Annotated in this window: 121 protein-coding genes, 1 tRNA gene and 1 pseudogene; 66 read left to right on the top strand and 57 right to left on the bottom strand. The window is 43.9% G+C overall.

What is annotated here, in order from left to right; translation table 11 throughout:
* The coding region (locus ACYPWY_RS02435; RefSeq protein WP_459683842.1) for a hypothetical protein at positions 1 to 265 on the bottom strand (265 nt) is incomplete at its 3' end.
* A gap of 1,185 nt (positions 266 to 1,450) precedes the next feature.
* Here ACYPWY_RS02435 and ACYPWY_RS02440 point away from each other — a divergent pair.
* The 10 genes from ACYPWY_RS02440 to ACYPWY_RS02485 all read left to right on the top strand — a co-directional run bounded on the left by ACYPWY_RS02440 (position 1,451) and on the right by ACYPWY_RS02485 (position 21,748).
* Positions 1,451 to 3,967: a fasciclin domain-containing protein gene (locus ACYPWY_RS02440; protein ID WP_459683843.1), complete on the top strand. Its 2,517-nt coding sequence runs from the start codon at positions 1,451 to 1,453 to the stop codon at positions 3,965 to 3,967.
* 38 nt (positions 3,968 to 4,005) lie between these two features.
* Positions 4,006 to 7,290, top strand: coding sequence for a SusC/RagA family TonB-linked outer membrane protein (locus ACYPWY_RS02445; RefSeq protein ID WP_459683844.1), 3,285 nt, complete (start codon positions 4,006 to 4,008; stop codon positions 7,288 to 7,290).
* A gap of 28 nt (positions 7,291 to 7,318) precedes the next feature.
* Positions 7,319 to 8,899, top strand: a complete 1,581-nt coding sequence (locus tag ACYPWY_RS02450) for a RagB/SusD family nutrient uptake outer membrane protein (protein ID WP_459683845.1) — start codon at positions 7,319 to 7,321, stop codon at positions 8,897 to 8,899.
* Positions 8,883 to 10,715 carry a fasciclin domain-containing protein gene (locus tag ACYPWY_RS02455; RefSeq protein ID WP_459683846.1) on the top strand — a complete coding sequence of 611 codons (1,833 nt, stop codon included), beginning with the start codon at positions 8,883 to 8,885 and terminating at the stop codon, positions 10,713 to 10,715. Before ACYPWY_RS02450 ends, ACYPWY_RS02455 begins: the two co-directional genes overlap by 17 nt.
* Positions 10,716 to 10,759: 44 nt before the next feature.
* Positions 10,760 to 12,475 carry a fasciclin domain-containing protein gene (locus ACYPWY_RS02460; RefSeq protein ID WP_459683847.1) on the top strand — a complete coding sequence of 572 codons (1,716 nt, stop codon included), beginning with the start codon at positions 10,760 to 10,762 and terminating at the stop codon, positions 12,473 to 12,475.
* A gap of 32 nt (positions 12,476 to 12,507) precedes the next feature.
* Positions 12,508 to 15,651, top strand: coding sequence for a SusC/RagA family TonB-linked outer membrane protein (locus tag ACYPWY_RS02465; protein ID WP_459683848.1), 3,144 nt, complete (start codon positions 12,508 to 12,510; stop codon positions 15,649 to 15,651).
* Positions 15,652 to 15,669: 18 nt separating this feature from the next.
* Positions 15,670 to 17,427, top strand: coding sequence for a RagB/SusD family nutrient uptake outer membrane protein (locus tag ACYPWY_RS02470; RefSeq protein WP_459683849.1), 1,758 nt, complete (start codon positions 15,670 to 15,672; stop codon positions 17,425 to 17,427).
* A 27-nt stretch (positions 17,428 to 17,454) separates the two neighbouring features.
* A complete protein-coding gene (locus ACYPWY_RS02475) occupies positions 17,455 to 17,580 on the top strand; it encodes a hypothetical protein (protein ID WP_459683850.1) in 126 nt (41 codons plus the stop codon).
* A gap of 122 nt (positions 17,581 to 17,702) precedes the next feature.
* Positions 17,703 to 19,319 carry a family 43 glycosylhydrolase gene (locus ACYPWY_RS02480; RefSeq protein ID WP_459683851.1) on the top strand — a complete coding sequence of 539 codons (1,617 nt, stop codon included), beginning with the start codon at positions 17,703 to 17,705 and terminating at the stop codon, positions 19,317 to 19,319.
* A 23-nt stretch (positions 19,320 to 19,342) separates the two neighbouring features.
* On the top strand, positions 19,343 to 21,748 hold the full coding sequence (locus ACYPWY_RS02485) for a beta-galactosidase (RefSeq protein WP_459683852.1): 2,406 nt from the start codon (positions 19,343 to 19,345) through the stop codon (positions 21,746 to 21,748).
* A gap of 303 nt (positions 21,749 to 22,051) precedes the next feature.
* Here the strand turns inward: ACYPWY_RS02485 and ACYPWY_RS02490 are convergent, their stop codons facing one another.
* Genes ACYPWY_RS02490 through ACYPWY_RS02505 form a run of 4 tightly spaced genes read right to left on the bottom strand, consistent with a single transcriptional unit; the run spans position 22,052 to position 29,468 of the window.
* Complete coding sequence (locus tag ACYPWY_RS02490; protein WP_459683853.1) at positions 22,052 to 24,241, bottom strand: alpha-L-rhamnosidase-related protein; 2,190 nt, start codon at positions 24,239 to 24,241, stop codon at positions 22,052 to 22,054.
* A gap of 28 nt (positions 24,242 to 24,269) precedes the next feature.
* A complete protein-coding gene (locus ACYPWY_RS02495; protein ID WP_459683854.1) occupies positions 24,270 to 25,244 on the bottom strand; it encodes a polysaccharide deacetylase family protein in 975 nt (324 codons plus the stop codon).
* 10 nt (positions 25,245 to 25,254) lie between these two features.
* Entirely contained in the window at positions 25,255 to 26,406 is a 1,152-nt protein-coding gene (locus ACYPWY_RS02500; RefSeq protein WP_459683855.1) for a glycoside hydrolase family 27 protein, read from the bottom strand.
* Between the two features lie 8 nt (positions 26,407 to 26,414).
* On the bottom strand, positions 26,415 to 29,468 hold the full coding sequence (locus ACYPWY_RS02505; RefSeq protein WP_459683959.1) for a glycoside hydrolase family 2 protein: 3,054 nt from the start codon (positions 29,466 to 29,468) through the stop codon (positions 26,415 to 26,417).
* Between the two features lie 481 nt (positions 29,469 to 29,949).
* Between ACYPWY_RS02505 and ACYPWY_RS02510 the strand changes: the two genes are divergently transcribed.
* The 3 genes from ACYPWY_RS02510 to ACYPWY_RS02520 all read left to right on the top strand — a co-directional run bounded on the left by ACYPWY_RS02510 (position 29,950) and on the right by ACYPWY_RS02520 (position 39,830).
* Positions 29,950 to 32,889, top strand: a complete 2,940-nt coding sequence (locus tag ACYPWY_RS02510) for a hypothetical protein (protein ID WP_459683856.1) — start codon at positions 29,950 to 29,952, stop codon at positions 32,887 to 32,889.
* Between the two features lie 74 nt (positions 32,890 to 32,963).
* Positions 32,964 to 37,424, top strand: coding sequence for a rhamnogalacturonan lyase family protein (locus ACYPWY_RS02515; protein ID WP_459683857.1), 4,461 nt, complete (start codon positions 32,964 to 32,966; stop codon positions 37,422 to 37,424).
* A gap of 108 nt (positions 37,425 to 37,532) precedes the next feature.
* On the top strand, positions 37,533 to 39,830 hold the full coding sequence (locus tag ACYPWY_RS02520; protein WP_459683858.1) for an RICIN domain-containing protein: 2,298 nt from the start codon (positions 37,533 to 37,535) through the stop codon (positions 39,828 to 39,830).
* A gap of 60 nt (positions 39,831 to 39,890) precedes the next feature.
* Here ACYPWY_RS02520 and ACYPWY_RS02525 read toward each other — a convergent pair whose 3' ends face one another.
* Positions 39,891 to 44,153 carry a hybrid sensor histidine kinase/response regulator gene (locus ACYPWY_RS02525; protein ID WP_459683859.1) on the bottom strand — a complete coding sequence of 1,421 codons (4,263 nt, stop codon included), beginning with the start codon at positions 44,151 to 44,153 and terminating at the stop codon, positions 39,891 to 39,893.
* 242 nt (positions 44,154 to 44,395) lie between these two features.
* Between ACYPWY_RS02525 and ACYPWY_RS02530 the strand changes: the two genes are divergently transcribed.
* The 3 genes and pseudogenes from ACYPWY_RS02530 to ACYPWY_RS02540 form a co-directional block, all read left to right on the top strand.
* Positions 44,396 to 46,633, top strand: a complete 2,238-nt coding sequence (locus ACYPWY_RS02530; protein ID WP_459683960.1) for a glycoside hydrolase family 88 protein — start codon at positions 44,396 to 44,398, stop codon at positions 46,631 to 46,633.
* Positions 46,634 to 47,179: 546 nt separating this feature from the next.
* Positions 47,180 to 49,579, top strand: coding sequence for a beta-galactosidase (locus tag ACYPWY_RS02535; protein WP_459683860.1), 2,400 nt, complete (start codon positions 47,180 to 47,182; stop codon positions 49,577 to 49,579).
* Positions 49,580 to 49,581: 2 nt separating this feature from the next.
* Positions 49,582 to 50,259, top strand: a pseudogene (locus ACYPWY_RS02540) (family 43 glycosylhydrolase); the annotation flags it as partial.
* A 258-nt stretch (positions 50,260 to 50,517) separates the two neighbouring features.
* Here the strand turns inward: ACYPWY_RS02540 and ACYPWY_RS02545 are convergent.
* From ACYPWY_RS02545 to ACYPWY_RS02580, 8 genes are all read right to left on the bottom strand, one after another.
* Positions 50,518 to 50,901 (bottom strand): hypothetical protein, encoded by a 384-nt coding sequence (locus ACYPWY_RS02545; protein ID WP_459683861.1) that lies wholly within the window; start codon positions 50,899 to 50,901, stop codon positions 50,518 to 50,520.
* 4 nt (positions 50,902 to 50,905) lie between these two features.
* Positions 50,906 to 51,658: a CBS domain-containing protein gene (locus tag ACYPWY_RS02550; protein ID WP_459683862.1), complete on the bottom strand. Its 753-nt coding sequence runs from the start codon at positions 51,656 to 51,658 to the stop codon at positions 50,906 to 50,908.
* A 13-nt stretch (positions 51,659 to 51,671) separates the two neighbouring features.
* A complete protein-coding gene (locus ACYPWY_RS02555) occupies positions 51,672 to 52,268 on the bottom strand; it encodes an N-acetylmuramoyl-L-alanine amidase family protein (protein ID WP_459683863.1) in 597 nt (198 codons plus the stop codon).
* Between the two features lie 48 nt (positions 52,269 to 52,316).
* Positions 52,317 to 52,685, bottom strand: a complete 369-nt coding sequence (locus ACYPWY_RS02560) for a hypothetical protein (protein ID WP_459683864.1) — start codon at positions 52,683 to 52,685, stop codon at positions 52,317 to 52,319.
* Positions 52,658 to 52,906 (bottom strand): hypothetical protein, encoded by a 249-nt coding sequence (locus ACYPWY_RS02565; RefSeq protein ID WP_459683865.1) that lies wholly within the window; start codon positions 52,904 to 52,906, stop codon positions 52,658 to 52,660. The genes ACYPWY_RS02560 and ACYPWY_RS02565 overlap by 28 nt, the downstream gene beginning before the upstream one ends.
* A 107-nt stretch (positions 52,907 to 53,013) precedes the next feature.
* A complete protein-coding gene (locus ACYPWY_RS02570; RefSeq protein WP_459683866.1) occupies positions 53,014 to 54,258 on the bottom strand; it encodes an ATP-binding protein in 1,245 nt (414 codons plus the stop codon).
* Positions 54,259 to 54,335: 77 nt separating this feature from the next.
* Positions 54,336 to 57,611, bottom strand: a complete 3,276-nt coding sequence (locus ACYPWY_RS02575; RefSeq protein ID WP_459683867.1) for a helicase-related protein — start codon at positions 57,609 to 57,611, stop codon at positions 54,336 to 54,338.
* A gap of 3 nt (positions 57,612 to 57,614) precedes the next feature.
* Positions 57,615 to 57,821: a helix-turn-helix transcriptional regulator gene (locus ACYPWY_RS02580; RefSeq protein WP_459683868.1), complete on the bottom strand. Its 207-nt coding sequence runs from the start codon at positions 57,819 to 57,821 to the stop codon at positions 57,615 to 57,617.
* Positions 57,822 to 58,342: 521 nt separating this feature from the next.
* Between ACYPWY_RS02580 and ACYPWY_RS02585 the strand changes: the two genes are divergently transcribed.
* From ACYPWY_RS02585 to metG, 4 genes are all read left to right on the top strand, one after another.
* Complete coding sequence (locus ACYPWY_RS02585; protein ID WP_459683869.1) at positions 58,343 to 59,587, top strand: DUF1015 domain-containing protein; 1,245 nt, start codon at positions 58,343 to 58,345, stop codon at positions 59,585 to 59,587.
* Positions 59,588 to 59,670: 83 nt separating this feature from the next.
* Complete coding sequence (gene ybeY, locus ACYPWY_RS02590; protein WP_459683870.1) at positions 59,671 to 60,084, top strand: rRNA maturation RNase YbeY; 414 nt, start codon at positions 59,671 to 59,673, stop codon at positions 60,082 to 60,084.
* Positions 60,085 to 60,096: 12 nt separating this feature from the next.
* Positions 60,097 to 60,927, top strand: coding sequence for an alpha/beta hydrolase (locus ACYPWY_RS02595; protein WP_459683871.1), 831 nt, complete (start codon positions 60,097 to 60,099; stop codon positions 60,925 to 60,927).
* A 157-nt stretch (positions 60,928 to 61,084) separates the two neighbouring features.
* Positions 61,085 to 63,130, top strand: a complete 2,046-nt coding sequence (metG, locus tag ACYPWY_RS02600) for a methionine--tRNA ligase (RefSeq protein WP_459683872.1) — start codon at positions 61,085 to 61,087, stop codon at positions 63,128 to 63,130.
* A gap of 178 nt (positions 63,131 to 63,308) precedes the next feature.
* On the opposite strand, the gene ACYPWY_RS02605 is transcribed toward metG, so the two are convergent.
* Positions 63,309 to 64,994 (bottom strand): AIPR family protein, encoded by a 1,686-nt coding sequence (locus tag ACYPWY_RS02605; RefSeq protein ID WP_459683873.1) that lies wholly within the window; start codon positions 64,992 to 64,994, stop codon positions 63,309 to 63,311.
* Between the two features lie 322 nt (positions 64,995 to 65,316).
* Between ACYPWY_RS02605 and ACYPWY_RS02610 the strand changes: the two genes are divergently transcribed.
* From ACYPWY_RS02610 to ACYPWY_RS02670, 13 genes are all read left to right on the top strand, one after another.
* Positions 65,317 to 65,667 carry an NADH-quinone oxidoreductase subunit A gene (locus tag ACYPWY_RS02610; protein ID WP_459683874.1) on the top strand — a complete coding sequence of 117 codons (351 nt, stop codon included), beginning with the start codon at positions 65,317 to 65,319 and terminating at the stop codon, positions 65,665 to 65,667.
* Positions 65,658 to 66,221: an NADH-quinone oxidoreductase subunit B gene (locus ACYPWY_RS02615; protein ID WP_459683875.1), complete on the top strand. Its 564-nt coding sequence runs from the start codon at positions 65,658 to 65,660 to the stop codon at positions 66,219 to 66,221. The genes ACYPWY_RS02610 and ACYPWY_RS02615 overlap by 10 nt, the downstream gene beginning before the upstream one ends.
* 37 nt (positions 66,222 to 66,258) lie before the next feature.
* Complete coding sequence (locus ACYPWY_RS02620) at positions 66,259 to 67,887, top strand: NADH-quinone oxidoreductase subunit D (protein WP_459683876.1); 1,629 nt, start codon at positions 66,259 to 66,261, stop codon at positions 67,885 to 67,887.
* Positions 67,888 to 67,933: 46 nt separating this feature from the next.
* A complete protein-coding gene (gene nuoH, locus ACYPWY_RS02625; protein WP_459683877.1) occupies positions 67,934 to 69,070 on the top strand; it encodes an NADH-quinone oxidoreductase subunit NuoH in 1,137 nt (378 codons plus the stop codon).
* A 1-nt stretch (position 69,071) separates the two neighbouring features.
* Entirely contained in the window at positions 69,072 to 69,584 is a 513-nt protein-coding gene (locus ACYPWY_RS02630; RefSeq protein ID WP_459683878.1) for a 4Fe-4S binding protein, read from the top strand.
* 17 nt (positions 69,585 to 69,601) lie between these two features.
* Positions 69,602 to 70,105: an NADH-quinone oxidoreductase subunit J family protein gene (locus tag ACYPWY_RS02635; protein ID WP_459683879.1), complete on the top strand. Its 504-nt coding sequence runs from the start codon at positions 69,602 to 69,604 to the stop codon at positions 70,103 to 70,105.
* Positions 70,106 to 70,126: 21 nt separating this feature from the next.
* The gene (gene nuoK / locus ACYPWY_RS02640) at positions 70,127 to 70,471 is read left to right on the top strand and encodes an NADH-quinone oxidoreductase subunit NuoK (protein WP_459683880.1); all 345 of its coding nucleotides are present in this window, start codon (positions 70,127 to 70,129) and stop codon (positions 70,469 to 70,471) included.
* 93 nt (positions 70,472 to 70,564) lie between these two features.
* Positions 70,565 to 72,499 (top strand): NADH-quinone oxidoreductase subunit L, encoded by a 1,935-nt coding sequence (nuoL, locus tag ACYPWY_RS02645; protein ID WP_459683881.1) that lies wholly within the window; start codon positions 70,565 to 70,567, stop codon positions 72,497 to 72,499.
* 23 nt (positions 72,500 to 72,522) lie between these two features.
* Positions 72,523 to 74,004: a complex I subunit 4 family protein gene (locus tag ACYPWY_RS02650; RefSeq protein ID WP_459683882.1), complete on the top strand. Its 1,482-nt coding sequence runs from the start codon at positions 72,523 to 72,525 to the stop codon at positions 74,002 to 74,004.
* A 47-nt stretch (positions 74,005 to 74,051) separates the two neighbouring features.
* The gene (locus tag ACYPWY_RS02655; RefSeq protein ID WP_459683883.1) at positions 74,052 to 75,473 is read left to right on the top strand and encodes an NADH-quinone oxidoreductase subunit N; all 1,422 of its coding nucleotides are present in this window, start codon (positions 74,052 to 74,054) and stop codon (positions 75,471 to 75,473) included.
* A gap of 331 nt (positions 75,474 to 75,804) precedes the next feature.
* Positions 75,805 to 76,416, top strand: a complete 612-nt coding sequence (locus tag ACYPWY_RS02660) for a DUF4254 domain-containing protein (RefSeq protein ID WP_459683884.1) — start codon at positions 75,805 to 75,807, stop codon at positions 76,414 to 76,416.
* 10 nt (positions 76,417 to 76,426) lie between these two features.
* Positions 76,427 to 77,461 (top strand): glycosyltransferase family 9 protein, encoded by a 1,035-nt coding sequence (locus ACYPWY_RS02665; protein WP_459683885.1) that lies wholly within the window; start codon positions 76,427 to 76,429, stop codon positions 77,459 to 77,461.
* Complete coding sequence (locus ACYPWY_RS02670) at positions 77,462 to 78,586, top strand: glycosyltransferase (protein ID WP_459683886.1); 1,125 nt, start codon at positions 77,462 to 77,464, stop codon at positions 78,584 to 78,586.
* A 69-nt stretch (positions 78,587 to 78,655) separates the two neighbouring features.
* Here ACYPWY_RS02670 and ACYPWY_RS02675 read toward each other — a convergent pair whose 3' ends face one another.
* From ACYPWY_RS02675 to ACYPWY_RS02690, 4 genes are all read right to left on the bottom strand, one after another.
* Positions 78,656 to 79,186 carry an HD domain-containing protein gene (locus ACYPWY_RS02675; protein ID WP_459683887.1) on the bottom strand — a complete coding sequence of 177 codons (531 nt, stop codon included), beginning with the start codon at positions 79,184 to 79,186 and terminating at the stop codon, positions 78,656 to 78,658.
* A 27-nt stretch (positions 79,187 to 79,213) separates the two neighbouring features.
* Positions 79,214 to 81,943 (bottom strand): AAA domain-containing protein, encoded by a 2,730-nt coding sequence (locus tag ACYPWY_RS02680; protein ID WP_459683888.1) that lies wholly within the window; start codon positions 81,941 to 81,943, stop codon positions 79,214 to 79,216.
* 277 nt (positions 81,944 to 82,220) lie between these two features.
* Positions 82,221 to 83,924: a glutamine--tRNA ligase/YqeY domain fusion protein gene (locus ACYPWY_RS02685; RefSeq protein ID WP_459683889.1), complete on the bottom strand. Its 1,704-nt coding sequence runs from the start codon at positions 83,922 to 83,924 to the stop codon at positions 82,221 to 82,223.
* A gap of 19 nt (positions 83,925 to 83,943) precedes the next feature.
* Positions 83,944 to 84,219 (bottom strand): hypothetical protein, encoded by a 276-nt coding sequence (locus tag ACYPWY_RS02690; protein WP_459683890.1) that lies wholly within the window; start codon positions 84,217 to 84,219, stop codon positions 83,944 to 83,946.
* A 215-nt stretch (positions 84,220 to 84,434) separates the two neighbouring features.
* Between ACYPWY_RS02690 and galE the strand changes: the two genes are divergently transcribed.
* Positions 84,435 to 85,469: a UDP-glucose 4-epimerase GalE gene (gene galE / locus ACYPWY_RS02695; protein ID WP_459683891.1), complete on the top strand. Its 1,035-nt coding sequence runs from the start codon at positions 84,435 to 84,437 to the stop codon at positions 85,467 to 85,469.
* Positions 85,470 to 85,994: 525 nt separating this feature from the next.
* Here galE and corA read toward each other — a convergent pair.
* On the bottom strand, positions 85,995 to 86,942 hold the full coding sequence (gene corA / locus ACYPWY_RS02700; protein WP_459683892.1) for a magnesium/cobalt transporter CorA: 948 nt from the start codon (positions 86,940 to 86,942) through the stop codon (positions 85,995 to 85,997).
* Between the two features lie 33 nt (positions 86,943 to 86,975).
* A complete protein-coding gene (gene rsmA, locus ACYPWY_RS02705; protein ID WP_459683893.1) occupies positions 86,976 to 87,764 on the bottom strand; it encodes a 16S rRNA (adenine(1518)-N(6)/adenine(1519)-N(6))-dimethyltransferase RsmA in 789 nt (262 codons plus the stop codon).
* 109 nt (positions 87,765 to 87,873) lie between these two features.
* On the opposite strand from rsmA, the gene ACYPWY_RS02710 reads away from it, so the two are divergent.
* Both ACYPWY_RS02710 and ACYPWY_RS02715 read left to right on the top strand, forming a co-directional pair.
* Entirely contained in the window at positions 87,874 to 88,872 is a 999-nt protein-coding gene (locus ACYPWY_RS02710) for a lysylphosphatidylglycerol synthase transmembrane domain-containing protein (protein ID WP_459683894.1), read from the top strand.
* A gap of 84 nt (positions 88,873 to 88,956) precedes the next feature.
* Positions 88,957 to 90,411 (top strand): aminoacyl-histidine dipeptidase, encoded by a 1,455-nt coding sequence (locus tag ACYPWY_RS02715; protein WP_459683895.1) that lies wholly within the window; start codon positions 88,957 to 88,959, stop codon positions 90,409 to 90,411.
* Positions 90,412 to 90,807: 396 nt separating this feature from the next.
* On the opposite strand, the gene ACYPWY_RS02720 is transcribed toward ACYPWY_RS02715, so the two are convergent.
* A complete protein-coding gene (locus ACYPWY_RS02720) occupies positions 90,808 to 90,930 on the bottom strand; it encodes a hypothetical protein (RefSeq protein ID WP_459683896.1) in 123 nt (40 codons plus the stop codon).
* A 64-nt stretch (positions 90,931 to 90,994) separates the two neighbouring features.
* Positions 90,995 to 91,126: a DUF6722 family protein gene (locus tag ACYPWY_RS02725; RefSeq protein ID WP_459683897.1), complete on the bottom strand. Its 132-nt coding sequence runs from the start codon at positions 91,124 to 91,126 to the stop codon at positions 90,995 to 90,997.
* A gap of 249 nt (positions 91,127 to 91,375) precedes the next feature.
* Here ACYPWY_RS02725 and ACYPWY_RS02730 point away from each other — a divergent pair, with 249 nt between their 5' ends.
* The 5 genes from ACYPWY_RS02730 (at position 91,376) to ACYPWY_RS02750 (ending at position 97,332) form a co-directional block, all read left to right on the top strand.
* Positions 91,376 to 92,272, top strand: a complete 897-nt coding sequence (locus ACYPWY_RS02730) for a class I SAM-dependent methyltransferase (protein ID WP_459683898.1) — start codon at positions 91,376 to 91,378, stop codon at positions 92,270 to 92,272.
* Positions 92,273 to 92,284: 12 nt separating this feature from the next.
* The gene (locus tag ACYPWY_RS02735; RefSeq protein ID WP_459683899.1) at positions 92,285 to 94,807 is read left to right on the top strand and encodes a YfhO family protein; all 2,523 of its coding nucleotides are present in this window, start codon (positions 92,285 to 92,287) and stop codon (positions 94,805 to 94,807) included.
* Positions 94,804 to 95,706 carry a glycosyltransferase family 2 protein gene (locus ACYPWY_RS02740; protein WP_459683900.1) on the top strand — a complete coding sequence of 301 codons (903 nt, stop codon included), beginning with the start codon at positions 94,804 to 94,806 and terminating at the stop codon, positions 95,704 to 95,706. The genes ACYPWY_RS02735 and ACYPWY_RS02740 overlap by 4 nt, the downstream gene beginning before the upstream one ends.
* A 12-nt stretch (positions 95,707 to 95,718) precedes the next feature.
* A complete protein-coding gene (queG, locus tag ACYPWY_RS02745; protein WP_459683901.1) occupies positions 95,719 to 96,663 on the top strand; it encodes a tRNA epoxyqueuosine(34) reductase QueG in 945 nt (314 codons plus the stop codon).
* 75 nt (positions 96,664 to 96,738) lie between these two features.
* Positions 96,739 to 97,332 carry an FKBP-type peptidyl-prolyl cis-trans isomerase gene (locus ACYPWY_RS02750; protein ID WP_459683902.1) on the top strand — a complete coding sequence of 198 codons (594 nt, stop codon included), beginning with the start codon at positions 96,739 to 96,741 and terminating at the stop codon, positions 97,330 to 97,332.
* Between the two features lie 38 nt (positions 97,333 to 97,370).
* On the opposite strand, the gene ACYPWY_RS02755 is transcribed toward ACYPWY_RS02750, so the two are convergent.
* The 5 genes from ACYPWY_RS02755 to ACYPWY_RS02775 all read right to left on the bottom strand — a co-directional run bounded on the left by ACYPWY_RS02755 (position 97,371) and on the right by ACYPWY_RS02775 (position 103,956).
* The gene (locus ACYPWY_RS02755) at positions 97,371 to 98,168 is read right to left on the bottom strand and encodes a 3-keto-disaccharide hydrolase (RefSeq protein ID WP_459683903.1); all 798 of its coding nucleotides are present in this window, start codon (positions 98,166 to 98,168) and stop codon (positions 97,371 to 97,373) included.
* A 377-nt stretch (positions 98,169 to 98,545) separates the two neighbouring features.
* Positions 98,546 to 99,904 carry an endonuclease gene (locus ACYPWY_RS02760; RefSeq protein ID WP_459683904.1) on the bottom strand — a complete coding sequence of 453 codons (1,359 nt, stop codon included), beginning with the start codon at positions 99,902 to 99,904 and terminating at the stop codon, positions 98,546 to 98,548.
* A 68-nt stretch (positions 99,905 to 99,972) separates the two neighbouring features.
* Complete coding sequence (locus ACYPWY_RS02765) at positions 99,973 to 101,046, bottom strand: HNH endonuclease signature motif containing protein (protein ID WP_459683905.1); 1,074 nt, start codon at positions 101,044 to 101,046, stop codon at positions 99,973 to 99,975.
* Positions 101,047 to 101,382: 336 nt separating this feature from the next.
* The gene (locus ACYPWY_RS02770; RefSeq protein WP_459683906.1) at positions 101,383 to 102,768 is read right to left on the bottom strand and encodes a DUF6359 domain-containing protein; all 1,386 of its coding nucleotides are present in this window, start codon (positions 102,766 to 102,768) and stop codon (positions 101,383 to 101,385) included.
* A 159-nt stretch (positions 102,769 to 102,927) separates the two neighbouring features.
* Entirely contained in the window at positions 102,928 to 103,956 is a 1,029-nt protein-coding gene (locus ACYPWY_RS02775) for an endonuclease/exonuclease/phosphatase family protein (protein ID WP_459683907.1), read from the bottom strand.
* Positions 103,957 to 104,160: 204 nt separating this feature from the next.
* Here ACYPWY_RS02775 and ACYPWY_RS02780 point away from each other — a divergent pair, with 204 nt between their 5' ends.
* The 7 genes from ACYPWY_RS02780 to ACYPWY_RS02810 all read left to right on the top strand — a co-directional run bounded on the left by ACYPWY_RS02780 (position 104,161) and on the right by ACYPWY_RS02810 (position 113,511).
* Positions 104,161 to 106,989: a carboxypeptidase regulatory-like domain-containing protein gene (locus ACYPWY_RS02780; protein WP_459683908.1), complete on the top strand. Its 2,829-nt coding sequence runs from the start codon at positions 104,161 to 104,163 to the stop codon at positions 106,987 to 106,989.
* A 35-nt stretch (positions 106,990 to 107,024) separates the two neighbouring features.
* Positions 107,025 to 109,583 carry a DUF6359 domain-containing protein gene (locus tag ACYPWY_RS02785; protein ID WP_459683909.1) on the top strand — a complete coding sequence of 853 codons (2,559 nt, stop codon included), beginning with the start codon at positions 107,025 to 107,027 and terminating at the stop codon, positions 109,581 to 109,583.
* A gap of 527 nt (positions 109,584 to 110,110) precedes the next feature.
* On the top strand, positions 110,111 to 111,361 hold the full coding sequence (locus ACYPWY_RS02790; protein ID WP_459683910.1) for a sigma 54-interacting transcriptional regulator: 1,251 nt from the start codon (positions 110,111 to 110,113) through the stop codon (positions 111,359 to 111,361).
* Positions 111,358 to 111,861, top strand: a complete 504-nt coding sequence (gene lptE / locus ACYPWY_RS02795) for an LPS assembly lipoprotein LptE (RefSeq protein WP_459683911.1) — start codon at positions 111,358 to 111,360, stop codon at positions 111,859 to 111,861. Before ACYPWY_RS02790 ends, lptE begins: the two co-directional genes overlap by 4 nt.
* A 4-nt stretch (positions 111,862 to 111,865) precedes the next feature.
* Entirely contained in the window at positions 111,866 to 112,600 is a 735-nt protein-coding gene (locus ACYPWY_RS02800; RefSeq protein WP_459683912.1) for a hypothetical protein, read from the top strand.
* 9 nt (positions 112,601 to 112,609) lie between these two features.
* Complete coding sequence (secG, locus tag ACYPWY_RS02805) at positions 112,610 to 112,966, top strand: preprotein translocase subunit SecG (RefSeq protein ID WP_459683913.1); 357 nt, start codon at positions 112,610 to 112,612, stop codon at positions 112,964 to 112,966.
* Between the two features lie 191 nt (positions 112,967 to 113,157).
* Positions 113,158 to 113,511 (top strand): cupin domain-containing protein, encoded by a 354-nt coding sequence (locus tag ACYPWY_RS02810; RefSeq protein WP_459683914.1) that lies wholly within the window; start codon positions 113,158 to 113,160, stop codon positions 113,509 to 113,511.
* A 13-nt stretch (positions 113,512 to 113,524) separates the two neighbouring features.
* Here the strand turns inward: ACYPWY_RS02810 and ACYPWY_RS02815 are convergent, their stop codons facing one another.
* The 7 genes from ACYPWY_RS02815 to ACYPWY_RS02845 all read right to left on the bottom strand — a co-directional run bounded on the left by ACYPWY_RS02815 (position 113,525) and on the right by ACYPWY_RS02845 (position 121,960).
* Complete coding sequence (locus ACYPWY_RS02815; RefSeq protein ID WP_459683915.1) at positions 113,525 to 114,961, bottom strand: lipopolysaccharide biosynthesis protein; 1,437 nt, start codon at positions 114,959 to 114,961, stop codon at positions 113,525 to 113,527.
* The gene (locus ACYPWY_RS02820; protein WP_459683916.1) at positions 114,962 to 115,645 is read right to left on the bottom strand and encodes a 2-C-methyl-D-erythritol 4-phosphate cytidylyltransferase; all 684 of its coding nucleotides are present in this window, start codon (positions 115,643 to 115,645) and stop codon (positions 114,962 to 114,964) included.
* A 19-nt stretch (positions 115,646 to 115,664) separates the two neighbouring features.
* On the bottom strand, positions 115,665 to 115,862 hold the full coding sequence (gene xseB, locus ACYPWY_RS02825; RefSeq protein WP_459683917.1) for an exodeoxyribonuclease VII small subunit: 198 nt from the start codon (positions 115,860 to 115,862) through the stop codon (positions 115,665 to 115,667).
* A gap of 119 nt (positions 115,863 to 115,981) precedes the next feature.
* Positions 115,982 to 116,617 (bottom strand): C40 family peptidase, encoded by a 636-nt coding sequence (locus ACYPWY_RS02830; RefSeq protein ID WP_459683918.1) that lies wholly within the window; start codon positions 116,615 to 116,617, stop codon positions 115,982 to 115,984.
* A gap of 143 nt (positions 116,618 to 116,760) precedes the next feature.
* The gene (locus tag ACYPWY_RS02835) at positions 116,761 to 119,658 is read right to left on the bottom strand and encodes a PD-(D/E)XK nuclease family protein (RefSeq protein ID WP_459683919.1); all 2,898 of its coding nucleotides are present in this window, start codon (positions 119,656 to 119,658) and stop codon (positions 116,761 to 116,763) included.
* Between the two features lie 27 nt (positions 119,659 to 119,685).
* On the bottom strand, positions 119,686 to 121,632 hold the full coding sequence (locus ACYPWY_RS02840) for a glycoside hydrolase family 97 protein (protein WP_459683920.1): 1,947 nt from the start codon (positions 121,630 to 121,632) through the stop codon (positions 119,686 to 119,688).
* A 127-nt stretch (positions 121,633 to 121,759) separates the two neighbouring features.
* Positions 121,760 to 121,960, bottom strand: coding sequence for a hypothetical protein (locus tag ACYPWY_RS02845; RefSeq protein WP_459683921.1), 201 nt, complete (start codon positions 121,958 to 121,960; stop codon positions 121,760 to 121,762).
* A gap of 103 nt (positions 121,961 to 122,063) precedes the next feature.
* Here ACYPWY_RS02845 and gpmA point away from each other — a divergent pair, with 103 nt between their 5' ends.
* A complete protein-coding gene (gene gpmA / locus ACYPWY_RS02850) occupies positions 122,064 to 122,810 on the top strand; it encodes a 2,3-diphosphoglycerate-dependent phosphoglycerate mutase (RefSeq protein ID WP_459683922.1) in 747 nt (248 codons plus the stop codon).
* Positions 122,811 to 122,873: 63 nt separating this feature from the next.
* Here the strand turns inward: gpmA and ACYPWY_RS02855 are convergent, their stop codons facing one another.
* The 5 genes from ACYPWY_RS02855 to ACYPWY_RS02875 form a co-directional block, all read right to left on the bottom strand.
* Positions 122,874 to 123,278, bottom strand: a complete 405-nt coding sequence (locus ACYPWY_RS02855) for a hypothetical protein (RefSeq protein WP_459683923.1) — start codon at positions 123,276 to 123,278, stop codon at positions 122,874 to 122,876.
* Complete coding sequence (locus ACYPWY_RS02860) at positions 123,262 to 123,735, bottom strand: hypothetical protein (RefSeq protein ID WP_459683924.1); 474 nt, start codon at positions 123,733 to 123,735, stop codon at positions 123,262 to 123,264. Before ACYPWY_RS02860 ends, ACYPWY_RS02855 begins: the two co-directional genes overlap by 17 nt.
* A 116-nt stretch (positions 123,736 to 123,851) precedes the next feature.
* Positions 123,852 to 124,394, bottom strand: a complete 543-nt coding sequence (locus ACYPWY_RS02865; protein ID WP_459683925.1) for a hypothetical protein — start codon at positions 124,392 to 124,394, stop codon at positions 123,852 to 123,854.
* A 106-nt stretch (positions 124,395 to 124,500) separates the two neighbouring features.
* A complete protein-coding gene (locus tag ACYPWY_RS02870) occupies positions 124,501 to 125,367 on the bottom strand; it encodes a GNAT family N-acetyltransferase (RefSeq protein ID WP_459683926.1) in 867 nt (288 codons plus the stop codon).
* 361 nt (positions 125,368 to 125,728) lie between these two features.
* Positions 125,729 to 126,643, bottom strand: coding sequence for a family 43 glycosylhydrolase (locus tag ACYPWY_RS02875; protein ID WP_459683961.1), 915 nt, complete (start codon positions 126,641 to 126,643; stop codon positions 125,729 to 125,731).
* A gap of 416 nt (positions 126,644 to 127,059) precedes the next feature.
* Between ACYPWY_RS02875 and ACYPWY_RS02880 the strand changes: the two genes are divergently transcribed.
* Together ACYPWY_RS02880 and glyA are read left to right on the top strand one after the other, a co-directional pair.
* On the top strand, positions 127,060 to 127,269 hold the full coding sequence (locus ACYPWY_RS02880) for a hypothetical protein (RefSeq protein WP_459683927.1): 210 nt from the start codon (positions 127,060 to 127,062) through the stop codon (positions 127,267 to 127,269).
* A gap of 216 nt (positions 127,270 to 127,485) precedes the next feature.
* The gene (gene glyA, locus ACYPWY_RS02885) at positions 127,486 to 128,766 is read left to right on the top strand and encodes a serine hydroxymethyltransferase (RefSeq protein ID WP_459683928.1); all 1,281 of its coding nucleotides are present in this window, start codon (positions 127,486 to 127,488) and stop codon (positions 128,764 to 128,766) included.
* A gap of 561 nt (positions 128,767 to 129,327) precedes the next feature.
* On the opposite strand, the gene ACYPWY_RS02890 is transcribed toward glyA, so the two are convergent.
* From ACYPWY_RS02890 to ACYPWY_RS02930, 9 genes are all read right to left on the bottom strand, one after another.
* Positions 129,328 to 131,499: a PepSY-like domain-containing protein gene (locus ACYPWY_RS02890; protein WP_459683929.1), complete on the bottom strand. Its 2,172-nt coding sequence runs from the start codon at positions 131,497 to 131,499 to the stop codon at positions 129,328 to 129,330.
* A 234-nt stretch (positions 131,500 to 131,733) separates the two neighbouring features.
* Positions 131,734 to 132,390 (bottom strand): suppressor of fused domain protein, encoded by a 657-nt coding sequence (locus ACYPWY_RS02895; protein WP_459683930.1) that lies wholly within the window; start codon positions 132,388 to 132,390, stop codon positions 131,734 to 131,736.
* Positions 132,391 to 132,416: 26 nt separating this feature from the next.
* Positions 132,417 to 133,247 (bottom strand): hypothetical protein, encoded by an 831-nt coding sequence (locus tag ACYPWY_RS02900; protein WP_459683931.1) that lies wholly within the window; start codon positions 133,245 to 133,247, stop codon positions 132,417 to 132,419.
* Positions 133,248 to 133,424: 177 nt separating this feature from the next.
* A complete protein-coding gene (locus ACYPWY_RS02905) occupies positions 133,425 to 136,367 on the bottom strand; it encodes an outer membrane beta-barrel protein (RefSeq protein WP_459683932.1) in 2,943 nt (980 codons plus the stop codon).
* Positions 136,368 to 136,547: 180 nt separating this feature from the next.
* The gene (locus ACYPWY_RS02910) at positions 136,548 to 137,312 is read right to left on the bottom strand and encodes a hypothetical protein (protein ID WP_459683933.1); all 765 of its coding nucleotides are present in this window, start codon (positions 137,310 to 137,312) and stop codon (positions 136,548 to 136,550) included.
* 22 nt (positions 137,313 to 137,334) lie between these two features.
* A complete protein-coding gene (locus ACYPWY_RS02915) occupies positions 137,335 to 137,538 on the bottom strand; it encodes a hypothetical protein (protein WP_459683934.1) in 204 nt (67 codons plus the stop codon).
* A gap of 224 nt (positions 137,539 to 137,762) precedes the next feature.
* Entirely contained in the window at positions 137,763 to 138,200 is a 438-nt protein-coding gene (locus ACYPWY_RS02920) for a hypothetical protein (protein WP_459683935.1), read from the bottom strand.
* Positions 138,197 to 138,745 carry a hypothetical protein gene (locus ACYPWY_RS02925; protein WP_459683936.1) on the bottom strand — a complete coding sequence of 183 codons (549 nt, stop codon included), beginning with the start codon at positions 138,743 to 138,745 and terminating at the stop codon, positions 138,197 to 138,199. The genes ACYPWY_RS02920 and ACYPWY_RS02925 overlap by 4 nt, the downstream gene beginning before the upstream one ends.
* Positions 138,746 to 138,864: 119 nt before the next feature.
* Positions 138,865 to 139,686, bottom strand: a complete 822-nt coding sequence (locus tag ACYPWY_RS02930; RefSeq protein WP_459683937.1) for a transporter substrate-binding domain-containing protein — start codon at positions 139,684 to 139,686, stop codon at positions 138,865 to 138,867.
* A gap of 292 nt (positions 139,687 to 139,978) precedes the next feature.
* Here ACYPWY_RS02930 and ACYPWY_RS02935 point away from each other — a divergent pair, with 292 nt between their 5' ends.
* The 3 genes from ACYPWY_RS02935 (at position 139,979) to ACYPWY_RS02945 (ending at position 144,681) form a co-directional block, all read left to right on the top strand.
* A complete protein-coding gene (locus ACYPWY_RS02935; RefSeq protein WP_459683938.1) occupies positions 139,979 to 141,307 on the top strand; it encodes an ATP-binding protein in 1,329 nt (442 codons plus the stop codon).
* 426 nt (positions 141,308 to 141,733) lie between these two features.
* Positions 141,734 to 144,304: a DNA mismatch repair protein MutS gene (gene mutS / locus ACYPWY_RS02940; RefSeq protein ID WP_459683962.1), complete on the top strand. Its 2,571-nt coding sequence runs from the start codon at positions 141,734 to 141,736 to the stop codon at positions 144,302 to 144,304.
* Between the two features lie 125 nt (positions 144,305 to 144,429).
* Positions 144,430 to 144,681, top strand: a complete 252-nt coding sequence (locus ACYPWY_RS02945) for a hypothetical protein (RefSeq protein WP_459683939.1) — start codon at positions 144,430 to 144,432, stop codon at positions 144,679 to 144,681.
* A gap of 125 nt (positions 144,682 to 144,806) precedes the next feature.
* Here the strand turns inward: ACYPWY_RS02945 and ACYPWY_RS02950 are convergent, their stop codons facing one another.
* Positions 144,807 to 146,294 carry an acetyl-CoA hydrolase/transferase family protein gene (locus ACYPWY_RS02950; RefSeq protein WP_459683940.1) on the bottom strand — a complete coding sequence of 496 codons (1,488 nt, stop codon included), beginning with the start codon at positions 146,292 to 146,294 and terminating at the stop codon, positions 144,807 to 144,809.
* A 65-nt stretch (positions 146,295 to 146,359) separates the two neighbouring features.
* Entirely contained in the window at positions 146,360 to 146,863 is a 504-nt protein-coding gene (locus ACYPWY_RS02955) for a hypothetical protein (RefSeq protein WP_459683941.1), read from the bottom strand.
* Between the two features lie 104 nt (positions 146,864 to 146,967).
* Between ACYPWY_RS02955 and ACYPWY_RS02960 the strand changes: the two genes are divergently transcribed.
* The 4 genes from ACYPWY_RS02960 to ACYPWY_RS02975 all read left to right on the top strand — a co-directional run bounded on the left by ACYPWY_RS02960 (position 146,968) and on the right by ACYPWY_RS02975 (position 151,424).
* Positions 146,968 to 147,171 carry a hypothetical protein gene (locus ACYPWY_RS02960; RefSeq protein ID WP_459683942.1) on the top strand — a complete coding sequence of 68 codons (204 nt, stop codon included), beginning with the start codon at positions 146,968 to 146,970 and terminating at the stop codon, positions 147,169 to 147,171.
* A gap of 292 nt (positions 147,172 to 147,463) precedes the next feature.
* The gene (locus ACYPWY_RS02965) at positions 147,464 to 147,886 is read left to right on the top strand and encodes a hypothetical protein (RefSeq protein WP_459683943.1); all 423 of its coding nucleotides are present in this window, start codon (positions 147,464 to 147,466) and stop codon (positions 147,884 to 147,886) included.
* Positions 147,887 to 148,244: 358 nt separating this feature from the next.
* Entirely contained in the window at positions 148,245 to 149,465 is a 1,221-nt protein-coding gene (gene hflX / locus ACYPWY_RS02970) for a GTPase HflX (RefSeq protein ID WP_459683944.1), read from the top strand.
* Between the two features lie 24 nt (positions 149,466 to 149,489).
* A complete protein-coding gene (locus ACYPWY_RS02975) occupies positions 149,490 to 151,424 on the top strand; it encodes a DUF4954 family protein (protein WP_459683945.1) in 1,935 nt (644 codons plus the stop codon).
* 103 nt (positions 151,425 to 151,527) lie between these two features.
* Here ACYPWY_RS02975 and ACYPWY_RS02980 read toward each other — a convergent pair whose 3' ends face one another.
* Positions 151,528 to 151,746: a hypothetical protein gene (locus tag ACYPWY_RS02980; RefSeq protein ID WP_459683946.1), complete on the bottom strand. Its 219-nt coding sequence runs from the start codon at positions 151,744 to 151,746 to the stop codon at positions 151,528 to 151,530.
* Positions 151,747 to 152,199: 453 nt separating this feature from the next.
* Here ACYPWY_RS02980 and ACYPWY_RS02985 point away from each other — a divergent pair.
* Positions 152,200 to 152,272, top strand: a tRNA-Gly gene (locus tag ACYPWY_RS02985).
* Positions 152,273 to 152,981: 709 nt separating this feature from the next.
* Here the strand turns inward: ACYPWY_RS02985 and ACYPWY_RS02990 are convergent.
* From ACYPWY_RS02990 to ACYPWY_RS03010, 5 genes are all read right to left on the bottom strand, one after another.
* On the bottom strand, positions 152,982 to 155,291 hold the full coding sequence (locus tag ACYPWY_RS02990) for a GH92 family glycosyl hydrolase (RefSeq protein WP_459683947.1): 2,310 nt from the start codon (positions 155,289 to 155,291) through the stop codon (positions 152,982 to 152,984).
* Positions 155,288 to 156,691, bottom strand: coding sequence for a GDSL-type esterase/lipase family protein (locus ACYPWY_RS02995; protein ID WP_459683948.1), 1,404 nt, complete (start codon positions 156,689 to 156,691; stop codon positions 155,288 to 155,290). The genes ACYPWY_RS02990 and ACYPWY_RS02995 overlap by 4 nt, the downstream gene beginning before the upstream one ends.
* A 476-nt stretch (positions 156,692 to 157,167) precedes the next feature.
* The gene (locus ACYPWY_RS03000) at positions 157,168 to 157,395 is read right to left on the bottom strand and encodes a DUF2442 domain-containing protein (protein WP_459683949.1); all 228 of its coding nucleotides are present in this window, start codon (positions 157,393 to 157,395) and stop codon (positions 157,168 to 157,170) included.
* Positions 157,396 to 157,535: 140 nt separating this feature from the next.
* Positions 157,536 to 158,315 (bottom strand): class I SAM-dependent methyltransferase, encoded by a 780-nt coding sequence (locus tag ACYPWY_RS03005; RefSeq protein WP_459683950.1) that lies wholly within the window; start codon positions 158,313 to 158,315, stop codon positions 157,536 to 157,538.
* Between the two features lie 94 nt (positions 158,316 to 158,409).
* On the bottom strand, positions 158,410 to 158,613 hold the full coding sequence (locus ACYPWY_RS03010) for a hypothetical protein (protein WP_459683951.1): 204 nt from the start codon (positions 158,611 to 158,613) through the stop codon (positions 158,410 to 158,412).
* 107 nt (positions 158,614 to 158,720) lie between these two features.
* Here ACYPWY_RS03010 and ACYPWY_RS03015 point away from each other — a divergent pair, with 107 nt between their 5' ends.
* From ACYPWY_RS03015 to ACYPWY_RS03045, 7 genes are all read left to right on the top strand, one after another.
* On the top strand, positions 158,721 to 159,629 hold the full coding sequence (locus ACYPWY_RS03015; RefSeq protein ID WP_459683952.1) for a leucine-rich repeat domain-containing protein: 909 nt from the start codon (positions 158,721 to 158,723) through the stop codon (positions 159,627 to 159,629).
* Between the two features lie 29 nt (positions 159,630 to 159,658).
* Positions 159,659 to 160,819 (top strand): thioredoxin-like domain-containing protein, encoded by a 1,161-nt coding sequence (locus tag ACYPWY_RS03020; protein WP_459683953.1) that lies wholly within the window; start codon positions 159,659 to 159,661, stop codon positions 160,817 to 160,819.
* 148 nt (positions 160,820 to 160,967) lie between these two features.
* Complete coding sequence (gene greA, locus ACYPWY_RS03025; RefSeq protein WP_459683954.1) at positions 160,968 to 161,438, top strand: transcription elongation factor GreA; 471 nt, start codon at positions 160,968 to 160,970, stop codon at positions 161,436 to 161,438.
* A gap of 34 nt (positions 161,439 to 161,472) precedes the next feature.
* A complete protein-coding gene (locus tag ACYPWY_RS03030; protein WP_459683955.1) occupies positions 161,473 to 161,865 on the top strand; it encodes an HIT family protein in 393 nt (130 codons plus the stop codon).
* A 174-nt stretch (positions 161,866 to 162,039) separates the two neighbouring features.
* Complete coding sequence (locus ACYPWY_RS03035) at positions 162,040 to 162,279, top strand: hypothetical protein (protein WP_459683956.1); 240 nt, start codon at positions 162,040 to 162,042, stop codon at positions 162,277 to 162,279.
* A 241-nt stretch (positions 162,280 to 162,520) separates the two neighbouring features.
* Positions 162,521 to 163,120 (top strand): hypothetical protein, encoded by a 600-nt coding sequence (locus tag ACYPWY_RS03040; RefSeq protein ID WP_459683957.1) that lies wholly within the window; start codon positions 162,521 to 162,523, stop codon positions 163,118 to 163,120.
* 506 nt (positions 163,121 to 163,626) lie between these two features.
* Complete coding sequence (locus ACYPWY_RS03045) at positions 163,627 to 163,932, top strand: DUF1573 domain-containing protein (protein WP_459683958.1); 306 nt, start codon at positions 163,627 to 163,629, stop codon at positions 163,930 to 163,932.
* Positions 163,933 to 164,290 lie beyond the last annotated feature (358 nt).

Genomic DNA, 164,290 nt, shown 5'->3' on the forward strand with positions numbered 1-164,290 from the left:
AGCGGAAGCAGGCATAGCCAAAAAGCAGCAAAACCAGCGCCATCCAATGCTTGGATTCAAGGTCGCCAATCATCACTTTCTGTGCATGTTCCGAGCCGTCAATGTCGGTAGGCTTCGCCCGCAGCTCGGGCCGCGAGGTCAGTTCGGTAATATTTTGCGCCGCCACCTCGGAGGGGAGCGCATTCTCGGGCGGCTGTGCGAGGAATTCCTGCGCCTCAACCGTCAAACAGGCAAAAACTGCCAGTAATAGAAAAAGTTTCTTCATGTTAAGTGAGTTTTAATTAGTCTGAACTGTGATTTTAGTATGATTTTTATGATTTATATGATTTATATGATTCATCATCCCCGTTGTCATTGCACGACGCATTGTAGGGGCGTATCGAATACGCCCGATGCACGCACCGGCGCAATGCGCAAATGTTATATTATTGTATTGATTGGGATTGTCGTGTGCTGGGCGTATGCCATACGCCCCTACGGATGCAACCGATGAATGGCGCCCCGCAATGACAGAAAATGGACGAATTATAAATTTATTTGCGAAAATCCGCGCAATCCGCGAAATTAGCGTTCCACATGCGCCATATTTGTTAAAATACGCGCACGAAAACGCGCCTCCGATAAAAATCGGCGGTAACATATTTTCAGAAAATAAATCAGGTTGTTTGCGTGAAAAGAAAAAATTTATTATCTTACGCGCGAGGGTATGGGTCTCTCTCTCTCTCTCTCTCTCTCTCTCTCTAATAAAATAGCTGTAACTGCCAAATAATCAGGAGAAAATCTGGTGTTAAAAAATACATAATTGTTAGTGAAATCAGCCATTAAAATCCGGTTATAAACCTGTGCCAAGTTACAAAAAAATTGCCCTGCCTTGAGTAAAAATCCGCCAGCCTAATAGCGAAAGCATTCAAAGCAGTCGTCAAATGTAATGTGTTTTTATTACATAACAAGTGATTTTGTGAAAAAAAGTTGAAAATGCGATTGAAAAGGTAGGAATGTATAATTGTTGGTAAGAATTCACAGCTCAGCCCTGTGCGCAATCATCCTCACCCCCGGCCCCTCTCCATCTTGGAGAGGGGAGGGAGCGCTTTTCCGTGATTTTGTATTTAGTCCCGCATGGGACAGCGCTTTATTAACCGTATGCTTCAGCTTACGGCCTGACGGACAGCACGGTATCCTAAGCCCCGCATGGGGCGACACTTGATAGCGTGTCCAAGTGTCGTCCCTGCAGGACTAAGCTGCTTTGCGAAAATCTGCGTAATCTGCGTAATTTGCGTTCTCTGTGTGTCGGGCGAGCGAACCACGCCCCTGCGAATGGGCGCATACACACCTCAATTTTTAACGCGCTTTTTGCCGGAATGGGAAACGTATCCATATAGTCGGACTTTTTTACATGCAGCCTTATTAAACTATTTTTTTCCTTTGCTGCTGAAATTTAATATCATGTGTTATGACAAAAATGAACTATAATCTTTTATTAAGTCTTGTCTGTGTAGCATTCCTTTTTATTCAGTGTGATGATAATACGGAAAGAAACGCCTATTTTGAAAGACCCGAATGGCTGGAACCTCCCATATATGACGTGTTGGAGAAAGAAGGTCGCTTCGGACTTTACCTGCAATGTGTGGACAAGACCGAGTATGCGAATGTGCTGAAAGGCGCAGGTCTTTATACGGTTTTTGCGCCCAACGACGAGGCTTTTAGCTTGTGGATGCAGGAAAAATCGTATGCTTCCGTAGCCGATATTCCCGATGAGGAGGCCAAAGAAATTGTTGCCTATTCCATCGTTTACAGCCGATGGACTGCCGACCGGCTGGCCTACCGGTTTACGAACAACCAGTACGAACTCGGCGCATTCAAGCGGAAGACGGCTTATTATACGCTTCCCTATCAAGACCCCGAATTCGACAACAACTGGGTAGTGGACGAAACAAACCGAAGCTCGCTTTCTTATTCGGTAAACGATTATCAGCTGAATCTGACGCTTCAAAACTACAAATACCTGCCCATTTATACCGAAGAATATTTTAAGTCGTTCCCCACACCGCTGACAACAGCCGATTACAATACCTTTTATCCCCATGCTGTTTATAGCGGCAAAAATGTGCAGGATGGGACTATTCTCTCGGAAGATATGTATGCCGAGAACGGTATTATCCACGAGGTTTCCCGCGTGAACGAACCGCAGGAAAATATGGAAATTCTGCTGAAAGCGCCCCAATATTCGGCCTACAATTCGCTGCTGAATTACAAATCGGTTTTGGGAGAATACGTGTTCAAAAACTATTTGGACGTTGCCGAGCTATCGCCCAAATTGCTCGAAACGTATCAAAAAATGCTTCCTCATGCAGGCATTACCAAATTATACCTCAAAAGATTCCCCTCCGATATGGGACTATCGCCGGTGATGGAGAATATTTTTTCGGAAACGGGTGCAAACGATACCGAAAAATCGGGTAATACCCTGCTGGTTCCCGATAATAATGTGTTAATTAATTATATTAACACGCGCTTGTTGAAATATTACGGCAAAATAAGCGCCCTGCCTCAGGGAGTGCTTTATACCCTGATTAATACCCACATGGTGAAGGGCTTGATATGGCCAACCGTGTATGAAGAATCGTTCAACAGCGCCGGCGAATACCTCAATGGCGAAGGGCTTACCGGCAAAAAATTTAACGAAGCGGGCATATTGGACAAGCAACTGGCAAGCAACGGCTTCATCTACCGGATTAACCATGTAATAAAAAGCCGCTATTTTGAAACGGTATATTCCGAAATTTACCTCAATCCCGGGCGGATTCTGCTGAATCTGGCATACACCGAAACCTTGCGCGAAGAGCTGATGAAAAGCCCCTTGAACGGCTATGCCTCCGAACGGTGGACATTGCTGAATTTTTCAGACGGTTTGCTTCGGCAAGACGGCTTTGGCTACGATGATTTGAACAGAGCATTTACGCACTCCGAAAGTGGAGATGTAGGCAATGTAAATACCCGTTTGCAGCGCCTGATTAATACGCACATCTTCCCCGGACTGAAAAACGACGAGGTTGATTCGGAAATAACCGGTTTTTCTGCATCCCCTTTCACCGGAACAACCAACTACAACGGCTGGGGCTACCTGGTGAACTACAATGGCGAAATGATACGCTACAAGGATAATAAATTGCAGGCCGCAGGCAACATCGAAGACGGCACGTTTGTTACCGTTACAAAAGAAGAAGACGAATTCAACAACGGGTATGTATTCAATACCGATGGTTTGTTGCAATATTCGCCCCGCAACACCAAATCGGGCGCCGACAAGTACAAGGATTTACCCCTGTGGCAATACCTGGTGCGTGCAAGAACAGAAAATCCCAACGTGTCGGATTTTGTGAATTATGTAGAAAAATGCCTGAAAAAAATAGATTCGGACGAACTGGACGGGGTTAAGAGCGAACTCTTCTACACGGCGCTGATGCCTGCCAACTCGGCTATGGCCAATGCCCGAAGCACCGGTCATCTGCCTGCACTCGACAGGGTATCGGGCGATTATCCCGACGACTTGGCGAAGGCAACCATGTTTATCAATGCCCATTTTTTGCAGGGAACCGTATTTGCCGACGATGGACTGGAGTACCTCTATCCGGTGAATCCGATGTCGGTTAACGAAGCCTTGTCTTCTACTCTGCTGAAAATTACGAATGACAAGCTGAATTTAGTGAACAAGAGTACAGTAGTGAGAATCTCCAAATACAAGAGCGGCAGCATCTGGGTGTTGCGCTTCGAACCGCAAGATATTCGACAGGGAAATCTGGTCTTGGTGGATGGAACGGTTGGTAGCGGAGCGGTAGATTACATCAACGGTGTAAACCGTGGAAAAGTAAATGCAGCCGCTACGGACAATTTCCGCAGCAACCGCATTGCCGGTAAAGCCGTATTGCACGAAATAAGCAACTTTATCCGCTTCACAGTTGTGGAATGATAAATAACAAAAAACAGTAACACATAAATAGATACGACATGAAACGATATGTAAAAATGATATGCTTGTTGTTCGGTTTCTTGCTCTGTTCTTCTGCAACCGTGTTTGCACAGGAAAAGATTCTGGTTCGCGGAAAGGTGATTTCGGCGCAGGATAAAGAAGAACTTATAGGGGTTTCTATTGTAGAAATGAACAGGGAAAACCGCGTAACGGCAAGCGCCGTAACAAATCTTGACGGGAATTTCAGTATCAACATTTCCGACACGAAAAACAAACTGGTATTTACCTACATCGGCTTCAAGGTAAAAGAAATAGTTATCGGCGATAACAGAGATATCAAGGTGAGTATGTACGAAGATACGAAATTACTTGATGAGATAGTGGTAACCAGCGCCAACCGGCAAATAGGCAACATGCCCATATTGGAGAGGGATATTTCGATGGCTGTGGGACGGCTGAGCGCCGAAGATATTGCCGACTTGCATGTTACATCGGTCGATGAAGCCCTTCAGGGAAGGATTTCCGGCGTGGACATTGTGGCCAATGCAGGCGACCCGGGCAGCGGGATGTCTATCCGCATCCGCGGTACAACCTCGCTCACCGGAGACGATAACCCGCTTATCGTAGTGGACGGTATTCCGCTCGAAACGGAAATAGGCGCCGGTTTCGATTTCAGTACGGCATCGGAAGAAGATTTCTCCCAGTTGCTGAACATCGCCCCATCCGATATAAAAGAAATTGTGGTACTGAAAGATGCTGCCGCCAATGCCATCTGGGGTTCCAAGGCTGCGAATGGCGTACTGCAAATTACAACACAACGGGGTAGCATCTCGCCGCCCAAAGTTACCTTGCGAATTACAGGAACATACAAGCCTTTTGCACCCATGATTCCTACGCTGAACGGAGACGAATACACCACCATGGTACTCGAATCGCATCTAAATGCAGGTAGCATACTCGATCCGCTGAAATATCCACAATTTGCATACGACCCCAATAATCCCGAATATTATTACAATTATTCAGGCAATACCAACTGGGTGGACGCCGTTTCCCAGGACGGTTTTTCGCAGGAATACAACTTGTCGTTGCGAGGCGGAAGCGCCAAAACAAAATATGCCTTCTCGGCAGGATACTTGGACGATGTAGGAAATACCATCGAAACCTCTTTTCAACGCTTGAACACCCGGTTGAACCTGGACTATCAAGTGTCGGAGAAATTGCGGTTTTCGGCCGACATTGCCTATACCCATTCCGAAAAGCAGGGCAATTATGTGCCGGATAGCAACAGCGATGATGCCAATGTGCGCGGTCATGCTTACGGCAAAATGCCCAACCAAAGCATCTATTATCACGATGTATTCGGCGAATTAACACCGGCCTATTTTGTGCCGATAGATAATCCGCAAGGGACATACCCGAAGGTATATAACCCTGTGGCTATGGCAAAAGACGGTCTTAACAATATTACAAGCGAAACGATTATACCCAAACTCTCGTTGCAGTATCGTCCGAATGATATATGGCGTTATACTTTCGATGTCGGATTTCAGGCATCAACCAGCAAGCAGAAGAAATATCTTCCACAGTCGGCAACCGGATTGGTTTGGTCTGATAATCGTACCAACACGGCATCGGACAGCGATAACGAATCGTTTACCATACAAACGTTCAACAAATTGTATTACCAGCCACAATTTGCCGACGAAAATATACATCGTTTGGTGGGCTTGCTTGCCGTGGATACCTATGACAGAACCAGCTATTCCTACGCTGCCAATACCACCAACCTGGCCTCGCCTTCGTTGCAAGACCCATCCATTCCTTCGCGCATCTATCCTTCGGGGAGCATTTCGTCGGGCGCAAGCAAGCAACGCACCGTGTCGTCCGTTCTCAACCTGAATTATACCTTTTTGGACAGATATACTGTTTTTGGAAATATGAACTTGGAAGGGAACTCCCGCTTTGGCGAAAACTACCGTTTTGGTTTGTTCCCAGCTATATCGGGGCGTTACCGCATTTCGGGCGAACGCTTTTTGCGGAATGTTTCGTGGCTCAACGACTTCTCTTTCAGGGCTTCTTACGGAATGTCGGGAAAGGCGCCCAATAAAGACTATCTGTACTACAACAATTATCAAACCTATGCTTTCAACTACGCGGGTCAAAACTCCACCTATCCCGTAAAACTCGAGCTGAAAGACCTGCGTTGGGTACACAGCTATACCACCAATTTCGGATTCAACCTTGTTGCTTTCGATCACAAACTGAATATCGAGGGTGAATATTACATCCGAACTGTGGACGACCAATTCATGGATAATATTTCTATCCCTACCTCTTCGGGATTTTCATCAATGACCATGAACTACGGTACGGTGAAAAATTCGGGTTGGGAACTGAATGTCAATTACACGCCAATAAAAACCAAAGATTGGAATGTGAATCTTGCCTTCAACATAGCGCGCTCGGAAAACAAGGTAACAAAAATATCCGAATTTGTTTCGCTATACAGTGGCGTTTGGAACAAAAACGGCGACTACCTCACCCGCACGGTACTCAACCAGCCGACAGGGTCGTTTTACGGATACCTCTACGATGGCGTTTACCTGAACGAAGCGCAAACCATTGCGCGGGACGGACAGGGTCAGGTGATTCAAACCACCGACGACAAGGGTAACGTTGTGCCTGTGTATATGAATTTTGGTTACGGTTCCTCCGTTCAATACAAATTCAAACCCGGCGATGCCCGCTATAAGGATTTAAACCACGACGGTAACATCAATTACCAGGACATTGTGTGGTTGGGAGATATTAACCCCTTGTTCTTTGGCGGATTGACTCCTTCTGTCAAGTGGAAACAATTATCGCTGAATACGGTGTTCTTCTTTCGGTACGGGAACAACGTTATCAATATGACACGCATGAATCTGGAAAGCATGTACGGTTTTGGTAATCAAAGTAAAGCCGTACTAAAACGCTGGCGTCATCCGTACGACACCGAAAGCGAAGCGCCTGCCGACCTTCTGCCGCGAGCCTTATACGGTTCGGGATACAATTGGCTGGCATCCGACCGCTTTGTAGAAGACGGTTCGTTTGTGCGGTGGAAATCTATAACCTTCCGCTACAATTTCAAACGGAAACAAATTGAGCAACTTGGCCTGTCCGACCTCTACTTTTATTGCACGGTCAATAACCTGCATGTGTGGACAAACTATACCGGACAAGACCCCGAGGTTAAAATGAGCGGCTCGAATGGCGGGCGGGATTTTTCAAAAGCGCCTGTGCCACGTACTTATACCTTTGGCATCAATCTGTCATTCTGATTTAGTAACAAAATAAAATAGTATAAATATGAAACAAATTATTCATATACTTGTATGTATCCTGCTGGTGTCAGGAGCATCGTCCTGCACCGATTGGCTGGGGCTGGAACCCGAAGATGGCGTTATCCGTGAAAAATTCTGGAAAACCAAAGAAGAAGCCCAATCGGCGCTGATGGGTTGTTATGCCTCGATGATGGAAGATGACGTGATGTTGCGTTACTTCATCTGGGGCGAAATGCGCGCCGAATTTGTTGCGCCTTCTTCCCGTGCCAGTGCAACCATTATTGCTATCCGCGATGGCGAAATTGTTTCGACCAACGAATATGCCGAGTGGGAGTATTTCTATAAAACAATTAATCAGTGCAATACGGTGATTGAACTGGCTCCTTTGGCCAAAGAAAAAGACGTATCATTTTCTCAGAATCTGCTGAATCAATATACCGCCGAAGCCGTATGTATTCGCAGTTTGGCCTATTTCTACCTCTTGCGCACTTTTCGCGATGTGCCCTACGTGGTGAAAGCCAGTATCTACGACGATCAGGACTACAGTCGGCCTAAAATGCCGCAAGCCGAAATCCTCGGCCATCTTGTCGCCGATTTGCTTTCGGTAGAAGAGTACCTGCCGTTCACGTATAGCGATAACATCTCCAGCAAAGGACGTTTCACGCGCTGGGGATTGAAGGCGCTGCTGGCTGACATTTACCTCTGGAAAGGCGATTATGCTGCTTGCCGCGATTTGTGTACGCAAATCATCGATTCGGAGCAATTCTCGCTTATTCCTGTCAAACGGGACGAATCCTCGGCCATGAACATCAATGGGGAAATCGTTCCTGTTTATTTTGCCGACAAAAACGACATTTCTGTCTTGTTCGACAAAATGTATGTGCAAGGCAACAGCGTGGAAAGCATTTTTGAATTGCAGTTTGGCGCCGACAAAGGAAATCCGTTTGTTAAGTGGCACAAACCCGTATCGGGACTTTTGGTCGCTAAAACTTCCGAAATCAACACCTTCTTCCCCAGGTCTTCATTAGACAGGGAATACTACGATATTCGCCCCGAATTTGCATGGAAGCAAGAATCGGTGTGGAAATGGATTGGATTGTCGGCAACCGGAGCCACGTTCCGCGCCGATAACGCCTCTTTCAGCAACTGGATTTTTTACCGCCTGGCCGATATTATCCTGATGAAAGCCGAAGCGCTTACGCAACTGGCCATGGCCGACAACAACAATCAGGCTCAACTGGAGGAAGCCTTGGACTTGGTTCAACGGGTACGCACCCGGGCAAATGCCACCGAAGCGAGCGATTTGGAAAAACTGGCGGGAGAAGATATTGACAGCAAAAGCATGGAGGAATTTATCTTGCACGAACGGGCGAGGGAACTGGCTTTTGAAGGCAAACGCTGGTTCGATGTGTTGCGCCATGTCGAAAGAGACAATTACCGGAATTTACCCTATTTAATACAGTTGGCCATTCGCAGCACACAGCCCGAAAAAGTGTCTATCCTGCAAAACAAATGGGAAAACCACCCGGGAAGCCATTATATGCCCATTTATGAGGCGGAAATATCAATGAATAAAAATCTGGAACAAAATGAATATTATAAATAATGCCATGAAAAAGATGATGACCAAAAAAACAGTTTCCCGTTTCCGCATGGCTATAGCGGCGCTGGTAATGGGAATTATTCCCCTCCTTTCCTCGTGCGAAAAAGAAATGGAAGGACAGGAATACCGTGTGTATGACGATAAAATGCTCGACGAAATTATGCAAGAGCAGCAAATGACGCAATTTTTATCCATTGTGGATAAAGCCAATTTCAGGGGAACTATACATGCTTACGGGGTTTACACCTTGTTTGCCCCCACCAACGAGGCTGTTGATCTCTACCTTCAGGCAAATGGAAAAAGCAGCGTCAACGACCTGACGGAAGAGGAAGCTGCCAACATTGTCCGCTACCATTTGGTGGGGAACGATTCCATTGCGATTGCCGACTTTGTGGATGGCCGGTTGCGCAGCCGCAATTTTATGAAAAAATACCTGACAACCAAAGCCCTGCCCGACGGTTCTATCTGGGTGGACAGGTCGGCTATTATTGTTACAAAAGCCTTGTGCGGCGCTACCGAACTGAAAGGAGTCAACGGGCATCTGCATATCATCAATGCCGTGCTAACGCCTCCTCAGTATAGCGTTACCGATATGGTGCGCGCTTTGCCCGATGCCGATTATTCGCTGATGAAAGGCTTCTTTGAAAGATCGGGGCTGGCCGATTCGTTGAAAATAGAATCCGACAGTATTTGGTACACTTTCTTTGTGCAGGATAATCAGGCATTTATTGATGCCGGTATTACCTCCGAAGAGAATCTGCTGGTGCAACTGCACGAAAATCAGAAAAATTCGACCAAAACCGATGGCGAACTTATCCGCGACTATATAGGCTATCATGCCATACAAAACATTATGCCGAAATATGCAGTCGATTTATTATATGCCTCGGCTTTGCAAACGCTCACACCCGAAAAGAAACCCATCCTTTTTGAACGCGATGGCGACAGAATATGGCTAGACCGCTTGATTGTAGGACAGATTAACGAACCCGGGGTGGCCTTAGACCGCCAAAGCGATTACACCGACCGTAGTTGCTCCAACGGCGTAGTGCACAGGATTGCAGGGAACATACAGGTGAAGGAACGAACCGCCTACCGTGTTTACTGGGATATTGCCGAACAACCCGAAATTATGGCTTTGTCCACTTTCCGCAAGCCGGGCGCCAACAAAACATACAATCCGGGCGAATTGTCCGAAGTTACTTGGGGAGGAACATACATAGCCACCATTAGGTACGAATGCGGCTCTATGCCTATGACCGAAGCCGCGTTTAATGGTAAAGATCAATATGTTTACCGCGACTACCTGCGCTTTAACTTACATCCCAACACGATGAAGTGGGTTGAGTTTAAATGCCCTGTACTGATGCCCGGTGAATACAAAGTGTGGCTATGCTACCGGAGAGAATTGAACCTGAAAATAAAAACCATTTTCAAGCAAGAGGGCAAGCTCGACCAGGTGATGCCATATATTTTCAATATGAACGAATATATGCCGGGCGGAACAGCAGAAGCGCAGGAATTGCTTGGATGGAAACAATACTCGGCAAAAAAATACGATTCCGTGGTTTGCAGCCACCTACTTGGAACTATTCAGGTGGAATTTGAAGGAAGGCATACCTTGCGCTTGGAGCCTATTGCTTCCAACGCACAAGGCCAACTTGGCAACTGGGATTTGATTCAATTCATCCCGAAAGACGAAAACCAAGTATATCCACGGGTAGATATGAGAGGCGAGTGGATAGATGAGGGCGCTCCTACTTGGGCGATATGGCCCTACGGCAATCCTCCGGCAGAACCCGAACCGATAGTAGAGTGAACAATTGCATCGTTATTTTGAATGATTAAAAATTAATATGCTATATGAAACAAAAATTAATAATACCGAAAATACTCGCCCTGGCAGCTATGCTTTGCTTGTTTGCCTGCGATGCATGGAAAGATGATATGCAGTTGAACAACAGCAATCTGGATAAAAATCTGAACGAACTTATTGTTGAAAATCCCGATATTTCTGTTTTCGCTCAGGCATTGCGGCTGACGGGTTACGATAAATTGCTCCGCGAAGAACAGTCGCTCACCGTTTTTGCACCCGGCAACGAAGCCTTGCAACAACTGGATTTGTCGGACCTGGAAACGCTGAAAGAATGGATGAAAGGCTACATCGCCTACCTGTCGTATTACACCGATGCCTCCGGCAACTTCACGCTTAGCGGCGAACCGGTTAGTCAGGTCGAAATGCTGAACGGAAAAAGCCTGTCGGTTTATCCGTCCTTGGCGCTGAGATCCAATCTGGTTTGTGGCAATGGCGTATTGCACATCATCAACAGCACGCTCGACAACCGGAAAAATATTTGGGAGTACTTGCAGGAACAGCAGGGATACGAACAAATTCAATTTATTCAATCGCTCGAAGAACAGGTAATGGATAAGGACAAAAGCCTGCAAATTGGTGTGGATATGAATGGTCGCCCTGTTTACGATACCATCTGGACAACGCGCAATACCTTTCTGGAAGCCTGTCCTCTGGGAGACGAAAGACAGTCGTTTACGGTTGTTTTGCTGGAACAAAATACCTTTGACGCACTGAAAACAAAATACGCCAAATATATGCGTCAACGCGATACCAACGCGCAAAACAAAGAAATTGTGCGCCAGCTGGCTGCCGACCTGACGCTGAAAAATACGCTTATCAACAATGCCGGACGCTATCCTTCGCTTGGCGATGTGTTGGTGGATATAGACCCTGCCAATATAACGGAAAGCTATACCGCCTCCAACGGCACGGTTTACAAGCTCAGCGCTGCCGACATCAAGATTTACGAAAACAAAATCAAGACGCAAATTATCGAGGGCGAGGATTATACCGACCGCTGGGATGGCCAGAATGCCTGGACGGTACGTTACCGCTCGTGGGCCAGCGGAGGTAAAGACGTCATGCTGAAAGGACGAACAAGGCAAACATTTGAATGGGATGTGTATTATGCCGAAAAAGACTCAACCGCACATAAATCGTCGAGCAAAACATTTATATATACGGGCGAAACCTATGTGCAGAGCAATTCTACCAATGCTTACATCCAATACAACCCCATCATGTATTCGTGCGATTACGAGATATATTGGCTGACTTACGACGACGTGAGCAGTCATTACTTCGCCATCCCCGATTCAACCCGCACCATTCCGATGACCTTGCTGCAGAAGCTGCTAATCAGTTTCCCGGGCGAACCTGCTTTAAGGCGTAATGCCGATGGCGGTAAAATAGAGAATCATTTTTCGCCCTATTCTGCTATGGCAAGCGCGGCAACTGCCGGCGTCAGGCAAGAAACGCAATTGCTGCGCTACCGGCTGAATGCCGACAATAATACGGCAGGGAACTCGAACGAAAAGCTGTATCTGCTCGATATTGTGTCGGACGGAACGGATGCTTTCGGGAACGGTGGCACATTGAAATGTTCGGCCTACGGCGCCGCTACATTCTTTGTAGCCAATACCGTGCAGGCGACCAACGCCGATGCCGGATTGATATTCCTCGATTACATACGGCTGGCGCCAAAAGTTGATTTGAACGACTAAACGAAAAAATAATCATGTTAAAATTAGAGCTGATGAAACGAAGAAAAATATATAGTTGCTGCGGGTTATTGTTGTTGTGCGGGCTTTTCCCTGCACTGTCCGCCTATTCGCAACAACCGGTAAAATCCGATACGATAAGGGGCACGGTGCGCAATGCCGCTACGGGGAAACCACTTGCGGGTATTAATATCAGTGTGCAAGGTATTTCGTCTGCCATCACCGAAGAAGACGGAACCTATGCTATCTATGTTCCAAGCACGCATCTTATCCTCGAAGTGAGCGGTTTTGGCTATACTGCCCGCGACATTTCGGCGCGTGGACGTGGCCAAATCGACATCTCTTTGTACGAAAAAGAATATAAGGGTGCGCGTAAGGAAGTTTATACGGCAACAGGAGAATATGCCTCTACACGCTTGGCCAACGACCTGGAAGTCGTCCGTGAAAACAACGACCTGAGCGTTGCTGTTACACCCGATGTGCTGATGCAAGGCTATGCCAGCGGCGTGAATACGGCTTTCCGTTCGGGGATGCCGGGCAGTGGCGCCAACATCTATCTGCGGGGCTTCAACACCCTGAATGCGGGCAACACACCGCTTTTCATTATTGATGGCTTGCCTTTCGAGAACACAGCCTACGCTTCGTCGTTGATAGGCAACTATCAGGCAAATCCATTGGCTTCCATCGACATCAAGGACATCGAAAGTATTACCGTGATGAAAGACGGTTTGTCGATATATGGACTGAAGGGCGCCAATGGCGCGATACTTATCAAAACGCTGAATCCGAAAGACCCGGAAACAAAAATCAACGCACACATTCATACGGGCATCTCGTTGCAACCCGACAAACTGCCGGTATTGAATGCCGCCCAGCATCGTAATTTGTTGGCAGATGTAATACAAAGCCAAACCTCAGACCCGCTGGTTGTGGAAAATCTACCGTTTTTCGACAGCCGCGTGCCGGTGATAGAAAACTGGGGAATAGAAGGCAATAAAGATTACTACCGCTATAACCACAATACCGATTGGCAAAAGCAAGTTTACGACAGCAAGTGGAATCAGGATTATTACCTGAATGTTTCGGGGGGAGACGCCGTAGCTCAATACATGCTTTCGATTGGCTTTCTCGACCAGGCGGGTACATTAAAGAATACCCATTTTCAACGGTTTAATACCCGCTTCAATTCATCTATAAGATTATCGAAGACGGTCAATTTTTCATCGAACATGAGCTTTGTTTACGGCACGAAGAATTTGGCCAACGAAGGCGCCGACAGCCGCAAAAACCCGATTTTTGCAGCCTTGCTGAAATCGCCGTTTACCACTTCCCATGTGTATAACGAGGAAGGAAAACTTTCGCCCAACGAAGAACCTGCCGATATTTTCGGCAACAGCAACCCGTATGTACTGACCGAAAACGTGTCGATGGTGAACATCAATTACCGCTTTATGGGTTCGTTTGAGTTGGCTTGGAATATCAGCAAACACTTGTCGGTAGCCAACATGCTGGGTTTGAACTTTAACAAGGAACGCGAGAAAATCTTTTATCCGAGTACCGGTATTTATTTCGACCCCATCAACGATGTGCTCATTAGCAACGAATCGCAACACCGTGTTGACCGCTTGTTTTCGCTCTACAACGACCTCCATGCCGATTATAAAACGCAAATTACACCCGGTCAGCGCCTGAATGTGCGTGCCGGATTCCGGTACCAGAGCAATGAAGCGGAAAACGATTTTGGCGAAGGCTACAACTCCAGTTCCGACAATTTCAAATCCATTCAATACGGTCAGACGCTATTGCGGCAAATCGGAGGAAGTATCGGCTCGTGGAATTGGCTGTCGGCTTATGCCGTTGCCGATTATTCGTTGATGAATAAATATTTTGTCAATGCATCCTTAGCTTCCGATGCTACTTCGCGTTCGGGTGAGGATGCTTCTACGTTCTTCACTTATCCCTCTGTTGCGGCAGCCTGGCTCATAAGCGGCGAGGAGTTTATGCAAAATTCGGTCATCGACCTCCTGAAACTTCGCTTGAGCTATGGTTTGTCGGGCAACGACGACATCGGCAATTACAACGCCTTGAGGTATTACCGCACACAAAACATGCTGGGCGCTTATGGCATTGTGCGAGGCAATCTGGTTAATACCTCCCTGAAACCCGAAACGGTGAAACGCCTCAATGCGGGCCTGGATGTTTCTGCTTTGGATGAACGGCTGAATCTGAGCCTGAACGTTTATCGCAATACCACGAAAGATATGATTTTGCTGGGTCTGCCGGAACGCATGACCGGTTTTGGCGACTACCTGAGCAATGCCGGTTCGATGCAAAATACCGGATTCGATTTCAGCTTAAATGCCCGCATCCTGAACAAGGATTTGAAATGGGATTTGGGCTTGATTGTTTCCAAATACAAAAACAAAGCGCTGGATTTGAAGGGTGAAACCTATTCGACAGAGGTATTGGGCGCCGTAGTGCAAACAAAAGAAGGCCAAGCTCTCGGACAGTTCTACGGTTATAAAACCAACGGCGTTTACGCTACACAAGCGGAAGCCAACGCCCATCCCTTGTACATGATGCAAGGCCTTGTTCCGGTGCAGTTCCAGGCCGGCGATGTGCGGTTTGTCAATCAAAATACCGACAACCTGATTAATGAAGACGACAAGGTGGTCATCGGCGATCCCAATCCCGATGTTTTCGGTTCCATTTCCAATACTTTCCGCTACAAGCAATGGACGTTGAACGCATTGGCGGTTTATTCGCTGGGCAATGACGTGTATAACTATACCCGTTCGCAACTGGAGAATCTTTCGACTTTCAACAATCAGTCGAGAGTTGTTTTGAATCGCTGGCGTTATGAGGGAGATGTTACGGGCGTTCCCCGGGCAGTTTATGGCGACCCGGTGGGCAATTCCCGCTTTTCCGACCGCTGGATAGAGGACGGTTCGTATATCCGCCTGAAATCGGCGCTTTTGTCGTATGACCTGAACCTGAAATACAAACTGATTCAGAATTGCACCCTCTTCCTCACAGGCGAAAACCTGCTGACATTGACCCGCTACAAAGGCCTGGACCCCGAATTTGCACTGGGGCAGAATCCTTTATACCAAGGTGTTGATGCTTGTGTTGTTGCTCAACCACGTACCGTTTCAGTTGGAATTAAATTATCATTATAAGCGAAAAAAATTAGAATTATGAAAAATATTTTGAACAACATAAAGGCGGCAGGATTAGGACTGATCCTGATATTATCGGGTATCTCGTTGCCGTCCTGTGTAGATACCATTCCCGAAGAGGTGTTGGATTACGGGGATTTTTATACCAACCTGAATGATGCCGATGCCGCCATACTGGGCTTGTACGGACAATTTATGGATTTGTCGGCCCAAATAGTTGTGCTGAACGAGTTACGCGCCGACCTGATGGATGTAACGCCTAACGCTACCACCGATTTGCAGGAAATCAACCTGAACCGTCCTTCGCGAAACAATCCCTGGTCGGATGTTACCAAATTCTACAGCGTTATTCAATCCTGCAACGATATTCTGGACAATTACAACAAGATGCTGGCGGGAAAAACAATGACGCAGGACGAATACAACGAGCGTTATTCCGATGTAGCGGCTTTGCGTACTTATGTGTATCTGCAATTGGGCATTCATTTTGGTAAGGCGCCTTACATCACCGGCCCCATTGTTTCGCCCGACAATTTGCAACAGTATAAAGGCAAAGAATTGGACTTGGGCGTTTTAATTGATTCGCTGATTGTCGGCATGGAAGAACTTCCGACATTGGAGGATTATCAGGCATCCAAACTGGTGCAAAGTTCGCTCGACGGTTATTCGTTGAAACCGTTCTTCGTCAACAAGAGATGCTTGCTGGGCGACTTGTATCTGTTTGCCGACAGATACGACGAGGCAGCTACGGTTTACCGGAAAGTATTGGCCACAAGCGAAGAGTCGTCTAATACAAAATACCGCTTGTATGTCTATAATTCGGCTGGAAGTTCCAATTTCCAGATATTGTATGCGCGCGGAAAAGAAGATGATGCCGGTTCGCTCGAAAACATGTGGGTAACGATGTTTACCGCCACCACTACCGACGGCAATAAACTGAACGAAATGATATGGTTTTGCGCTTACGACAGCAAATTTGCACCCAGCTATCCTTTCATCGAATTGTTCAACTCCAACGAGAATAGAGGCAAATATTACCTGAAACCATCGGATTATGCCGTAGAATCGGTGTGGGGTGGCGAGGAACAGGTAAATGGCTATCCTTTCGATGCACGCGGATATACCGGCGCTTACACGCAACAAGGAAATAACTACTACATCCAGAAGTATTCGCTTTTCCCAACCGGAGGCAATGGCGTAATAGGCAACTGGTTCCTATATCGTGCGGCGATGCTGCATCTGAGGTATGCCGAAGCGGCCAATCGCGCCGGTTATCCCTTGTTGGCATGGGCGCTGGTAAATAACGGCTTGCAGAATAATTTTAAATTTACGAGAGCAGACGGCAGCAGCTATCCCAACGATTCGATAAAAGTTACCGGCTATTCTCCAAGCGAACCTTATCCGGCGCCCTATTATTTTGATGCAAGACAGTCCGATGCTCCCCGACCGTTTATCCGCGCTCCCTGGCGGAGTAATGGAGGCGTGCGCGGACGAGCCAATCTGCCGAATGTGGATTTCCCGGCCTCTTGTGTCCTTAAAGAGGATTCTATTCATTTCGTCGAAAAACTCATTGCGCACGAAGCCGCTCTGGAATTAGGCTTTGAAGGACATCGCTGGGCCGATTTGATTCGCATTGCCCGCCGGTTGAACAAAGAAAACCCGGGTTCGGGCAACCGCTTTTTGTGGGACGAAAATATTGCCAAAAAATACCAGCAATCCGGCGGAGGCGCCGATTTGAGTTCGGAAGATAAATGGTATTTGCCGCTGTATAAATAAAAGCGGCTTTTGTAACAGGGCAAACGTATGAGAAATTTTAGAACCACTGTTACGGATGAGATTCCTCCCTTTGGTCGGAATGACGGTCTCCTTTTTGAGACAGCCCCAACAGACTTTAGAGACAACCCTGCCTTTCAATTATACGCCGGCTGAAACTTTGAGCCTGATTATGGAGCAGTATCGTTGTTTTTTACATGTATAACGATGTTTCTTACATTTTTATATCATTCAGAACAATTACTTTTGTATTCTCAAGCTCTCTTAAATAACGTATCATGAAAATTCAAAAAACTTATTTTCCTGCTTTTTTTGTAATGCTGCTGGTTTGCTTCCTCTTTTGCCATACGGAAGCTGTAATGGCTCAGTATTTTAATATAAAGAATGACGCGTTTTGGGATACGCAAGACGGTCAGCCGATTTATAGTCAGGGTGGGGGCATTTTTAGCTTTACCGATCCGAAAACCGGCATTGAAAAGTATTACTGGTATGGCGTCCGGTATCGGGAGGCGGAGTTGTATCGCAACGACCCGTCGGTAACTCAAGCCAAAGATAATTTTGTTTCGGTTACTTGCTACACCTCAACCGATTTGGTAAACTGGAAATTTGAGGGCGATGCCTTGACGCGCGCCGAGCTTGACAAGCATTACGACAATACACGATGGGCCGGACGTTTAGGGGTGGCTTATATCAAGGCAATAAGTAAATATGCCCTGTTCGTACAGCACGATAAAGAGGTATTAGTCGCTGTCTCCGACAATCCGGCAGGGCCATTTACCTGGCATCAGCGGATAAATATGAAAGAGATGATAGGCACCACCAATACGGGAGACCAAACTGTATTTACGGATGAGGATACGGGCTTATCTTACCTCGTATATTCCTATGGTCAAGGGCGGAATAAAATTTACGTGTCGGAAATAGGCGTCAAGGATGGAATGGTCGGTTTATTAGACTGTACACAGATTTTCAGAGGCGAAAGCCGCGAAGGGAATTGCATGTTCAAGTACAAGGGTAAATACTATATGTTTGCATCCAATATCTATGGCTGGGATTCGTCTTATGCCTACTATTTGGTGGCCGATAATGTCAGGGGGCCGTATTTGCCGGCAAATGATATGCTCATAACGCCGGGCAGTATGGATGATTATGCCCATGTATCTCAAACCGGATTTTTCGTTAAAGCAAAGGGCAGTAAACACGAAACCGTTATTTTTTGTGGCGACCGCTGGGCCGATTTTGCAGGGAACGGTCTGGGCTACAACCAATGGTGCCCGCTTTCGTTCGATGGCGAAACACCGTATTTCAATTCATTAAATTCGTGGAATCTGAATGCCGCCACAGGTGAATGGGAAGTTGCCAATGATAACAATTATGTTAAAAACGGCAGTTTTGAAGCCGACAGGAGGCATATCCCCAGCAATGACAAGCCCATACAAGAACAACTGCTGGGCTGGGTTACAAAGGTGTACGAAGGAAATGCCGTTGTTATCGGCTCGTCATCATCTCCTGTTCTCAATTATTTTAATACGCAGGAAGACCGGAAATTTGTAGTCGGAGAAAAAAGCCTCCATATCAGCGATAAAATCAATTTCAAAAGAAGGGTGTATCAAATCGTAGAATCTACTCCACACGTAAATTTAGAGGATGGCGTTTACACTTTGTCTGCAAAAATTAAAAACAGCAAAGGCTTCGATAAATTGGAAATGTATGCCGAAAGCGGCGGAAAAATAAACACCTTAAAAATTACGGCAGAAAATCCGTCATGGAGCGCTATCAACCTGAAAGAAGTACCGGTAAAAAACGGAAAAATAGAAATCGGCTTCCTGGCAAATGGAATAGCCGGAGCGAATTGCCAGATTGACGATGTGTCTTTAGTAAAAATCCGCCGATAGTAATAAACCTAAGAAAATAAATCATGAAACAAGCATTTATCCTTATTGTATCGCTGTTTGTCGTACAAATTGCTTTTGCACAAACCGGATATTCGATAACGATTCCCGAAAAAACCAAGACAATAACAAGCGGCCATTTAAACCTGGGAGGCGTCAATCCCTCGGGGAGCAAGGTGGCATTCAACAGTTATTACATGACCATGAGCGAAAAGCCATTCATCCCCATTATGGGCGAAATCCACTATTCGCGCCTGCCTCATCAGTATTGGGAAGAACAAATATTGAAGATGAAAGCCGGAGGAATTAATATCATTGGCGCCTATGTATTCTGGAATATTCACGAAACGGAAGAAGGTGTTTTTGATTGGTCGGGCGATAAAAACCTGCGTCAATTTATCGAACTCTGCCGGAAACATGACATGCTCACGCTGGTTCGGATAGGCCCTTTTTGTCATGGAGAAATCAGAAATGGCGGAATGCCCGACTGGCTTTACGGGCGTCCGTTCGATGTTCGTTCCAATGACGAAGGTTATCTGTTTTATGTCAAACGCTTGTATCACCATATCGCCCGGCAGTTGCAAGGCTTATATTACAAAGATGGAGGAAATATCATAGGTATTCAGCTGGAAAACGAATTGCAGCATTCCTCAGCTCCCTGGGCTTTTTCTTATCAGGGACAACGGAACGAATACACGGTTGCCAATTATGATGCTGTAATTAACCGAGTAGGAGTTAGCGTGCAAACCCAGAAAATTGCATACGCCGGTTTAGGAACAGCCCATCTGGATACATTGAAGCGAATAGCCCTGAATGAAGGGATGATTGTCCCTCTTTATACGGTAACAGGCTGGGGTATGGCCGCTATATTGGAAAAAGAAACCATTCCGGTAACAGCAGCCTATCCGTATCCGTTTTGGGCGGAGCCATCCATGTCGCCTTTTTTCTTGTTTAAAGATATTCAACGGAATCCCGATTATGCGCCGGTACGTTACGATGGGGATAAATATCCGTCTTTTTGTGCGGAAATGGGGGTGGGCATTCAAATCACTTATGCACGCCGTCCCCGTGTTGTTGCCGAAGCCTCCGAAGCCCTGATGCTGCGAACATTAGGCTCGGGAGCAAATGGCATTGGCTACTATATGTATCATGGCGGATTGACCCCTCAACGTAAAGGAGGCGGATTTTTTAGCGACGAACCAATGGGCGTGCCCAAAATTTCGTACGATTTCCAAGCTCCAATTGGCGAATACGGAAAAACAAGGGATTCGTATAACTATCTGCGGATTATTCATTTATTCTCCAAAAACTTTGGCGATAAGCTCGCTCCTATGGGGGTTGTTCTGCCCGAAAAAAATGAGGCCATCAGACCCGAAGATAAAGAAAGCTTGCGCTATGCTGTTCGTTCCGATGGCACATCCGGTTTTGTGTTTCTAAACAATTTTCAAGATCATGACGAAAGAATAGATCAATCTGTCGAGGGATTGGATGTTAAACTGGCAAGCGAAACAGTTCGCTTTCCAGCCTTCGTTTTAAAGAAGGGCGTAAGCGCTATTCTTCCGTTCAACCTGCCAATAGGCAATGCGTTGTTGAAGTATGCCACCGTACAGCCTCTGGCTATTGTGCAGACAGACGGCAAGCCTCATTATTTCTTCTATGCGCACGATGGTATTAATCCTGGGTATGCATTCGATAAATCATCGGTAAAAAAAGTATCACTAAAGAAATCGGAAAAGGAAGGGAAACTATATATCACTCCGGTTGTTGGGTTCGCCGGTTCGTTTACCGTAACGGATACAAATGGGCAGGAGATTATAATAACGACCCTCAGCCGCGAACAGGCCTTGAATTTCAACCAAATGCAAAATGGCTTTTGTATAACCGCTGCCACTTTGATACAAAACAACGCTCAAATTCAACTGCAAAGCCGGTCGAATAAATTCGGGATAACGCTTCCGGCAACGGCTAAACCCGATTTCGGTAAATATAGGGTTGTAAGCAAAAAAACAGGCTTGTTTACCGTTTATGAACTGGAAGTACCGGCTGTAAATATCGAATTTGAGCGAAAAGAGCTGAATGCCCAGCGCCATACATTTAAAATGGATAAGAGCCAATTTACAGAAAGCCTGAGCGACATTATTCTGGACATTGATTATGTGGGTGATAATGCCGTAGCGTTTATAGATGGACGAATGATAAATGATAACCTGTACTATGGCAATCATTGGCAGATAGGGCTGAAACAATACGCCGCCGAATTAAGCGCGAAAGGCATGTATTTCTACTTCCGACCGATGTATAAAGATGCTTCTTATCTGATTGATTTTGAAAAAGAAAAAATCCCTGTCTTTGACGGAGAAACGGTCTGTAAGGTAAATGGAATGAATATTATTCCCGAATATAAAATAGATTTTACCTGGGCTCACCAATAACCCCCCGTGTTCAGGCAAATCTAAACAGAAAGATTTTTTTCGCCCCCTACGCTCCTCACAATGACGGTATATTAGATGTTGAAGAGGCTGTGTCAAAAGTCTGTCATCCCGTGCTTGACACGGGATCTCCTGAGTAAACGTGCAATGATTGTCAGGAGATTGGCTAAGGCCGATTTCCGCTTCGCTCCAATTGCGGGTCGGAGCCCGCAATGACAAGCTCGGGAATGAGGCTTATGAGACAGCTCCCTTGCGGATAACCTGATTATCAAATTTAATATATTTCCAACCCATAATTCGCATATATCACAGATTATAGATTCCTTTTTTACTTAAAGCCGTCTTTTTAGCGTTCTTATCAATAAAATCAACCTTACATCCTTCAGGTATTTCAATCTGGGTTTCACCGGTCTTCGATAAATTCAATTTGATTTTTCCCTCTTTGACAGGAAATTCGATAGTTGCCCACTCCAAATCCATCATATCGGGGCATATTGTATAATGGTTCAGCTGAGTCTCCGATTGGCTGAAACCGGCTATGCCATTCAATACGGCTACAACCCCCGGCACACCGTTTGCTCCGTGGCATAAACTCAATCCGTAGGGACGGCTGTAAAATACAAGCTGTTCGTCTTTTGTTTTTTTGTAAGAGAAATTTTCGGGAAAACGGCTGTGTCCTTGCGCCAGCCAATCGCCGAATACATCCGAAAGGAAAGACCACATTTCCCGCACTCGCCCCGCTTTGGAGTAGGCAAGAAATTCATATCCTTTTTCAAAACTTACATAATCCCTGTAATAAGGAATTTTGGGTAGCACATCAAACAAATTATCGTAACGGCTTTCGGGGAATATACCGGCAAGAATCGCCCAATATTGTGCATGGTGCGAAATGGTTTTATCCAATTCGCCCTCCTTGGTATATCCGTTGATAAACAAGCCTTGCTCTTCGTCCCAAAAATGTTTTACAATACTTTTCCTCAGGCTTTCCGCTTTTTCCTTGTAGTGTTTTGCTGCGTTTTTGTCGCCCCACTTTTCCGAGAAATCCGCCCCTATTTTATAATTATAATAAAGCATTATTTGGGCGTATGCCGGAGTTCCTTTTTTGTCGGGGCCTCTCTTTGTCGCCCATCCGGGAACAAATCCCCAGCTTACACCCACATTGGCCGAAATAAAGCCCCGTTCATCCTGAAGCATTTCGTAAAGCCGCAGCAACTGTTCCATGCGGTTCCGGTAGGAGAGAATGGTATTGAAATCGCCGTACCTTTTGTAGTAATGATTGAACCCAACGAGGGCATGTAAGGGATAATCGGGTATTCCCAAATCCGATTTTTGCGGATTTAACGGAAGCAATGCAACCGAAAGACTGTTGCGGGAAACTTGTTCGTCGCCAAACAGATAATCGCCTGCAAATGTGCTTAAAACGGCATCCATCGACCAAGGCAGGTAATCCCTTTTTATGCCGTCGAGATAAAAACCGTGCGTGCTGGTATGCAGCGTAGCAACCGAAGCATTCCAGATTGCATTTATACGTTCATCGTTACATTCAAAAGACATTTTGAAATCGACAGGCCATATTTTGGCTGTGAATTTGACGGAAGAAATCTCACACTCGTTGTCGCTGAACAGTTTGACGTAGCGAACAGCTCTTTCGGGAAGAGTTATTTGTGTCTCAGATTCGGATAAAGAATACGGTTCGATGGGATATTGCTCAAAGGCTTTTGTGTTTTCGTTCAGGCTCTCTTCCGGGCTTTCTCCCACAAAAGCGGTAAGTTTGCCTTTCCCCTTCGCCGTAAACGATACTTTGCCGACTTCGAGATGGAAGAAATCGACTAAAATATAGCCGTTTTTGTGAATCTTTATTTTTTCGTTATCAATTGTCGCATTCCGAATGGGCAAAACAGCTACCGGCTGGATGTCAACAGCTATCTCCGGGTCATCCAATGGCATTTTGCCGCCTGTTCCGAATACGGGCGATGTTTCGGCAAAATTCCACTCCAAATCGTCCAAACTTGCTTCCCATCCCTCAACCGTGATTTGCCCGTTGAACGAAACTTTTATGGCAGGCAAATTATTTTCGGTATTTACCTCAAACAATATGACGGATTTTCCCTTTGGTAATTGGATCGAACTCCCTATATTGCTTGTTTCTTTTCCATTAACGAATAATTTCATAGCGCCTGTCGATGTCCACTCCATACTGGTTTCCGACTGAAAATTTACTTCCTTACGAAAAGAAGTCCGATATACCGGCGCGTAAAATTTACCCGGATAACCGACATTCACACACCGTTCTCCCGACTCTTTTACTCTTCGTTGTTGGAGGTGTGCGCTGAGTTGCCCCGGATACCAGCTATATTCTCCTTTGCCATTCTTTACCGGATTTTCAAGCATCTTGGCTCTTGTATCCAATAGCGGATCGTATGGCCTGTTTTGACTTTGAAGACTTGTCGCAAATAAAAACAGGCTCAAATATAATAGTTTGATTCTTAGATTCATATAGGCGGATTTGTGTGTATTTGCCAATTTATTTCTTGTCGGGGCTGAGTATTATGTCTATTGTACCTCCAAACGGATCGAAATCGAACAATGCTTTATTGGGTAAAATAAGAGCTTCTATTTTTTTATCGCCTTGCCGGATGCTTATTTTTTGAATGTTGGGTATCTCGATAACAGCCGTTAATGGCTCGTTAAACAGCGTTTTATCCAGCGAACATTCGGGGATGACTTTATATCCGTCTTTTGTTTCAACAATTTGATACCTCAGGCTTTTCCGCTCTTTAACGTAGGCGGCGACTTCGGCAAATGTGCCAATCCAGATTTTGTCTTCCTGCGCTTTTACTTTCCGTAAATGTTCCCAGAAAATGGAGGAATCACTAAAATGGTCGTAGCCGTATGTAATTCCGTGCGTCATCGTTACGCCCCAATCGTTCGTCTCCATCAAGGTATTTACCCATTTCTCAAGCTTGTCGGCTGTTGATTTACCACCTACCGACCATTGTTCTGTTCGGGCGCCTACACGGTTCTCGGAGGCTATTATCAGGCCTTCGGGCGTTTTGGTGTTGTTCGGATAACAAAAAGTGCGCGGCATAATCCCGGTGTTTGCAAATATGGCGCTATCGTTTTTATAAATATCCTCTTTTATTTCGTCCAAACTAAATCTTCCGAAGTTTTTATGCGCCCAACCGTGATTGGAAATTTCATGACCGAGGGCAGCCATTTCTTTCAGGTTTCTCCAAGTCATCCGTGTAGTATCTTTTATATCGCTTTCATTGGGGTTTATTTTGCTGCCGTTAATCCAAAATGTTCCTTTAAAGCCTAATTCTTTAAATTGAGGAGCAACCAAAGTGTAATGTTCTTTCAATCCGTCATCAAAAGTATAGCTGATAGCACAAGCTTTATTGTCCCTGTATTTAGCGATATGGATAATGCCGTTCTCCTGTGCCGAAAGTGATAATACGAACAGCAGGCAAATGACTAAAAATAAATTTTTCAGGTTCATTGTATGGTTATTATTTTTTTGCTTTCAGCACAACAATCCCATGCTTTGCAAGGCTGAATTTCCGTTGTTTGCCGATGGCGCCCAAATCCTTGTGCTGCCATAAATCGCGAATTTTACTTTTTTTATTCAAATTCAGTTTTTCGGGAAACAGCGTAAATTCTACTTCTTTGTTTTCTCGGTTCATGATAGCAATCGCTTTTGAGCCATCGGCAAGCGGTTTTTCCCAAATATCAATATCGTCTTCGCTGACGGTTTTTTGCGCCTGCCGGAATAGTTTGTCCTGATTGAGCGCAATGACTTCCTTATTGGTCAGTATTTCAAGCGTTTCCTTCGTCATTTTGCGCAAATCGTTGCCTGCCAAAAGCGGCGAAACGAGCATACACCACATCGAGAAGTGCGTTTTGTCTTCTTCATAAGTCATGCCGCGCCCTACCTGAAGCATATCCATATCGTTGTAATGTCCCGCTGAGGCGTATTTGTAAAGCGGTGTATTCAGGTCGATTATCTTCAAAATTGACCTGAATTCCGCCCGAATATCACTCGAAATGCGCCACGAATCGGCTTTGTCTATCGCCCATTCACCCGGAAATTGCCAACGGCATATATTGAAAACAATACCGGGGTTGAGGACTTTTACTGCCGTAATGATTTTGGTATATTCGCTTTGTTCGTCTAATTTTTGCCGCTCGCCGCCACACCAGTCCACTTTCAGAAAATCGTAGCCCCACTCACGGAAAAACCGGTTGCAATCCTGTTCAATATGCCCGTAAATACCTACGCCCCGACCGAGAGAATCCTTGTCGTAAATACTGCCGCAGGTGTTGCTGCCCGCATCGGTGTAAATCCCCGCTTTCAAGCCTTTGCTGTGGATATAGTCGGCAAGGGCTTTCATTCCCGAAGGAAATTTGGCCTTGTTTTCGAGCAAGTTACCGAGCGTATCCCTACCGCCGAAATAACCGTCGTCGATATTGATAAACCGGTAGCCTGCTTCATACATTCCCGATGAAATCATGGCATCGGCCTGTTCGCGAATAATTTTTTCGTCGATATGCACACGAAAATTGTTCCAACTGCTCCAGCCCATAATGGGCGGATTTTGTGCCGGAATCGAAAAGGCAATGAATACACAAACGGCGGCTAATAAAAAACTTTTTTTCTTCATCTCTCCTTTTATTTTATGGCCTCATACACTTCGGCTTCTACAATGCGCAGTTGTCCTTTCTGCTTAGTGGCATTGGGGTCTTTAAAGAGGTCGAGTTCGCCGGCCGATTGGGCGGCCACTTCTACAATTCCTCCAAAAGCGTCATCGTCTTCGCTTTGGCCGATGAGTTTTATGGTAACAAATCGTCCTTTCGTTGGTTTCAGCGGTAAAACTATGTAACCAAGCGATTTGGGCGTTTCTCCTTCATAGACTTTCGTGTCATCCACAAAAATCTGAATAGGGTAGGAGCGCATCCGCCAGCCGGTAAGTTTTAATTCTATTTCGTTTACAACGGCATCGTGGTCAAGCTCGTATTTTATCCAGCCGGTCGATAAGCGTCCGTTGTTGCTCCATTCCGAAAGCTCATTGTCGTCGTAACTGTTGGAAACAGTAGCCTCATTGCTGCCTGCCGTAGCTCCAACAATATCAACCGGATGACGGGTGATTTTATATGATTCTCCTTTGGGCGTTGCGCCCCGTGATAAATTCACCGGTTGGTATTCGCTCGAAATGTAGTCGGACAATCCCTCTTTTTCGGCGAACGGAATAGTGTTCAATTCAATGGAAGCTCCTTTCAGGTTTCCCGAGGAAGCTGTCAATTTTATCTTTCCTGCCTTTTTGGTCGAACGTATCAAAACGCGGTTTATGCCACATTCTACCGGCAGATTTTTTTCGAGGATATAATTTCCATCGGGGCCTTTCGCTATGCCGCCACGCCATTCGGCTTCACCTTCCAAGTTGAACGAGATGAGCGAATTATCGAGCGGACAACGCCGTCCTTCTTTGTCCACGACTTCTATTTCTACCAAAGCCAGGTCGTTGCCATCTGCTTTAAAGCCATCGGGCGCTGTTATTGATTTCAGCGTGATTCTATCTGCTTGTCCTGCGGTTTCTTTTTTGTAGCGACTGAGTTCCTTGCCCTTTTCATCGTAACTTACGGCTTCAACGCTTCCCGCTTCCCATTTAATGGCCGGAAACCTGAACAGAAAATGCTGATCCCGCTCGCCAAAGCCCTGCGATTTTCCATTGACAAACAATTCTACCTTTTCGCCGGTAGAGACTACCAATACTTCTTTCGTATCGCGTGGTGTAGGAGTTTTCTCTTCTTCGGGAGCATTAAAGGGTTTTTCCCAATGCCCGCAAATGTAAGTGCGGTGTTTTTCAATATCCACCCAACCGTCCCACATCACTTCGTGGGCAAAAAAGGCGTCCTTCGGGATGCGCATGGCATCCACCACGCCACTTCGTCGGTAATTCTCCGCACCGCGGTAATGCGTATTCGAATCGTGGAAATGGATTTTCACGCCGCCCGAACTTACTCGCTTGCCTGTACCCGGACGAACGCGGTAGTAATCGTTCCAGCGCGTAATCATTTCCACAAAAAACGAATCCTGATTGCGGTTGTAGGCGGAAGCATCGGCTATCACCTTGGCATTGGTCATCACCGAGCGGTAATATTTTGTACCCTCGCCATTCTTGTGGAAAGGATAGGAATAATTGTCCCAATACTTGCGCAAACCTTCATCCCTGCAATATTCGGTCGCCCATAACGGGATGTGCGCGCTTTTATTGATGTAGAGCATCTCGCCGCCATACTCGGCTATTTTACTGTCGAGCATTTCGCGCGAGCCAATCGCCCGTCCGCCATACGGGTCGTACTGGTCGCGAATGGCTTTCAATTCAGCTATATGTTCTTCGCTAATACTCTCATTCCCACCTTCATAAAAAATAATGGACGGATTGTTGCGATTATAGATAATGGCATCGCGCATCAACATCACCCGGTGTTCCCAACGCCTGTCGTTCACATCTTTTTCTGAATCACCGGCAGGCATGGCTTGCATCAGCCCTACGCGGTCGCAGGATTCCACATCCTGTTTCCATGGCGTAACGTGCATCCAGCGAACCAAGTTCCCGTTGCCCTCCACTATCATGCGGTTGCTATAATCGCTCAGCCAGGCCGGAACCGACAGGCCAACGGCAGGCCACTCGTTGCTGGTGCGCTCGGCATAACCTTTCAGTTGAATCACGCGGTCGTTGATTGTTACCATTCCGTCCCTGAAAGCGGTTTTGCGGAAGCCGGTGCGGGTTCTCACCACATCCACCGCCTTGCCGTCCACATTCAAGATGGTATATACATTATATAAATAGCCGTAGCCCCAACTCCAGAAGTTCAGGTTTTCGACCCGGTTGCCGGTTTTCACCTTCAATGTTTCGCCTGCTTTTATTTTCACTGAGGGGCTTGTCATCTTTTTCACCGTATTTCCGTCCAGATCTTCGATAATTACATCCAAAGAAAAGGATTTTTCGGCGGAAAATTCGTTTTTTACCTCTGCTTCTGCGTAAATCAGGGCATTCTTTTTTGTAACATCAATTTCGCGCGCATAAACATACGTGCCGGTTGTTCCCAGATTGCTGTACAAGGGCAAAGTCTGGTACAATTTGTTTGTAACATGCAGATACACATTTTTGGGAATACCGCCGTAGTTGGCGTTGAAATTTTTGTCGTTCCACTGATAACCTGAGCCGGTGGATTCTTCCTTGTATCGCCACGAGTTGTCGATGCGGACAGCCAGCACATTGTCCTTGCCGCCAAAGTTCGCGTAGTCGCTAATATCAAGCCCGCAAGCCATTACGCCGTTTTCGTGCATCCCCACATAGTGTCCGTTGATGTAGAATTTTCCGCCGAAACGGATGCCTTCAAATTCGAGGAATATTTTTTTGTCTTTGTCTTTTGCCGGTAATTTAAAATGCTTGCGATACCATACAATGGTGTCGGTGTGTTCATCTATGGCCACACGGAAAGCCTCATCTTCGTTGAATGCGGCAGGAAGAGTTATTTTTTTCCATGCTTGGTCGTTGAAATTGGCGTTTTGTGCATTTTCCACATCACCAATGGTCAACAGCCAAGCCGAATTAAAATTGTACTTGGTTCGTTCATTCCCTTCAAAACTGCGGGTAGCATAACCCTGAATGAATGTCGGTATAACTAATAATAGGAACAGATACTTTTTGTTCATGATATTGTATGTTGTTTTAAATGATTACAGGCTACAAAGGAACGCCGCTTCACTTGTAAATACAATGGATATTTATACGAATATATGGAAGAAATATCGGAGGAGACTAAGCCTACGGGTTATGCAGGGCAAACGCATGAAAATTTTTACTGCTTATATCTTTCGGTAAAGTTGCTGATATGAGCAAGAGATTCCTCCCTTTGGGCGGAATGACTCGCCTATTAGTGGTTTAAGGGATGAGGAAGTGGCGGCGAAGCCGCCACTTCCTCATCCCCTCTCCCAAAAAGGAGACCGTCATTCCGCCCAAAGGGAGGAATCTCATCCGTAACAGTAGTACTAAATTTTCATGCGTTTGCCTTGGCGAGTTATGGAAAAAATCGGACAAATCTCCATATTTTCGGATGATTGTATCTTCCCGCACGAATGAATAGAGCTTTACTTTGCAAAAACTAAATATTCAATTTATTATTTAATTATTCATATCATGAAAAAATTGACTTACTATTTATTTCTGACCGCATTAGTGATAGCGGCAGGTAGTTGGCATGGATTAAATGCCCAGTCGTACTACAAGGTACATCACATCAACGAAAATTTTAATGCCTTGGAAGAAACGGCTCTTCCCAATGGATGGTCGGCTCAAACCGGTACCGCCGGTCTCTTTACAAGAGGCGGTGGCAGGAGCATAAAATCGGGCGAATTGGTAACTTCGGGAGGCGGAAGCGGTCTCCGTGGTGTTGATATTATGTTCCCGTCTCCGCAAAGCAATACCGAAATCGGAACATCCGATACATGGTTTATTGAATTTGACTGGAAAGTGAACAAGGCGACCCAAGGCCCGAAAAATCTGGTCGGAATGGTGATTTCGGGGGCGGGCAGCCAAAACCCCTCTGGGGCCAATTGGTATTTAGCCGGTATTTTGGGACTCTATTCGTTTGGAGACGGCTATCTGCATTACTGGAATTTGGATCCGGAAGGGTATGAAGACGACCCTCTCTATTGGGATGAGGATGAAACGAACAAGAACGATTTGCTTACAAAAGCACATAATGGAAAAATCGGACCCGTTCTCAGACCGGGAAGCAATGCCTCTTTCCGAAGAGTAGGACGGACAGAAGGCACGGAAGAATTTATTCACTCGGCAGAAAAAGTAACAGCATGGAATGCTTCGACGAAGACAAATGTTGCTTATGTCGACAGTATAGCCTATCATATTGTAGCCAAACTGAATTTTGCTACTCAAACAATCGAAAGCCTGTCGATTACAGGAAGCGACAATGCCGAAAACACGCAAACTATTCTGAATATGCCTTTCCTTGCTCCATCTACTGTTGGAGAAGACACAACTATTGTAGCAAGAGATCAACGGATTGTGAGTGATATTTCTATTATTTCGAGTTTCAATACAAAACCCTCTGCCGCCGGTAATGGTAGCGATGCAAACCTCAATGCTACATTCGATAATCTGGAAATATATTATCTGAAAGAATCGGTGGGAACAACAGATGTTACCATTTATTATAAAGATCAGGACGGAAATACGGCAAAAGCGCCGAGAGTAGCCGAAAGTCAACAAAACAACGAGCTGTTTCGCTTGCAGGATGCCGATAAAATCTCTTTTGCCGATGGCGGTTTCTATTATGCCTACGACAAAACAGCTACAAGCAATGCCAATATAGATAAAGGCGACGATGGCGAAAGTATGCTTGTAAGTCCTGCAAACAATTCATTAACCGTTGTATTCAAAAAGAGCGTAGCCGCTGAAGGCACATTAATATGGACAGGAGCCGAAGGCCCGCAATGGAACGAAACAGACGGTAACTTCAAGGCAGGAGCTACAAGCGATTTGGGTTATCAAAAAGGACACGATGCCGAATTTTCGGATGCCTTGGCGCCTAAAGATATTGTAGTTGACACCACGATTGATCTGGGGACAAATGACATTACCATTTCCACCGGTGGATACAGTTTCTCCGGCACGGGTAAACTGACCGGAACAGGCCGGTTGCTTATCAATGCACCTGTTACGCTGGGTGTACAAAACAGCAACGTTGCCATTGTAAATACAACCGAAGCTATTCATATCAAACATCCACAGGTGGCCGACAGCTTGCAGGTAATAGACAATGCCCTGTTGAAATTGGAAGCCGGAGCTTCTTTTTCTAAAAAAATTATTGGAGCGGGCGAAGGTTCTACCCTCAATGTCGAAGCTCTTACGAGCATCAAAGACGCTAATTATGGCTTCACTATTGCCCATGTTTCTACGGTTAATTTCTATTTGAAAAAAGTTGGAAAGCAAGATGGTTCTTCGTGGACAGGCAATATGGCATCCATCTATCCCGAAAATGTTAAGCTCAATGTTATTAATGCATTGGATACCGATACAATAGCCGGATTTTCGGGCGTAAGCAACAATATGCAAAAAGTCAGAATGCATTTGGGCGACAGCGTTCGTCTGGTGCGCAATTATAATGAAGCCAATAACGAAGTTGTTACTTTCGGCGAAATCACAGGAACTGCCAAGTCGGTTATCGAAGGAGGCTTCGTTAGCGGACGTGTGCAAACTTATGCGGTGGGTAATCTCAATACCGATGCCGTATTTGATGGCGCTATTCGTCCTTACATGCTCACCAATCATACATTCAGGACAGACAATACCCTGCATCTGAATAAAATAGGTACCGGCAAATGGACGCTTACCGGACATGTCAACCATCCGGGCGACATCAGCGTGAAAGCGGGAACCTTGGAATTGCTTGGCAAAGTGGACGAATTGGTAACCGGCATTATAGTAGAGGCCGATGCCACATTGAAAACCGGCGCTATTGAGATTAAATCCTCCAATGTTATTGTAAATCCGCAAGGAACCTTGAAAGTTAAATCTACCGGTTTTGCAGGCGATGTACAAGTAAGCGGTACTCTGCAAGGAGCTGCAAGCATGTATAATTTAGGCTTGATAGACGCCAATTTGCAATTGACCGTCGATAATTTTGATGCAGGCAACTACGATGTAATCACTTCGGAATCGGATGTTACCATCATGCGCGGATCAATCAACCTGACGGTAAACGATGCCACAGCAGGTAGCATTATCAACCTGATTGCAGCCGGAAGCGGTATGGTTAGCTATCCCGAAGGTATCTCTACTTCGGTATTTGTGAATGGCGTAGATATTACTGCCAACACAGAAGAAACACCCGATGCCGAATTTGTATGGTTCCCCGAAACAGGCGAACTGAAAAGCTTGGTTACAAAACATTTCGAAAATGGTGTCGGACAGGTAGCTGCCGAAGCCAAAGAAGTGAAGCATGTTCAGTACTACGATTTACTGGGTCGTCCGGTAAAAGATAATGCGAAAGGCATTGTTATCCGCCGGACCGTTTACACCGACAACACTTCAAGTGTGGATAAAAGTATTCGTTAAATAACAAAGGAGGCTGTCTCAAAAGGTTTTTTGAAGGACTTTTGAGGCAGCCTTGTTTTAATTGTCTAAAAATTATGAGAAAAATCATTACTCTTTTATTGTTGCTGCTGTCGTTGCAAACGATGAATGCCCAACGCCAAATGGAACATCTCGACAGGGGTGTTGTGGCTGTTAATAAAGGTGGCGGCAAATTGTTTATTTCGTGGCGTTATTTTGCCACCGACACCGAAAATATCGCGTTCAACGTTTATCGGCAGATAGGATACGGAACGCCTGTTAAACTGAACAGCTCTCCCATAACCGGAGCAACCAACTACACATGGACTGTTTCGGGCGCCGGCCTGACTGTTGCATCGCGCGTGTATGTAAAACCGGTTGTCAATGGCGTGGAAGGCGCCGAAGAAGGTTCGTGGAGCCTTACGGCCAACATGCCCGCAGGTCGCATTGTGCGCGATTACCTCTTTGAACCCTTTCCGGCAGGTTATCCCGATATGAAAATGAAATTCTGTTGGCCCGGCGATTTAAACGGAGACGGAAAATACGATTTTATTGTTGACCGCCACCCCTCGGGAACAGCATCGGAAGATGGAGGAGACGAAATCGGCGAGATTGACGGCAGTTCGCCTTCATCGCATATTGATGCCTACAAAGACGATGGAACTTTTCTTTGGCGCATCAAGATGGGCTACAATGTCATCACATCCAACGGACACAACGATATGGTAACCGTTTACGATATGGACGGCGATAAGAAAGCCGAAGTGTTATTAGCGGTGAGCGAAGGGACAACCTTCCCCAACGGGCAAGTGATTACGGGAGCCGATGGTACGGTAACCGACTACAACGGCAAGGTGGGCTCGGCTCCCCAGTGGATAGCTATTGTGAGCGGCGAAACCGGCAACCTGATTGACACCATTGGATTGTCTCACTTCAACGATATAGCTACTACCCGCTCCGATAAGTGGAAACACGTTGCAGGGCATTTTATCATTGCCTATTTGGACGGGATTCATCCCTCATTAATTTATCAATACAAAAACAGGCAAGCATCCGGCCATTTTACCGGCGCTTACGGCGCTTGGAGTTATATCGGCGGAAAACTGGTAGAACAATGGGCCTGCCGCTTTTATGCTGAAGATACGGAATACGAAGCCCATCAGGTGCGTGTAGCTGATGTGGACGGCGATGGCAAAGACGAATTTGTTGAAATCAGCTATGTTATCGACGACGATGGTTCGTTGTTGTACCAAGCGCCGAATGTATCTCACGGCGACAGGCATTGCCTCGCCGACATCGACCCCGACCGACCGGGCTTGGAACAGTTTTTTATCCAGCAGACCAACATTATGGGTATGGGATTGTTTGATGCCATGAACGGAACAATGATTAAAGGACTTTATATGTCGGCGGTTGGCGATGTAGGCAGGGGTACTTGTGCGGCATTCGACCCAACACGCCGTGGTTTACAGTTCTATTCCACCATGCAAAGCAACCAATTGTACGATAGCAAAGGCAATATGATTATCGGCGCAAAAGGCAGTTTTCCCGCCGAAGCCTTGTGGTGGGGCAGCGATTTATCGCGCTGGGAAGCCGATGCCGTAGGTGGCGACAAGAATCCGGTACTGGAAGCTTACAGCGCCTCATCCAAATCCATCGGGCGAAGCGTCAATCTTTACAAGGCTTCGGAGAGCGGGGCGCCGAAAGATTACTATTTCTCCGCACCTAATGGCGGACGCGCCGCATTCTGGGGCGACTTGCTCGGCGATTGGCGCGAAGAACTGATCTATGCCCGTACCGACAGCAAAGGTTTTGTTATCTTGTCCACTTGGGACGAAACCGCTCATCGCCAGTATTGCCTGATGCAGAATCCGGCTTATCGTGGTCAGACTACGGCCAGAGGTTACTATCAAACGGCTGATGTGGATTTCTACATGGCTGCCGATATGCCTTTGCCTCCTGTTGCTCCGGTACAAACTGCCGATGTATATCTCACGAGCAGCAATGCGCTGACTGCGGCTATCGCCGACGGCAAAAGCGTGATGCTGGACATACGAAACCCCAACACCAGCATTGCTCTGAATGAAAACATCGCGCCAACACGACTTTGGCTGATGAATCCGAAGGGGAAAAACTATACCATCGGCGGAACCGGCAAACTGACCGGCGCAGCGGATGTGGTAAAATCGCTGCAAGGAGACGTTACCCTGAACGGTAATCAGGATTATACTGGCCTTACCCGTGTTTCGGAAGGTCGCTTGTTTGTAAACGGCACATTGGCCGGTGCGGTGCGGGTGGATGCCCGAGGCGTAATAGGCGGTAATGCTACATTGAGTAGCGGTATTGTTTTGGAAACAGGGCTGAATGTGGAAGGCGGACGCATTGAACCGGGGAATGGAGCCGATTTGGGTACATTAACCATTGTAGGCAACTTGTCCTTACCCGGTCGCAATAACCTGGCGTTTGATATTGACCAAACCAAACCTGTAAAGAATGACCAACTGGTTATTCAAGGCGATTTCACGGTTACGGGTACCAATCACAGTTTTGTTATCAATCCGCTGACAACACCGCAGTCGGAAACCTTGACGTTGATTACTTTTACTGGAACAAGCAATGCTATGGCAGCTAATTTTTCGGTAAAAGGCTTGGAAGGCATTCCGTACAATTTGATTTTTGAAGCAAACGCCATTAAATTGGAACTTGTTGAGCCTCGTGTGGCAGGCAGCGTAGTTTGGAAGGGCGGACAGAGCGCCATTTGGGATTTCCGGACAGAAAACTTTGTAAAGGAAACAACCGATGTTGTTTTTGTACCCGGCGATGTTGTAACATTTAACGACAATGCTGTAAACAAAACCATTACCATTAACGAAACCATGCCGGTTAACGGACTGACGTTTGCCAACAATGCCAACTACAGCATTAGCGGACAGGGTGTTATCAGCGGTACAAGCGGCTTGAACAAAACGGGAACCGGAAAAGTGTCGCTATTGACTGAAGAAAACACTTTCACCGGCGGTATCGACTTTGCCGACGGCGTACTCGAAGTATCTTCGCTCAAAGACGGCGGATTACCCAGTTCTATCGGCGCCTCGTCGGCGGACGCAAGCAATTGGATTATGCGCAATGCTACCCTGCAAACCACTTCGCAAATGGTGACAAACCGCAACATGACGGTCGTAGGCAAGCTGACGGTCAACAATCCGGCATCGAACAACAGCGTAGCAATAAACGGAAATATAACCGGAACCGGTATATCGCTCGAACTTACAGGCAACGGTGTGTTGAACTTGCAGGGCAATAACTCTTTCAGTAATGTAACGGTTAAAAGCGGAACACTGTCGTTGAGCAATGTCGAGGCCAATACAACTGCATTGGGCAATGCTCCTGTTACGCTCGAAGGCGGTACGCTCCAAATGCGGGATGCCAACAGCACAAGTACTGTTGGCCCATGGACCAATACCATTGATGTTCCCGAAGGTAAATCGGCCAAATGGAATTTGCCCATGCGCTGGAATTTCACCAATAAATTAACCGGAAAAGGCGCGCTCACTATCAATGTGCCATACGTTCGCGCTGAATTTAGAGGCGACTGGTCGGCTTTTGAAGGAAACCTCAATATCACCGGCTCCGAGTTCCGCATCAACAACAATTACGGCTACGGGAAAGCAACGCTGAATCTGGCATCCGGCGTATCTGTTTATCATTTATCGACGGGAAGAACTATTAAACTTGGCGGATTGTCCGGCGTAGATGGCTCGAAATTATCCGGCGATAATACAACCTGGACTGTCGGTGGAAATAATGCTTCCGTCTTGACTTATGCCGGCCTTATCAGCGGAACAGGCTCTAAACTGACCAAAGAAGGTACAGGTACGCTGACCCTGAGCGGCGCGAATACCTATACCGGCCTGACAGACGTAACCGGCGGAACGCTGTTGATTGCCAACACCACAGGCAGCGCCACCGGAACCAATAACATTACGGTACGCACCGGCTCCAGATTTGGTGGAACGGGAAGCGTAACAGGCAATGTGTCAGTATATGCAAACAGCTACCTTTTCCTGCAAAACAACGCTTGCGCGACCATCACTATCGGCGGAAGTTTGTCCTTGGCGGCCAATGCTGTTTTGGCGATAGATGTGAATCCCTCCAACGGACAGTCGGATGTGGTGAAAGCAGGCAGTGTAACCGTATTGGGCAATTTGGAGATAACGCCAACAACCGGCTCGCTTCAAAGCGAAGCATCGTTCAAAATCTTCAACACAAGCGGAACAATCAGCGGAGCATTTGCACAGATTACGCCGCAACCTGCCGCCGGTTTTGAATGGAGTCAAAGCCGCTTGTCGGAAGGTATCATCGAACTGAAAAGCTCGACAGGTATAAGGGATGCAGTGTCTGAACAAAAAACAGTGAAAGCTGTGGAATACTACAACACCCTGGGCCTTGTCCTGAATGAAAACGCTAAAGGATTCGTTATTTGTAAAACGATTTATGAAGACGGCAGCGTGAAAGTAGAGAAATTATTTAAAAAGTAACAACCACAGAATGACTACCGGATACTTGTCCCGGGAAAAGAAAGGGCAATATCCGGTAGTCATTCGACTAAAAATTATATATCAATTACTAAAACAAAGAGAAAATTTATGAAAAAAATCTACACCTTTTCGATGACTATGCTACTGAGCCTGTTTTCATTAGCGGCAGTTGCACAAGTTTCCATTGATGCAAGTACGGCTTGGTGGAACAATGAAACGTTTGAAAGTTATACTTGGGGAGAAAACAATGATGGTTGGTCGAGTGCAAATGCAAAAATTCAGGATATAGGGAGTAGTGCTACAACAGGAACTGCAATAGATCAGGTTTTAGCATTTACCACAGCGGCCTCATGGGGTACCGGTAGTAATTTCACCAATATCAGCAAAAGCTTTTCGTCCTTGTCGGGTGCATTGTATGTAAAGACCTCATTTCATCATGGAACCAGAGGGTCGAAATATGCTTTGTATGATAGTGATGACCAATTGGTTTTTGAGTTTGGAGGTATAAATAGCAGTTCTAGTCCGGTCGTTTTTTTTACAGGGAAAACGGCTGCCGAAGTGGGCTTGTCGAGTACCAGGGATAAATGGACAGATGTTGAATTTGTGCTGGATTTATCAGCGAATAAGATTTTGAAAATCATTTTAACACATGGCGACAATACTAAAACATTTGAAAACTTTGATTTATCCACAACAACTACCGCTACACAAGCTAACGTGAAAACATTAAAGGTAACGTCCAATGAAGGCTATGCACGTGCCGGCCTTGATAACACCACTATCGCCCAATTGCTTGCCGACAATATCAAAAGTCTTGCAGGCGATACCGAATTGCAGACTTTGGATGCGACTGAAGTCAGCAAAACATATTCTGTAACCGCTTTCACTACCGCTATGGGCGTGGATGTGAATGTAGCTGCCGGAACAAAAGCGAATATTGCATGGACTATTTCGGATTGGGGAACATTGCCAGTCGGCGAACAAGCGAATGTTTCGCTTACCCGCAGCGCCACCGATTATGCTTCGGCCACGCTGATTACTACCGGTGTTGTTCCGGCTGACGCAACCATTACCTTGAAAGCTAAACTTGGCGATATTGAAGTAACAAAAACGGTAACCTTGAAAACAGCCAATGCTTCCGCTTTATTGGCCGAATTGAACTCTGAAATTGCAATAGCTTCGGCTTTGGACGATGCTGTTACGGATGCAAATCCCTACCTGACAAGCGTTATCGGCACATTGACAACTGCCATTGGCGTTGCTCAAAACGTGTATGACAACAGTACGGATGCAACCGCCATACAGACTGCAATTGAAACTTTGAAAACCGCCGAATTGACCTTTACAGCCGCATTGGCGATTTATGATAATTATGTAGCTTATATTGCAACCGTTCAGGAAGCACACGATGCTGAACTGCGGGCACAAGATTTCTTCACAACCATCAAAGCGCCTTTAGCTTCGGCCATCGGCACAGCCAATGGAGCCAAAGCCACAGTAAGTTCTACCGGCGCTATTACTGCCGCTCAAACTGCTTTGGAAGATGCGCTGACTGCATTCAACGAAGCAATATCGCATTTCACCGGTCTGGAGGCAAGCATTGCAAGCGCAACAACTGCTTATAATGCAGCCAACGTGCGTGTGGGAACTAAATTCCTGAACTATGCCGCCGCCGGTGTGGAAAGCTTGAATGCCGCTATTTCGGACGCTAATACCGCCTTGAGTGCGGAAACTACTACCACGGCTTTGGATGCCGCCAAAGCGACAGTAGAAAACGCTTTAACACTCAGCCGCATAGCTCCGGGAGAAATTCAGTACAAGATTTATACTTACGGAGAAAGCAACTCAAATACGCCCAGCGACAAAAAAACACTCTATGTGGATGAGAGCGGCGGAACGCCTGCGCTGAAATCTATGCTTGCAGCAGATGTTGCAGAAGATACCGCCAATAAATGGACAATTGTTGAAACAGCTGCCAATCAATATACCATCCAGAATGTGGCCACAGGCAAGTATTTGACGGTAGTCGGATTATCCGATGCGCCCGCAACAATCAGTTTGCCCGAAACAAAGGCAGGCAGTGCAAACATTATTACTGTTGACGACGGTTATTTCTTCTATGGCATTAAAGTGGATAGCAACTATTTGAGACAACGGAATGCCGACCTTGCTCTCCAGTCGTATGGCAGCGATTTAGGCCGTTTCGATACCGCTTTCCAATTTGAAGAAGTTGGCGGGCCTACCACATTGTTGCCATCGGTTTTGGACAGCGACAAGGTGATTGGCGTTCAGTATTACAATTTGCAGGGAACGGCGGTTGCTTATCCTGCTAAAGGAGGCTTGTATATTGTTAAAACCCGGCTCGAATCGGGCAAAGTAATGGCTAAAAAGGTGTTTATTAAATAAAGTGAATGATGTTTATTATCTGGAGGGTGGACTAAGGTTCACCCTCTTTTTGTTTTACCCTCATCCCCCTTTCCTGTATTCGGAGGGCGCTTTCCCAAACTGGGCTTTGAAACATTTACTGAAGTAGAGCGAATCGTTAAACCCTACCTGATAAGAAATTTCGGAGATGTTCAGGTCGGTTGTTGCCAACAGTTCCGCCGCTTTTTTCATGCGCATGGTTCGGAGGTATTCGTTCGGGGCGCAGCCGGTTATTCCCTTTAGCTTTTCGTAGAAACTGGTGCGTCTCATACGGGTTGCCTGCGTAAACATATCGACTACCGAAAAATCGGTGTTCCCCATATTTTTCTCAATCAACCGGTTCACTTTCTCCAGCAGCTCTTTATCCTTATCGGTGAATGTAAGCAGTTGATTGGTAACGCCCGGTTCTTCTGCAAATTTCTGGCGCAATTTTTCGCGTTGTTCTATTAACTTCACAATCCGCAGCAACAGATATTTGGTGCTGAAAGGTTTGGTTATGTACGAATCGGCGCCTGTCTGTATTCCTTCCAAACGGTGTTCTTCGGACGAATGAGCCGTCAGGAGGATGACAGGGATGTGGCTGGTCAGAAAATTATCTTTCAGCGTCCGGGTAACTTCAAATCCGCTGATGCCCGGCATCATTACATCGCAGACAATCAGGTCGGGTTGTTCCAGGGACGCTTTTTCCAAGCCTTCTGTTCCGTTTTTGGCTGGGAAGACATTGAAATGCAGCCCCAACTGACTGATTATAAATTCGCGGACATCATCTTCGTCTTCAATAATCAGAATTTTATAATTACTGAAACGGCTGTCAATATTCAGCGCTTCCTCGTTGCCGGTTATTGTTTCTTCGTTATCAATACCTGCGTTTGTCTGGATTGAGGCCTGGGGCGTTATAATTTCTTTTTTTGAATAATTGGCATTGGATAAAGGGACGGATACGCTAAAGCAAGCGCCGCCCAATTCCGAGTCGGAATATTCTACTGTTCCTTTATGCACGGCGGCCAATTCGGCTGTGAGGTGCAAGCCGATGCCTGTTCCGCCCTGCACATTGCTCATTTGTGCGAAACGGACGAAAAGCGAACCGCGCTTATCTTTCGGCACACCCGGGCCGCTGTCGGCCACGCTCAAGGTCATCTTATCGTCCTGTGCCGAGAACATTACTTTGACGAGAATAACACCATTCCCGGGCGTATGTTTCACGGCATTCGACAATAAGTTGTACATGATTTTGTCGAATTTGTTTACATCCAACAACTGCTCGTGCGCCGACAAGTCGGACACAAACAGCAAGCGGATATTTTTCTTATCGGTTACTTCTTTGAAAGTTTGCGTAATATCGCGAAAAAAGCCAATAACTTCCGTCCGCTCTACTTCCAGTTCCAAGCCTTTATTCTGCAATTTCCTGAATTCGAGCAGCTGGTCGATGAGGCGGAGCAAACGCGATGAACTCTTTTGGAGCTGCCCGACTAGTTTGATAGCCGGAGCCGGTAAATTCCCGGTTTCGTTCAGGCTATCAATAGCGCCTCGTATAATGGTTAGCGGCGTACGGAACTCGTGGGAGATATTGGTGAAAAACCGGAGTTTGTATTCTGTCAGTTGCTGCTCAACTTTCACAGCCGTATGCAGGCGATGGATGTGCAGCATGACCTTTATGGCAAAAAAGATAGCCATAGCGAGCAACACCGTATAAATAAGGTAGGCCCAAACCGATTTCCAGAAAGGTGGCATTATCTCAATTTCCAGCACGGTTTCTTCCTCTGTCCAAATGCCAAAGCTATTACTGCCTTTTACTTTGAAGCGGTAGGTTCCCGGAGGAATATTCCGGTAAGTGCCAATATTGTACCGTGTTACAGGGTTCCATTTTTTTTCGTAGCCTTCCATGTAATAGGTATATTGGTTAAATTCGGACGATTGGAAATTCAACATGGCAAATTCGATGTTGAACGAATTTTGGTTGTATTTTAGCCGAATTGATTTTGTTTGCGTAATGCTTTGGGCGAGCGGCGAATCATCTTCTTCGGGACGAATGGTCGCGCCGTTTATTTTCAAGCCGCTGATAACCACCGGAGGCGTATAGGCATCGTATTTTATTTCCTCGGGTTGAAAGATGTAAACGCCCGAATAGTTGCCAAACATCAATTTGCCGTTCTGTGTTCGATAGCAGGATTCGGTATTGAATATGCGTGCTTGTTCCTCCTCCGAAAAGCTAAAGTTCTCGAAGCGTTCGGTTTGCGGATCGAATTTGGATATGGCTCCTTCGGTGCTGACCCAGATATTTCCCTCGCTATCTTCCAGAATACTTTGGATGACTTCGTTCGACAATCCGTTTTCGGAGGTGTAGTGTTTAAACCAGGAGCGTTCGATTGGCTTTTCGCGTACCAAAAGGTTCAGTCCGCCGCCGGTAGTTCCAAACCAGATACGGCCGCGACTATCTTCGTAAATTGCTTTTACTTCGTTGTTGTTGATTGATTTCCCGTTGTTCGGATCAAACTGAAAATGGAGGTATTTACTCTCGTCCCGTATCACTTCGTCGGGATTAAAAGCCACCACTCCATTGTCCGACCCTGACCATATCCATCCGGTATGGTCATGCATAATCGTTCTTGACCGGCTTGGCCCGAGTATTTTCCGGAACTTTACTTCGGGAGCGTTAATATCCGCATAATGCAATCCACCGCCAAACGATGCCACCCAGATACGGTTTTTGGAGTCGAATGTAAAGTCAAAAACATAGTCGCTGGTAAGATCCTGTTTCGAAATATCCTGCAAGTGGTATTGGCGAACAGCATTACTTCCCGAAAGTGGGTAAACCAGCAAGCCATCTCCCCGTGTGCCAATCCATATATTGCCTTTTGTGTCTTCTCCGGCGCAGTAGGGCAGGCCATTGGCTATTTTGTGCGTCTGTTGCCGGACAAAAAGCGAATCGTAGATGTGCAGGTTGCCGCTCCGCGTACCCAGCCAGAAACGGCCTTTCGTGTCCTGATAAATCATGCGGACGGAATTATCCCTGTCGTTAACATCGTTTGGGTTGGGATACAAAACCTGAACAGGATAGTCGCTCAACGAAATTTTGCTGATACCGGCAAACTCTGTCCCTATCCATATTTCGCCCGATTTATCTTCGGTTATGCACAACAGGTAATCGGACGATAATTTGCTATTGTGAGTGGTATAATGATGCATTTGTCCGGCGCTTGTATCTATCACGAAAAGGCCGTTGCCATAGGTTGTTATCCAAATAAAATTGCGGGTATCCTGATAAACCGAATAACGTTCGGCATCTATAATAGCCAGAATTTGAGGCGGTATCAGATTGATTTTCTGAAAATTACCCTCAGGAAGCTGTCTCCAGAGATTGCCGGAAAAATTATGTACCCATTTATTTCCTTTGTTGTCGGTATATATGTTGGCATTTTGCGGTACATCATTGTTAAACAGCTCATTGGAAGAAATGAATCGCTTTTTTTTGACATTAAACCCTGTCATGCCGGTTTTAGAAGCGATGAGGAGAACTTCGTTATTCAATAACTCCACCCGATTTATCAGATTAATTGTGCCGGAAGGATAGGCGATGGGAGGAAGTAATTTTTGTGTGTTTAAATCGAAAGGCAGGATATGGTCATTGTTAACAAAATAGAGTTTGTAATCTACTTCAAAAACCCATGGTGTACGTAATTTGTCAAGAACTTTTACGACACGATCGTTTTTATCCAGCCGATAAACTCCGGCGTTTGTTCCAATCCAAATCTGCCCGAAAGCATCTTCGTGGAGAAATGGAGCTGAAGAAGAGCCTAACTCCTTCTCTGTCAATAATAAAGTCTGCAATTTTCCGCCCGAATGCCGAATACGGCAACATCCGTTTTCCCTCGAAAGCCATATATCGCCATTGGAGCAGTTGAGTATTTTTGTGTAATTTTTTTGTTTGTCTTCGGGGGCATAGTCAACAAAACTTTCGGTTCTTGGATTGTAACAGTCGATTGTTTTTGCTACTGTCTGAATCCAGATATAACCGTAATCGTCTTCAACCAGACTTCGTATCCGGTTATCGCTGAGCGATGTAACATTTGTCGATTGTGGGAATATGGTGTTAAATTCTTTGCCGTTGTAGCGGTTCAAGCCGTTAATGGTGCCAAACCACATAAACCCCGTCTTGTCCTGAATGGCGCATCTGACAGTATTTTGCGACAAGCCATCGCGCTCGCTTATCCTTTCGAAGTGGAGGTTTTCTATGGCTAAAAGCTGACTCGAAAATAGTATAAGATACAAAGTCAACAATATGGAAATATTCTTGAAGTGTTTCATGTTCGTATCAAATTTAGGACAAATATACGATAAAGCGGCGAAATTTGTGAGAGAAATCCATACAAATGAATGATTTTCCATTAAATCGTACATAATTGCATCGGTTCGTATTAATCATTGCGCTTATTTTGCAAATAAAAAAAAAGATGAAACGAATTGTCTTAACCTTTGTTGTAGTTGGATGCTGTTTGCTGCAAGCATATTCGCAAGTTTTGCCGGCCAGGCAGGAGATATTAAATACTATGGTTCGTGTGAACAAGTACTTTATGGATAAATATCCCGATAGTAGTCAACCATCGAATGTAAAAAATAAAGTTCGTCCGAGCAATATATGGACGAGGGGTGTGTATTACGAAGGATTGGTTGCCCTGCATCAAATTTATCCGAAAGATGAATATTATAAATATATGATTGACTGGGCCGAGTTTCATCATTGGGGGATGCGCAACGGCAACACAACCCGCAATGCCGATGACTATTGCTGCGGTCAGATCTATATCGACCTCTATAAGATGTCGCCCCAACCCGAGAAAATCCGAAACGTGAAAGCCTGCATGGATATGCTGGTCAATACGCCACAGGAAGACGATTGGTCGTGGATAGATGCCATTCAGATGGGAATGCCCGTGTTGGCAAAACTGGGCGAACTGACCGGCAACACGGCTTATTACGAAAAGATGTACCAAATGTACTTGTTCAGCCGTAACAATCATGGCGGTAAAGGTTTATATAACCCCGAAGAAGGTTTGTGGTGGCGCGATGCCGATTTTGTACCACCTTACAAAGAACCGAACGGCAAAAACTGCTATTGGTCGCGCGGAAATGGCTGGGTATATGCCGCTCTGGTGCGGGTATTGGAAACTATTCCTGCCGGCGAAGCGCATCGAAAGGAGTATGTGGATGATTTTATCGCCATGTCGGAGGCCTTGAAAAATTGCCAGCGAACCGATGGTTTCTGGAATTCCAGCCTGCACGACCCCGGCAATTTTGGCGGAAAGGAAGCTACCGGAACTTCGCTTTTTGTTTACGGCATAGCCTGGGGTATCAACAATAACTTGCTGGACAGGGAAACGTATCTGCCTGTTTTGTTGAACGCTTGGACAGGCTTGGTGAAGGAGTCGGTACAGCCCAACGGTTTTTTGGGCTGGGTGCAAGGTACAGGTAAAGAACCGAAAGACGGTCAGCCACTCAGTATCAGTAAAATACCCGATTTTGAGGATTACGGCGCCGGATGCTTTTTGTTGGCCGGCAGCGAGATGTATAAACTGAAAGACACATCTCCGGCTAGTCAGACCTACGTTTTCTCTCAAAACCTGACCAATGGTATTCTGGTAAAACCTTCCGACATCTATTCGCCGAAAAAAGGCTATGGCTTCGATTTGGAAAAGAATGAAAACACATTTTTCTTTTCCACCGATTTACCCGAGGGAGATTACGATGTAACCCTCGTACTTGGCAGTTCGGATAAAGCCTCCGAAACAACGGTCAGGGGAGAATCGAGGCGGTTGTTTCTTGAAAAAATAAAGACAAAGAAAGGGGAATATTCCACCCAATCCTTTACGGTAAACATTCGCAACAAGCATATTACTTCAACCAAGGATGTCAGGCTGAAAGCCAGGGAAGCCAATAAATTGAACTGGGACAACAAGCTGACTTTGGAATTTAGCGGGACAAATCCGTCCGTACAAAGCATCGGCATTCAACCTTCCAAAAATTCGGTAACTGTTTTCATTTGCGGCAATTCTACGGTTGTTGACCAGGACAATGAGCCTTGGTGTGGCTGGGGACAGATGATTCCTCGCTTTTTCGGGCAAGGTGTTGCGTTTGCCAATTATGCCGAATCGGGCGAATCGGCCAGTTCGTTTATTGGCGCCGGACGTTTGGAAAAGCTGCTGACAAAAGCCAAGGCCGGAGATTATATATTAGTAGAATTTGGGCATAACGACCAGAAACAAAAAGGCGAAGGAAAAGGGCCATGGACGTCTTTCACCAACGAGTTGAAAGTCTTCATTGCCGAAGCGAGAAATAAAGGATGTCATCCCGTATTGCTCACGCCAACGCAACGCCGCAATTTTGACGAAAACGGTAAAATCGTTAATACCCACGAAGAATATCCCGATGCGGTTCGTAAATTAGCTGCCGGTGAAAATATTCCGTTAATAGACCTTCATCAAAAAACCAAAATACTGTACGAGGCGCTGGGAAAAGAAAAATCGACCAAAGCATTCGTTCATTATCCTGCCGGAACCTATCCCGGACAAGCAAAAGAATTGAAAGACAACACCCATTTCAATTCTTACGGAGGCTACGAAATAGCCCGTTGCGTGATAGAAGGAATCAAGGAAAACAAGCTGAAAGATATTTTACAACATTTACGTCCGGATGTCCGCGCGTTCAATCCCCAAAAACCGGATGACCAGAAAAATTTCTCATTACCGCCAAGCCCATTTACAGAAATAGAAAAACCGGACGGAAATTAAGAATTGGTTTTTTTTTGATGACTTTGGGATGGAAAGCAAAAAGCCCAGGGCAAACCTTGAAAAATTTTAGAACCACTATTGCGAATGAGATTCCTCCCTTTGGTCGGAATGGCTTGCCTGTTAGTTGTTTAAGGGCGTAGGAAGCGGCGGCGAAGCCGCCGCTTCCTACGCCCCTCTCCCAAAAAGGAGAGCGTCATTGGTACCAAAGGGAGGAATCTCCTGCTCATATCAGCAACTTTACCGAAAGGCATAGGCAGTAAATTTTTCATGCGTTTGCCTTAGCAAAAAGCCCGTAAAATTAGCGTTTTACAGGCTTTTTTATTTGATATGTTGCTATTTAGCGTAGCAGAAATGCAGCATTTAAGGAAACAAAAAGCTAAATTTGTAACTTAAAAACGAAGCGCTGTACAAAATTGAAATAAAACGTCCTATATAATGCGATTATACATCCCATACGCATACTTCTTTTCGCAATATTTTTGTGTTAAAGATAATGGCCCAAACGCCTTATTACGGACAGTAAATAATTACAAATAAATAAATTCCATGAAAAACTTCAAAGATTTAAAAGTATGGTTTGTTACCGGTGGTGCAACGAAAAAATTACTCCTGATAACAATCGTTTTGTTAACAGGCGCTTGCGGGGCTTTAGCTCAGGACGCTAAAAAGCCGGAAACGTTTATCATAGGCGACAAAACTTTTCTGCTCAACGACAAACCCTTTGTTGTTAAAGCCGCCGAAATCCATTATCCACGTATCCCACCTGAGTATTGGGAACACCGCATTCAAATGTGTAAAGCATTGGGTATGAATACGCTTTGCCTCTATATATTCTGGAATATACACGAGCAGCAGGAAGGACAATTCGACTTTACGGGCAACAACGATGTGGCTGCTTTTTGCCGTTTGGCGCAAAAACACGGGGTGTACATCATCGTGCGCCCCGGACCTTATGTGTGCGCCGAATGGGAAATGGGCGGATTGCCCTGGTGGCTCCTAAAAAAGAAAGACATTCGCCTGCGCGAACAGGATACTTATTTTATGGAACGTGTTCGCCTCTTTGAACAGGAAGTTGGCAAACAACTTGCGCCGCTGCAGCTTTCGCAGGGCGGAAATATTATTATGGTGCAGGTGGAAAACGAATATGGTTCGTATGGCGAAAATAAACCCTACATTGCAGCTGTGCGCGATATGGTGAAGGAAGCAGGATTTACCGGTGTGCAACTTTTTCAGTGCGACTGGAACTCGAATTTTGAGAAAAATGCACTGCCCGACCTGCTTTGGACAATGAATTTTGGTACGGGTGCAAAAATTGACGACCAATTCCGCCGCCTGAAACAGTTACGCCCCGACACGCCCTTGATGTGCAGCGAGTTTTGGAGTGGCTGGTTCGACAAATGGGGCGCCCGCCACGAAACGCGCGATGCCCGCGATATGGTTGCTGGCCTGCGCGAAATGCTGCAAAAAAACATATCATTTTCGCTGTATATGACACACGGCGGAACGAGTTTTGGACACTGGGCAGGCGCCAATTCTCCGGGCTTTGCGCCGGACGTAACTTCTTACGATTACGATGCACCCATCAGCGAGGCCGGTTGGACTACGCCAAAATTCTACGAACTTCGCGCCATGATGCAAGAATTTTTGCCCAAGGGCGAAAAACTTCCCGCCGTGCCCAAAGCCCTGCCTGTAAGCGCATTCAAGCAAGTAGAGCTTACGCAGGTTTCGCCCTTATTCGAAAATCTGCCTGCTGCCCAAAAAACGGCGGATATTCAAACAATGGAAACATTCAATCAGGGCTGGGGAAGTATTTTGTATTCAACCGTTTTGCCCGAAATTAAGGGACAAAGCCGCCTCACGCTGACCGAAGCGCACGATTTTGCACAGATTTTTGTTGACGGAAAATACATCGGCAAACTCGACCGGCGATTGGGCGAAAAAGACCTCGTATTGCCCTCGGTTGGTAAAGGAGCCAAGCTCGATATTTTGATAGAAGCAATGGGACGAATAAATTTTGGGCGGGCAATCAAGGATTTCAAAGGCATTACCGAAAAGGTGGAACTTAGTATTGATGTTGACGGACAGACATTTACGGCTAACCTCAAAAATTGGGAAACCCGGCTTTTCCCTGCCGATTACGAGTTTGCAAAATCTTTCGCTCTTGCTGGTCGGGTTCGCAACAACACCCTCCCGAATCCAATTGGTTACTACCAAGGTAAATTCACCATCAACAAGCTTGGCGATACCTTTATAGATATGCAGCATTGGGGCAAAGGAATGGTGTGGGTAAATGGGCGCTCGCTTGGCCGGTTCTGGAACATCGGCCCGCAGCAAACCTTATTTTTGCCCGGCGCCTGGCTGAAAAAAGGCGAAAACGAAATTATTGTACTCGATATAATTGGCCCCAACCGGCCTGTGGTCGAAGGTCTTTCCCAGCCATTACTGGATAAGTTGCTTAATGCACAGCCGATTATTCATCGCATCGAAGGACAAAATCTGAATTTGCAAAACGAAAAAGCATTTTTCAGTTCTTCGTTTGCCGCAGGAAACGGTTGGCAGGAAAAGAAGTTCGACAAAGCGGTTAGCGGACGTTATATTTGCATCGAAGTACTTAATGGGCAGACAGCGAGCGAATTGGCGCAAATAGCCGAATTGTATTTATTGGACGATAAAGGCGAACGCATTCCCCGCGAAGCTTGGACTATTCCCTTTGCCGACAGCGAAGACATCAGCAAAGGCAATCGCGCTGCCGACAAAGCCTTCGACTTGCAGGAAAGCACGTATTGGGGAACCATGCAGGGAATGCCCTATCCGCATCAACTGGTGATTGATTTGGGGCGTGTTTGCAACGTTTCGGCCATTCAATACCTGCCCCGCATGGAAAGTGGCGCCCCCGGCAGCGTAAAAGATTTTCGACTGTATATTCGTAACGATAATTTCAACTAGATATGAAACGGACTTTCGTAATATTAATCATTTTATTATCAGTAACTTGTGTGTTTTCGCAAAACCATAATCGCCAGCCACGCGAAAATGTTCCGCTCGATTCTATTCGACTGAGCGACCCCTTTGTTTTGGCAGACAAAAACTCGCAAACCTATTATATGACAGGTATGGGCGGCATGTTGTGGAAAAGTAAGGATTTGCAGCGTTGGACAGGCCCATTCCGGGTGGTGCAACACAATCCGAACTCGTGAATGGGTGAGCGTCCGAGCATTTGGGCGGCGGAAATTCACGAGTACAAGGGCAAATATTACTATTTTGCCACATTTACCAACAACAGCCTGAAAATTGATACCGTAAAAGGCAATGCCATCGACCGGCGCGCCTGCTACATTCTGGTCAGCGATAAGCCGGACGGAATGTACAAGCCCTTTGGCGATGCCGATTATTTGCCTGCAAATCAGCCTACTCTCGATGCTGCTTTGTGGCTGGAAGACGGCAAACCCTATATGCTTTACTGCCACGAATGGCTGCAAAACTGGAACGGAACGGTAGAGGCCATACCCTTGAAGCCGGATTTCAGCGGAGTGGACGGCAACAGAAAAGTGCTGTTTTTTGCCTCGGATGCGCCTTGGAGCAAGGAAAAAACGCCCAACGGCAGAGATATTCCAAACAAGGTAACAACCAGCTTATCATGTTTATGTAAATTCAATCAACTGCAAAAGTACAACGTTTTTAGCTATAATTGTAACTAATGCGAATTAGTAGTGGATTTTTATATTTTGTTATAAGTAAAATAGCCCCTTTTTTACCACATGTTCCTCGCCAGCAATGCGGAATGTTTCACCGCGTTTGATTGCTGTTGTTATCATATTAAAACGGCTCATCTTCGCTTTTTTGATATTTACTGCAAAAGGTTGCCAAATGGCGTATGGCGTTTTCTATGCGTTTTGCCATCTCGGATGGGGTTTTGCCGTTAAGCAAAAAATTCCATTCTTTTTTTCAGCAATTACTCTTTGGGTTCCCTTTTCAATTACACGATAACCGTTATAGTCGTATGAAATATAACCATTTTCAATTTTCGTGAAATTTGTCGCATAATGACATTCAGAAACAAAAGATTCGTCTTTCTGTGTTCCCGAAATAACTATCTCACATTCGGTAACTGTGATTTTCATATCATTAGGATACCACCTTTGAGCAAAAACATATTCAGGTAATTTGCTTTCCAACCATTCGATTGTCGCCTCTTTGGTTTGCGCATTGGCAGCAAACGTGCTTGCTATAAAAGCAAGTCCTAAAACTAATTTTTTTACTGATTTCATGTTATTAAACTTTACCAATTTCATAAATATCATTATCGGTTATCCATCCTAAAATTTCTTCCGAATTTTTCCCTGTTTGGGTAACAAATACGTCTTCACAATTCTCTAACCTTTCCATTTCTGTTTTGGCATCTAATAACGTGGCTGTTTCGGAAACAAAACCTGCCGAATCTTTCAGTTTTTCCCGAATATCTTTGCTACCTGTCAAAAAATCGTTCAGTGTTTTAGATGCTGTGTCTGTTTCAGGCAATCCGTAGAGATATTCTAACATAACTAACCTGTGAACTATGCAATCAATTTTTTTCGCTTTCTCGCTGTTGAAAACAGGAAAACGATTAAATGGTTTAAACTCCTCCATTTCAATAATTTCGGACAAAGGATTCTCGCCATGTAAATCGAGATATAGCGTTTTAATCTCTTTAACAGGCTTCATTACCGAAAGCACGGAGCGACTTTGTAATTTTTGTTCGCCTGCGGTTAATTTATTCAGCAGTTTTTCGGTTGATTTATTGGCAGCATCCAAATTCTCTTTTGTAAAATAGAATGCCAAAACCGTTCCGAACCAAGTTGCCCAAAGCGGTAATAAACTTTGTCCGATAAAGTTGAAAGCTTCTTTTTTAGTATCTAACAGCCAAAGACTTAAACCTGCTATTGCTAATGTTGCAACAATAACTCCTCCCGTTACCCACTTTGCAATTGTATTTGTTGTTTCATTTTTGCCGTGGTTTTCTTGATTGTTTTCTGTTTGTAAGCTCATAATTGTAAATGTTTTAAATTATTTCATTAGATATTTTAATTAAAATATTTGACAAGCAATTAATCAACCTGTTGTTTATTGCCGGGTCATTTAGCAAAGCGACATCTGCGGTATTGTCGTGGAACAGCCATTCCAAAAGAACGGCAGGGTGTTTGGACATTAATTCGTTAAAATTTGCCTCTTTGTCCAAATCTCCATCTGAATTGTCTGTTCGCCAATGAGTAATATCATGGAAAAATTCGTTTATTAACGCGTTTAAAATTTTTGTTGCGTAGGCATCGGATTTTGTTGTTCCTTTTGTTGTGTAAATTTCTACGCCGCGTGCTGCATGCCAACTGTTTCCATCGCCTGGAGCAGCGTTAGTATGCAAACTGAACACAAAAGCGTTATCAATTTTATTTTCTTCCTTAACCCGTTGCCATACATCGGTTATTGTTTTTTCGCTGTCTGGCGCAATCAAAATGGTTTCAACACTCGATTCTTCTAAATTGGACTGGACTTTGCCCAAAATATCCCTGCTCCATTTGTATTCCAAATGAGAGCCATCAATACTTCTTTTACCCGGAGTATCTACTGCATGGGCTGCTGATAAAATAATTTTTTTTGACATTTTAAAATCTCCTATAATTTAAAATTAAACATATTGCTAATTAAACAATTAAAACAAATCCTCACTCTTACAAAAACTGTTCAAGTGATGAATTGCTTTTTCTATTTTCTTGATTTCTGATGTTGGGGTTGATTTATCCAAAAAGTACCAACTTTTCTTCTTATCGCTTCCCCTTTGGCTAAACCACATCGTAATACTCGCTTCGGAATATTCCATAAAACCACTTTCTACATCAATTTTTTCAAAATCAGTTGGAAATGTATATTTATATTTTTCCCCTTTACCATCATTAAAAGAGATAACAATATTGCAAGCGGAAATTTGATACTGTACTTGCTTATTATCGCCATTTTTATCGTTATAAGCAGTATATTCCGTCAATTTTTCCGTCAGTCGGAAATAAAGGATACCCGCCAATTGTCGCCGTCATCAAATACGGCAAGGGCAGCATCAAATACACCATAACGCGGATTGGTAAACGTTTTCACCAGATTGCGCAATCCAACCCGTTTGTGTACAACGCTGCCTTTATTGATTTGGTAACGAAACAATCCAAGCGACAAACCATCCTTCATTGTTATTTTGCCCAAATAATAGGCGGTTTCGTCGTCAGTGGAATTATCCAACAATTCCGGCATTTGGCGCAATTCTTTTGCATCAAAAAGGTTTATCAAAATGTCTTGCCAACTATTTGTGTCAAATTTAGCTTGAAAAATGAATTGCAATTGAGTGTTAGAGTATATCGTCATTTTTGTAAATTGGTATTTATTATAGAATTAGATATAGTCCCCGACAGAAAATCACGAATGTAAATATGTTCGATGCCTTCGTAGGTGTTTTCAAATGAGCGTTCGCTGGAAACTACAATTTTGGGATAATTATCTTTGATTTTCAATAAGTTGCCAAATTCTCGGTCGATAGTTTCCTGCGTGGATAATTCTATCGTTACTTGCACATAGAGCGTTTCGCCGTTTTTGGTGCAAACAAAATCAATCTCTTCGGGCGGTAGCGTGCCAATTTTCACCGCGTAGCCACCATATAGCAAATGATTTAGCACCACATTTTCCAAGCGGCGAGCACGGTTTTGCGGTTTGTATCCGGCTACCACATTGCATATTCCCAGATTTTCAAAATAATATTTCTCGCCCCGTTCAAAAACCTTTTTTCCTGCAATATCAAATCGCCCAATGCGATGGACAACAAAAGCTTCGGTGAGTGCATTGGTGTATTCAATAATTTGATTGACAGACGATTCCTCTTTATTGCTTTTCAAATAGTCATTAATGCTTTTCGAGGAAAACAGATTGCCGACATTTCCAGCAAGAAAGGCAATCAAGCGTTCCAAGAAGTCTGCATTACGAATCTTGTGGCGTTTAATTACATCTTTCAGAATAATAGTTGAATAAATGCTGTTCAAATACTCTTTTATCACTTCGTCATCGTTCGGCAAATGAATTAGATAGGGCAACCCACCGTAGCGAATGTAGCGTTCCAAACTCTCATCGTTATTTTCAAGACGGTGAAATTGAAGAAATTCAAGATACGACAAACTGTAAATTGTAAATTCTACATAGCGTCCGCCAAGTTCGTTTGCCAAGTCGCTTGACAGCATATTTGAATTGCTACCGGTAATGTAAATGTCGTTATTTTCATCTAAAGCCCATGATTTTACGGCAATGTGAAAATCTGTAATCAATTGTATTTCATCAATAAAAATGTAATTTTGGGTATCATTTTTCAATTTTGACACCACAAATTCGTTCAGTTGTTCATAGTTGCGAATTCGGTCGAAAGCAATATCTTCCTTGTTGAGATAAATGATGTTGGCATTTTTGTTTTTTCCCTTGATAATATCCATCAGCTGATAGAGAATATAACTCTTTCCAACACGGCGGTGTCCGGTCAGCACTTTCACTATCTGTTTGTCAATAAAGGGACTTATCTTGTTGATATACAGATTCCTTTCCAATATATTAGTCCGCTTTTTCATTACTACTTATTTTGTTAATTTCATTACAATCAAAATACTTAGTAAAGTTACAATTTATTTTCAACATAAACAAAGTTTTATATAAACGTTTCCGAAATCACAATATTGGGTTCTGTGTTATCTATGTTGTCATTTGCATTTTCCGCAGTATAGTATGTTTCATACAAGTTGTTGATATGAATGTCAATTTTATACTGATTTTCAGTCATGAGAATCGTGTTGCTTTTGTATTCACGCGCCAAAGTCCTGATTTCTTTTTGCAGATTATTGTAAATGCCCTGCTCTATATAACTTTGTAGCGTATTGCATTGCTGTTTTATCTCGTTGTCTTGTGTGATGTTTTTGTATAACCGGAAAAACTTGTGTGCTTCGGCAGTACTCTTGTCATGTATTTGGCTGTTCAAACTGTTGGTATCTTGTTGCGAAATGCTCTCTGTCTGAAATGCTTTCAATGCGCGATTTACTTGAGAGAAATGGGTTTCGGCAGCTACTGAAAAGTCGGCGACAGGCTCATCCTTTTTGGCTTTCAGAATTAACGCGGCATCAATAAAATCAATGGGAAATACGTTTTCGGTTGTTACCTTGTAATACTCTGTTTTTATGGGCGATTGAATAAAAGCAATGGTCGTATTCTTATTTTCTGCTTTTGGGGCATTTCTTGCTATACGACTTTTTAATGGTAGCTTTTTGATTTTCTTATACAGCTCTCGGTCTGTATTATAAAGGTCGCGAACCTCATGTAGTAACTCCAACTGAATATCTACTTTATCCTTTACTTTGGGGTCGAAAAGTTGAAATTCTTTAACGATTTCTTCACGCGAATAGATTTGTGCATCCTCGCCCAAAGCCGAATGAAATCCTTGCAGTTTGATAAGCGCATTATTGTATAACTGTATTTGCGCATCGCCCTCAGCAGAAGGATAAAACATATAATTGAGTATTTCATCCGCTACCGACCCGATACGATTCACGCGCCCGATTCGTTGCATCAGCCGTGTGGCATTCCATGGCGAATCGTAATTGACAATCACGTTGCTGCGATGCAAATTGACACCTTCAGCCAACACATCTGAAGTTACCACAATATTGTATTTATCACTTTGTTTCTCATAATTGGCATCAAAACATTGCCGAATGATTTCCTTATCCCTGTCGCGTGTGGCGGACGAAACTTTCAGTATATCAGTCCTATCTAAATGCAATTTTAGTTTTTCTTCCAAATAGTTTACTGTATCTACACTTTCGGAAAATACGACTAATTTCCCTGTCGGATTTTTCGTTTTGTCAAACAAATCCGATTGTAATTTTTCTATAAACATATCTAATTTGGGGTCTTCGGTTATTGTGTCCCATTCCTCGGATAACTGCTTCAATTTGTCGCGGTCGTTTTGGAGCATAACCAAAAAGTCTTCATCAAAATCTTCCGGTTTGAAAAGAAAATCCGATTCATCGTATCCCTTGGATAATGCAAACTCTATGATACGGTCGAGTTCCCAACCCTTCGCTTGCAAATCCTTCACTTGTAATTCCGGTGCAACAATAACTTTCTCCTTATCAAACATTTTAAGCATATCTTCTGTTATCCGCAAAAATGTTGCTAAAGATTTTTTAAACGCATAAAAACTACTTTCAAGACGTTTTACCATGTGCACGCGATAGATTCCCTTGAGGTTTTCGCCAATATTTTTTGGATGCTTAAATTTTTTCTGTTGTTCGGGAGTTAAAAATTCTACGGCACGGTATCGTGCGTATTTCAATCCGTTTTCTTCATCCGTAAGTACGGATAATGTTCTGTAAAACAATCTACTCAATTGAATGTTGAGTTTATATTCCAGTTCTTTCGGTGGCAGAATTTCAGGGAATTTGATTTGTTGGGCATCCAAGTCATTTTTATAATACACGTCATTTAGAATATTGTGTCTTGTCCGGCGTACCGTAATTTTATCCAATACTCTATTGCGGATTTCTTTGTAAATACTATCCACTTCATCTGTATTTTTCAAAGTTTGTCGATTTTTCATTTCCTTTTTGTATCTGTCAATCAAAGGCGCGAAAAAGTTTTGCAGATTATTTATACCGTCAATGGTACTTCGGCGAGCATCTTGGAAAAGAAGAATCAAGTTGAGCAAGTCATTCGGGCGATTATTCAAAGGCGTTGCCGAAAGTAACATTATTTTTTTCTGAGCGCTTTTCACCAAACCCAAATTGCTGCGGGGAGACTTGCAAATCCGTTGCAGCTCATCGTACCTGCTTGCCGTATCACTGCGGAATCCGTGCGCTTCATCCACAATAATCAAATCAAAGATTTCCTTGTCCTTGTAATTGTCTTTCCCCTCTAAAATTTTTGAAAGACTGCCGTTACTGATAAATTGTGTTTTCTTGGTCAGCCCGAAAAGTTTGAACGTTTCTTTCCAGTTCGTTTCCAAAGCAGGCGGATAAACTACCAGTACATTGGTATTCTTCCCGTTTGATTCTACAAACCGCTTTGCTATCATTGTGGCGACAAGCGTTTTCCCCAAACCGACAACATCCGCGAGAAAAAAGCCGTTGTGCTCACAAAGCATTTGATAACCTTGTATCACAGCATCTTTTTGATACTTCAATTCTTTAATGCCATCGGGTAGCGTAATGGAAAAATCATCTTCAACTTGGTCGCCAAACGAATCAATAAGCACTTTGATGTATAATTCGTAAGGCGTTGGGAAAACGCCGATATGCGTTTTTTGCTTGCTTTTCTCAATATCCTTTGCCGTAAGCGGAATGGCTTCATCCCATAATATATCAAATTGATTCTTGCAAAATTTCACATCATCAAAATCTTTCATAGCCACATTTAGTTCGTAACGTGGCGGTTGCGTTATCCCCAAACCGGAATCGGAAATGTTAGACGACCCCATAATTACCCAGCCATCGGAGTGTTCAGAATGATTTTCCGGCAAACAGAGGTAAAATTTAGCATGAAGATTTTTTGAAGCATGGATTTTCATTTCCACCTTACCGGTATGCAAATCCTCGCAAAGTTGCAGGATTCCCCGTTCCACTTCGGCAGAATAATTAGCATTTTGTATATCATTGATAAAATCTTGGTCATAAAGATTTTTTGCTTCTTCTTCATTCCCTAACATCAACATTGCTTTGTTGTGTTTCCGAAAAATATTGTCGATATTGATACCCACTAATATTTGAATTTTCTGCACATCTTTCAGTTCTTCCCGTAATTTGAAGTATCCCGAAGAGCGGAAAAATCCTACAACCGCATGAAAACTATAAAAATTTGTCATGCCTTGTGCTATTCCTCTAAATTTATCAAAGAGGGTATTATCGTGCTGATTAGTAAAGAATTTTGACGACATATATTACTTCTTTTTCGTTGAAACAAGCAAATCTTTTATATCCACATCCAACAATTCTGCTATCTCAAACAGCACTTTAAGCGGAGGTTGCGTTACATTGGAACACCAACGCGAAACCGTTGCTACATCATATTTCAGGGTATCTGCCAACCATTTACCAGTCTTGTTCTGTTCAACAAGAGCTACTTTAAGTCGATTAATCTGTGCCATTGCTTTTTTCTTCTGACAATAGGTGCAAATATATTGATTTTTTTTGATTTCGCCAAAAAATTGTATTTTTGTGTCGTGAGTTATTGGGCGTAAAACACCATGGTTAGTTCGGTCTCGGTGGCGCGGAATCTTATTTTGCAAAAATACATTTTTTCCCAAATACCTGCCACCGATAAAATATCGCAGAATCCCGTTACTGTCACAAAGGTTACTGTTCTCTGTTCGGGGACTCATTACCTCATTTATTTTATACCCAATTCTATCAACAAAGGAAGCATATGAACAATGAGGTAATGATGTAGGGATATACAAGATAACACATTATTGCTGAGGTTATTTCGTAAAGAAAATCAGGTGAAAATTAGGTTTTCTTCTTTTCATGCGTCCGCCATGCTACTTGCAACTATTCCTTGGTACAAGTTAAAAACCAAAGGAGGCTCCCTCAACTTGTAATTTGCAACTAAAAGCATTATCTTTGCAAGCAAGAAAATAGAACGTTATAATATAAACTTTAAGTCTTTATGGCAATAATCAAACCATTCAGGGGGATACGTCCTCCACGGGAATCAGTAGAACAAATTGTTTCCCGCCCATACGATGTTTTAAACTCGGCCGAAGCCCGCATTGAGGCTGAAGGCAATCCAAAATCGCTATACCGAATCATCAAACCCGAAATTGATTTTGTGGAACAAATAGATGAGCATGAGCCTGTTGTTTACATGCGCGCTGCCGAAAACTTCAACAAGTTTCAGGAAAAAGGCTGGCTGGTTCAGGACGAACAGGAGCATTATTACATTTATGCCCAGACCATGAATGGTAAAACGCAATACGGCATTGTTTTGTGCGCCCACATCGACGATTATTTGAGCGGTAACATCAAAAAACACGAACTGACGCGGCGCGATAAAGAGGAAGATCGCATGAAGCATGTCCGTGTGAATGACGCCAACATAGAGCCGGTATTTTTTGCCTACCCCGAACAAAAAGAGTTGGATGAACTGGTAGCCCGCATCATTTCGACCCCGGCGGAATACGACTTTGTTTCGCAAGACGGTGTAGGTCATCATTTCTGGATTATAAACAGCAAGGACGACACACAGAAAATAACCGAAAGTTTTGCGAAGATACCTTATTTGTATATTGCAGACGGACATCACCGGTCGGCAGCGGCAGCGCTGGTTGGAGCCGAAAAAGCGCAGCAAAACCCGGCACATAAAGGCGACGAGGAATACAATTACTTTATGGCGGTTTGTTTTCCGGCCAATCAGTTGAATATCATTGATTACAACCGCGTGGTGAAAGACCTGAATGGCCTAAGCACAAGCGAATTTCTGAAAAAACTGGAAAACTATTTCAGTGTAGAGGAAAAAGGAAAAGAGATGGTGCGCCCAAGCCAATTGCACAACTTTTCGATTTACCTCGATGGAACATGTTATAGCCTGACCGCCAAGAAAGATACCTACAACGACAACGACCCCATTGGCGTGCTGGACGTTACCATCTCATCCAAGTACATATTGGATGAAATACTGGGAATCAAAGATTTACGCTCGGATAAACGAATTGATTTCGTAGGCGGTATTCGCGGACTGAAAGAATTGCAGAAACGAGTTGACAGCGGCGAAATGAAACTGGCCATCGCCCTGTATCCGGTAACAATGGATCAGTTGATGAACATTGCCGATTCGGGAAATATAATGCCACCCAAAACTACTTGGTTTGAACCAAAATTACGTTCGGGACTGGTTATTCATAAATTGAAATAAAAGCCCCACCAACCTCCCCGCAGGGGGGATTTCAAAAGCCTCCCCCACGGGGAGGTTTGGAGTGGCTTTTAATTATAAAACTTATGTCAATATTTTATCAAAGCGAAGAAGTAAAATTTCCGGCCATAAAGCGGCGGAAGGTGAGTAGTTGGATTAAGGAGGTGATTGGCTCTTTTGGTAAAAAGACGGGAGAGATTTCGTACATATTCTGTTCCGACGAAAAAATACTGGAGGTAAACAAAACCTACCTGCAACACGACTACTACACCGATATAATCACCTTCGACTACAGCGACGACAAGCTGGTCTCGGGCGATATATTCATTAGTCTGGATACGGTGAAGAGCAATTCCGAACAATTCAATACCGGCTACATGGACGAGCTTCACCGGGTGATTATTCATGGAGCGCTGCATCTTTGCGGCATCAACGACAAATCGCCCGAAGAACAGGAAACCATGACAAAATGGGAAAATAAAGCATTGGAACAATTTTAATAACATAAAACCATGAAAAAAACATTTCTGACCATCTTATTAGCTGCAATCATGTACAACGTTGATGCACAAACAGTTGTTAAGCTGGGGGATATTTATCCTCTCCCTGCAAGTGAAAAATTGGAATCGCTGGAAAAATCGGCGACTGATGCTGAAATCACAATTTACTTGCCGGATGCCTCCATAAACAAGCGGAAAGCCGTAATTATTTGTCCCGGAGGTGGATACAGCCACCTGGCCATGCAACACGAAGGCATTCAGGTAGCCGAATGGCTGAAAGAACAAGGTTATGCGGGTATTGTTCTGAAATACCGCCTGCCCAATAAAAAATACAAGAATATGCCATTGGATGATGTGCAGAATGCATTCAGATACGTTCGTTCAAAAGCGCAGGAATGGAACATCGACAAGGTGGGAGTGGCCGGTTCGTCGGCAGGAGGACATCTTGCCGCTACTGCTTCCACACGCTATAAGGACAGTATTACACGTCCCGATTTTTCGGCGCTTTTCTACCCCGTCATCACCATGGAAAAAGAGTACCGGCACGATGGCTCGCGGATAAACTTGTTAGGCGAAAATACAACGGACGCCGATTTTTATACCTATTCGCCCGAAAAGCAGGTGAACGCCCAAACTCCTCCGGCCATATTGCTGTTGAGCGACGACGACAGAGGGGTATTGCCTCAAAACAGCATTCTGTATTACCAAGCGCTGAAACGCAACAATATTCCGGCAAGCATGTATATTTTTCCGGTAGGAGGACATGGCTGGGGCATGAAAGATACTTTCAAATACAAAAACGAAATGCGCAGCTTGCTAAAATTGTGGCTGGATGCGCTGTAAATTAAAAGAAAAGCCCCTCCAACCTCCCCGCAGGGGAGGCTTTTAAAGTCCCCCTACGGGGGATTTAGGGGGCTGCTAATGGAGTAATTTGCTAATTAGTTTTTCACTTTTAGTTTCTTATTATATCTTTGTGCCTCTATTCTAAGACAAAAAGTTTATGAAAAAGCAATTCAACCGGACGCTGGTTACTTCCGCCTTACCGTATGCTAACGGACCTGTTCATATCGGGCATCTGGCCGGAGTGTATGTGCCTGCCGATATTTATACACGCTACCTGCGTCTTAAAGGCGAAGACGTAATACATGTCGGCGGATCGGACGAACACGGTGTTCCGATTACCATTCGGGCACGCAAAGAAGGGGTTTCGCCTCAGGATATTGTTGATAAGTACCACGCCATCATCAAAAAATCGTTTGAAGAGTTTGGTATCTCTTTCGATATTTATTCGCGTACCAGTTCAGCTATCCACAAAGAAACTACTTCCGATTTCTTTCTCAAATTGTACAAAAAAGGCGAATTTGAAGAAAAGACCTCCGAACAATATTACGACGACGAAGCCAAGATGTTTTTGGCCGACCGGTATATCATGGGCGAATGCCCTCATTGCGGCAATCCCAATGCATACGGCGACCAATGCGAAACCTGCGGTACATCCCTCAGCCCGCTCGAATTAATCAATCCTCGTTCTGCCATATCGGGTCAAACGCCCGTCCTGCAGGAAACAACCCACTGGTACTTGCCCCTGGACAAGCACGAAGCCTGGCTGAAGGAATGGATACTCGACGGCCACAAGGAATGGAAAACCAATGTGTATGGGCAATGCAAATCCTGGCTCGACATGGGGCTCCAGCCACGCGCTGTAAGTCGCGACCTGGATTGGGGAGTGCCTGTTCCGCTGAAAGGAGCCGAAGGGAAAGTGCTGTACGTGTGGTTCGATGCGCCGATAGGGTATATCTCGAACACCAAAGAATTACTGCCCGATTCCTGGGAAAAATGGTGGAAATCAGAAGATACGCGCCTTATCCATTTTATCGGGAAAGACAATATCGTGTTTCATTGCATCGTTTTTCCGGCCATGCTCAAGGCTGAGGGCTCGTTTATCCTGCCCGAAAATGTGCCTGCCAACGAATTTCTGAATCTTGAAGGCGATAAAATATCTACCTCCCGCAATTGGGCGGTGTGGTTGCACGAATATTTGGCCGATTTCCCCGGTCAACAGGATGTGCTCCGCTACGTGCTGACAGCCAATGCGCCCGAAACAAAAGACAACGATTTCACCTGGAAAGATTTTCAGGCGCGCAACAACAACGAACTGGTGGCCATATTGGGCAATTTTGTCAACAGGGCATTGGTGCTGACACAAAAATATTTTCAAAATCAGGTGCCTGTCGCCGGCGAGCTTACAGCTTACGACAACGAAACCCTGGCCGAAATTGCCGGTGTGAAAGCCTTGATAGAAAAAAATCTGGAAACATTCCGTTTTCGCGATGCACTAAAAGAAGCCATGAACCTGGCGCGTATCGGCAATAAATACCTGGCCGATACCGAGCCCTGGAAAACCATAAAAGACGATCCGCAGCGGACGGCGACCATATTAAATATAGCCCTTCAAATCACAGCGAATCTGGCCATTGCCTTTGAACCCTTCTTGCCTTTCAGCGTGAAACGGATAAAGGAGTTCATCCATATATCGGATTTGTCGTGGAACCAACTGGGACAAATGGATATTCTGGCTGAGGGACATCCGCTGGGCGACAATATAGACTTGCTGTTTGCAAAAATCGAAGACGAAGCCATCGAAAAGCAAATACAAAAACTGCTGGATACGAAAAAAGCCAACGAATCGGAAAATGCACAAAAAACCGTTCCCGTGAAACCCAATATTCAATTCGATGAGTTTGAGAAGCTTGATATACGTGTCGGCACAGTCCTCGAATGTAAAAAAGTACCCAAGGCCGATAAACTGCTCCAATTCCTGATTGACGAAGGCGCCGGAAAACGCACCATCGTATCGGGCATCGCCCAATGCTACGCACCCGAAAGCCTGACCGGCAAACAAGTCTGCTTCATCGCCAACCTCGAACCAAGGAAGCTGAAAGGAATAGAATCGCAAGGAATGATTCTGTCGGTAGAAAACAAAGACGGAAGCCTTGTGTTGCTACAGCCGGCTGCCCGGGTGGATAATGGAGGGGTAGTGAAATAAAAGATTGTAGGGGGCTGTGTCAAAAGTCTTTTTCTGAGGTTGTCATTGCGGGCTCCGACCCGCAATCTCCTGACATTCGGCTGATGCTTGTTAGGAGATCCCATGTCAAGCACGGGATGACAGGCTTTTGACACAGCCCCTCCAATTTCCTCCTGTACCCTATGCCCTTAATGTAGGATTACGACAGATAGGTCATCAGGTCTCCCCTGCGAAATGTTGCAGACAGCCGTCTTTTATCAATTTTATCGTATCCTTCAGGATATAATTGTGTTAAGGCATCTACTAGTTTCTCATTTGCTCTTTCAAAGAGGCTATCTTTATTTGTCTCAAAATAAGTTTTTACCTTCTCAAACTCGGTATGTATTAGTTTATCCGAGCTAAGACTTAAATCAGAAAGCAATAAATTGCCAATAATCATTGCCATAAAGTAATTGCTATATGGAATATGAGGATAGGCATCTCTTAATGCAGATTTTTTTCTTTGAGTATCACAAAAACGATAAATCAAGACTGAAATAATGAGTTGCGCCGCATTTATATTGCCGAAAACATCTTGATAGAAAGCGCCAAATAAATCATTTTTCTTAAATTTTGCCTGATATGGTTTCTGCTTCCAAACAGAAAATATAGATTCAGCTGCTACGGAAGATAATATAGTTGTTTCTCGTGAAGAAATCGTATTATCTTTTTTCCTTTTATACAAATACCCCAACTCTGCAACAGCGATATCCAATCTCTTTTGTAAATCATCGTTCGCTCTTAAATCCCGTAAATCAACCGGATTTTGGCTGTTTGTAGCAATAGTAACATCGGTAATCAACGAATCCATACCCTCGCCCGACAATTCATATAATCTAACCAGCACATAAGCATTTGAATAATCTATTGAAGGGTTATTCTTTACGGTATATAATATAGTTTTACAAGATTGTCCCCCATTGATTATCTGTAAATTATCAACTTTTACTATCCAATTATCAGATTGCAATCCATTATATGTGAATTTACTGCATATCATCGTAATCCCATTGTTGTAAAAGTAAAAATTCTCCCTTTTGTCGCTCAGCAAAGTATCTTTAATTGCCGTATTAACCCTGTTAGTCGTCATACCTAAATATTTTCGAATATTTTGGTCTAATAAATTGTCTCCATGCTTGTCAAACAGCTTGGCTAATTCTAGTACATTAATCTTACCGACTAATACTCGCTTAAAATTAAAATCCTCATGAATACTTTTTCCAGATAATTGAAGCGTTTCATTAATCCCTTTTTTAGATTGTAAAGAATCAACTATATTTTTATGATTAAAGTATTCAAATCTGACTTGATTTTCGGGAAATCCGGAATTTATAATGTGATTTTCTCCATCATTATTCCATTTTAACCCATTGTTAGTAAATACACATCGAATAGTTGGAATGTAACCATCAGCAATTAAAGAACGGATGTCTTGAACTTTTGGCATTAAATCTTCATTCATTTCTATCGGTTTGCTTGGGTCAAAAATGGCTCCGATACTGCCAATAACCCGCTGTACAGAATTTGCGGGGAAATTGTTGTCAATATCTAATTTAAAAGAGTATTTTCCTTGAAAAATAACGACAGAAAAATCATTATCATCAATATCGCCAACATAGATAGCATCAACTCCGGCATCATTGCCACCTTCGGTTATAAGTCCAAATGCTTCTTCCAATTCTATATCTAAATAGGAAGCAACAGACAAACAAACGAATGCTTTTGACAACTTCTTTTTATCATCATTTTCAGCTTGAAATTTATCGGGATTATCGCTAACTATTTTCCTAATTCGCTGGTCAACAATATGTTTATTTATATCCATAAAAATTCTATTTTCATTCACAAAGATATATTTTTTTTCGACACTAAGAATCTCAAGTTGCTACAAATTTGCAATCTCCCCTACATACATGTGCCCTGATGTGTAAGCAATCCTTTGCAATTGCCCAAATTTCGTGCAGGAAAATAACGAATCAAATCCGCAAAAAAAAATGGGAAAAAGCTTTACATTGAAAATTCCGAAAATAATTCTCCATTATTTTATGTATAATAAAAATAAAGCCTTACTTTTGCGTCAAATTGCAAAATGTAATATTGAGTGTGCAATATCATCAATACTGTGATGAGTGGACATATCTATTTTGACCTTTAAATAAAAAACAGAAATGGATTCTGCGTTTTTTCTCGTTGTACTGTGTACAGGTATATTTTTAGTGTGTGCCGGGTTTGGCATGGCTATTCTGTTATCTCCCCGATCATTTAATGCCCAAAAAGGCGAACCTTACGAATGTGGTATCCCAACACACGGAACCTCGTGGATGCAATTTCGTGTAGGGTATTATCTTTATGCAATTCTGTATCTGATGTTCGATGTGGAAGCTATCTTCCTGTTTCCTTGGGCAACCGTGGTGAGAGAACTGGGTGCAGCCGGATTGTATAGTATCGTGTTTTTCATCATAATACTGGGCTTGGGCTTAGCTTATGCCTGGAAGAAAGGAGCATTGGAATGGAAGTAAAAGACATCAATATAAAAGGTATTCCCAACAAGGATTTCAAGGACAACGAATACCTCGAAGATTATGTAAACGAACTGCGTGCTAACGGCGTTGGCATTGTTGTCGGCAAACTGGACGACCTTATTAACTGGGGGCGCTCCAATTCTATCTGGCCGCTGGCTTTTGCTACCAGTTGTTGTGGTATCGAATTTATGGCAACGGCTGCCGCAAAACACGATATAGCCCGCTTTGGCATGGAAGTTACCCGTAACAGCCCGCGTCAGGCCGATGTTATTGTAGTGGCCGGAACAATTGTGCACAAAATGGCTCCGCTGCTGAAACGCGTTTACGACCAGATGGCCGAACCAAAATATGTAGTGTCGATGGGAAGTTGCGCCAATACAGGCGGCCCTTTCGTTAATTCGTACCACGTGCTGAAAGGCATTGACGAGATACTGCCCGTTGATGTGTATATCCCGGGCTGTCCGCCCCGTCCCGAATCGTTGCTTTATGGCTTGATGCAATTGCAACGGAAGATTAAGTTGGAACGCTTTATATTCAAATCAAAAAAATAAAAACCGGAGCCCTATCCTTTTTACAAAAAAGAGTTCGATGGAAAATATTAAAAATATAATCTTAAAAACCGTACCGGAAGCTGTTATCGAAGAAAAACAGAAACTGACAGTAACGGTAGGCCCCGAAAAGTTACACATACTGGCAAAAACCCTGCGTTACAACGCCGGATTCCCTTTCGATTTTCTGGTGCAACTCACCGGAGTGGACCGGGGCGAAGAACTGGGCGTCAATTACCTGCTCTCCTCTTCGCACGATGTATCGAAGGAAGTGGCGCTTAAAACAGGAACAACCGACCGTGTAAATCCTTTATTGTATTCGGTTACAGATCTTTGGGAAACGGCACACTTCAACGAACGGGAAGTTTACGCCTTGCTCGGCATCCGTTTTATCAACAACCCCGACATGCGGAAGTTTTTCCTTAACCAAGACTGGAAAGGATTCCCGCTCCGGAAAGATTACGACGACCATCCGGCGCTCAACCCCGTGTCGGTAGAAAGCAAAGAAATAATAGACATTGCTCCCCGCATAGTGGAAACCCCTCAGGGCTTGAAAGAGGAAACCGTTAAGATTTTCAACGACGATGATTACATCATCAACATAGGCCCTCAACATCCCTCAACGCATGGCGTTATGCACTTCCGCACTTCTTTGGAAGGTGAGATTGTAACAAAAATTGATGTACACAGCGGCTATATCCATCGAGGAATAGAGAAACTGAGCGAAGGCCTTAGCTATCCGCAGATATTGCACTTCACCGACAGGCTCGATTATCTGTCGGCAAACATCAACCGGCACGGACTGTGCATGTGTGTTGAAAAAGCCGCAGAAATAGAAGTCCCCGGGCGGGCGCAATATATCCGTACCATTATGGATGAATTGAACCGTATCGACTCGCACTTGGTGGCCTGGGGCTGTATGTGTATGGACCTGGGCGCAACAACCGCCTTCATCTACGGGTTCCGCGAACGTGAGCGAATTCTTGATATATTTGAAAAATTGTCGGGCGGTCGCCTTATCATCAACTACAATGTGATAGGTGGGGTAATGTTCGATATATATGCCGGTTTCCAGAAGGACGTGAAAGCTTTCATCCCCGAAATGAGGCGACGACTGAAAGAATACCACAGCCTGTTCACCGGCAACGTTATTGCAGTAGGTAGAATGAAAGGACTTGGAATTCTGAGTAAAGAAGATGCTGTTTCGTATGCCGTAACAGGCCCTGCCGGAAGAGGATCGGGTTTTGCCTGCGATTTGAGGAAGTACCAGCCATACGCCCTTTACAACAAAGTAGAATTTAAAGAAATACTGCGCACCGAATGCGATGCGTATGCCAGATACCTGAACCGCTTGGATGAAATAGAAGAATCGCTGCACATCATCGAACAACTGGTCGATAATATTCCCGAGGGTGATTTCCTGGCCAAAACAAAGGCCATTATCAAGCTGCCCGAAGGAGAATACTTCCAACGTGTTGAAGCTGCCCGTGGCGAATTTGGCGTTTTTATCGAAAGCCGTGGAGACAAAACTCCCTACCGCCTGAAGTTCAGGTCGCCTTCAATGGCGCTGGTATCGGCCATGCCGGTGATATGCAAAAACGAAAAACTTTCCGACCTTATCAGTATCGGAGGTTCGATGGATTATGTAATCCCCGATATTGACCGTTGATAAATTAATAAAGAAAAATAGTTGTTTTTCAATATAACAAAAACATATGTTGTCAGAATATTCACAACCCTTAGAACTTGTAAAGCCAATAGCGCTATTGGACGAATTGCTTCGGGAATACCTGCCGGAATTTTTGGTTCTATCTATTGAGTTTGTACTTGTCGGATTGCTCTTGTTATCGGCTTACGCGGCGCTGGCTCTTATCCTGATTTATGTAGAACGTAAAATAACCGCGTTTTTTCAGGCTCGTTTAGGCCCTAACCGTGTGGGTAAATACGGAATCATACAGAGTGTGGCCGACATGTTGAAGATATTGATTAAGGAAATCATCCAAATCAACAGTGTCGATAAAATTCTGTTCTATCTGGCTCCGTTTTTCATGATTGTAGCTTCGATGCTGACATTCGGCGCCATTCCCTTTGGACGGGGATTGCAGGCTTTCGACTTCAATATAGGCGTATTTTATGTTGTGGCTGTTTCTTCACTCGGAATTATCGGGGTTTTGCTGGCCGGCTGGTCGAGTAACAACAAGTATTCGATGATTGGAGCCATGCGAAGCGGCGCTCAGTTTATAAGCTACGAACTTTCTGCCGGATTTGCCCTGATGACAATGGTCGTCCTGTCGGGTTCGATGCAGTTTTCGACCATCATCGAGAGCCAAACCTATTGCTGGAACATTTTCAACGGCCATATCGTATCCATCATTGCTTTTGTGATATACCTGATTTCGGGACATGCCGAAACAAACCGCGGGCCTTTCGACTTGCCCGAAGCCGAATCGGAACTTACCGCCGGTTATCACACCGAGTATTCGGGCTTGCAATTCGGATTCTTTTATCTGGCCGAATACCTCAACATGTTTATCATAGCAGCCATTGCAACAACCGTCTTCCTGGGTGGTTGGATGCCGGTACAGGTGCAAGGATGGGACGGATTTAACCAGCTAATGAATTACATACCTTCGTATGTATGGTTCTTCGGAAAAGCCGGATTCCTCGTGTTCCTCAGCTTGTGGGTGCGGTGGACATTCCCCCGCTTGCGTATCGACCAGTTGTTGACGCTGGAGTGGAAGTATCTGTTGCCTATCAATATGGTCAACATTCTGCTCATGGTTATTCTTGTGCTGACAGGCTTGACTTTGGAGGGTTTATTCCCTGGTTTATTTCAATATATAGCAAAGTAATATGACAATATCACAGTATTTTAAAGGATTATTTCAGGGTATAGGTTCTTTGCTTACCGGAATGCGCGTAACATGGATCGAACTGTTCACGAAGAAAATAACACAGCAATACCCCGAAAACAGGGACACGCTGATTATGTCCGACCGCTTTATGGGCGAACTGCTTATGCCCCATGACGAAAACAACGAACATGCCTGCACAGCTTGCAGTATTTGCCAGATGAATTGCCCCAACGGAACAATCACGGTTAAATCGAAAACAATAGAAACCGAAGACGGGAAAAAGAAAAAGATACTGGATGAGTATTTCTATAACTTGGGCTCGTGTACGTTTTGCAACTTGTGCGTGCTGACTTGTCCCTCCGATGCGATTAAGTTCGGACAGGATTTTGAGGGCGCCGTGTTTAGCCGTGGCAAACTGGTGCATAAACTCAACAGCGAAGGCTCGAAGTTGAGGGAGAAAAAGAAACCTGTTGCAGCAGCGCCTGCTGAAGCAAAAGAAACGAAAGAATAATAAGCGTTCATAAGATTATGGCAGAACAAATTATATTTTACATTTTAGCGGCAATGATTGCCGGATTTTCGTTGCTGACAGTTACATCGAGGCGTATTATCCGGTCGGCAACCTATTTGTTGTTTGTGTTGCTTGCCACAGCAGGGCTTTACCTGTTGATGGACTACCACTTTTTGGCTGCGGTTCAGGTGGCCGTATATGCAGGAGGTGTGATGGCGCTGTTCATCTTCTCCATTCTGTTGACTCACCGCCCGGGTGCGGATGTTGTTTTCGAGAAACCGAAGCGGATGATTGTTGCGGGGCTTGCCACATTAGCCGGTTTGGCGGTGTGCGGTCATATTATTTTCACCAATGTGTTTAAGGCTTATGTGTATGTAACCCAAGGACAAATAGAGATGGAAACCATTGGCTTGGACATGCTGGGAACCGAAAAATACCAATATTTATTGCCTTTTGAAGCAGTCAGCCTGTTGTTGCTGGCCTGCATCATCGGGGGCATTATGATAGCAAGGAAAAGATAAATTATTTTATATAATAGCATTATGTACGACTTTATAATAGATTATTTGTCGGGGCCAATACCTCTTGAGGCTTATTTGGCTGTGAGTACAATTATGTTCTTTGCCGGAGTTTACGGATTCCTGTCGCGCAAAAACATGCTGATGGTATTGATGTCGATAGAGCTGATGTTGAATGCCGCCGACCTGAATTTCGTGATATTCAATCGCTACCTCTACCCGGGAGCGTTTGAGGGATTCTTCTTCGCCTTGTTTGCCATAGCCATAGCCGCCGCCGAAACAGCCGTAGCCATAGCTATCATCATAAATATATACCGCAACGTGAAGAGTATATATATAGACGAAAATATAACAGACTTGAAAGAATAAAAGCCCCTCCAACCTCCCCGTAGGGGAGGCTTATGAAAGTCCCCTTGGGGGGATTTAGGGGGCTTTTACTAATATACTAATTAATTAAACTATATGTCATACACATTATTGATAATAGCGCTTCCTGCCATCATGTTCCTGATACTGGGGCTGGGCGGACATAAAATGAAGCCTGTTGTTGCGGGTGTTTCAGGAACATTGTCGCTGGGGGTTATCACGGTTTTGTCGTACATCACAGCCTACAAGTATTTCTTCGAGTTGGGACGACCCGGCGGCGAAGGAGCTTTCCAGTCCTTAATTCCGGTAAACTTCGAGTGGTTGAAATTTACCGATAAATTGCACATCGACTTGGGCATCATGCTCGATCCTATTTCGGTAATGATGCTGGTGGTGATTACCACCGTTTCGTTGATGGTACACATCTACAGCATGGGCTACATGCAGGGCGAAAAAGGATTTCAACGCTATTATGCTTTCCTGTCGCTGTTCTCTTTCTCGATGTTGGGATTGGTTGTTGCACCGAATATTTTTCAAATGTATATCTTCTGGGAGCTTGTGGGGGTATCTTCCTACTCGCTCATCAGTTTCTATTATGTAAAACCGAGTGCGGTAGCAGCGTCTAAGAAAGCGTTTATCGTTACGCGTTTTGCCGACCTGTTCTTCCTGATAGGCATATTGGTTGTTTCTTTCTACTCAGGAACATTTGATTTTGCTACGCTGACCGACCCTAATGCCCCATTCATACAAGAAACCTTGGGAATTTCGTTCCTTGGCTTCTCGGTGTTGTCGTGGGCGATGCTATTTATATTTATGGGAGGCGCCGGAAAATCGGCCATGATGCCTTTCCACATTTGGTTGCCCGATGCGATGGAAGGCCCAACGCCTGCCTCAGCATTGATACATGCCGCTACCATGGTGGTTGCCGGAGTATTCCTCGTGGCTCGTCTGTTTCCGGTGTATGCTTTGGGAACGCCCGAAGTATTGACCATCATCGGGTATATAGGCGCCATAACATCGCTGTTTGCGGCGGTAGTTGCCTGTACACAGACCGACATAAAGCGGGTACTCGCTTACTCAACCATTTCGCAGATTGCCTACATGATTACCTCCTTAGGCGTTTCGGGTTATGGCGGACACGATGGATTGGGTTATATGGCCTCCATGTTCCACTTGTTTACACATGCTTTCTTCAAGGCCTTGTTATTCTTGGGAGCAGGCGCTATTATCCATGCCGTGCACAGCAACGAAATGGACAATATGGGCGGACTTTGGAAAAAACTCCCCATTACGCACCTGACATTCCTTATCGCTTGTTTGGCGATTGCCGGTATTTGGCCCTTCTCGGGATTCTTCAGTAAGGACGAAATTTTGGCGGCAGCATTCCACCACGATAAATTCCTGTTTGCCTGCCTGTTTATCTGTGCCGGGCTCACAGCATTCTATATGTTCAGGTTGTATTACCGCATTTTCCATAACGGCAAAGACCAGCATTACCACCATGCGCCGCACGAAGCCAGTCCGGTAATGACCATTCCGTTGATTGTGCTGGCCGTGTTTACGGTATTTGCAGGAGCCGTTCCGTTCTCAGATTTGATTACGACCGACCGTTTACCTTTCGAGGCGCATATCGACCCGCTCATCGCCGGATTAAGTATTGGCATTGCACTTGTTGGTATCGGCATTGCATCGGCCTTGTATTTCAAGAAAACAGCTATGCCCGATAAAATTGCGGCAGGATTCAGCGGATTCTACACAGCCGCTTATCGTAAATTCTACTTCGATGAAATATGGCTGTTTGTTACACGGCAAATTATTTTCAATTGCATATCGCGCCCAATAGCCTGGTTCGACCGGAAATTTGTCGATGGATTTATGGATTCGCTTGCGCTTGTTACCAATGTGGCATCCGATAAAATCAAGGGCTTGCAGTCGGGTCGTGTTCAGCAATATGTGTTGGCGTATTTTGTTGGAGCGCTGTTATTTGTGCTGTTCTTTGCAGTATGCATTGTTTGTCTTATTTGTATGTAAAATATATATTAACGATATAGAAAATGGATATTCTTTCAATTTTTGTCCTTATACCGGTTTTGATGCTATTGGCATTTATCCCGTGTCGAAATATAAAGCAAGTGCGCACAATAGCCGTTATAGGCGCTGTTGCCGAACTGATACTTGCCGTTAGCTTGTTGTTTCTGTTCTATGCCGAACGGAGTGCAGGCAACACCGACGAGATGATATTTATACACGATGTTGTTTGGTATTCGTCGCTCAACATCCATTACACGGTGGGCGTGGACGGCATATCGGTTATTATGCTGCTGTTGACCTCCGTCATCGTTCTCACCGGAACTTTTGCCTCCTGGAATATGAATCCGCTACCGAAAGATTTCTTTATGTGGCTAACCTTGTTGGCTACGGGTGTTTATGGATTCTTTATCTCCATCGACATGTTTACCATGTTCTTCTTCTACGAAATCGCCCTCATCCCCATGTATTTGTTGATTGGGCTTTGGGGAACAGGCCGCAAAGAATATTCGGCCATGAAACTGACGTTGATGTTGATGGGTGGTTCGGCCTTCCTTTTTGTGGGATTGCTGGGTATCTATTTCAATTCATCCACAACCGGCGATTACACGTTCAATATACTGGAAATAGCTAAAAACGGAGCTATCCCAACAGAAGCCCAATACTGGATATTCCCCTTGACATTTGTCGGATTCGGCGTTCTTGGAGCGCTTTTCCCTTTCCACACTTGGTCGCCCGATGGTCATGCCTCCGCGCCAACAGCCGTATCGATGTTGCACGCAGGGGTGTTGATGAAACTTGGAGGCTACGGATGTTTCCGTATAGCCATGCGCCTGTTGCCTCAAGCAGCGGACGAACTTTCGTGGATATTTATCATACTAACAGGTATCAGCGTTATTTACGGAGCCTTGGGCGCTATTTCGCAAACCGACCTGAAATACATCAATGCCTATTCTTCGGTGAGCCATTGCGGTATGGTACTCTTTGCCGTACTGATGGTGAACAGGACAGCCATGACCGGAGCCGTGATGCAAATGCTTTCGCACGGATTAATGACAGCCCTCTTTTTTGCCCTGATTGGGATGATATACGGACGTACCCACACCCGCGACATTCGCGAGCTGGGCGGACTGATGAAAATTATGCCCTTCCTTTGCGTGTGCTACGTGATTGCGGGGATGGCCTCGTTAGGGCTTCCCGGATTAAGCGGATTTGTTGCCGAGATGACCATATTTATCGGCGCGTTCCAACATCAGGAATTGTTCTACCGCATATTCACCATCATCATGATTTCGTCGATTGTGGTAACGGCAGTCTATATTCTTAAAGTTGTAGGTAAAATACTTTACGGCCCTGTTCAGGACAATCACCATTTGGAACTGACCGATGCCGTGTGGCACGAAAAGGTGGCGGTGGCAGGTCTTGTATTGTGCGTTGCCGGAATGGGCTTGTTTCCCGGATGGATTTCTGACCTGATAAGTTCCAGCCTCAGTTACATACCCTATTGAATTAAGTAAGAATTGATTTTGTAAACGATATAAATTAAGATATAAAAATGGATTTAAGTAATTATTTGTTGATGAAGCCCGAATTATCGCTGGTAGCGGTGTTTCTGTTGTTCATAATTTATGACCTGTTTGCTTCTGACAACGCCAAAAAGTACTATTTTCCAATAGCTTGCACCCTGTTTTTGATTCATACGGTATATTGCTTCTTTGTTCAGGAAACAGGAACTGCTTTTGCCGGAACCTATGCAACAGGCCCCGCGCAGCATACCATAAAATGCGTCCTGAACATCGGTGTATTTCTTATCCTGCTTCAGGCAAACTCATGGCTATCCAAACCCGATTCGATATATAAGAGAGGCGAATTTTTTATGCTGACCATACTCACCCTCTTCGGCATGTATCTGATGATTTCGTCAGGGAACTTCCTCTTGTTCTACATTGGTTTGGAAACAGCCTCGTTGCCCATTGCGGCCTTGGTGGCATTCGACAAATACACCCACCATTCGGCAGAAGCGGGCGCTAAATATATCTTTAATGCCATCTTCTCGTCGGCCCTCATGATTTTTGGCTTGTCGTTCCTCTATGGGGCGTGTGGCTCTTTGTACTACACCGATATGGCAGCCGCTATTATCTCAACCCCGTTGATTATCATGGGGACGATTTTCTTTATGGGAGGCTTGTTCTTCAAAATATCGCTGGCGCCTTTCCACCTGTGGGCGCCGGACGTTTATCAGGGTGCGCCGACAAACGTTACGCTTTACCTGTCCACCATCTCGAAAGGAGCTTCGGTTTTTGCCCTGATGGCCATTCTTTACCAGGTCTTTCCGGCATTGTCGGAAGTGTGGCAGAGCGTGCTTTGGATTATCATCCTGCTGACGATTACTGTGGGTAACTTGTTCGCCCTCCGTCAGAAAAACATGAAACGTTTCCTGGCTTTTTCTTCCATATCGCAGGCCGGCTACATTATGCTGAGCGTTTTCGCCGGAACACAACTCGGTATGGGAGCCAGCATATACTATATATTTGTGTATATATTCTCTAATCTGGCCGCATTCGGCGTCATCTCCGCTATTGAGGATAAAACAGGCAAGCTGAGCATGAATGACTACAACGGTTTGTACAAAACAAATCCGAAATTGGCGCTGGCGATGATGATTGCCATGTTTTCGCTCGGAGGAATACCTTTCACTGCCGGCTTTTTCAGCAAAATGTTTGTCTTCATGGCCGCTATGCAACAAGGGTACATTGTGTTGGTTATTCTGGCTTTCCTGAACACCATCGTATCCCTGTATTACTACTTGCTGGTGGTGAAGGCCATGTTTATCAACAGCAGCGATTCGCCCCTCGAAACAGTAAATACCGATGGTTACCTCAAAGCCTCGTTGATAGTGTCGATGATTGGTATATTCGTGGTAGGCGTTGTGAGCTGCATCTATGAGTATATTAGTTCTGTTAGTTTTGGTATTTAAGAATCAAATGGCGAGCGAATAAATTCACAGGGCAAACCTTGAAAAATTTTAGAACCACTGTTACGGATGAGATTCCTCCCTTTGGTCGGAATGACTCGCCTATTGGGGGTTTAAGGGAGTAGGAAGCGGCGGCTTCGCCGCCGCTTCCTACTCCCCTCTCCCAAAAAGGAGACCGTCATTCCGACCAAAGGGAGGAATCTCCTGCTCATAGCAACTTTTTTTGAAATAAGAGACTAAATAATTATCTTCTACATAAGAAAGTATTTTTTTGTTTTGTTTTTTTCCACTATTCAACTAATAATGCTAACTTTGTGAAATAAAATATAATCTAATGACCTTTACTGCTATATGCAACTCGGTATTTGATAAAGTTATCGAGGTTTATCACCTTACCGACAATGTGGATGCGGAGTTTGAAAATCCTTATAAATTGCCGCAAATTGAGTATTTCCTATATTCAAAAAATTGGATAGACACCGTTCAGTGGCATCTCGAAGATATTGTCAGAGATCCCGATATTGACCCGGTTAAAGCCTTGGAGATAAAGCGGCGTATTGATAAGTCCAATCAGGAGAGAACAGACCTCGTGGAACTGATTGACAGTTACTTTTTGGATAAATACAAGGATATTAAACCCTTATCCGCTGCCAGAATAAACACCGAAAGTCCGGCATGGGCTGTTGACCGTCTGTCTATATTGGCCCTTAAAATATACCACATGAGGCAGGAAGTTGCCCGCACGGATGTCGATCAATTGCATCACGACCAATGCCGGAAAAAATTGGACATTTTGCTGGAGCAACGAAAAGACTTGTCTCTGGCTATCGAAGAACTGCTGGCCGACATAGAGCAAGGACGAAAGTTTATGAAGGTCTATAAGCAGATGAAAATGTACAACGACCCGGCCTTGAATCCTGTTTTGTATGAAAAATCAAAAAAATAACAAATAAAAAATGTCCCGAGTTCTCATAGTAAGAGTATCTTCGTTTGGTGATGTAGCAATGTTGATTCCTGCTGTGTATTCTGTGGCAGCAAGGTATCCACACGATCGGTTTGTGGTGCTGACAAGAAAGGCTTTTGCTCCATTGTTTGAGAATATCGGGTTTAATGTAAACTCTAAAAGTTTTGATGCCAACCGGCATTCCGGCTTCTTCGGGTTACTGAAGTTGATTCTTTCGCTACAAAAAGGAGGCTATTCGCATGTGGCCGATATGCACGATGTGCTTCGTTCAAAAATTATCAGAAAAGTTTTATTCTTTCAAGGGAAAAAAGTCGCTCACATCAACAAGGGGCGTGCCGAAAAAAGCGAAATGATTAAAACCAAAGAGCTGGATGTTCCGCTTAAACATGTAATAAATCGTTACATGGAGGTTTTTGAGCAAATCGGGTTTCCGGCAGATATTAGTTTCACCAACTTTTTCGAGTTCAGAGAACGAACAATATATCCTTTGCGTACTGTTATAAAAGAGAAAAAAGGAAACTGGATCGGAATAGCGCCTTTCTCTAAACATGAGGAGAAAATATATCCGCTGCAAAAAATGGAAAATATTTTGGCTACTCTTTCCGAAAATCCCGACAACCATATTTTCCTGTTCTCCTCGGGTACGCAGGAAGACTTAGTTACACGGCAATGGGCCGAAAATTATCCGCAGACTATCAGCATCTCGGGCAAATTGAATCTTGAAAACGAATTGCTGCTCATCTCTTTTCTGGATGTAATCATATCAATGGATTCGGCCAATATGCATCTGGCTTCGCTTGTCGAAACGCCTGCGGTATCTGTTTGGGGAGCTACACATCCGGCTTTGGGCTTCTACGGATACGGACAAAAACCCGGGAATGCGGTACAAATCGACCTCCCGTGCCGTCCCTGTTCGGTATATGGCGATTTGCCCTGTATGCGTGGCGATTATGCGTGTATGCATCAGATTGACGAATCGGCGGTACTGGAGAAAGTGGAGAAGATACTTTCAAGTAAACAACAATAGATGAAAATTGCTATTTTATCCCCGTTTTATCCATTCAGGGGAGGACTGGCTCAATTGAATGCCCGGTTATATACCGAGCTATCCCTGAACAACGAGGTGGCGGCTTTTTCTTTCACCACTCTCTATCCCAATTTTTTGTTCCCCGGCAAAACCCAATTCGTAACCGAGGGAGATACCGCAAAAGAAATAGAAAACAAGCGGGTGCTGAGCGCTATAAATCCGTTCTCGTACATCATCGCCGCCAAAGCCATCAACAAATTTTCGCCCGATATACTGATTATCCCTTACTGGATGTCGTTCTTCGCGCCGGCTTATGGCAGCGTTTGCCGTCTGTTGAAGAAAAAAACAAAAGCGCTTTCCCTCGTTCATAACGCCACATCGCACGAGCGAACTATTATCGAACGGCCTTTGGCCAACTACTTTTTCAGTTGCTGCGATGCTTTTATTGTGATGAGCGAGCCGGTCCGCAAAGATTTGTTGTCGCTTCGCAAAGATGCCAAAATCACCTTATTACCGCATCCCATATACGACCAGTATAAAGAGAAAATCGACAAAGAAATAGCCTGCAAACAGCTGAATATTGATGCTGCGAAAAAAACAGCCCTATTCTTCGGGTTCATCAGGGACTACAAAGGCCTGGATATACTTATTGAAGCAACCAACTATTTGCCGGACGATTATCAACTGGTGATTGCCGGAGAATGTTACGGCAGTTTTGAAAAATATGCGCAGCTGATTAACAGCTCCAGCCTGAAAAATCAGATTGTTGTTTTTGAACAATACATCAACGACGACATGGTAACCACTCTTTTTTCGGCTGCCGATGTACTCGTATTGCCCTATCGCTCGGCCACGCAAAGCGGAGTTGTAGCCTTAGCCTATCAGCTCGAAACACCGATGGTAGCCACCGATGTGGGCGCCTTGGGCGAAACCCTGAAATCGACCGAAACAGGCATCGTTGCAAAAGGCGTTTCGCCAAAAGAAATGGCCGAAGCCATTATGGAATTTTTCGACAGCGGAAAAGCGGCATTCTATACCGAGAATACCCGCAAAGAAAAACAGCGGTTGTCGTGGAAGAACTTTATTGTACAGCTGGAAGATTTTATTGAACGGGAGGTTGTTTGAGTAGTTGGTTACTCACCGCAACTTGTTTAAGGCTGAAGGCCTTTAACAAGTTGCGGCAAAGACGGAAAATCACAAAAACAAATCGCACCACTCCACAAACCTGTTAACCGATTGCCCTCCAAATTTAGAGAGACTTGCTATAACCTGCTCCGGTGTTTTTTCTTTCCCCAGTTTTGATTTAGAGTAGAAGCAATCGGCAAAGCAAATTACTTTTTCTTCAATGCTTAACGGCAGCATGTCGCGGTGAGGGAGGGGCAGGTTTTGAGCTATAATCGCTTCGGTGGTAAGCCCTGTTCCGGTGTGCCTCTCGCACACCAACGCGTGTTTGGGGTATCCTTCGGCCTGCATCAGTTCGCTGCCCAAATAGCCGTGAGCAATGTAGGGATGCGTACCGAAACTGTGTATAGAGGGCGCATTGGTCATAAATATGCCAATGTCGTGAATCATTCCGGCCTCGCCGACAAACCGGTTGTCAATACCCAATTCGGGATGCTGCTCTGATATAGACAATGCCTTCTGCGTTACCGACAGGCTGTGCTCTACCAGTATTTTGTACAGCTCGCTATTTTTGTCGTAATATTTTTCTATAATATCTTCCATAATAATGGTTAAGATTGTTCATCATATTCAATATTGTATTTTTAAAATTTGCAATTTCTTTTTTATTTGCTCTTTTTCCAAACTGCCACTTGTTCCTAATCGAATATATGGCAGATTTATTTTCTCAAGAATTGAATTTTTCAAATCATCACGCCTTGACTGTGGTGTTCCTTTTTTGTGAAATGCTACGCCATCTACTTCGATCACCAACCTTGGCAATTTACTTATTTTGTCAAAAATCAAAAAGTCGAAATGCGTTAATTCATTCAAAGCATATTTTGCTTCTTCATCGTTCAAATTATCAGTATTATGCAAAACCATTCTCATAGGAATATGAATTTTTACGCCAAATTTTTGAAAATCTTTTTCCTGCAAGATTTCATCTATTTCATTGAATAACAGGTTTTCGCTGTCGTATTCGGAAACAATCTTTTTATTTTCAAGATATTGAAGTCGTTTTTCATTATGGCATTTGAACAGCAAATCAAAAACAGAGGAAATTTCACTTTGAACAATTTCCAAATTATTGTATTCTACATATTTAACAAGGTCGCCAATATTCGTGTCCTGTGTCATATCATTTCCATTGACCACTACAATAAGTTGGTCTTTTGCCCTTGAAACTGCCACATTCAGGCGATTGGCATTGTCAGCAAATTCCGATATTTCGTTATCAACAGTAGAAAGAACAATCACATCATTTTCTCGTCCCTGAAATTTATCTACCGTATCGGCTTGAATATTCGTGCCTGCAAATGCCTGCCGTAAAGCATTTGTCTGATTGCGATAGGGCGTAACAATTCCAAGCGACACATCTTTATCCAAATTTTGCTGAGGAATAATTTCGTTTTTTATCACATCAATTTGCCGCTGATTGATACGGTTTCTTTCGTGGCTACCTTCTACCGTTTTATATACAATCAAAGGGCTACGTTTTGATTTTGCCTCACTTAAAATGATAAGTTGATTGTTGTAAAATTTCTGATTGCAAAAATCAATTATTTTCGGGTGGCAGCGATAATGTTCGCGCAATAAAGTTCTCGGTGCATTAGGAAACATTTCCGTCAAAGAAAGTAAAATACTGTGATTTTTGTAATGATAGTATTCAGGTAAATTATATTCAGCAAAAAACTTGTCGGTTTTTTCTGCATCTTCGCTATTTACAACATTGGGCAGTTGCTTTAAATCGCCTACAATAACGGCTTTTTTCGCACAAGACAAAGCCAATGCTCCTGTTGCTAAATTTACTTGCGAGGCTTCATCTACAATAACATAATCATACATTATTTTGTTTGACAAACTGCTTCTCAACGAATAGGTTGTGCTTAAAACAACAGGATATTCTTCGATAAATTTTTCGGAATTTTTCCAAAGCTCATCAATTTCAAACAACGTTCTTTCTTTCCTTTCATATTTTCGCGCAAGTTTATCCCGAAAAATCAGCAGCGACAATTCGGAATATTCTTTCATTTTCCTGTCAAAATCAAAATCGTTTAATTCTTTTTCAAGAGTATTTATTGCATTTTTAATTTCTGCTGTTTTACTATTATAAAAATGTTTCCTGCAATAATGTAAAGCATCTGCTTCTTCCGAAATAAAAAATACAGATTTATCAACTATACCATATTTAATGTAAAACTTCAGGCGTTTAATCCATTTCTGCAACCCGTTTGTTTTATGATATTTATCAATAAACTTATAATTTTCTAAATACAACCAAATTTCTAAAATGGTATCCGAATTTTTATTCCCGAAAAAGTGTGCAAATAAATTGGAATCATTATTTTGAAAATTATTCTCAAAATACTTGTATTCTAATTCAATACCGTCTAATTCCTGTTTTAAATGTGATAATTCGTTTTTTCTTTGTAATTTTTTATTCAGTTTTTCAAAAAGCGATTTTAATTCTATATCAACTTCGTTCTTTTCTTCGGCAGATAATTCCCATTCTGCAAAGGTTGGAAAAGATTTATTTTTTTGCTCATCAATAAACGCTTGTTTATTTTCTCTGCTACCAAGATATGCTGCTATAAAATCAACTTTGTATTTTTCTAATTTTTCAAGCACATTTTTTGTTGCCGAATTATTGCTTGACACAACTGCTACACTTTCGCCTCGTATAATTGCATTTGCAATAATATTTAGAATTGTTTGTGTTTTACCTGTTCCCGGCGGACCTTCGATAATGCTCAATTTGTTTGTTAATGCTTTTTCTACGGCATTTTTCTGACTTTCGTTAAAACCAAACGGATAAACGGCGTTTGATAAATATTGTTTATTGTAATAAGATAATTTTTCTGTTAAGAAGTCAGATAATACACTTTCAGAACTTACAAAGTCAATTTTATCATATTGATTTGCAAGAATGTTTCCAATGGATTCGTTTTTCAAACTTACGGCTGTTGCAATGCGTTTCAGGTACTCAAATCGTTGCTTTGCACTTTCTTTCAACAAGGCAGACAGAATGATTTTTACATCCTGTTCTCTGTACGAATATTTTTTTTCGCTGTTACAAAATGTAATTTCTACCTTATCGCCAAATTGCTGCCAATTCTTAACGCTATTGGTTTTATCTTCGCCTTTTATGATTATTTGATAGTTCAAAATTATTTTATTGTAATTATTGTATTTTTTTCTGTTTGTTTCTGCCACTTCGGGACGAATGGGGGCGGTGGGGTTCCCATTTTCGTAGAGCGTTACCCAGTCGTGGTCGGAAGATTGTAAATTTTTATGATATAATTGTTTGAGATGCTGCAATCCGTTAGGATTGCATCGCTCGGTAGCATAAGAGTAAGTTAACGAGGACGCATTCCATTCGGAATGCGACCCTTATTAAGCCTGATTTTTCTACCGAGCGAATCATTCCTACGGAATGATGCTAATAACACGCAACTTTATATTTGTATAACAAATAATTACAATCTTCCGAACACCTCTGGGCGTTGCCATATACTAATGCTTAAAGGCTTTCAGCCTTAGCCTATTGGCGCGAAGCAACAATAAATTCATTATTCACATTAGTCTCATTGGCAAATTACTTATCCTTTATCTTCTGCCAGGTATCTTTCAACGAAACGGTTCTGTTAAACACCAGTTTATCGACTGAGGAGTCAGGGTCGATATTAAAATAGCCTATCCGTTGGAACTGAAAATTATCCAGGGGTTTGGCATCCTTCAAGAATGGTTCTACTTTGCAGCCGGTTAGCACTTTCAGCGAATCGGGGTTGAGTAGTTCTCTAAAGTCTTTTTCCTTTTCTTCCGCCGAAGGATTTTCGTCCATAAACAAGCGGTCGTATAAGCGTACTTCGGCATCTATGGCCTCCTTGCACGATACCCAGTGAATGGTTCCTTTTACTTTTCGTCCGCTTTCTTCCAGCCCGCTTTTGGTCAATGGGGCGTACTCGGCATATACCTCAACTACCTTGCCCGCCTCATCGTGTTTGCATCCTGTGCATGTAACAATGTAGGCCGATTTCAACCGTACGTCCTGTCCGGGGGTCAGTCTGAAATATTTTTTCGGGGCATCCTCCATAAAGTCGTCCCGTTCGATGTACAATTCTTTCGAGAAAGCAATCTTGTGGCTTCCGGCGCTTTCATCTTGCGGATTATTCTGGGCGTCCAGCATTTCGGTTTGTCCGTCCGGATAATTGGTAATAATCAATTTTACGGGGTCGAGGACAGCCGATACACGCGTAGCTTTTTCGTTCAGGTCTTCCCTGACGGCGTATTCCAGCAGAGCCACATCAATTATTCCATCGTACTTGGTGTAACCTATTTTGTCGATGAATTTCCTTACCGACTCGGAAGTGTATCCCCGGCGGCGATAACCGCAGATGGTCGGCATACGCGGGTCGTCCCAGCCATTCACATAGCCTTCCTTAACCAGTTGAAGCAGTTTGCGTTTGCTCATAACCGTATAGGTCATATTCAGGCGGTTAAATTCAAACTGGCGTGGTCTGTAATCGTCCGATGCCAATTGGCTGATAAACCAATCGTACAGCGGGCGGTGCACCTCAAACTCCAAGGTGCAGATAGAATGGGTAACACCCTCAAAGTAATCGCATTGACCATGGGCGAAATCATACATCGGATAAACATTCCATTTGTTTCCGGTGCGGTGATGCGCCTGCTTGATGATGCGGTAGATGATGGGGTCGCGAAAGTGCATGTTGGACGATGCCATATCTATCTTGACGCGTAAAACCATGCTTCCTTCCTCAAAGAGACCTTCGTTCATTTTTCCGAACAAATCAAGATTTTCTTCAACCGGACGGTTCCGGTAAGGGCTTTCGACCCCTGCTTGGGTAGGCGTTCCTTTTTGTTTGGCTATTTCTTCCGCCGATTGTTCGTCCACGTAAGCTTTTCCTTTCTTAATCAGTTGAATAGCAAAGTCCCACAACCGGGGAAAGTAATCGGAGGCATAAAAAACATTTTCCCAGTCGAAGCCCAGCCATTGAATATCTTTCTTGATTGACTCAACAAACTCAACGTCTTCTTTCACCGGATTGGTATCGTCGAAACGAAGATTACACAGCCCTCCGTATTTTTGAGCTATCCCAAAGTCGAGGCAAATAGCTTTTGCGTGGCCTATATGTAAATAGCCATTGGGTTCGGGCGGAAAGCGGGTTTGCAAGCGTCCGTCATTTTTCCCCTCTTTCAAGTCTTTTTCAACAATAAGCTCTATAAAGTTAAGACTTTTCTTTTTTTCTTCAATAGCGTCGTTTATATTTTCCATCATTTATCATTTCATATAAAAATCAGTATTCAGCATTTTCCAGATATTCCCGGAGATAAAAATCGTAGGTGTCGTAAAATTTCCTGAAATCTTCCGTCTGTCGGTACTTATCCATTATCCGCTGAACTTCGTTATAATTGCTTTCGGCCTGCTCCAGATTATTCTCCCTCGAATAAGTCATCGACTGTTGAGTTAAATAGGCTGCTTTCCGGGCATCCTCTTCAAGCGTTGGCTCGGAGCACGATGCCACGAAAATAAAGAATAAAAAGAAACTTAATAATAGCTTTACCCGCTTCATTTTTCTGGTTTTTCGACAAAGGTAGGAAAAGAAGTGAAAAACTAAAAATGAAAAATGATTTTCTAATGTGCTAATGGAACAAAATTCTGTAGAGACGCGGCACGCCACGCACTCACATTATTCACATTGGCACATTATTCTCATTAGCTTATTGTCATATTTCCACTTTATTTGTGCTATATTTGCAGCTTAATTTAGAAATAAAACCGTAAACTATGAAAGGAAAGATTTTAGTAACCGGCGGAGCCGGATACATTGGTTCTCACACAGTTGTAGAGCTTCAAAACGCAGGTTATGAGGTTATTGTAATTGATAATCTGTCGAACTCAACCGCCGATTCTATTGATGGTATCGAAAAAATAACCGGTATTCGTCCTGCTTTCGAAAAACTTGATTGCAACGATATTGACGGACTAAATGCGCTTTTTAATAAATACAAAGGCATACAGGGCATTATTCATTTTGCCGCCAGCAAAGCCGTAGGGGAATCGGTGCAAAAGCCCATACTCTACTACCGCAACAACCTCAACTCCTTAATCAACTTGCTCGAATTGATGCCTGTACACGATGTGAAAGGAATTGTTTTTTCGTCTTCCTGCACCGTTTACGGCGAACCCGATAAAAACCCCATAGACGAAAACGCCCCCATAAAACCGGCCACTTCGCCTTACGGAAATACCAAACAAATCAACGAAGAAATTATTCACGATTACATTCGCTCGGGAGCTGCTGTCAGGAGCATCATCCTGCGCTATTTCAATCCCATCGGGGCGCATCCGAGCGCCGAGATAGGCGAATTGCCCAACGGCGTTCCTCAAAATCTGGTGCCTTTCATCACTCAAACGGCCATAGGCGTCCGTCAGCAACTGAGCGTTTTTGGCGACGACTACAATACACCGGACGGATCCTGCGTCAGGGATTTTATAAATGTGGTCGACTTGGCCAAAGCACACGTAATAGCCATCGACAGAATGCTGGGAAATGTATCGGAAGACAAAGTCGAAATCTTTAATCTGGGAACAGGCACAGGGGTTTCGGTGCTGGAACTTATCAATGTATTTGAAAAAGTATCCAACTCGAAGCTTAACTACAAAATAGTTGGCCGTCGCGAAGGCGATATTGAAAAAATATGGGCTGCCCCCGAAAAAGCCAATAATGTATTGGGATGGACAGCAAAAGAAAACATCGACGACACCATGCTCTCGGCCTGGAAATGGCAATTGAAGTTGCGCGAAAAAGGGATTATGTAAAAGGCATCCCCAATTCTTTGAAGTGAATTTATTGTAGAGAGGTTTTTTAATACTTAAAGGCTTTCAGCCTTAGCTTGGCGGCTATATCTTTTATGCGATAGCCCGCGCGCTTCCTTTAATAAATTAGTAAATATTACTCTTTTTTATGTTATTTGCTTTTTAAATCCTAAGGCAAACGCATGAAAAATTATATACTTTCATTGTGTAAAAGTATATTTTTTAAATTACAATGACTATTTTTCTCCAGCTATTTTTATCTTATTTTGAAACATTATTCGCCCTTTTTTTGTCTGTCTGTCATTGCGGGCCCCGACCCGCAATCTCCTGCGCATGGAACAAAACTTCCGGTTTTTGCTCGTTTTGACGGTGTGTGTGTGTCGGGTGTATGCCATACGACCCTACGGGAAACGCGTCATTTTGTCCAACCTGATTTATAATCCAATCGGAGGGTGTGTTTAGTCCCATGCGGGACTGAGCCCCCGTGGGAGAGATATAGAAAAGTCCCCCCTACGGGGGATTAGGGGGTTACAGCCACTTCTTCTTCCTGAAGATAAAAAGAATAATGCCGGAGGCAAACACCATCAGGGCAATAGAAAAAATGTAGCCCCATATTCCCCATTCCATTTCGGGCATTCCGGGGAAATTCATGCCGTATATGCTGGCTATCAGGGTAGGGGGCATGAAGATGACAGAGATAACGGTAAACATCTTTATTATTTTGTTCTGTGCCACATTAACAAACCCGAGGAAGGTATCCTGCAAGTAATCGAGGCGGTCGAAACTGAAGCGGATGTGTTCCAGCAGCGAATTGATGTCTTTGATGATGATGGTCAGCTTATCGTGCAATTCCCTGGGGAATATTTCGCTTCTCAGCATACTCGATACGGCGCGGTATTTCTCAATGATATTTTCACGGAGCAGCATGGTTTTTTCCTGCAAGTCTTTTATTTCCATCAACAGTTCCTCATCCACCTCGTTGGTATTGATGCTGTTACTCAACACGGTAATGCGCTGAGTGAGTTCTTCAATCATATCGGCGTCGGTTTCGACACGGGTTTCGAGCAAGGCCACAAATACATGGTAGCCAGTGGGGTAATTCCGGGGGTTTGCCGATATTTTCTTCACCGTTTCGTGGAACGAGAGCAATTCTTCGTCGCGAACGGTAATCAGAATATCGTTCTTCATAATAAACGAAATGGCTTCTCTTTCAAACGAATTTAACAGGAAGTTGAGGTTGACGACCAGCGAATCGGATGTTTCGATATAACGCGAAGACATCTCAATTTCGATCATTTCTTCCTCTTCCTGTATATAGATTTTCAGGTAATCTTCCAGTTCGTTCTCAATTTCTTCGTCAACGTTGTTTAAGTCAATCCAAAGAAACTTTTTGATGGGTGTTTCTTTCAAAAATTCAAGGCTACGGCTGATTCTGATTGCATTGTCTTTATGATAAAAAAGTTTTACTTCTGCCATAAATTCTCAGATTTAAAGGGGTTTGCACTCTTTTTAATTCTGCTGGCCCTGGAGGTATGCTTGCGTAATATTGGCCAGTTTTTCGAAATCTGAAACCGATAGCTGCTCGGGGCGTTTATCAAAAATTGGGTCGGAACAGGCCTCACAATTTTTTCCCAACAAGGGTCTCATCGAATTACGCAAGGTTTTTCGTCGTTGATTAAAACTTGTTTTGACGACCGTCTTGAAGAGCTTTTCATCACAATCAAGGCTTTGCCGGTCGTTCCGCGTCAGTTTAATCACCGCCGACTTGACCTTTGGCGGAGGGTCGAAAACCGTCTCGTCCACGGTAAAAAGGTATTCAATATCGTACCATGCCTGCAACAATACGCTCAATATTCCGTAGGCTTTTTTCCCGGGTTTTGAGGCGATGCGTTCGGCAACTTCTTTTTGCAACATGCCCGCACAGCAAGGAACATGATTTTTGTAATCGAGTACTTTAAAAAATATTTGAGACGAAATGTTGTACGGATAATTCCCAATCACACAAAATTTATCGGGATAAATGTCCAATAAATCCAGCTGAAGAAAATCGGCTTCGATGATATGTCCGTCGAGCGAAGGAAAGTGTTCTTTGAGGTAAGGTACTGAATCCCTGTCGAGTTCCACTACCGTTAATTCGCCTTTTTCTATCAGGTATTGTGTGAGAACACCCATTCCGGGGCCGACTTCAATGATGGGTACACCGACAAAATTATCCAGCGTATTGGCTATACGTTGGGCAATTTGCAGGTCTTTCAAAAAATGTTGACCGAGGAATTTTTTAGGCTTAACAACTCTCATCCGCAACTAATGCTTATATTTGTACCTTGCAAAGGTAGTGTTTAATTCCAAAAATCAGAACACAACAGGTTCATATTATTACATTAAAGCAAAATATTAAATTATAACGATGGAGCAGTCTGTAGAAGAAAAATCACCGAAGAAGAGCATAGTGGGCAAAATAGCGAAGTTTGTTCTTCCTTTGGCCTTGGGTATTTTGATATTGTATTTCCTTTTTCGCGATATAAATTTCAGTGAAGTTTGGTCGGTACTTAAAGATGCCAATTATGCAATATTGGCATTTTCGTTGATATTCGGCTTGCTGGGAAACACCATCCGTGGATACCGCTGGGACTTGCTGATAAGGCCTTTGGGGTATAAAGCCAAGGTGTCCACGCTCAATTATGCCATTTATGGCGGCTATGCCGTTAATTTTGTATTTGCCCGCGCCGGCGAAATATGGCGTTGCGGAATAGTGGCAAAGGAAGAAAAAATACCCTTCACCAAACTGTTCGGCACCATGATTCTGGATCGTGTCCTCGATACTTTAACGGTGCTTTCGATTACTGTTATCGCGTTTTTCCTCAATATGCAGTTCTTGTTGAAGGCGAATCAGGAACGGATTGATGCGATACACAACATATTAACCTCTCCAATACTGTATATTGCAATTGTGGCGCTTGTGCTTGCGCTGTTTGTTATTTTCAAGTTCTTCGGGCAAAACTTTATTGTAAAAAAAATAGTCGATTTGGTGGCAGGAATGGGAAAAGATATGAAAATTATCTGGAAGATGAAGACGAAAAAACGCCTTTTCCTGTATAGTATCGGTATCTGGGCGTCCTACTTCTTCTATTTTTATATTACTTTTTTTGCTTTTGGTTTTACGAAAGACCTTGGTTTTACTGCCGCGCTGGTGGCCTTTGCCCTGAGCAGCATCAGTATGGGCGTGCCTTCCAACGGAGGACTGGGGCCCTGGCAACTGGCCGTTATCGCTTCCCTTACAATATATGGCGTGGATACCATGTCGGCAACAGCCTTTGCAACAGGCGTTTTCGCCATACAGTCGTTGTGGGTGATTCTGTGCGGATTGGTCGGAATCGCTATGCTGGCCGTTAGGAAAAAAAACTAAAGCCCCTCCAACCTCCCCGCCGGGGAGGCTTATAAAGTCCCCTTACGGGGAATTTAGGGGGCTGGGACTAAAAAATATATAGCTATGTCAAAAGAAATTTTATCTCTCGAACCGGAGAATGTGTGGAAACATTTTTATGAATTAACCCAAATCCCTCGTCCAACCGGACAAATGGCGGCGGTTACCAAATTTGTCTCCGGTTTCGGACGCTCGTTGGGCTTGGAAACAGTACAGGACAAAACCGGTAATGTATTGATTCGGAAACCGGCCTCAAAAGGAATGGAGAATGCGCCGGTTGTTATTCTTCAATCGCATCTGGATATGGTGCCCCAAAGCAACTCGGACGTAAAGCACGATTTTGCCAAAGACCCGATTGATGCACGCATTGATGGGAAAATAGTAAAAGCCACCTCAACTACATTGGGCGCCGACAATGGAATAGGCGTTGCCGCTATCATGGCTATCCTTGAGGATAATAGCTTGGTGCATGGCCCCATCGAAGCGCTTTTCACCATAGACGAAGAGGTGGGTATGGATGGCGCTTTTGGCTTGGAACCGGGTTTCCTGAAAGGCAATATTCTGCTGAATCTTGATACGGAAGATTTAGGTGAATTGTGCGTAGGCTGTGCCGGTGGTACCGATGTAAACGTATCTTTTGGCTACAAGGATGCCGAAGTCCCTGTCGGTGATGTGGCGCTGAAAATCAGTCTTACCGGATTGAAAGGCGGCCATTCGGGCATGGATATTCATCTCGGACGGGCGAATGCGAATAAATTGATGTTCCGCTTCCTGAAAGAAGTCGTTCGCGATTACGAAGCGCGTTTGTCGTTTATCAACGGTGGTTCTCAGCGCAATGCCATACCTCGCGAGGCGTTTGCCATAATAACCGTCCCCGCAGGTGGAGAGGCCGGGATTATTGAACTCGTAAAGGCCTGTGAGGCGGTATATATTACTGAATATAAAGGAATAGAAACAAGTATATCATTCCGAGCCGAACCGGTCGCCTTGCCCCAGACGCTTATTCCCGAAGAAATACAGGATAACCTGATTAATGCGGTAGAAGCCTGTCAGAACGGTGTAATCAGTATGTTGACGGATTTTCAGGGGACGGTGGAAACATCAACCAATCTGGCTTCCGTTAAATCGTCTGCCGGATTGGTGGAAGTGAGGTTTCTGGCTCGCAGTTCGTCCGACACCCGCAAGGAGGCTATTTGTTCGAGTATCGAAAGCGCTTTTCTGCTGGCAGGAGCAAAGGTAGAGTTCGATGCATCCTATCCGGGCTGGCAGCCTGACGTAAACGCCAAGGTTTTGCATGTGATGAAAGACCTGTACATGGAATTGTATGGAAAACCGGCAGAAGTAAAAGTTGTACATGCCGGACTGGAATGCGGAATTATCCTCGGCAGCACACCCAATCTGGATATTGTTTCCTTCGGCCCAACCATCATGCATCCCCATTCGCCGGATGAGTACGTGGAGATAGAGAGCGTGGGTATTTTTTACGATTATTTGAAAGCTGGTTTGGGGAGATTGAAGTAAGGGAGAAAGGATGCCTTGCCTCTACGGTTATGATAGGATTGTAGGGGCAGACCTGTGTGTCTGCCCTCAGCTGGCGCGGATTTCCCAATCCGTGCCAACGAGTAACGGGTTGCGATGTTCTCAGTCAGACACGGGAACGGATTGGGAAATCCGCGCCAGCTGAGGCAGTTACGAGTTACAAGTAAATTACGAGTGCGGGGCTGTCTCATAAGCCTTATTCCCGAGCTTGTCATTGGCTCAGGCCGATTTACGCTCCGCTCCAATTGCGGATTCCGACCCGCAATCTGCTGACAATCATTGCACGTTTACTCAGGGGATCCCGTGTCAAGCACGGGATGACAGACTTTTGAGACAGCCTCACATCGTTTCCATCCTAATAAACTATACAGGGGATTATTAATCTTTATCCGAATTGCTATCCGAATGATGCGAATTTTTGTGGTCTTGTATCACAAAATAAATACCACCAACAAAGGCAATTAAAAGAACTACACCAAACATGAATAAAGCTCCGTTCATTATTTCTTTCCTTCCTTTTTTTGTGGCGCTTCTTTTTGTAAATAAAGCCCCCACGTCATTATTATTACACAACTATTCCGCCAACGATATATACAAATTGCTCTTCTTTTACTCCATTGAAAAAAGATGAAACGATTACTGCTGTTACAATATATTTGGCAATATCCATTAGCCACTTTCCAAACTCTTTCTTCATAATTGCAGGTTTACTATACAAAAATAGTTATTTTATTCTTAATTGCAAAAACCTGATAAATTTAAATAATAGCCCCCCTGAATCCCTTTGCTGGCTCCGTGCCAACGAGTAACGGGTTGCAATGTTCTCAGTCAGACATGGGCACGGATTGGGAAATCTGCGCCAGCAAGAACTTTGAACCTCGAACTTTGAACTTTGAGTTTAAAACTTATTTACTACATTTGTACCGTTTAAGCTTTTTCAATAAAAATGGCTACAATACATATAAATAACTGCCCTGTGTGTGGAAGTGAGGAGCTTGCTCCTTTGCTTTCGGGTAAGGACAATCTGGTATCGGGAGAGATTTTTACTGTCTTCTCTTGTGCTAAGTGCGGCTTTGCTTTTACACAGGATTTTCCTGCCGAAGGAGAAATCGGTAAATACTACGATGCGCCGGAATATGTTTCCCATAGCGATACGCAGAAGGGGATCATCAATACTTTATACCATCTTGCGCGAAAATCGGCGCTTAATTCAAAGGCGGCCTTACTGAAAAAAGTATCGGGCAAACAAACGGGTTCGGCGCTGGATATTGGCGCCGGTACGGGTTATTTCCTCAACCGGATAAAGGAGGATGGCTGGAATATTACGGGCATAGAAAAGTCCGCTTCGGCACGGGAATATGCGAAGGAGAAATTCGGACTGGATTTGTATGATTCGGATGCTCTTTTTCAGCTGCCGGAAAAAACGCAGGATATTGTTACGCTGTGGCATGTATTGGAACACCTCGAAAAGCTGAACGAAACCATGCAGCGCATACACCAACTACTGAAAGACGATGGGACGGCCATCATCGCCTTACCCAACAAAAGTTCTCTCGATGCCAGGCATTACAAAGGATTGTGGGCGGCTTATGATGTTCCACGCCATTTGTGGCATTTTTCTCCGTCCGATTTTCAAGGGTTGGCGGAAAAAAACGGCTTTTGTGTAGTTGCCCAAAAGCCCATGTATTTTGATGTATTTTACATATCAATGCTTAGCGAAAAAAACAGGAAAATGCCGCTTGCAAGCTTTGCAGGGCTGCTAAAAGGAGGAATCTTCTTTTTGCGAAGCCTGAGCGATGTGAAGAAATGCAGTTCTATTATTTATGTATTGAAGAAAAAATAAAAATAAAACCCCATGATTAATAAAGAAAAAAGCCTTGCCGGAAAAATACTTCCTCATGTAGCAGCCATCATTTGTTTCCTTGTCATCACTTTCACCTATTTCAGCCCCTTGCTGGAGGGGAAAGTCCTCGCTCAGTCCGATATTAGCCAATTTACGGGCATGTCGAATGAGTTGAAAAACTATTACAACGAAGAAGGTGTGGGCTCTGTTTGGACAGGTTCCATGTTCTCGGGGATGCCCGGTTACCAGATAGGTGTATGGGGCCCCAATCCGAATTTATTGAATTACGTGGAGAAACCTTTGAAACTCTTGAATGACCGGACTGCCGGCCCGGTGTTTGCAGGGATGTTAATGGCTTATATACTGTTTGTTATTCTGGGCTTTGGCGTTATTTCTTCCATGTTGGGGGCCATAGCGTTTTCGTTCTGTTCATACAACATTATCATCATTGAGGCGGGGCATGTTACCAAGGCTTGGGCAATTGCCTATATGCCGCTGGTTGTTGCCGGGTTGCTAACCACCTTCCGGAAAAAACAGTTGCTGGGTGGTTTGCTTATGGCCCTGGGACTGGCCTTGCAAATCAAAAACAACCACTTGCAGATAACCTATTATACCGGCATATTGTGTATTGTTCTCTACCTTGGCTTCTTGGTTAAAGAACTTCTACGGAAAGACCCTGAACCGGTATTGAAAGCTACGGGCGTATTGGCCATTGCGGTAGTATTAGCTGTTTTAAGCAATGCCTTTAGCTTCTATTCCAACTACGAAATGTCGAAGGAAAGTACGCGTGGCAAATCGGAACTGTCGCAACCTACCGAATCGGAAAAACAATCTTCGGGTTTGGACAAGGATTATGCATTTGCCTGGAGTTATGGCAAAGCCGAAACATTTTCGTTGCTCATCCCCAACATTAACGGTGGAGCATCGGGCGGTAAACTCAGCGCATCCTCCAACTTGTATCAGAAGTTGAGGGAAAACGGGCAGCAACTCCCTGCCGATGGGCTGCAAGGAGCGCCTACCTATTGGGGGCCACAACCCTTTACCTCGGGGCCTGTTTATTTCGGCGCTATAATTTGCTTCCTGTTTCTTTTGGGCATGATAATTATCAAAAGCCGGACGAAATGGTTATTGCTGGCGGCGACCGTGTTGTTTGTTTTTCTGTCCTGGGGAAAGAATTTTGAATTGTTCAACGATTGGTTTTTCTACTATTTCCCGATGTACAACAAATTCCGTGCGGTGTCGATGGCCTTGGTTATTCCGGCCTTGACGATGCTGATACTTGCCGTGTGGGGCATAAAGGAATTTTTTGACAGCGATGATAGCAAAAAGAAATTGAAATCGCTTTATATAGCTGCCGGAGTTGCTGGCGGTATATCGTTGTTTTTCTGGTTAATGCCCGATGCCTTTTTCAATTTTACCAGCGAAGCCGATGAGAGTATGCGCTCGCAATATCCCGACTGGTTCTATACGGCCTTGCTTCAGGACCGGAAAGATTTGTTGTCGTCTGATGCCATCCGGTCGTTTATGTTTGTTCTTTTGGCGGCTGTTGTGTTATGGGGTTCGGTGAAATTGAAGCTGGATAAACAAAAGGCGGCGATAAGCTGTACGGCAATTTTGGCTGTACTTGTTTTATGCGATTTGTGGAATGTAGATAGACGATACATTGATAATGACCAATTCAAAAATAAGCTGAACTATATGGGTCAAATGTTCACGCAATCGAATGCCGATAAGATTATTCTTCAGGACAAAGCCCCTTCGCACCGGGTGCTGAACCTCAACGACCCATTCAACGAATCAATGACGTCCTACTATCACAAGTCGATAGGGGGATACCATGCCGCTAAGCTTAAACGCTATCAGGAACTGATTGAATACCGTTTCTATCCCGAAATAAATCAGCTGATTAATTCGTTCCAGACAAACAACATTGATAGTATTATGGCTACATTCAGCCATTTGCCTGCACTGAATATGCTGAATGCGAAATACATTATATACAACCCCGAACAGCCGCCTTTGGTCAATCCGTACGCCTTGGGTAATGCCTGGTTTGTGCAGGGATACTCTTTTGTGGACAATGCCGATGAAGAAATCCGTGCGCTCAACGACTTGAATCCTTCGAGCCTGGCCATTATCGACAAACGTTTTGAAAAAGAACTGGCGGGCTTTGACGTTACGCCCGATTCTACGGCGACAATTACAATGACTTCTTATAAGCCCGACAAGGTGAAATATACCTCGGAATCGAAAGACGAAAGCCTGGCCGTATTTTCGGAAGTGTATTACGAAAACGGTTGGGAAGCTTATATCGACGGTAAATATACGCCGCATTTCCGTGCCGACTGGATATTGAGAGCCATGCGCATACCTGCCGGACAGCACGAAATTGAGTTTAAATTCGTGCCCCACGACTATTATGCCTCGGTAATCGTGTCGCGCGTTAGCAGCGGATTGCTTATCCTGTTTTTGTTGCTGGGTGTGGCTTCTCTATTCTATAAAAGGAAAGAAAAAACGGATAAGACTGTATCATGAGATTTTCGTTTATCACTTGTACCTACAACCGCGAAAAGTATCTGGAGCAAACCCTTCGTGCTGTTTGCGAACAAGACTTTCCGCCCGAAGATTACGAAATTGTAGTCGTTGATAATAACAGTACCGATAACACGGCGAAAGTCTGTACGGAATTTCAATTAAAATACAGCGACAGGCAATTCCGGTATTTTAAGGAGGAACAACAAGGCTTTTCGTTTGCGCTTAACAGGGGTATCAAAGAAGCCAAAGGCGAGTACCTTATTTTTGCGGACGATGACGAAACCGTAAACCCCGACCATCTGACACGATTGGACGGACATCTGAAACACTATCCGCAAGCCGGATTAGGCGCTTCTCCGGTAGCGCCTGTTTACGAAATAGAACCCAAATGGATGTCTCATTTCACGCGGCGACTCATCGGAGGTTACTTCAACCAGGGAAAGGAAGTAAAAAAGCTCAGCTTTAAAAACTACCCCGGAACAGGGCACACGATAATTAAAAGGGAATTGTATCAACGCTTTGGCTATTACAATACCGAATTGGGACGTAAAGGCAATTCCTTGATTGGCGCAGAGGACAAAGACATGTTTCTCCGGCTGATTAAGCATAACATTATCTGCTATTACTTCCCCGATATACCCATCTATCATCATATTCCTCAAGCTAAGCTGACCGATGATTATTTCCGCCGCTTAACTTACTCTATCGGCAAGAGCGAGCGCATCCGCACGAAGTCCGTATCGGGTAAGGCATACAACAAGCGCTTGTTTGATGAATGTGTGAAGTGGGCGGCCTCTATCGTGCTTTGTGTAGGATACACCCTTGCATTTACTCCGGCAAAAGGGATAAAGCTAATCCAATTCAGGTACAATGTAACGAAGGGCTTATTGGGGAAATAATCCATCAGTAGTATGCCGGAACAATCTTCCATAACCGAACAAATTAAAGCGCAGGCCTTGAAACTGGGCTTTGACGCTTGTGGTTTTTGCAAAGCAGAACCCGTAGGTGCAGAAAGCGAAAGCCTGAGAAAATGGCTCGATGCGGGTTACCATGCCGGAATGACCTACATGTCCAATCACGTTGAAAAGCGCTGCAATCCGGCGGAATTGGTCGAAGGAGCCCGCTCCGTCATTAGCCTTGCCCTGAATTATTATCCGGCCAGGTTTCAGCCCTTGTCGGCCCCTCAAATTGCCTATTATGCCTACGGGCAAGACTATCACACGGTGATGAAAGACCGCTTGCAAAAGCTTTACGATTACATAAAAACGCTTTCGCCCCATGCCTCGGGACGGTATTTTTGCGATACGGCTCCTGTGCTGGAACGTTATTGGGCGGCAAAGGCAGGGATTGGCTTTGTAGGTAAAAACACCCTGCTGATTATCCCCCAAAAGGGCTCGTATTTTTTCCTCGGCGAAATTATTGTGGATATTGAACTGGCATACGATAGTCCGGTTGCATCTTCCTGCGGAAATTGCCGCCGCTGTATGGATGCCTGTCCAACTAAAGCCTTGGAATCGCCTTACATCCTGAATGCAGGGAACTGTATTTCGTATCAAACCATCGAAAATAAGGCGGAGATTGACAACGCCATCGTTCCTTTGCTGAGTAACTGTTTTTATGGCTGCGACAGATGCCAACAGGCTTGCCCCTGGAACCGTTTTGCCAAAGCGCACAACACCCCCCAATTTGACTTGCCGGATGAACGGATGAACCTTGGTCTGGATGAGATTGACCGCATGACGGAAGATGATTACCGGCGAATATTCAAAGCTACGGCCATGAAGAGGGCAAAATATTCGGGCTTGAAGCGGAATGCAGAAAGTCTGAAAAAAACAAAATCCGAGGGGCATTCTTGATTTATTTACATTTTTTATAGCGGTTTTCGGCTTAAATAACCTACTTTTGCGCAGTTAACAAAACAGCTCATTTGAATGAATAAGAAAATATATATCCTGCTAGCGTTACTTTTCAATACAGTTATCTTTTTCTCGTCGTGTGTGGATAGTTCCGATGATAATCCGGTGGATGAAAAATGGATGCTCAGAAACGACACGGAGTTTTATGCTGAGGCAAGGAAACCGGAATATAAGAAGATAAATGGAATAGCAGACCCGTTTAAATATATCCTGTGGAAAGACACCGTTTTTTGCGATGCCGCTACTATTGTTACCGACCCTGCCTTGAGAGCCGCTATGCCCAGTCCGGTTTTCTCCGATACCATCAAATGCCGTTACGAAGGCTGGTTTAGAGATGCCGTAGGAAATAAAATTATTTTCGACTCAACCGAAAATCCCACATACTTTGCTCCGAATACTAATCCGAATAAAGTAGCCCGTCTCATGAAAATCGCCGACCTGATAGATGGCTGGAGAGTAGCCCTCTACAAAATGAAAGAAGGCGATGAATGGAATATCGTTATTCCCTATTACCTGGGTTACGGTCTGGTACAAAACGGCAATATCCCCCAATGCACCAATCTCTATTTCAATCTGAAGTTGATAGAGGTAACGTCAAAGAGCAATTAAAGCCCCTCCAACCTGCCCGTAGGGGAGGCTTAAAGGGATTAGGGGGCTTTCAGATACCGTATATTCCGATACTCAACCTTCATTGGCGGGCCAACGTGTACTTGCACGCCCAGTACTCCCGACATCCGGCGGTGTTCGGCATCGTTGTCGGTTACGTCGCTCATGAGTATGCCGTTCACGTAGTGTTGCAGGCGGTTGCCTTTGGCTATGATGCGATATTCGTTCCAGTCGTTTGCTTTGATGTGCCGTCCGAGCGAGTCGTTTTGGATGTTCAATGTCCGCACGTCTGCGCTTGTGGGCGATGTGTGATTGGGGTTTATGATGGTGGTTTGTCCGCGCAATGCCAGAAATTGCCGTCCCCGTTCTTCGTAGTTTTGTCCGGTGTAACGGTTCACACCATCTATGTCGGCTTGGTAACCCGTTAAGGCGTATGGAATAGTGTCTATTATTTCGTTCCGGTAGCTGATGCCGCTGTTGCCGCGATCGGAAATCCGAAATTCGGCTTTTAGCTCAAAATCGCTCAGAATTAAATCCTTTTTAATGATAAACGTGTTGCGTTTCAGAATTGTCTCGGGAGTAACCTCTCCAACCAGACAACCATTTTCCACACGCCAATACACCGGGTCGTAGTCCCATCCGTCAAGCGTTTTTCCATCGAAGATTGGTTGGTATTCTCCGGTATTAATTACGACAATCGGGTCTGCTGCCGAGCGTATTTCCAAGTGGCAGGTAAATTCATCGGGTTGGGTGGCTTGTACCTGTTTCGACCGGCAACCGGTCAGCATAATCCCTGCCAAAACTAAGGGCAGCGCATAGAACGATAGTGTGTGTTTCATGTTTTTGCTGCAAGTTTAGAAAATAGGCAACTAACATGCAACTAAACTGCGTTAAAAAATAACAAAGCTACTGCTCTTGTAGTTGTCTCAACGTCGTCGGCACAGACTACAGGTCTGCGCCAGCCTAGGGCAGACGCATGAAAAATTTTACGGCTTATGCCTTTCGGTAGAGTTGCTGATATGAGCAGGAGATTCCTCCCTTTGGTCGGAATGACGCTCTCCTTTTTGGGAGATGAGACGGGGAAGCGGCGGCTTCGCCGCCACTTCCTACTCCCTTAAACCACCAATAGGCGAGTCATTCCGACCAAAGGGAGGAATCTCATCCGTAATAATGGCAGTAAATTTTTTCATGCATTTACCCTGCGCGTCAGCCCAATTCAGAAAATTATCTTATAAACTTTCCTTCCTATCTTCACAAAATAAATTCCCTTTTTATCGAAATACAGTTCATCGCCGCTCAGGTCGAAACTCATTACTTTTTGTCCGCTAATGGCATATATTTCAACAAAACTTCCTTCTTCTATGCCCTTGAATCGGATGTAGCCATTGGCGGCATATACGGCGGTTTCGGGCATCATTTCATTGTCGATGTGAAGCGTACTGACACATTCGCCCGAAATGGCGATATTCACGCTTCCGGCAAATCCACCGTCGAGAAATACCAGTTTGGCTGTGTGTTGACCCAAGGATGTGGGTGCATAACTTACTTTATATTGGTAGCCGTTGTCGCTGTTGATGTAGGAGGTGGAGATGGAATTTCCCTGCCTCGAGAAGTATCCGCTGGCATTGCTCAGCAGCAGAACCGACATCGAACCGCTTAGGCCTTTTCCTCTGACGGGCAATTCTCTGACGGCTGTTTCGCCCGACAGGACTTGTCCGAAATCGACTGAGATGTCGTTGGTGGGGGTTATAAGCGCCGGGCTTTCGGCTTTATTGTTTACGGTGAATAATTGGCTCGTCTTGTTCCCCCAGATGTATTCCGCCAAATCGGGATAATCAATGAAGGGATTGCGGTTTTGCTGCAACTCGAAAACGGCATTGTTCCGGTCGATTTCTTTCTGGCTGACAGGGTCTTGACGGCTCCACTTCAATAACATTTCTATCGCCCATGTTTTAAATGTAGGATATAGCTCGTTGTTGAGCATACTGAGGGTTCCCGTACTTCGCCACGATGAAGCGTAATCCTGATAGCAGGTAACCATGTAGAAGTAATCGCGGGCAAAATCACCCTTATATTCATCTGCCGGCTCAAAAACGGCGCTTTGATAGACCGTAGAATAAATATTCTGCCCCACTTTAACTACTCCGTTGCTGTACGATACGCTTCCAACTTCTCCCAAGGCGTAGTTGCTTTTTGCGCCGTTTGCTTCGGCATCGGAGGGATACAGGTTATGTAAATCGCTGTAAGCCACTGTTCCGGCAGGGTCGGCGCTCCACCAGCTTTTGGGCATATTGTGTTCCCTGTTCATGCCGTTGAACGATGTCCGCTTGTTGTTGGAATACATGTCCCAGAAATACCCGTCGGGATGCCAGTCGGTATTGTACCTGAAATAGGCGCTGGATGTGTAGTACTCGAGCCGGATATGATTTTTGATGATAGTGTGCATCGCCGTTTTAAGCTCTCCGGCCCTTTTCTGGTCGGCCAAGTCATAATATCCCTGGGGCGCTTGCGCCCAGACAGTATTGCCTGAGTAAAACAGGCAGGCAATAATACATGTAATTATCGTTTTCTTCATATTTCAACTAGTTACAGCCCCTCCAAACCTCCCCGCAGAGGAGGCTTAAGAGTCCCCCTACGGGGGATTTAGGGGGCTACATACACTTTCGCCACTTTTGTGTCTGCCTTTACAATATACAGTTGTCCTGTTGCAACAGGTATTTCGGTTAAGTAGTCATTTCCGCTCAGGGATGCTATAATTCTGCCGAATACATCGTAAACGCTTATATTTTCGATTCGGTAACCGGCTTTCACTACGATATTCCCTACCGAAGAATAAACATGGAACCCGGTGTTGCTGGATTCGATACCCGTACTCAGGTAATAGGTATCACCCATTTTGTTTCCCCAAATATATTCTACCAATTCGGGGTGATCGATATACGGATTGCGATTTTGCTGATAGGAGGTGTAAATAACGTTGTTTCGTTTTACTTCTTTGTCGCTAACGGGATCGTTCCGGTGCCATTTGAGCAAAAGATTGACTGCCCATTCCTTAAATGCCGGATACTTGTTGCCTGCCAGCACAGGTTTAGCTTCGGCGTTGTCTGCCCAACCGGTTACTTTGTCTTCGTAACGGGTAACCATATAAAAATAGCTGCGGGCAAAATCGCCTTTGTAGGCATCAATAGGTTCAAATACGGTTCCTGTATAACCGGCGGTGTTATTTGTCCCCAGTTTGGAGCCATTGGTGGATGTCCAGGAGGCTGAGCCCACCTCGCCAAAGGGATAATTACCCCGCTTGCCATTCACATAACCGTCTGTCGGATACAAGTGAAACAAATCGGTGTACATGGGGGTGGCATTGTCGAACCAGCTTTTGGGGAACGAGTGTTCGCGGTTGTAGCAAACACCTTCTTTATTGTAGTTTCCACATTGGTCGTCTATAAATGTAAATTCATAAGCCGGTGTTCCGCTTGGTTTATCGGAGTACATATCCCAAACACGTCCGTCCGCTTTTTTGTCCGTATTTTGAAATGTCGGCCAGAGTGCAGCGTACGATAGCGGGCTATGGTCTTTAATTATGTTGTATAACGCTGTTTTGAGCGTTGTTGTTGTTTTGCCGTTAGCAGAATTGTAATATCCTGCGGGTCCTTGAGCCCAAATAATATTGCTTGTGTAAAACAGGCAGGCAATGAGCGTGATAATGGTTTTTTTCATCAACTGTTAATTAATTAGTTAATTAGCAAATTAATTAATTCGACAATCAGGGCAAACGCATGAAAAATTTTACTGCTTATGCCTTTCGGTAAAGTTGCTGATATGAGCAGGAGATTCCTCCCTTTGGTCGGAATGACTGTCTCCTTTTTAGGAGAGGGGATGAGGAAGTGGCGGCGAAGCCGCCACTTCCTCATCCTTTAAACCACTAACAGGCGAGTCATTCCGACCAAAGGGAGGAATCTCATTCGTAATAGTGGTCTAAATTTTTTCATGCATTTGCCCTGATTGTCGAATTTGCTAATTTACTAATTTTTTCAGATACAGCTTTTGACATCTTTATTTTGTAATCACTTTAGTAACCTTGTTGCCCACTTTTACGATAAGCAACTGACCGGCCTTCACCGGAACAATGTTATTGCCGTTCACGGCAGTTACCTCAGCTACAACTTTGCCCAAAATATTGTAAACAGTAATGGCATCGCCCGCGGCGGCTGTAACCTGTAATTGTCCGTTGGATGCTATTACAGGGGAGCCTTCTTTTGCGCCGATGTTTATACCGGTTGAGGTGATAAGTTTCTGATCGGTTACGCTTTTGATACCTGCAACAGTAAAGTAAGCTTCAAGGGTTCCATAGACCAATACTTCTTTTCCAAAATTAGTAGGATTATCTTGCAGATTCAAGGCTGCACGGATAGGGCCACTTGGTAATTCAACAGGCAGCATGTTAGCAGCACTTGTTTCTCCCGCAGCGGCAGCGATTACCAAATTACTCGCAACCGAAAATGCCGAGGTTTGGATGTTCGTCATTGCTCCATTCGCACAACCTACAATATAACCGGTTACCCAATAACGCTTCTTTTCGCCTGTAGTTGCGCCGACTGGAGCTTGTATTGCTGAGACTTCGGCAATACTGAAGGGATTAGCTTCGCTGCCTTTTTCTCCTGCAAGGGCTTCTCTGTAAAAATAGATTTGGTATTGCCTTTGCGTTATACCATTTTCTGCTGTTACATCAATGCTGGTGTATCCCACAGGAGGCGTCATATTTGTTACAACATATCCGGCGCCTCCATCAGTTGTTGTAGCAGTAACAACAGGCGCAGAAGTCTGTTCGGGAGTAAGAGCCACTTTATAAAGCAGCGTAGCAGGGTCAAATCCGGTTAATGACACTCCATCAATATTGATGTTCGACAAAGTTGCATCGTTGCTTAGTATAGGGCCTAAGGCATCTTCGTATGAAATTGTAAGAGAGTGTATCCGCAGCTGTGCAGTAGAAGGAATCTTATTCTGAATTTTCAAACTTACAGAGGCCGAAATGCCGGATATTGTGCCTTCTAAAGAACTATAAGTTACTGATGTGCCGGAAGAAGCGCCATCTACGTAATACATTGTTGGTTCTGCAACTTGGGTTGCTGTTATCACCACTTTAGTTATTACTTTTCCAGCGGTCGGAATTAATGTAATAGAGCCCCCATCAGCGGCAGCGTTATTATGTCCATATATCCGAATTGCCGCCCCTCCTGAGTCGTAATATGTTGGGTGTGTGGCGCTGGAATTTTTTTCTACTGTATAAGAAATATTCTCATCAATCGTCCCGCCTGTAACCATGGCGCCATTACTAAAATGATCGGAAAAAGTATAGGTTACATCTCCCCATGCATTCACGCTTCCTGCAACCATTATTGCCACTAGAAGCATCGTCTTTAAAAGAGTAAATTTTTTCATAAGCTTTGATTTTTTTTTTAGTATTAAATATCTTATTTCTATCTTATAAACAACGGGAGTTGTGGTTTTGTTTAAGTGTATCTGTTTTTTAACGTTAGGCGTTTTTCTCCTAGTCGTTTGACACAGCCCCTTACAACAATCATAAGGGGGCTGAGGAATCTAATTCACTTCCTTAACAAGCAATATATAGGTAGGGAAGTGGTCGCTGTATCCGTTAACAAAGGTGTTTCCGCGGAAGGTGCGCATGGGGTAGCCTTTGTATTGGCCTTCCTTGTCGATCAGGAAATCGGCGTTGAATATTTTTGCCTGTAAAAGTTTAAGTGTCAAGCGGTCTTTGCCCACCAGATTGCCGGTGATAATTATCTGGTCGAATAAATTCCATTTGCCTTGATAGGCCAGCGAACCGATGCCTTTATCGAACAGCGGCCACATGGTGTTGAATAAATCGCCGTCTTTGGCGCTTTTTTCTGTCCGGGTAGCTTTCAGCACATCTTTAACACTCTTGTCGGTAGGGTCGTCGTTCAGGTCGCCCATAATCACAACCTTCGCCTGTGGGTCGGCTTGGCGGATGGAATCGGTTATGTGTTTCGAGATGAAAGCTGCATGTTCGCGCAACTCGCTCGATTTTCCACCCCCGTATCTCGATGGCCAGTGATTGACTATAATATGGAAAGGTTCTCCGCCCAGCGTTCCGCTCACCAGCAACTGGTCGCGGGTGCGGAAATCGGGATTGCTTGGCAAACGGTAGGGATAAGGGTGGCTTGATGTTACCTTAAACACGGCAGGATTGTAAATCAAGCCCACGTCCACACCGCGCCGGTCGGGCGAATCGTAGTGGGCGATGGCATAATTCTTGTCTTTCAGTTCGCCTGTGTTGAGCAAGTCTTCCAGCACTTTCCGGTTGCCGATTTCCGCTACGCCCAAAGCAATGGGGCCACCATATTCTTTGGCAATCCGGCTGATGGCATAAGCCATGTTGGCCAGTTTCTTGTTATACTTTTCCATCGTCCAGGCTTTGTTGCCTTCGGGCGAAAATTCCTTGTCCCGTTGTTCATCGGCGTTTTCGGGATGGTACAGGTTCTCGAGATTATAGAATGCAACAGGATATACCGCTGCCTTTTTACCGGACGACTGCGCCTGTATAGTCAGCGAGACTGTTAAAAATAGCAATAAACTAAAATTTTTCATAAACATTATTGGATTAGATTTGTTCTACAATAAATTCACAACAGCTGAAAGCGCTGTCATTTTAATCAATACTAATAAAACAAATAAGAATACAAGTTGTTCATTCTATTAACCTAAAGTTAACAACAAATTTAATATCATATTGATTTTCTTATTTTTGCCCCGAAACTAAATTAATTCATGTATAAAAAAACAACAGATCGTATGAAACAAAAACTAATGTTATTTTTAATGTTCCTGTTCAGTATTTCTGCCTATTCGCAATACGCAGAAGAAGTGAGAGGATACATTGTTGATGCCGAAACACAAACGCCTCTGCAAGGGGTTGCGGTTGTTTTGCAGGATCAACATCTGTCGAGTATTACCGGTTCAAGCGGCGAATTTGTATTTGCCAGGGTACGAATCGGCGATGATCGCCTGGTAGTTAACGCCCAATCCGTGAAAGAAGCGGTGTTCCCGGTTACAATCAGGGCGGGCAAAGTGATTAATCTGGGAAACTTTGAAGTTGAAACACTAAAGCAGGAAAGTAAAAGTGTTGACGATCAGGCTTATGTAACCAATCTGGAGGAGCTGGATCTTGATTCCGATTCGGATGTTTCTTCGCAGAGTATCAGTTCATTGGTGCTGTTGTCGCACGACCCCTATGCCGACCAAACTTCCTACCAATTTTCGCAGGTAAGATTCAGGGCGAGAGGTTATGCCAATAAATACGGACAAACCTACCTGAGCGGCGTTGAATTTAACGACCAAATCAGAGGGCAGTTCAACTATTCGATGATTGGAGCCATGAACGACATGACCCGCAACGGCGACGCCTTAAACTATACACAGCCCGGAAGTTTCACATTCGGCGATATAGGCGGCTCGCAGAATATTAATATGCGTGCGGGCAATTATGCCAAAGGCGGAAAAATTTCCCTCTCATACACCAACAGCAATTACTATGCACGTGCGATGGCATCGTATTCTACCGGTTTGCGGGACAACGGCTGGGCATTTTCGGCCTTAGTCGGTGGACGCTACTCCGATGAGGGCTATGTGGATGGTACATTCTACAACAATGCTTCGTATTTTCTGGCTGCCGAAAAGCAATGGGACGGCGGAAAACACAGCTTGTCGTTTACCACCTTCGGTTCGCCCGTACAGCGCGGACAAGCAGGCGCCAGCGTTATGGAAGCCTACAACCTCACCGGCGATTACTTCTACAACCCAAACTGGGGATACCAGGACGGCAAAAAGCGGAATGCCCGCATTGTAACAGCCTACGACCCAACAGCTATTCTGTCGCATGTATATAAACCCAACAAAGACACCCGTTTAACTACCGGCTTGGGCGTTCATTACAACCGCTACGGTGGAACTGCGCTGAACTGGTTTGGCAATGCCGCCGACCCGCGCCCCGACTATTATCGCAACCTGCCATCGTATGAGGCCGTTGGTTCGATGAAATTTTTGAAGGACTTATCCACCTACGACTTGTTGAAATACACCTCGTCGAACCCAACTCTTTCCGATTATGAAAAAGCGAATATGAAAAAATATGTGGCTTCGTACTTGCGCTGGAAAGGCAAAGATCAAACGAAGACTCAAATTAACTGGTATGACTTGTATCGGGCAAACCTGGGTAAAGATTCCGCTTCTTACATTGTGGAAGAACGGCGTAACGACCTGCTCGAAATCACGCTTAACTCGACCTTGGATAAACGTCTGAACGACAATATTCTGTTGACAGCCGGCCTTGGACTTCGTTCTACAAAAGCCATGACGTTTTCAACAGTAAACGACTTGCTGGGCGCAAAATATATAATAGACACCGATAAATACGGCGAACGCGATTTCCCGGGAGACAAAAGTACGTTGCAAAACGACTTGAATAATCCCAACCGGAAAGTGTATGAAGGCGACCGTTTCGGTTACGATTACAATATTCAGGTGCAATCGGCCAACGCTTGGTTCCAAAACCAGCACACGTATGCCAATATTGACTTTTATTACGGACTGAAACTGGCCTACACTTCATTCTACCGCGATGGTAACATGAAGAACGGACGACATAGAGACGATTCATACGGCAAAGGCGAAGTACACGGGTTCTTCGACCCAACTATTAAAGCCGGATTCACTTACAAAGCCGATGGACGCAATTTTATTGTGGGAAATATCAGCTATGGCACGCAAGCTCCGCTTCCTTACGATGCGTATATAGCGCCAAGGGTATGGGACAAGGCTATTCCGATTTTGGAAAGCGAAAAAATTCTCTCCGCTGATTTGGGCTATGTATTTTCTTTCCCAAGCCTCACCGGTCGCTTGTCGGTTTTCCAAACCAATTTCTACGACCAAACAGACAAGGCCAGCTACTACCACGATATGATGCGGACGTATGTACATCATGTGATGTCGAATATGAACAAGGTGCATCACGGTGTTGAGCTGGGATTATCGTACAAAACACCGCTGGATGGATTGACGCTGAGCTTTGGCGGTACGGTTTCGGAATATTATTATGCCAATAATCCGGACGGACAGGTGTTTTATGAAAACGCTAAAAAAGTAGATGTTGATCCCGAACCTGTTTATATGAAAGGTTTTTATGTAGGCAGCACGCCGCAAATAGCCGCTACTTTCGGCATCGACTATTTCTACAAATACTGGTTCTGGGGTGTCAACCTGAACGGATTTGCCCGCTCTTACCTCGATCCCGAACCATCGCGCCGTGTATTTTCGGCCCTTGGATTTAGCGAATACGACCCCGATGCCTATGTCAAAAGGGTAAAAGAATATGTAAGTCAGCTCCCCTTGAAAGGCGGTATGACCTTGGACGTATCAATAGGAAAAATTCTGTATTTGGCGAATGGTCATTCGATGAGCATCAATTTCAGTCTCAACAATGTGCTTAACTATACACACCTGCAAACAGGCGGTTACGAACAGGGACGTATTGATACCCAAGACTACAGTTTGGCTAAATTTCCGCCCAAGTATTATTACATGCAGGGATTCAACTGTTACCTGAATGCCAATTATAAATTTTAATCAACCAAATCGTAAACAAATAAAACAAATTAGATATGAAAACATTGAAGTATTTTTTCTACGTATTATTGGTATCGGTTCTCGCTTTTGCCTGCGACGAAAGGGAATTTGATACGCCACCGTTGACTGCTCCTGTATATACAGGGCCGGATGCAAATTACTCAATCAAGCAATTAAAGAACGATTATAAGGATATTACAAGTCCAACGCTGATTGATAAGGATTACATTGTGAAAGCTTATGTAACTGCTAACGACGAAAGCGGAAACCTCTACAAGCAATTAGTTATCCAAGACGAACCTGTTGATGCAAACGGACAAGTGATTGATGCGGATGTTCGGGGTATTATCCTGAGCATCGACAAGTCGGGCTTAAATTCCGGCTTTAAGGTTGGTCAGATAGTATATGTGCAACTGAAAGACCTTTATATAGGTAAATACGGCGGCGTGCCACAACTTGGTATGCCGGGCGAAAACGGTATCGGGCGTATGAGTGTGGACGAATTTGAAGCACATGTATTCAAACATGGTTTGCCCAGTTTGGAGAAAGCAACGCCTGTTCTTTTGGATAATTTGAAAGCCAGCAAAGTAGATGATAATCTAAGTAAACTTGTTACCCTCGAAAATATCACTTTTGCAGACGGAGGTAAGCGCGTTTTTGCTGCCAGTACGGATGGTTCGGCATACGATGCCTTAGCGGCGGATATGTCAGGAGAATCAATAACAATAAGAACCAGTGCATACGCCAATTTTGCAGGAGATACTATCCCTGCCGGCCTTGTAACTATAACAGGTATTTTTAGTAGATACAACAATACTTGGCAATTTACTTTACGTTCGAGGGAAGATATAACCTCCTTCAAACCGCTGACTGTTACCGAAGCTATTGTAAAAGGAAAAACGGATAACAAGCTTTGGGTAAAAGGATTTATTGTGGGTACGGTGGCTGCCGGTGTAAACGACACCAACCCTATTGACAATAGCAACGATATTTCGCTGACGCCAGGCGACTTTATGAACAATACCCTATTGATTGCCGCCAGTGCATCCGAAACCGATTACACCAAAATGATGGTCGTTAATCTGCCAGCCAATTCTGCGATAAGAGCCGCTCTTAACCTGCTGGATAAACCCGAAAATTTGAAAAAGGAAGTAACCGTATTAGGTAATCTACAACTTTATTTCGGCGCTCTTGGCGTAAATATTGCTACCGGAGCGAACGGCGAATTTATATTCGTAAGCGATGAACCTCTTCCCGAAGGAAATGGAAGCAAGGAAAATCCGTATAATGTGGTACAGGCACAGGGCAAACAAGGCGCTGCCGGTAACAATGCTTTCCTTTGGGTAGAAGGTTATGTGGTAGGTATTTGGGAAGGTAAGGATGCCAGCGGCAACGACCTCTATCCGAATAACTTTGCCAAATTTGAAGCTCCTTTCTATACCGATGCCAACATCTTCCTGGCTGCTTCGCCAACCGAAACCAATCCGGCGAAAATGCTGAACGTACAGGTTTCGGTAGCTGCGCGGGACGTATTAAGTCCGGTGAAGAATGGCTCCATTATAGGTAAGAAAGTCGCTATTAGAGGTTCGCTCGAAAAATACAATACTTTCAATGGGCTTAAGAATTTGCAGGAGTATGTGTTAGATGGCGAAACTCCGCCAACTCCTCCAACCCCCGGAGCAGGTGATGGAACCAAGGAAAAACCATACGATGTAGCGCAAATACAGGGTAACCAAGGAGCTGCCGGTAATAATACTTTCCTTTGGGGCGAAGGTTATGTCGTAGGCATTTGGGAAGGTAAGGATGCCAGTGGCGGCGACCTTTATCCAAATAATTTTGCCAAATTTGTCGCTCCTTTCTACACCGACGCCAATATCTTCCTGGCAGCTTCGCCAACCGAAACCGATCCGGCGAAAATGGTCAACATCCAGCTTCCGACAGCCATGCGCGACGTATTAAGCCCGATGAAAAATGCCTCCATTTTAGGAAAGAAAATTGCGGTTAAAGGCTCGTTTGAAAAATACAACACTTTTAACGGTATCAAAAACTTGCAGGAATATGTTGCAGATGGTGTAACTCCCGGTCCGGACCCTGAGCCGGAACCAACAGACGGTTATTTCTTCACCGAAACATTTGGATCGGGAAATTATTCGGCTGCTGCCGACAGAAAATCCATTGCCGATTTTACCGATTTCGATATGAAAGCTCCGTATGTGTTTATCGATGCTTCGGGCAAGGCAACTGTCCGTTCTACCGGAGCCCTCAATGCACACGTATGGTTACCTGCTTATACGGCACAGTACCCGGATGAGTCGCAATTGAAGATAACAGGTATAGCAACCGGTTACACAGGCATGGAGTTGAGCTACGATATAGCAACCAATACTTCATCTACGGGAGATGCGAATAAAATTATCGTAAAATGCAATGATGTGGCGGTAAGCGTTCCAAGTAAAACATTTACAGCAAATAACCAGTTTGTAACTGTAACGCTAACTATTCCGAACAACACAACATCTATCGAATTTTATAGCGGTTCGAGCAACATCGAAGGATACCGCTTGGACAATATTAAAATCAAAGGAAGTAAATAAATTCATGACTTAAAGTAAAAAAAAGGATGTCCAATAGGCATCCTTTTTTTGTCGGGAGCGCATACCAGGGTATTTGTTGCACAACCCCTGAAAGGTATAGTTGCCCGGCTAATGCTTTCAGCCTTAAATGCACTTGTGCAACAGACGCTAGGGGAGACACAGGGCAAACATATGAAAATTTTTAGTCCCACTATTACGGATGAGATTCCTCCCTTTGGTCGGAATGACTCGCTTGTTGGTGGTTTAAGGGATGAGGAAGCGGCGGCGAAGCCCCTCCAAACCTCCCCGTAGGGGAGGCTTTTGAAATCCCCCCTACGGGGGGTGGGGGGCTTAGGGAGGAATCTCCTGCTCATATCAGCAGCTTTACCGAAAGGCATAAGCAGTAAAATTTTTCTTGCGGTTGCCCTGAGGGGGGATACGAAATTTTTTCATGCCTTTACCCTGCTTAAAACTTCCTCAAATAGTACGAGGTTAAAATAAAATATGTAATTTTGTCAGTAAAGACTGACAAACAGAAAATGTGATTTATGGCAAGGCTTGATATACAACAGGTAAAGCAACGTTTTGGTATAATAGGAACAAATCCGGCTTTGGACAGGGCGATTGATATTGCCCTTCAGGTGGCGCCGACCGATATGTCGGTGTTGGTTACGGGCGAGAGTGGGGTAGGGAAAGAAAGCTTCCCTCAAATTATCCACCAGTTCAGCCACCGTAAACATGGCCAGTATATTGCCGTCAACTGCGGCTCAATTCCCGAAGGCACCATTGATTCGGAGTTGTTCGGGCACGAGAAAGGTTCGTTTACGGGTGCAACCGGCGAGCGGAAGGGCTATTTTGAAGTGGCAAACGGAGGAACCTTGTTCTTGGATGAAGTGGGCGAATTGCCCCTGTCAACTCAGGCCAGGCTGTTGCGCGTACTCGAATCGGGCGAGTTTATGAAGGTGGGCTCGTCGAAAGTGGAAAAAACCGATGTGAGGCTTGTGGCGGCTACCAACCTCGATATGATAAATGCGGTGAGCAACGGTCGCTTCCGCGAAGATTTGTATTACAGGCTGAATACGGTTCCCATCAAAATTCCGGCCCTGAGGGAACGGAAAGATGATATACCGCTTCTGTTCCGAAAATTTGCCGGCGATTGTGCCGAAAAATACCTGATGCCGCCAATTGTACTGACGGAAGATGCCAAAACGGCGCTGAAAAATTACCGCTGGCCGGGGAATATACGCCAGTTGAAGAATATTACCGATCAGATTTCGATAATAGAGCAAACCCGCGACATTACGCCGGAGATACTCAAAACTTATTTGCCGGACAACGAGGTCGGGATAGTACCCGTTTCGCGATCGGCGCAAAATGAGGGCTACGACCGGAAGATGTTCAATAACGAACGCGAAATATTGTATCAGGTGTTGTTCGATATGCGGAAAGATATGAATGAACTGAAACAGGTGGTACATAACATCGTTGCCGGAAATATCAACAGAGCCCCTGTGGCCGAGGCTGAACCGATGAACCCGATTATTGTCTCAAAACCCGATTTGCCCGTAAAATACAGCGAAGAAAATATCGCCCAGCTTCCGTTATCGAACGAGATAGATGAGGTGGAAATTCCTGATTACGAGGAAGAAAGCATGTCGTTGGAGGATGTGGAAAAAGACATGATAAAAAGGGCCTTGGAAAGGCATGGCGGCAAACGGAAAAACGCCGCTCAGGATTTAAAAATATCGGAAAGAACACTTTACCGGAAAATTAAGGAATATAATTTGGATACTATATGAAAAATGCTGCAACAGTTCTTTTTATTGCGTTGATTCTTTTTTCGTGTAAAATTTCGTATCAGTTTAATGGGGCTTCGATAGATTACAAGGAAATAAAGACCATCAATATCAAGGATTTCCAGAATCAGGCAACAATGGTTTATCCTCCGCTGACACAGGTTTTTAATGAGGCGCTGAAAGACCATTATACCAAAAACACCAAATTAAGTTTTACAACCAACAATCCCGATTTGGAACTGGAAGGCGAAATTGTGCGATACGACCTGACCCCGCAAGCCGTGAAAGAGGATGCCTACGCCTCGCAAACGCGCCTGACAATAGGCGTCAGAATACGCTATTACAACAATAAGAGACCGCAGGAAAATAAAGAAGAAACTGTTTCGGCTTACCGCGATTTTTCGAGCAATGTATTGCTGAACGATGTGCAAGACCAATTGATTGAAGAAATAAGTAAAGATATTGTGGATCAGATATTCAACATGACACTCTCCAACTGGTAATGATATGATGACGGCTCAGGAACTGGAACAGATAATAGAACACAACGAATTGCCCGATATATCGCGGCGTTTCGAGATGCGCGCGCTTATCGAAAGGTACCCTTACTTTCAGGTGGTGATTTTCATCTACTTGAAATGTTTATTTGTTGCCGGAGATAAAACTTTCCATCGGGAACTTCAACGCTTGTCGCTTTTTATTACCGATAGAAAGGCCCTGTTTTATTATATTCTGGAGGATGAATACGAAGGTTTTTTCAGAAAAAGAGGAAAACGGACGGAAGTGAACACAAGCCACACCGATACGCTACTGAAAACTTTCTTTGGCGAAATGGATGATGAGGCCATAGATAGAGAGTTGGAGGAACTGTTAAAACCAAAGCAGGAAAATTACGATATAACGGCGATTAATCGGGAAGAAAATATCCCTTCGCCGGATGAAGAAGGCCAGAGCGCCACCGATAAAATTCTAGGAAAAGTAGCAGATATTCCCGATACAATTCATTTCGATCCCGGTCAGGAATCGTATAAACCCAGGCTCGACGATGACGATTCGTCGGACAAGTTGCAGGATAATTTGTTTTTTACCGAAACATTGGCGACTATTTTCATAAAACAACAGAAATATGAACGGGCTTATGAAATTATTAAACAATTAAGTTTGAATTATCCGGAAAAAAATATTTACTTTGCAAACCAAATTTCATTTTTGGAGAAATTGATTATAAATGCAAAAAAATAAAAAATAAAAATGCACGCACTTATTACTGTATTGATTGTACTTGCTTCTATAGCGCTAATATTAGTGGTATTGGTTCAAAAGTCGAAAGGCGGGGGACTGGCTTCGGGTTTTGCCTCTTCCAATCAGATTATGGGAGTTCGGAAAACAACCGATTTTATAGAAAAAGCAACATGGGGATTAGTTGGCGTCGTTGTTGTATTGAGTTTGTTGAGCGCAGTATTGGTTAAAACCACACAAACAACCGCTCCTCAGTCGGAGATACAAGCGCCTGTATTGCCCGCAGCAACAGCAACTCCTGACGTATCTACTACCATGCCTGTACAGGGAATTCCTGCACAAGCACAGCCGGAAGCGCCACAACAATAATTGAAAATAATATAACATGGAGAGCTGCCTTTTTTGAGGTGGCTCTTTTTGTTTTTGTATTTTTGCTACCTTTACGCAATGATTACGGAATATACCGGAAAAATAGGGAACACAGGAAGAACGCAAATTACGCAGATTACGCGAATTCGCGCAACTGATTTTATGAATTGACTGATTTAAACAAATATAAAATGAATAACACTAAAAGCAAAACGTTTTTTGTAGCCTCGGAAGAAAAGATTTATCCGGCAGGGGAGGGCATTACCCGCCAGTTTGTAGGATACGATGCCAACATCATGATGGTGAAGGTAATCTTTGAAAAAGGAGCGGTGGGCGCCCCTCACACACATCCGCATGTGCAAACAACCTACGTGGTTTCGGGCAAATTTGAAGCTGTTATCGCCGGCGAAACCAAAATTATTGAGGCAGGCGATGGCTTTTATGCTGCGCCCAACGCATTGCATGGCTGTACCTGCCTCGAAGCAGGCATTTTGTTGGATGTATTTAATCCCGTAAGGGAAGATTTTTTGAAGACGATTGAGTGAGTTTTGATTGTCATTATCGGTCTCTCCCTTTCACAAACTCCAAGCAATCCTCCATCACCTTCGAGCCTAATAACTTTATAACCAACAGGTAGGCGCCTCCGCCAATTATTATTTGTGTGGCAAGTAGCAGGTAATTGTTGTGGATAATATTCCCCAGTAAATAGAGGGGGGCGAAAATCAATACCGATATGGCGGCGTAGGGCAGTATATCTTTAAAAACGTGCTTGAGCTGGTAAGATATATGCTTTCCCGAGAGATAGAAGGTGATTACAAAGGCGATTATGTAAACAGTAACAAAGCCTGTAATCAGCGCCAGAATGCCAAACCGGAACGAAATGAGTATCGAAAGAATAAAAAGAATGTTTCGGATTAGTTCGGTTTTTAGCAGCAAGCCCGATTTGCCTAAGGCTTTCAACAGCGCGCCCGATAAAACATACATGGGGTAAATGGCGCCACTGATGGCCAACAGCTGAAGAATGGGCGCCGAGCCCAGGTATTTTTCCGACAATAGCAGCTCAACGATAGGCCTTGCCGCTATAATTGTCAGTAAAGCGACCGGGAAACAGATAAACGAGGCTATTCGCATTATTTTTCTGAAAATACGTCTCAACCGTTCTTCGTTATCCAACTTTGTCAGCAGCGGATAGGTAACCCCCTGAAGGCTGTCGGCTATAATTGATTGCGGTATGGTATTTAATTTATTGGCTTGTCCGTAGTATCCTACTTGCGTGATTGAGAAACATTTACCGATGATAAGCGGGTAAATATAGGCCGTTGCCTGATTAAAAATAGAACTGGCCAGCAGTTTTATGCTGTATGGCATCATTTCTTTCAGCTTGACGGCATCGAAAACAAGGGATGGCCTCCATTTAATAACCAACCACAACAGCAAGTTTCGGATAAAAGTCTGCAAAACCAGCTGAATAGCCAAACTCCAAACGCCATAACCCGAATACGCCGCCCAAACAGCCACCGCACCGGAAATCAATCCGGCAACGAAAGTGATTTTTGCATTGCTGCGGAAATCCATTCGTCGTAGTAAATGGACGTTTTGTATAATTCCAAATGCATTGAACACAAACGACAGAAATATAAGCCTCGACAGATTGGTTAGTCTGGGATCGTCGTAAAAGCTGGCTATAACGGGAGCAAATAAATATAAGATGGCGTATATGAATAAACTAACGGAAATATTGAAATAAAAAACAGAAGAATAATCCGATTCGGTGGGATTTTTATCCCTGATCAGGGCTGCCGAAAAACCGCTTTCCTGCAACAGGTTGGCGATGACTGTAAATATGGCCAACAGGGCAACCAGACCGAAGTCGGCGACATCAAGCAAACGGGCGAGTAGCATTACAAAACCGAGTTGTATGGCTTGTTGTCCGCCTTTATCAATAAAATTCCAGAAAAGGGCTGAACGGGATTTTTCCTTTAACGAGTCCGACATTTACATTGATTTTCTGAGGTTTAGAATTACGCCGGCTATTTCCAAATCGAAAGGCGTTGTTATTTTCAGGTTCGTTGTCTCTCCTTTTGTCAGGAATATGGCCTGCCCCTTCGCTTCTGCAACGGAAGCGTCGTCGGTAAAAGTGTCCGAATATTCCGTTTCGTAGGCGGCTTTAAGTAAGTCCAGCTCAAAGACTTGTGGCGTTTGAACCAGCTTTATTTTCGACCGGTCGATTATCTTGCTGCTGTTGTTTTCGCCTGTTTCGCGCAGGCTATCGGTGGCGTCTATCACGGGTATAACTGCCTTATGCAAAGCCGCTTCGTTAAATGTTCTCCGAATCAATCCGGCAGATGCAAAGGGGCGGGCGGCATCGTGTACGGCCACCAATCCGCTATCGGCCAGGGCCAATCCGTTTTTTACCGAATGGAAACGGGTTTCGCCGCCAATGGCAATCAAGTGTGGGATGTTGAAGCCGTAGTCGGCGCAAATCTGCTTCCAGTAACCGGGGTACGATTCCGCCAGAACAACAATGATTTTTATTTCGGAATCGTAGTTGTAAAAAGCCTCGATTGTGTGCATCAGCACCGGCTTACCGCCAACAGGAATGAATTGTTTGGGGAGTTCGTGCCCCATCCTCAAGCCTTTGCCTCCTGCAACAATAATCACATTTTTTTGTAAACCCATCTGCCTGTTTTTTTCGGAATTACTCAATTTTATCCAACAGTTTCTTTATCTCCTCATCCGTTTTGTAAAGTTTCTCTTTACAAACCCGAATCAGTTCCGAAGCTCTTTTTACCTCTTCGGTAAGCACATCCACATCCAGATTGCCTTCTTCTATCCGTAGCAGAATGGCTTCCAGTTCTTTTATCGACTCGTTATACGATTTTTCTTTTTTGGTCATAAATGCTTGTTTGTAACGGTTGAACACATCAAAATAAACCTGCGCCCCCAAAGATATAAAACTTTGACGACATAGCGATTCTTCTGAAAAAAATGAGAGGAAGAATAAAGAAAAGAGTATTACGAACGCAACACCCGGCCTACCTTGGCAAAAGTCCGCGCATAATAGTCTTCCTGTGTAGAAGAAACAATAACTCCCCGTTGAATAGAGGCATGAATGAATTTTATCTCGTGATTGTTGACCTCGACCACCAATCCCACATGATTGATGCGTCCGTGTCGGCGGTTGGTTCTGAAAAAGATAATGTCGCCTGTCTTAGCTTCGTTCCGCGAAATGTCCTGAATGGAGTTGGACACGGCCATATCGGCAGACGAGCGGGGTAGAGAGATTCCAAATGCCGAGTAACAAGTATAAACAAGCCCCGAACAGTCCATGCCATTCAGAGAGGCGCCTCCTCTTCGGTAGCGGACGCCTGCATAATCGAAAGCTTTATTAATTACATCTTTGTGCAATGGAAAGAGAGGAGCGCTGAGATATTCGATAAGTTGGCGGATGTCGAGCAATTCGGTAGGAAGTATGTCCGCCACATTTACGTGCAACGAATCCGAATGCAACTGCGGTATAGTGTTCAATTCCAAGGGGATATTTTCGATAACCGATTCGTAGGGGCATTTATTACACGCCACATCTTTCGATTTACAGCCCGTAAATAACACGACCAACACCGATACAACTAAAAAAACTACTACTCTCATCTGAAAAATATCTGAACAACAAAAATAATTATTTTCTCCTCTTCAGGGTATTTTTTTTGCTTTTTTTAGGCTTTATATGGGAACATAAACGCAAATGACAGGAATAATTATTCACATTGGCACATTATTCCCATTAAAAAAACCTATTTTTTACAAATGCCGGTAAAATTGCACCATTCGCAGGCTTTTCCTGTGGGGGTTTGGGTGAATGGGGTTCCGGGGTCGTAGATTTCTTCGAGGCAGGCATCGAAATGCTGCTTGAATTCGGCTCGGTATGCGCTAAAATCCTCAATCCTGAACGATTCTTTGAAGGATGGTTTATAGATGACATCTGCGTCGAATTTATCGTCAAACAGATTTCGCAGGTAGTAAATACCCGGTTCAACTATCTTTTCGGGAAATTCCATCAGGTATAGATGGGCATACATAAATACCTGCATAACGGCTTTGGGGCGGTCTTTGGCGCTTTTATCGAAAACATGTTCCATGCTTTTGTATTGCAACAGGCCTTTCCCTGTTTTGTAGTCGATGATGCGGGTACGCTTGTCCAGCTCATCAATGCGGTCGAGGAAGCCTTTTAACGAGACCGTTTTCCCCGAGGGCAGCAGGTATTGCCAAACAATCCGCTTTTCGGACTGGATATAGACGAAAGGAGCCAATCGCGCATCGGTTCGCAGCGCCTGTTTCACGTACCGCCGGATAATTTCTCCGGTCAAAAAATTTTGGCCGGTCAGTTTTTTAGCGTTCGCCTCTCCTGTTTTGAAATAATTCTTGGCAAAGGAACGCTCGATGGTTTCCGTCAGCAGTTTCTCGTTTTTTGCCAGGGCATGGAGCAAATCGGAGGTAATGAGCTTTCCCTCGAAGGGTTTGTAGAGCCACTCCATCACCGAATGGAAAATGCTTCCGAAGGTATTCGACTCCACCGATTCGGCTATTTCATCCTCTTCCTGCATATCTTCCACCACCGAAAAATAGAACTGCAGAGGACAATCGAGGTAGGTGTTTATCGCGCTTGCCGAAAGACTGCGTTCGCCGGTTGTAAAGGCATTCAGTTTATCGAGAATATGCGGCTCTTTATTTATCGAAATGGCCGGACTTTCAGCCGAAGATACTTCGTAAACCGCCAGATTTTCTTTTATGCGGAATGAGCCCGGATAAAGGTGCTTCAACTGGTAGAAATAGCGGCTGACTTCGCCCGTTTGCAGCCCTTCGGTACGGGTATCGTAGAGCAGGAATATGCGCTTGGCTCTGTTTATCAAGCGGTAGAAATGATAGGCGAAGATGCTGTCCTGATGCTCGTAGGTGGGCAGGTCGAATCCTTTTCGCAGGTTGTAGGGGATAAACGAATTTGTCGCTTTTTTTTGTGGAAAAATCCCCTCATTCATAGAAAGAATAATCAGGTTATCGAAATCCAACGCGCGGGTTTCGAGTACGCCCATCACCTGCAATCCCGACAAAGGTTCGCCGGTGAAAGGCACGCTGATACCCGCCACCAATTTTTTCAGCAGGCGAAAGTAAGTATCTACGGACATTTCGGCATCGACCCGCGTCAGGGCATCCTCCATTTTATTGATGGTTTTGTAATATTCTATGATAAATTCCCGCTCTATATCCGTGCTGCGGGCATTGGCTTGCTCTTCTTCGCCGGTTCCTTGTTTTTTCTGTGTCAACGCTATTTGCAATCGTGTCAGAATAGCTTTCAGGTAATTGGATATATCCGTCCAGTGTTCAACGGGCTTGAATATCAGTTCGAGAAAGGGGTGGATTTTCAGCTCATCGTAGGGCACAATCACTTTGTTGTAGCGGACAATTTGCTGCTTTAGCTCGCGCGATTCCCTTTCGGCAACATTCAAGACGTATTTATGATTGAGAACCGACAGCACAAACCTGAAATAGAATCCGGTTTTGCCATCCGTCATTCGGATATTCCGCTGCACATCAAAAATATGCTCCATCAAACCCGACACAGAGGAATTGGACAGGTTATAGCCCATCGTTACATTTATCCGGTCGATAGCTTGGGGGATGGAATAGAGAACCGGTAACAGCATATTCTCGTCGGGAAGAACCAGCGCAGTTCTGAAAGCCTCCTCCGAATTGGAGACAATACCCTTGTCGATAAGATGCTGCAATATGGCATGTACATATTTCGCCTGCCCCACGGACGAGGGGATGCCAACCAGTTCGATTACAGGCTTTTCGGTCGTCAACTCCTCGGGTTCGAGGGCATACTGGGAGGGGAAAAGCAACTTGTTTTTGTCGATAAAAAACGAAGCCTTATTGTAAGGGTCTTTTACCAGCGGCGATGAATAGTCGAAGTAAAAATCGGCAATACCCTGTTGCTGTAAATAGCGCAGCAAAGTTTCTTCCGACTTGCTGTGCCCGTTCAGTCCCACAAAAACAAGTTTGGTAAATGGCAGATTGAGTTCTTCCTTCGCCAACGTTTTTTCGGCCACTTCCCTGAATATCATTCCCTCATAAGCCAGTCCACGGCTCTGTAATCCGGCGCGCAACGAGGCATAGAGTTCAAAAAGTATCTCCCACATTTCGAGGAAGTCTTTTTTGCTTTCGCTTTCGCCCAAAGGATAAAAATTTACCCAAAAACGGCGGATGGCAGCAACCTGCTCTTCGCTGAGAAAAGAAAAACCGGCATCAATTTCTTTCAGGTCGTAGATGTTTCGGAACAGCTGTTTGGCATCGGCCAGGTATTTGTCCACATCGTCGAAATCGTTCAGAATCATTTCGCCCCAAAAAAGGAAGTCATCAAAACTATCCGCAGAATGGCTGATGCGAATGTATTCCTTGTACAAAATAAAGAGCATCTCTATCCTGTCGGCCGGTTGATAATCGGTTAAGCGCGTAAACAAATCGCTGATGGTAAGAATTTCGGGCGAAAAAACCGGACGATTGGCCACCTCGGCCAAATATTGCTGAAAAAACAGTCCGGCGCGCCGATTCGGAAATACAAAGGTGTATTCGCTCACCGCCTGTCCATGCATCTTGTAGTATCGTTGGGCTACATTTTGTAAGAATGGTATCATTTCGCTCGCTGTTTTTTAGTTTACTTCTTAGTCCGAAAAAAGTACAGCGCCGCCTTCAGCCGAAAGGTTTAATTCAATGCGATTATCCTTTCCTGTTCTACTCTTTTTCTCGCCAACTTTCCGGTCGTCCTTATCGAACAACAAGCTTATTTCTTTGTCCTTTAGCATTGGCAAGCTGATGTTTATTTTTCGCGGTTTTTTTTCTCCATTCACCGCTGCCACGTACCACTTATCTCCATTGCGCCGCGCTATGATGCAATATTTACCCGGGTAGCCGTCAATAAATACGGTTTCGTCCCACACCGTTGGAACTTTCCTGAGAAAGTCGAGTACAAATCCGGGCTGTTCGTCCAAGTTGTTGGGGGTAAGCCCAAAGTGCTGAACGGGCGAAAAGAAAAGCACGGCAGTCGCCAGTTCAAATGCCTCGGTGGTACGGCGGATGCTTCCCCTTTTTTGGTCGCGACTTAACCGGCTATTCAGAAATACGGGAGCAAAATCCATTGCCCCAACCGCATTGCGCGTAAAAGGATAAACGGTTGCCCAAAACGGGTATTTATCGGATGCCTGTTGGGTGAAAATAAGGTTTTCGGAAGCCAATACCGCCTCGGATGTTACATAGTTGGGGTACATGCGTTCCCATCCGCGGGGCAGCGTGCAACCATGAAACGTGATGGCCAATCCGTATTCGTTTGCATCGCTCAAAATATCCTCGTACAATTTTATCGTCTCCTGTTTGTCCCCGCCAAAGAAATCGACTTTCAAGCCTTTCACGCCGATGCTTTGCAGCCAGGCCATCTCGTTTTTGCGGGCAGGCGAGGTATCCATCTTGTCCTGTGGCGTTTGCGGGGCATCGTTCCAATTTCCGTTGGAGTTGTACCACAAGATAATCTCCACACCTTTCGCCCCGGCATACTTAACCAGTTCAACAATCTTATTCCGGCCAATCTCCGTATCCCAATTGGCATCAATAAGTACATATTCAAACCGGAGGGCGGTAGCCAAATCAATAAACTTAATTTGGTCGGCGTAGTTTATGCTGTTGTCCTGCCACACAATCCAACTCCAGGTTGCACGTCCGGGTTTATACGCTATGGATGGTTGATACAGCGGTTTCACCACATCAAAGGCTACGGTGGATTCGATGATGGGTTTCAGCGTTTCGCCCACAGTAATTGTTCGCCAGGGTGTTTGCAACGGCATGGCTACTGCGGCGTATGTTGCTCCTATTGAGTTATTTTCGCCTTGTTGCGGAAATTCGAGCTTGTAAAGACCCTCTTTGGTTCCTTCGCCCAATCGGCTACCGACATATCGGCTATCGACCCCTGTTTCCGAAACAAGCGCCCAGCCCCTTTCTCTTACCCTGAACAAGGCCGGGAAAGTATAGCCGACACCGTCTTTTGTTGGTGTTCCGATTGGCTCGTCGTTTGTATATTCTTCCTCGTAACTGGGCTTGGTTTGTTCCCAGCCCTTCATTGGCAAGGATTGCTGCGTGATGAAAGTAGTTGTAACGGAAGGAAATCGAAATCCGGTTTCCTCACCGAAGACAAGGCAGTTGGTCTTTTTCCCTTTTGCATGAAGGCGGTAAGAAAATGCCACATCGTTGTTGCTCAACCTGAAAACTATTTGGATGGTATCGTTCGCCGGATTCTCATACGTGCAGACCAGCTCTTCGGCCTTGTAGTTTACGCGACTGATTTTAGCTCTGTCCAAATCGTAAGCCTCTTCAATTGTCCGCGTGGTTTTAGAGAGGTATTTCAAATCAGAGGAAAAATCGCCAATGGATGTTTTTAAGCCCAAGGGCGAATTTTCCAACAACACTTTTTTGTTATATACTACCGAATAGCAGGGTTTTCCGTCCACAAGCCCTGTTTGTAGTTCAAGCAGCCCGTTGGGACTTTTTTGCGAGAGTTGACCTTGTCCGTAAGCCGTTGTTATTCCGATTAATAAGGACAATAAGAATAGTATTTTTTTCATTTTCGATGTTTTTTTTATAGGTATTTGCTTTGTTGTTACAAATATAGGAAAAAAATAAATGGTCGAAGCTTAATCGTTAATGCTTAATGCGCAAAACGGGAAAAACATAGGGCAAACATGAAAAATTTTATTGCTTATACCTTTCGATAAAGTTGCTGATATGAGCAGGAGATTCCTCCCTTTGGTCGGAATGACAGTCTCCTTTTTGGGAGAGGGGAGTAGGAAGTGGCGGCTTCGCCGCCGCTTCCTCATCCCTTAAACCACCAATAGTCGAGTCATTCCGACCAAAGGGAGGAATGACTCGACTATTGGTATATAAATTTTTCATGCGTTTGCTCTGGTTTTTCCCACAAAATGTTCCATAATTTCAGTCTTTGTTCTTAAATTTGCAATCTCAAATTAGAAATACAAATTAAACAATATAAGCAGATATGAAAAAAGTAGTATTAATCCGCCACGGAGAAAGTGTTTGGAATAAGGAAAACCGTTTTACAGGATGGACAAATGTCGATTTGTCGGAAAAAGGAGTTGAAGAGGCTGTCAAAGCAGGGAAACTGCTGAAAGCCGAAGGCTTCAACTTTGAAATCGCTTTTACCTCTTACCTGAAAAGAGCGGTAAAAACATTAAACAACGTCCTCGATCAAATGGATTTGGATTGGATTCCTGTGCAGAAATCGTGGAGATTGAACGAAAAACATTACGGTATGTTGCAAGGATTGAACAAAGCCGAAACCGCCGAAAAATACGGAGACGAACAAGTCCTTGTATGGAGGCGCAGCTACGATGTTCCACCGGCGCCACTTGAAAAGAATGACCCACGTTCCCCTTTTGTTGACCAACGTTACAACGGTGTGCCCAGCGCCTATCTTCCATTGACCGAGTCGTTGAAAGAAACCGTAGAACGTATTCTCCCTTACTGGCAAGATACTATTTACCCTGCGCTGAAAAACCACGACCAAATATTGGTGGCTGCACACGGAAACAGTTTGCGCGGTATCATAAAATACCTCAAAGGCATTTCAAACGAAGACATTATCGCCTTGAACCTGCCAACAGCCGTTCCGTATGTATTTGAATTTGACGACGATTTGAATTTGGTAAAAGATTACTTCCTGGGCGACCCCGAAGAAATCAAAAAACTAATGGACGCCGTAGCAAACCAAGGAAAAAAGAAATAAATACAGGCTATTTACAGAGAAAGAGCGACTTGAGAAGGTTGCTCTTTTTTTGTGGGTATAAAATTAATCGGTCTTTCGGCTTTGCGTGTATTCCTTTATCTTCAACAGATAAACTTTAGCTAAAGTGGCCTCTTCGCGGACGTAAGAGTAATTAAGGTATCTCGCATTCGTTGACATATCGTGAAGCCTCTCATATTCATACCTTATTTCGGGAAACATCTCCACAACCAGCCTTGATTGAAAACCGTGTCGCCCCTCTTGGTTCTGTTTTTTTCGGGTAAATAATGCTTCGAAAGTTGTGTATGTCAATCCGCCCTCGCTTAAAGGTAAAATTAAGTGCCTGACATAGTGTATTGCAGAGTAAAAAGCGGTAGTTACTACCCAATCGGAATAATCCGGTTTCTTCCCGATATAATTACATACGCTTTCATTGTGCCTGGCCTGTTCAATATTACTCAGGTTTGCCATAAATAGCTATAAAATTATCGGAATTGAGACTTTCGATATTTAAGCTTCCATTAAATGGCATAAAAGAAATATCGAAATTTGAATTTTGCCTTCTTACATCAAAAGACTTTTCATAAATCGGACGACATAATTCATCATTAAAATAAACAGCCTTGTCTATTGCTATAATAAAATCAAATCTATTAATATCGGCCAGACGGAGAAGCATTAATTTGCAATTTTCCTTCTCTAAGTTGATTGAATTAAAAAAACTTTCCATGATAGGTAAAGCGTTTTGCAGATTGGCTTTCAGCTCCTTCCTCATTTTCTTAAGGTATGCTGCCAAGCCATCGTTACAACCCTCTTCGTTGGCGTTGATGATGTCATCAACCGTATAAGATTGAGCATTAGGACTTGTTATGTTAGCCCAATTATTGCCCACTATTTGCTTATTGGATTGTGATATAGTTGTTCTCATATTCAAATTGTACTGCAAATATAGATAAAGAAAATCATAAAATATCAACAAATGCCGATGAATAAGTGTATGTAAAACCAAGAAAAAAAGAAGTAAATATTTCGAGTTTTCCGACATTAGTACTTTTTAAGTGTATAGCTGAGCGTTCCTGAAAGATTGGAGGGTATTGATGCAATTAACTCTTCCGCTCCCCCAATCTGCAAAACTTTCGTAAAATCCGCTTTTGTAAAATCCCATAATAAAATCAATGTTTTGTTGGAGACTTTGTAGGTCTGCGAAAGCGTTACATGATATATCTGGTCTTCGATATACAGCCGGTTATTACCAAAATAATATTTGTCGTTTTCCTCGCTTACAATATTTCCGGTACTCCTTTCGGTCGTTATACTTTTCACAAATTCATCGCCAAAAGACATTGTAAGTGTGCTCTTTTTTAGCATTGATTGATACTCCTTATTTACAAGCTTATCTATTCCCGTCTCCGAATAATTGGTTTTCATCGTTACACTTTGAACTTTCCAATTGCCTTTTACCATTTCTTTGGCAGTAGCATCATCGTTCGTTACAAAAAATTCTTCGTCATCATCGCCACCACATGAGATCAAGGCAATGCCTGCGAACATAAAACACAACAATAACAGGTAAGTTAAATTTTTCATAGTCAATAAATTCTGATTTATTCTCCAAAAATATACAATTACAACCCGATCTCCAAGTAGATTGAATAAAAAGCCGTCAAAGTCCCCCCACGGGGGATTTAGGAGGCTATTCCAACATCAAATTCATAACAGGATGATGCTCGTGGAAAAACTTCCGGCAGACGGGTGGTAAATCTTGCAAATGATAGCCAAAAACTAAGCGGGCGAGTAGTTGTATATCAACCGTCAAATCCACCGGCTGAATGGTTAGCTTTTCTGCCTTACCGTTTTCTACTGCATAAAATCCCTCATTTTCGGTTAAATAGTCGGTAATTCTCAGTGTAAACTTTGCTTTTTTATTTTCTTGCGCATAAAAATTCAGTACAGATTTTGCGTCAATAATACGCGCCATCCCGGCCAAATCGTATTTCGGCGAACAGGCAGATAGCTTGCAGTCGTCCATAATAACCTCGAAGTCTGCTCGGGTTTTTAACACACAAAAGTCCCGTTGCTGGTATTTCCTGTCGAATAGGTCGTAGGCTATTCCCGTCTCAGCCGGATAGTGCGACAAGAATGGCTGTAAATTAATCGGCTTGTTTCCATTGTCAAAAACCTTTTCGTAACCATATTTTGCATAAAAGCCGTACAACCACTCCTTGGCAGGGACAAGCAAGCTAATGGGAATCCGGCGTTCTTGCATCAGCTTATACGATGCCATAAGCAGGCTTTTCATATACCCCTTTCCCCTGTATCCGGGCAAAGTGCAGGCTCCCGATATGTAGGCCACCGGCACAATCGAACCGTAGAAGCGCATCTCGTAGGGCAATAGTTGCAGCGAAGATACAGCCACCCCCTCCTCGAAATAAATAAGCGTATTCTCATGCTTATATTTTCGACTAAAATAGATGTCCATAAATTCGTCCGAATCCCCAAAACAGGTTTTCCACATCTGCCGGACGAATGGAGTTGTTTGATTATTGGCTAATTGTATCATCGCATAACTATTTACAGCATCTAAATTACAAAAAAAACTGCCATCAACCAAAGAGGTTTACGAATACCTGAAAATCCAACAAAAAAATTGCGGCTATTGGCGGTTGAGAGTGGAGACTGCCTCATAAAGTTGATAATAGCACACTGATTACATGGAATCTTTTTCTATATATGTAGTTTTCAATACTTTACAAACAGCCAAGTAAATATATTCCGTTCACTCCTTGTAATCCGTGTGCTATTTTTATGAAAATGCAAACCCAATAACACCCCACATTTACGAAAATATCGAGGCAATGGGTAAGTTGTGTATAAAAAAGAGACGTGGCACGCCACATCTCTACTTGCAATATGCCTGTATCTTATTTCTTAATCAAGCCCGTTTGCACCACTTTTTGAATAGTACCGTCGGGATTGAAATAGAGTTTATCGAAGCAAATCGACCTCAGGTTACCGCGTCCCGAGAGAACGCTGTTGTGATAAAAAGCATACCACTGACCTTTGTACTCAACAATCGAACCATGACTGGTATCGCAACCCGTTGGGTCGAGGTAAACACCCTGATACGTCCAGGGGCCTTTGGGGCTGCTGCTTGTGGCGTAGTTCAGGCGGTTAGCGCCCTTATTTGTCTCCGCATTTCTGTTGTTGTCGGCATAACAAAGATAGTAAAGGCCGTTTCGTTTAAATGCCCAGGCTGCTTCATGAAAATCCTTAAGCCCTTCCATATCTTGTAGCGGTTCAGCCAGTTCGGTCATGTTGTCTTTCAGTTTGGCCGATTTACATCTGCCACCGCCACCGTAGTAGAAGTAGGCTTGTCCGTCTTCATCCACAAATACGCAGGGGTCAATCATGGCAAAGGCATCGGTTATTCCTTCAATGTAGCCCTGCACTTTGAAGTCGCTGGCCGGTTTGTCGCTTACGGCAATGCCCACTTTCCATGTATGATTCCAGTCTGTTCCACTTGGATGCGGGAAATAAAAGTAGTACTTGCCATTTTTGTAGGCACAATCGGGCGCCCACATAAAACCGCCTTCGGGTCTGCCCCAGGGCACATCTTTGGCTTCGAGTATTTGTCCGTGGTCAACCCAGTTTACCATGTCATCGGTCGAAAACACGTGGTATTTATCCATCAGGTCGCATCCGCGCGGAGGATCCACATCGTGAGAGGGATATACATACAACCGGCCATCCGCCCACACGTGCGCCGAAGGGTCAGCTGTATAAATATTCCGCACAAACGGATTTTCCTGAGCCAGAAATGTACTGCTGCAAAGCATTATCAAAGCAAAAAATAAAAGCTTTTTCGGGTTAAAAAAAGATGTTGTTTTCATTCTGTTGTTTATTAGGATTTCAATTATCAAGCATAAATGTAATGCCAATATTTTAATAATACAAAGCCTCGCCGTTCCGCAGGTTTGCCTCTTATTGTATAAAATACAAGTTGCGACATGTAGAAAGTCGGCTAAATAAACAAGCTGGCATCAATTCTTTTTGTTGTTTAGGTAGTATATAGAGGCGCTTTTGTTTTAACTTTTTTTCTAAAGCAGTTGGTGGTTTTTAGACATGGCGCGACCCTACTTTTGTGTACAGGGCTGTCTCGAACGTATTTTTGAACGCAAATTACGCAGATTACGCGAATTATCGCAATTTATTTATTATTGAAATTCAATTAGGTAAGAAAACAGGGCAAACCTTGAATTTTTTTTATATACTCGCTGTTACGAATGAGATTCCTCCCTTTGGTCGGAATGACTCGCCTGTTAGTAGTTTAAAGGATGAGGAAGCGGCGGCGAAGCCGCCGCTTCCTCATCTCCTCTCCCCAAAAGGAGACCGTCATTCCGACCAGAGGGAGGAATCTCCTGCTCATATCAACAACTTTACCGAAAGGCATAAGCAGCAGTAAAATCTTTCATGGTTTGCCCTGGGTAAGAAAAAGATATAGTGGCTTATTTGCGTAAATTTGTGTAATTCGCGTAATTCGCGTTCTTTTGAGACAGCCACGTACTTTGAACTTAAAACTTAAAACTTTTGCAGACAGAGTGAATGTTCATTAGATTATTCTTCTTAAATTTGCAAGCTAAATACTCAAATTCAACTAAAAATCACATAACAATTAATTATGAAAAGGGATACAGCTATTTTTGATATTATTGAGAGGGAGTATCAACGTCAGTTGAAGGGAATCGAACTTATCGCTTCCGAAAATTTCGTTAGCCCCCAAGTTATGGAAGCTATGGGTACATGTCTGACCAATAAATATGCCGAAGGCTATCCGGGAAAACGTTATTATGGCGGTTGCGAAATTGTAGATTTGAGCGAACAACTGGCCATCGACCGGTTGAAAGAACTGTTCGGCGCCGAATGGGTAAACGTTCAGCCTCACTCGGGAGCGCAAGCCAATGCTGCCGTATTTTTGGCCTGTTTGCAAGCAGGAGACAAGTTTCTCGGTTTGAACCTTTCGCATGGTGGACATCTTTCGCACGGGTCGCCCGTCAATTTTTCGGGTCTTATATTCCATGCCTTGGAATACAATGTGAAGGAAGAAACCGGACAGGTGGACTACGACCAGATGGAAAAAGTAGCATTGACCGAAAAGCCAAAACTGATAATCGCCGGCGCATCGGCCTATTCGCGCGAATGGGATTATGCCCGTATGCGCAAGATTGCCGACAAAACAGGTGCTATATTTATGGTGGACATGGCTCATCCTGCCGGACTTATCGCTGCCGGATTGTTGGATAACCCGCTCCGCCATGCACATATTGTAACTACTACAACACATAAAACACTTCGCGGACCGCGTGGCGGCGCCATCTTACTGGGCCAGGATTTCGAGAACCCATGGGGCAGGAAAACTCCGAAAGGCGAAATACGCATGATGTCGTCGTTGCTGGATTCGGCCGTATTCCCCGGAATACAGGGCGGCCCGCTCGAACATGTTATTGCCGCTAAAGCCATATCGTTTGCCGAAGCCCTCGATCCTTCGTACAAGGTTTATCAGGCACAGGTGAAGAAAAACGCCTCGTCCATGGCTAAAGCATTTATTGATAAAGGCTACAAAGTAATTTCGGGCGGAACAGACAATCACAGTATGCTGATTGACCTTCGCACCAAATTTCCCGAATTGACAGGTAAATTGGCCGAAAAAGCCTTGGTAGCAGCCGATATTACAACCAATAAAAACATGGTTCCATTCGATAGCCGCAGCCCTTTCCTCACATCGGGACTTCGTTTCGGTACACCGGCCATCACCACACGCGGCGCCAAAGAAGACACCATGGGCGTTATAGTAGAACTGATAGACACCGTTCTTTCCAATCCCGAAGACGGAAAAACAATCGAAATTGTTCGCGAAAAAGTGAATAGTATAATGAAAGATTACCCCTTGTTTGCGTGGTAAGAGGTTTCAAGAAAAAATGATTTGTAAGAGGCTGTCTCGAACGTATTTTTGAACGCAAATTACACAGATTACGCGAATTATCGCAATTTATTTATTGTTGAAATTCAATTAGATAAGAAAATGTATAGTAGCTTATTTGCGTAATCCGTGTAATTTGCGTTCTTATTTTTAGTTGGCATTCGTTGCTGGCGCAGGCTTGCAGCTTGTGTCCAACAACGATTTGGCATACAGGGCACAGACAACATGTCCGAGCCAGCCGGAGTCATTGCACGTTTACTTGGGTGCTCCCGTGTCAAGCACGGGATGACAGGCTTTTGACACAGCCTCATTATCAAGGGCAGACACACAGGTCTGCCCCTACAGAAAAAATCATGGAAATCAAGAAAATCTTAATAAAATCGTGGTTCAGACAAATGGTTGGCAAGCCCGCAAAGAAAAGATGATAGGGGCGTTGCATGCAACACCCTTTACATCAAACCATCCATTGTCAACAAAAAAAACGCTGAATCTTGAATGATTCAGCGTTTTTTATCATGCGCTTATGCAAGCCATTTATATTCTTTAAGGCGCCAACAAATCGAAATTAACGTTGCTTGTTGCTACACCTTCTTTAAAGAAGCGTATTTCGTAGTAGTTATCGTTCACCTTGTTCAGGTACAGCAACTCTCCGTCATCCCATCCTGCGGCTGCTATTTTAGCAAGCAATGCGGCCGGCAAAGTTGGCTTAATGGTTGGAGAAAGAGGTGTTGTAGCATTCTTAGGATTGATTGTCCTCCAGTCGCCGGTATTTTTATAGAATCTTATTGATGAACCATCGCTGTAGCTGAGTGTAACAAATTCGTCAACAGCTCTTATCGGATCTACTGCTTCTACACCTTCCGACTCGGGTATTCCGGGGACTATGGTTACCATCAATGTTTCGTTAGCAACAGATCTTATCGTTCCCAAAACAGGTACCGGGTAATGATCGGCTACAAAGTCCTTGGAAACAGGAGGAAGCAGACTTGTCAATGTTACAGGTAACCAGGTAAGACCTGTTTGAGCCCCTGTAGTTTGTACGGTTCCGCCTACCGTTCTCCAAGTGTTACCGGTGTTTGTTCCTGTATAGTTGAAGCGTACATTATTTCCATCCTGGAAAGTAATGTAAAGTGTTGGATAGAACGTTGCCTGGTCATTTAATACTACTGCTGAATTTTCCTTGCGAATAGCGGTTATCACCGGTTTAGGAGTGATAAACATGGGGAAATGATCATCCAAGAATCCTTGAACATCGGTTGGAAGAGTCGCTGTGAGAGTTGCAGGCAAATTATTATTTCCGCTCATTGATCTCCAACTGCCATCCGATTGATTAAATACTACACTATTACTGTTAGAGTAAGCAACTCCGATAACCGGTATAATATCAATAGTATCTCTGTTATATATTATGTACTGGTTTAGCTTGGCAACAGATGTTACTGTTATATTAGGCGCAGCAAAATAGGTAGTCAGGAAACTACTGATATTGGTTGGAAGAATGTCTATTACCGATTGTGAGAAAACACCATTCAATGACTTCCAAACATCGTCTTTGTCAAATACCAATCTATCGCCGTTTCCAAATTCTACTCTGGTAATATTTTCATCTGTCAGAGGATCTTTTTCCTTAGCCACCAAGTTCAATTCGGTATCAAGCTGGTGCGAAGCCAGGAAGCTTTTAATGTTATCCGATAAAACTACCGAAAGAGACAGCGGTAAAAATTGTGAGCCGTCTTTTCCGGCCAGGCTCAACCAATTTCCGTTCTTATCGAAACGGAGCGCATATTTATACGAATAATCTATATGAATAACATCTTCTATGGTTTCTCTGGAAATTCTGGTCAAATCGGCCAAATTACCGGTAATAGGATCGGGTGCAATCTCGGCAAAATGGGTAGTCAAAATTTGTGCTGCTTGTGCCGGGAGAATAGCTACAATTGGTTTTGGTAAAAACAGGCTATCGTCCTGGCTATCAACTAGCAACCAGTTGCCATTGGAGTCGAATCGAAGCTGGAATCCATTTTCGTATTGTGCAACATATTCTGTTTGATCGTCGCTGCCAATAGTTTCAAATACGCCCAAGTCTCCGGTATTGGTATCGGCAAAGTAAGTATTCAATATTTGAGATGCGCCTCCGGGCAGATTCGCTGTCGGCTTGCTAACGCCTAAGTACTGGCCGTTAGTAGAGAAAGCCAAATCAGTATTAGGTTCCAATGTGATTATTTCGCCATAAAATTTCCTGTCGTACTTTAAAGCGGCCTTACCTGCATGGTAATTTTCGAGGTAGGTGAGTGTAGGAACCTTATGTTGCAACAGGATAGAGTTCGGAAGGGTTTTACCATTTCCGTCTATCACCTGCCAGTTTCCGGTTTTATCAAAATCAACTTGTACGCCTCCAGCTAATTCAACTTTGAAGAAAGAAGGTTTTACAGGGGGTTGTACATATTTCGCTTCTTCTGGATCATATTCGACTAATTCGATTACTTCTTCCCAACCGCCATTAGTATTAACCAGAGTTATCTCCTCCCTGAAGAATCTCGCTTTCCTGTAAGCGTCCAAGCCAAAATGCTGTTTTACAAAATTCTGAGCTTTCGCTGGCAAATTGCTGAAGTATGCATCGGTAGGCCCCTTAATGCCATTGTCATCGTCTTCACATGAGCTCAGCAAGACGCATGCTAAGGTTAATAACAAACTAAGTTTCAATAATTTTTTCATGTTTTTTTTACGTTTTAAATTTATTAATATGGTTTATTAGCAATTATACGATTGTTTTCCAGAGAGTTACATGTATTTTCCCCTCTAAAATAAATTCCGGCTGCCAACGACAACTTTCCTTTGGAGCCAAAGGTAATGATAATTCTATTATTTAGCAATACTTTAAGGGTAGTTTAATAAATTAAAATCTACAAATAGTTCTAATAGAACATTTTTTAACTAAATGCCGGTGCATTATTTCCTCAATAAATCGGTTATCAGCAAGGGATTGGCTACCCGCATTTCGTCCACCAGCTTTTTAACTTCATCAGTCGTAGGATTGGCTTTCAAGCGGTCGAGTTCTTTTGAGGTAATGCCTGCCATCTGCAAAAACGACAGTTCGCCATGGGGCGTATCAATCTTTCCTAATTCGGGGTCGAGGACAAAAACCAGCCCTACAATGTCGATAACGGCCTTTGTTTCGGTTCGTATCGGCCCGTTGGCAGGCACAAAGTGGTATTCCTCGAACCAGCGTTCGCTCTGGTAAACATAGCGCGCCAGGTTGTTCATCACCTCAATCACCCACAAGGGGTCTTCCTTGTCTTCGGCAAAAGGTTTCAGGCGAAAGGTAAATTCAAATCCCCATTTGCTAAACCCGCCACCTGCGGCATCCTCATTATAATACAGTTCCGACATGCCATACGATACAAAATGCCGGTGAAACTCCTGCTTCTCCGAATCATAAATACTCGTGCCGTCGATGGGGTCGTTTCCACCCAAAAAGTAATGCAAAGGCGGTGCATAATGACGTGGAGCCGTATTTGGATAAATTTCCGCTATTTTTTCGTCAATGGCCAACCAGCCGACAGCCTCTTCTTCATCAAATTTTTCTTTGTACTCTTTTTTTGTCATGTTTTTATAATTAGCAAATCAGCACATTAATTATGATATTCAATCAACCCTTCCATGGACGATTTTATTATTTTACAAATGGGGATGCCAAAAGTTGAGGCTACACTGCCTAGCAAATCGCGGTAATGATATGCTACCGAGCCAACAAAGCCCACAGGGAGCCGCTCGTAATCGTATTGCAGAATAGACCGTCTGAAAAAGCTCTCGAAATTCGATACGACAAGCTTGTTGACATATTCGTCATCGACATGCTTTGCCAGGAAAGTCGAAAAAGTGGCGAGGTAACGATTCGGATAAGCTTGCCTGTATATCTTGTCCAAAACATCCGTGTAAGAGATTTTGTATTTGTCAAAAAATTCCTGAGTCAGGGATTCGGGCGCCAATCCTTTCAGGCAATCGGCCAGGAATAGTTTACCCAATACGGCGCCTCCGCCCTCGTCGCCCAGAATGAAACCCAGCGGCGGCACATTTTTCACAACAGACTTTCCATCGTAGTGGCACGAGTTGGAACCTGTACCCAATATGCAAACCAGGCCCTCTTCGTGCCGGAACAGCGCCCTGGCAGCGGCATGTAAATCGCTCTCTACCGACATTTCCTTTGCCGGTATTATCCCCATAATCGTTCTTATGGTCTTCTTTTGAGCCTCAGCTACACATCCGGCTCCATAATAATGCATTTGGTCGAACCGCACGGAGCGAACACTTTCGGGCAGTTGATTGATTAGCATCCGGCGAATGGCATCCGGCGAATACATAAAAGGATTAATACCATCGGTAAATACAGACATTATAAGTTGTTGGCCTTCGATGATAGCCCACTCCGTTTTGGTCGATCCGCTTTCTACAATCAGTTTCATTGTCGTATTATTATTGCATAAAAAAACACCTCCCTGCAAAAATACATTTTGCAAGGGAATATAAAAAATATTCGGACATTAATTAATGTGCTGATGTGCTAATGTGCTGATGAGAATAGTGAGTATAATGAATTTATTTCCGCTTCGCGCCAATTGGCACATTAGCACATTAGCACATCAATTACCCCGTCTTCCTCCACCCGACCGGTTTCCTCCCATCGGGCGGTCGCCGCTTCTTTCGTAGTCGCCTGTACCGCCTGTATCGCCGGTATTTTCAAAACTGTCGCCGGTATTGCCCCTGTTTTGCCCCCGGGTTCTACGTCCGCCAACATTATTGAAGCGGTAGGCAAACGAAATGATGGCATAACTCGATAAGGCCGTAAATTTGCTGTCGGTAATGGATTTTTCGTCTTGTGTTCGCCGGATGTTTAAACGTTGTTGCAGAATATCTGTTATCTGGAAGCGCAGTGAACCCCTGTTTTGCTTCAAAAACTGTTTGCTCAATTCGGCATTCCACAACAATTCGCTTTTGTTATAACCGTCCGACAAGCCACGGTTGGCCGTATAAGCAATATCGGATGCGATGCTAAAGCTTAGAGGCAGAGTTAGCTGGGTATAGTAAGTAAGGCCATAATTGTACGATTTCCGGTCTTGGACGGTGGCCAACGAATAGCTTGTATTGGCATACCTGACGCTTGCGCTTAACTGTCCGTAATACCAGTCGTTGCTATAACTAATCTTCACAATTTCGCTCAAATCCAATGTCTTGGAAACATTCCTCACGCTCGATTGTTCCTTACTCAGGTTTGAATAGCCGATCTCATTGTTGTACCTCGCCCTGGAAGAGGACGACAATTTGAACTTTTTCTTGTCATCCAAGGGAATGGATGCCAGTACGCTGGCGGCGGAATTCCACGATCCGTTCTCATTAATCGGGCTTGTATATTGAATATCCGTTATCGTATCGGTAGAAGTATAATTGATAATCTGATTTTGGACAAACGTGTAGGAAAGCGTTGCGGTTAGCGAACGTTGCGTCTCTCTGTTATTCGTATTAAATTCCAACGAAAAACTATTGTTGAACGATGGCAGCAAGTCGGGATTTCCACTTCTGATACGCAATGGATTTGTGCTGGTTTGAGAAGGGTCGAGCTGTGTTATGGATGGTTGCCTCATTTGCCCGTTATACCTTAGCCTCAGATTCTTTCGGATAAAACGATTGGCTCCACCGAAGCGGTAGGTGAAGTCGAAAAACGGGGCATAGTTTATAGAAAACCGTCCGTCAGGGTCGCTAACAATAGAATCCTGCCCTGCTCCAAACCAATCTTCGATAAAGTTTTTGCTATCGTTATATACAGGCGAGATACTCAGCCCGACATTGTAGGCATATTTTGTTTTGTTTGAATTGAAATTTGCCCGTATATTTTGCGTTACAGAACGTGTATCGGAACTTTTACTGTAATTGGCGCTCAGTATTGAGTATTCCTCTTCTGCTTCGTCATAATCCAATGTTGTTTTTCTATTTTTCGTATTATTGTTTTGTATGTTGTACGAAAAATTCAGGAAGTTTCCTTTGCCCAAGGGTTCCACATAAGTTAGCCGCAAATTATAATTGTCTCTGTTTGCTGTTGTATGAAAGCGTTGATCCCGAATTTGATCTTTCGTGTGATCGTTGTAAAAAATATTTTCCGCATTAGTAGAACCGTTCCCCGAATTGTTGTCAATACTGAACCATCCGCTAAAACTTACTCTACGTCCTGCCGCCGACAATTTGTGCGAAACATCAAATTGCATCCTGAGCTGTAGCCCATCCGATTTTTCATCGCCAACCGAGTTACTGCTGTTTATAAGCGACAAGTCAGCATCGTCCCTCACAGTCGTTTGGTTCGATTGCAGCTTCGAAAGAGAAGAATTATACGAAAATGAGGGCGTAAAAATCATTGTTGTTGCCGAATCGAGACGATATTCCAAGCGTCCGTTGAATACCACATTGTTGCTGTAATCGCGGTTGTAGGATGATGAATTATTAACGTTTTTCGCCTGAAAATTTTGCCTTACACTGGTATTATTCACATAGTTATCTCTATAATTGTACGAAATGCTTGCTCCATATTTCAGCTTGTCGTTTATAATTTTATTGGTATTCACTCCAAAGGCATTGGAGCTTGTTATTCCATTACCGCCTGCACCGCCGCCCCTTCCTGCGCGAACAGCATTACCGCCATCGGTTGATGCCTGTTGATTGATGTTATTGGCATTGGTAACGAACGCAAGCTGGTCGTCTTCCGTAAACCGATAGACATTGCCGCTCGCCGTGTAACGGGCGCTTTCGTTGGTAACATTATCAATCAATCCGCCTGCGCCGCCGGTAATATTGCCCATCCAGCCTTTCTTCATTCCTTTTTTTATGGTGATGTTGATAATGGTTTCGGGGTCGTCATCTTCTACTCCGGTCAGGATGGCCAAATCCGATTTTTTCTCCACTACCTGCACTTTGTCCACCATGTTGGCGGTAAGATTCCGGGTAGCCATTTTGGGGTCGTTTCCAAAAAATTCTTTTCCATCCACAAACACCCGCCTGATGTCTTTGCCTGTTGAGGTCGTAATTTTTCCATCCGTATCCACATCCACTCCGGGCAATCGTTTCAGTAAATCCTCAACAACAGCGCTTTCGGTCAACCTGAAAGCAGCGGCATTGTATTCGATGGTATCTTCTTTCACCACCATTTCGGCCAGCTCGGCAGTTACCACTACCGATGAAAGTTCGATATTGGATGTAGGCAAGTTTATTTTACCCAACTTTATTCTGGGGGACGAAAACCGTTTTTCGGAAATAGGGATAGATACCGTTTTATACCCCAAAAAAGAAATAGTCAGGTAATAAGTTGCGGGATTTACATTGTTAATTGTAAACCGTCCGTTTGCATCAGACCCTGTTCCTTTCACAAACGAACTGTCTTTTTGGCTGTAAAGGGCAATGGTCGCCATCTCAACTTTTTCGGACAACAACGAGTCAACCACCTCGCCTTCAATGGTATATCTTGGAACGGCCGCTTGTTGCGAAAAGGCGCATAACGAGATAAAGAATAAAAGTACAAACGAGGTATATTTGTATTTCATGGCACAAAATCAATCAATTAAAAAACTTTAATTGATTTGACCTGCGATTTGGAGAAAGGTTTAATTGGGGAGGAGAAAAACATTTTATGATTCATCGGCAAAAACCTGTATTCAAGACAAAAAAAATCCAATGGCAATAAGTCATCGGATTTTAATATTTACAGACAATAAAGTCATTGATTATATGGACTTTAAAGTACAAGCGACTTCATTGCGAAGAAAATCATTTGTCATTAAATTTAATGTGAAATCCTGCAATTCATTCAAATAAAAGTTTGTAATATATTCTGGGCATCTATAGTCTTTTGCCAAATCGAAACTTGTACTTTCATTTCTTTTTACGGCTAATCCGATCCCCTTTACTTTTGATTTTTCAGTATATGGGAAAAACAAATCAACGGCTGCTATATACGACTTGCATTCTGCCAACAAACGCTTATTCTCTTGAATATTTGGAAAATCTTTTATTGTTTTGAATGAATTTTGAAAATCGGTATAATCCCCTAATATATCGTCCAAGTTTCCTTCTTGAGGATTGTATTCGTCGAGCATTTCCTCCAAACTTCTTTTCGGATTACTCAAGTATTCTACAATAAATACAACATAAATCTGCATCAGTTCCTTGCAAGCAGCAAACCTTCTCCAACAAGTATTCAATTGGCTATTCACCGTTATATAGATGGTTTTCTTCTCGGAAATATAAGTAAATGAACTATATAAACTTTCGTATTTATCGTAACCGATCTCTATCGAAAGAGAGGGTTCGTTATGCACCTCTTTGAGCAAACTTAAAACACATTGCTTTAAATGTAGCGTATTCAACTGGCTGGGGGCTCCCAATTGTTGTGGCGTATGCAAAAACATAGGCCTGTAAGATTCTACCAAACCTTTATGCAACATAAGAGCCTCACAACAAACTCCTTTGTTGCAATTACAACTATCCATAGATTCCTTGTCTTCCGGTAAATTAATCCAAGTCAGTAAACCATCCCGTTTGAAAACCACTACCGGTTTTTACGTTCTTTAAAAACTTATTCACATCGGCGATGATGGACTCTTTAGAGAATTCCTTATCAGGAGCCCCTAAAAAGCCAATATATTGACAATTAACCTCGGCAGCCAATCTATTCAGATCTTCTGCGTTTTGGACAGATCTTAATCTTTCACTCATAAATCTTACAATTTATATATTACTAACATATGTTTATTAGAATACCTACAGACAGAAAATAGAAAACCTAAGAATCTACTTTGAGTCAGTTCTTGAGCTATCTTCCTTAAAACATGACACTTACGCACATTCTCGCATCGTTCCTTTTAATCTGTCTGACAAAAGTATGAATTATTTTTTTAATGGCAATACAAAAAGTATATTTATTTGGTTATTTTTTTCTATTATTCATACAGATAACTCTTTAATTCCCCTACCAACGCCTCAAACAAGCTATCGGCCCATTGATGCATAAAACTTTTTTCGATTTCTTCCTCCAATACGGCTAATATTGGGCGAGCAGTCAAGCCTTTTTGCCAAATACTTCGTGCAATCAGAAACAGGGCGCTGTTGTCGGTCGGAATACCTTTTTTGAGCGCCCAATCGCGCAAGTCGGAGATTCGGGGCATTTTACCCGACCGGGCTCTCCGACCGGTTTCCAGGTAGCTGAGGTAATCGTTGAAGATAATATCAATAACCGGATTGCCTTGCTCTCTGATTTTCAGTTGTGTATCTTTGTTCAATGCACTTTCGCGCAGGTCATTCGCATTCATTATAGTTTGTACCAAGTCCATAATGTCCCGGACGATGCTTTCTACAACTTTCAAGGTAGGAGCATTCATTGGCAAGAGGTTCTAAGGTCGAAGGCCGGAAGTTTTCCCGTAAATACCTCGGGGTTTACATTTCCCTGTAAATCAAAGCTATTCAGCGGGATTTCGTTCTCAAACTCCTTCTCATTCTCAAACTGCTCCTCTATCAAACAAAGATTTTGCATATTCCGGTGCGTGAGATCGACTGAGAAACGACAGCCACAGGCATTATTGTCGTAGTAGTCGCGCAAAGTGGTATAAGTCCATGCAGGCAAAATACCGACAGGCATATTCTTATCCTGCTTGATGCGTTCCAAGATATTCAATCCCGCCGAAAATGCCAGATTCTGGAGCGTAGGTACTTCCGCATCGTTTTCGGGAATAAAAAGAATGGAAAAATTGAGGGAGTTGATAAAAGTATTGTTCTGATTACGACCCGTAAGCGGATCTTCGAGCCAGAAAACAGGATGCGTTTCGTTGCCGTTGCCCAGTTCGTAATTGCGGTTGTAATAAAAAGATTGAATGATTTTGTGTCGGCGCGCCTGCTCCCTGAAAATGCTAAGAATGGAATTTATCATAACTGTAGAATGTATTGGTTATTTGCAGTATAGATAAAAATGACGGCATACGCATTCGTCCAAACAGACGTGGCGCGCCACCTCTCTACAACCTTGAACTTGAAACCTGAAACTTTGGACTACTTGTAATATTTATTATACAGCCGCAGAAATTCTTTTGTATCCTGAAATCTGTTTAGCCAGGCATTTAAAGAGTCGAGCAGGGTGGGGGCATTTTGCCTCACCGCCCAAGCTTCGAGGTGCGTGAAGCCGATGTCGGTGGCGAAGTCTATTTCTTTCAGCTTTTTCGACAGGATGCGGGCGGTGTTTGCATCGCTCACGGTATAATCTATTTCTCCGGCAGCCACTTTCATAATCAGTTGCGAGGCTTCGTAAAGGCTGTCTTCTTTTATAAATATCGTGTCGCCAATCTCGTGCGAGAGGTTATTGAGCCGCAGGATAGCCGGTGAGGCCTTCGGAACATAGATGGTTGCTTTGGCCAAATCCAAATGACTTCTTATGGGTTTATTCACCCCTCCTTTCTGCGATTTGCGCTGAATCAGCACTATTTTGTTATGAATAATGGCTTGGGTAAAAGTAACTTGGTTCCTCATGTTCACATTTATCGGGATGTTGCGGGCAATCAGGTCGTATTTTCCGCTTTGCAGCCCCTCTATGCTTTTTGCCAGGTCGTTTTCTACTTCTATGTCCAGTTTCAGACCGGCGCATTGTCCGATGATTCGCAACAACTCGCTGTTGAATCCGGCAATGGTATCGCCCGAGACGTAGTACCCTGTCGAGTTGTAGTCGGTTACCACTTTCAGCCTCCCTGTCTCTTTTATTTCGGGTAAATCTCTTTCTATATAAGCATCAGACATAAAAATGAGGAAGAGCACAATGAGCGCCGCAACAACAAACACCGGAATCAATATAAGGGAGGTCAACTTTCTTTTCGATGCCATAATAACGATTTTTGGTACTTCGATTAAGTCCTCAAATTTATAAACTTCTTTCTGTCTGGCAAACTGTTTTTTCAATATTCTACAAATTCTGCATTTAGTTACGCGTCTCTATTTTTTTGTTCCGCTAAAAAATGAGTAATTTTATTGACTTTCGAGACAGCCCCTACCGGTTTCATTTTAAATATTATTCGCATTGGCCGAAAAAAGATTTTTCAGATTTGGATTTTCGAAAAAAGTACATTATTTTTGCATTGGATTTTCGCAAAATATTAACTGATATTGGATTGGAAAAATGAAAAATATATACTTTAATAGATTTATAGACAGGTATTTACTTGATTGGAGAAATTCAGATACCAAAAAGCCGTTGCTTTTGCGTGGTGCGCGTCAGGTGGGCAAATCAAGTTCGGTGCGGCATTTGGCTGAAAATTTTGAGTTTTTTCTCGAAATAAATTTTGAGAAAAAAGAAAATTCTACGGCAAAGCAGGTTTTCGAACGCTATTCAAATCCCAAACAAATTTGCGACGAACTTGCAATTATCTACAACAAACGCATTGAGGCGGGAAAAACACTGCTGTTTTTAGACGAAATTCAAGCCTGTCCCGATGCTATTTCTGCGTTGCGGTTTTTCTATGAGGAATATCCCGAACTGCACGTTATAGCGGCGGGTTCGCTGCTCGAATTTGCTTTGGCGGAATTGCCGTCTTTCGGCGTTGGGCGCATAGAAACGCTGTTTATGTTTCCGCTTTCGTTTGCCGAATTTATGAATGCCACAGATGCAAATCTTTTGCAGGAGGCAATTCAAAAAGCAAGTCCTGTCAAGCCATTGCCCGATTATATTCATACAAAAGCAGTTGAATATTTAAAAAAATTTCTTGTCATTGGCGGAATGCCCGAAGCGGTAGCAAAATATGTGGAAACGCAGAGTATTTTTGAATGTACAAAACTGCTTTCAAACCTGACAACTACGCTAAAATCCGATTTTTCAAAATACAGGGGAAAAGTGCCACAACTGCGTATTAATGCCGTTCTTGACAATGCCGTTGCGCAAATGTGCAACAAATTTGTTTATGCCAAAGTTGAGCAGGATTTTCACCTTTCGCAAATAAAAGAATGTATTGATTTGCTTGTAATGGCGGGGCTTTTGCTGCCTGTGTTCCATTCTGCCGCCAACGGTATTCCGCTTGGCGCGGAAATGAACGCAAAAAAGCAGAAATTTTTGTTGCTTGATACAGGTTTGTATCAAAATCTTACAGGATTGAATGTATCCGAAATTTTGCTTTCTGATGATTTTCAAACAGTTAATAAAGGCAAGATTGCCGAACTGTTTGTTGGCTTGGAATTGCTCAAAGCAAGCAGTCCTTACACGCAAAATCAACTCTATTTTTGGCAGCGCGAGGCCAAAAACAGCAATGCCGAAGTTGATTATCTTGTTCAGAACAACGAAAAAATCATTCCGGTCGAAGTAAAAGCAGGAACAAAAGGCAGTATGCAGAGTTTATACTTGTTTATGAACGAGAAAAACAGCGAATACGGAATCCGCACTTCGCTCGAAAATTTTGCTGTGTATGATAAAATCAAGGTTTATCCGCTGTATGCAGCAGGAAATGTAGTGCAATAGAGACAAGTTGAATAAATCTTAAAATCGTGTAAACCAATATTCAAAAGTTTACACGATTTTTTTGTGCGGAAAAACTAAAAAACAACGGAGTTAATACCGAAAATCCTTACAAAGAGTAGGCTCAGTTTAAAATCAATTTTTATGTATCAAAATAAAAAAAAACAGAAATGCAGCTGAATACATCAGCGCAATGATGGCGAGTCCATTTTACAGCGGGGACGTTGAGGGGAAGGCTTCACACCATTTCATTACCGAAACCGCTGCTTCTATTCCAAGACAGGTATTTATCAGCCTCATTATTCACATTTGCTAATTTATTTTTCACTTTTCACTTTTCACTTTTAGTTTTTCACTACCTTTGCTCAACTCATACAAATTCTAATTAAAAAACAAATTACAGTGGCAAAAAAGATAGCGGAAACCCCTATGATGAAGCAATATGTAGAAATCAAGGCTAAGCACCCTGATGCAATTTTGCTTTTTAGGGTGGGCGATTTTTACGAAACTTTTTCGCACGATGCCATTATTGCCGCCGAAATATTGGGGATAACGCTTACGCGCCGCGCAGATGTGGAGCTGGCCGGATTCCCGCACCATGCTTTGGATACTTATCTGCCCAAATTGGTGCGGGCGGGCAAGCGTGTGGCTATCTGCGACCAGCTGGAAGACCCGAAGCAAACCACTAAACTGGTGAAACGGGGCATTACCGAGCTTGTTACCCCGGGCGTGTCTATCAATGATAACATCCTGAATCACAAGGAAAATAACTTCCTCTGCGCCATCCATTTTGCAAAAAGCGTATGTGGAATAGCCTTGCTTGATATTTCGACCGGCGAATTTCTGACTGCCGAGGGGCCGAGGGAATACATTGATAAACTGCTGGCCAATTTTTCGCCCAAAGAAATCTTGCTGGAACGAAGCCACAAAAAGCAGTTTGAAGACTATTTCGGGACGCGCTTTCTGACCTTTGAACTGGACGATTGGTATTTTACGGAGGACACAGCCCGCGACCGCCTGCTGAAACACTTCGAGACAAAGAACCTGAAAGGCTTTGGCGTTGAACCCTTGGTCAACGGAATTATTGCAGCGGGCACAATCCTGCACTACCTCGACATTACCCAACATACACAGATAGGCCATATAACCACGCTTTCGCGCATTGAGGAAGACCGTTATGTGCGCCTCGACAAGTTTACAATCCGCAGCCTCGAACTGATTTCGACCATGAACGAAGGCGGAAAAAGCCTGTTGGATATTTTGGACAAAACCGTTTCGCCGATGGGTGCGCGCATGTTGCGGCGGTGGATGGTCTTCCCATTGAAGGAGGTGAAGCCGATTAACGACAGGTTGTCGGTGGTGGAATATTTCTTCAAAGATACCGAGCTGAAAGGCTTACTGGAAGAGCAACTCTCGCTGATTGGCGATTTGGAACGGATTATATCGAAAGTGGCCGTCAACCGCGTAACTCCCCGCGAAGTGGTACAGCTGAAAGTGGCTTTGAATGCCATCGAACCTATTCGAGATGCGTTTCTCGGTTCGAGCGAAATAAGTTTGAGGGAAACAGGGGAGAAGTTGAACCCTTGTCCCGTTATCCGCAACCGCATCGAAAAAGAAATACAACCCGATCCTCCGGCGCTGCTGAACAAGGGAAATGTTATCCGCAAAGGCGTAAACGAGGAACTGGACAAGCTCCGGGAAATCGCTTTTTCGGGGAAAGACTACCTGCTCCAGATACAGCAACGCGAGATGGAAGCGACCGGTATCTCTTCGCTAAAAGTTAGTTTCAACAACGTTTTCGGGTATTACATCGAGGTGCGAAATACGCATAAGGACAAGGTTCCTGCCGATTGGATACGGAAGCAGACCCTGGTAAATGCCGAACGCTACATCACACAGGAACTGAAAGAGTACGAAGAGAAAATTTTGGGCGCGGAAGAAAAAATACTGGCCTTGGAAACAAGCATTTTTAACGATTTGGTCGGCAGTCTCATCGACTACATCCCCACCATCCAGCTCAATGCGAACCTTATTGCCCGTGTCGATTGCCTGCTTTCGTTCGCCAAGGTGTCCAAGGAAAATAAATACATCCGTCCCAACATGACCGAATCGGACGATTTGGATATAAAAAGCGGACGGCATCCCGTCATCGAAAAACAGTTGCCGGTGGGCGAATCGTATATTGCCAACGATGTTTATCTGGATAGCGATTCGCAGCAGATTATCATTATCACCGGCCCCAATATGGCCGGTAAATCGGCGCTGCTACGTCAAACTGCCCTGATTACCTTGATGGCTCAGGCGGGCTGTTTTGTGCCGGCCGAATCGGCGCAGATAGGCGTTGTTGACAAAATATTCACGCGCGTGGGCGCCTCAGATAATATATCCCTGGGCGAATCGACCTTTATGGTTGAGATGAACGAAGCTTCCGACATCCTGAATAATCTCTCGTCGCGCAGCCTCGTGCTTTTCGATGAGTTGGGGCGTGGAACAAGTACCTACGACGGCATCTCAATAGCCTGGTCGATTGTGGAATACATCCACGAACACCCGAAACACCGCGCGAAAACGCTTTTTGCCACTCATTACCATGAACTGAACGAAATGGAAAAGTCGTTCAAACGCATCAAAAATTACAATGTTTCGGTGAAGGAAGTGGATAACAAGGTTATTTTTCTTCGGAAACTGGTAAAAGGCGGCAGCGAACACAGTTTCGGTATTCATGTGGCCAAAATGGCCGGAATGCCCCAAAGCATTGTCAAACGCGCCAATGCCATACTCAGGCAACTGGAATCCAACAACCGCAAAGAAGGCATATCGCGCCCAATTGACAACATCACCGGCGAACGGGAAGGCTACCAACTGAGCTTCTTCCAGTTGGACGACCCTGTGTTAAGTCAGGTAAGGGACGAAATTAAATCGCTGGATATAAATAACCTGACACCGGTAGAAGCCCTGAATAAATTGAATGATATAAAGAAAATTGTTTCGGGGAAATAGCTGTAGCCCGCTGTCGCGAATAGTCGTTTTGTTCCCTGCGAGACTATGTGTTTAAGCCCTCGAAATGCACAAAATATATTGTATATATCATGTATATATTATATTTTTGTGTAAAAATAATCAGTATGACAACACAAGCGCTCCAAAAGAAAAGAAAAAACATAGACATCCCGTCGGATACGTTCAGAGCCCTCTCCATCAAAGCTGCTGCCGAAGGAAAGAATCTCAAGTCGTTTATCGAAAATTTGCTGATTTCGGAGGCAAAAGCAATAAGTGATGAGGAAGTATATAAGTATCTTAGTGAAACAAAAACGGATGGAGATATTTATTTGAGCGAAGCTGAACAAAAAGACTTTGAAAGCTGGCTTGGGGTATGAAAATCAGCATATCAACGGGCGAATAATAATTCGCCCCTACGTTCAAAACGCGGTGGGCGCCACACCCAAAAAAAGGGCAACGCACGCGTTGCCCCTACATTATTCTCATTATTCACATTAGCATATTATTTCTTACGCCATTTGGCATTTCTCATGTCGCCCGTTTCGAGGAAAGCTTCGTGAAATGCAAAACAGTTGTACAGGTCAACTGGCGTGTGGCCTACCGGTGCATTGTTGAGGTATTCTCTCAGCAAGGGGCGGTAATCGGGGTGCACACAGTTTTCGATAATGCGTTCGGCGCGTTCGCGGGGCGTTGTGCCTCTCAAGTCGGCAACACCGTATTCCGAAACGATAATTTTCACCGAGTGTTCGCTGTGGTCGTGATGGGCAACCATCGGCACAAAAGCGCTAATTTTTCCGTCTTTTGCCACCGAAGGGGTTACGAAAACCGAAATATAGGAGCTGCGGGTGAAATCGCCCGAACCGCCAATTCCGTTCATCATTTTTGTTCCCATTACGTGGGTAGAGTTGATATTTCCGAAAATATCGGCTTCGAGCGCCGTATTGATGGCAATAATACCCAAGCGGCGAACCACACCCGGGTTGTTTGAAAACTCGGACGGACGCAACACCAATTTATCTTTGAAGAATTTCAGGTTGGAATAAATGCGTTCGATAACCGGATTGCTGACTGTAAGCGAACATCCGCTGACAAATTTGATACGTCCTGTTTCCATCAAGCCAATAACCGCATCCTGTATCACTTCGGTGTAAACGTCGAAGTCGGGAATATCTTTGTTGTCGCCCATGGCAGCCAATACCGCGTTTGCGATGTTTCCCACACCCGATTGAATGGGGAGGAAGCTCTTCGGCATACGGCCTTCCAGCATTTCCTTTACAAAGAAGTTGGCTACATTTTCGCCTATTTTTGTGGTGATTTCGTCCACCGGAGCAAATCCGCTTCCTTCGTTGGGCAAATTTGTTTCTACAACAACTATCTTCGCCGGATCTATCTTGATAAATGGTTTTCCTATCCTGTCGCGTACATTATAAATAGGTATTTCCCTGCGGTGTGGCGGGTCGGAAAATTCTACGATGTCGTGTATTCCTCTCATTTCTTTGGGGTGCCAGCTATTCAGCTCAACAATCACAACTTTCGCCATCCGTGCCGATGTTGGGCTGATACCCACACCGCAAGTGGGAACTATTTCGCCGTCTTCGGTAACGTCCGCCGCCTCAATAATGGCTACATCCACAGGGCCAAGGTAGCCGTAACGGATTTCCTGTGCCAACTGCGAAAGGTGGATGTCGAAATAATCTATTTCTTCGGCATTGATTCCATTTCGCAAATCTTTGTTGGTTTGGTACGGGGTACGAAACTTAATGGCTTTCGCTCTGGCTAAATTTCCGTCGATAGAATCGCCTGTTGAGGCTCCCGTAAATATTCCTACCTTGAAAGGATTTCCTTTTGCATGTTCTTCTTCGGCGCGTTTTGCCAAAGCTGTGGGCACCACTTTCGGGCACCCGGCATGTGTAAATCCACTGAATCCGATGTTATCACCATTTTTGACGAGGCTTGCGGCCTCCTCTGCACTTACATACTTTAATGCCATTTCCTACTGAATTAATCTATTTATCTGTTAGTTATTACTTCTATATCTTGATTTTCTGAAACCGGTTAAACATATTTGCGTTCGAGAATTGTGCTGTATAAGATTGCTTTTTTGAAATCGTCTTTGTTTTCAAACAAAGGATGGGCTTTCCGAACAAACTTTTTGTCATTTTTTATTTCACTATTCTCTTCGGTATCATCCATTTCAAAGCCTTCCATGTTGGAAAATGTCCGGCCTCCGATGGTGCTAAAGTCGCTCAAGGTAGATTCCAGCGAGGTGTATTCCGTCGAGGTAGCCAAACCTCCATTTTTCCGAAGCGCTTCGAGATCCGATTCTATAATGGATTTGCTATTGTCGCGGCGGGTTTCTTTTGCCGCAGGGCTGGCCACTTGGGGTTTTGGTTTTGAAAAGATAGGCGGATTGGCCGATGTAGTAGAAGCAGTCTGCGTGCGTACAACCGGTTTTGAAACATTCCTTTTTGAATCGGCCTCTTGTTGTTTTTGGAAATTCCGGTAGATATTTACGACAATCGAAACGGCGATAATCACGTATATAATGTATTGTTCCATACTTGTCTTTTTTTAGTTGGTTGTACAAATTATTTAAGCGTTGCAAAGGTACGAAAATAAATATAGAAAGTTCAAGGTTTAAAGTTTAAACGTAGGGCAAACGCATGAAAAAATTTAGTACTACTGTTACGAATGAGATTCCTCCCTTTGGTCGGAATGACTCGCCTGTTAGTGGTTTAAGGGATGAGGAAGTGGCGGCGAAGCCGCCACTTCCTCATCCTCTCTCCAAAAAAAGAGACAGTCATTCCGACCAAAGGGAGGAATCTCCTGCTCATATCAGCAATTTTACCGAAAGGTATAAGCAATAAAAATTTTCATGCGTTTGCCTTGCTATTTTTCAAAAAAAGTAATGTAAACGGCATGGGCACAAAAAAGCAATGAAGTAAATAAAAAGAAATGCTGCCGCGAACATTTATTGTACATACGAGCAATTTGTTGTCGGACACAGGCTGCAATTCTGCGCCGACGATGAGCTTTCATTAAGAGAACTGCTTATAAGTACTCATTGCTAATCTGCGCCCCTGCTTCTTGCTTCCGCTTTTTTGTGGCGTGATATACAAATGTGTATCTTTGCTGGGAAAGTAAAAAAATAAAGATTATATGGAGAATAATGTTGAAATTCCGCAGGGGAAAACAAGAGAAGAATTGAATATTCGTAAAAAAATTATCAAAAATTTTTATGCAATATGGAATGCCGAAAACCCGACAAAACAAATTTATAACCTTGATTTAAAGGATTATATAAGTATTCGATTTTTGTCAATTCAAGAAACTTCTTTGATAGCGGCTCTTTCGTACAAATCGACTTTAGCAGTAACATATCTGACTGAAATATTGGAAAATGCGAAAGTAGAACAGCGTGTAAAGCCAAAAGAAAACAATGAAAATCAAAATCGTTTTTCGGAAATGATTTTAATGGAATATGATAAAGCAGATTTTGGAAAAATAAAACTTACAGTAGGGGAATTGCGAGGTAGCGGTCAAAAAATACAATACTGCATAACTGCAATAGAAAACGGCTAATAACCCTCTACATACAAGAAATAGTTATTAGCCGTTATATCAACTAAACAACCTGCAACGATTCAGCAATAGCTATTTAGTCTTTATTCCACTACAAAGATACAAACAAGTTTCTGAATCAACAACTATTTTCATCAAAAAGTAATGTAAACGGCATGGGCACAAAAAAGCAATGAAGTAAATAAAAAAAAATGCTGCCGCGAACATGTTGTCCGTACCTTATTGTACATACGAGCAATTTGTTGTTCCACTCCTTTTTTGTCGCTTTGCGCCAAATGGCACATTATTCTCATTATTCACATTCGTCAACTCATAACTTTTTTATTACTTTTGTTAGATATTATTCTAAAAGCATTAAATGAAAGATTTCATTATTTCTGAGTCAAAAAATAAACAAACCGTTCTGGTCGGATTAATTACGCAAAATCAAACGGAGGAACAAGTCAAGGAATACCTCGAGGAGCTTGCTTTTTTGGTGGAGACCGCAGGTATAATTCCGGGCAAAAAGTTTACACAAAAGCTCGATTATCCCAATCCCGTAACCTTTGTCGGCACAGGGAAACTCCTCGAAATAAAGAGGTATATGGAGGAAAATGAAATCGACCTCGTTGTTTTCGACGATGAGCTTTCGGCCAAACAAATACGGAACATCGAAAAAGAACTGCAAGTTAAAATACTCGACCGCACCAGTCTGATTCTTGATATTTTTGCCATGCGCGCCCAAACGGCTTATGCCAAAACACAGGTCGAACTGGCACAATACCAGTACCTGTTACCCCGCCTTACCCGATTGTGGGAGCACTTGGACAGGCAACGAGGCGGTGGCGTAATGATGCGTGGCGTGGGTGAAACCCAGTTGGAAACCGACCGGCGCATCGTGCAGAATAAAATAGCCGACCTCAAAAAGGAATTGCTATCCATTGATAAACAGATGACCGTGCAACGCAAAAACCGCGGGAAAATGGTACGCGTAGCGCTTGTAGGATACACCAACGTGGGGAAATCGACCTTGATGAATTTGCTGAGCAAATCGGAAGTCTTTGCCGAAAACAAGCTCTTTGCAACGCTTGATACCACTGTCCGAAAGGTGATTATTGATAATCTTCCGTTCCTGCTGTCGGATACTGTCGGATTTATTCATAAATTGCCTGCGCATCTGGTCGAGTCGTTCAAATCTACGCTGGATGAAGTGCGTGAGGCCGACCTGCTGTTGCATGTTGTGGATATTTCGCACCCCAACTTTGAAGAACAAATTGAGGTAGTGGAAAAAACCCTGATGGAGATTGATAAGGAAGAAAAACCAACGATACTTGTTTTCAATAAAATAGATGCATTTACTTATGTGAAGAAGGACGAAGACGACCTCTCGTCCATCAAGCGGGAAAATATATCCTTGGACGAGCTGAAAGCGTCGTGGATGGCTAAGATGAGCAACAATTGCATTTTTATTTCGGCAAAAGACAAAACAAATATCGACGAACTGAAACAGATAGTTTACGATAAGGTGAAAGAAATTCATATCGAAAGATACCCTTACAACGACTTTTTGTTTCAGAAATATGAAGAAGACAGTGAATAGCGAACCCACTCAAACTATTTTCAAATGAAAGCGACATACCGAAATCTTACAGAAAATGAAATTCTTATACTCGACAACAACAATTGTTCGTGCGAGAATTGGGGGCTGGTTGAAGTAAAGGAGGGATTTAGTCCCAGGTTTGTGAAGAACAGTCTTTTTTCGGGCAAAATCAGGCTGGGCGTTTTCGACGATTATTTCGAGTTGGAGGGAGGAATGAGAAAGCATTCCGGTATTTTCAGGGCTACCATTCACAACTGCGTGATTGGCGACAATGTGCTTATCGAAAATATAAACGGATACATCGCCAACTACCTTATCCAGGCAAATACTTACATCGAAGACTGCAACACGCTGGTTGTTGACGGCTACACCTCTTTCGGAAACGGCGTAAAGGTTTCGGCGCTGGACGAAACAGGCGGGCGCAAGGTTATCATTCACGATAAATTGTCGTCCCATTTTGCGTATATCTATTCGTTGTATAAATACAAGCCGGAGCTAATCGCCCGCATGGAAAAGCTGGTTACAGCTTATGCCGGTAGTGTTTCAGCACACAAAGGGTATATCGGATACAATGTGTGCATCAAGAACGCAGGATATATCCGCAATGTAAAAATTGGCGATAATTGCCAGATTGAGGATACGGCCAGGCTCGAAAACGGAAGTATAAACAGCAACCTTCAAGCGCCCGTTTACATCGGAAGCGGGGTTATTGCCCAGGATTTTATCATCAGTTCCGATGCGCATATTGATGATGGCGTATCGTTAACACGCTGCTTTGTAGGGCAGGCCTGTACGTTGAAACATGGATTTTCGGCGACCGACTCCCTGTTTTTCAGCAATTGCCAGGGCGAAAACGGTGAAGCCTGCTCCTTGTTTGCAGGGCCTTATACTGTTACTCACCACAAATCGACATTGCTTATTGGCGCCATGTTTTCGTTCTACAATGCGGGTTCGGGTTCCAATCAAAGCAACCACATGTACAAATCAGGCCCTATTCATTGTGGCATTGTTGAGCGTGGTTCCAAGACGGCAAGCGGTTCGTATATTGCCTGGCCCGGATATATTGGCCCTTTCTCCCTTGTTTTGGGAAAACATTACGCACATATCGACAGCTCATTGCTGCCATTTTCTTATCTGGTGGAGAAAGAGGGTTCGTCTTATCTGATACCGGCTATTAACCTCTGCACGGTAGGAACCATGCGCGACGCTCGGAAATGGGCTAGGCGAGATGGAAGAACCGACCCTTCTCAACTGGATTTTATCAACTTCACCTTAATGAATCCTTTTGTGGTGGGGAAAATCATAGCCGGAATAAATACCTTGACAGGCTTGCAAAATCAGCAGGGTCGTAATGCCCATACATATAAATATAATGGTTGTTTGATAAGCAATTCGGCGCTACACAAAGGGATAAAGCTTTATAACACGTTGGTGGACAAATATATCGGCGAAATTTTAATCAAACAGCTGAAAAAAGATACAGAGGTAGAGAAAAGCAATGATGGCGCCGGAATATGGCTCGACATTTCGGGACTAATTGCGCCTGAAACCGAAGTGGAAAAAATCCTTGCCCAAATCGAATCGGAAGAATTGGCCGATATTGATGCCGTTCAAGAGGCCTTTTCGGCTTTACATCAAGATTATGAACGCTACGAATGGAATTGGGCGTTGAAAGTAATAGACGACTATTATCCCATCAAAGAAAAAGACCTGAGAATAATTCTGAAGAAGTGGAAAGATGCGTCTATCCATCTCGACAACCTGGTTTGTGAGGATATAAAAAAAGAATTCAGCGATGAACTGACAGTCGGATTTGGAATAGATGGTTCACCCGAAGATAAACAAACCGATTTGCAAATTGTCAGAGGAGCGTACGAAAACAACGAATTTGTCAAAGATTTACAGCAAAAAATCAGCCAATACGAACAAATCTACGAAGAGATTACAAAGTTACTGTGATTAATGAGAATAATATGCCAATGTGAATAATTATTCCTGTCATTGCGGGCTTGACCCGCAATCCCCCAAGCGTAGCACAAAGACCCAAGCATAGCAGAACCTTTCAGTAGAGACGTGGCGCGCCACTGCCTTTCGGTAAAGTTGCTGATATGAGCAGGAGATTCCTCCCTTTGGTCGGAATGACGGTCTCCTTTTTGGGGAGAGGGGGATGAGGAAGTGGCGGCGAAGCCGCCACTTCCTCATCCCTTAAACCACTAACAGGCGAGTCATTCCGACCAAAGGGAGGAATCTCATCCGTAACAGTAGTTCTAAAATTTTTCATGCATTCCTAAGCTTAATTCCGATTTGCTAATCACAAAAATATTTTCTAATTTTGTTTCGGTTATTGCGAAAATAGCTCAGTTGGTAGAGCACGACCTTCCCCCAAAAGATATAGGCTCCGGCCTTGGGGAGGAAATGCGGATATTGCGGAGAGATAAAAAATGCGAAAGTAGCTCAGTTGGTAGAGCACGACCTTCCCCAAAAAGATATAGGCTCCGGCCTTGGGGAGGAAATGCGGATATTGCGGAGAGATAAAAAATGCGAAAATAGCTCAGTTGGTAGAGCACGACCTTCCCCCAAAAGATATAGGCTCCGGCCTTGGGGAGGAAATGCGGATATTGCGGAGAGATAAAAAATGCGAAAATAGCTCAGTTGGTAGAGCACGACTTTCCCCCAAAAGATATAGGCTCCGGCCTTGGGGAGGAAATGCGGATATTGCGGAGAGATAAAAAATGCGAAAATAGCTCAGTTGGTAGAGCACGACCTTCCCAAGGTCGGGGTCGCGGGTTCGAGCCCCGTTTTTCGCTCTAAGAGGCTCACCAGCAACCCCCCTGTGTTTAGGCATAAATATTAGACAATCTAAACAGAAAGAATTTTATTCTCCCCCTACGCTCCGCACAATGACGGTACATTAGATTTTGAAAGCCCGTTTCCCCTGTTCCGTTAGGAACATAATGTTGTTAGAAAAGCGATTCCCCGCCATCGTAGCGTGCCGTCAGGTACGCCACGTTGCATCTCGTACCTGCGCATGAAAAAAGATGACAACAAAACATTTCTACCAACATTATGTTCCTAACGGAACAGGAGAAACATGACTTACGGATTGACGGTCAATTTTCCCTGCCAAGTCACGCAGGGTTTTACGACAATTGTCCGTAGGACATCCATATCAATAGAAAAATAGCATTACAATTAGCCATTTTCCCCGTAGGGGATACACGGAAACGGTGAATGTCCTACGGACAATATTATGGAGGATTAGCCTGTTTTCTATTGATATGTAAGCCCGACGGGCTATGATTTCGAGGGTTAAACACAGGGTTTTGCTGGTGATCCCTCTAAGAGGACTGCCTCAACAGTCTATCATCCCGTACCTGACACGGGATCTCCTGACAAACATCATCTGACTGCCAGAGAGATTGCGGTTCGGAGCCTGCAATTGGAGCGGAGCGTAAATCGGCCCGAGCCAATGACAACCTCGGAAAGGCTCTTGAGACAGCCTCGTTTTTCTCAGTTCTATTTCACTCCCCAGTTCTCATTAGGAGTAGCGCCCATTTCAAGCACCAGTTTACCGCCTTTCATTATGTCGTAGTAATCAATAAAACACTTGTTGTAGGGCTTCCCGTTTAATGTGGCGGATTGTATGTAAACATTCTCGGGTGAATTGTTGATGGTTGTTACCGTGAATTTCTTTTTGTTTTTCAGGTTCAATACTATTTTGTCGAACAGCGGACTGGTGAGTTCGTAACGCGTTTCGCCCGGACAAACGGGGTGGAAACCGGCAGCAGCCAAAACAAACCAGGCCGACATCTGTCCGGCATCTTCGTTACCCACCAGACCAACAACCGCATTTTTATAGGCATGTGTGCAGATAAAGCGCGTCCACTTCTGCGTTAACCAGGGTTGTCCCAGCCTGTTGAAGAGGAAAGGAACGTGATGAACCGGTTCGTTGGCATGATTGTAATAGTTGTTCCAAAGCATGTCTTCGGGCATTTTATTGAAGAAATCGGCCAAATCAAGCCTTGTTTTATCCAGTCCGCCCATCAACTCAACCATTCCGTCAACATCGTGGGGGACGAACCATCCTTGCTGGTAGGGATTCGATTCTACCGAACCGTAGCTTTCCCTTAACCGCCCTTGTTCAGGCCAGTCTTCCCAACTGCCATCGTTTCTGCGAACGCGGAACCAGTCTTTCTCTTTGTCAAATACGTTTTTGTAGAACAAACTCCGTTCGGTATAGCGGGCTTCATCGTCTTTTTTACCCAATTGCTTGGCCAGTCGAGCGATACACCAATCGGCATACGCATATTCCAATGTATTCGAGATGCCGTTATTGCCGCTGAAATAGCCCCTGGCAGGCGTTCCCAGTTTTTTGCTGTGATTCACAGCATAGGTGTAGGCTTTCTCCACATCGTAATTGCGGATGCCTTTTACATAAGCATCGGCCAATACGGATGCCCCCGGATTACCCACCATACAACCGCTGTATGCATTGAAAAACTCCCAGCGTTCGAGGTATTCTTCCCCATTTTGTTCGGCGAGTGTGGTCAGGGAATTTATCTGGTCGTTTACGAGTTGCGGGTCGATAATGGTTTGAAGCGGGAATTGGCTGCGAAAAACATCCCATCCGCTAAAGATTGTCCGTTTGGTAAAATCGCCGGAGGTGTGTATCGTGTTGTTTGGCCCCGGATACCGGCCATCCACATCCGACACAATACGCGGGTCGATCATGGTATGATAAAGGGCGGTATAGAAAATAGCCTTTTCTTCTTCCGATTTACCCGTAACCTGCATCACGCCCAGGGCCTTATTCCACAATTTTACTGCCGCCTTATGCACATCGTCAAAACTTTTGTTAGCCAATTCTTTCTTAAAATTCTTTTCTGCTCCTTCCATATCAACAAACGAAATACCTGCCGTAAGCGTAAGCTCTTCGTTGCTTTTGGTCGGAAATTCGGTGAAGAAGCCGATGTGTTTTCCTTCCAGTTCCTTCTTATCGCGAATGATTTCGGATTGAGCGACACGTTTGAGGTAATCGGGACTGGTAGCCTCACCCAAGCGGCGTTTCCAATCGTCTGGAATATCGGCGCTCCAAAATCCGTAACTGGTCAGGGGTTTGCTGAATTTGGCGTAGAAATAAACGGTATAGTTGGGCTTTCCGCTGCCGTTGCCCCAGCCTCCGCCGTTGGGCGTGCATTTCATCCAGCCACGGATGGTGTAGTCATCCTCCACTTTTATATATTGACGAACCGATGTTCCGCCAACACGCCGGGCTAAATCCACCTGAATGCGCGAGAGTTCATTTTCGGGAAAAGTAAAGCGCAGAACACCCCCATGCGGCGATGCCGTTGCTTCGGCTTTTATATTGTAATCGGTCAGCAACACCGAGTAATAACCTGCGGCGGCTTTCTCCGACTGCTTGTCGTAAAACGAGCGGTATCCTTTCAAATCGAGATTGTTTTCTTTTCCGGCAACCGGATAGAATTTTCCGGTGGTGGGCATCACCAGGAAGTTGCCCAAGTCGCCGTACCAACCCACCCCGCTCATTTGGGTGAATGCAAAACCCTCGATAGTTTTGTGTTCGTCGCTATAACCCGATCCATTGTCGCCGCCTGTAATGGTGTTGGGGCTGACTTGCGCCGTTCCGAAAGGAGTTGCCGCCCCCGGAAAAGTTTTGCCCAGTCCGTGATTCGCCCGGGCAATAGCCGTATTGGTACTGGCGCCTATCATCGGATTCACATATTGTGCCGGACTGTTATTGTCTGCGGCAAAAGTGAAGACTGAAAGCAGAAAACAAGCAGGTAAAACAGAAATTATCTTTTTCATTTTTTGTAACAATTTTGGGTAATAAAATCAACTATCGGAGTGGGGTTTGGAAAACTGTGCGGGTGGTGTTTAAACCCCTTCTTCACCATCACCGTGATGCTGCCGCCTGCCGCTTTTATCTTTTCCTCGAACGAGAAAGTTTGGGTGGGCGATACTGCCTCGTCCTGGTCGGCGCAAAGTATCAGTATGGGATAGCGGCCTTTCGCAATCTCCTTTATTTTGTCCATGGGGCTTATGTGCGAATTGCGTACACCTTCCAAGCCATCCAGATTATAGGACTTTATAATATCTTGTGTCAGCTTGTCATCCGGTCGGCCATCGGCAAAATAGCGGCAGTCCAGCAGCGGATTGTCCACATACACACCCGCCACCTTACCGGGATTGGCAGCCGCCCAGTTGAAGGCATACATCGCGCCACGGCTCATCCCCTCCAAAATACACTTCTTCGACAAGCCTGCGCTCGTAAGCATTTTGTGGAAACTGTTCCAAATCCGAATAGCTTCGTCGTTTCCCACCAATCCGTTTACATCGCAGTAAACCAAGTGGTAGCCTCTTTCCAACAAGGCAATATCGGTCTGCGGTTCGTGCGCCCAAAAACGGGCTCGCCATATCCAAGGCTTGTTTTTTGCCGCTACCTTAGGCTTAACAACTTTGCAATTCTTCCCTTCCCACTTAAAGTCGGCACATACATAAGCTTTAAATTCGGATAGTTGCACCGGCTGTTTGAACTTTTTGAGAATATCATATTTTTTATCCTGTTTCAGCGTTACCTGTTGATACAGGCGTTGAGCGACAACTCCGGCGCCTTCCTTGTTCGGGTGAACGTAGTCGGGCAGCAGGTCGCGTCGGTCGATAAGTAGCGGATGCATATCAATGGTTTCCACCCCTTCCTCGTAGGCCGCCTGGCTCAGGCGGGGAATAATGTCTTTCACGATAATGGGGTCGTATATCTGCTTTTCGTCGGGTTCAAACGACACATAAGGCAGTATCACTACTACCCGCGGATGCGAAGACAGCGAGGTAAACGAGCGAATCATATCGCGGGTATCGCCAACCAGCTCGTCGTAATGCGCCCGGTTTATCGCTTTCGCATCGTTCGTTCCCAGACTGATAAAAACAATATCGGGAGCGCTATTCAATGCATCCTGATACCTGGCAACCTCCCAATAGGGCAGATTACCTTTTCGCAGCATCGTTCTGCCGCTTACGCCGAAATTTGATACAATGTAATTTTTGCCAAGCAATGCTTGCAGTTGAGCAGGATAAGACTCTTCTTTGGGATTTTTGAGTTTTGCCCCTTCGGTAATGCTGTTTCCCACACAGGTAATTCGGATGACTTTAGCATTTACGCTTGCCATCAGACAAAAGGCAAACACGAATAAGATAAATGTTTTCTTCATGATTGTTTATTAACGATTAAAAAAATATTCCATTAGCTTTCACAAAAGTAGGAAATAATTTTAATGTGCCAATATATCAATGAGAGTAATGTGAATAATGTGCCAATGTTAATAATGTAGAGGCGCGATTAATCGCGCACTTACAAATTAGTAGAGACGTGGCGTGCCACGTCTGTATTTATTCGAATATGCTTGTGCCTAACAAGAATTGAAAAAATACTTTGAAATTGAAAAAATGAATATCTTTGTTATAGCAATAAAACATAACGCAATGGCAACAAAAACAAAAAAACGAAAGTGAGCGGCAAAAAGGAAGATGTAAAAGATTTCGTTCCAAAAGGTAAAATGGCCGACTTTTATAAAGAAAATCCGTATCCTTCTTTAATTGTTCACGATTGGAAAGCTGCGTTAAAGTAGTATGAGAATTTATTTAGATACAAATATTGTTCTTGATTGGCTTACTAAAGAACATCGAATCATAATTCATAGAGAAATTCCGGCGCCATATCAGCGCCATTAGACCACTCAATAGTCCAATCCGAGAGGTGAAATTTTCTAAAAGTCTCAATATCGTTTAATGGCTTAAAAATTCCTTCGGAAAGATGATTTTTTAAATCAACTGTTTTTTTCAAACCATCATTAAATGTAATGGCTACCTTGTATCCATCCACATATCTTGCATCGGTAATCCATACGAGTTTCATGCTTGCTATTATTTTAATGGCGCTATTTTTTCCAGTATTTCTTTATTTTCTATCCGTCGCCAATTTTCCATTAATTCATCACGGTGGATGTCAAATGATAACACCAGCAGATTGATTTTTTTATGATTTTATATGTTAAATTAATTCTTTAAAAGATAGAAGCAGCCGGTTGTAAAGAAGTTTCGGATAAACGGAATTTTCCCGATAAGCGGACTGAGTTTGCGGGGCTTCAAGCCAAATTTAATTTCGTAATGCGGATTGATAAAGTACAATGTTTCCTGAAAAACCGTGTACCCGTTCGCCTTGGCATAACGGCGGAACTGCTCTACTGTTATCCGGCAGTCTTTTATCGACAGCAATTCGTCGATTGTGCTTTTACTCTCTTTTGCAACAGACAACATCCATTTATAAATAGACTTGGGCAGTATGTGGTAAAACGGCAGATGCGACAACAATTTATTCCGGCAAAGTTGCTGGTGTCCACCAAAAGGCATGTACCATGCCGGAAAGGCGAAGTAGATAATCCCATCTTCTTTCATAAACTCCTTGATGTGGGTGAAGAACCGCTTTTTATCGGGGATGTGCTCAATCACATCGCGCACAAGTATGATGTCGAACTTGCCAAGTCCTTCCACATTGAACACGTCATCGCAAAACAGATGCACTTTTTCGTTGTTACCGGCATCCAGAATCCGGCGGGCCTCTGCCACCCTCGATTTGCTGAAATCGAATCCGGTAACCTCACAACCCAACTCCAAGAATGGCAGCAGATTGCCACCGGCGCCACAGCCAATCTCCAACACGCTCATCCCGCCCGAAAGAGGATAGTATGTGTTAATATAAGGAATAATATACTTCTTGGTGGAATACGCCAGTTCATCGAAATACAACTTGCCGTCCAAATGTCTTTTTTGTGTCATCTGTCATATAATTGCTTGTGGCAAAGATAGTGTTTTTTTAGCTTTAAGTTCAAGGTTTCAGGTTCAAAGTTGTAGGGCAAAGGCATGAAAAATTTTACTGCTTATGCCTTTCGGTAAAGTTGCTGATATGAGCAGGAGATTCCTCCCTCTGGTCGGAATGACGGTCTCCTTTTTGGGAGATGAGGTGAGGAAGCGGCGGCGAAGCCGCCGCTTCCTCACCTCTTAAACCACTAACAGGCGAGTCATTCCGACCAAAGGGAAGAATCTCATCCATAATAGTGGGACTAAGATTTTTCATGCTTCTGCCCCGACAAAATAGCCTCTCAAAAAAAAAGAATTAAGCAAAAAAGCCGTATATTTGTGGCTAATAAACAAATTGACTAACAAAAAACAGACGAATTTAATATGAAAAAAGCGATTTATATCCTCATGCTATTGGTGGCCGCCTTGTTTGCTGCTTGTGGCGGTGAGGATGATGATAATAACGGTGGTGGCGCCATTATCAGCACAAATAGTATAAGTTTTGAATATGGACCGACAGACAATAAAACGCTGAGTATAGGCATAACAGGAAGCGATGATGTAATCATTGATTGGGGTGATGGAGAAACCGACTATGTGCGGTCGGGAGCCGTCCATACATACCGATCGACATTGATGCACAAGGTAAGCATTGAAACTGATCATCTAACATCATTTGATCTCTCTGAAATGAACCTTACCGCTACTGCTATTCGGAACCTGAAAATAGGCAATTGTCCCAAACTGGAATCTTTGTCGCTAACGGGATTTAAGGAGATTTCCCTGTTCCAGATTGGGGAGAGTCCGGCATTGAAGAAACTGACCGTTCGGAGCAATCGCGAATTGGGAACGCTAAGCTTAAGTAGCGCCCCTAACTTGGAGGAGGCTTATTGCAGCAATAACAATCTTTGGGTGCTAAGCATCAATAGCGCTACCCGGTTGCGGATATTGGAATGTGATAATAACCAACTGGGCAATATCCATTTAACGTATTTCGGAAAGCTCGAAAGACTTTCGTGCAGCAAGAATCTTTTACCGTCCCTCGATTTAAGGCGGAACCCCGAAATAGCAACTGTTGCCGCCGATGGCAATCAACTGACGGATATTTCGCTTGAGAATAACGGAAAGCTCACATCGTTGTCTGCCAAAAGCAATATGATACCGGCTTCGGCCTTGAACGCGATATTCAGTAAATTGCCCGCAACAGGGGGGTACATTTATGTAAATGGAAATCCCGAAGCAACAGAATGCGACAAAACCATTGCTACGGAAAAAGGCTGGAAAGTAGATTAATTTTTCTCAAAATCAATAGCTAGCATAGTATGAAATTATTTAAAATATGTGTTGTTTTTTCTGTTTGTGTTGTGGCTTTGCTCTCGTGCAGCAAGCAACCGGCATTTACTGTTACAGGAAAAATAAGCGATATACAAAGCGATACGCTTTACCTTTATTTGGAAAAACGAGACTTTAACGCTTCGGTTATCTTAGACTCGGTGAAACTGGACAGGGACGGGGCTTTTGTTTTTAACGCTCCCAGTCCCGAATACCCCGATTTGTATATTTTGAGGTTGGGTAATCAGGCCATCAATTTGTCGGTTGACTCCATCGAGACTATTACGGTGAATGCCTCTCAAAACGGATTCGCGCTAGACTATAACATCGAAGGCTCGGACAATTCTTCGAGTATGAAAGATGTGGCGCTGAGCCGGAACAAACTGCAACAAACAATTGTGGAACTGAGGGAAAAGTACCTGAACAAGTCTATTTCGGCCAGCGAGTACCAGGCCGGATTGGAGGAAGCGGTGGAAAACTATAAATCAGTAGTAAAGAAACTGATACTGACCAATTTGAAAAGCCCGGCAGCCTATTTTGCCTTGTTCCAGAAAGTTGATGATATTCTGATATTTAATCCGTATGAAAAAGACGATTCGCGAATTTATTCGGCAGTAGCAACGGCTTGGGATACCTACTACAAGGAAACGCCCCGCGCAAAATACCTCCGCGATTTCACAATCAATGCCATAAGGGAACGGAAGAGCCTCGAAAAGAAATCGGGACTGATAGAGAATATGCAAGTAGCGGAAAGTTCGGCGTACTTTAAGATTGTATTACCCGACATAAACGATAAGATGGTTTCATTGGAATCGTTGAAAGGAAAGGTCGTTTTACTCGATTTCACGGTTTATCAGGCCGAATATTCGCCCATCCACAGTATAAATATCAACGAAACCTATCAACGGAACAAAGATAATATGGCCGTATATCAGGTATCCTTCGATGCGGATTTGCATTTTTGGAAGAATGCGGCATCGAATCTTCCCTGGATATGCGTGCACGAAGATAAGTCCACCGAATCGGAATTGATAAAACGCTTTAATATTCAGGAGCTACCAACGATGTATTTGTTAAACAAAGAGGGAGAACTGGTTAAAAAGCTGAAAGTGAGCGACAATATAGAAGCCGAAGTAAAGAAGTTGCTCTAAAAATTTGCGAAGTATAAAAAAAAGACTTATATTTGTGCAAGGTATAAATTATGAAGAAGAAAAGGAGTTCAGGCCTTAGTCGGCAAGAATTCTTTTTCTTTTTGTATCTTAAATAAAAATAGAATTGTTAAGTTAAAAAAATGTTGTCATGGCTATTTCTTATATGACTGAAGATGGGTATAAAAAACTGAAAGAAGAAATTAATACCCTTGAAACGATTGACCGTCCGGCAATTTCGAGGCAAATTGCAGAGGCTAGAGATAAAGGCGACCTTTCGGAAAATGCCGAATACGATGCGGCAAAGGAAGCCCAGGGAATGCTCGAAGCAAAGATCGCCAATCTGAAAAACCTGCTGGCGAGCGCCCGGTTAATTGATGAAAAATCAATCGGCACCGAATTTGTTCAGATAATGAATAAAGTTACGATCCGCAATACAAAAAACAATCAGAAAATGACTTACACGCTTGTTGCCGAGAGTGAAGCCAATCTGAAAGAAAACAAAATAGCGGTAAACACTCCTATTGCTCAAGGATTATTGGGCAAAAAGGCCGGAGAGATTGTGGATATAAAAGTTCCATCGGGAGTGCTGTCTTTCGAAATAGTGGAAATAAGCATTTAGTCGTACAAGTTACTCACCTGTTAATTAGGAAGCTATGGCAAGTATTTTCACCAGGATAATCAAAGGCGAGATACCGTCTTACAAGATACACGAAGACGACAGGTTTTATTCTTTTCTGGACATAAATCCAATGGCAAAGGGGCATGTACTGGTCGTACCCAAGCAAGAAATTGATTATATTTTCGACTTGAACGACGCAAGGCTTGCCGAAATGATCCTGTTCTCGAAACGGATTGCCGAAGCCATTCAAAAAGCAATACCCTGCCAGCGAGTAGGGCTAATGGTGTTGGGTATGGAGGTGCCTCACGCCCATATCCACCTGATACCCATCAACAAAGAATCGGATATGAACCTGTCGAATCCGAAATTGAAACTTTCACCAAGCGAATTTGAGGAGGTGGCGGAAGCTATTCGGGAAAACTTATGAGACACCTCTTTTTACTTATGAAGACGGTAAACAAGTGTGGTGGTAACAAGAGAAAGAGTTAAAATAACTATTTCCTAAAAAATATCACATGAAATTATTGCAAATCCAAACTATTTTATGTTATTTTTGGGAAATATAATACTTGGCTAATAACAACCCTGAAAAATAAGCCCCATGAAAATTGGATATCTGCTTCTATTACTGGCATGTACGCTAATTGTATCATGCAAAACCGATCCGAAGAAAACAGAGGCGGGACAGTTATTGAGCGAGTGGGTTGGTAAAACAATCCTGTTTCCCGAAAATACCACGTGTTTTTCAGTCGGTCGGGATAGTATTTGTCCCGGGTTAAATTCAAGACCTTTTAAAGTATCGCTGTATGTGGATTCTACCGAAAGTTCGGGATTTGTATAAGAAAAAGATAACAGGCGAAAAGATTAATAGAGTAATCACATAAGGAAAGAAAGGGCGGAATATTGTCCAACTCCACAAAAGATAAGACAATGCACCCCGCCCCAATTTCCACCCTAACAAAGAAAGGAGGTTATCAGCAGCAAAGGTATAAATAAAAAATGAAGTCTATGTGATTTCGAGACTGTTGAAATGATAAAAAAAGTTAGATATAATGTATTTTAAAAATTAAAATTTAAAGAAAATGAAATTTAATAAGAAGATAATAAGTGCTATTGTAGCTATTGCTTGTATAGTATCTACTGGATTTTTTACACAAGGTTGTGATAATGAGGAAGTATCTACAGCTTCGCAGGTTGACAATCTTGTTGCTTCCGAGGAGTTTCAAGCAGTATTGGCTAATATTGAAACTTTTGGACACAAGATGAAAGTTAGTTATTCAAATTTATCTGTTTCGGATAAAGAAAAATATGACAATTTGAAAGATGAAGCAGATCCAGTTAAAAGACTTGAGAGGATGAGTGAAATCCTTAATATTGATTTTAATGCCGAGTTCTCAAATATTCAGAGTTCATTAACTCCTATACGAAATGACATTAAAAATATTTCTAAAAAAGATTTATTGGCGTCAATAAAAAAAACATCAATCTCAAGAAATCAGGGCTTAGTACCTCGACTTAGAAGCAGTGGCGAATATGATGGATGGTGTGTCGCCGGATGTGCACTCTCGATGACACTTGCGATGATTGTATGTGACGCACTCGGATCTCCGGCTGCTTGGATTGCATGCGCAGCATTGGCTACTGATCTTTATTTATCATGTTGCGAGAATTGTCAAGAATAATTAATAAATAGGCTGTAATTGAAAGATGGTAAAGAACCTCTTTTGATTACAGCCTTAAAACACAAATAATCATGACTGAAAAAGGAAGGGATATTATTATAATACTTTTGGTTGTTGCTTTTTTTACCGCTATGCAAATACAATTATTCTACAATGATAGTTTTACAATTGGGAATATTACTCGGTTAGTTGCGTTGGCAATTGTTTTCACTGCCCAATACCTGAGATATGGAAAACTATCGATTTCAATAATATTGGTTACATCAATATTGTTTATATATATGACGATTTACCAATATATGACGATTTACTCCTAGCGTGATGAAAGCATTTTTATCACGCTGCGGCGTGGCTAAGATAAATCGTTATTCCCCTTTCTGCCTGTGTGTTAATTTATTAATATACAGGCAGTTGGTAAGTAGCGGAAAAATGATAAAAAAATAAAATACATTTCCTTTCTTTTGTGTTTCTTTCTTTTTTCTTGTAATAATCTTCCGCAACTTAAGTTGCTTCCGGAAGTTTATAACTATGGAGAAATAAAGAAAGATAGTTTATACAAAGGCTTTGTAATCATAAAGAATATCGGGAGGTCTGTGTTAATAATAAAAGATGTTTCTCCTGATTGTGGGTGCACAAAAATATTATTGAGTAAAAATGAAATTGAACCTAAGGACACTTGTATGCTAAGTTTTTCATATAATACGTTCTATAAACATGGAAATCAGGAAAATTACATTCTTATAACAGCCAATACCGACTCTATAGTGCATGTGCTACAAATTAGCGCTTTTAATCAAATCAAAGATACATAATTTTCAAGTATATCTAAAATGATATTCTAACTATCTAATATAAAACAAGTTAATTTAATTTCACTGGGGCTGAAAAATAACTTCTTTGTATATTTTCCCCATTTTTCACCCGAATAATAGCCATTTCCCCTAATCTTATGTAGGCAACCATGTAGGCGAAATAAGCCTAATCAGGAGCTATTAAAACAAATTAATTAACATGTTTACCATTAATTTTAAGAGCAAGGCAAGCAAACGCGAGGCAAATCACATTTCTGTCGAAATGATTATCTATTGTCCCGGTTACGCTCGCGTGCCAAAGGTAACAACTATTACCGGATTAGCCAAAGACTGGGACGAGAAAGGCCAGTTATTCCAC

This window comes from Viscerimonas tarda (assembly GCF_054601255.1).

What these genes read in the sequence shown, in the direction of transcription:
- ACYPWY_RS02460 (WP_459683847.1), top strand. Translation starts at nt 10,760, where the DNA reads ATGAAACAAAAATTAATAATACCGAAAATACTCGCCCTGGCAGCTATG.
- ACYPWY_RS02565 (WP_459683865.1), bottom strand. Translation starts at nt 52,906, where the DNA reads ATGCCGGAATTGTTGGATAATTCCACTGACGACGAAACCGCCTATTAT.
- ACYPWY_RS02555 (WP_459683863.1), bottom strand. Translation starts at nt 52,268, where the DNA reads ATGTCAAAAAAAATTATTTTATCAGCAGCCCATGCAGTAGATACTCCG.
- ACYPWY_RS02730 (WP_459683898.1), top strand. Translation starts at nt 91,376, where the DNA reads ATGGCTACAATACATATAAATAACTGCCCTGTGTGTGGAAGTGAGGAG.
- secG (WP_459683913.1), top strand. Translation starts at nt 112,610, where the DNA reads ATGCACGCACTTATTACTGTATTGATTGTACTTGCTTCTATAGCGCTA.
- ACYPWY_RS02670 (WP_459683886.1), top strand. Translation starts at nt 77,462, where the DNA reads ATGAAAATTGCTATTTTATCCCCGTTTTATCCATTCAGGGGAGGACTG.
- ACYPWY_RS02890 (WP_459683929.1), bottom strand. Translation starts at nt 131,499, where the DNA reads ATGAAAAAATTATTGAAACTTAGTTTGTTATTAACCTTAGCATGCGTC.
- ACYPWY_RS02510 (WP_459683856.1), top strand. Translation starts at nt 29,950, where the DNA reads ATGAAAAAATTGACTTACTATTTATTTCTGACCGCATTAGTGATAGCG.
- ACYPWY_RS02955 (WP_459683941.1), bottom strand. Translation starts at nt 146,863, where the DNA reads ATGGAACAATACATTATATACGTGATTATCGCCGTTTCGATTGTCGTA.
- ACYPWY_RS02575 (WP_459683867.1), bottom strand. Translation starts at nt 57,611, where the DNA reads ATGTCGTCAAAATTCTTTACTAATCAGCACGATAATACCCTCTTTGAT.
- ACYPWY_RS02465 (WP_459683848.1), top strand. Translation starts at nt 12,508, where the DNA reads ATGAAACGAAGAAAAATATATAGTTGCTGCGGGTTATTGTTGTTGTGC.
- ACYPWY_RS02715 (WP_459683895.1), top strand. Translation starts at nt 88,957, where the DNA reads ATGTCAAAAGAAATTTTATCTCTCGAACCGGAGAATGTGTGGAAACAT.
- ACYPWY_RS02440 (WP_459683843.1), top strand. Translation starts at nt 1,451, where the DNA reads ATGACAAAAATGAACTATAATCTTTTATTAAGTCTTGTCTGTGTAGCA.
- nuoH (WP_459683877.1), top strand. Translation starts at nt 67,934, where the DNA reads ATGTTGTCAGAATATTCACAACCCTTAGAACTTGTAAAGCCAATAGCG.
- ACYPWY_RS02530 (WP_459683960.1), top strand. Translation starts at nt 44,396, where the DNA reads ATGGTTCGTGTGAACAAGTACTTTATGGATAAATATCCCGATAGTAGT.
- ACYPWY_RS02910 (WP_459683933.1), bottom strand. Translation starts at nt 137,312, where the DNA reads ATGGATAGTTGTAATTGCAACAAAGGAGTTTGTTGTGAGGCTCTTATG.
- ACYPWY_RS02515 (WP_459683857.1), top strand. Translation starts at nt 32,964, where the DNA reads ATGAGAAAAATCATTACTCTTTTATTGTTGCTGCTGTCGTTGCAAACG.
- mutS (WP_459683962.1), top strand. Translation starts at nt 141,734, where the DNA reads ATGATGAAGCAATATGTAGAAATCAAGGCTAAGCACCCTGATGCAATT.
- ACYPWY_RS02610 (WP_459683874.1), top strand. Translation starts at nt 65,317, where the DNA reads ATGGATTCTGCGTTTTTTCTCGTTGTACTGTGTACAGGTATATTTTTA.
- ACYPWY_RS02800 (WP_459683912.1), top strand. Translation starts at nt 111,866, where the DNA reads ATGATGACGGCTCAGGAACTGGAACAGATAATAGAACACAACGAATTG.
- nuoL (WP_459683881.1), top strand. Translation starts at nt 70,565, where the DNA reads ATGTCATACACATTATTGATAATAGCGCTTCCTGCCATCATGTTCCTG.
- ACYPWY_RS02595 (WP_459683871.1), top strand. Translation starts at nt 60,097, where the DNA reads ATGAAAAAAACATTTCTGACCATCTTATTAGCTGCAATCATGTACAAC.
- ACYPWY_RS02835 (WP_459683919.1), bottom strand. Translation starts at nt 119,658, where the DNA reads ATGATACCATTCTTACAAAATGTAGCCCAACGATACTACAAGATGCAT.
- ACYPWY_RS02615 (WP_459683875.1), top strand. Translation starts at nt 65,658, where the DNA reads ATGGAAGTAAAAGACATCAATATAAAAGGTATTCCCAACAAGGATTTC.
- ACYPWY_RS02950 (WP_459683940.1), bottom strand. Translation starts at nt 146,294, where the DNA reads ATGGCATTAAAGTATGTAAGTGCAGAGGAGGCCGCAAGCCTCGTCAAA.
- ACYPWY_RS02585 (WP_459683869.1), top strand. Translation starts at nt 58,343, where the DNA reads ATGGCAATAATCAAACCATTCAGGGGGATACGTCCTCCACGGGAATCA.
- metG (WP_459683872.1), top strand. Translation starts at nt 61,085, where the DNA reads ATGAAAAAGCAATTCAACCGGACGCTGGTTACTTCCGCCTTACCGTAT.
- ACYPWY_RS02925 (WP_459683936.1), bottom strand. Translation starts at nt 138,745, where the DNA reads ATGATAAATTCCATTCTTAGCATTTTCAGGGAGCAGGCGCGCCGACAC.
- ACYPWY_RS02750 (WP_459683902.1), top strand. Translation starts at nt 96,739, where the DNA reads ATGAATAAGAAAATATATATCCTGCTAGCGTTACTTTTCAATACAGTT.
- ACYPWY_RS02975 (WP_459683945.1), top strand. Translation starts at nt 149,490, where the DNA reads ATGAAAGCGACATACCGAAATCTTACAGAAAATGAAATTCTTATACTC.
- ACYPWY_RS02935 (WP_459683938.1), top strand. Translation starts at nt 139,979, where the DNA reads ATGAAAAATATATACTTTAATAGATTTATAGACAGGTATTTACTTGAT.
- ACYPWY_RS02495 (WP_459683854.1), bottom strand. Translation starts at nt 25,244, where the DNA reads ATGAACCTGAAAAATTTATTTTTAGTCATTTGCCTGCTGTTCGTATTA.
- ACYPWY_RS03000 (WP_459683949.1), bottom strand. Translation starts at nt 157,395, where the DNA reads ATGAAACTCGTATGGATTACCGATGCAAGATATGTGGATGGATACAAG.
- ACYPWY_RS02655 (WP_459683883.1), top strand. Translation starts at nt 74,052, where the DNA reads ATGGATTTAAGTAATTATTTGTTGATGAAGCCCGAATTATCGCTGGTA.
- galE (WP_459683891.1), top strand. Translation starts at nt 84,435, where the DNA reads ATGAAAGGAAAGATTTTAGTAACCGGCGGAGCCGGATACATTGGTTCT.
- ACYPWY_RS02855 (WP_459683923.1), bottom strand. Translation starts at nt 123,278, where the DNA reads ATGGCAAACCTGAGTAATATTGAACAGGCCAGGCACAATGAAAGCGTA.
- ACYPWY_RS02830 (WP_459683918.1), bottom strand. Translation starts at nt 116,617, where the DNA reads ATGAGAGTAGTAGTTTTTTTAGTTGTATCGGTGTTGGTCGTGTTATTT.
- ACYPWY_RS02455 (WP_459683846.1), top strand. Translation starts at nt 8,883, where the DNA reads ATGAATATTATAAATAATGCCATGAAAAAGATGATGACCAAAAAAACA.
- ACYPWY_RS03005 (WP_459683950.1), bottom strand. Translation starts at nt 158,315, where the DNA reads ATGACACAAAAAAGACATTTGGACGGCAAGTTGTATTTCGATGAACTG.
- ACYPWY_RS02905 (WP_459683932.1), bottom strand. Translation starts at nt 136,367, where the DNA reads ATGAAATACAAATATACCTCGTTTGTACTTTTATTCTTTATCTCGTTA.
- ACYPWY_RS02535 (WP_459683860.1), top strand. Translation starts at nt 47,180, where the DNA reads ATGAAAAACTTCAAAGATTTAAAAGTATGGTTTGTTACCGGTGGTGCA.
- ACYPWY_RS03010 (WP_459683951.1), bottom strand. Translation starts at nt 158,613, where the DNA reads ATGAAAAATCTTAGTCCCACTATTATGGATGAGATTCTTCCCTTTGGT.
- ACYPWY_RS02500 (WP_459683855.1), bottom strand. Translation starts at nt 26,406, where the DNA reads ATGAAGAAAAAAAGTTTTTTATTAGCCGCCGTTTGTGTATTCATTGCC.
- ACYPWY_RS02960 (WP_459683942.1), top strand. Translation starts at nt 146,968, where the DNA reads ATGAAAAAATTTAGTACTACTGTTACGAATGAGATTCCTCCCTTTGGT.
- ACYPWY_RS02980 (WP_459683946.1), bottom strand. Translation starts at nt 151,746, where the DNA reads ATGAAAAATTTTAGAACTACTGTTACGGATGAGATTCCTCCCTTTGGT.
- ACYPWY_RS02915 (WP_459683934.1), bottom strand. Translation starts at nt 137,538, where the DNA reads ATGAGTGAAAGATTAAGATCTGTCCAAAACGCAGAAGATCTGAATAGA.
- ACYPWY_RS02870 (WP_459683926.1), bottom strand. Translation starts at nt 125,367, where the DNA reads ATGATACAATTAGCCAATAATCAAACAACTCCATTCGTCCGGCAGATG.
- ACYPWY_RS02660 (WP_459683884.1), top strand. Translation starts at nt 75,805, where the DNA reads ATGACCTTTACTGCTATATGCAACTCGGTATTTGATAAAGTTATCGAG.
- ACYPWY_RS02690 (WP_459683890.1), bottom strand. Translation starts at nt 84,219, where the DNA reads ATGAAGCGGGTAAAGCTATTATTAAGTTTCTTTTTATTCTTTATTTTC.
- ACYPWY_RS02550 (WP_459683862.1), bottom strand. Translation starts at nt 51,658, where the DNA reads ATGAGCTTACAAACAGAAAACAATCAAGAAAACCACGGCAAAAATGAA.
- ACYPWY_RS02840 (WP_459683920.1), bottom strand. Translation starts at nt 121,632, where the DNA reads ATGAAAAAAATACTATTCTTATTGTCCTTATTAATCGGAATAACAACG.
- ACYPWY_RS02860 (WP_459683924.1), bottom strand. Translation starts at nt 123,735, where the DNA reads ATGAGAACAACTATATCACAATCCAATAAGCAAATAGTGGGCAATAAT.
- ACYPWY_RS02665 (WP_459683885.1), top strand. Translation starts at nt 76,427, where the DNA reads ATGTCCCGAGTTCTCATAGTAAGAGTATCTTCGTTTGGTGATGTAGCA.
- ACYPWY_RS02790 (WP_459683910.1), top strand. Translation starts at nt 110,111, where the DNA reads ATGGCAAGGCTTGATATACAACAGGTAAAGCAACGTTTTGGTATAATA.
- ACYPWY_RS02815 (WP_459683915.1), bottom strand. Translation starts at nt 114,961, where the DNA reads ATGTCGGACTCGTTAAAGGAAAAATCCCGTTCAGCCCTTTTCTGGAAT.
- ACYPWY_RS02630 (WP_459683878.1), top strand. Translation starts at nt 69,072, where the DNA reads ATGACAATATCACAGTATTTTAAAGGATTATTTCAGGGTATAGGTTCT.
- ACYPWY_RS02710 (WP_459683894.1), top strand. Translation starts at nt 87,874, where the DNA reads ATGGAGCAGTCTGTAGAAGAAAAATCACCGAAGAAGAGCATAGTGGGC.
- ACYPWY_RS02845 (WP_459683921.1), bottom strand. Translation starts at nt 121,960, where the DNA reads ATGAAAAATTTATATACCAATAGTCGAGTCATTCCTCCCTTTGGTCGG.
- ACYPWY_RS02650 (WP_459683882.1), top strand. Translation starts at nt 72,523, where the DNA reads ATGGATATTCTTTCAATTTTTGTCCTTATACCGGTTTTGATGCTATTG.
- ACYPWY_RS02770 (WP_459683906.1), bottom strand. Translation starts at nt 102,768, where the DNA reads ATGAAAAAATTTACTCTTTTAAAGACGATGCTTCTAGTGGCAATAATG.
- ACYPWY_RS02760 (WP_459683904.1), bottom strand. Translation starts at nt 99,904, where the DNA reads ATGAAGAAAACGATAATTACATGTATTATTGCCTGCCTGTTTTACTCA.
- ACYPWY_RS02685 (WP_459683889.1), bottom strand. Translation starts at nt 83,924, where the DNA reads ATGATGGAAAATATAAACGACGCTATTGAAGAAAAAAAGAAAAGTCTT.
- gpmA (WP_459683922.1), top strand. Translation starts at nt 122,064, where the DNA reads ATGAAAAAAGTAGTATTAATCCGCCACGGAGAAAGTGTTTGGAATAAG.
- ACYPWY_RS02820 (WP_459683916.1), bottom strand. Translation starts at nt 115,645, where the DNA reads ATGGGTTTACAAAAAAATGTGATTATTGTTGCAGGAGGCAAAGGCTTG.
- ACYPWY_RS02675 (WP_459683887.1), bottom strand. Translation starts at nt 79,186, where the DNA reads ATGGAAGATATTATAGAAAAATATTACGACAAAAATAGCGAGCTGTAC.
- ACYPWY_RS03035 (WP_459683956.1), top strand. Translation starts at nt 162,040, where the DNA reads ATGAAAATTGGATATCTGCTTCTATTACTGGCATGTACGCTAATTGTA.
- xseB (WP_459683917.1), bottom strand. Translation starts at nt 115,862, where the DNA reads ATGACCAAAAAAGAAAAATCGTATAACGAGTCGATAAAAGAACTGGAA.
- queG (WP_459683901.1), top strand. Translation starts at nt 95,719, where the DNA reads ATGCCGGAACAATCTTCCATAACCGAACAAATTAAAGCGCAGGCCTTG.
- ACYPWY_RS02780 (WP_459683908.1), top strand. Translation starts at nt 104,161, where the DNA reads ATGAAACAAAAACTAATGTTATTTTTAATGTTCCTGTTCAGTATTTCT.
- ACYPWY_RS02895 (WP_459683930.1), bottom strand. Translation starts at nt 132,390, where the DNA reads ATGACAAAAAAAGAGTACAAAGAAAAATTTGATGAAGAAGAGGCTGTC.
- ACYPWY_RS03015 (WP_459683952.1), top strand. Translation starts at nt 158,721, where the DNA reads ATGAAAAAAGCGATTTATATCCTCATGCTATTGGTGGCCGCCTTGTTT.
- ACYPWY_RS02490 (WP_459683853.1), bottom strand. Translation starts at nt 24,241, where the DNA reads ATGAATCTAAGAATCAAACTATTATATTTGAGCCTGTTTTTATTTGCG.
- ACYPWY_RS02920 (WP_459683935.1), bottom strand. Translation starts at nt 138,200, where the DNA reads ATGAATGCTCCTACCTTGAAAGTTGTAGAAAGCATCGTCCGGGACATT.
- ACYPWY_RS02580 (WP_459683868.1), bottom strand. Translation starts at nt 57,821, where the DNA reads ATGGCACAGATTAATCGACTTAAAGTAGCTCTTGTTGAACAGAACAAG.
- ACYPWY_RS02525 (WP_459683859.1), bottom strand. Translation starts at nt 44,153, where the DNA reads ATGAAACACTTCAAGAATATTTCCATATTGTTGACTTTGTATCTTATA.
- hflX (WP_459683944.1), top strand. Translation starts at nt 148,245, where the DNA reads ATGAAAGATTTCATTATTTCTGAGTCAAAAAATAAACAAACCGTTCTG.
- ACYPWY_RS02900 (WP_459683931.1), bottom strand. Translation starts at nt 133,247, where the DNA reads ATGAAACTGATTGTAGAAAGCGGATCGACCAAAACGGAGTGGGCTATC.
- ACYPWY_RS02450 (WP_459683845.1), top strand. Translation starts at nt 7,319, where the DNA reads ATGAAACAAATTATTCATATACTTGTATGTATCCTGCTGGTGTCAGGA.
- ACYPWY_RS02740 (WP_459683900.1), top strand. Translation starts at nt 94,804, where the DNA reads ATGAGATTTTCGTTTATCACTTGTACCTACAACCGCGAAAAGTATCTG.
- lptE (WP_459683911.1), top strand. Translation starts at nt 111,358, where the DNA reads ATGAAAAATGCTGCAACAGTTCTTTTTATTGCGTTGATTCTTTTTTCG.
- ACYPWY_RS02620 (WP_459683876.1), top strand. Translation starts at nt 66,259, where the DNA reads ATGGAAAATATTAAAAATATAATCTTAAAAACCGTACCGGAAGCTGTT.
- ACYPWY_RS02755 (WP_459683903.1), bottom strand. Translation starts at nt 98,168, where the DNA reads ATGAAACACACACTATCGTTCTATGCGCTGCCCTTAGTTTTGGCAGGG.
- greA (WP_459683954.1), top strand. Translation starts at nt 160,968, where the DNA reads ATGGCTATTTCTTATATGACTGAAGATGGGTATAAAAAACTGAAAGAA.
- ACYPWY_RS02930 (WP_459683937.1), bottom strand. Translation starts at nt 139,686, where the DNA reads ATGGCATCGAAAAGAAAGTTGACCTCCCTTATATTGATTCCGGTGTTT.
- rsmA (WP_459683893.1), bottom strand. Translation starts at nt 87,764, where the DNA reads ATGAGAGTTGTTAAGCCTAAAAAATTCCTCGGTCAACATTTTTTGAAA.
- ACYPWY_RS02765 (WP_459683905.1), bottom strand. Translation starts at nt 101,046, where the DNA reads ATGAAAAAAACCATTATCACGCTCATTGCCTGCCTGTTTTACACAAGC.
- ACYPWY_RS02545 (WP_459683861.1), bottom strand. Translation starts at nt 50,901, where the DNA reads ATGAAATCAGTAAAAAAATTAGTTTTAGGACTTGCTTTTATAGCAAGC.
- ACYPWY_RS02480 (WP_459683851.1), top strand. Translation starts at nt 17,703, where the DNA reads ATGAAAATTCAAAAAACTTATTTTCCTGCTTTTTTTGTAATGCTGCTG.
- ACYPWY_RS02785 (WP_459683909.1), top strand. Translation starts at nt 107,025, where the DNA reads ATGAAAACATTGAAGTATTTTTTCTACGTATTATTGGTATCGGTTCTC.
- ACYPWY_RS02720 (WP_459683896.1), bottom strand. Translation starts at nt 90,930, where the DNA reads ATGAACGGAGCTTTATTCATGTTTGGTGTAGTTCTTTTAATTGCCTTT.
- ACYPWY_RS02725 (WP_459683897.1), bottom strand. Translation starts at nt 91,126, where the DNA reads ATGAAGAAAGAGTTTGGAAAGTGGCTAATGGATATTGCCAAATATATT.
- ACYPWY_RS02445 (WP_459683844.1), top strand. Translation starts at nt 4,006, where the DNA reads ATGAAACGATATGTAAAAATGATATGCTTGTTGTTCGGTTTCTTGCTC.
- ACYPWY_RS02470 (WP_459683849.1), top strand. Translation starts at nt 15,670, where the DNA reads ATGAAAAATATTTTGAACAACATAAAGGCGGCAGGATTAGGACTGATC.
- ACYPWY_RS02965 (WP_459683943.1), top strand. Translation starts at nt 147,464, where the DNA reads ATGGAGAATAATGTTGAAATTCCGCAGGGGAAAACAAGAGAAGAATTG.
- ACYPWY_RS02865 (WP_459683925.1), bottom strand. Translation starts at nt 124,394, where the DNA reads ATGAAAAATTTAACTTACCTGTTATTGTTGTGTTTTATGTTCGCAGGC.
- ACYPWY_RS02735 (WP_459683899.1), top strand. Translation starts at nt 92,285, where the DNA reads ATGATTAATAAAGAAAAAAGCCTTGCCGGAAAAATACTTCCTCATGTA.
- ACYPWY_RS03020 (WP_459683953.1), top strand. Translation starts at nt 159,659, where the DNA reads ATGAAATTATTTAAAATATGTGTTGTTTTTTCTGTTTGTGTTGTGGCT.
- nuoK (WP_459683880.1), top strand. Translation starts at nt 70,127, where the DNA reads ATGTACGACTTTATAATAGATTATTTGTCGGGGCCAATACCTCTTGAG.
- ACYPWY_RS02520 (WP_459683858.1), top strand. Translation starts at nt 37,533, where the DNA reads ATGAAAAAAATCTACACCTTTTCGATGACTATGCTACTGAGCCTGTTT.
- corA (WP_459683892.1), bottom strand. Translation starts at nt 86,942, where the DNA reads ATGGCAGAAGTAAAACTTTTTTATCATAAAGACAATGCAATCAGAATC.
- ACYPWY_RS03040 (WP_459683957.1), top strand. Translation starts at nt 162,521, where the DNA reads ATGAAATTTAATAAGAAGATAATAAGTGCTATTGTAGCTATTGCTTGT.
- ACYPWY_RS02990 (WP_459683947.1), bottom strand. Translation starts at nt 155,291, where the DNA reads ATGAAAAAGATAATTTCTGTTTTACCTGCTTGTTTTCTGCTTTCAGTC.
- ACYPWY_RS02945 (WP_459683939.1), top strand. Translation starts at nt 144,430, where the DNA reads ATGACAACACAAGCGCTCCAAAAGAAAAGAAAAAACATAGACATCCCG.
- ACYPWY_RS03030 (WP_459683955.1), top strand. Translation starts at nt 161,473, where the DNA reads ATGGCAAGTATTTTCACCAGGATAATCAAAGGCGAGATACCGTCTTAC.
- ybeY (WP_459683870.1), top strand. Translation starts at nt 59,671, where the DNA reads ATGTCAATATTTTATCAAAGCGAAGAAGTAAAATTTCCGGCCATAAAG.
- ACYPWY_RS02635 (WP_459683879.1), top strand. Translation starts at nt 69,602, where the DNA reads ATGGCAGAACAAATTATATTTTACATTTTAGCGGCAATGATTGCCGGA.
- ACYPWY_RS02995 (WP_459683948.1), bottom strand. Translation starts at nt 156,691, where the DNA reads ATGAAGAAAACATTTATCTTATTCGTGTTTGCCTTTTGTCTGATGGCA.
- ACYPWY_RS02570 (WP_459683866.1), bottom strand. Translation starts at nt 54,258, where the DNA reads ATGAAAAAGCGGACTAATATATTGGAAAGGAATCTGTATATCAACAAG.
- ACYPWY_RS02475 (WP_459683850.1), top strand. Translation starts at nt 17,455, where the DNA reads ATGAGAAATTTTAGAACCACTGTTACGGATGAGATTCCTCCCTTTGGT.
- ACYPWY_RS02485 (WP_459683852.1), top strand. Translation starts at nt 19,343, where the DNA reads ATGAAACAAGCATTTATCCTTATTGTATCGCTGTTTGTCGTACAAATT.
- glyA (WP_459683928.1), top strand. Translation starts at nt 127,486, where the DNA reads ATGAAAAGGGATACAGCTATTTTTGATATTATTGAGAGGGAGTATCAA.
- ACYPWY_RS02775 (WP_459683907.1), bottom strand. Translation starts at nt 103,956, where the DNA reads ATGAAAAATTTTAGTTTATTGCTATTTTTAACAGTCTCGCTGACTATA.
- ACYPWY_RS02810 (WP_459683914.1), top strand. Translation starts at nt 113,158, where the DNA reads ATGAATAACACTAAAAGCAAAACGTTTTTTGTAGCCTCGGAAGAAAAG.
- ACYPWY_RS02875 (WP_459683961.1), bottom strand. Translation starts at nt 126,643, where the DNA reads ATGCTTTGCAGCAGTACATTTCTGGCTCAGGAAAATCCGTTTGTGCGG.